This is a genomic window from Chitinibacter tainanensis DSM 15459, from assembly GCF_000429785.1.
In the GTDB taxonomy this organism is placed as follows: domain Bacteria; phylum Pseudomonadota; class Gammaproteobacteria; order Burkholderiales; family Chitinibacteraceae; genus Chitinibacter; species Chitinibacter tainanensis.
In genome coordinates this window covers 1-230,686 of record NZ_AUCN01000018.1, presented here as the reverse complement: position 1 = coordinate 230,686, position 230,686 = coordinate 1, and the positions used below count along the sequence as shown (strand labels likewise).

Annotated in this window: 195 protein-coding genes and 2 tRNA genes (1 of these 197 cut by a window edge); 117 read left to right on the top strand and 80 right to left on the bottom strand. The window is 54.9% G+C overall.

All coding sequences use genetic code 11. The features are described from left to right. A protein-coding gene (locus G482_RS0107230) for an ABC transporter substrate-binding protein (RefSeq protein ID WP_034619180.1) crosses the window boundary here: on the bottom strand, positions 1-1,017 show its 5' portion. The gene continues 69 nt to the left of window position 1, outside the view; only the first 1,017 of its 1,086 coding nucleotides appear in the window; the start codon lies at positions 1,015-1,017; the stop codon falls past the left edge of the window. 466 nt (positions 1,018-1,483) lie between these two features. Between G482_RS0107230 and G482_RS0107225 the strand changes: the two genes are divergently transcribed. Continuing rightward, complete coding sequence (locus G482_RS0107225; RefSeq protein WP_028449475.1) at positions 1,484-2,848, top strand: LLM class flavin-dependent oxidoreductase; 1,365 nt, start codon at positions 1,484-1,486, stop codon at positions 2,846-2,848. Positions 2,849-3,139: 291 nt separating this feature from the next. Here the strand turns inward: G482_RS0107225 and G482_RS17705 are convergent, their stop codons facing one another. The 6 genes from G482_RS17705 to ssuE form a co-directional block, all read right to left on the bottom strand. Continuing rightward, a complete protein-coding gene (locus tag G482_RS17705) occupies positions 3,140-3,880 on the bottom strand; it encodes an SDR family NAD(P)-dependent oxidoreductase (RefSeq protein ID WP_051258817.1) in 741 nt (246 codons plus the stop codon). Continuing rightward, on the bottom strand, positions 3,877-5,115 hold the full coding sequence (locus tag G482_RS0107215; protein ID WP_028449474.1) for an MFS transporter: 1,239 nt from the start codon (positions 5,113-5,115) through the stop codon (positions 3,877-3,879). Before G482_RS0107215 ends, G482_RS17705 begins: the two co-directional genes overlap by 4 nt. A 43-nt stretch (positions 5,116-5,158) precedes the next feature. Then, entirely contained in the window at positions 5,159-6,208 is a 1,050-nt protein-coding gene (locus tag G482_RS0107210) for an NADP(H)-dependent aldo-keto reductase (RefSeq protein WP_028449473.1), read from the bottom strand. Beyond that, on the bottom strand, positions 6,190-7,299 hold the full coding sequence (locus tag G482_RS17700) for a sigma-54 interaction domain-containing protein (RefSeq protein WP_051258816.1): 1,110 nt from the start codon (positions 7,297-7,299) through the stop codon (positions 6,190-6,192). The genes G482_RS0107210 and G482_RS17700 overlap by 19 nt, the downstream gene beginning before the upstream one ends. Before the next feature lie 99 nt (positions 7,300-7,398). After that, complete coding sequence (locus tag G482_RS0107200) at positions 7,399-7,614, bottom strand: TOBE domain-containing protein (protein ID WP_028449472.1); 216 nt, start codon at positions 7,612-7,614, stop codon at positions 7,399-7,401. 51 nt (positions 7,615-7,665) lie between these two features. Further along, the gene (gene ssuE, locus G482_RS0107195; RefSeq protein ID WP_028449471.1) at positions 7,666-8,262 is read right to left on the bottom strand and encodes an NADPH-dependent FMN reductase; all 597 of its coding nucleotides are present in this window, start codon (positions 8,260-8,262) and stop codon (positions 7,666-7,668) included. Positions 8,263-8,590: 328 nt separating this feature from the next. Between ssuE and G482_RS0107190 the strand changes: the two genes are divergently transcribed. The 4 genes from G482_RS0107190 to G482_RS0107175 all read left to right on the top strand — a co-directional run bounded on the left by G482_RS0107190 (position 8,591) and on the right by G482_RS0107175 (position 12,134). Beyond that, on the top strand, positions 8,591-9,394 hold the full coding sequence (locus tag G482_RS0107190) for an ABC transporter substrate-binding protein (RefSeq protein ID WP_028449470.1): 804 nt from the start codon (positions 8,591-8,593) through the stop codon (positions 9,392-9,394). A gap of 207 nt (positions 9,395-9,601) precedes the next feature. Continuing rightward, positions 9,602-10,318, top strand: coding sequence for an amino acid ABC transporter permease (locus G482_RS0107185; RefSeq protein ID WP_034619177.1), 717 nt, complete (start codon positions 9,602-9,604; stop codon positions 10,316-10,318). Then, the gene (locus G482_RS0107180; protein ID WP_028449468.1) at positions 10,315-10,989 is read left to right on the top strand and encodes an amino acid ABC transporter permease; all 675 of its coding nucleotides are present in this window, start codon (positions 10,315-10,317) and stop codon (positions 10,987-10,989) included. The genes G482_RS0107185 and G482_RS0107180 overlap by 4 nt, the downstream gene beginning before the upstream one ends. Before the next feature lie 11 nt (positions 10,990-11,000). Beyond that, positions 11,001-12,134, top strand: a complete 1,134-nt coding sequence (locus G482_RS0107175) for a trans-sulfuration enzyme family protein (RefSeq protein ID WP_028449467.1) — start codon at positions 11,001-11,003, stop codon at positions 12,132-12,134. Positions 12,135-12,155: 21 nt separating this feature from the next. Here G482_RS0107175 and G482_RS0107170 read toward each other — a convergent pair whose 3' ends face one another. Next, positions 12,156-12,932, bottom strand: coding sequence for a sulfite exporter TauE/SafE family protein (locus G482_RS0107170; RefSeq protein WP_034619174.1), 777 nt, complete (start codon positions 12,930-12,932; stop codon positions 12,156-12,158). A gap of 116 nt (positions 12,933-13,048) precedes the next feature. On the opposite strand from G482_RS0107170, the gene G482_RS0107165 reads away from it, so the two are divergent. Further along, the gene (locus G482_RS0107165) at positions 13,049-13,468 is read left to right on the top strand and encodes a hypothetical protein (RefSeq protein WP_034619171.1); all 420 of its coding nucleotides are present in this window, start codon (positions 13,049-13,051) and stop codon (positions 13,466-13,468) included. A 165-nt stretch (positions 13,469-13,633) separates the two neighbouring features. Here G482_RS0107165 and G482_RS0107160 read toward each other — a convergent pair whose 3' ends face one another. The 9 genes from G482_RS0107160 to G482_RS0107120 form a co-directional block, all read right to left on the bottom strand. Then, positions 13,634-14,251: a glutathione S-transferase C-terminal domain-containing protein gene (locus tag G482_RS0107160; protein ID WP_028449464.1), complete on the bottom strand. Its 618-nt coding sequence runs from the start codon at positions 14,249-14,251 to the stop codon at positions 13,634-13,636. Positions 14,252-14,267: 16 nt separating this feature from the next. Beyond that, the gene (locus G482_RS0107155; protein ID WP_034619168.1) at positions 14,268-15,077 is read right to left on the bottom strand and encodes a class I SAM-dependent methyltransferase; all 810 of its coding nucleotides are present in this window, start codon (positions 15,075-15,077) and stop codon (positions 14,268-14,270) included. A gap of 11 nt (positions 15,078-15,088) precedes the next feature. Then, on the bottom strand, positions 15,089-16,702 hold the full coding sequence (locus G482_RS0107150; RefSeq protein ID WP_028449462.1) for an arylsulfatase: 1,614 nt from the start codon (positions 16,700-16,702) through the stop codon (positions 15,089-15,091). A gap of 6 nt (positions 16,703-16,708) precedes the next feature. Further along, positions 16,709-17,527 (bottom strand): ABC transporter ATP-binding protein, encoded by an 819-nt coding sequence (locus G482_RS17695; protein ID WP_051258815.1) that lies wholly within the window; start codon positions 17,525-17,527, stop codon positions 16,709-16,711. A 69-nt stretch (positions 17,528-17,596) separates the two neighbouring features. Then, positions 17,597-18,385, bottom strand: coding sequence for an ABC transporter permease (locus G482_RS0107140; RefSeq protein ID WP_028449461.1), 789 nt, complete (start codon positions 18,383-18,385; stop codon positions 17,597-17,599). Positions 18,386-18,403: 18 nt separating this feature from the next. Beyond that, complete coding sequence (locus G482_RS0107135) at positions 18,404-19,249, bottom strand: ABC transporter permease (RefSeq protein WP_084414519.1); 846 nt, start codon at positions 19,247-19,249, stop codon at positions 18,404-18,406. Beyond that, the gene (locus tag G482_RS17690) at positions 19,246-20,493 is read right to left on the bottom strand and encodes an MFS transporter (RefSeq protein WP_051258814.1); all 1,248 of its coding nucleotides are present in this window, start codon (positions 20,491-20,493) and stop codon (positions 19,246-19,248) included. Before G482_RS17690 ends, G482_RS0107135 begins: the two co-directional genes overlap by 4 nt. Beyond that, complete coding sequence (locus G482_RS0107125; protein WP_028449459.1) at positions 20,493-21,563, bottom strand: ABC transporter substrate-binding protein; 1,071 nt, start codon at positions 21,561-21,563, stop codon at positions 20,493-20,495. The genes G482_RS17690 and G482_RS0107125 overlap by 1 nt, the downstream gene beginning before the upstream one ends. A 34-nt stretch (positions 21,564-21,597) precedes the next feature. Beyond that, a complete protein-coding gene (locus G482_RS0107120; RefSeq protein WP_028449458.1) occupies positions 21,598-22,989 on the bottom strand; it encodes a hypothetical protein in 1,392 nt (463 codons plus the stop codon). A gap of 392 nt (positions 22,990-23,381) precedes the next feature. Here G482_RS0107120 and G482_RS0107115 point away from each other — a divergent pair, with 392 nt between their 5' ends. The 7 genes from G482_RS0107115 (at position 23,382) to G482_RS0107085 (ending at position 30,854) form a co-directional block, all read left to right on the top strand. Then, on the top strand, positions 23,382-24,356 hold the full coding sequence (locus tag G482_RS0107115) for a TauD/TfdA dioxygenase family protein (protein ID WP_084414517.1): 975 nt from the start codon (positions 23,382-23,384) through the stop codon (positions 24,354-24,356). 53 nt (positions 24,357-24,409) lie between these two features. Beyond that, positions 24,410-24,862 (top strand): OsmC family protein, encoded by a 453-nt coding sequence (locus G482_RS19515; protein WP_051258813.1) that lies wholly within the window; start codon positions 24,410-24,412, stop codon positions 24,860-24,862. Next, positions 24,859-26,205 (top strand): LLM class flavin-dependent oxidoreductase, encoded by a 1,347-nt coding sequence (locus tag G482_RS0107105; protein ID WP_028449456.1) that lies wholly within the window; start codon positions 24,859-24,861, stop codon positions 26,203-26,205. Before G482_RS19515 ends, G482_RS0107105 begins: the two co-directional genes overlap by 4 nt. 62 nt (positions 26,206-26,267) lie before the next feature. Next, a complete protein-coding gene (locus G482_RS0107100) occupies positions 26,268-28,082 on the top strand; it encodes an ABC transporter ATP-binding protein (RefSeq protein WP_028449455.1) in 1,815 nt (604 codons plus the stop codon). A gap of 176 nt (positions 28,083-28,258) precedes the next feature. Next, on the top strand, positions 28,259-29,209 hold the full coding sequence (locus tag G482_RS0107095; protein ID WP_028449454.1) for a TauD/TfdA dioxygenase family protein: 951 nt from the start codon (positions 28,259-28,261) through the stop codon (positions 29,207-29,209). Positions 29,210-29,300: 91 nt separating this feature from the next. Beyond that, entirely contained in the window at positions 29,301-30,119 is an 819-nt protein-coding gene (locus tag G482_RS0107090) for a TauD/TfdA dioxygenase family protein (protein ID WP_169721059.1), read from the top strand. Positions 30,120-30,215: 96 nt separating this feature from the next. Continuing rightward, positions 30,216-30,854 (top strand): peroxiredoxin, encoded by a 639-nt coding sequence (locus G482_RS0107085; protein ID WP_028449452.1) that lies wholly within the window; start codon positions 30,216-30,218, stop codon positions 30,852-30,854. Between the two features lie 247 nt (positions 30,855-31,101). Here G482_RS0107085 and katG read toward each other — a convergent pair whose 3' ends face one another. Next, positions 31,102-33,309: a catalase/peroxidase HPI gene (katG, locus tag G482_RS0107080; RefSeq protein WP_028449451.1), complete on the bottom strand. Its 2,208-nt coding sequence runs from the start codon at positions 33,307-33,309 to the stop codon at positions 31,102-31,104. Between the two features lie 211 nt (positions 33,310-33,520). Next, the gene (locus tag G482_RS17680; protein WP_051258811.1) at positions 33,521-34,339 is read right to left on the bottom strand and encodes a type 1 glutamine amidotransferase; all 819 of its coding nucleotides are present in this window, start codon (positions 34,337-34,339) and stop codon (positions 33,521-33,523) included. A gap of 344 nt (positions 34,340-34,683) precedes the next feature. On the opposite strand from G482_RS17680, the gene G482_RS20050 reads away from it, so the two are divergent. The 6 genes from G482_RS20050 to G482_RS0107040 all read left to right on the top strand — a co-directional run bounded on the left by G482_RS20050 (position 34,684) and on the right by G482_RS0107040 (position 42,817). Further along, on the top strand, positions 34,684-34,773 hold the full coding sequence (locus tag G482_RS20050; protein ID WP_084414504.1) for a potassium-transporting ATPase subunit F: 90 nt from the start codon (positions 34,684-34,686) through the stop codon (positions 34,771-34,773). Further along, the gene (gene kdpA, locus G482_RS0107060; RefSeq protein WP_028449450.1) at positions 34,774-36,564 is read left to right on the top strand and encodes a potassium-transporting ATPase subunit KdpA; all 1,791 of its coding nucleotides are present in this window, start codon (positions 34,774-34,776) and stop codon (positions 36,562-36,564) included. 102 nt (positions 36,565-36,666) lie between these two features. Further along, positions 36,667-38,730, top strand: coding sequence for a potassium-transporting ATPase subunit KdpB (gene kdpB, locus G482_RS0107055; protein WP_028449449.1), 2,064 nt, complete (start codon positions 36,667-36,669; stop codon positions 38,728-38,730). A gap of 50 nt (positions 38,731-38,780) precedes the next feature. Beyond that, positions 38,781-39,368, top strand: a complete 588-nt coding sequence (kdpC, locus tag G482_RS0107050) for a potassium-transporting ATPase subunit KdpC (RefSeq protein ID WP_156905368.1) — start codon at positions 38,781-38,783, stop codon at positions 39,366-39,368. Then, positions 39,365-42,115, top strand: a complete 2,751-nt coding sequence (locus G482_RS0107045; RefSeq protein ID WP_028449447.1) for a DUF4118 domain-containing protein — start codon at positions 39,365-39,367, stop codon at positions 42,113-42,115. The genes kdpC and G482_RS0107045 overlap by 4 nt, the downstream gene beginning before the upstream one ends. A gap of 9 nt (positions 42,116-42,124) precedes the next feature. Continuing rightward, positions 42,125-42,817 (top strand): response regulator, encoded by a 693-nt coding sequence (locus tag G482_RS0107040; protein ID WP_028449446.1) that lies wholly within the window; start codon positions 42,125-42,127, stop codon positions 42,815-42,817. Positions 42,818-42,886: 69 nt separating this feature from the next. On the opposite strand, the gene G482_RS0107035 is transcribed toward G482_RS0107040, so the two are convergent. Both G482_RS0107035 and G482_RS0107030 read right to left on the bottom strand, forming a co-directional pair. After that, a complete protein-coding gene (locus G482_RS0107035; protein WP_156905367.1) occupies positions 42,887-43,555 on the bottom strand; it encodes a hypothetical protein in 669 nt (222 codons plus the stop codon). 14 nt (positions 43,556-43,569) lie between these two features. Next, positions 43,570-44,559 carry a 5'/3'-nucleotidase SurE gene (locus tag G482_RS0107030; protein ID WP_028449444.1) on the bottom strand — a complete coding sequence of 330 codons (990 nt, stop codon included), beginning with the start codon at positions 44,557-44,559 and terminating at the stop codon, positions 43,570-43,572. A gap of 133 nt (positions 44,560-44,692) precedes the next feature. Between G482_RS0107030 and G482_RS0107025 the strand changes: the two genes are divergently transcribed. The 6 genes from G482_RS0107025 (at position 44,693) to G482_RS0107000 (ending at position 50,791) form a co-directional block, all read left to right on the top strand. After that, positions 44,693-45,316, top strand: a complete 624-nt coding sequence (locus G482_RS0107025; protein ID WP_028449443.1) for a TetR/AcrR family transcriptional regulator — start codon at positions 44,693-44,695, stop codon at positions 45,314-45,316. A 50-nt stretch (positions 45,317-45,366) separates the two neighbouring features. Continuing rightward, a complete protein-coding gene (locus tag G482_RS17675; RefSeq protein ID WP_034619163.1) occupies positions 45,367-45,843 on the top strand; it encodes a LexA family protein in 477 nt (158 codons plus the stop codon). Continuing rightward, on the top strand, positions 45,818-47,089 hold the full coding sequence (locus G482_RS0107015) for a Y-family DNA polymerase (RefSeq protein WP_034619161.1): 1,272 nt from the start codon (positions 45,818-45,820) through the stop codon (positions 47,087-47,089). The genes G482_RS17675 and G482_RS0107015 overlap by 26 nt, the downstream gene beginning before the upstream one ends. Before the next feature lie 104 nt (positions 47,090-47,193). Continuing rightward, positions 47,194-48,774, top strand: a complete 1,581-nt coding sequence (locus G482_RS0107010) for an ABC transporter substrate-binding protein (protein ID WP_034619158.1) — start codon at positions 47,194-47,196, stop codon at positions 48,772-48,774. Positions 48,775-48,807: 33 nt separating this feature from the next. Continuing rightward, the gene (locus G482_RS0107005) at positions 48,808-49,968 is read left to right on the top strand and encodes a MalY/PatB family protein (protein WP_028449440.1); all 1,161 of its coding nucleotides are present in this window, start codon (positions 48,808-48,810) and stop codon (positions 49,966-49,968) included. 121 nt (positions 49,969-50,089) lie between these two features. Next, the gene (locus G482_RS0107000) at positions 50,090-50,791 is read left to right on the top strand and encodes a DUF3313 domain-containing protein (RefSeq protein ID WP_028449439.1); all 702 of its coding nucleotides are present in this window, start codon (positions 50,090-50,092) and stop codon (positions 50,789-50,791) included. 80 nt (positions 50,792-50,871) lie between these two features. Here G482_RS0107000 and G482_RS0106995 read toward each other — a convergent pair whose 3' ends face one another. Then, positions 50,872-52,053, bottom strand: a complete 1,182-nt coding sequence (locus tag G482_RS0106995; RefSeq protein ID WP_034619157.1) for a winged helix-turn-helix domain-containing protein — start codon at positions 52,051-52,053, stop codon at positions 50,872-50,874. Between the two features lie 228 nt (positions 52,054-52,281). Between G482_RS0106995 and G482_RS0106990 the strand changes: the two genes are divergently transcribed. Beyond that, positions 52,282-52,728, top strand: coding sequence for a hypothetical protein (locus G482_RS0106990; protein WP_028449437.1), 447 nt, complete (start codon positions 52,282-52,284; stop codon positions 52,726-52,728). A 126-nt stretch (positions 52,729-52,854) separates the two neighbouring features. Here G482_RS0106990 and G482_RS0106985 read toward each other — a convergent pair whose 3' ends face one another. Beyond that, entirely contained in the window at positions 52,855-53,571 is a 717-nt protein-coding gene (locus G482_RS0106985) for an SDR family oxidoreductase (RefSeq protein ID WP_028449436.1), read from the bottom strand. A gap of 452 nt (positions 53,572-54,023) precedes the next feature. Continuing rightward, on the bottom strand, positions 54,024-54,323 hold the full coding sequence (locus tag G482_RS0106975) for a helix-turn-helix domain-containing protein (protein ID WP_245575264.1): 300 nt from the start codon (positions 54,321-54,323) through the stop codon (positions 54,024-54,026). A gap of 116 nt (positions 54,324-54,439) precedes the next feature. Here G482_RS0106975 and G482_RS0106970 point away from each other — a divergent pair, with 116 nt between their 5' ends. Beyond that, the gene (locus tag G482_RS0106970) at positions 54,440-54,877 is read left to right on the top strand and encodes a hypothetical protein (RefSeq protein ID WP_156905366.1); all 438 of its coding nucleotides are present in this window, start codon (positions 54,440-54,442) and stop codon (positions 54,875-54,877) included. A 286-nt stretch (positions 54,878-55,163) separates the two neighbouring features. Here the strand turns inward: G482_RS0106970 and G482_RS17670 are convergent, their stop codons facing one another. Next, positions 55,164-55,781, bottom strand: coding sequence for a hypothetical protein (locus G482_RS17670; RefSeq protein ID WP_034619155.1), 618 nt, complete (start codon positions 55,779-55,781; stop codon positions 55,164-55,166). A gap of 244 nt (positions 55,782-56,025) precedes the next feature. On the opposite strand from G482_RS17670, the gene G482_RS20290 reads away from it, so the two are divergent. From G482_RS20290 to G482_RS0106920, 8 genes are all read left to right on the top strand, one after another. After that, entirely contained in the window at positions 56,026-56,169 is a 144-nt protein-coding gene (locus G482_RS20290) for a hypothetical protein (protein WP_156905365.1), read from the top strand. A 3-nt stretch (positions 56,170-56,172) separates the two neighbouring features. Continuing rightward, positions 56,173-57,792: a type I restriction-modification system subunit M gene (locus G482_RS0106950; RefSeq protein ID WP_028449433.1), complete on the top strand. Its 1,620-nt coding sequence runs from the start codon at positions 56,173-56,175 to the stop codon at positions 57,790-57,792. A 64-nt stretch (positions 57,793-57,856) separates the two neighbouring features. Next, the gene (locus G482_RS19510) at positions 57,857-59,140 is read left to right on the top strand and encodes a restriction endonuclease subunit S (RefSeq protein ID WP_051258809.1); all 1,284 of its coding nucleotides are present in this window, start codon (positions 57,857-57,859) and stop codon (positions 59,138-59,140) included. 2 nt (positions 59,141-59,142) lie between these two features. Continuing rightward, positions 59,143-59,349: a hypothetical protein gene (locus G482_RS20285; protein WP_156905364.1), complete on the top strand. Its 207-nt coding sequence runs from the start codon at positions 59,143-59,145 to the stop codon at positions 59,347-59,349. A gap of 73 nt (positions 59,350-59,422) precedes the next feature. Further along, a complete protein-coding gene (locus G482_RS20280) occupies positions 59,423-60,334 on the top strand; it encodes an OST-HTH/LOTUS domain-containing protein (RefSeq protein ID WP_028449432.1) in 912 nt (303 codons plus the stop codon). After that, positions 60,331-63,639, top strand: a complete 3,309-nt coding sequence (locus G482_RS0106930) for a type I restriction endonuclease subunit R (RefSeq protein ID WP_028449431.1) — start codon at positions 60,331-60,333, stop codon at positions 63,637-63,639. The genes G482_RS20280 and G482_RS0106930 overlap by 4 nt, the downstream gene beginning before the upstream one ends. A gap of 1 nt (position 63,640) precedes the next feature. Continuing rightward, positions 63,641-64,348: a YgjP family zinc-dependent metalloprotease gene (locus G482_RS0106925; protein ID WP_028449430.1), complete on the top strand. Its 708-nt coding sequence runs from the start codon at positions 63,641-63,643 to the stop codon at positions 64,346-64,348. A gap of 31 nt (positions 64,349-64,379) precedes the next feature. Beyond that, the gene (locus tag G482_RS0106920; protein WP_028449429.1) at positions 64,380-64,943 is read left to right on the top strand and encodes a hypothetical protein; all 564 of its coding nucleotides are present in this window, start codon (positions 64,380-64,382) and stop codon (positions 64,941-64,943) included. 717 nt (positions 64,944-65,660) lie between these two features. Here G482_RS0106920 and G482_RS0106915 read toward each other — a convergent pair. After that, a complete protein-coding gene (locus tag G482_RS0106915) occupies positions 65,661-65,855 on the bottom strand; it encodes a hypothetical protein (RefSeq protein ID WP_028449428.1) in 195 nt (64 codons plus the stop codon). Positions 65,856-66,558: 703 nt separating this feature from the next. Between G482_RS0106915 and G482_RS0106910 the strand changes: the two genes are divergently transcribed. Genes G482_RS0106910 through G482_RS0106895 form a run of 4 tightly spaced genes read left to right on the top strand, consistent with a single transcriptional unit; the run spans position 66,559 to position 70,955 of the window. Then, the gene (locus G482_RS0106910) at positions 66,559-67,572 is read left to right on the top strand and encodes a cyclic GMP-AMP synthase DncV-like nucleotidyltransferase (protein WP_028449427.1); all 1,014 of its coding nucleotides are present in this window, start codon (positions 66,559-66,561) and stop codon (positions 67,570-67,572) included. Beyond that, a complete protein-coding gene (locus tag G482_RS19500) occupies positions 67,569-69,302 on the top strand; it encodes a ThiF family adenylyltransferase (protein ID WP_028449426.1) in 1,734 nt (577 codons plus the stop codon). The genes G482_RS0106910 and G482_RS19500 overlap by 4 nt, the downstream gene beginning before the upstream one ends. Then, positions 69,299-69,805, top strand: a complete 507-nt coding sequence (locus G482_RS20915; RefSeq protein WP_051258806.1) for a Mov34/MPN/PAD-1 family protein — start codon at positions 69,299-69,301, stop codon at positions 69,803-69,805. The genes G482_RS19500 and G482_RS20915 overlap by 4 nt, the downstream gene beginning before the upstream one ends. Beyond that, a complete protein-coding gene (locus G482_RS0106895) occupies positions 69,774-70,955 on the top strand; it encodes an SAVED domain-containing protein (RefSeq protein WP_034619151.1) in 1,182 nt (393 codons plus the stop codon). Before G482_RS20915 ends, G482_RS0106895 begins: the two co-directional genes overlap by 32 nt. A 54-nt stretch (positions 70,956-71,009) precedes the next feature. On the opposite strand, the gene G482_RS0106890 is transcribed toward G482_RS0106895, so the two are convergent. From G482_RS0106890 to dcd, 5 genes are all read right to left on the bottom strand, one after another. Beyond that, entirely contained in the window at positions 71,010-71,699 is a 690-nt protein-coding gene (locus G482_RS0106890; RefSeq protein ID WP_028449424.1) for a hypothetical protein, read from the bottom strand. Beyond that, entirely contained in the window at positions 71,696-75,034 is a 3,339-nt protein-coding gene (locus G482_RS0106885; protein ID WP_028449423.1) for a hypothetical protein, read from the bottom strand. The genes G482_RS0106890 and G482_RS0106885 overlap by 4 nt, the downstream gene beginning before the upstream one ends. Beyond that, a complete protein-coding gene (locus G482_RS0106880; protein ID WP_028449422.1) occupies positions 75,031-76,434 on the bottom strand; it encodes a tyrosine-type recombinase/integrase in 1,404 nt (467 codons plus the stop codon). The genes G482_RS0106885 and G482_RS0106880 overlap by 4 nt, the downstream gene beginning before the upstream one ends. Positions 76,435-76,802: 368 nt before the next feature. Then, positions 76,803-76,873 (bottom strand) — tRNA-Gly (locus tag G482_RS0106875). A gap of 130 nt (positions 76,874-77,003) precedes the next feature. Further along, positions 77,004-77,579: a dCTP deaminase gene (gene dcd, locus G482_RS0106870; RefSeq protein WP_028449421.1), complete on the bottom strand. Its 576-nt coding sequence runs from the start codon at positions 77,577-77,579 to the stop codon at positions 77,004-77,006. A gap of 165 nt (positions 77,580-77,744) precedes the next feature. Between dcd and G482_RS0106865 the strand changes: the two genes are divergently transcribed. The 3 genes from G482_RS0106865 (at position 77,745) to G482_RS0106850 (ending at position 80,312) form a co-directional block, all read left to right on the top strand. Continuing rightward, entirely contained in the window at positions 77,745-78,203 is a 459-nt protein-coding gene (locus tag G482_RS0106865) for a peroxiredoxin (protein WP_028449420.1), read from the top strand. 57 nt (positions 78,204-78,260) lie between these two features. Next, positions 78,261-79,664 carry a PhoH family protein gene (locus G482_RS0106860; protein ID WP_028449419.1) on the top strand — a complete coding sequence of 468 codons (1,404 nt, stop codon included), beginning with the start codon at positions 78,261-78,263 and terminating at the stop codon, positions 79,662-79,664. A gap of 288 nt (positions 79,665-79,952) precedes the next feature. Next, complete coding sequence (locus G482_RS0106850) at positions 79,953-80,312, top strand: carboxymuconolactone decarboxylase family protein (RefSeq protein WP_034619149.1); 360 nt, start codon at positions 79,953-79,955, stop codon at positions 80,310-80,312. An 86-nt stretch (positions 80,313-80,398) separates the two neighbouring features. Here G482_RS0106850 and G482_RS0106845 read toward each other — a convergent pair whose 3' ends face one another. Beyond that, positions 80,399-81,181: an RNA methyltransferase gene (locus G482_RS0106845; protein WP_051258805.1), complete on the bottom strand. Its 783-nt coding sequence runs from the start codon at positions 81,179-81,181 to the stop codon at positions 80,399-80,401. Positions 81,182-81,252: 71 nt separating this feature from the next. Between G482_RS0106845 and G482_RS0106840 the strand changes: the two genes are divergently transcribed. Together G482_RS0106840 and G482_RS0106835 are read left to right on the top strand one after the other, a co-directional pair. Further along, a complete protein-coding gene (locus tag G482_RS0106840) occupies positions 81,253-82,035 on the top strand; it encodes an inositol monophosphatase family protein (RefSeq protein WP_028449416.1) in 783 nt (260 codons plus the stop codon). 282 nt (positions 82,036-82,317) lie between these two features. Then, positions 82,318-83,076 carry a pyridoxine 5'-phosphate synthase gene (locus G482_RS0106835; protein ID WP_028449415.1) on the top strand — a complete coding sequence of 253 codons (759 nt, stop codon included), beginning with the start codon at positions 82,318-82,320 and terminating at the stop codon, positions 83,074-83,076. Between the two features lie 76 nt (positions 83,077-83,152). Here G482_RS0106835 and G482_RS0106830 read toward each other — a convergent pair whose 3' ends face one another. The 3 genes from G482_RS0106830 to G482_RS0106820 all read right to left on the bottom strand — a co-directional run bounded on the left by G482_RS0106830 (position 83,153) and on the right by G482_RS0106820 (position 86,420). Further along, a complete protein-coding gene (locus G482_RS0106830) occupies positions 83,153-83,497 on the bottom strand; it encodes an ArsC family reductase (RefSeq protein ID WP_028449414.1) in 345 nt (114 codons plus the stop codon). 89 nt (positions 83,498-83,586) lie between these two features. After that, complete coding sequence (locus G482_RS0106825) at positions 83,587-84,732, bottom strand: PilT/PilU family type 4a pilus ATPase (protein ID WP_028449413.1); 1,146 nt, start codon at positions 84,730-84,732, stop codon at positions 83,587-83,589. Positions 84,733-84,758: 26 nt separating this feature from the next. Then, the gene (locus tag G482_RS0106820) at positions 84,759-86,420 is read right to left on the bottom strand and encodes an AMP-binding protein (RefSeq protein ID WP_028449412.1); all 1,662 of its coding nucleotides are present in this window, start codon (positions 86,418-86,420) and stop codon (positions 84,759-84,761) included. A 220-nt stretch (positions 86,421-86,640) separates the two neighbouring features. On the opposite strand from G482_RS0106820, the gene rimP reads away from it, so the two are divergent. The 7 genes from rimP to pnp all read left to right on the top strand — a co-directional run bounded on the left by rimP (position 86,641) and on the right by pnp (position 95,429). Beyond that, positions 86,641-87,075 (top strand): ribosome maturation factor RimP, encoded by a 435-nt coding sequence (rimP, locus tag G482_RS0106815; protein WP_028449411.1) that lies wholly within the window; start codon positions 86,641-86,643, stop codon positions 87,073-87,075. A gap of 48 nt (positions 87,076-87,123) precedes the next feature. Continuing rightward, the gene (nusA, locus tag G482_RS0106810) at positions 87,124-88,596 is read left to right on the top strand and encodes a transcription termination factor NusA (RefSeq protein WP_028449410.1); all 1,473 of its coding nucleotides are present in this window, start codon (positions 87,124-87,126) and stop codon (positions 88,594-88,596) included. Positions 88,597-88,618: 22 nt separating this feature from the next. Then, positions 88,619-91,327: a translation initiation factor IF-2 gene (infB, locus tag G482_RS0106805; protein WP_028449409.1), complete on the top strand. Its 2,709-nt coding sequence runs from the start codon at positions 88,619-88,621 to the stop codon at positions 91,325-91,327. 97 nt (positions 91,328-91,424) lie between these two features. Next, positions 91,425-91,808, top strand: a complete 384-nt coding sequence (gene rbfA / locus G482_RS0106800) for a 30S ribosome-binding factor RbfA (protein WP_028449408.1) — start codon at positions 91,425-91,427, stop codon at positions 91,806-91,808. Continuing rightward, on the top strand, positions 91,795-92,700 hold the full coding sequence (truB, locus tag G482_RS0106795; RefSeq protein ID WP_028449407.1) for a tRNA pseudouridine(55) synthase TruB: 906 nt from the start codon (positions 91,795-91,797) through the stop codon (positions 92,698-92,700). Before rbfA ends, truB begins: the two co-directional genes overlap by 14 nt. 86 nt (positions 92,701-92,786) lie before the next feature. Continuing rightward, positions 92,787-93,056 (top strand): 30S ribosomal protein S15, encoded by a 270-nt coding sequence (gene rpsO / locus G482_RS0106790; RefSeq protein WP_028449406.1) that lies wholly within the window; start codon positions 92,787-92,789, stop codon positions 93,054-93,056. Between the two features lie 222 nt (positions 93,057-93,278). After that, the gene (gene pnp / locus G482_RS0106785) at positions 93,279-95,429 is read left to right on the top strand and encodes a polyribonucleotide nucleotidyltransferase (protein WP_028449405.1); all 2,151 of its coding nucleotides are present in this window, start codon (positions 93,279-93,281) and stop codon (positions 95,427-95,429) included. An 82-nt stretch (positions 95,430-95,511) separates the two neighbouring features. Here the strand turns inward: pnp and G482_RS0106780 are convergent, their stop codons facing one another. Next, positions 95,512-96,078 (bottom strand): phasin family protein, encoded by a 567-nt coding sequence (locus G482_RS0106780; RefSeq protein ID WP_028449404.1) that lies wholly within the window; start codon positions 96,076-96,078, stop codon positions 95,512-95,514. Between the two features lie 203 nt (positions 96,079-96,281). Between G482_RS0106780 and phaR the strand changes: the two genes are divergently transcribed. Both phaR and tcdA read left to right on the top strand, forming a co-directional pair. Further along, a complete protein-coding gene (gene phaR, locus G482_RS0106775; protein ID WP_245575263.1) occupies positions 96,282-96,938 on the top strand; it encodes a polyhydroxyalkanoate synthesis repressor PhaR in 657 nt (218 codons plus the stop codon). 90 nt (positions 96,939-97,028) lie between these two features. Then, a complete protein-coding gene (gene tcdA / locus G482_RS0106770; protein ID WP_245575262.1) occupies positions 97,029-97,829 on the top strand; it encodes a tRNA cyclic N6-threonylcarbamoyladenosine(37) synthase TcdA in 801 nt (266 codons plus the stop codon). Positions 97,830-97,897: 68 nt separating this feature from the next. Here tcdA and rplI read toward each other — a convergent pair whose 3' ends face one another. From rplI to fdxA, 5 genes are all read right to left on the bottom strand, one after another. After that, entirely contained in the window at positions 97,898-98,347 is a 450-nt protein-coding gene (gene rplI, locus G482_RS0106765; RefSeq protein WP_028449401.1) for a 50S ribosomal protein L9, read from the bottom strand. 20 nt (positions 98,348-98,367) lie between these two features. After that, entirely contained in the window at positions 98,368-98,595 is a 228-nt protein-coding gene (gene rpsR / locus G482_RS0106760) for a 30S ribosomal protein S18 (RefSeq protein ID WP_028449400.1), read from the bottom strand. Positions 98,596-98,605: 10 nt separating this feature from the next. Beyond that, positions 98,606-98,887 (bottom strand): primosomal replication protein N, encoded by a 282-nt coding sequence (gene priB, locus G482_RS20910; RefSeq protein ID WP_373277560.1) that lies wholly within the window; start codon positions 98,885-98,887, stop codon positions 98,606-98,608. Between the two features lie 35 nt (positions 98,888-98,922). Next, positions 98,923-99,288 (bottom strand): 30S ribosomal protein S6, encoded by a 366-nt coding sequence (rpsF, locus tag G482_RS0106750; protein WP_028449399.1) that lies wholly within the window; start codon positions 99,286-99,288, stop codon positions 98,923-98,925. A gap of 103 nt (positions 99,289-99,391) precedes the next feature. After that, positions 99,392-99,715, bottom strand: a complete 324-nt coding sequence (fdxA, locus tag G482_RS0106745; RefSeq protein ID WP_028449398.1) for a ferredoxin FdxA — start codon at positions 99,713-99,715, stop codon at positions 99,392-99,394. A gap of 88 nt (positions 99,716-99,803) precedes the next feature. Here fdxA and gluQRS point away from each other — a divergent pair, with 88 nt between their 5' ends. From gluQRS to G482_RS0106680, 13 genes are all read left to right on the top strand, one after another. After that, positions 99,804-100,742 (top strand): tRNA glutamyl-Q(34) synthetase GluQRS, encoded by a 939-nt coding sequence (gluQRS, locus tag G482_RS0106740; protein WP_034619143.1) that lies wholly within the window; start codon positions 99,804-99,806, stop codon positions 100,740-100,742. A gap of 177 nt (positions 100,743-100,919) precedes the next feature. Next, positions 100,920-103,736 carry a motility hub landmark protein FimV gene (locus tag G482_RS0106735; RefSeq protein WP_156905363.1) on the top strand — a complete coding sequence of 939 codons (2,817 nt, stop codon included), beginning with the start codon at positions 100,920-100,922 and terminating at the stop codon, positions 103,734-103,736. A gap of 139 nt (positions 103,737-103,875) precedes the next feature. Next, positions 103,876-104,367, top strand: a complete 492-nt coding sequence (locus tag G482_RS17640) for a hypothetical protein (protein ID WP_156905362.1) — start codon at positions 103,876-103,878, stop codon at positions 104,365-104,367. Between the two features lie 9 nt (positions 104,368-104,376). Continuing rightward, entirely contained in the window at positions 104,377-105,162 is a 786-nt protein-coding gene (truA, locus tag G482_RS0106725; RefSeq protein ID WP_028449395.1) for a tRNA pseudouridine(38-40) synthase TruA, read from the top strand. 10 nt (positions 105,163-105,172) lie between these two features. After that, positions 105,173-105,805 carry a phosphoribosylanthranilate isomerase gene (locus G482_RS0106720; RefSeq protein WP_028449394.1) on the top strand — a complete coding sequence of 211 codons (633 nt, stop codon included), beginning with the start codon at positions 105,173-105,175 and terminating at the stop codon, positions 105,803-105,805. Continuing rightward, entirely contained in the window at positions 105,802-107,007 is a 1,206-nt protein-coding gene (gene trpB, locus G482_RS0106715; protein WP_028449393.1) for a tryptophan synthase subunit beta, read from the top strand. Before G482_RS0106720 ends, trpB begins: the two co-directional genes overlap by 4 nt. A gap of 57 nt (positions 107,008-107,064) precedes the next feature. Continuing rightward, the gene (gene trpA / locus G482_RS0106710) at positions 107,065-107,868 is read left to right on the top strand and encodes a tryptophan synthase subunit alpha (RefSeq protein ID WP_028449392.1); all 804 of its coding nucleotides are present in this window, start codon (positions 107,065-107,067) and stop codon (positions 107,866-107,868) included. A 17-nt stretch (positions 107,869-107,885) separates the two neighbouring features. Next, positions 107,886-108,752 carry an acetyl-CoA carboxylase, carboxyltransferase subunit beta gene (gene accD / locus G482_RS0106705; protein WP_028449391.1) on the top strand — a complete coding sequence of 289 codons (867 nt, stop codon included), beginning with the start codon at positions 107,886-107,888 and terminating at the stop codon, positions 108,750-108,752. Next, the gene (gene folC, locus G482_RS0106700) at positions 108,752-110,038 is read left to right on the top strand and encodes a bifunctional tetrahydrofolate synthase/dihydrofolate synthase (RefSeq protein ID WP_028449390.1); all 1,287 of its coding nucleotides are present in this window, start codon (positions 108,752-108,754) and stop codon (positions 110,036-110,038) included. The genes accD and folC overlap by 1 nt, the downstream gene beginning before the upstream one ends. A gap of 4 nt (positions 110,039-110,042) precedes the next feature. After that, positions 110,043-110,858: an SPOR domain-containing protein gene (locus G482_RS0106695; protein WP_028449389.1), complete on the top strand. Its 816-nt coding sequence runs from the start codon at positions 110,043-110,045 to the stop codon at positions 110,856-110,858. Further along, positions 110,855-111,346: a CvpA family protein gene (locus tag G482_RS0106690; protein WP_028449388.1), complete on the top strand. Its 492-nt coding sequence runs from the start codon at positions 110,855-110,857 to the stop codon at positions 111,344-111,346. The genes G482_RS0106695 and G482_RS0106690 overlap by 4 nt, the downstream gene beginning before the upstream one ends. A gap of 29 nt (positions 111,347-111,375) precedes the next feature. Further along, the gene (gene purF / locus G482_RS0106685; protein WP_028449387.1) at positions 111,376-112,911 is read left to right on the top strand and encodes an amidophosphoribosyltransferase; all 1,536 of its coding nucleotides are present in this window, start codon (positions 111,376-111,378) and stop codon (positions 112,909-112,911) included. Between the two features lie 83 nt (positions 112,912-112,994). Beyond that, a complete protein-coding gene (locus tag G482_RS0106680; RefSeq protein WP_028449386.1) occupies positions 112,995-114,167 on the top strand; it encodes an O-succinylhomoserine sulfhydrylase in 1,173 nt (390 codons plus the stop codon). Between the two features lie 100 nt (positions 114,168-114,267). Here the strand turns inward: G482_RS0106680 and serB are convergent, their stop codons facing one another. Genes serB through G482_RS17635 form a run of 4 tightly spaced genes read right to left on the bottom strand, consistent with a single transcriptional unit; the run spans position 114,268 to position 117,340 of the window. Continuing rightward, positions 114,268-115,107, bottom strand: coding sequence for a phosphoserine phosphatase SerB (serB, locus tag G482_RS0106675; RefSeq protein ID WP_028449385.1), 840 nt, complete (start codon positions 115,105-115,107; stop codon positions 114,268-114,270). A gap of 17 nt (positions 115,108-115,124) precedes the next feature. Next, positions 115,125-116,159, bottom strand: a complete 1,035-nt coding sequence (locus G482_RS0106670; RefSeq protein WP_028449384.1) for an FUSC family protein — start codon at positions 116,157-116,159, stop codon at positions 115,125-115,127. Between the two features lie 10 nt (positions 116,160-116,169). Continuing rightward, positions 116,170-116,877, bottom strand: coding sequence for a UPF0149 family protein (locus G482_RS0106665; protein WP_028449383.1), 708 nt, complete (start codon positions 116,875-116,877; stop codon positions 116,170-116,172). Then, entirely contained in the window at positions 116,855-117,340 is a 486-nt protein-coding gene (locus G482_RS17635; protein WP_034619140.1) for a GNAT family N-acetyltransferase, read from the bottom strand. Before G482_RS17635 ends, G482_RS0106665 begins: the two co-directional genes overlap by 23 nt. Before the next feature lie 129 nt (positions 117,341-117,469). Between G482_RS17635 and G482_RS0106655 the strand changes: the two genes are divergently transcribed. After that, positions 117,470-118,654 (top strand): L,D-transpeptidase family protein, encoded by a 1,185-nt coding sequence (locus G482_RS0106655; RefSeq protein ID WP_169721058.1) that lies wholly within the window; start codon positions 117,470-117,472, stop codon positions 118,652-118,654. Here the strand turns inward: G482_RS0106655 and G482_RS0106650 are convergent. Further along, positions 118,651-119,559 (bottom strand): LysR family transcriptional regulator, encoded by a 909-nt coding sequence (locus G482_RS0106650; protein WP_028449381.1) that lies wholly within the window; start codon positions 119,557-119,559, stop codon positions 118,651-118,653. The genes G482_RS0106655 and G482_RS0106650 overlap by 4 nt on opposite strands. 106 nt (positions 119,560-119,665) lie before the next feature. Between G482_RS0106650 and G482_RS0106645 the strand changes: the two genes are divergently transcribed. Beyond that, positions 119,666-119,851, top strand: a complete 186-nt coding sequence (locus G482_RS0106645; RefSeq protein WP_028449380.1) for a hypothetical protein — start codon at positions 119,666-119,668, stop codon at positions 119,849-119,851. 78 nt (positions 119,852-119,929) lie between these two features. Here the strand turns inward: G482_RS0106645 and G482_RS0106640 are convergent, their stop codons facing one another. Both G482_RS0106640 and G482_RS19495 read right to left on the bottom strand, forming a co-directional pair. Further along, complete coding sequence (locus G482_RS0106640) at positions 119,930-121,099, bottom strand: response regulator (protein WP_028449379.1); 1,170 nt, start codon at positions 121,097-121,099, stop codon at positions 119,930-119,932. Between the two features lie 28 nt (positions 121,100-121,127). Further along, the gene (locus G482_RS19495) at positions 121,128-127,352 is read right to left on the bottom strand and encodes a PAS domain S-box protein (RefSeq protein ID WP_028449378.1); all 6,225 of its coding nucleotides are present in this window, start codon (positions 127,350-127,352) and stop codon (positions 121,128-121,130) included. Between the two features lie 214 nt (positions 127,353-127,566). Here G482_RS19495 and G482_RS20905 point away from each other — a divergent pair, with 214 nt between their 5' ends. From G482_RS20905 to G482_RS17615, 19 genes are all read left to right on the top strand, one after another. Continuing rightward, complete coding sequence (locus tag G482_RS20905) at positions 127,567-130,107, top strand: methyl-accepting chemotaxis protein (RefSeq protein ID WP_156905361.1); 2,541 nt, start codon at positions 127,567-127,569, stop codon at positions 130,105-130,107. Positions 130,108-130,290: 183 nt separating this feature from the next. Then, positions 130,291-130,788: a low molecular weight protein-tyrosine-phosphatase gene (locus tag G482_RS0106625; RefSeq protein WP_028449376.1), complete on the top strand. Its 498-nt coding sequence runs from the start codon at positions 130,291-130,293 to the stop codon at positions 130,786-130,788. 238 nt (positions 130,789-131,026) lie between these two features. Then, a complete protein-coding gene (locus G482_RS0106620) occupies positions 131,027-131,596 on the top strand; it encodes a TMEM165/GDT1 family protein (protein ID WP_034619136.1) in 570 nt (189 codons plus the stop codon). A gap of 122 nt (positions 131,597-131,718) precedes the next feature. After that, positions 131,719-133,029, top strand: a complete 1,311-nt coding sequence (locus G482_RS0106615; protein WP_028449374.1) for an NCS2 family permease — start codon at positions 131,719-131,721, stop codon at positions 133,027-133,029. Positions 133,030-133,044: 15 nt separating this feature from the next. Further along, positions 133,045-133,605 (top strand): adenine phosphoribosyltransferase, encoded by a 561-nt coding sequence (locus G482_RS0106610; RefSeq protein WP_034619134.1) that lies wholly within the window; start codon positions 133,045-133,047, stop codon positions 133,603-133,605. Between the two features lie 27 nt (positions 133,606-133,632). Continuing rightward, positions 133,633-134,181: a hypoxanthine-guanine phosphoribosyltransferase gene (locus G482_RS0106605; RefSeq protein WP_211227578.1), complete on the top strand. Its 549-nt coding sequence runs from the start codon at positions 133,633-133,635 to the stop codon at positions 134,179-134,181. A gap of 39 nt (positions 134,182-134,220) precedes the next feature. Further along, positions 134,221-135,894 carry a magnesium transporter CorA family protein gene (locus G482_RS0106600; RefSeq protein ID WP_034619132.1) on the top strand — a complete coding sequence of 558 codons (1,674 nt, stop codon included), beginning with the start codon at positions 134,221-134,223 and terminating at the stop codon, positions 135,892-135,894. Positions 135,895-135,990: 96 nt separating this feature from the next. Next, entirely contained in the window at positions 135,991-137,238 is a 1,248-nt protein-coding gene (glyA, locus tag G482_RS0106595; RefSeq protein WP_028449370.1) for a serine hydroxymethyltransferase, read from the top strand. Positions 137,239-137,458: 220 nt separating this feature from the next. Continuing rightward, positions 137,459-137,911 carry a transcriptional regulator NrdR gene (gene nrdR, locus G482_RS0106590; protein WP_028449369.1) on the top strand — a complete coding sequence of 151 codons (453 nt, stop codon included), beginning with the start codon at positions 137,459-137,461 and terminating at the stop codon, positions 137,909-137,911. Beyond that, positions 137,911-139,047 (top strand): bifunctional diaminohydroxyphosphoribosylaminopyrimidine deaminase/5-amino-6-(5-phosphoribosylamino)uracil reductase RibD, encoded by a 1,137-nt coding sequence (gene ribD / locus G482_RS0106585; RefSeq protein WP_028449368.1) that lies wholly within the window; start codon positions 137,911-137,913, stop codon positions 139,045-139,047. The genes nrdR and ribD overlap by 1 nt, the downstream gene beginning before the upstream one ends. Positions 139,048-139,061: 14 nt before the next feature. Beyond that, positions 139,062-139,226: a YfgJ family double zinc ribbon protein gene (locus tag G482_RS20900; RefSeq protein WP_084414500.1), complete on the top strand. Its 165-nt coding sequence runs from the start codon at positions 139,062-139,064 to the stop codon at positions 139,224-139,226. Positions 139,227-139,228: 2 nt separating this feature from the next. Continuing rightward, positions 139,229-139,849, top strand: coding sequence for a riboflavin synthase (locus G482_RS0106580; RefSeq protein WP_028449367.1), 621 nt, complete (start codon positions 139,229-139,231; stop codon positions 139,847-139,849). Beyond that, positions 139,846-140,952, top strand: a complete 1,107-nt coding sequence (gene ribBA / locus G482_RS0106575) for a bifunctional 3,4-dihydroxy-2-butanone-4-phosphate synthase/GTP cyclohydrolase II (protein WP_028449366.1) — start codon at positions 139,846-139,848, stop codon at positions 140,950-140,952. The genes G482_RS0106580 and ribBA overlap by 4 nt, the downstream gene beginning before the upstream one ends. Before the next feature lie 10 nt (positions 140,953-140,962). Then, positions 140,963-141,433 carry a 6,7-dimethyl-8-ribityllumazine synthase gene (gene ribH / locus G482_RS0106570; protein ID WP_051258801.1) on the top strand — a complete coding sequence of 157 codons (471 nt, stop codon included), beginning with the start codon at positions 140,963-140,965 and terminating at the stop codon, positions 141,431-141,433. 35 nt (positions 141,434-141,468) lie between these two features. Further along, positions 141,469-141,915 carry a transcription antitermination factor NusB gene (gene nusB, locus G482_RS0106565; RefSeq protein WP_034619224.1) on the top strand — a complete coding sequence of 149 codons (447 nt, stop codon included), beginning with the start codon at positions 141,469-141,471 and terminating at the stop codon, positions 141,913-141,915. A 12-nt stretch (positions 141,916-141,927) separates the two neighbouring features. Next, the gene (gene thiL / locus G482_RS0106560; protein WP_028449363.1) at positions 141,928-142,884 is read left to right on the top strand and encodes a thiamine-phosphate kinase; all 957 of its coding nucleotides are present in this window, start codon (positions 141,928-141,930) and stop codon (positions 142,882-142,884) included. Positions 142,885-142,911: 27 nt separating this feature from the next. After that, entirely contained in the window at positions 142,912-143,421 is a 510-nt protein-coding gene (locus G482_RS17620) for a phosphatidylglycerophosphatase A family protein (RefSeq protein WP_211227576.1), read from the top strand. A gap of 63 nt (positions 143,422-143,484) precedes the next feature. Continuing rightward, entirely contained in the window at positions 143,485-145,383 is a 1,899-nt protein-coding gene (locus tag G482_RS0106550; RefSeq protein WP_028449362.1) for an ATP-binding cassette domain-containing protein, read from the top strand. Between the two features lie 69 nt (positions 145,384-145,452). Continuing rightward, a complete protein-coding gene (locus G482_RS17615; RefSeq protein ID WP_034619127.1) occupies positions 145,453-145,950 on the top strand; it encodes a retropepsin-like aspartic protease family protein in 498 nt (165 codons plus the stop codon). Between the two features lie 39 nt (positions 145,951-145,989). On the opposite strand, the gene G482_RS20275 is transcribed toward G482_RS17615, so the two are convergent. Together G482_RS20275 and adhE are read right to left on the bottom strand one after the other, a co-directional pair. Next, positions 145,990-146,184, bottom strand: coding sequence for a hypothetical protein (locus tag G482_RS20275; RefSeq protein WP_156905360.1), 195 nt, complete (start codon positions 146,182-146,184; stop codon positions 145,990-145,992). Positions 146,185-146,314: 130 nt separating this feature from the next. Next, positions 146,315-148,927: a bifunctional acetaldehyde-CoA/alcohol dehydrogenase gene (gene adhE, locus G482_RS17610; RefSeq protein WP_051258800.1), complete on the bottom strand. Its 2,613-nt coding sequence runs from the start codon at positions 148,925-148,927 to the stop codon at positions 146,315-146,317. Positions 148,928-149,353: 426 nt separating this feature from the next. Here adhE and G482_RS0106530 point away from each other — a divergent pair, with 426 nt between their 5' ends. Next, entirely contained in the window at positions 149,354-149,557 is a 204-nt protein-coding gene (locus G482_RS0106530) for a hypothetical protein (protein WP_169721057.1), read from the top strand. Between the two features lie 15 nt (positions 149,558-149,572). Here the strand turns inward: G482_RS0106530 and G482_RS0106525 are convergent, their stop codons facing one another. Further along, positions 149,573-150,514: a tRNA dihydrouridine synthase gene (locus tag G482_RS0106525; RefSeq protein WP_245575261.1), complete on the bottom strand. Its 942-nt coding sequence runs from the start codon at positions 150,512-150,514 to the stop codon at positions 149,573-149,575. 119 nt (positions 150,515-150,633) lie between these two features. On the opposite strand from G482_RS0106525, the gene G482_RS0106520 reads away from it, so the two are divergent. The 5 genes from G482_RS0106520 (at position 150,634) to dapD (ending at position 154,827) form a co-directional block, all read left to right on the top strand. Beyond that, positions 150,634-151,221: a LexA family protein gene (locus G482_RS0106520; RefSeq protein WP_028449359.1), complete on the top strand. Its 588-nt coding sequence runs from the start codon at positions 150,634-150,636 to the stop codon at positions 151,219-151,221. Positions 151,222-151,285: 64 nt separating this feature from the next. Continuing rightward, positions 151,286-152,113 carry an NADPH-dependent 7-cyano-7-deazaguanine reductase QueF gene (gene queF / locus G482_RS0106515; RefSeq protein WP_028449358.1) on the top strand — a complete coding sequence of 276 codons (828 nt, stop codon included), beginning with the start codon at positions 151,286-151,288 and terminating at the stop codon, positions 152,111-152,113. 15 nt (positions 152,114-152,128) lie between these two features. After that, positions 152,129-152,659, top strand: a complete 531-nt coding sequence (gene msrA / locus G482_RS0106510; protein WP_028449357.1) for a peptide-methionine (S)-S-oxide reductase MsrA — start codon at positions 152,129-152,131, stop codon at positions 152,657-152,659. A gap of 88 nt (positions 152,660-152,747) precedes the next feature. Then, positions 152,748-153,953 carry a succinyldiaminopimelate transaminase gene (gene dapC, locus G482_RS0106505; RefSeq protein ID WP_028449356.1) on the top strand — a complete coding sequence of 402 codons (1,206 nt, stop codon included), beginning with the start codon at positions 152,748-152,750 and terminating at the stop codon, positions 153,951-153,953. A 52-nt stretch (positions 153,954-154,005) separates the two neighbouring features. Next, the gene (gene dapD, locus G482_RS0106500) at positions 154,006-154,827 is read left to right on the top strand and encodes a 2,3,4,5-tetrahydropyridine-2,6-dicarboxylate N-succinyltransferase (protein ID WP_028449355.1); all 822 of its coding nucleotides are present in this window, start codon (positions 154,006-154,008) and stop codon (positions 154,825-154,827) included. A 150-nt stretch (positions 154,828-154,977) separates the two neighbouring features. Here dapD and rpoS read toward each other — a convergent pair whose 3' ends face one another. The 7 genes from rpoS to G482_RS0106465 all read right to left on the bottom strand — a co-directional run bounded on the left by rpoS (position 154,978) and on the right by G482_RS0106465 (position 162,452). After that, entirely contained in the window at positions 154,978-155,946 is a 969-nt protein-coding gene (gene rpoS, locus G482_RS0106495) for an RNA polymerase sigma factor RpoS (RefSeq protein WP_028449354.1), read from the bottom strand. Positions 155,947-155,949: 3 nt separating this feature from the next. Then, positions 155,950-156,963, bottom strand: coding sequence for a peptidoglycan DD-metalloendopeptidase family protein (locus G482_RS0106490; RefSeq protein ID WP_034619122.1), 1,014 nt, complete (start codon positions 156,961-156,963; stop codon positions 155,950-155,952). A gap of 133 nt (positions 156,964-157,096) precedes the next feature. Next, entirely contained in the window at positions 157,097-157,762 is a 666-nt protein-coding gene (locus tag G482_RS0106485) for a protein-L-isoaspartate(D-aspartate) O-methyltransferase (RefSeq protein ID WP_028449352.1), read from the bottom strand. Further along, positions 157,744-158,490, bottom strand: a complete 747-nt coding sequence (gene surE / locus G482_RS0106480; RefSeq protein WP_028449351.1) for a 5'/3'-nucleotidase SurE — start codon at positions 158,488-158,490, stop codon at positions 157,744-157,746. Before surE ends, G482_RS0106485 begins: the two co-directional genes overlap by 19 nt. Before the next feature lie 58 nt (positions 158,491-158,548). After that, positions 158,549-159,430: a DMT family transporter gene (locus G482_RS0106475; RefSeq protein WP_245575260.1), complete on the bottom strand. Its 882-nt coding sequence runs from the start codon at positions 159,428-159,430 to the stop codon at positions 158,549-158,551. Positions 159,431-159,534: 104 nt separating this feature from the next. After that, complete coding sequence (locus tag G482_RS0106470) at positions 159,535-160,677, bottom strand: aromatic ring-hydroxylating oxygenase subunit alpha (RefSeq protein WP_028449349.1); 1,143 nt, start codon at positions 160,675-160,677, stop codon at positions 159,535-159,537. 254 nt (positions 160,678-160,931) lie between these two features. Beyond that, a complete protein-coding gene (locus G482_RS0106465; RefSeq protein WP_028449348.1) occupies positions 160,932-162,452 on the bottom strand; it encodes a fumarate hydratase in 1,521 nt (506 codons plus the stop codon). Between the two features lie 107 nt (positions 162,453-162,559). Between G482_RS0106465 and G482_RS19490 the strand changes: the two genes are divergently transcribed. Next, positions 162,560-163,369 (top strand): NUDIX hydrolase, encoded by an 810-nt coding sequence (locus G482_RS19490; protein WP_051258799.1) that lies wholly within the window; start codon positions 162,560-162,562, stop codon positions 163,367-163,369. Between the two features lie 129 nt (positions 163,370-163,498). After that, entirely contained in the window at positions 163,499-164,857 is a 1,359-nt protein-coding gene (gene trhP / locus G482_RS0106455; RefSeq protein ID WP_028449347.1) for a prephenate-dependent tRNA uridine(34) hydroxylase TrhP, read from the top strand. Between the two features lie 134 nt (positions 164,858-164,991). Here the strand turns inward: trhP and G482_RS0106450 are convergent, their stop codons facing one another. From G482_RS0106450 to hemH, 3 genes are all read right to left on the bottom strand, one after another. Further along, the gene (locus tag G482_RS0106450; RefSeq protein WP_034619119.1) at positions 164,992-166,386 is read right to left on the bottom strand and encodes a sensor histidine kinase; all 1,395 of its coding nucleotides are present in this window, start codon (positions 166,384-166,386) and stop codon (positions 164,992-164,994) included. After that, complete coding sequence (locus G482_RS0106445) at positions 166,373-167,071, bottom strand: response regulator transcription factor (RefSeq protein ID WP_028449520.1); 699 nt, start codon at positions 167,069-167,071, stop codon at positions 166,373-166,375. Before G482_RS0106445 ends, G482_RS0106450 begins: the two co-directional genes overlap by 14 nt. 70 nt (positions 167,072-167,141) lie before the next feature. Then, entirely contained in the window at positions 167,142-168,248 is a 1,107-nt protein-coding gene (hemH, locus tag G482_RS17600; RefSeq protein ID WP_051258797.1) for a ferrochelatase, read from the bottom strand. Positions 168,249-168,411: 163 nt separating this feature from the next. Here hemH and G482_RS0106430 point away from each other — a divergent pair, with 163 nt between their 5' ends. After that, a complete protein-coding gene (locus G482_RS0106430) occupies positions 168,412-169,644 on the top strand; it encodes a phosphoglycerate kinase (RefSeq protein WP_028449345.1) in 1,233 nt (410 codons plus the stop codon). A gap of 142 nt (positions 169,645-169,786) precedes the next feature. Here G482_RS0106430 and pflA read toward each other — a convergent pair whose 3' ends face one another. From pflA to G482_RS0106400, 6 genes are all read right to left on the bottom strand, one after another. Next, the gene (pflA, locus tag G482_RS0106425) at positions 169,787-170,587 is read right to left on the bottom strand and encodes a pyruvate formate-lyase-activating protein (RefSeq protein ID WP_028449344.1); all 801 of its coding nucleotides are present in this window, start codon (positions 170,585-170,587) and stop codon (positions 169,787-169,789) included. 80 nt (positions 170,588-170,667) lie between these two features. Then, on the bottom strand, positions 170,668-170,916 hold the full coding sequence (locus G482_RS17595) for a glycine radical domain-containing protein (RefSeq protein WP_034619118.1): 249 nt from the start codon (positions 170,914-170,916) through the stop codon (positions 170,668-170,670). A gap of 24 nt (positions 170,917-170,940) precedes the next feature. Continuing rightward, positions 170,941-173,286 (bottom strand): formate C-acetyltransferase, encoded by a 2,346-nt coding sequence (pflB, locus tag G482_RS0106415; RefSeq protein ID WP_028449343.1) that lies wholly within the window; start codon positions 173,284-173,286, stop codon positions 170,941-170,943. Positions 173,287-173,640: 354 nt separating this feature from the next. Beyond that, the gene (locus G482_RS20270; protein ID WP_156128972.1) at positions 173,641-173,799 is read right to left on the bottom strand and encodes a hypothetical protein; all 159 of its coding nucleotides are present in this window, start codon (positions 173,797-173,799) and stop codon (positions 173,641-173,643) included. A 35-nt stretch (positions 173,800-173,834) separates the two neighbouring features. Continuing rightward, a complete protein-coding gene (locus tag G482_RS0106405) occupies positions 173,835-174,191 on the bottom strand; it encodes a VanZ family protein (protein WP_051258796.1) in 357 nt (118 codons plus the stop codon). A 10-nt stretch (positions 174,192-174,201) separates the two neighbouring features. Continuing rightward, the gene (locus tag G482_RS0106400) at positions 174,202-174,807 is read right to left on the bottom strand and encodes a Smr/MutS family protein (protein ID WP_028449341.1); all 606 of its coding nucleotides are present in this window, start codon (positions 174,805-174,807) and stop codon (positions 174,202-174,204) included. 56 nt (positions 174,808-174,863) lie between these two features. On the opposite strand from G482_RS0106400, the gene G482_RS0106395 reads away from it, so the two are divergent. The 5 genes from G482_RS0106395 to rph all read left to right on the top strand — a co-directional run bounded on the left by G482_RS0106395 (position 174,864) and on the right by rph (position 181,333). After that, the gene (locus G482_RS0106395; RefSeq protein ID WP_028449340.1) at positions 174,864-175,253 is read left to right on the top strand and encodes an RNA-binding S4 domain-containing protein; all 390 of its coding nucleotides are present in this window, start codon (positions 174,864-174,866) and stop codon (positions 175,251-175,253) included. Positions 175,254-175,268: 15 nt separating this feature from the next. Further along, on the top strand, positions 175,269-176,525 hold the full coding sequence (locus G482_RS17590; RefSeq protein WP_051258794.1) for a diguanylate cyclase: 1,257 nt from the start codon (positions 175,269-175,271) through the stop codon (positions 176,523-176,525). Between the two features lie 15 nt (positions 176,526-176,540). Beyond that, the gene (locus G482_RS0106385) at positions 176,541-178,361 is read left to right on the top strand and encodes a M61 family metallopeptidase (RefSeq protein WP_028449339.1); all 1,821 of its coding nucleotides are present in this window, start codon (positions 176,541-176,543) and stop codon (positions 178,359-178,361) included. A 64-nt stretch (positions 178,362-178,425) separates the two neighbouring features. Next, positions 178,426-180,567 carry a putative bifunctional diguanylate cyclase/phosphodiesterase gene (locus tag G482_RS0106380; protein ID WP_028449338.1) on the top strand — a complete coding sequence of 714 codons (2,142 nt, stop codon included), beginning with the start codon at positions 178,426-178,428 and terminating at the stop codon, positions 180,565-180,567. Between the two features lie 43 nt (positions 180,568-180,610). Then, positions 180,611-181,333, top strand: coding sequence for a ribonuclease PH (gene rph / locus G482_RS0106375; protein WP_028449337.1), 723 nt, complete (start codon positions 180,611-180,613; stop codon positions 181,331-181,333). Between the two features lie 75 nt (positions 181,334-181,408). Here rph and G482_RS0106370 read toward each other — a convergent pair whose 3' ends face one another. Then, a complete protein-coding gene (locus tag G482_RS0106370) occupies positions 181,409-183,697 on the bottom strand; it encodes a DUF1631 family protein (RefSeq protein WP_028449336.1) in 2,289 nt (762 codons plus the stop codon). 213 nt (positions 183,698-183,910) lie between these two features. On the opposite strand from G482_RS0106370, the gene G482_RS17585 reads away from it, so the two are divergent. From G482_RS17585 to lysS, 3 genes are all read left to right on the top strand, one after another. Next, positions 183,911-188,629 (top strand): NAD-glutamate dehydrogenase, encoded by a 4,719-nt coding sequence (locus G482_RS17585; RefSeq protein WP_051258792.1) that lies wholly within the window; start codon positions 183,911-183,913, stop codon positions 188,627-188,629. A gap of 82 nt (positions 188,630-188,711) precedes the next feature. After that, the gene (prfB, locus tag G482_RS0106355) at positions 188,712-189,815 is read left to right on the top strand and encodes a peptide chain release factor 2 (protein ID WP_028449335.1); all 1,104 of its coding nucleotides are present in this window, start codon (positions 188,712-188,714) and stop codon (positions 189,813-189,815) included. A gap of 71 nt (positions 189,816-189,886) precedes the next feature. Then, the gene (gene lysS / locus G482_RS0106350) at positions 189,887-191,389 is read left to right on the top strand and encodes a lysine--tRNA ligase (RefSeq protein ID WP_028449334.1); all 1,503 of its coding nucleotides are present in this window, start codon (positions 189,887-189,889) and stop codon (positions 191,387-191,389) included. 132 nt (positions 191,390-191,521) lie between these two features. On the opposite strand, the gene G482_RS0106345 is transcribed toward lysS, so the two are convergent. Further along, complete coding sequence (locus G482_RS0106345) at positions 191,522-191,821, bottom strand: HU family DNA-binding protein (protein WP_028449333.1); 300 nt, start codon at positions 191,819-191,821, stop codon at positions 191,522-191,524. Positions 191,822-191,981: 160 nt separating this feature from the next. On the opposite strand from G482_RS0106345, the gene G482_RS0106340 reads away from it, so the two are divergent. The 4 genes from G482_RS0106340 (at position 191,982) to G482_RS0106325 (ending at position 195,983) form a co-directional block, all read left to right on the top strand. Next, complete coding sequence (locus G482_RS0106340; RefSeq protein ID WP_028449332.1) at positions 191,982-193,217, top strand: MFS transporter; 1,236 nt, start codon at positions 191,982-191,984, stop codon at positions 193,215-193,217. Positions 193,218-193,232: 15 nt separating this feature from the next. Beyond that, on the top strand, positions 193,233-195,134 hold the full coding sequence (mnmC, locus tag G482_RS0106335) for a bifunctional tRNA (5-methylaminomethyl-2-thiouridine)(34)-methyltransferase MnmC2/FAD-dependent 5-carboxymethylaminomethyl-2-thiouridine(34) oxidoreductase MnmC1 (RefSeq protein ID WP_028449331.1): 1,902 nt from the start codon (positions 193,233-193,235) through the stop codon (positions 195,132-195,134). A 149-nt stretch (positions 195,135-195,283) separates the two neighbouring features. Further along, on the top strand, positions 195,284-195,574 hold the full coding sequence (locus G482_RS0106330) for a DUF2917 domain-containing protein (protein WP_028449330.1): 291 nt from the start codon (positions 195,284-195,286) through the stop codon (positions 195,572-195,574). A gap of 151 nt (positions 195,575-195,725) precedes the next feature. Further along, complete coding sequence (locus G482_RS0106325; protein WP_028449329.1) at positions 195,726-195,983, top strand: hypothetical protein; 258 nt, start codon at positions 195,726-195,728, stop codon at positions 195,981-195,983. Between the two features lie 71 nt (positions 195,984-196,054). On the opposite strand, the gene G482_RS17580 is transcribed toward G482_RS0106325, so the two are convergent. The 6 genes from G482_RS17580 to G482_RS17575 all read right to left on the bottom strand — a co-directional run bounded on the left by G482_RS17580 (position 196,055) and on the right by G482_RS17575 (position 203,039). Next, positions 196,055-197,524 carry an aminotransferase-like domain-containing protein gene (locus G482_RS17580; RefSeq protein ID WP_051258791.1) on the bottom strand — a complete coding sequence of 490 codons (1,470 nt, stop codon included), beginning with the start codon at positions 197,522-197,524 and terminating at the stop codon, positions 196,055-196,057. A gap of 96 nt (positions 197,525-197,620) precedes the next feature. Next, entirely contained in the window at positions 197,621-197,944 is a 324-nt protein-coding gene (gene ftsB, locus G482_RS0106315; RefSeq protein ID WP_028449328.1) for a cell division protein FtsB, read from the bottom strand. A gap of 123 nt (positions 197,945-198,067) precedes the next feature. Then, positions 198,068-199,363: a phosphopyruvate hydratase gene (gene eno, locus G482_RS0106310; RefSeq protein WP_028449327.1), complete on the bottom strand. Its 1,296-nt coding sequence runs from the start codon at positions 199,361-199,363 to the stop codon at positions 198,068-198,070. A 96-nt stretch (positions 199,364-199,459) separates the two neighbouring features. Beyond that, complete coding sequence (gene kdsA, locus G482_RS0106305) at positions 199,460-200,299, bottom strand: 3-deoxy-8-phosphooctulonate synthase (protein WP_028449326.1); 840 nt, start codon at positions 200,297-200,299, stop codon at positions 199,460-199,462. Positions 200,300-200,395: 96 nt separating this feature from the next. Beyond that, complete coding sequence (gene pyrG / locus G482_RS0106300) at positions 200,396-202,048, bottom strand: CTP synthase (RefSeq protein WP_028449325.1); 1,653 nt, start codon at positions 202,046-202,048, stop codon at positions 200,396-200,398. A gap of 115 nt (positions 202,049-202,163) precedes the next feature. Further along, positions 202,164-203,039 carry an SDR family NAD(P)-dependent oxidoreductase gene (locus G482_RS17575; RefSeq protein ID WP_051258790.1) on the bottom strand — a complete coding sequence of 292 codons (876 nt, stop codon included), beginning with the start codon at positions 203,037-203,039 and terminating at the stop codon, positions 202,164-202,166. Positions 203,040-203,200: 161 nt separating this feature from the next. On the opposite strand from G482_RS17575, the gene G482_RS0106290 reads away from it, so the two are divergent. The 4 genes from G482_RS0106290 (at position 203,201) to G482_RS0106275 (ending at position 209,907) form a co-directional block, all read left to right on the top strand. After that, positions 203,201-203,935, top strand: a complete 735-nt coding sequence (locus G482_RS0106290) for a beta-ketoacyl-ACP reductase (protein WP_028449324.1) — start codon at positions 203,201-203,203, stop codon at positions 203,933-203,935. 259 nt (positions 203,936-204,194) lie between these two features. Continuing rightward, on the top strand, positions 204,195-205,364 hold the full coding sequence (locus tag G482_RS0106285) for an efflux RND transporter periplasmic adaptor subunit (protein ID WP_051258789.1): 1,170 nt from the start codon (positions 204,195-204,197) through the stop codon (positions 205,362-205,364). A 12-nt stretch (positions 205,365-205,376) separates the two neighbouring features. Then, positions 205,377-208,526, top strand: a complete 3,150-nt coding sequence (locus tag G482_RS0106280) for an efflux RND transporter permease subunit (RefSeq protein WP_028449322.1) — start codon at positions 205,377-205,379, stop codon at positions 208,524-208,526. Next, a complete protein-coding gene (locus G482_RS0106275) occupies positions 208,519-209,907 on the top strand; it encodes an efflux transporter outer membrane subunit (RefSeq protein WP_028449321.1) in 1,389 nt (462 codons plus the stop codon). The genes G482_RS0106280 and G482_RS0106275 overlap by 8 nt, the downstream gene beginning before the upstream one ends. Before the next feature lie 71 nt (positions 209,908-209,978). Here G482_RS0106275 and tyrS read toward each other — a convergent pair whose 3' ends face one another. Next, on the bottom strand, positions 209,979-211,253 hold the full coding sequence (gene tyrS / locus G482_RS0106270; protein ID WP_028449320.1) for a tyrosine--tRNA ligase: 1,275 nt from the start codon (positions 211,251-211,253) through the stop codon (positions 209,979-209,981). Between the two features lie 285 nt (positions 211,254-211,538). Between tyrS and mfd the strand changes: the two genes are divergently transcribed. Then, positions 211,539-214,949: a transcription-repair coupling factor gene (mfd, locus tag G482_RS0106265; RefSeq protein WP_028449319.1), complete on the top strand. Its 3,411-nt coding sequence runs from the start codon at positions 211,539-211,541 to the stop codon at positions 214,947-214,949. Positions 214,950-214,969: 20 nt separating this feature from the next. On the opposite strand, the gene G482_RS17570 is transcribed toward mfd, so the two are convergent. Next, positions 214,970-215,938 carry a sensor domain-containing diguanylate cyclase gene (locus G482_RS17570; protein ID WP_051258787.1) on the bottom strand — a complete coding sequence of 323 codons (969 nt, stop codon included), beginning with the start codon at positions 215,936-215,938 and terminating at the stop codon, positions 214,970-214,972. Positions 215,939-216,168: 230 nt separating this feature from the next. Here G482_RS17570 and G482_RS17565 point away from each other — a divergent pair, with 230 nt between their 5' ends. Then, complete coding sequence (locus G482_RS17565) at positions 216,169-216,909, top strand: HAD family hydrolase (protein WP_051258786.1); 741 nt, start codon at positions 216,169-216,171, stop codon at positions 216,907-216,909. Between the two features lie 60 nt (positions 216,910-216,969). On the opposite strand, the gene G482_RS0106245 is transcribed toward G482_RS17565, so the two are convergent. After that, entirely contained in the window at positions 216,970-217,590 is a 621-nt protein-coding gene (locus tag G482_RS0106245) for a hypothetical protein (RefSeq protein ID WP_028449318.1), read from the bottom strand. A gap of 165 nt (positions 217,591-217,755) precedes the next feature. On the opposite strand from G482_RS0106245, the gene G482_RS0106240 reads away from it, so the two are divergent. The 3 genes from G482_RS0106240 (at position 217,756) to G482_RS0106230 (ending at position 221,588) form a co-directional block, all read left to right on the top strand. Continuing rightward, positions 217,756-219,414: a SulP family inorganic anion transporter gene (locus G482_RS0106240; RefSeq protein ID WP_028449317.1), complete on the top strand. Its 1,659-nt coding sequence runs from the start codon at positions 217,756-217,758 to the stop codon at positions 219,412-219,414. 135 nt (positions 219,415-219,549) lie between these two features. Then, a tRNA-Ser gene (locus G482_RS0106235) sits at positions 219,550-219,640 on the top strand. 319 nt (positions 219,641-219,959) lie between these two features. Then, entirely contained in the window at positions 219,960-221,588 is a 1,629-nt protein-coding gene (locus G482_RS0106230) for a methyl-accepting chemotaxis protein (protein ID WP_028449316.1), read from the top strand. Positions 221,589-221,750: 162 nt separating this feature from the next. Here G482_RS0106230 and G482_RS0106225 read toward each other — a convergent pair whose 3' ends face one another. Together G482_RS0106225 and G482_RS17560 are read right to left on the bottom strand one after the other, a co-directional pair. After that, complete coding sequence (locus G482_RS0106225; RefSeq protein WP_028449315.1) at positions 221,751-223,082, bottom strand: TolC family outer membrane protein; 1,332 nt, start codon at positions 223,080-223,082, stop codon at positions 221,751-221,753. A gap of 3 nt (positions 223,083-223,085) precedes the next feature. Next, positions 223,086-230,686, bottom strand: a 7,601-nt coding sequence (locus G482_RS17560) for a VCBS domain-containing protein (RefSeq protein ID WP_034619114.1), incomplete at its 5' end; no start/stop codon positions are given.

Sequence of the window (230,686 nt, the reverse complement as noted above, 5' to 3'; positions counted from 1 at the left end):
CTCTTTCACGGCCTGATTCACGTACTTTGGCTCTATCCATTGATCAAAATTGATATTGCCGCGAATCATTCGGTACTTCTGCGCTGATTGCAGTGCATCTTTATAAAACGCGACAAAAAATTCATCCAGCAATGGGCTTGAGCGTTGCTTGAGAGAGGTGCCGTCATACTCTTTTTTCCAAGACGAGAATGGCACGCCGTCTTTCGACCATTCTTGCAGTGTTTTATCTCGATTGGCATCCAATGAGATTTCGTGGGCCGACTTTACCGCTACCTTCACCAAACGTTGGACCAGTTGCGGGTTATCGCGCTCGAATTCTTCGGTCACCAGCAGATTGGCCTGGCTGGTCTGGCTTAATGGCTGGCCTTTGGTGGAGTAGATGATTTTGGCGATACCTCGATCAATCAGTTGAAAGCCGCCTTGTGTCAGCCAGGCGCCATCAATGTCTTTGGTCGCCAGCGCGGCCTGGGCCGTCGCTACATCCATATTGATGGTCTTAAAATCCCGTTCGGATAGCCCGCGCTGTTCCAGGATTTTGTTCGCGGCCAGCTGCATTTTGGTGCCTTTGAAGACGGCGATTTTTTTGCCTTTCAAGTCATCAATCGAGGTCGCGGTCGAGTCAGCCGGCACTAGCAAATAGGTATGGCTCAGTACGCCGTTGGCCAGAATAATCTTGGTTTTCAGCCCACTGGCTTTCCCGATGAGGGTAGGCAGATCGCCTACCCAGGCAAAGTCGATTAATTTATTGGCTAAGGCTTCGTTGACGGCTGGGCCTGCACCTTTGAAAAAGCTCCATTCAACTTTAATGCCATCTTTTTTGAACTCTTCTTCCAGCAGACCTTGAATATTGACCGAGCCAATGGAGCCCCCGCCTTGCACCGGGCGACCACCGGTGCCCGTTCCAGCGGCGCCAATCCGGATAATTTTGGCGGGATCAGCCAATGCTGCCGTACTGAGCAGTAACAGCGCGGTGGTAAGTAGCGTGCGCCATGTTCGTTGAGGTTGATGAATTGTCATTATGAATTGTTCCTTATGCTGATGAGAATACTGCGGCGCCTTGTGAGCATTGCAGTTCAGTCGCATCCCTGACTGAATCACCCTTAATGCAATTGGCATGCCAAGTCGACGCAGAAAAGTCTTGCGTAGTAAGTCTTTGTTTTATCTGAGACAGTGTGACGTGATCACCTGGTGTGTCACTTGCTTAAGGCATGCGTGGTGATTTTTGTGCTGAGTAATCAGCACATTGTTTAAAAGTCAGCAAATGGAGTTCAGGGTGCGCTGTGCACTTTTCAGCAGGCTGCGCTGTTGCCTGTTGATGGCGCAACACGGTAAGCGCCCCTTGTCTGAGGGAAGGGTACAATTTGAATTAAATATTCAAATAAATCAATTGCTTGGTGTCTTTGTTTTGTGGTTGGCATACCCATTGCTCTAGTAGGGCTATGGCTGCCTGCGCAGCCCATATCCAACCCATAGGGAGCAGAGCATGAGCAACAAACGACAATTGAAACTGGGCGTATTTCTCTCACCTTCTGGCCACCATGCGGCGGCCTGGCGTCATCCGGATACCAATCCGGCCGGCTCAACGGATTTTGAACACTTCAAAAAACTAGCCAAGATCGCCGAAGCTGCAAAATTCGATACCATCTTTACCGCCGATAGCGATGGCATCTGGGGCGGCGGTGGCGATCAGGATTTGCGCAGCCGTCGTGAGCTGAGCACAGGTTTTGAGCCCATCACCCTCTATTCCGCACTAGCTGCCGTCACCAAGAATATTGGCTTTGTGGCCACAGCTTCGACCACTTACAACGAGCCATGGCATATCGCCCGTAAATACGCGTCTTTGGATCTCATTAGTGGTGGGCGAGCCGCGTGGAATGTGGTGACGTCGGGCAATGCCGAAGCGGCATTTAACTTTGGCCTGGAGGCGCATCCGGACCACGCTGAACGCTATCGCCGCGCCGCTGAGTTTGTCGATGTAGTGAAAGGGCTGTGGGATAGCTGGGATGAAGGCTCGCATCTCTACGACAAAGCCTCAGGGGTATATTACGACCCGAGCAAACTGCATCTACTGAATCATCAGGGCGAATACTTTAAGGTGAAGGGGCCGCTGAATGTGCCGCGCTCGCCGCAAGGACACCCGGTGTTGGTGCAGGCAGGGGCATCCGAACCCGGCCGCGAGCTGGCGGCGCAAACCGCGGAGGCCATCTTTGCTGCCTGGCAAACGCTGGAAGACGCGCAATCTTTCTATCGGGATGTGAAAGCTCGCGCAGCCAATAAATACGGCCGCAACCCAGATCACATCAAGATTTTGCCAGGCGTATACCCCGTGATTGGCCGCACCGAGGCCGAAGCCCTCGCCAAGAAAGAACAATTGCGTGAATTGATTGATCCTAAGATTGGTCTGAGTCTGCTGGCGAGCCTAGGCGGCCTGGAGGGGCTGCGCGATTACGATCTGGATGGGCCCGTACCGCAAGATCTACCGGAAACCAACAACAACAAGAGCCGCCAGCGGCTATTGCTGGACTTGGCCGCACGCGAAAATCTCACCATCCGCGGCTTGTATGAATGGGTAGCCGGGGCCCGTGGGCACCGCGTGATTCATGGCACGCCAGAGCGTATTGCCGATCAGCTGGAAGAGTGGTTCGTGGGCGGCGCAGCCGACGGTTTCAACTTGTTGGCGCCGACTTATCCAGGTGGCCTGGTCGATTTTGCTGATTTGGTGATCCCGATTCTGCAAAAACGTGGCCTGTTCCGCACTGAATATGAAGCATCGACGCTGCGTGGCAATCTAGGCCTACCGATCCCTAGCAGCCGATACCAAGCGGACGAGGGTGAGCAGGCGGCTTAATTAGATTAGATTTTATTCAAATAAACAGGGCAATACCGAAGGTATTGCCCCGTCAGATTGATGAGAAACCCCACGCGCGAAGCGCGGCTCCCCTCAAGGAGGGGATGGGAGGGGTGGGAATAGAACATTAAGGCGGCAGATTGAAATCCTTATTTCCTAGGCTCGGCTTGGCCGAGACTTGCAGCCTATTGGTCAGCTACTTTTCAGCAGCCTGGCAGGGCAATCCCGAAAGGTATTGCCCTGTGGTTATTGATAATTATGATTTTGAAGGATATACGGCAAGGGGGTATTTTAGCGATAGCCCTTGGCGCTTTGCCCGCAGTCGGCAATCAGCGTCTGCGCGGTGAGGCAAGTTAGGCTCTCGCTTAGCGCAAACAATACCTGGGCAATTTCATCCGCGGTGGCCAGGCGGTTCAGCAAGCTTCCCGCTTTTAACGCGCTAAAATCTTTGGGCTCGCTCAGCGCCAGCGGCGTGAGCACCGTGCCCGGGGCTACCGAGTTCACGCGGATGTCCTCCGGGCCGAGCTCAAGCGCCAGGCTCTGGGTGAGGCCACTTAAGCCCGCTTTGGCCGCGCTATAGGCCACCCTGCCATAGGCTTTTAGCCCGTTAATTGACGACACAAAGGTGATCGCGCGATTTGGGTGCGTCGAAGCCCGCAGTAGGGGTAGTAGCTGCTGTACCAATAACAGCTGGCTGCCCAGATTCAGATCCAGCGAATCGAGTAGCTTATCGGCCGGAATCTCGGCAAGCGGCAGAAATTCCTCGGGCAGGGCCCGCCCCGCCAGAGTGATCAGATGGCTGATTGCACCGTAACGCCGCGTTAAATCCAGCACCAGACTGGCAATGCTGGCCTGATTCTGAATGTCGCAAGCGATAAACTCGACCGCCCCTGCGTAGCGCTGCTGCAGCAAGCGGCCCTGTTCAGGGTCGCGATCAACGATGACCACTTGATAATGCTGGCGCACAAATAGCTGCACTGTGGCGCTGCCGATACCGCCGGCGCCACCGACAATCACGATGGTTTTTTTCATGTTTTTCCTTGTGGTTCAGGCGCTGTGCTGAGGGTTTGGCGCTGATAGAGGCCGGGAAACCAGCGGATCCACAGTCCAGCCACGACCAAAGTACCCAGACCGCCCAATACGACCGCTGCTTGCGGGCCAAACCAATGGGCGGTGAGGCCGGATTCGAATTCGCCCAGCTGATTGGATGCACCGATAAAGAGCCCATTAATGGCACTGACCCGCCCGCGCATGTCATCCGGCGTTTCTAGCTGCACTAGCGCGCCGCGAACCACCATGCTGATCATATCTGCGGCCCCCAAGATCACCAGCGCCAACAAGGAAAGCCACAGCGAGGAGGAGAGCCCAAACACGATCGTGGCCAGACCAAACAGGATCACGGCGGCAAACATCAGCTGGCCCACGCGGCGACGTAAGGGGTAATACGCCAGCACAATCGACATACCGATGGCCCCCACTGCCGGTGCCGAGCGCAGCAAGCCCAGGCCCCAGGGGCCGGTGCGCAAGATATCGCTGGCAAACACCGGTAATAAAGCGGTAGCGCCACCCAGTAGCACCGCAAACAAATCGAGCGAGATTGCCCCGAGTAAATCGCGGCGGGCGCGAATGTAATGCAGCCCCGCGAGCAGATTTTCCCAGCCTTTGACGCTTTGCCGCTCGCTGCGTGGCGGTTTCTTGATCACAAAGATCAGGGCACAGCCCAAAGCCATGCAGAGGCCACTCAGCGCATAGGTCGCGGCCGGATCGGCGGCGAAAAGTAAGCCCCCTGCCGCCGGCGCGACAATGGTGGCGGCTTGCATGGCCGATGCTGAAGCCGCGATCGCGGCAGGCAACAGGGATGGCGGTACCACATTCGGCAGTAAGGCCTGCATGGCTGGCATTTCAAAAGCCCTTGCCGTGCCCAGCCAGAAGGCCAGCCCGAACAAAAGCTCGCGGCTTAAACCGCCATGGAGCGTCAGCGCACACAGCAGCAAGGCCGCCAGCGCTTGTGCGGCTTTCGTCGTGGCCGCAATTAGCCGCCGATCATAACGGTCGGCCACTTGGCCAATTTGTAGCAGGAATAGAATCCGCGGGGCAAATTCAAGTAAGCCGACCAGCCCCAAATCGAGGGCGCTGCCGGTCAGGCTATACATCTGCCAGGCTGTGGCCACAGCCAGAATCTGAAAGGCCGCCGCAGTTAAGGTGCGGGAGAGCCAAAATGCTTGAAACGGACGATGGTGGCGCAGTGAGGGCAGTTCAGTGGGCATGGCAGGTATCGGTGAGCCCCCCTGGTGGCCCAGGGGGGAGGGATTACGGCGCAGGGTTGCTGATTTGCGCCTGAATAGCATCAATCGCAGCGATCACCTCAGGGCTGAGGGTCACGCGAATACTACCGATGTTTTCGGCTAGCTGTTCAAGATTGGTGGCCCCGATCAAATTACTGCTAACAAAAGGCCTGCTATTGACGAAGGCCAGTGCCAGTTGAGCTGGGCTCAGGCCATGCGCTTGTGCCAAGGCCACGTATTGCTCGGTAGCAGCTTGCGCTTGTGGATTGTTGTAGCGGCTAAAACGCTCATACAGGGCCAGGCGGGAACCTGCCGGCCGCGCGCCATGCAGGTATTTGCCACTTAACACGCCAAAACCGAGTGGCGAATATGCCAGCAGGCCGACTTGTTCACGGTGGCTAAATTCCGCTAGGCCGATTTCAAAGGTGCGGTTGAGTAAGCTGTAGGGGTTCTGGATGCTGGCGATGCGTGGCAAGCCCAGTTGGTCATGAGCCGCTAGAAAGCGCGACACGCCCCACGGCGTTTCATTCGACACCCCGATATGCCGCACTTTACCGGCTTTAACAAAATCAGCTAGCACCGACAGCGTTTCTTCAATGCTCACCGTGTATTCATCGTCGATCCATGGGTAGGCCAAACGGCCAAAAGTATTGGTGCTGCGGTCGGGCCAATGCAGCTGGTATAGATCGATGTAATCGGTTTGCAGCCGGGCCAGGCTGGCATCCAGTGCCGCAGTCAGGCTTTCGCGGGTGAAATGGGTTTGGCCATTGCGCAGGTGATTGGGCTGATGCGCCTGGCGAACTGGCCCGGCGGCCTTGGTGGCCAGCACTACTTCATGGCGGCGGCCGGTTTTTTTAAACCAGCTACCGATATAGCTTTCGGTGCGGCCCTGGGTTTCCGGCTTGGGCGGCACCGGATACATTTCGGCTGCATCGAGCAGATTAACGCCTTCAGCCAGTGCAAAATCAATCTGTTCATGGGCCTGAGCTTCGGTATTTTGTTCGCCCCAGGTCATGGTGCCCAGGCCAATCACGCTGACATCCAGTGTGGTACGGCCTAATTTACGATATTCCATGCTATTTCTCGTCCAGTCGTCGTGGTGGTGGTGGGATGGTGCGGGTCGTTCAGCAAACCATGCCTTTTGAGCAAGGTGCGCAACACATTACGGGTGAGCCCTAGAAGTTCGGCGGTACGCACCTGGTTGTAGCGGGTGTATTCGTACGCAGAACGAACCAGTAGATCTTCGACTTGCTCAAAGAGCTCAGGCTGCTCAGCCTGAAATAATTTATGCAGTTGCTGGCGAATAATTTGCAGCGGGTCGCCACTGCCTGCGGTTTCCTGCCCATGGCTGGTGATGGCGTTGAGCTTGAGGTGTTCGGGGCGGATTTCACGGCCGCTGGAGACCAGCAGCGCGTAATGCATCACATTTTCCAGCTCGCGAATATTGCCTGGCCAGCTGTAGCTTTGTAACGCCTGCACGCTGCCGGGGGTGAGGGCGGGTGCGCCATAACCCAGCTTGTGGGCATAAATGCCCAAAAAGTGCTCGGCCAGCGGCTGAATATCGGCCCGGCGCTGGCGCAAGGCTGGAATATTGATACTCACCACATTAAGCCGATAGAGTAAATCCTGGCGGAAATGCCCGGCATTCACTGCCTGCGCCAAGTCCACATTGGTGGCCGCAACCAGTCGTACATTAATGGGGGTGGGCTTGCGGGCGCCAACCCGTACCACCTCGCGCTCCTGAATCACGCGCAATAGCTTCACCTGCAAAGCCAGCGGCAAATCGCCAATTTCATCCAGAAACAGGGTGCCCCCATTGGCCGCCTCGAACCAGCCGGTTTTGCTGCCTACCGCGCCGGTATAGGCACCCGCTTCATGCCCGAATAGCTCGGCTTCGGCCAAGGTTTCGCTAATTGCGCCGCAATTCACCGCGACAAATGGGCCTCTCCTGCCACTGATCCGGTGCACATGGCGGGCGACCAGTTCTTTACCCGTACCGGTTTCACCGTGGATGAGAATCGGCGCTTCAGATGGCGCAACCCGCTCTACTTCATGCAGTAATTGCTGGGATTCCGGGTCGGCAAATACCAAGGCTTTGGCCCGAATGCTGAGCGGACTTTGTTCCTGATCGGGAAAGGTCAGCACGGTCGTCGAGTTATCGGGCATGGCGTTCTCCTGGTGGTGGCTTATGGGTATATTCATCAAGACACTGCAGAATAATGGCTTGATGAATATACGCTGGGCAGGTATGCCCAGCGCAAGTGCTTACAATGTGGCAATCGACACTTCGGTTGATTTCACAAAAGCAATCACTTCACGGCCCGGTTTCAGATCCAGCTCTTTGAGTGAGCGGGTGGTGATGACCGAAGTGACCACACCTGATGGGGTGAGTACATCCACTTCTGATAACACTGGCCCTTCGATGATCTCTTTGATGGTGCCGCGAAATTGGTTACGTACGTTGATTGATTTGATGCTCATGGTATTGCTCCTCAGGAAAGGTAAAGAAAGTGGCTACGAAACATTAATGAATCAGATACTGATGCTGGCCTGCTGGATGCGAGCGGCCAGCTGGGCCGGGTCGAGCTGGACCCGACCAGGATTACTCAAGTGCGCCAGGAAATGGCCGATAGCCAAGGCGAGGCGCTCGTCGATTTCTGGGGCGATTTGGTAGCCAGTCGGCTCTTGGCTCGTAAAATCCTTGTCGGTGGCGTAAACCCCGCCGACAATATGGCGGGCTTTCAGTGCCGATAGCACCGGCTGCAAGGCGTATTCCACCGCCAACAGATGCCCGGGGCTGCCCCCGGTGGCCAAAGCCAGCGCCGCTTTGCCTTCGAGTGCCCGCTCAGGCAGCAGATCAAGAATGGCTTTGATCACGCCGCTGTACGCCGCTTTGTACACGGGCGTGCTGATAATCAAGCCATCGCTGTCGGCAATGACGGCTTTAAATTCGCTAATGGCCGGACTATTCCAGCGGGCGTTAATCAGATCTTCGGCTGGAAAGTCATGCACGCCGTACTGAATAACCTTTACCCCTTGACTGCGCAGCAGTTTGGCGGCGCGCTGCAATAAGGCGGTGGATTTCGAGGGCTGGCTCGGGCTGCCTGCCAGCAAGACTACAGTGGACATATACTCTCCAAGCGTTGTTGTTCTGTATGGCTTGAGAGCGACTATACGGCCGGCTGTATATTTCTAAAAATAATTAATAAATATTCTCATAGATCAAATTGGAATATGCATGCGCGCTGTTGCCTGCGCAGCAGATTGCACCAGAGTCTGCGTGCTTCGCAGCATCGTGAGCATTGGATATTTGTCTTTGGTTATATAAAAATCACAAAATATTATTTATTGGAATATCAAAACTAGGGGAAGATGCAGTCAGCAGCGATTCACGTCTGCCGCGGCAGTGGGCAAACATCTCAGGCCGTGACTGAACACCTTCGGGAGAGACCCTACGATGAAAAAAACGATTGCTTTAGCTGTATCCCTCGCCTTGTTCTCTGGCGCAGTCTGGGCCGACAAGCTCGATGAGATTAAAAAAGCCGGTGTCTTGCGTGTGGCCGCATTTGATAGCAACCCACCGTTTGGTTTTGTTGACCCGCAAACTCGCCAGCCGGCTGGTTTGGATGTCGATGTGGCGCAAGCCTTGGCGAAAAAGCTCGGTGTGAAGCTCGAACTGCAAGCCACTAACCCGGCCAATCGAATTCCACTGTTGACCGCCAATAAAGTCGATCTGGTGGCCGCAAATTTCACCATCACCGAAGAGCGGCGCAAACAGGTGGAATTTAGCGTGCCGTACTTTGCCACCGGCCAAAAGTTTATTGCCAAAAAAGGGGTGCTGAAAAAGCCCGACGACATCAAAGCCTTGCGTGTCGGCGTGGATAAGGGCACGACGCAGGAAGCGCTGCTGCGCGAGAAATACCCGCAAACACCGGTGGTGGCCTACGATGACACCCCGCTGGCGTTTACCGCCTTGCGCAACGGCAATGTGCAGGCGATTACGCAGGATGACGCCAAGCTGCTGGCGCTGCTGGCCAATGCCCCCGATAAAGCCAAATACGAAATTTCCCCTTTTGCCCTCACGCGTGAATATCAGGGAATTGGCCTGCCGCGCGGCGAAGAGCGTTTGGCGAAATTTGTGAACGCCACTTTGCAAGAGCTGGAAAAAACCGGTCAGGCCAAACAGATTTATGACCGCTGGTTTGGCCCCAAAACCAAAGCACCATTGCCACGCGACTTCAAAATCGGCGACCCAACCTAAGCCTGCAAGCTCAGCGCTGGGGCGGCTAATCAAGGCCCGCACCCTGTCATCCGCCCCTGTGCCAAGTGCAGCGCACAAGGCGTAGCAGGGCGGGTGAAGCGGGGAGCGGATGCCTGCAGCCCCCGCGATCTGCCGACCGGCCAGACTCGATCAGTCTGGCCGGTTTATTTTCACCACGGGCGATTCGCCTGTATTGGGGAGAAAGTGATGCCAGCATGGCTTGGACAAGGATTATTGGGCAGTGAGCAGCTAGGCTGGCTCTTGCAGGGGCTGGTGCTGACCATCACGCTGTCTGCGGCGGTCATTCTGACTGGATTAATCTTGGGGGTACTGCTGGGTATAGCGCGGCAGCAAGGGCATTGGCCCTGGCTGGCGCTGCCGCATAATGCGCTGCGCAATACGCCGCTTTTGGTACAAGTGCTGTTTTGGTATTTCGCGGTGGGCGGGATGCTGCCGGAGGCCGCGAAAATTTGGCTCAATACCCCCCATGTGCTCTGGCAATGGCAGGACTTAAGTCTGGGTTGGCCCTCATTTGAGTTTTTGGCCGCGTGGTGGTCATTAAGCTTATATGCCATGGCCTATATGGCCGAAGATGTGCGCTCGGGGCTCAATGCCGTGCCCCGTGGTCAATGGGAGGCGGCACAAGCCCATGGCCTGCGACCTTGGCAGGTCTTACGCTGGATCATTTTGCCGCAAGCCTGGCAGATTGCCCGTATCCCGCTTCTTGGGCAGGGCCTGAACACCATCAAAAATACCTCACTGACCATGGCGATTGGGGTGATGGAATTATCCTATCGATCGCGTCAGGTGGATGCCCAGACTTTGCTCACGTTTCAGGCCTTTGCGGTGGCCACGCTGCTGTATGTGCTGTTGAATCTACTGACACAGCGCTGGGCCCAGCCCCGACTGGAGGCGAAGCAATGAATTGGCCGGTGATTACCGATAATTGGCTGTTTTTTCTGATTGGCGCCTGGCCGCAAGGCCCTTTGGGAGGGCTGGTGCAAACCTCTTTGCTGGCCTTGGGGGGCGGGGCGCTGGCCACCGTTCTGGGGCTGGCCGGTGGTTTGGCACTGTGGGCCGGCTGGGGTGGGGCGCTGTTGCGCTGGGGCTGTGAATTTTTGCGCGCCATCCCGGTGTTGCTGCTGATGTTCTGGTGCTATTTTTTGTTGCCGATTGTGTTTGGCCTGGATGTGCCCGGCACCTGGACCGTGATCGTGGCGCTGGGCTTGGTCTCGGGCGCCTATCTGGCCTATGCCGTCCAAGCGGGCTTGCATGCCGTGCCGCGCGGGCAGTGGGAAGCCGCGCAGGCGAGCGGGATGCGCCGCGGGCAAATCTTGCGCTGGATTGTGCTGCCGCAGGCGCTGCGCATTATTCGCCCCTCGTGGCTTAATCAATGGGTCACCTTAGTTAAAGATACCTCGCTGGCGTATATCGTCGGCGTGGCTGACTTTACCTTTGTGGCCAATCAGGTCAATAGCCGTGAGCAGGTGTACGCTTTAGAGATTTTTCTATTTATTGGTCTGGTGTATTGGGCTTTGTGCGCCAGCTTGCAATGGTGCGGCGAACGCTACGGGCGGATTGCTGCACGTGATTAAGGAATAAACCTATGTATATTGCTACACAGCTTGCCAGAGCTGGCTTGCAGACCGATACCCATAGTGGTGCTATCAGCACACCCATCTATCAAACCGCGACCTTTGCGCATCCGGCTCTAGGCCAGAGTACAGGGTTTGATTACAGCCGCTCGGGCAATCCAACCCGGCAGGCACTGGAGCACACCATCGCTGAGCTGGAAGGGGGTAGCCATGGCTTTGCTTTTGCCAGCGGTTTGGCCGCCTTGTCGACCGTGCTGGCGCTGTTTTCGGCCGGCGATCATCTGGTGGTGAGTGCGGGCTGTTATGGCGGCACCTATCGCTTGCTCGATCAGGTGTTTGCCCGTTTTGGCTTACAGATTAGCTATGTACCCCTGCATGACGCGGCGGCATTCGCTGCGGCCATCCAGCCCAATACCAAGGCGATTTTGCTGGAGTCTTTATCGAATCCCTGTCTGGATGCGCCCGATTTTGCCACCATCAGCGCGCTGGCCCAACAGCAGCAATTGCGGTTGATCGTGGATAACACGCTGCTGAGCCCGCTCTGGTTTCAGCCCTTATGCTATGGGGCTGATATTGTGTTGCACTCGGCATCCAAAAGCCTGAGTGGGCATAACGACACCATTGCCGGGGTGGTGGCCGTGCGCGATGCCGCCTTGGCGGCTGAGTTGGGCTATTTGCAAAATGCCATCGGTGCAACGCTGGGGCCACAAGATGCCTGGCTAGTCGTCCGTGGCCTTAAAACCCTGGCTTTGCGCCTGGCGCAGCAGGAGAGCAATGCGCTCGCTCTGGCGCAATGGTTAGCCCAGCAGCCCCAGGTGAGCCAGCTGCGCTACCCAGGCTTGGCCGGTGACCCGGCCCATCGGGCCATTACCCAGTTCGCCAGCGGGTTTGGTTCGCTGATCAGTTTTAGTTTGCCCGATGAAGCGGCTGTTCGCCGCTTGATAGAACGTTTGCAGTGGATCAGTTTTGCCGAGAGTCTGGGCGGGGTGGAGAGCCTGATTACCGTACCAGCGCTCCAAACGCACGCCAATCTGAGCCCGGCAGAGCGACAAACGCTGGGGGTCGGCGATCACTTGGTGCGCTTATCGGTAGGGATTGAGGATACGCGCGATTTGCTGGCGGATTTGGCGCAGGCGCTGGCCTGAACTGGACTGGACTGAAGAGGGCTAGCGCCAGTCGGCGAAAATTTGCCACGCTAACCGGATGAGCAGTCCGCTCGCCAAAGCGATAAATAAATAGCGGATTAAGCGATTGCCAAAGCGCAGTACCAGCCGGGTGCCCACCCAGCTGCCGAGCAAATTGGCCACGGCCAGCGGGAGGGCTAAGCCCCACAAGACCGCTTGCTGCGGTACGAAAATCAGTAAGGCCGCCGCATTGGTGCTTAGATTCACCACTTTGGCTATCGCCGCCGCCCGCAAAAATTGCTGCCCTTCATAACGCACCAGCCAGAACAGCAAGAAGGCCCCGGTGCCCGGCCCAAAGAAACCATCGTAAAAGCCAATTCCAATGCCAAAAAGCAGCCCCGCAGCCATCGGCCTTGGGGTGGCTAGGGTTTGGTCACGCTGGCCCAGCTCGGGTTTGCGCAAGGTATAGAGCAAAATCGCCAGCAGCAGCACCGCCACGACGGGGCGCAATAGTGCCGCAGGGAATAAGCCGATCGAATGTGCCCCCAGCAAACTTCCCAACGCCGCCGTGCTGGCCAGCAGCAGGGTGCGCTGCAGTGGCACCTTTACTTGCCGCAGGTATTGCCGGGTAGCGAGCAAAGTGCCCCAAATCGCGGTCATTTTATTGGTGCCTAAGAGATGCAGTGGTAGCTCTTTGGGTAGGGCGGTGAACAAGGCTGGCAATAAAATCAGGCCGCCACCCCCAATGGCCGCATCTATTAAGCCGGCCAGAAAAGAGAGCGGGATCAGCTGGCTGGCCAGTGTCAAACTTAAGCTCATTTTTATTTCTTATGGTTATATTGAAATGAATATATATTCTTAATGTTTTTATTTGGGCTCGGCGATAATGCCGGCAACTGACGAAATACATGCGCTTAGCGCAAAGGAATGGCTCAATGTCGCTGACAGAGTCTTTCATGGGCTTGGGGGCTGACAAAACTGGCCCTCAACGCCCGGCCGCAGACGGTGACCCCGCGGCAACGCTCAGCCACAGCGTGCCGGCGCTGGATGATTATGCGCCGCTAACCCGCCGGCAAGTCAATGCGCTGCTGTCGTTTACCCAGCAAGATGTGCTCTTGCCTCATCAAATCGCCAAACTTAGTTATCGCAAATTATTGGCCGTGCCGGGTTTGGGTGATAAAGGCATTGCCTTGGTGCGCGCATGGCTGCAGCGGCACCAATTACCGGTGAACCATATTCCGCTCGAAAAACCACGATTGCGCCGTGTTAGCCGGCAACTGGATCAGGCCTATCGACTGCTGCATGAGCATGGCTATCAGATTCTGGGCCCCGATGTGGATGACTATGTGATCTAGCCGCCAAGGCGGTTAGATCAGTAGCACTTCTGGTTGCATTTCTGGCAGCGCACTTTGCTGATGGTCCAGATCATCAAATCACCCTTCCCAAACCTCCTTACCAGTACTAACAGCCCGAACCGGGCGGGCTGTTAGTGCATGGGCGAGGATTGACTTACCGCCGCTTTAGGCCTGTTCAAAGGCCAAGCTCTGCTGCACGCTCGGGCGCTGGGTAAACTGCGTGTAGGCGCGCTGCAGCCCCGGATATTGGCTGAGCAAATCGTTAAAGCGACTGATCCAGCCTAAGAACACCCCCAGATAGGCATCGGCAATCGTGAAGCGCTGGCCGACCAGATACGGGCCATCTTGCAGCTGTTTTTCCAGATGCTGCAAGGCGTTTTCGATCTGGGTGCGCGCCTGCGCCTTGATGGCTGGATGCTGTTCGCTATCCGCTAAATAGCGCTCGGGGCGGTTGAAGGGGCGGAACGCCCCCACATGCAACTCGCTACTGAGATAACCGATCCACGATTGAATCTTGGCTCTTTCGCTACTGCCAACCGGGGCGAAGAGCTGATGGTCACTGGTTTGATCGGCCAGAAAGGGCAGGATGGCGCTGTTTTCGGTAATCACTTCACCATTATCCAGCTGCAAGGCGGGTACGCGACCGAGCGGATTGATGTGGTGAATTGGTGAATCCGGTGTGCGCAACGGCACTTTGACGATCTCGATCGGTAGTTGCAGTTCTCGTGCCACCACATGAGTGCCAAATGAGCAAGCGCCAGCGGCAATGAATAATTTAGGCATGTCAGTCTTCCTTGGTTTAGGGTTTGATGGCTACGGCAAAATGCAGATAACGGTGCAGGCGTACGCCGCTAAGCTGCTGGCGTGTGCTGAGCTCGGTGCGTAATTCACGCAGGATTTCGCTGCGGATATCCGGCAGGAACTCACTGAGGAAATTGCCAAACGAGCTGGCATTACTGAAATCAATCACTGCCTCGGCATTGGGGAATAGATCCGCAAAACGGCGCAGCAGAATTTCTTCGATGATGAAGCCGGCCCCTTCCAGCTGACTGGCGAGCTGAGCATGGCTAACCCGGAAAGGCGTACTCCCCACTTCGGCATTGCGGCGCAAATTGAGCTTGGCCACACTGCGCTGAACCAATTGCTGGATATCGTGCGGCCTTTCGCGCGAAGCCGTGCTGATGGCAATCCGGCCCCCGGGTTTGAGTACGCGAAAGGCTTCGGCCAGGGCTTGATCTTTATCTGGCAGCCAGTGATAGACGCTATTGAGGAGCACGGCATCAAATTGGGCATCGGCAAACTGGCGCAGATTTTCTGCCCGACCCACGCTGAAATCTAAATGCGCGAGCTGCAGGCTACTGGCCCGCTGGCGGGCAATGTCGATGCGTAAAGGCAGCGGGTCGATCCCCACGACCTGGCCATGGCGGTGGATATAGCGCTGCGCCGCGAGGGCGGCGAGGCGCCCGGTGCCGGTGCCAATATCGAGTAGGCGGGCATCGGGTTTCAGTTGCAAGGCCGCCAGCAAATGCTGGCCATGCTCATATTGCAGATCACTGATCTGATCATACTGCTCAGCCAGCTGCTGGGTATCAAGCTGTAGGTTAGACATTCCGTGGCCTCTCAAAGTAAAGGGGGGGTGGGTATGTTTTCAAGTACGCCAGTTTCGGCCACATAGTCGCGCCAGTCGGTCAGCAACTGGTTCAAGATATCGGGCCGGGCCTCGGCAAGGTCATACAGTTCGGCTTTATCGGTGCTCAGATCGTAGAGTTGCCAGCGCGAAGGCCCGTGCGGCTCGGGAATAAACACGGCCTTCCAGTCACCACGGCGAATGGCTTTGCGCCCGAAGAGTTCCCAGCCTGTGACCTGATTGTGCGGGTGAATATGATCCTGCTCGCCTTGCAGATAGGCTTGCAGCGAGCGCCCGCGCAGCGGCAGCACGTCACGGCCATGAAAGACGGGATGTGGGTGGTTCACGCCTGCGAGTGACAGCAAGGTCGGCGTGATGTCCATCACGGTGGCAAAACGGTGAGAGATTTCGCCTTGCCGTGCCAGTGGCGGATAATGCAGCAGTGCCGGTACACGGATGCCACCCTCAGTGGTAAAGGCCTTGTACAGGCGAGCAGGTGCCGTACCGGCTTGTGCCCAGCGTGGGCCATACCAGACATACGAATTACCGCGGCCGATATTTTCAAGGCTGTTGTCGTAATAGTCGGCGATGACTTGGGCCAGATTGGGGCCAAACGCTGGTAGTGCTTCCAGCAGTGCACCTTCGGCGCCGTTATCCGACAAAAAGAGAACAACGGTATTGTCAAACTGCCCTGTGGCTTTGAGCTGGGCAATCACGCGGCCAATATTCCAGTCCATCCGTTCAACCATCGCGGCATACACGGCCATGGTGCGTGCCGAAATCGCACGCTCTTCTTGGCTTAAGGCTTCCCATTCGGCATTGCTGGCCACTACCGGATGCGCTTCAACGCCCGCATCGACTAAGCCCAGCGCTTTGAGTCGGCTCAGCCGCTCCTGTCGCAAGGCCTCAGGGCCCGCATGGTAGTAATCGGCATATTTGGCGATCAGCTCATCAGGCGCTTGCAGGGGCCAGTGTGGGGCCGAGTAGGGCAGATAGGCGAAAAACGGGCGCTCGTCGGGGGCTTCGGAGAAATACTGCAGCAGTTTGTCAGTGAAGTAATCGCTGGAATAATAATCATCGGGCAGCGTGTCGACAAAAGCGCCGTCTTCGGCATATAAGCCGCGGGTGCTTTTCAAGAGGCGCGGAATCTCTTCCTCGCCTATCGGCGCCTCAAACCCATAATGATTCGCCGCCCCTGGCAGCAGCGCAAACGAGCGCTCAAACCCGCGTGCCGCTGGGGTGCGATCCAGCGTTTTTCCTAGATGCCATTTGCCTGACATGATGGTGTAGTAACCGGCATCGTGCAAAATTTGCGGCAAGGGCGCAATGCGGTCATTTAAATAGCCTTCATAGCCAGGCTGGCCCGCATGGGCGGGCGTGAGGATCTCGGCGAAAGTACCCAGGCCTGCCAGATGATGATCGGTGCCACTCAGGATCATCGCCCGGGTGGGCGAGCATGCCGAGGCGGCATGAAAATCGGTAAAGCGCACGCCGGTCAGCGCCAAGGCATCCAGATTCGGGGTGCTAATTTCGCTGCCGAAAGCCCCCAGATCCGAAAAGCCCAGGTCATCGGCCACAATCAGTAAAAAGTTCGGTTGTTGAGCCATGCCGTATCACCACGCAAACAGATAGTCTTTAAAGCCGAAGCCTTCCGCTGCGGGCTGCAGGGCGGTGTCATGCTCATGGCCAAATTCGCTGAGTACATCGTCTTTAATGGCGGCCAGCCGCAAATCGGCGCGCTGGCGCGGATGCGGGACATCCACCTCGACCGTGCGTTTAATCCGGCCCGGACGCGGCTCCATGATCACCACCCGATCGCCGAGCAGGACTGCTTCTTCGACGTCATGCGTCACCAAAATCATGGTGATGCCTTCGGTTTGCCAAATGCGTTGCAATTCGTTTTGCAGATTGGCGCGGGTCAAGGCATCCAGCGCGCCAAATGGCTCATCCAAGAGCAGGATTTCCGGGCGATTCACCAGCCCGCGGGCGATGGCCACCCGTTGGCTCATTCCGCCCGAAAGTTGATACGGGTAGGCTTTCTCAAAGCCTTTCAGGCCCACCAATTCCAGATGTTCGGCAATGGTTTTCGCCCGTTCATTGCTGCTGAGCGTTGAGTTTTCCAAAGCCAGGCCGACGTTTTGCTCGACCGTGAGCCAAGGAAAGAGCCGGTGCTCTTGAAATACAATTCCGCGCTTGAGGCTGGTGCCCTTGATGCGGGCGCCATCGAGCAAAATATCGCCCTGATAATCATCATCTAGACCGATCGCCAGACGCAGCAGGGTCGATTTGCCGCAACCGGAGCTACCCACAATGCTGACAAATTCACCGGGTTTGATGTGCAGATTAATACCATCCAGCACGTCCAGCGTTTCGCCTTTCACGTGATATTGTTTTTTGACGTTTTTAAAATCGAGGGTGCCCAAGGCGCTCATGAGGTTATTCCTTATTCAATGCAAAGTTTCAAAGCCAATGCGGATTCAGCAAGGGGCGTACGGCGCCAATCAGGCGGTACGGTTACGCCAGCCCAGCAGGTGTTTTTCTAATTTGAAGGCCAGTTGATTGACGATGGCGCCCACTACGCCGACCACCACCACACCAAACAGCACCGAGCCCATATTGAAATGCTCGCGACCATCAATCATCGAGTTGGCAATGCCGTGGCCGGATTTGAGGAAATACTCGGCGCCAATCGTGGCCAGCCAGCTATAAATCAGCGCCAGTTGGATGCCGGTAATGATCTGCGGCGAAGCTGACGGCAAAATCACTTTGCGAAACAGCTGCCAGCGGCTGAATTCAAACACCCGCGCCACCTCAACATGATCGCGATGCACGCTGCGGATACCTTCGTAGGTATTGATCGTGGTGGGGTAAAAGGCCGCAATCGCGATGAAAATGATCTTGGCCGGCTCGCCCATGCCAAACCACACCGAAATCAGGGGAATCCAGGCAAAAATGGCAATCGACTTGATGGTGTTAAAGCTCGGGCTGATCAGGCGATCGGCCCAGCGAGATACACCCAGCAAACTACCCAAAATCAGCCCGGCAGTGCCCCCCACCACAAAGCCACCCAGATTGCGGGATACGCTATGGACCAGATCAAGGGCAAATGCCCCGCTGCTGATCTGGCCATAGCCTTCTTTCCAGACTTCATACGGTGAAGCCAGAATCGCGCTGTTGGCCAAGTTAAATTTACTGATCAAATACCAAGCCAGGATCAGCCCCAACGGCAGGACGAGCCCGCGAAAATCACGCTGGCCCAGCGCCTGTAAACGGGTTTTAAATGCAGACATCACACACCTCACTCAAACTTAAAACGCAACGCGACGCCATTTCAGGAAATGGGTTTCCAGCCATTGCAGCGACTGGTCGATTAACAAACCCACTGCGCCAATGATCACCACCGTGGCCAGCACCAGATCCAGCTGGAACAACTGCCGGCCCCAGACCATCAAAAAGCCAATGCCTTCACTTGAGGCCAGGAGCTCAACAGTCACCAGGGCCAGCCAGGCATGGGTGAGGCCATAGCGAATACCGGTAAACAGCGAGGGCAAGGCAGCCGGGATTACCACCTTGGCCAGTAATTGGCGGGTGTTAAAGCGATAGACCTTGGCCACCTCGGCAAATTGGGGCGGGATATTGCGGATACCTTGCAAGGTATTGACCGTGACCGGCACCAAGGCCGCTTTGGCAATCACCAAAATCTTCATCGATTCACCAATGCCCACCACCATAATCAGTAGCGGAATCCAGCCCAGCGCCGGAATCTGGCTCAGGGCTTTAAAGGTGGGAAATAAATACGCTTCCACCGTTTTCGATAGCCCCATCAAGGCGCCTAGCAGCAAGCCCACCACTGTACCCACCCCAAAGCCATAGGCCACGCGCTCGACACTGATTTGCAAATTGCTGGTCAGATCGCCGCTTTGCCACAGCTCGGTCAGGGTTTGCCACACCAAAGAGGGCGGTGGCAGGATTTGCGGGGAGACCCATTCGTGAGCGCTGGTGATTTGCCATAAGCCCAGAACGAGCAGCGGCAAGACCAATGCCCACAAAATTTGCTGCAGTTTTTGCCCCGTTTTTTGTCGCCACTGGCTCGGGCGTTTGGCGGATACCTCGGCGGGTATATCGCTCTGATTTAATGTAATCGCTGTGCTCATTGCGATACTCCTTGATAATTAAGTTCGTGCTCCGTCTCTGTGCTGGCTGCAGGGCGCAAACTAAACCCCGCCGCCAGCACAAAACAGCCGGCAAAAAACAAAAACAACCATTGCAGATGAATCAGCTGGCCAAATAGCCCGCCAATCACCGTGCCGCTAAAACCACCCAATGGGCCGATCAGGGCCATTAATCCGGCCACCTGGCCTTGCCCCAGATCCTCACCCAGCTGGGCTACCCGGGTCATATTCGCTGCCTGCAACCAGCCCAGAGCCAGCCCAAGCAGCAAGCCGCCCACCCACAGCGCAGCGCCCCAGGGGGCGAGGCCCAGCAGACATAAACTCAGCGCGCCGCCGGTAAAGCCCAGCCGATACACGGCCCGCCGTCCCAGCTTTTGCGCTACGCCACCCAGCAGCATCAGCGCCAAGATAAAACTCAAGCCCTGACTGGTGATCAGGCTGGCGGCGGCACTGGCCGATAGGCCAAAATCACGGACCGCAATCGCGACGATGAAGGCGGTGTAAAACATCATGCTGCTGTTCACCAACACCTCAATCGCGCCACATTGCTGCAAGGCGCGATGCCGGCGCAGCAGGCCAAATTGGCTGCGCACCCTTGGCCAGATGGCACCACCTGGGTGGCTGACGGCTTTGGGTTGATAAATACGCAGCACCCGTGGCGCGATCAGCAAAGTGAGGACAAAGCTGATGCCAATCAGCTGATACACCCAGCCAAAGGGCAAAGCAGCAATCAAGGCGGTGGCAATAGCGGGCCCCAGTAAAAACATGCCGATCATGTGGCAGCCACGAAACCAGCCGGCTTTGGTTTCACCGACCTGATTCAGTTGCTGCATAAACACGGCATTCAGGGCAATAAAACGGCAGGGCATGCAAAAGCTCACCAGCGCCGTGCACAGCAGCAAAAACCACGCTTCGCCAATACTGGGCGTCAGGCAATACAGCAGGGCCGCAATCAAGGTGCCGCTGAAATACATCTTCATGGCACCCACCTGATCCAGCAGCAAACCGACCGGGATACTCATAAACAGCATGCCCACCATCTGCGCCGCGCTGATCAGGCCGATCTCGGCATTGCTGGCGTGCAGATGCAAGGCATAGAGCGCAGTGCTCACCTTGGCAATCCCCACCCCGACCCCAGCCAGTAAAGACAGCGCCACGAAATTCAGCAGAAACCAGCGGGCCGAAACCGCTGGCACCGCGGCGGTCTGCTCGGTGCCAGCTGTCATTACTTACCGCCTTTGGGGTTGCCCTTGGCGTCGTAAGCAGTCCAGAAGTTCTCCAGTTTTTGCTCTTTCAGGGCCTGATTCAGGTATTTGGGCTCAAACCACTGATTGACGTCGAAATCCTTGCGAATCAGCTTGAATTTCAATGAGGCCTGTACGGCATCTCTGTAGTGGTTGTAGAAAAACTCATCCAGCAGCGGGCTAGAGCGACGTTTGAGGTCAGCACCGCCGTTGTAGTCTTTTTTCCAAGATGAATATGGCGTGCCTGATTTCGCCCATTCTTGCAGCACTTTGTCTGCATTTTCCGGTTTGGAAATATCCGCGGCCGTGCGGACCAGCACATTCACTACCCGCTGGGTGATTTCCGGATTGGCCTTTTCAAAGTCTTCGGTCACCAAGAAATGCGTTTGGCGGGTTAGAGAAATTGGGCCTTCTTTATTAGACCAAATGATGCGTGCTACGCCGCGATCAACGAGCTGGAAAATGTTCGAGCCATACCATGCACCATCGACGTCTTTTGTCGCGATGGCGGCATCGGTCGTCGCCGTATCCATATTGATCAGCTTGAAGTCTTTTTCGGTTAGGCCGTATTGATCGAGCACCTTATTTACTACTAGCTGGCCATTGGTGCCTTTAAAGAGGGCTACTTTTTTGCCTTTCAGGTCTTCCAGCTTTTTCGCTGGTGAATCTGCGGGGACCGCGAGATAGGTGGTGCCCAGCGTGCCGTTCGCGAGCAAGATTTTGGTTTTCAAGCCACTGGCTTTGGCCACAATCGCGGGTAAGTCACCTTGCCACGCAAAATCCAGCAGCTTGTTGGCCAGTGCTTCATTTACTGCTGGGCCGGCGCCTTTGAAGTAATTCCATTCCACCTTGATGCCGTCTTTTTTGAATTCTTCTTCAATCAGGCCGCGTGTCGCGGCCGTGGCTGCGGAAGAGCCACCAAAGACCGGTTTGCCACCAGTGCCGACGGTGGCCACCCCAATACGGATGACTTTGGCTGGGTCAGCCCAAGCCGGGCTGGCTGCGATCAGGGCGAGGGTCAGGGTGCTTAGTGCAAAAATTTTATTTTTCATCGTGTATCTCTCAGTGTTCGGGGGCGTGCAAGGCTTAGAAGCCGTATTGGAATTGGGCGAGCCACTCGTTCGATTTCACCTTGGTGGCCTGATCGTCGCGGCGGTTGTAGTTGAGCTGGAACTTGGTCGTTTCGGCGAAGAAAATATTCAGACCCGCTGTGGTGATATTGACCTTGTCGTTTTGCTTGCTGGTATTGGGGTCAAAGCTGTCGTAGCGAGCAAAGGGCTGGTATGACACGGGCCACCAATCGTCGTAGCGACCCTGTGCGCGATAGCCTTTAACGAATTGCTCGCCAAAGTTGTAGAAGAAGGTGGCGGTGTGGGCCTGGCTTTTCAGCTCGCCAAAGACAGGTTTGGCTTTGGTGCCGCTGACCGTGCCATCAGTCCCTTTCACAAACTCATAAGTGAAGCCAAATGGGTGATGGTTGTAGCTAACATCAATCCCATAGCGATCTTTCGCACCTTGGCCTACACGGTCTGCACCAATGGCCAGATTCTGTTTGCCCAGGTACACCGAGGCGCCGATGGTCAGCTGGCGCAGCCATGAGTTGTATTCTGCTGGCGCGGTGAAGGCCACCCGGCCAATAAAGTCTTTGTGGTCGTTATTGTCGGATTTATTTGGGCCATTACCGTTAACTAGACCCACGATGTATTGGAATACCGGGGCGCGGTAGTTGTAGCCGTAATCCACTTCGGGCCACAGGTCGCCACTTAAGCCAATCCCGATCTGTCGCTGGCCAAAGCCCAAACGCCCGACAAACTGCGCGTTATTGATCACCGGTTTCAAATCTTCGGTGGCGGCCGCCTCTAGGCCGAATGGCACCAGCTGCTGGCCAAAGGTAACGGCCAGACGGCCAGTATCAGGCGAGATGGTCGGCAAGATTTGATAGGTCAGGTTGGCATCCAGCAAGTTGAAGTTACTGGTATCCAGCAGCTGGGTGGCGGTACTTTGGGGTGAGTAACCAAAGCGCAGGGCATAAGTCAGATTGCGACCTTCGTCGTAATCTTTATACGCATTACCGGTAAAGGTCAGTACTGCGGTGGGGATATCAAAGCTGGTTTTGCGGTTGTCAGTCACCGCATTATTAGTAGCCAGGCTGTTATAGCCGGCCCGAGCTTGTACGGTGCCGCCCACGACCAGCGCACGCGTAGATTTGGCGGTTTTGGTGTCTTGATCACGCTGAACCTGGTATTTGTAGTTTTCCAAGTCGGCCGTCAGACCTTGCAGCTCATCCTTGGTGGCGTATTCGGCGGCGGCTTCGCCACTGGCTTTGGCCGTCGCTTGCTCTTTCACCTGGGCCTGCAGGGCTTCGAGGCTTTTTTGCAATTCATTGATCTGCTTTTGTAGGGCATCAGCATCGGCCGCATGGGCCACGGTGCTTAGCAGCAGTAGGCTGGCCGCGATGGGGGTCAGTCTTTTGATCATCTTTTGTTCTCCGTTTCATTTCCGAATGAGGTCAGCCAATTTCGGGGCATCGCACTCCCTGCACGATGCGCTGGCGATTCGATATGAGCAAAAGGTGTGCCAACGTGTTTTTATAGAAAAAACAGTTATAACTGAACAGAACGCAACAGCGGCCGCTGCGCGCTGTCAGCAATCTGTTGAAAAATCAACAGTGCGGTCAGATGGGATGAAATAAGGCGGGTTGGTGCCGGTTTTGGGTGGGTGGTGATATCGCAGCAGTTTGCTGCGTAGCGCAGCGCAAAACACAGCAGTTACGCGGTGAATAACAACGAAAACCTCTGGAATAACAGGCTTGAGCACTCTGGCATGGATTCTGCTGAATGCGACTAGTCACTCACCAAGGAGAATTTCGTATGACCAATCTGGCTGATGTAAAAAACCTGACCAATGATGTTTCTCGTGCGCTACTGCCACAGGGGCCGGTTACCGCGACCGTGCAATGGCAAAACCCGGCCGATATCGTAATTACGCCGGTTGACGGCGCCTTGGGCGCAACGGTGACGGGGATCGATGCCAACCAGCCGCAACATCCAAGCACTATCTTGCGCTTGAAAAAGGCGCTGCATGAGCACTTTATTCTGATCTTTAAGCGCCAAGAGCTTGATGATTCGGCCTTGCTGCGCTTTGCCACGTATTTTGGCTCTGTCTTTGTGCCCCCAGAAGATGTGCCCGTATTGGCCTCCAATACCGCGGGTAAAGCGCCGGATGTAGTACGCGTGGCGAATGTCGATGGCGGTTATACCGGTAATGGCGAGTTAACTCCGCATGCCGATCATCAATGGACCCCGATCCCATCGGCAGGTTCATTGCTGTATGCCGTTGAGCTGTCATCAGTCGGGGGTGATACCTCGTGGTACAACATTCATCAAGCCTATCTGGATCTGGACGAAGCCACCAAAGCTCAGTTGGAAGGCTTGCAGCACATTACCTACAACCCATTCTTGCGCCATGTGCTTAATGCCCAGCGTAAAGCGGAAGGGCTTGAGGCGGAATATCCGAAATATCGCAGCCCAGCCCGGCCAATCCTTGGCCCAGGTTTCCCGCATCCGCTGGTGCGCACTCATCCCGACAGTGGCAAGAAAGTACTGTTTTTGTCGACCCATACCGAGTCAGAAATTCTTGGCATCGATCAGGCTGAAGCTGAGGCGCTGATTGCGCGTTTACGGGCCCATATTCAGCAAGATAAATACCGCTATGAGCATCGCTGGGCTTTGGGTGACATCGTGTACTGGGATAACCAGGCGACATTGCACTCGCGGACGGCGTTTCCCGAAACTGAGCGCCGCGTATTAAAGCGGGTCAGCCTGGCGGGTAGTCGTCCATTCTAATCCTGGCGCCGGGGGAGCTGGCTAAGCAGGCTACCCCAACGAGGAGTAACAGTATGAGTAATGATGTGATTCAAGTGCGTGTGCGCCAAGATAGCGATGCGTATCTGCATATCGAAACACGCGCCGCCCATGTGGCCGTTGGCAGAGCGGGTAATGGCGAGAATGCGCCCGACGCCTTTCGTGCGGGTGAATTGATTTTGGGGGCATTGGGGGCATGCACTGCCGGTACGATTCGACATTTTGCACAAACCCATGGCATTAGCCAGTTGCAGGATGTCACTGTTGATGTGACCGGCTATGAAAGTTCGGCTCCCAGTCGGATTGGGGCGATTGTGGTGAGGGTGACATTGCATGGCCCGCTGGCGGCACATGATCGGGTGCGACTGGAAAAAGCGGCCCGGCTGTGCAAAATTCATCACACCCTGCAGCATCCGCCCGAGATCGAGTTAGCGTTTGAACACCACGCTGCGCCAATCGTAGCCCATCAAGAGGAGCTGGCCGCATGAGTCAACGCCAATTACGCTTAGGTGCGTTTATACCGGCCTATGGCAATCATGTGGCGGCATGGCGCCACCCCGCAACGCCAGCTAATGCTGGCCAAGATTTTCAACACTATAAACGCCTAGCGCAAACGGCCGAGCGCGGCTTGTTTGATGCTGTGTTTCTGGCCGATGGGCTCGCGGCCCGCGGTGAGGGTGAGGCGGGCGAGCGTTCGGCCTATTCAGATCATTTCGAGCCGCTCACCTTACTATCTGCCTTGTCGGCCGTCACCGAGCATATTGGCCTGATCGCCACCGTTTCGACAACCTACAACGAGCCTTATCATCTGGCTCGCAAGTTTGCCTCACTGGATCATTTGTCGGGTGGGCGGGCTGGCTGGAACTTGGTGACTTCGGCCACGGAAGAAGAGGCGCGCAATTTTAATCTGCGCGAGCAATTGCCGCATGCCTTGCGCTATCAGCGTGCACGCGAGTATGTGCAGGTGGTCAAAAAGCTCTGGAATAGCTGGGAAGACGATACCTTTGTGCGGGATAAAGCCAGCGGTGTCTATCTGCAGGGCAATAAACGCCACGTTCCCAATCACGTGGGTGAGTTTTTCCAGGTGCGGGGGCCATTGAATGTTGCCCGGCCAGTGCAGGGGCAGCCTGTATTGGTGCAAGCCGGTGCATCAGAAGATGGGCGCGAGCTAGCGGCGGAATCAGCCGAGGTGATCTTTACCGCATGGCAAGAGCTGGCAGATGCACAGGCCTTCTACCGCGATATCAAGACCAGAGCCGCGCGCTATGGCCGCAAGCCGGAAGAGATTTTGATCATGCCGGGCGTTTTCCCGGTGGTGGGGCGTACCGAGGAAGAAGCGCAGGCCAAATATCAGGCCTTGCAAGATCTCATTCACCCCACGGTGGGGGTAGGGCTTTTGTCCGCCTTGATTGGCGCTGATTTGAGTGCCTACGAGATTGATGGGCCGCTGCCTGATTTACCAGAAACCAATGGCATGAAGAGCCGGCAGGCACTGATGTATTCGATTGCGCAGCGTGAAGGCTTAACGATTCGGCAGCTGTATCAGCGGATTGCCGGTGCGCGCGGTCATCGTACGATTGTGGGTACACCTGAATCGATTGCCGATCAGTTGGCTGAGTGGTTTGAGGCCGGCGCGGCGGATGGCTTTAACATCATGCCGCCGGTTCTACCTACTGGGCTAGATGATTTTGTCGAATTGGTGATCCCGGTATTGCAGGCTAGAGGGCTGTTCCGCACGCAATATAGTGGCCACACTTTGCGAGAAAACCTCGGTCTGGCGCGCCCAGCGCATCCGGCCGCAGCAACAGTCGCGCAAACGATCGCGGTGTAAAAAGCACCTACCCAATAGCCACGGTAAGCCGTGGCTATTGTTATTTCTGGATGACCTTTCCCATGCTGACTGATATTTTCCCAAGCCCACTGCCCAACCGGCCGCGGGCTTTTGTCTTGGCCATGATTAAACCATTTCTGGCCTGGTATGCCTTAATGTTGGTGCTAGAAGCTGGGGCGGCCACCTGCACGATGTTGCTGCCTTATATTCTGGGTAAAACGGTTGCGCAAGTGACCGGCGCGCAGGCCGCTGACCCTCATTGGCACGGCTTAGTGCAGCTGGTGCTGGTCTTTGCCGCTTTGAATGTAGCCGAGCTGGTGCTAAGCCGGGCGGCAGGAGCGGTGCAAATGCATGTCGGCCCACGCCAGCGCCATCGGATCACTGCGCGCCTATTTGCTTGGCTGCAATATCATTCCCATCGCTATTTTGCCCAGCAATTTTCTGGCGCGCTGGCGCATCGGGTGACTGAAACTGCCATGAGTGTGAATCAGACCATCTGGGCCGTGCACACCGAATTCTGGCCCATTTTGGTGACTTTCTGTGTGGCGAGTTTTTTACTATGGGGCGCTTCGCCAGTCCTGGCGGGCGTACTACTGAGCTGGATTATTCTGTATGTGACAATGAGCTATGTGTTGGCGCGCAAAGCCCAGCCACTGGCACAGCGTTTTGCGGCTGCTCGTAGTTATACGGCGGGTAAGATTGTTGATTCGGTGAGTAATCTAGCCAATGTGCGCCTGTTTGCGCAGGAAGCCTTTGAGCGCGATTATTTACAGCGGCATCTGGATGAAGAACTCATCCATGCGAACCGCAGCAATTGGTACACCGAACGGGTACGCTGGTATCAATTTGGCTCGGCGATGTTGCTAAAAATCGGCATGCTGGCATTTGCCCTGTATCTGTGGGCGCAAGGGCAGATTGGGGTGGCGGCTTTTGTGATGAGTACCAGTATGTCTTTGCTGATTATCGGTGAGGCACGCAATCTATCGCGACGCTTTCTCGAGGTATTTGAGTATTTAGGCAATATCGAGCATGGGGTGCATACCATCGTGCGGCCGCATGAAATTAGTGATCAGCACGATGCGCGACCGCATCCGATCCGCGATGGGCAAATTGAATTTCGCCAAGTGGAATTTGCCTACCAGCCTGGTCGGCCGGTATTCCAAGGGCTGAACCTGACGATTCCGCCGGGGCAGCGGGTGGGGGTAGTTGGCTATTCTGGCTCAGGTAAATCCACCTTGATTAGCTTGCTGTTGCGCTGGTATGACGTGCAGCAGGGCGATATTTTGCTGGATGGCGTACCCATTACCCAGATGCAATTGGCCACGCTGCACCAGCAAATCAGCATGATTCCGCAAGAGCCCAGTCTTTTTCACCGCTCTCTGAAGGAAAACATCCGCTATGCGCGCCCCGAGGCGAGCGACGCGGAAGTTATCGAGGCCGCCCGTCAGGCGCATGCGCATGAGTTTATTGCTCGCTTGCCACAGGGCTATGACACGATGGTGGGCGAGCGTGGCGTATCTCTTTCGGGGGGGCAGCGCCAGCGCCTTGCGATTGCCCGCGCCATGCTGCAAAACGCACCCGTGCTGATTTTGGATGAAGCGACCTCGGCGCTGGATTCACAAACCGAGCGTTGGATTCAGCACAGCCTGGATAATCTGATGGCGAATAAAACTGTGCTGGTGGTGGCGCATCGGCTTTCTACCATTGCCCATCTTGATCGTATTTTGGTCTTTGCGCAGGGTGAGATTGTTGAAGATGGTGCCCATGCTGAGCTGCTGGCCCAAGGTGGGGTCTATGCTCAGCTCTGGGCGCATCAGTCTGGTGGCCTTTCGCCCGAGCAAGCCCCAACTGGTGAGCTGGCCTTGGCGCATGATTAATGCCTGCAATTACCACACCCTGTTGCGTGACTGTTGGGAAAGCAACAGGGTGGCGGCGCTAAAGCTTTATTTGTTCTAATAAATCCATTGATATTTCTGGTGGAAATATTGGCGCGCAGTTTGCTACAGAGTGGGTGACTGCAATTTCGCAGCCTTATTCAATCTGGAGATCCAACATGAGCGATATTCTGGCTAATCCTCCTCAGGGCCTCAGCGTGCATCCGATTGCAGGCCGCATCGGCGCAGAAATCCGAGGTATTCAACTCGGCGCAGACCTGCCGGCAGAAGTACAAAAATTCATCCGTGCCGCCTGGCTGAAATACAAGGTGATTTTCTTCCGTGGCCAACAGCATCTGGATGATGAGCAGCAAGAAGGCCTGGTGAGCCTATTTGGTCAGGCTGGGGTGCAGCACCCGACGGCACATACCAAGGCCGGCACCAAACTAATTTTGGAGCTTGATTCCAAGCGTGGCGGCCGGGCCAATTCTTGGCATACCGACGTTACTTTTGTGGATGCCTACCCGAAAGCGTCGATCCTGCGTGGGGTAACCATTCCGGCCGCGGGGGGTGATACCGTTTGGGCAAATACGCATACAGCCTATCAGGATTTAAGCCCTGAGCTGCAACAGCTGGCTGAAAACCTATGGGCAGTGCATACCAATGAATACGACTATGCCGCCTACAAACCCAAAGCCACCGCCGAGGCGCTCAAGCAATATCAAGAAGTGTTCACTTCTACCGTGTATGAAACCGAACATCCCGTGGTGCATGTTCACCCCGAAACCGGCGAAAAGCATCTGCTCCTGGGGCATTTCTTCAAGAATTTTGTCGGCATCCCTGCCGGCGAAGGCCGCCGGATTTTTGAAGTGCTGCAAAACCATGTGATCCGACTGGAAAACACCGTACGCTGGCGTTGGCAGGAAGGTGATGTGGCCATTTGGGATAATCGCGCTACGCAGCATTACGCGATTGATGATTATGGCGATGCCCATCGCGTGGTGCGCCGGGTGACGGTCGCTGGTGAAGCGCCATTTGCCGTTGATGGCCGCCGCAGCCATACCCGCTCGAAGGTCAGCAAAGGCCAGGCGGTGAATGACGAGTCTGCCGCTAACCAAACTGCGGCGTAATCGCGCGCGGGGTAACAGGGCCCCACACTGCAGAGTGTGGGGTATTTTTATGTACCAAACCTATCCGCTTGAACCGCCCGCAGGTGTGCAATTGCAACTTTTGAGTCCGCAGATCGGCGCCCAGATCAGCGGCCTAGACCTGAGTCGGCTCGATCAGTACCAAATGACCTGGCTGCGTGGGACTTTGTTGCGTTATCAGGTTTTGTTTTTCCGCGCCCAAGCACTTAGCTCCAATAGTTTGCAGCAGCTCGGGTTGGGCCTGGCTGGTGCACCCTATCGCCACCCCTTATTCAGTCAGAACAGCCGCGAGGGTGTTGGCTACGAGTTAGACAGCCGGCAGGGCCTGCATCAATCTCCGGATTGGCATCCTGATGTACCTTTTGCTGCAACTCTGCCTGCCGTATCGATTGTGCAGGGGGTATCTGTTCCAGATCTTGGTGGCGATGGTGTTTGGGTTAATACGGAGGGGGGGTATTTAAGCTTGCCACTCAAATGGCAGTATCTGGTGCAGCAACTTGCTGGGATTCACCGCCGCGAGTTTGCCCAGGCAGGCCGCATACATAGCGCGCTGCACCCGCTGGTGCACCAGCACCCCGAAACGGGGGCTTATCATTTATTGCTGGGTGAATTCCTCACCAGCCTGCATGGGCTGGAGAGTACCACTGCCGCCAGTCTGCTCGATGAGTTGCAGGCCAGTGTCTTATTGCCCGAGTATCAAGTGCGCTGGCAGTGGCGTAATGGTGATTTAGTGATTTGTGATAATCGCGCGACCATGCACCGCACCGAGGCGGACTACGGCGGGGCGATTCGCCACCTGCGCTGGCTGCCTTGCGGGCACTATCAACCCCAAACGCTTAAGCCGAAAGCCAGTGGTTTTGAGGCTTTGCGGGCCTTCAAACCCGCCCATTAGTTTTATATCAAATAAATATAAACAATACATTTAATATTATTTATGGTTTGTTTTGGCCTTTGATAAGCTCATTGCGTCCACCACCGGAGACCCAACATGACCCTCAGACTTGGCGACATCGCCCCCGACTTTACGCAGCAATCAACCATTGGTGAAATTCGCTTCCACGAATGGGCTGGCCCGCACTGGGTCGTGCTGTTTTCACACCCGGCCGACTTCACCCCGGTCTGCACCACCGAGCTTGGCAAAACGGCCAAACTGGCGGGCGAATTTGCCCGGCGCAATGTAAAACCACTCGCGGTGAGTGTCGATCCGCTGGAATCACACCAGCAGTGGATTCAAGACATTAACGACACGCAATCCACCACGGTGAATTTTCCGATTCTGGCCGACGCTGACCGCAAAGTGGCTGAGCTGTACGACATGATTCATCCCAATTCATTGGTCAATGCCACCGTCAGAAGTGTGTTTATCATCGACCCTGAAAAGAAAATTCGCCTCACGCTGACCTATCCGGCGAGCACCGGGCGCAATTTCACTGAAATCTTGCGGGTAATTGATTCCTTGCAGCTGACGGATAGCCATAAGGTGGCTACTCCGGCCGACTGGCAAGATGGTGATGAGGTGGTGATCGTGCCGTCTTTGCAAGATCCAGAAGAAATAGCCCGTCGTTTCCCACAAGGCTATCGCGCCATCCGCCCCTATCTGCGCCTGACCCCGCAGCCAAATCGTTAATAGTGGAGCGGCTAGCTGAGTTGATACTACTGGCCGATATTGGGGCGTTGCCCTGGAGGTCAGCTAATCCGACCAGATGATCAACCAAATCGTAGTCATCAAACAGCCACATCGCTTGCATGCTTTGTCTCACTTTTGGTCTGGTTAGATGATTGCGGACCATCACCTAAAGGGCTAGGCGCAGCACACAAAAACAAACCCCGGCGCTGGGCCGGGGTAGTTTTCTATCTAACTACTGCTCAAACGCTTAGCGCAAATCAAAGCGATCCAGTTCCATTACTTTGACCCAAGCGGCGGCGAAATCGTGCACGAATTTTTCCTGCGCGTCGGCGGCGGCATAGACTTCGGCGAGGGCACGTAGCTGTGAATTCGAGCCAAACACCAAATCAACCACGGTGCCCGTCCATTTCAGCGCGCCGGTGCGGCGATCTTTGCCTTCCAGGATACCGGAGGTGGCGCTTGGTTGCCATTGCGTGCGCATATCGAGCAGGTTGACAAAGAAATCCGTGCTCAATACGCCGGGGCGCGTGGTGAATACGCCATGCTGGCTGCCGCCGGTGTTGGCGTTCAGCACTCGCATGCCGCCTACCAATACCGTCATTTCCGGCGCGCTGAGCGTGAGCAATTGTGCTTTATCGATCAGCAATTCAGCCGCGACGTTTTCTAGCCCTGGCTGCGTGAAATTACGGAAGCCATCGGCGCGTGGCTCCAGCACGGCGAAAGACTCGACATCGGTCTGCTCGGCGCTGGCGTCGGTCCGGCCCGGGGTGAACGGTACGCTGATGGTTACGCCCGCTTTGGCCGCGGCGGCTTCTACGGCGGCGGAGCCCGCCAGCACGATTAAATCGGCCAACGAGATCTGCTTGCCGCTGCTTTGCGCAGCGTTAAAGCGGTTGCGGATGTCTTCCAGCAGCGCCAACACTTGCGCCAGCTCTGGCGGGTTATTCACGGCCCAGTCTTTTTGCGGGGCGAGGCGAATCCGAGCGCCATTGGCGCCACCGCGCTTATCGCTGCCGCGGAATGTGGTGGCGGCGGCCCAGGCGGTGTTCACCAGCTGGCTAATGCTCAGATTACTGGCCAGCACTTGGGCTTTCAGGGCGACAATATCGGCAGCATCGACCAGTGGATGGTTGACGGCAGGTACAGGGTCTTGCCAGATTAGCTCTTCTTGCGGCACCAATTTACCCAAATATCGGCTGCGCGGGCCCAAATCGCGGTGGGTGAGTTTAAACCACGCGCGGGCAAAGGCATCGGCAAAGGCGGCTGGGTCTTGATGGAAACGGCGCGAGATTTTTTCGTAGGCCGGATCAAAGCGCAGCGACAAATCAGCCGTGGTCATCATCGGCGGATGCTTGATGCTTGGATCATGCGCGTCGGGAATCAGATGTTCCGGTTTACAGTTTTTCGGCGTCCATTGGTGCGCGCCGGCGGGGCTCTTGGTCAGCTCCCACTCGTAGCCAAACAGCATGTCAAAGTAGCCGTTATCCCAAGTGGTTGGGTTCGGTTTCCACGCGCCTTCAATGCCACTGGTGGTGGTATGAATGCCTTTGCCGCTGCCCAGCTTATTAATCCAGCCCAAGCCTTGTGCTTCTAGTGGTGCGGCTTCGGGTTCAGGGCCGACAAGTTTCGGGTCGCCCGCGCCGTGGGCTTTACCAAAGGTATGGCCACCGGCCACCAGCGCCACGGTTTCTTCATCATTCATCGCCATGCGGCCAAAGGTTTCGCGCACATCGCGGCCCGAGGCCACAGGGTCGGGCTTGCCATCCGGGCCTTCGGGGTTCACATAAATCAGGCCCATCTGGACCGCGGCGAGTGGGTTTTCGAGTTGGCGCTCGCCCGAGTAGCGGCTATTGGGCTGATCGCTGGTGGCAAGCCAGGTTTTTTCCATTCCCCAATAGATATCTTCTTCCGGCGCCCAGATATCGGCGCGGCCACCGGCAAAGCCAAAGGTTTTAAAGCCCATCGATTCCAGCGCCACATTACCGGCCAAGATCATCAGATCGGCCCACGATAATTTGCGCCCGTATTTTTGTTTGATTGGCCACAGCAGGCGGCGGGCTTTATCCAGATTGCCGTTATCCGGCCAGCTATTGAGTGGCGCAAAGCGCTGGTTGCCGGTGCCGGCGCCACCGCGGCCATCATGAATGCGATAAGTGCCGGCCGAGTGCCAGGCCATACGGATCATCAGCCCGCCATAATGGCCCCAATCGGCGGGCCACCAATCTTGCGAATCGGTCATCAGGGCTTTCAGATCGGCCACGACGGCATCCAGATCCAGGGTTTTAAATTCGGCCGCGTAGTCAAAATCGGCGCCCATCGGGTCTGATTCGGCGCCGTGCTGATGCAGGATGCTCAGGCGCAGTTGTTCAGGCCACCAGCTGGCATTGGTCGGGGCTGCAACTTTGGCTTGTGGCGCGGCGGCAGCGGCAAACGGGCATTTGCTAACAGAAGACATGGTGACACTCCTTGTGGGTGAAATTCAGGATGGCTTTACTGTAGTCCTCGGCAATCGATTGATCTAATTGCATTTCATAATGGAATCGATAGCTATTCTCGCAAGGCGGGATGACAACTGACTTGCAGCAGCCTGCCGTCTTGATGGGCGCAATCCATTTCGCTGGACTACGCACCGCGGCAAAAGTGCCCGTGGTGTCGCTGGTATTTTTCTATTGCGTGGCGCGCAGTGGTGCTGCTTCGCGCGCGAGCCAACTGCCAAAGCTCTCGCCACCGCGCGGCCGGGCCGTTAGTGTGGCGTGGCTTAATTGTGATTCGGGCGGGCAGCCGGCCACTTGCGTGAGCCAGCTGCGATAGCAATGTTCGGCCACCCGATGCAGGCGGGCGACTTTTTCATCGAGCTTAAACTGCATTTCAGTCCAGCTTTGCACCGAGGGCAGATGCTGATAGGTGCGAATTTGCTCGGCGCCTTCCTCGCACCAGGCAGCGATACTCTCGGCGGTGACTTCCAGATGCGATTGCAAAGCCAGATGCGGGCCGTAGGCAAAGCCTTTATTCATGCAATGCGTGCCAAACAGCACGCGTTTAGCGCCACGCGGAATGGCAAAAGTCTCGAAATGCCAGTGGAAAATCTCGATTTCCCGCTGTGGGCCCAACCAGTGGTGCGCCTCGCTAAAACGGGTGAGCAATACCTTGCCCCAGCCAATCTGCGGCACGCTATTGCGCCGCACGCTGGCGCCCAGCGCCCGGGCCAGCATCTGGCCGCCAAAACAATGCCCCAGAATCGGGCACTGCCGCGCCAGCGCATCTTGCAGTAATTGATCTTCGCGGCGTAGCCAGCTGTAGCCGTCATTGGCGCTGGCATTGCTGCCCAAGAGCACAATGCCGCTAAATTCGGCCGCTTTGCTAGGCGGGGTATCGCCCTCATCGATAGCAAATATGCGGTATGGCAGCGCATACCGGTCGAGGTATTGCTGTAAAAAACCTGGGCCTTGGTTGCGCTCGTGTTGGCAGATGGCGATGGGTCGCATCGGTTTGCTCCGTGGTTGAACACCTCGCCAGCCTAGGCTGCGCCCTGCAAAAGCGGTGCAAAAAAACCGTCTTACCCCATTAAGAGCGCATAAAAATCGCCAGCCGCTGCCGCCAATCCGCGGCATGGCGGGCGATTTTTATACTTTTTTTATATTGCGCCACTGCCTTTTTGCACCGATTTTACCCGCCGATTTTTACAGTGACAGCGTCCGCAGTGCCGTGGGGGTGCTGCGTTTTGCAAGGTGATTCTGATGTCTGATCTTGATTGTCTGTTGCTGGCCTTTGCTTTGAATCTGGCGATTTACGGGCTGCTGCAGTTGTGCCGACGCACGGGAGGTGCCGCATGTTGAGCATGTTGTGGGTGGCCGCAGGCCTCGCGCTGGCCTTGCTGGTGCTGTTGTTGTATGTGCTATTTAACCCGGAGCGTTTTTAAATGACCGCCAATGCTTTTTTTCAGCTGGCGCTGTATCTGGGCGTCTTGATTTTACTGGCGATGCCGCTCAGCCGCTGGCTGACGCGGGTGATGGCCGGCGATATTCCCCGCGTGTTGCGGCCGGTGCAATGGCTGGAGCACGGGCTGTATCGGCTGGCTGGGGTAGAGCCTAAACAAGAGCAACACTGGCTGGCCTATGCGCTGGGGCTGCTGCTATTCAATGTACTGGGTTTTCTGGCTCTGTATGCCTTGCAGCGTGCGCAGGGCGTGCTGCCGCTCAACCCAGAGGCCTTTGGCGCGGTGAGTAGCGATTCGGCCCTCAATACCGCGATTTCCTTTGTCACCAATACCAACTGGCAAGGCTATGGCGGCGAAAGCACCATGAGTTATCTCACCCAGATGCTGGGCCTGGCGGTGCAGAATTTCGTGTCGGCCGCCACTGGGCTGGCGGTGGCGGTGGCGCTGATTCGGGGTTTTGCGCGTAAATCGGTGCGCACGATCGGCAATTTCTGGGTCGATCTGACCCGCGGGACTTTGTATATCTTGCTGCCGCTGTCGCTGCTGTTGGCGCTGGCGCTGGTGAGCCAGGGCGTAATCCAGAACTTCAAGCCTTACCAAAGCGCCCGCCTGCTCGAGGCGCAAAGCTATAGCCAGCCTAAGCTCGATGCCGCTGGCCAAGCCATGAAAGACGCGCAAGGCCACGCGGTGCTGGAAAGCGTGTCGACCCAGACCCAAACCCTGCCGATGGGCCCGGTGGCCTCGCAAGAAGCGATCAAGCTATTGGGCACCAATGGCGGTGGTTTTTTCAATGCCAACTCGGCCCACCCCTACGAAAACCCAACGCCGCTGAGTAATTTCCTGCAAATGCTGGCGATTTTCCTGATTCCGGCGGCGCTGGTGCTCAGTTTTGGCCAGCAGGTGGGTGATCGCCGGCAGGGCTGGACGATCTTGGCCGCGATGACGCTGCTGTTTGTGCTGGCCTACGGCGTGCTGGTGGCGGCGGAGCAGGCCGGTAATCCGCGCTGGGCCACACTGGGCCTTGATCAGCTGGTGAATCTGGAAGGCAAGGAAGCGCGCTTTGGCATTGTGGCCAGCAGCTTGTTTGCCACTATCACGACTGCCGCCTCTTGCGGCGCGGTGAATGCCATGCACGCCTCCTTCACGCCGCTGGGCGGCATGATCCCCACGCTGTTGATGCAGCTGGGCGAGGTGGTGTTTGGCGGCGTGGGCGCGGGTTTATACGGCATGCTGGTGTTTGCCTTGCTGGCGGTGTTTATCGCCGGGCTGATGGTGGGCCGCACGCCGGAATACCTGGGCAAAAAAATCGAAAGCTTCGAGATGAAAATGACCGCGCTGGTAATTCTGGTGACGCCGCTATTGGTGCTCTTGGGCACGGCGCTGGCGGTGTCGCTGGCCAGTGGCCGGGCCGGTATTTTCAACCCCGGCGCGCATGGCTTTAGCGAAGTGCTGTATGCGCTCTCGAGTGCGGCCAATAACAATGGCTCGGCCTTTGCCGGCCTCTCGGCCAATACCCCGTTTTATAACTTCCTGCTCGGGGCGGCGATGTGGCTGGGGCGCTTTGCGGTGATTGTGCCGGTGCTGGCCATGGCCGGCGCGCTGGCCGCTAAGCCGCGATTGCCGGTGAATGCCGGCACGTTGCCCACGCATGGCCCGCTGTTTGTGGGGTTGTTGGTGGGGGCGGTGTTGCTGGTGGGCTTGCTCAATTACATCCCGGCTTTGGCGCTGGGGCCTATTGTGGAGCATCTGCAGCTGTGGCAGGTGGCGCACTAAGCTGTTTGTGAAGAATACCTAGGTGGGTATGGCTATCGAAGCCTAATCAATATTGAGCTTGATGGCTATACCCCAAGAAAGAATCAGAAAAAGGATTTGACGATGTCACAAAGTCAATCACTGCTGGACCCCGCGCTGGTCAAGCCTGCGCTGTGGGCTGCCGTGACCAAACTCGCGCCACAAGTACAGTGGCGCAATCCGGTGATGCTGGTGGTGTATGTGGGCGCGTGGTTCACCAGCGCGCTGTGGGTGCAAGCCTGCTTGGGCCAGGGCGATGCGCCGGCCGGGCTGATTGCCGCCATTAGCCTGTGGCTGTGGTTTACCGTGCTGTTTGCCAATTTTGCCGAAGCACTGGCCGAAGGGCGCAGTAAAGCGCAGGCCGCCAGCCTGCGTAGCACCAAGAAAAACGTGCTGGCGCGCAAGCTGAAAACCCCTGATCCCGATGCCAGCCCCGAAATCACCGATAGCGCCAGCCTGCGCAAAGGCGATCTTTTGCTGATTTTGGCTGGGGATGTGGTGCCGGCCGATGGCGAAGTGCTGGTCGGCGTGGCCTCGGTGGATGAGTCGGCCATTACCGGTGAATCGGCCCCCGTAATCCGCGAAGCGGGGGGCGATTTTTCGGCGATTACTGGCGGTACGCGGGTGCTCTCCGATTGGGTGGTGGCGCGCGTCACGGCCAACCCCGGCGAGGCCTTTCTTGATCGGATGATCGCCATGGTGGAAGGCGCCAAACGCCAGAAAACCCCGAATGAAATCGCCCTCACTATCTTGCTGGTGGCGCTGACGATTGTGTTTCTGGTGGTAACCATCACGCTGCTACCGTTTTCGCAATTTAGCGTGGCGGCGGCGGGTAGTGGCCAGCCGGTGTCGCTGACCGTGCTGGTGGCCCTGTTGGTGTGTCTGATCCCGACCACGATTGGCGGCTTGCTTTCGGCGATTGGGGTGGCCGGGATGAGCCGGATGCTGGGGGCCAATGTGATTGCCACCTCGGGCCGCGCGGTGGAAGCGGCGGGCGATGTGGATGTGTTGCTGCTGGATAAAACCGGCACCATCACGCTGGGTAATCGCCAGGCGGTGCAGTTTATCCCTGCGGCTGGGGTGAGCGAAGAAGCGCTGGCCGATGCGGCGCAATTTGCTTCACTGGCCGATGAGACGCCAGAAGGGCGCAGCATCGTGGTCTTGGCCAAACAGCGCTTTAATCTGCGCGAGCGGCAGCTGGAGCAACATCAGGTCAGCTTTATCCCGTTCACCGCACAAACGCGCATGAGTGGCGTGGATGTGGATGGGCGGGAAATCCGCAAGGGTGCGGTGGATGCGATTCGCCAGTATGTGCTGGCCGCCGGGCAAGATTTTCCGGCCAGCGTGGCCAAACAGGCCGACGAAGTGGCGCGCCGCGGCGCTACGCCGCTCTTGGTGGCAGAAAACCAGCGCGTGCTGGGCGTGATTGAGCTCAAAGATATCGTCAAAGGCGGCATCAAAGAGCGCTTTGCCGAGCTGCGGGCGATGGGGATCAAGACGGTGATGATCACCGGGGATAACCCGCTCACCGCCGCGGCCATTGCCGCTGAAGCCGGCGTGGATGATTTTCTGGCCGAAGCCACGCCGGAGGCCAAGCTGGCGCTGATTCGCCAGACGCAGGCCGAAGGCAAACTGGTGGCGATGACCGGCGATGGCACCAATGATGCGCCCGCCTTGGCGCAGGCCGATGTGGCGGTGGCGATGAATACCGGTACGCAGGCGGCCAAAGAGGCCGGGAATATGGTGGATCTGGATTCCAACCCGACCAAGCTGATCGAGATTGTGGAGATCGGCAAGCAGATGCTGATGACCCGCGGCGCGCTGACCACTTTCTCGGTCTCGAACGACGTGGCCAAGTATTTCGCGATTATTCCGGCCGCCTTTGCCAGCACCTATCCGCAATTGAATGCGCTCAATGTCATGGGGCTCACCAGCCCGGCCTCGGCGATTTTGTCGGCGGTGATTTTCAATGCGCTGATTATCGTGGTGCTGATCCCGCTGGCGCTGCGTGGCGTGCGCTATCAGGCGCAAAGCGCGGCGCAGCTCTTGCGCAGCAATCTGCTGATTTATGGTCTGGGCGGTTTGCTGGTGCCGTTTGTTGGGATCAAGCTAATTGATGTATTGCTCACCGTGCTTGGTCTGGTTTGATTTATAGCGTTATACTGGGGTGGGGTATATACCCCGTAAGGAGTTCACAGATGTCGCAATCATTGTCGCAACAATTTCGCCCTGCGCTGGTGCTGTTGCTGGGCCTCACGATCATTACCGGCGTGGTGTATCCGGCGCTGACCACCGGTCTGGCGCAAGCCATTTGGCCATGGCAGGCCAATGGCAGCTTGCTGCAGCGCGATGGCCAGGTAACGGGCTCGGCGCTGATCGGGCAGGCTTTTAGCGGGCCACGGTATTTCTGGTCGCGCCCTTCGGCCACGGCCACCTTGGCCTACAACGGGCTGGCTTCGGGCGGCTCGAATCTGGGCCCGACGAATCCGGCCTTGCAGCAACAAGTGAGCGAGCGCGTCGCCGCGCTGCGGGCCGCGCATCCGGGGCAAAGCGCGCCGGTACCGCTGGATTTGGTGACCACTTCGGCCTCTGGCCTGGATCCGCACATTAGCCCGGCGGCGGCGGCCTATCAGCTGGAGCGGGTGGCGGCCGCGCGGCATCTGCCGGTGGAGACGGTGGCGCGGCTGGTCAAACAGCATACCCGCAGCGCACAATGGGGCATTCTGGGCGAGCCGGTGGTAAATGTGCTGGCCCTTAATTTAGCTTTGGATGAATTGCCGCAATGAGTAGCCCGGCCCGCCCTGATCCCGATGCCTTGCTGGCGCAGCTGCAGCGTGAAGAAGCCCACGCGGCGCGCGGCCGGCTGAAGATTTTCTTTGGGGCCTGCGCTGGCGTGGGCAAAACCTTTGCCATGCTCAATGCCGCACGCGCCCGCCAGCAGGCCGGCGTGTCGGTGCTGATCGGTGTGGTAGAAACCCATGGCCGGCAGGAAACCGAAGCCCAGCTTCTGGATTTGCCACTGCTGCCGCGGCGGGTGGTGGAGTATCAGGGCCGGCAGCTGAGCGAGTTTGATCTGGATGCGGCCTTGCAGGCCGCGCCACAGCTGATGCTGATTGATGAATTCGCCCACGCCAATCTGCCCGGCAGCCGCCATGCCAAGCGCTGGCAAGATGTGGAAGAGCTGCTGGCGGCAGGGATTGATGTCTACACCACGCTCAATGTGCAGCATCTGGAAAGCCTCAATGACATCGTGGGGCAGATTACCGGCATTGTGGTGCGTGAAACAGTACCCGATAAGGTGTTTGACGCCGCCAACGAAGTCACGCTGGTGGATTTACCGCCCGAAGAGCTGCTGGATCGGCTGGCGGCTGGCAAGGTGTACCTAGGTGCGCAGGCCGAGCGTGCCGCGCAGCATTTCTTCCGCAAAGGCAATCTGCTGGCGCTGCGCGAGCTGGCCTTGCGCCGCACGGCGGATCGGGTGGATGCGCAAATGCGCGCTTATCGCGCCGATCAGGCGATTCAGCCGGTGTGGCAGGCGCGCGAACGGCTCTTGGTCTGCGTGGGCCCGGGCGCGGCGGGTGAAAAACTGGTGCGCAGCGCCGCCCGGCTCGCGGCCAGCCTGCATGCCGATTGGCTGGCCGTGTATGTCGAAACCCCGGCGCTCTTGCAGCACAGCAAAGGCCAGCGTGAACGCGTGCTGGCCAGCCTGCGCTTGGCGCAAGAATTAGGCGCCGAAACCTCGGTCCTGGCCGGCTCCAGCTTAGTGACCACGCTGCTGGCGTATGCGCGCAGCCGCAATGTATCCAAGCTGGTGCTGGGGCGGCCCCATGCGCGCCATTGGCGTACGCTGTGGCGGCGCTCGCTCTCCGAGCGCTTGGCCGAAGCCACGCCGGACATCGATGTGTATGTGGTGGCCGAAGATCCGCTGCGGCCGGGCGAGCGCCCGCAAGCGCCGCAGCCGTTTTATGCCCCAGTGCCCACCCGTTCACGCTGGACTGGCTACGCTGGCGCGCTGGGCGCGTGTTGCCTGACGACATTGCTGAGCTTGCCCTTATTGCATGTGTTTGATCCGGCCAATGTCGTCATCGTTTTTTTGCTGGCGGTGGTGCTGGTGGCCATCCGCTGGGGGCGCGGGCCGGGGATGGCTGCGTCGATCTTGAGTGTTTTGACCTTTGATTTCTTTTTTGTGGCGCCCAAGCTCTCGTTCACGGTTAGCGATACCCAGTATCTGTTTACTTTTGTATTGATGCTGGTGGTGGCGCTGGTGATTAGCCAGCTGGCGGCGCGGCTGCGCTTTGAAGCGCAAGTGGCCACCTATCGCGAGCGCCGCACGCGGGCGCTGTATGAGCTGGGGCGTGAGCTGGCTTCGGCGCTGACCAGTGCCAGCGTGGTGGAAATTGGCCAGCGTAAATTGGCCGAATTATTCGGCGGGCAAAGCCTATTGCTGCTGCCCAATGCCAGCGATGAGCTGCAAGCGGCGGGCGAGCTGGGCGAGTTTGATCCGGGCTTGGCCGATTGGGTGTTTCGCCAGGGCGAGCCGGCTGGCTGGAGTACCCGCACCTTGCCGGCGGCCAAAGCGCTGTATCTGCCGCTCAAAGCGCCGATGCGCCTGCGTGGCGTGTTGGCCCTGCAGCCGGGTGAGGCCGAGTTATTAGCCAGCCCCGAGCAGCAGCGCTTGCTGGAAACCTGCGCTAGCCAGATCGCGGTGTCGCTCGAGCGTGTGCATTATGTGGAAGTAGCGCAGGATGCGATTGTGGCGATGGAGGGCGAGCGCTTGCGCAATAGCGTGCTGGCGGCCGTGTCGCATGATCTGCGTACGCCGCTTACGCGCTTGTCGGGTTTGGTGAGTCTATTGCAGGCGGGGGAAGGCGCGCCAGCAGGGGGCGGCATTCACTCTGCCGCTGCCGAGCCAGCCTTGCGCCTCAGCGCCGAGCAACAGCGCCAGACCTTGGCCACGCTGGCCGAGGAAGTACAGCGCATGAATCAGCTGGTGCTTAATCTGCTTGAAATGGCGCGGCTGCAATCGGGCGTGGTGCTGCAGCTGGAATGGCATGTGCTCGAAGAAGTGATCGGCAGCGCCGTGCGTGCCTGTGCCAGCCAACTGGCTGGGCATCAACTGCAGATTCAGCTGCCGCCGGATTTACCGTTGGTGGAGTACGATGTGGTGCTGATCGAGCGGGTGCTGGTCAATTGGCTGGAAAATGCCGCCAAATACACGCCGGCCGGCAGCACGCTGCTGCTCAGCGCTCACACCGATGCGGACACTTTATGCGTGCGTTTGCGCGATAATGGCCCCGGCTTGCCGCCTGGCGCGGCCGAGCGCTTGTTTGATAAATTTACCCGTGGCCATGCCGAATCGGCCACGCCCGGCGTGGGGCTGGGGCTGGCGATTTGTCGGGCGATTATTGAGGCCCACCATGGGCAGATCAGCGCGCGCAATGTCAGCCCGCAGGGGGCAGAATTTGAATTTCGTCTGCCGCGGCGGCCGTCACCGGCGCTGACCCTTGAGCCGCCGCTCCCGCTACAACCTTGAGAACCAGGCATGACCGAATTAAGTGCCAGCATTGTGCTGGTGGAAGACGATCCGCCGATCCGGCGCTTTTTGCAAACCACGCTGGAGCTGGCGGGCTGGCAGGTGCATGTGGCCGAAACCGGCCAGCGCGCGCTGATCACCATCGCCAGCCGGCAGCCGGATCTGGTGATTCTGGATTTGGGTCTGCCCGATCTGGATGGGCTGGAAGTGATTCGCCGCGTGCGTGAATGGTCGTCGATTCCCTTGCTGGTGCTGTCGGCGCGGGCGCAAGAGGGCGAAAAAGTCGCCGCGCTGGATGCCGGGGCCGATGATTATCTGACCAAGCCATTTGGCGTGGATGAATGTCTGGCCCGCATTCGGGTTTTGCTGCGCCGTCATGCCGGGCAAAGCGCCAAAGCGGCGCAGACTTTTCAGTTTGGCGATGTCAGCGTGGATCTGGTGCAGCGGCAAGTGAGCAAAGCCGGGCAGGCTATCCACCTCACCCCGATTGAATACCGGCTGCTCAGTACCTTGATTCGCCATGCCGGCAAAGTGCTGACCCACCGCGAATTGCTGCGCGAGGTGTGGGGGCCCAATCACAGCGAATCCAGTCAGTATTTGCGCGTGTATATGGGGCATTTGCGGCAAAAGCTGGAGTATGATCCGGCCCTACCAACTTATCTGCTTACCGAAACCGGTGTCGGCTATCGCTTGCTGGTTTGAGTGGTGGTGCTTGGGTATTGCTCTGTAGCTATTTATTTTATTGGTCTGCAGAGCAATACCTCGCTTGGCTTAGCGATCGTCGCTGATCGCTAGCCATTCATACAGCGTACGGCCATCGTGCAACACCCAGCGCTGCTGCGCCGGCTGATCTTCCGGATCGCTCACAACCCAACCCGTAAGCTCTGCTGGCAAACCTGCACATTGCGCCAGTTTGAGCTGCAAGGCGCGCAAACCATTGGCCGCGGGGGCTGCCACTTTGCCGCTGAGGGCGCAGCTGCTGCCGCTGGCCGCACTAATCTCACCTTGTGCATTTAGCTGCCACGCCAGATTTTGCCCCTTGTATTGAGCGATATAACGCCCGGCAGCCAGATCGCTGGCGGGTAGGCTTGCCCCTTGCTCTAGGCTGAACTGCAGCGCAGCCGTACCGCTGGCGGCCGGAATACGTTGCCATTGACCCGCCTGTTGCTGGTACAGCGCTGTGGTATTGGCTGCGGCATCTTGCAACAGTAGCGCGCGGCTGCCATCGCTAAGGCTGAAATACAGCCCCATTTGCAGCTGTTCATCCTCACCCACGCTCACCCGGTATTGACCGGCTGGCAGATTGGGTACGGTGAGTTGCGGGGCTGGGCTAGCAGTGGCACTCGGGGTGCTGCTACTGCCACCACAAGCGCTCAGGAATAAGCTGAGTGCGGTTAGCCCCAGCAGGAGCGGGGTACGGTAGGGCTGCGATCTCCACATTGGCTGGCCCCCGCTCATTGGAATAACTCGCGCAGACGCAAACGCAACCAGGTTTGCGCTTGGGGGCGATGCTCAAAACCCACCTGCATGGCGGTGACGGCAATCTGGTTTTGTACTACGGCCGATTCGTCTTCCTGCTGCTGGGCGCTGGCTGGCGTGCTGACCGGGCTGATGGTAACGCCAGGGAAATGATAGTTGCCCAGACCGTAGGCTTTGGCCGCCGGATCATTGCCGAGGTCTTCCACAAATTTGAGCGCATACAGGTTGTAGCTGCCAAATTTGGCAAAACGCCAGCTAGGTTTGCTGAGCTCTTTAGGGAAATTCACATTCAGCGCCAGGCCCGCGGGCAACAACGGGCCGCTACCGGCTTTGGCTTGCAGCTGGTTGAGCAGGGTGAGGCTCAGTTGCGCGACGGTGCTCGAGAGTGGGTTGGCCAGATTGGTGTTGTCGGTGGTATTGCTATCGGCGCTTAGCGCAATCGCGGCAAGGCCACGGGCCGCAGCAAACTGGGCATTGCTAACTGTACCCGAGCTATTAACGATACTGCCTACGTTCTGGCCTTCATTCGGGCCGGAGAGCACCAGATCCGGGGCTTTATTCCAGCGTTTCATTGCCAGCACATCCAGCCCATACATGGTGGCCATAATCGGTGTGCCATTCACATAGTGGTAGTCGCCATTGGTAAAGCCCGCCTTGCTCATTTTACCTACGGCCGGCTCACCGGCGCTGGCTGCGCCATTGAGGCAACCACCGGTTTTCGGATCGGCATTGCTGGTCGAGAGCGGGGTGAGCGGGGTGAGGAATTTTGCCGCCGCCCCCATGCCGCTCTGGCCGGTACATGGCACCGAGACGATGACATCATGGCCTTTGGCTTTGAGCGCTTCATACAGCGCTTTCAGATTGCTGGTGAGGCCATCGTCATTGGTTAAGACAATATTGAGGGCAAAGCTGGGGCTGGCCAACGCCATGGTGAGGCTGCCTAGCAGCAAGGAAGAGCGAGTCATGCAAGTGTCTCCGTGGAAAAGTGTCGCCATGAAAACATACAAAGATGTATGTTTTGTGACCATGGCATAAATTCGCCACGGCTAAGGCTGACTCGTGGTTGACGCGGCGTAGGCGGGTTGTAACAATGCCGCCATGTCTAGTCTGCAACCTCGCGCGCAAGCCACTCAGCTGGCGCTACTGCGCGCTACCGAAACCCTCCTGGCCACCGAAGGCTATGCGGCCTGGAGCGAAGATGCGATTTGCCAGCGCACGCAACTGAGCCGTGGCGCTTTGCGCTATCACTTTCCGGCTGGCCGCTATCAACTTTTAACTGCCTTTGCCCGCTGGGTGGTGGATGGCCAGGCTGAGCGCCTCGCGCCACTGGCTGGGCTGGATGTGCGCAGCCGGCTGTATCTGGTGCTGTATAGCCTCAGTAGCCAAGCGCCTTCGAATGCCACCCGCGCTTTGCTGGAGCTGTGGATGGCCGCTCGCGGCGATGCCCAGCTGCAGGCCGCGCTGGCGCCGCTGATGCAGGAAGCCGAGCAGCAATTACTGGCCGAACAGCCGGCCGATGAGCCCGAATTATTAGCGCTGCGCTTGCTGATGCATGGCGCCGCGCTGCAGGCTTTTCAGCCCGAAACGAGGCCCGAGGCGGTGATGGCGGCGCTGCGCTGGCTGTTGGCGCAATTGCCGGTGCCGCTGGGCTTGAGCGAAATTTTGCAGGCGCTGAATCAGCAGCGGCAGGGCGGCGACGCGGCGAGCGACTCGCGCAAATAGAACAATCGTTCTATAATGGTGGCATTGCTTGCTGTAATGAGGTTTTTGCCATGTTCAGTTGTTTGCTGGGCCCCTGGCCCTGTTCGCCCGAGATGCCGCCGCAGCCGGTGCCCCTGATGGGGGTGCGGGTGCCGGCCGGCTTTCCGTCGCCGGCCGAAGATTGGGCCGAAGAGCGGGTCGATTTCAATCAGCGCTTTATCCGCCACCCGGAAGCGACGTTTTTCTTTACCGTGGATGGCGACAGTATGCAGGGCCCGGATCCGGCGCGCAGCATTGCCCACGGCGCCTTGCTGGTGGTGGATCGGGCGCTGGAAGCTCGCCACGGCGATGTGGTGGTGGCGGTGCTGGATGGCGATTTCACCGTCAAGCGGCTCTTTATGCGCAATGGCCATCTGGCGTTGGTGCCGGAAAACCCCGCTTATCCTTCGCTGGTGCTGCAAGAAGGGCAAAGCCTGGAAGTCTGGGGCGTGGTGATTGGCTGCTATCAGGCGTTTCGCCAAGATGTTCGCCCTCGTCGACGTCAATAATTTTTATGTGAGCTGCCAGCGGGTCTTTCAGCCCGAGCTGGAAGGCCGCCCGGTAGTGGTGCTGTCGAATAACGACGGCTGCATTGTCTCGCGCAGCAACGAAGTGAAAGCGCTGGGCCTGAATATGGCCGCGCCCTGGCACGAATTGCAGGCGCTGGCCCGCCAGCACGGCATTGTGGCCCTGAGCAGCAATTACGCCCTGTATGCCGATATGAGCGCGCGGGTGATGCGGCTGTTGGGGCAGATGGCACCGCAGCAGGAAATCTACAGCATCGACGAGTGTTTTTTGGGCTTGCAGGGCATGGCGATCGATAGCGCGGCCTTTGGTCAGCAGATTCGCCAGCGGGTGCGCCAGCATACCGGGTTGCCGGTCTGTGTGGGCTTTGCGCCTAGCAAAACGCTGGCCAAGCTCTGCAATGCCTGGGCCAAACGGCGGCCCGAGCTCAATGGCGTGTGCGATTGGCGCACATTGGCACCCGCGCAGCGGCAGGCGTGGCTGGCGGCCACGCCGGTGGATGAAGTCTGGGGTATTGGCCGCCAGCTCTCACAGCGCTTGGCTTTACGGCATATACATACCGTGCTGGATTTGCAGCAAGCTAGTGCCAGCCAGCTGCGGGCCGAGTTTGGCCTGCCGGTGGCGCGTACGGTGCAAGAGCTGAATGGCCTCAGCTGTCTGCCCTTAAGCGCGGTGGCCGATAAGCAGCAAATCCTTTGCAGTCGCTCCTTTGGCCGGCCGGTATATAGCCAGCAGGAATTAGCCGAAGCCATTAGCACTTATCTGGCCCGCGCGGCCGAAAAACTGCGCCGGCAGCAGTCGGCCGCGGGCAGCATCGGGCTGTTTATCCGCACGAATCCCTTTCGCGCCGAGGCGCCGCAGTATCGCCGGCATCTGGTGTTTCCGCTGGCGCAGGCCAGCGATGATACCGTGCAGCTAACGCGGGTGGCGCTGTGGCTGCTGGCGCGGCTGTATCAGCCCGGTTATGCCTATGCCAAGGCGGGGGTGATTTTGAGCGATTTGTGCCCGCGCCAGGCGGTGCAGGGGCATTTGTTTGCCGCCAGCGCCGATCCGCTGCGCCGCGCGGGGCTCAATGCCACGCTGGATCAGATTAACCAGCGCTTTGGCCGTGGCCGCATCCGGCTGGCCAGCTGTGGTGGCCAGCAGCCGGGCTGGAGTATGCGCCAGCTGCGCCGCTCGCCCAGCTGGACCACCCGCTGGGAAGATTTGCCCACCGCCTATGCGCGTTAAGCTGAAATGAGACTGACATTGCCGCGATAAATCGTTAAGATCAAACCCTGTGCCGGCCACGGCTGGATCTGCCGTAGTGTTCAAAAATCAACAGGGGTATCGCGATGCAAGCAAAATTGATGATGGGTTTGCTGGGTATACTGGCTACCGGTATGACGCTGGCCAAGCCTTTGGTGGTGTGTACCGAAGCCAGCCCTGATGGCTTTGATGTGGTGCAATACAACTCGCTGACCAACACCAATGCGGCGGCCGATCCGATCTTTAACCGGCTGCTGGAATTTGACCCGGCCAGCGGCAAATTACTACCGAGCCTGGCGCAAAGCTGGCAGGTGAGCAGCGATAACCGCCAATACACCTTCAAGCTGCGACGCAATGTGGCGTTTCAGCGCACCGATTATTTCAGCCCCAGCCGGCCGCTGAATGCCGATGATGTGCTGTTTAGTTTTCAGCGCATGCTCGACCCCAATCACCCCTGGTATGGCACAGCGGTCAGTGGCTATCCGCACGCCAAATCGTTTCAGCTCGATAAGCTGATTAGCGAGATCCGCAAGCTCGACGATTACACCGTGCAATTTACCTTGAGCGAGCCCAATGCCACCTTCTTGCCGCTCTTGAGCATGGGCTTTGCCTCGATCTACTCGGCGCAATACGCCGCCCAGCTCGAAGCCGCTGGCGCGCAAAAAGACCTCAATAGCAAACCGATCGGCACCGGCCCATTTGCCCTCAAAAGCTATCAAAAAGACGCGGTGATTCGCTATGACGCGCATCCGGCCTACTGGGCCGGTAAACCCAAGGCCGACAAGCTGATTTACGCCATCACCCCCGATCCGGTGGTACGGGTGCAAAAAGTAAAAGCGGGTGAGTGTGATCTGGCGCTGGGGCCCAAGCCGCAAGAGCTGATTGCCGCCAAGAATGATCCCAAGCTCAAAGTACTGAGCACGCCGATGTTTGGCACTGGCTTTGTCGCCATCAATACCAGCCACCCGCCGCTGGATAAAGTTGCCGTGCGGCAAGCGCTGAATCTGGTGTTTGATCGCAATACCTATCTGGCCCGCGTCTTTGAAGGCACCGCCACCGCCGCGCTGGGCGTGTATCCGCCCACCACCTGGAGCTATCTGCCGCCCAAATCAAGCGCCCGCAACGTCGCCAAGGCCCGCCAGCTGTTAAAACAGGCCGGCCTGCCCAATGGCTTTAGTACCACGATTTGGGTACGCCCCAATGGCAGCACGCTTAATCCCAACCCCAAAGCGGGCGCCGAGCTGCTGCAAGCCGATCTGGCACAAATCGGGGTGAAAGCCGAGATCAAAACCATCGAATGGGGTGAGCTGATCAAGCGCGCCAAGGCCGGCGAGCACGATCTGCTGTTTATGGGCTGGAGTGGTGACAATGGCGACCCGGATAACTTCCTTACCCCGCAATTTGCCTGCGCCTCGGTCGAGTCGGGCCTCAATTTTGCCCGCTATTGCGATAAAGCCCTCGATGGCGCCATTCAGGCAGGTCGGGCCACCGCCGATCAGGCCAAGCGCAGCCAGTATTATCAGCAAGCGCAGCGGCAGATTGCCGAGCAAGCCTTGTGGATTCCGCTGGCGCACCCTTTAGCCGCGGTGATTAGCTCGCCGAAAGTGAATGGCTATGTCGTTAACCCGTTCGGCCGGCAAAGCTGGGCGAATGTGCATGTGCGTTAAGCCGGCACACAACGAGATCGGGAAGGAGAGAGCATGAGCGAAACACTGCCGAGCGCGTTTACGCAGCCCCCCAGCCGCGCGCACACGGCCAGCCTGAAATGGGATAAATACGCCGGCCAGGATATTTTGCCGCTGTGGGTGGCGGATATGGATTTTGCCGCGCCGCCCGAGGTGTTGGCCGCGCTAGCCGCCCGCTTGCAGCATGGGGTGCTGGGCTATACCAACCCGCCCGCATCGTTGGTCGAGGCGGTGCAGGATTACGCCGCGCGGGTCTACCGCTGGCAGATCGAGGCCGATTGGCTGGTGTGGTTGCCGGGGCTAGTGCAAGGGCTGAATCTGGCGTGCCGCGCCGTGGGGCAGGCCGGTGATGCCGTGCTCACCATGACCCCGGTCTACCCGCCGTTTTTGCGCGCGCCAGGCTTGGCGCAGCGCGAGTTGATTACCGTGCCGTTGCAGCAAGTGGCGGGGCGCTGGCAGTTTGATTTTGCGGCGCTGACGGCGGCGATCACCCCGCATACCCGGCTCTTGCTCTTGTGCCATCCACACAATCCGGTTGGGCGGGCCTGGCAGCGCGATGAGCTCGATACCCTGCTGGGTATTGCCCGCCAACACAATCTGATTGTGTGCTCTGACGAGATACATTGCGATTTATTGCTGGATGAAGGCCTGCAGCATCAGCCATTTGCCGCGCTTTCCGCCGATTTTGCCCCGCGCACGATCACGCTATTGGCGCCCTCGAAAACCTGGAATATCCCCGGGCTGGGCTGCGCGCTGGCGGTAATTCCCGATCCGGCCTTGCGGGCGCGCTTTCGCCGCGAAATGGCCGGGCTGGTGCCGTCCGTGAATGTGCTGGGTTATCTGGGCGCTGAAGCGGCGTACCGCGCCGATGGCGGCTGGCATGCCCAATTACTGCATACCTTGCGGCAAAATCGGGACGCGCTGGCGGCGCTGTTTGCGCGCTATCCGACCAGTGGCCTCAAGCTGACCGTGCCCGAGGCCACTTATCTAGCCTGGATTGATGCCCGCGCCATCGATCCGCGCCAGCCTTTGCCGGTGTTTGAGGCGTATGGGCTGGGTTTGTCGGATGGTGCTGATTTTGGTTTCCCGGGCTGGGTGCGCTTAAATTTTGGCTGCAGCCCCACTACGCTGGCGCTGGCCTTGCAGCGGCTGGAGGGACTGTTGCAACAATACTGACGCCGGTGGCCCGGGTGCTTGGGTAAAATTGACAATGAACTTAAAACCCATCATACCGACTTACGTGCGTGCCACTCTGGCGCTGACCATCATCTTGTTTGAAAACTACAGGGATACCACGATGAAACCGATCTTCACCGCCGCCATGCTGGCCGCAGCCTTATTGACCACCCCAGCGGTTTGGGCCGAAAACACGGCCGCCGCCAGCAGCGCTACCAGCGCCGTTCGCGATAATCTATTTACCATTCCGCTTTCGGCTTATCAGCTTGATGCCAAAGACCCCAGCCAGCGCGTGTATCTCAAGCCCGGCGTGAGCCTGCCGAGCTATCAGCAAGTGATTGTGGAAGCGCCCCTGTTTTTGCGTCAGGGCGATAATCAGGAATGGGAGCTGCTGCAACCGAACGAGGCCAGCAAGATTGCCAATTACTTCAAAGCCAAACTTAGCATCGAATTACAAAAGCAGGGCATTAAAGTGGTAGAAACCGCCGATGCCAACACCCTGCGCCTGCGTTTTGCGGTAACAGGGCTGGCGCAAACCCGCCCGGGGCTGGATCTGATTGATGTGCTGCCCGCCAAAGCCGCCATCAATATCGCCAAAATGGCGGTCGGCAAAGAGCCGTATCTGGTGCGCGTGGGGACCATGGCGCAGCTGGAAGACGCCAGCAGCGGTGAGCTGTTGGCCGGCACGGTGCATCTGAAAGAAACCCGCAAAACCAAGGTGAAAGACAAAGCCATTACGCTGGATTATCTGGAGCGTGAAATCGATAAACTCACCAAAAAATCCGCTGCCCAGCTGGCCAAAGCCATGGGCAAAGCAGCGTAAGCGGTCACAATTTGAAGCCGCGAACCCATCGCCCGCGGTACCCAGCAGGCCAAGCTCATGCTTGGCCTTTTTTATTCGCACTACAGGCGCGCTAACTGGGCAGTAATCGCCCGCTCGTCCACCACTTGGCACTGATTAAATGCCGCCAAATCCTGCAGGCGCGCACGCAGCGCCTGGCTAAAAGCGGCGTCGGCTTGGAAGTCGGCGCTCAGGTGCAGGCTCAGTATTTCTAGGCGGGCTTCACGCCGATGCGCTTTGCAATCCAGCCGGCCGACAAAATCGTGGCCATACAAAATCGGCAAACAAAAATACCCAAACTGCCGCTTGGCCGCGGGCACATAGCATTCCAAGGTGTACTGAAAGCCAAACAGCTGCTGCAGGCGTTCGCGGTGAATGATGGCGTTATCAAATGGCGAGAGTAGATAAAGCTGGGGTTGGGTATTGCTGGCAGATTCTTGATAATGATGAGCGGTATTAACATACCCCCATGGGGTTTTTTGTTGGGTTGAGTGGGTATCGGTGAGCGGCTGCACCCGGCCGTCGTGGACGGCGGCGGCCAGCTGTTCTTGCAGCAAGGCCTTGATGTGTCGATCGGCTTGCAAATGATTCAGTTGCTTGAGCGTGATTACCGCCTGATTACGCAGATACAGCGCAAACAGATACTCGGCATATTCTGCCCGGCTGGGCGCGCGGGTATCGACACCCGCAGGGAGCACGCGCTCGGTGAGGTCATAGATCTTTTCCATGCCTTGCCGCTCGCGCACCATCACCTCACCGCGCAGAAACAGCTTTTCAATCGCGCGTTTGGCCGGGCCCCAATCCCACCAGCCTTGGCTTTTGCCGTGACCCTGATTTAGCGCTCGGGTGCTTAGTGGCCCGGCCAGCGCGATTTTCTGGCGTATTTCCTGCAATAGCGCGGTGGGGACATCGCGGTAGGCCTGCCACAGGCCATCGCGCACTAGTCCCATCCGATGCTGGGCAAACCGGTAATCGCGCATCGGCAGATAGGCCGCCGCGTGAAACCAGTATTCAAAAATCTGGCCGCTCGCTACCAGCTGATTAAGCCATTGTGGCGAGTAATCCGCCACGCGCGTCCATAGTACGTGATGGTGAGCGCGCTCGATCACGGCAATCGTGTCGATCTGCACATAGCCCAGGTGCTCAATCGCTGCCTGCGTGCCGGCCAGACCCGTGCCGAATGGATTGGGCGAGCTCAGCCCTTGGGCGCTGAGCGCCAGTTGCCGCAGATGGGGTGTAGGCATGATGGCAAAATGGGGTGAACGAATGTTCTATATCATACGCTCTGCAAACACGGCTGGGGAAGAATTATCGCGTGGCACTTTGCTTTGCGCCGGCAATTGATTACCATACGCATGGGCTGACTGGACGCCCAACTCGCGAAAGTGCAAACACCTGCTTTTTTGCGCAAGCCTTTAGCTTGCATACCCTCCGTGGCTCACAGCGAGATGGCCACTATTTAAGGAGCTGGTATGCCCAATGCAGATTTAACCCCTTCATCCCCCGACTCGGCCGCCGTGCAATTTTATTTGCGCCAGGCCCGGCAATATCACCGCGCGGCGCAGTCCGATTCGCCGGCGCTGGCTTTACCGATTTTGCGCCGGATTTTACACGCTGGAGTGTGCGGCCAGCCGACTTTACCGCAGCTATTTCAGCAGCGCCACACGGTACAGCGCAAGCATGTACTGCGCATGCTCGCGCTGGAGGCCGGTTTTGCCAGCTGGGAAGCTTTTCGCCCCGTTTTGCAGCAGGGCGCCGCGCCGCAATTGCAGGCGGCCCAATTTATGGCCAGCGGTGCTGGCCAGCTCAAACTCTGGTTTGCAGATCACCACAGCGCAGCACAATATGCGGCTGAGCAGGGTGGCACTGTACTGGGGCAGGGTACGCAAGCGGTGGTGATGCCGGCTGTTCACAGTTAACACCAAGCTAACTGACGCCACTGGCGCAGTGCACCTGCATGGGTGCGCTACGCTGGCGGCGGTTTAGTGCCGTGAGCGGTGGTAAACAGCATGCTTGCTGCAGATAAACCACAGCGTCGGCCCAATTCATACCCAGGCTGCGCCGCCATTCAGCTGAATAGTACTGCCGTTCAGGTAAGGATTGTTAAGCGCAAACAGGGCCGCCTGCGCGTAGTCGTCACTATCGCCGATGCGTTGCAAGGGCTGTTGCTGTGCCAGCTGCTTGAGCTGGGCTGTATTCATTGCGCTTTGTAGCAAAGGGGTTTGCATGGGGCCCGGGCTAATCACATTAATCCGCCGCGGTGCGAGCTCGGCGACCAAGGATTGCGCCAAACTTTCCACCGCGCTGGCGGCCGCGGCCACGATGGCCATGCCGGGGCGTGGGCGTTGGTTGATCATGCCCGAGGTCAGCACAATCGAGCCGTGCGCGGGCATTTTGGGCGCCGCCGCCTGAATAGCGCGCACCGCCCCCCAAAAACGGGCATCCATGCTAATGCGCAGCTGTTCGACTGGAGTATCCAGCAGTAGGCCCGGCGCATTATTGGCCGCGGTAATGACCAGATGATCAAGCTGGGTGAGCTTGGCAAAGAAAGCTTTGATTGAAGCTTCATCACTTATCTCCAAGACATCGCCGCTGGCCTGTGGGCCAAGTTGCTGTAGCACTGTTTGCAATTGTGCTGCATTGCGCGCGCCGATATGCACACGAGCCCCCTGATCAATCGCACGCTGCGCAGGGGCCAGGCCCAAACCCGAGCTACCCCCTAAAATCACGATCTGTTGCCCAGCTAAATTAATGTTGTTCATGATTGGCTCCTTTGCATTAATCAATCATCAAGTCATTATTCTATTAGACCAGTCGTCTAGTTTGGCGTAGATATGATGCCGCTTGAACGTGTAATTAGACATTGTAGGTAAATAGCTAAGTGGGGGGGCGAATGATGTACGGCGGGCTAATGGCGGCTAGCTGAGCTTTGGCACCAGTCGTACGGGCAAGTACAGAAACCATCGGCAAACAAAAAGCCCATGCGAACATGGGCTTTTTGTTTGATCTGGAGCGGGCGATGGGAATCGAACCATTATATTAGGTTAAAACAAAATTGACCGATGGCCTTAGTCGCCAAAATCCTGCTGTAGCAAGTTATTGCGATGATTCTCTACGCATGCAACTAGATGCGCCTTATGATATTTGCGCTCAAAACCAAACAAAATCAAGCCTTGGAGCTGTTTTTTGTCTTTCCTAATATGCATCTGGATGGTTAGTTGTTGCACATCACATCGTAGGTAGCTAAGAACTGCGCTAACGTTATACCCAACGCCTTACACCAGTGTCTCAGTTCCACAATATCTAATCGCCGCTCTCCGCGCTCGCACTTACTCACAAACGATTGTGTCACGTTCAGCCGAGCTGCAAATTCTACTTGGGTTAGACCGGCGTGCTCACGCGCGCGGCGCAACGCTTCAAGGAATGTGGTGTATTCAGTCGTGTAGATAGTCTTTTCCATCAGCTGCCCTTTTTGGATAGCTGACAGCTTGAAGGCCGCCCGAAAATAGTCCAAAATAGACTATCCTATAATCGAATATTGTGCTCGTATACCATAAAACTGCATTTAAGCGAGTTAAGTGCAGGATGATTTCGGATTGAGAGCATAAGGCACCTTACAAAGGCGACATGATGAATCAACAGGAAAGTAGCCCCGCCAAAGCTCAGAACAAGGATGTCGTTCTCCAGAGTGCGATTGATGAAATAGCTGAACTTTGTTCTAGAGAGCTTTTGTATAACTTTTTCAGAGCGGGAGGCCTTAACGTAATTGGCTCTCCCGAGGTGTTTGCAATTTACTTCGAAAAAGAAAATCGGATGTTGGTCTACACCAACCTAGATGATGACAGGTGTGAAGTACGATGTATCTATAGTGCTATTTTGCATGTTCTCGACTATGCAAAGACGGAAGGTGCCAGCTTTAACGTTTTTGGCGACAATGTGGTTTGCGTGATGGATGAAGTTATGATTGAAGGCAAGACCTATGATATGGCTGCTGCAGCCGCTATCGTGCTTAATGCGGTGAAGAAAGAAAATTACAAGATTGTTAGGAGTCAAAAAAGAAGTGTTTGAACCTCTAAGTCTTTAACCATCAGTGCTCGTACAAGCATTTTTACATATGCCTTAACACGTTTTTTCGATATTACGAATATTTGCAGGCTTATACGAGAAACCTGCCATTTTCCGCGCTAAATGTTTTGATGCTCATCATGAAGTTTAATGGACCTAGAGTATAGTTTTAAGAATTGAGCTATATAGTCTATTGAATCAAAAAATCATTGGCTGTATTAAGAAAATTGACAGGCCGAATCTACAAGATTGGTTAATCGCATTGTTGTCGCCAATTAGAATTCTCTATTTATGGTGATGGTGATGGTGATGGTGATGACGCTGGTGGCGGTGGTGCGGGGGGCATTAGTTTTCTGTTTATTATTTCCATAAACTCCGTTTCGGAAAAAGACCCTGTGATTTTACCTTCATTTGAGATGCCATAAATCATACCACCACCTCCGCTACTAACACCTGAACCTTTGCGGTATAAAGCCATGTTTGTCATAAAATCTATGAAGTCATCTTTCTTGAGTCCATATTTGTCTGAATGCTTCAAAATTCCAAGGGGTTCGTCTTCTGTATCTTCTTGAGAGAAATATTTAACGGTGTGCAATTTGGGTTGGTGATTTTGCTCAAGATGAAAGAACACGAAATAATATGGGGTAGGTTTATGTATTGTGGATAGAAATTCTCCTATTTCTTTTACATTGAGTTCGCTCGCCCATTTTTCTTCATAGTCTCTGGTAAATCCTTTATTGCAGTATTTGAATTCTATCAGAACAAAGTATGCGGAATTTAAAAATATAGCATCTGCCATTGCTTGTTCTGCATTGCCATCTAAAGGTGTGACATTTTCGAATAAGCCTGCACTGTTTGCATCTATTATAAACTTATATTCTACGGTCTTTTCCCAGGATTTGGACATTAATTATTCCTTTTGTTTATTAATTTATTTTTATTGCTAGTATAAATTGTGCATTCTCAAGTAGTGGTCTATGAGGGGCAGTATTCTTAATGTTAATGGCAAGATTAAAGACATCACAACTTCCTGTCATTGACCTAGAGTGGGTCTTATCAAGAGTTTAAATCCACCAATCAAAACTGGCAGCAATCCCATATCCGGCTGTAGCAAAATTGGAATGCTGGCTGGTGACCTTCGATGATTTGAGATGGAAAAATTGAACAAGAATCGGCAAATCGTCAACCCTCTCACGTCCGAATCTATTAATATGTCACCTTCGCGTCAGCATCATGCTGACCACCCATTTTTCACGCTCAGCGCTGCGCTGGGCGGCATTGATTTTGCAAAGTGACCCATGTCTGAACAACTAACGCTAGACACCCTTGAATCTTGGCTGTGGGAATCGGCCAATATTCTGCGCGGTTCGATTGATTCGTCCGATTTCAAAAACTACATTTTTGGCCTGCTGTTCCTCAAGCGCTTTAACGACGTGTTTGAAGAGCGTGTGCGCGCCTTGGCCGAGGCTGAGGGTATCTCAGGCCGCGAAGCCGAAGACGAAATCCAAGAAAAGCACGGCACGTTTCCAATCGATGCCCGCTGGCCGTCGCTGATTAGCCGCACCGAAAACTTGGGCGAGGCGCTCGATAAAGCCTTTGCCGCGATTGAGGCGTACAACCCCGAACTGCAATATGTACTCACCGCCACGCAATACGGCGACAAGCAAAAGCTATCCGATGCCGTGCTGCAACGTCTGTTGCGCCACTTTAATCAGTACAAGCTCGGCAATGCCGACCTGTACAAAGCCGACATGCTGGGCGACGCCTACGAATACCTGATTAAGCAATTTGCCGACGACGCAGGCAAAAAAGGCGGCGAGTTCTACACGCCCAAGGGCGTGGTGCAATTGTTGGTGAATATTCTCGACCCGCAGCCGGGTCAGCATGTGTATGACCCCACTTGTGGTAGTGGCGGTATGTTGGTCGAAAGCGCGCACCACGTTGCCGCGCAGCCCAATGGCTTGGTGATGGGCAAACCGAATGTCATGTTATTTGGCCAAGAGAAAAACCTCGGCACTTGGGCGATTGCCAAACTTAATCTTTACCTGCACAACATGAGCGTCGACGGCATTGCCAAGGGCGACACGCTGGTCGACCCGCGCCACCTGAACGGCAGCTACCTGCGCACCTTTGACCGCGTGATTGCCAATCCGCCGTTTTCCGCCAAAGCATGGTGGGCTCCGCTGGAGCTGGCCGCCGAAGCCGCCGCGCAAGGCCAAAGCAACGCCAAGCCCAAAGCGCCCAATTACAAAGAGCTCAGCGACCCGTATGGCCGCTTTGTCTATGGCGTGCCGCCGCGTGGCTACGCCGATTTGGCCTTTGTGCAGCACATGCTCGCCAGCCTGAAAGACAATGGCCGCCTCTGCGTGGTGCTGCCGCATGGCGTGCTGTTCCGCAGTGGTGAAGAAGGCAAAATCCGCGATGGCCTGCTGTTTGGCACGGATGCCGCCAGCGGTAATCAGCAAGGCGATTTGATTGAAGCCATCATCGGCCTGCCATCCGCGCTGTTCTACAACACCGGCATTCCCGCCTGCGTACTGGTGCTGAACAAAGCCAAACCCGCCGCGCTGAAAGACAAAGTCATCATCATCGACGCCAGCGCCGACTACGCCGAGGGTAAGGCGCAAAACAGCCTGCGCAGCGAAGACATCGCGCGCATCAGCGCCACGCACAAAGCTGCGTTCACCTCGCAAACCGAAGTCGACCATTACTGTCGCGTCGTGCCGCTGGCTGAAATCCGCGCCAACGATGGCAATCTGAACATCGCCCGCTACATCGACAACGGCGAAGTCGAAGACGTGGTCGACGTAGCCGCCACGCTGGCGCAGCTCGCCGCCCTGAGCGATGAAGAAGCCGCCATCGACGCTCGCCTGAACGGCTATCTGGCTGAGTTGGGCTTGCTGGATGGAGGCGTGTGATGGGGTATCTGTCTGTGGCTATTTTTGATATTGACCTGCAGGGTAATACCAGTGAGGTTTTGCAATGAATGTGGTCGGTAAGGCGGGATATAAAGAAACGGCGATTGGGTGGATTCCTGAGGATTGGGAGTCAAAACGACTATCTCTTTTGACTAGAAGTTATGCGGGTGGAACTCCAAATAGGAGTCTTGCTGAAAATTTCATCGGTACGATTCCCTGGGTGAAATCGGGCGAGGTAAATAGTCGAAAGGTTGTGACGACTGAAGAATGTATTTCTGAGAGTGCCTTAACCAATTCAAGCGCCAAACTTGTCGAAGCTGGAGCAATTTTAGTTGCAATGTATGGTGCAACGGCTGGGAAGATTGCTCAGTTAAAGATTGAGGCTGCTACAAATCAGGCCGTTTTATCTATACGGTCTACTTGCCCTGAATTGTTCAATGAATACTTGTTTTGGGTGTTAGAAAGCCAGTCCGAGAAATTGCTCTCAATGTGCCAGGGTGCGGCTCAGCCCAATTTGAGCAAGGGATTAATTGATGGCTTAGAAATCCCCTTGCCGCCAGTGTCCGAACAAGAAAAAATCTCGTCGATTTTGACTGCGGTGGACGACAAGCTGGACGTGATTGCACGGCAGATTGATGCGACCAACACGCTCAAGCGCGGCCTGATGCAAACCCTGTTCAGCCAAGGCGTCGGCACCCAAGACGCCAATGGCCAATGGCACCCCCACACCGAATTTCAGCAAACCGAGCTGGGTGAGATTCCTGCGGGGTGGACTGTGCAGCCACTTGGTGCTTTGGCTGCGGAAAGTCGCAAGCGTAATGCAGGCGAACTCGATGACGACAAGCTGTGCGGTGTTTTGAAAAGTGATGGCTTAGTGCCAATGCGGGAACGGGTAAAGGGGGCATCCACTGACCGATGTCGCATTGTTGAGCCCGATGCGTTTGCCTATAACCCGATGCGTATCAATATTGGCTCGATTGCCCGCAATGTTCAGAATCAGACTGTGATGGTTAGCCCCGATTACGTCGTGTTTTCTACTAAACCGCAGGCACTATCCGCAGACTTTCTTGACCATTTCCGCCGTTCAGATGCATGGGAACGTTTCGTTGGGCGCTCAGGTGATGGTGGTGTTCGGATTCGGATTTATTTCGACGATTTGGCGCAATTGAAAGTAGCGACGCCCCCAATGAGCGAGCAGCTAAAAATAGCTGAAGTATTAGACGGGATAAATGCAAAGATTGCTGCGCTTACGAACAAACAGACCCACTACCAAACCCTAAAACGCGGGCTGATGCAAAAGCTGTTGAGTGGTGAGTGGCGAGTACCTAGTTGTAAAGTGGGAGTTTAAACATGGCGGACCAAATTTCTCATCCAGTAATTCCACCTGATTTGGGAGAGAAAATTAAAATTGACATTGAAACTGGCATAATTGAAGGAGTGGTTGTTGGGGGAACTACAGATTTGCCTGAATGCCCAGGAAAAGAACAATGTTTGGACTGGAAGGCACTGTCTAGCGGTGAGAAATGTTTAAAGTGTGGCAAGCGAAGACAGTTATAAGTCAACTGTTAGAACTACTTTATAAATTTCGCACCTATACGAGTGCTGCACTAGTTTGCAAAGAAAATGAATAATGCCATTCGGCCCAATTAGACCTCTTCACAATTTAAACCGTGACGTACAGCGCAAGCTGGGGCGCGTGGTGCTGATGTTGCAATGGTATGAGCGTGGGCTGAAGGTGCTGTTGGCGCATTCGAACTTTGAAGTAGTGCAAACTGAGGATGGCATTCGCCACACCTTGGATGACAAGAAAGAGGCCGTTCGCACCAAAACACTTGGTCAATTGGTGAAGCAATTTACGGGTGAGCATGTGCATTTGCCGAAGGTTGATGGGCAGGATACTGAGTCTGATACGACTAGGGATGATGAACCCTATGATGGAAAAATAAGAATTAGACTTAACTCGACAACCGAAGTCAGCCCCGAGCAGTTTGAAAGAATAAGTGGGCAGCTCAGTGCCTTAGTTGAAATGCGTAACGGGCTGGTGCATCACTTTTTTGAGCGTTTTGACTTGCAAGATGAGGCGTCGCTGAACAGTGCTTCTGACTATCTGGATGATTGTTATGTGCAAGTTCGCGTCCAGCATGAAGAGTTAAAAGCACACCTCGCTGCGCTGGATGAGGCTCGAAATATGATGGCCCAGCTATATGACACAAGCGAGTTTAAAGACCTGCTGTTCTATGGCATTGACCCCTCGGGTGGTCGTGAGCATATGTGGCAGTGGACGCCAGTGGTGGCCGCATTACGTGAGGCCGAGCAAAAACTGGCTTCGGAAGGCTGGACCAAGCTGAATGATGCAATCAACTACATTCGCCAGCATTACCCTGAACACTTTCCGAGCCGCTACCGCTTCAAGCGCTGGGACCAGCTTATTAAAGCGACCAATTTGTTTGAATTGGGCGAACGCAAATTACCCGACAATCACACCATTGTTTTTTATCGTACCCATCAACCTGAAACAGCACTGCTAGAGAGCACTGAATGAGTTCAGCAGCAGAAAAAATCGGCGTCGAAAACCCTGCCATCGCCAGCCTGGTCAAACTGGGCTACACCCACCTCTCTGGCAAAGACATCCACCCCGAAGTGCGCCATTTAGCGCCGATATTGTTCGATATATTACAGGCGCGTTTGTTGGCACTAAACCCTTGGCTGGCCGATACAGCGGGGGGCGAAGCTGCGGCGGTGATTGAGCTGAAAAAGCGGGTGAATGACGAGCTAATCCCCGCGAATCGTGCATTTTGGGAGCAGGTCGTTCACCGCAGCGATATTCAGGTGAAAGACGCGCAGGGCTTGATGAAAAGCGTGCGCTTTTTTGACGCCGGCAATGCCAAAAACAATGATTTTCATGTGGTCGACCAGTTTGTTGGCGCGAATGCCGATGGTGATAAATTTCGGCCTGATGTTCTGCTGTTTGTGAACGGACTGCCGCTGGCGATGATTGAGTGCAAAGCATCACACCACAGGCTGGAAGAGGCACTCGGGCAGCTCGATGGGTATCAACGCAGTTTTGCACCGCATTTTGTGTTTAACCAAGTGCTGGTCGGCTTAAATCGCCGCCAAGGGCGGTATGCCGCGATTGCAACCAAGCCCGATTACTATGCCCGCTATCGATTGCAAGTAGCAGAACGCCAGCAGGTGATTAAAGCGCTGGGCGACGAGCCGAGCGAGCAGGACGAATTGCTTTGGGCGCTGTTTGAACCAAGCCGCTTTCTCGAGCTGATTACGCATTTGGTGCTGTTTGAGGTGCGCGATGGCAAGGTGATGAAGAAATTGCCGCGGTATCAGCAATGGCGGGCGATTCGCAAAACCTTGGCCCGCTTGACCGCACCGAAGCCAATGGGTGGCGTGGTCTGGCATACGCAGGGTAGCGGCAAGTCGCTAACGATGGCCTTACTGGCGCGCTATTTACGCAGCGATGCTTTGGGCTTGAATAACCCGACCGTATTGGTGCTAACCGACCGCAAAGACCTCGACCAACAGATTTTCGAGACGTTCTGCGCCATTGGCATTAAGGCAATGAAGGCGCATTCAGTCGATGGCCTGATTAAGATTCTGTCGAATGACTACGGCAGCGTGCTGACCAGTACGGTGCATAAATTCCAAGAGCAAGACGAACAAGCTGAGAGCGATGGGCCAGATACGCCTGAAGATGCGGATGACGGCGATGAATTAAAACCCAGCGAGCAAGCCAAGCGGCATGTACGGATTCGGGTCGACAACGATTTTTATATCGTAGAGCAGACCAATGCCCACTTTGGCATGGCCGATGAAGACGGCGTATTGCTGAAGCCGAAATGGGTGGAAGTGTCCCGCGAGAAGATTAACTTCCGCGTCTTGAGCACTAAGGCCAATTTTTATGTGCTGGTCGATGAGGCGCACCGTAGCCAATACGACTTTTTGGCGGCCTTTATGCGCGCCAGTGTGCCCAACGCCAAGTTTGTGGCCTTTACAGGTACACCACTGCTGCAAGACGACAAGCACACGCTAGGGGAGTTTGGCGGTGGCGAATACATTGACGAGTACCGCTTGCACGAAGCGGTGGCCGATGGCGCAACGCTGCCGATTAAATACCTCGATGCATGGATTGAGCTGGTGGCCAGTGTGGGCCTTGATGCCGCATTTAAAGCGATGTTTGGCGAAGAATCTGAAGCTAAAAAAGTCGCCCTCAAGCAAGAGCTATTAAGGCAATGGCGTGCTGCTGCGGGCCGTTTGGAAAAAGTCGCCGAGCATTTGATTGAGCACTTTTTAGCCAATGTGCAGGCCAAGGGCCTCAAAGCCATGCTGGTGTGCGATGGCCGCGAGATGGCGGTGGCGTACAAGGATTTGCTCGACGCCAAAATGGCGGAGCGCGCCAAGGCAGGTTTACCAACTTTCGAGAGCCGCGTGGTGATTTCGCTGGCGGGGATTACTTCCAAGCGCACTGGGCATAGCGAAGCCGAAGAGGCAGAAAAGCGCGGGGTCGATGCGGCTGCAATTGCCTCGATTGAAGAGCGCATCAAGGCTGAAGTGAAGGCCAAGAAAACGCCTGTAGCCCTGTTGCCCGATGAAATTAGTACCTTTGTGAGTAAGCTATTCCCATTGCCGTATGGCGATGAAAGCAAAGGCCGCGATGGGCAAGTGCATGCCAATAATATCGGCCTGATTATCGTGTCGGACATGCTGCTCACCGGCTGGGATGCGCCGATTGTGGGTACGATGTATCTGGATAAACCGCTGAAAGAGCACACGCTGTTGCAAGCCATTGCGCGGGTGAACCGCACTTTGGCGGGTAAAAATGCGGGTTATATCGTTGACTACCACGGCGTAGTTGAGCACCTAGACCATGCGCTAAAAATCTACGGCGGCGAAGTCAAACCTACGCAGGTCTGGGAAGGCGTCGAAAGTGAAATCCCGAAAGCGCAGGCGACGCTGGAGCGAATTTTAAAGCTGCTGCCACGCAAGCATGACCCTGTGACGCAGTGCGAAGACTACAAAGACGACGCCGAGCAGTATCTGGACCCCGATACTCGCCTTGATGTGGTCGAAGAATTTATCGCCTTGGTGAAGCAGTTTAATCGCTCGCTCGACATTATTTTGCCCGATGTACGTGGCATTCCGTTCAAGCCCTATTTCACGCTATTCGGCGAAATTCGCCTGATGCTGCGCGATAAGTTGCCGAGCAATGCGTACAAGGAGCGGATTACCAAGTTGGAATCAGTGCTGCTGCAGCAATTGCTGGACGAGTACATCAACGCCAGCCCTGCAAAGAGCCTGCTGGGGCATGAAGTCTCGATTCTGGATGCGAGTGATATGGCACGCCTCAAGCGCGGTGCAAATGCGGGCAGCCAAGCGCTGACGATGAAAAATCAGCTCAAACACACAATAGTGACGGGCCGAGATAAAGACCCCGCGTTTTTTGACAAACTGGCTGAAGAGCTGGAAAAACTGCTGCTCGAAGAAAAAGCAGGCCGTATCACGCAGGCGCAGTTTTTGGAGCAGCTAGAGCTATTCGGGCAACGTATTCGCGATAAAGATGGTGATAGCGGGTTTGCCAATGCAGCACAAACGGCGGCGTATCACTATTTAGCCAAAGAGCTTAGCGACGATGTGGCCAAAGTCATTACCACCAAAGTGTTCGAGCATGCCGAACTGAGCAATACCTTGGCTTCGCATAACTGGAAGCAGATGCGTGATGTGCACCCCGAAGTAAAAGATTTGCTGCGCAAACTATTGATACCGCTGGCGGGTTGGGAGCGTGCCGTGGCGCGTGAACATGCCAGCAATTTATTCGATATTTTGCTGAAGAACTAAGATGCCGCAGTTTCAGTATGGGCAAACTCTCATTGAATGGCGCTTTGAGTTGGCCCCCGAACTCAAACGCCACTACATCACGGTTGAGCGCGGCGAGCTGGTTCTGTTGCGTGGGCCCGAGGCTACGGTTGAAGAGCAGGCCCAGCTTATTCGGCAGCGCGCGCGCTGGATATGCGAAAAGCAGCAGCAGGTTAATCAAGTGGTGCTTGAGGATGTCATCGTTACAGGTAGCCGCCTGCGCTATGCAGGGCGTAGCTATTACGTTGAGGTGCAGCATCAGCCCGAAGCCAAAAGCGTTACTCTGCGCTTTACTGCTTCCCGCTTTGTGATTGAAAACCCCGCTGGGCTCAGTATTACGAACGAGCAATTGGCCCCATTCCTGACCCGTTTTTACATGGAGCGTGCGCACAGCAAGTTATTGCCACGATTGCGCTACTGGGAAAAGAAAACGGGTTTGCTATCGCGCGGCGGACGAATCAAACACTTCCAAGGCCGCTGGGCTAGCTGCGACACTAACAACATCATCGAGTTTCACCCGCGCATTATGGAGTTCTCTGCGGCCGTGCAGGACTACATCATCGTGCATGAGCTGTGCCATACGATTGAGAAAAGCCACTCTAAAGCATTTTGGATATTGGTAAGCCAGCATATTCCGAGCTGGAAGTTACATCATGAAGAACTAGCTCGCACGGGTGTAGATGATTTTTGAGCCGCTTAGATTTTTATGAAAGGTGATTTGTATGGAAAACGACGTTGAAATTGGTTTGAAAAACTTGCCAGATGTATTCAGCAAAGTAAGCGTAAAATTTTTGCTAAAAAATGGCAATGCCGAGCGTCAGCTTAAGTTTCTATCGATGTCATCTTTGGATGATTTTGCTGGTTTTGCGTATGTAATGGATAAGAAATTTCATGGGCACGAAATTGACTTGCTAACCTTTAGGGGAGGTGAGCCACATTCTGCAGCAGAATATAAATGCACTTTTTCATTTGACCCTGGTGGAACAAAAAAAGCTGCTTTTGATGCAATAAAAAAGACAACCAAAACAGAAGGCCTCGAAGAGTTGAATCTCCAGAATATCTACATTGTTCACTTTTTGAATCATGCTCGTCATTCCGCAAATGGGGATGTGCCGCAGTCGATACTTGAGAAATACCCCAATGGCAAACCTATTAGCATTGTTGATTTGAAAAAAATTTATACTAATTCAAAGTCAGAATTGAAAGTGGTGCTTGAGCAAAATGTTTTGTGTGAAAGAGGTGCCGAGCTTCTAGATGTCCTAGTTCTAAGGCTTAGTAAAGATTAGCGCGGCCATCGAAGAAAATAAGTAAATTGCTATAGATTGGCTGTCTAATTAACACCTGGAAACATGTTGAAACAATTTTAGTGTAAAAAGGTAGCGTGTGACTTGAGGTTTTGATGCGCTAATTTTGGGTACTTGATGTCGGCTAGCCCATTTCTAAACAGCAGCTGCTGCCAGTCGGTTATTTTCAGAAACCAATTTCTTACTGCATTTGTTTAATCGGTTTGCATATTTATCCTTGAGCTCTTCCTACTGGGCTGCTGTGTCTATGCTAGTTTCAGGATTGCAATAAATCAGCCTTTCGTCAGTCGTCGTGGCAACGCTCTACAGACATGTGGTCATCACGCGCTAATCAATAGTAAATTTTATGGGTGCAGCATCCTCAATGGTTTCGGTATGGCGACTCGGAGCAATACATTTGACGACGCTATGAAGACGCCATCCCAATACTTTTGATAATTATGATTAAATATTCATTATTAAATTATCTGCACCAATAAGATGACACAATAATCCTTACCAGCAAAAAATCGTCAAGCACTTACTCGAGGTCACCGAGCCAATAAAATAAATTTGGATTGTGGCATAGCCGTCCGTTTGTATCGATTGCATTCTCGCCATCTGGATGTAGTACGCCGTCAAAATCTAGGTATAAAAAATGAATGATTTCTGTTCCATAACTCTCACGCCGACCGACAAGTAACCACGAAAGAGTTGCGTTTAGCTGCCGCGCCGTGCGCGACATCGCTCAAGTTCTTTTCTGAGAGTGTCGATTTCGGCTTGCATGGCAGCGGCACTTTTTAGTAGCTGAGCAATCTGATACCAGTAGGCGTAACCTAGGTCCCCATCTGCCAATGCTAGCTCGTGGATTTTCTTCAGCGCTATATCCAAGTTTATAACGTTATCTTGCGGCATATTGTCCAGTCTCCTTTTGATGGGACTACTCTACCTGATTACCCCCATATTCGTGAAATGCGATTAAGTTTTTCTACTCACGATGACCAGCTACGTGCTCATCGAAAATGCGATAAGCTTGAAGATAAAATTAATTTTAATTGAGGGTAGATGTTAATGAGTGCCACTTGCATTTGTTCTTCATGTTTTCCGATAAGGACTTGCGAAGATGGGCACGCGAAGCAAACGGTTCGCGAGGATGTGATGCCTGAGCTGGATGCGCCCCCCCCCCGAAATGCAAGTTAGGTAAGTAATGCGAGTTGATTTGTCTACTCAATCAGGACAAGCTCATTGCTCACTAAGTTTCGGGGGCATCGCTACGACACTTATGCTGCCTGCCGAGCTGTTTCTGTAGAATAAAGTGCACCTTGAGTGTTCAGACAAATAACAAAGCGCTAGATAGTAATCGGGCTGTTGCCATAGGTCAGAGGTTAAATCTGCATCTCATCTTTGTGATAGCTTTGCTCTGAACCGGATGAAACCACTTGGGCTAAGCTCGATGTCTAATGTCGAATGAGGAAAAAAATCCACATCTCAAGACAATAAATTAAGCGAGTAGTAACCGAGTTTTAGTCCACTTGAAAGACTTGAGTTCAGCATCATATTAGGTTTAAGAAGGTTGCTAAACCAAAAAACCGCCAATTTCCTTGATTCTGGAGGGTGTATGCCGGCAGTACAGAAACAGTTCGAAGATTTTCATCGCGTCATCTGTTTTGATGAGGATGACGAGAAGGCTACCCTCCGTGAAAAGCGTAATACCATCATTAAGGCGCTGAAAGCCAAGCTGAGTGATGATGTCCCATCGTTTACAAGTTTCAATCAGGGCAGTTACTCAATGCATACAGGCGTGGTGCCTCTAGATGGTAACTTTGACATTGATGTTGGTCTTGTATTTGACTGCGCACCTGACAAGTACCCTGACCCAGTAGCACTTAAGAAGCAGGTGCGTGATGCGGTGGACTCGAATTTCCGCACTGTTGTGATCCGTCGGCCGTGCGTGACCGTCAACTACATCAGCGATGGTGAGATTGCTTACCACGTTGACTTGGCTGTTTACACCAAGAGCAGTGAAGGTAAGCTTTACTTAGCCAAAGGCAAGGAAAATTCAGCTGATGAACATCGTATATGGGAGGTCTCCGACCCACAAGAGTTGACCAAGCTTGTCTGCGACAAGTTCGAGGACTCTGACAAGCGGGCCCAGTACCGCCGCTGTATCCGCTACCTCAAACGCTGGCGGCAGGTTCAGTTTAAGGGCGCCGGCGCGCCGCTGAGCATCGCCCTCACTGTCGCTGCACTTCACTGGTTCAAACCGAACTTCGGCACGTCTGGTAAGCCGGTCGACATCCTCGCGATGCTGGACTGGGTCAATACGATGCTGGGCCAATTCAGCTACGAGTTCAGTCAAAACGATGGTATGCATCTGCGTCTGAAGGTTGCATTGCCAGTGGAGCCGTATTCCGACCTGATGGCTAAACGAACCGCCACGCAGATGAAGAACTTCATGGAGAAGCTCGAGCTACTTCGTGACGCACTGCAGACGGCGTACGACGAGGACCTGCCAGAAGACGCCTGCAAGCACCTGAAGAAGCAGTTCGGCGACGGCTTCAAGGTGCCCGAGAAGTCCGAGACCGCCAAGGCGGTTTCGGCTGCAGTAATCAGCACCGGGAACTCTGCATGACGGAGTCTGCCATCGAGGCGGCCGACCCCACGAAGGTTGATGCCACATTCGAGGCTGTCATGAAAGCTTGTGGCTTGCGTGGCATCGAGGTCGTCCGCTTAGACGGCACTGCACCGAATTGTCTGGGGGTCGAGCTAACAGGTTCAACGCGCATTTGGCCTGTGTACGTCGATTGCGACGAGGCCCAGTTGCGGCTGCCGAGGGTCTGGACTCTGCCCCCGGAGGAGCCTCTCGCACATGTTAGCTACTCCGGGGTAGTGTGCATCGACGACGGTCAGGGGCTGTCGCTCGACCCAAGCCGTCCGGCAGACATAGTGGCGCACACGGTTCTCAAAGCATATGACCTGCTTGAGAGCTCCGCAGTGGATGCATCCACCGGCCACATCGAATTCTTCAACGAGCTTGAGGGGTACTGGCTGCACCTGCCGGACTCATTGCGGTCCCGCTCCTACTTTGAGGTCGATGGAAACTCGCGCATGGTCAAGGGGTTCGTGGATTCGAAACTTGGCAAGCCGAAGTGGTATTTCGTGGAGCGAGACGCCGAGCTACCCTGGGAAGTAAAAGACAACAAGCTCGCGGGGCAGCGTGCCTTGTACGTTCACGTTGACGCGCTGGCGTTGCCGCCCGCGCAGCCGGACAGGCTGACGGCCGCGTTCATCGATGATGTTCATCAACGCCTGTCGCCCGACCAACTGAAGCTATGGAACGAGTTGCTAGGCCCGTCTAAGAACTCACCCAAGCGGCTGGCCCTACTAGTGTCAGTGCCTCGCCAAGCTGGGGGCCGCTCGTTGGTCGGCATTACCTTCGGCGCACTCCGCGGGGTCGTTGACAAGAAGTCACCAGTTACGCCGCTAACTATGCGTCGCCTAACCCCCAACTACATGCGTGAGCGAGGTGGCGCATCTCTGGACTTGCTCGGAAAGCACGTAGCCGTGCTGGGTGCAGGTGCCATCGGTTGTGTTGTCATCGATACCCTAGCGGCGGCTGGTGTGGGCAAGCTCACAGTGGTAGACCACGATGTATATTCGGAAGAAAACATCTTTCGACACCTTCTGCAGCCCCTGTACATCGACATTAGCAAGCCGAAGGGCCTACAGCTGGCGCTGGAACGGCGCTACCCGGGCCTGAACATCACGCCGGTCTGCACGACCGCCCAGAAATGGCTCACAACTGCCGACCTCAGCAAATATGACGGTATCGTGGTCGCGTTCGGCGCACCGTCCATCGAGCGCTCATTTTCGCGCTCGTTCAAGGGCACGCGGTTTGACCTGCCTATCGTCTTTACCTGGCTGGAGGCCCTAGACTTGGGTGGGCACTCGGTACTGATGTGGACCAAAGGGGAAGGCTGCCTCGACTGCGCCTATCGCGATGATGAGGGCCAATCATCCTTGGCTTCGCGCACGTCTTTTCTGGAACCAAACCAGCCCGTCACCCGCAATCTCACAGGCTGTGCAGGTGCATTTGTCCCGTTCGGCCCTATCCAGGCTCGGCGCACGGGTTTGCTGGCGACAGAGCACATCCTTTCGGCGATGACTGAGGTGGCTGCGGGTAACCCGGGCCGAGCTGCCTCCTACCGGTTCTGGGTAGGAGAAGGCAGGGTAGCAGCCCAACATGGGCTGCGCACGACACCTTGGTTCCAGTCCGCACGAACGACGCTTCCAGAAGAAGCGACACGGCAGGTGTTCGGCCGGGCGTGCAGCCACTGCCGTGCGCCTAAGGGAGCAGCATGAGGCTGGTTTATCGAGTCACACCGAGCCGGCGGCTCATCATCGTCGAGCACGCTTTGCAGCAAATGCAAGCTTTCGCGCAGCGACGCAGGTGGCACTGCGAGGCCGGAGGAATACTGCTAGGTCGCCACCTACTGGACTCGCACGACGTGGTTGTTGACGAGGTGTCTACTCCTCAGGATAGCGACCGCCGCAGCAGGTTCAGTTTCTTTCGGTCGTCCAAGCACGAATATATCGCGCGCCAGCGTTGGCTGGAGCAGGGGCACACATCGGCCTACCTCGGTTTGTGGCACACGCACCCTGAACTCGACCCGACGCCCAGTAGTGTTGACCGAAGAGACTGGGAGCAGGCTGTATCGGGGGATACGTTTGAAGGCGACCGTCTGTTTTTTCCCATCATTGGCACTCGTAGTATCCGCGTTTGGACTCTGAGCCGCCGAGGCTCGTTTCGAGAATTGAAGTTGGAGAAAAAGATTGGCAACCAAGAAAACCATTGCACCGGCTAAGGCTGTGGTAAAAGCGCCTGCTCATACGAAAGAAACTCGCACCCAGGACCGCGCCCGTATTCCCGTCGAAGTGCGGCGCGACCTTTGGGTGGCGGCTGCCGGTCGCTGTGAATTTCGCGGCTGCTGCAAGCCGGTGGGGCGCGACTTCTTGACCAAGGAAAAAACCTTCACAGGCGAGCATGCGCACATCATTGCGGATAGTCCTGGAGGCGCACGGGGCGTGAAGGGTGAGTCGGAGCGCTTAGCCAAGGACGTCAACAACCTGATGCTGGCTTGCTATGACTGCCACGCTCGTATCGACCGGCACGGTAAAAATAACAAGTTCACCACGCAACAACTCCAAGCCATGAAACGCGAGCATGAGGCCCGTATTCAGCGCATCTACTCCGCCACGGGCGTGCTGGAGAGTTTGCCACTGCTGATGACGTTCCCCATTGGGACGCACGTAACAAACATTGACGTGGAGCAGATTCACTTTGCTATGCTGGAGAACAGCGACTATAAGCTGTTCCCTCGGGGCAGCCACATACACATCAATCGAAGTGACTTTGACTTTCAGGATAATGACCCAGATTTTTGGCCACGAGCAAATAAAGCGCTTACCGACGTCTATAACCGACGTATTCACCCCGAACTCACTGAACGCAATGGTAATGCACACTTAAGCATTGCCGGCTTTGCTCCGATTCCCATGCTGATGAAACTTGGTGTACTTATTGGTGACAAGACGCGTGCCAATGTTATGGACCTACCCAACGATGGTTGGTTATGGGACAAGAGTGACTCGTGCTTTGAGCCTAGCTATGTTTACGATGTGCCAAGAAAACTTCCGCGTGAAGTATCGGTGGTTGTTAGCATTTCCGGTAAGGCTGTACATCCATTTGGTCGGGAGGTCGTAGAGTTCAGTGCAGCAGCTCCAGGCCGGGGCATTATCCGGAAGCAAACGCATCTACTTAGCTTCCGTCGTGAATTCGACAACTTCCTGCTAAAACTAACTAATGCAGGAGTTCGTGTAATGCACCTTCATCCAGCAACGCCATTGTCCGCGAGTATTGAGATTGGTCGTATGCTGTTGCCCAAGACATTTGAGGAGATACATGTTTGGGAATGGCAGGCGCCTGAATGGAAGAAGGCTGTGCAGTTAAAATAGGGCTAATTGCATGAGATAACCTTCTCTCCATAGCATTTGGGGGTAAATTTGTAGCTAATAAGGATTTTTTCCAATACTTTGGTTGGAGTTCACCCATTCTAGAAATGGCTCCGAAGTGCCAGGCTCTACTATTACGTTCTTGCGCAAAGATGCTGAACGGTCAATTATGCAGCCACGGTCCACATCAATACTCATTAGGTCTCTGAAGTGCTCCAACACCAACCACAAGGCTTTGCAGACAAGCGCCTTATCGTTTGATAGCTTTATCAATCTTTCAGTGCTGTCCGAATTTTGCACAGGAGACAGCGTCGTGCCAGCTTGTTTATCTAACAGCTGAAGTTCTATCGCCTTGATATAGTTCCGCAGGCGTTCGTTATCACGCTTCGTGTTCCCTAATTCCAATTCAATCCTATAAATGAGTGCTTGAGCTTTGGGCTCCGATGCCTTGATAGTTTCGGTGCCGGACCGCATGGTCATGAAATTAAGTAGAAAGATTTTATACCGCTCGTTTCGTAGCAGGGTCGTAAAGCTACAGGGGGCACCCTCTGTCATTTCAATTTGTCTAGCAACAGCTTTTGCCAAATCTGTAATGAATTTAAATTCAGCCCGAGTTTTGCGTAATGAAGCAAGGTAACTAGCAATTATTTCCTCGCGTTCCGCTACTACCTTTTCTTGATGTTCACGAAACGGATTCTCGGAGCGGGAACGCGATAGTTTAGTGTCTTGCGATTTGGCTTTTGTCATTTTGAATCGGGGGGTATTAGCTTGAACAGTCGAGGCGGCATCGACTCAAGAAATGAATCAGACTCAAGCATTTCTTTCAGGTCCTCAAGCGTCATTTTATTGGCAGCCACAATTGAGCGAATCAATCCCAATAACTCAGCAGCTGGATTGGTACAAGTTTCCAAATTGAAGGCTGCTCGTATGTTTCCCGTATTTGCTAATATATGCCGCCGCATCAAATCGAATTTCGCACGGATTTGTGGGCTTTCTAGCATAGGAAAAGCCTCGCTTTCTTGGAGGCGAGCTAGTATGTACTCAGTTGCGTTATTGGGAAATGCGGTCTGGCGAAGATTTTTTTCGATAATCTCCGGTTTTTGGATATGCCATGATTTGTTGCTTGCGCCAGATGCAATACGTTGGCGCATCGTTTCAAGTACCTCGACTGCCAACTGCCAAGCAACGAAGTCTTCTGCAAGAATGTCACGTGTTTGTTCTAGTGCATCTAATTCATCTGCCGAGTAATTTTCATCATTTTCTGCTGTTGCTATCCAAGACTCAATTTCAGCAAGTCCTTCGAGCACTTGGCGCGCTTTTGCAGTAATTGCAGGTAGGTGGTCTATGGAACGAACTGCGTATACACAGGGGCCACAACGCCTCCAGCCTTTGAGTTGGCTGACCACATCTGAAGGGCAGTGATTGCCGTATGGGCAGATTTCTGTCTTATTTTCAACCGCTCCTGCGGCCCTAGTTTCGCGCAGGATATCAAGACCTGTTTTATTCGCCTCACCGAAGCCCAGGCTTATACAGCCATATGCGGGAAGCGTTTCTTCAATGTTAGATTTGAGACTTCTCGACAGGTTTGAATTGACTTCATCCGCTTTAATGTAAGCGCCTTTTCGCCTCGGTGAGGCCTTTAACATTTCCTCATATCCATTCTCGTAGCCTTTTTGCTTGAGAACTAAATTCTGGCGTACTTGTTCCGCAAAAGTCTCTTCCTCGTCGGGCACTACGTAATGAGGTACCGTTGCTTCTGTCTGGCCAGTCAAATAGCGGCCAATGAGGTCTGCTGGAAGTAATCCAATCGTGTGAGATATAACACTAGAGCGTGCGCTGTGTGGGGTAATATTTGATTTTATGGCTACTTCACAAATTTGTTGCTGCTTACTTCCGTATGCTTTTAATTGTTCCGCGATGTTAAGGTCGGCATAGCCTACGCCTGTCGGCAATAAGCGAATCAAGCTAAGCTCGCGCTCACCAGTTTGGCCGAGTAAGGCTTGGAGGCCACCAAGTAGCCTAAACCAACAGGAAGAGTAAATGGCATCCGAATGTGGCCTGCCGTCTGAGTAGTATGAAAACAGCGGAAGAATAGTTCCCCACTTGGTTTCGGGATTGTTGTCGTAATAGACTCTCTGGTTGAATCCAGTCTCATCAATCAGTGAACGCCATGTTTTTTGAAGCCGAAGCACTTCGATAACTCTAAAATTAACAAAAGGAGTCCAGGCAGCTGATTTTGTTTTGTCGGTATTGACGTAGAGCTCGGCAAATTCCCTGCTGTCCTGAGCATCAATTCGCCGGTCGAATGTATCAGCGTCAAGCCACTGCACATGTTGTTGACGTAAGCCGGTGTACAGCGAAACAAGAATTTGATGTAGGGCATGAGGATGTGGGACTTTTATAGTCCCCACTCCTTTCAAAACCTTAGCTTGCGCATAGAAAACATTAGGAATCCACCTGAGTGGATATGTTTTTCCCTTGTGAAATAATACAGGGACATAGCCAAGTGTATTTTGTAGAGAAATACAGTCGATTATTGTTCGGCTTGAGTCGAAACCTATTAAGGCCTTGTCGCAAATTTCTCCTGATACCAATCGTTCCAGTATGACGCTCGAAAATGCCACCAGCGTTTCAATGTAGGACAGAAAAAGACAAAAAATACGACGTGGAATCGGCCGCTTATTTGTACCGGTAGATTTTTTCTGGGCAGGGTAGTCGTACTTACTAAGCGGTTGGCGGAAATTATTTGACCCTGGCAAGGAATTGCAGTGTTGCTCAATAAATTCAAACAGTATTTCAATTTGTTTAAGATTTGCATAATGACTCGAAGCTTCCCAATTACGAGTTTGAGCCAGTTTCTCTAAAAACTCGACCAAAGATAATGGTCGCTTTTGGTTTTCAAGTAGCCCAAGATATGAAACAAAAACTCCAGAAACGAGTTTTTCCGGTGTTGAAGGGAAATTGAATGCGAAGTCAGGATTGTCTGCATACCAATAGGCTAAATAGCCAAACAGGTAGATATTGAAGAATCCCAGTGCATGGATGCGATTTTTTTTCTTCTCCAGTCGGCCTCTTATTAAGAAGGCACGTTCAATAGTTACCCAATTACCTGCATAATTTTGAAGGTCTAATTCAAGCCCCGGTAGGATTTCAATTTTTGCAAGCACTTCCGGTGCAAATGTTGCGGGGCTTTGTGACAAGGCATGTTCAAGGAGATTTGTGTGCCTAGTTTCGAGAGTCCGAACAAATGCTCTACATAGTTTGGAATTAGAAAGAGTTGCAAGCCAGCCAGCCGCATTTACAGGTGAATTCTCGCCATACTTACGCTCAAGCATGTCTGCCATCATTAACAGACTAAGGGTTGGATACCCAGAGAACTGTGTTTTGTCGTTAGCGACTTTAAGTGCCAGCATGTCTTGATAATTGACATCGGCTAGTTCTAGCCAGCCTCCGCAAATTATGAGTCGTTGTACCATCCAAACGAATCGTTCTCGCTGTTTCGGAGTGTAGGCAAAAAAAACTTTGTCAGTCTGCTGTGCTCCTTCACGGGGATTTACTGAGCGTAAGAGCCTGAGTAGCTCTGGCAGCCGCTCCAAGGGGCATATCTCGCAACGTCCTAAAATTTTGTGTGTTTTGCTCTTTTCAAGTTTTATTGGCCATTTAAACAAATAGGGCAGAACTATTGCTCGACGAATGTGCAAAGCGACTAGGAAAGTTAAAAATCCTCTGCGTAGCGCTGGCAGATGTGCCTTTCGATACTGAGTCGTGTCCTCTATCAGCGTCACAGCTGCATACAGACTAGGAGGACAATTACCTTTTTCTATAGATATGAATGCGTATACGTCGTTCACATAAAGATGGTCGAATTTATCGGTGACATTTCGCAAAATATATTGCTCAACGAATGCGGAAAAAGCTACAGAATGATGGTTCTTCGTCGTAACTGTGTTTAGTTCTAGATGTTGAAGGCTATATGCTTCCAATAACCATTTACTAGCGTCTTTTAGTGCCGCAACAATACTTAAATGGAGTTCCATGTCGGTTTGAATGAATACAATTTCACCTTTTGTAGTATTTATCATTCACCTGTTTCCTCCAACAATCTGGCCTCAACCTCTGAAAGCCGATGCAACAAGGCTTGACGCTTTAACTCATTAACAGAACGGGTTTTTCCATTGCCAAAGACCATTAGATTTGCATACGCTAACTCGGCGTCGAGAATATCCCTGTCATAGCGGGCGTATTTTGCAGTGTCCTTTGCTTGGCAATGGCCCATGAGTTTCTGTACAAGGCCAAGCGGAAGGCCGTACGTTCCGTCGGGACGTGGAAAGTAATTCAGTAGATAAGTTCCATACATGTGCCGTAGTGAATGAGGTCCATTGATTCGTTCTATTCCACTAAGACGAATTGCCCGCTTTAAAACCCCATTTCGAGAAGACGCTGCGGCTAGGAAGTAGGGTTCTCCCTGGTTTTCCTTATTGCAGATGTACTGAAATACAAATTCGTGTCTTCCGTGGGGTATATATTCGTGCCGAAGATATAAGGCTAAGGCTTCAAAAAACATCGTTGCAAAGGGGTCAATGAGCAAGGTGAGTTGTGTTGCTCTACCTTTCCAAACTAACTGGTCGCGCTCTTTTGGGCTGAGTGCTAGATAAGACGGACTATTCAGGCGGCAATTGGGGTCTACTAACTTTACAGTTCGCGCAGTGGTATCTATGTCTTGCCATAGTAATTGCAGAGCTTCACTTATCCGGCAGCCGCTTGAAGCGCAAAAAGCATACAAGGCCCTGTCACGATGGGTCGTCAAGTTAGCTAGGACGTCACCAACTCGATTGAAAGGAAAGGCTTGCTCCTGGTCGTAGCTTATGTCGGGCGCAGAGGTCGGTAAAATGCCTTCCTCAATCCATTTCGGCCCACCAGCAATTACCCCGGCCAACATTGAGTTGTTAACCATCGCATTTCGCTGGAAGAGTGGAATCTTGCTCTTTTTACCGATACCTACGAACAGCCCGCGCTCTTCAACTAAGAAGGGAATAACGACGCCCTTGTTGGTCATTTCGAGGATTTGTTCACGAACCCGCTCGGAGAGCTTCAAGAAGCTTTTAATCGCGGCGTGTTTAGTTGCAGATGAGCGCTTGGAGTTTCTTGGAGAAGGCAGTGTGTTATTCACTCGACGCGCAATTTCTTTCCCCGAGTCAGCGCCGAATACAAGATATTCGTCGTAAGCTGCAATCACATCTGCTAAGTCGTTATGGCTTACGTTCCCATCCCGACCCGTCGGGGTTTCAACCGATGCCTCGAAAAGGTAATCGAAAAACTCGGCAAGCCATCTGCAATAGTTGCTTCTAGTGTTTACTGAGTTGCGTTCAAGTGTCTTGGCAAAGATATCGAAGGCTCGGATTGGGGCCCCGTCACTGTCGAGTAATCGCCAAGACTTCTTGCCGTGTAGGCTTGTCTTAATAAGAGTTATGTTTTTAAACATTGCGCACTTACCTAATGAATAATCCAATAGGTAAAGGCTAAGTCAATATTCTTTATTTCGCCATTAGAGCGAGACTTGCAAACATTCTTTTTCTAATTATACATTTACCGTTAAAAACACGATTCTGGTAGTGAATGACTCATAGGTGAAGTGGGCTTGATTGGTGTAGTAAATTTCGCTCAGGCCTGATTCTAGTTGGAGTTTTTAGGTGTTAACTTGCAACTATTTAGCTTAAAAATAGTTAATAGATATTAACTTTCTAATTTAGTCAAAATAGAACGCTGAGCTGATGAACGGTAGAAAAAGTCTTATCAGGAGGGGAAGTTGGCGGTCGTTATCGCTAAATGAGAAGCGAAGGAAAATTGATGAGCGGGTGAAGGGAATCGAACCCTCGTATGCAGCTTGGGAAGCTACCGTTCTACCATTGAACTACACCCGCAGTGACCATTTTACGTGGGTCCTCAATATGCATTTAATCTAACCTGCAATAAGAACCCACGGCACAAGCTTGGGAAGCTTGGGTATTACCATTATACGACGCCCGCGAAAGCAAGCATTATAGCAGCATTTCAGGTTTTGGGTAGCGTTACGCCGTGTTGGCCCTGATATTTGCCGCCACGATCGCGGTAACTGGTTTCGCAGATGTCATCGGCATCAGCTTCAAAGAACAGCACTTGCGCCACACCTTCATTGGCATAGATCTTGGCTGGCAGCGGAGTGGTGTTGGAGAATTCCAGCGTCACATAGCCTTCCCACTCCGGCTCGAACGGGGTTACGTTCACAATAATGCCGCAGCGGGCGTAGGTGGATTTGCCCAGACACACCGTGAGCACATTGCGCGGAATGCGGAAGTATTCCACCGTGCGCGCCAGCGCGAATGAATTTGGCGGGATAATGCAATAACCCTTGCCCGATACATCTACAAAGCTATTTTGGTCGAAGTTTTTCGGGTCAACGATGGTGGAATTCAGATTGGTAAAGACTTTGAATTCGTCGGCGCAGCGGATGTCATAGCCATAGCTAGAGGTGCCATAAGAGACAATCCGCTCGCCATTGATTTCTTTGACCTGGCCCGGCACAAAGGGCTCGATCATGCCGTGCTCTTGCGCCATGCGGCGGATCCACTTGTCAGATTTGATGCTCATGCTGTCACACGCCTGTAAATATTTAGCCCGTATTGTATCTGCATCTTGTATTCGATACTACGCCACCCCAGATAAGCACTACGGGCTGTTGTGTTCCTTGCCTTGGCAGGGCCAATTGCCGAGAATGAAAGAAAGCTAAAACAACATCACGGAGTATGCGTTTACATGTCTTCTGCCACTTGTGCAGCACTGGCTTTACCCACGACCAATGCCGGCCAGTTTGATCTGGCCGCCCTGACCACCCCGCTGGCGGTGATTTATTTTTACCCGAAAGACAATACCCCCGGTTGCACCACCGAAACTGCCGATTTTCGCGATCTGCACGCCCAGTTTCTGGCGGCGGGTGCGGCGGTATTTGGCGTGTCGCGCGATAGCCTAAAAAGCCACGAAAACTTCAAAGCCAAGCTGGGCTTGCCGTTTGAATTGATTTCCGATCCTGAAGAGCAAGCCTGCGAAGCTTTTGGGGTGATGAAACTCAAAAACATGTATGGCAAACAGGTGCGGGGTATTGAGCGCAGCACCTTTGTGATCAATGCCTCGGGCGAGATACTCCGCGAATGGCGCGGGGTGAAAGTCCCCAATCACGCAGCCGAAGTGCTCAGCTTCGTGCAGTCTCTCAAGTAGTCATTCCTTAGCGGCCTTCTGGCCGCTTTTTTGTGCCCACCTTAGGAGGAACGCAGCATGGCGACCAAAAAAACACAGAAAGTCAGCAAGCTGTTTGTGCTGGACACCAATGTGCTGATGCATGATCCAACCTCGCTGTATCGGTTTCAGGAACATGATCTGTTTATTCCGATGATGACGCTGGAGGAACTCGATTCCAATAAAAAAGGCATGACCGAGGTGGCACGAAATGCCCGGCAGGCCAGCCGCTTCATGGAAGAGCTGGTGGCCGGCATGGAGCACAAGCTGCAAGAGGGCGTGCCGCTGGAAGAAGTGAGTAAAGGGCAGGCCACCGGCCGCTTATTCTTGCAGTCCGAAGCCATTACCAGTGTGTTGCCGTCGCAATTGCCGATGGGCAAGGCCGATAACCAGATTCTGGGTGTGGTGCATCATCTGCAGGCCATGCAGCCCAAACGGCAAGTGATATTGGTGTCCAAAGACATCAATATGCGCATCAAAGCGCGCACGATGGGCTTGGCGGCGGAAGACTACACCAACGACAAGGTGCTGGAAGACACCGATCTGCTCTACACCGGCATGCGTGAAATCGACCAGAATTTCTGGGAACGCAATGGCAAAGACCTGGAAAGCTGGCAAGAAGGAGGGCGCAGCTACTGGCGCATTCAGGGGCCGGATGTGACCGAGCTGTATGTAAACCAGATGCTGTTTCAAACTGGCGAACAACCCTTGCAGGCGCGGGTGCTCTCGATTGATGGCAAAAAAGCCGTAATCGAAAGCCTGAAAGACTACAGCCACAGCAAAAACGCCATTTGGGGCATTACCGCACGCAATCGCGAGCAAAATTTTGCACTCAATCTCTTGATGAATCCTGATGTTGATTTTGTGTCGCTCCTGGGGCAGGCCGGGACAGGTAAAACGCTACTCACGCTGGCCGCGTGTTTGGCACAAACGCTGGAAATGAAGATTTACTCCGAAATCATCATGACCCGGGTGACGGTGCCGGTGGGGGAAGATATCGGTTTCCTGCCCGGTACCGAGGAAGAAAAAATGCTGCCGTGGATGGGGGCGCTGGAAGACAATCTGGATGTGCTCAACCAAACCGACAGCGAAGCCGGTGATTGGGGGCGCGCAGCCACGCGGGATCTGATCCGCAGCCGCATCAAAGTCAAATCGCTGAACTTTATGCGTGGGCGCACCTTCTTGAATAAATTCTTGATCATCGACGAGGCGCAAAATCTGACTTCCAAGCAGATGAAAACGCTGATTACCCGTGCGGGGCCGGGCACCAAGGTGGTCTGTTTGGGCAATATCAGCCAGATTGATACGCCTTACCTCACCGAAGGTTCATCGGGCCTTACCTATGTGGTGGATCGCTTTAAAGGTTGGCAGCATTCGGGGCATATTACGCTCACCCGTGGCGAGCGTTCGCGCTTGGCGGATTACGCCGCGGATGTGCTGTAAGTCGGTGGGCAGAAACAAAGCCGAGCGCAAGCTCGGTCAGATTGATGACAAACCCCACTCGCAAAGCGAGGCTCCCCTCAAGGAGGGGACGGGAGGGGTGGGAATAAAATATAAAGGCTGCAAATTCAAGTCTTTATTGCCTAGGCTCGGCTTTGCCGAGACTTGAAAATCGTGATTTCCACTTTGTCAGCAGCCTGGCCGCGCGCAAGCACGGCTTTGTTTTGGCGCAAGGCCGGCGGCCAGCCGAGGTTTTACACTGACTAAGCTGATAAAAACAGGAGAAACAGCATGAGCGAACAACATTATCACCAGATCGTGCGCGAAATCAGTGGCAAGCTGCGCGAGTTTAATCAGGAAATCCCCGATACTGCGCAAGCGTTTGGCGCGCTGACCAAGGCCACCCATACCGACGGGGCGATCAGCAAAAAACACAAAGAACTGATGGCCATGGCGATCGCAATTGCGGCGCGCTGTCAGGGCTGCCTGGGCTTTCATGCCCAGGCCTGCGTAAAACTCGGGGTAACTCGCGCCGAGTTTCTGGAAACGCTGCAGGTGGCGGTGTATATGGGCGGTGGCCCCAGCATGATGACGGCCGCCGAGGCGATGCTGGCGTATGAGGAGTATGGTGGCGAAGTGGCGGCCAAATAAGGTTTGCAAGGCAATACCCGGTGGGGTATCTGCAGGCTAGGTATAATAAAAAGGGGCTTGCAGCCCCTTTTTCATTTTTTTGCCACTTAAAATTTGCGATCAAACTCGGTGGTGGCTTTCAAAATGCCGCGCATGATGTCGACCTCTTCGCGCTCCATCCGCGCGCGGACAAACAGCCGGCGCAGGCGTGGCATCAGCCGCTTTGGCGCATGCGGGCGCAAAAAGCCGATGCGCAGCAGCACTTCTTCGAGGTGTTCAAAGAATTTTTCCAGTGCTTCGTGGCTTGCCAGCTCACGCTCCTCGTCCAGATGTTGCACATCCAGATAATCCTGTTCAAAGCAGCTGGTGCGCAGCTCGTAGGTTAGCACCTGTACCGCTTGCGATAGATTCAGGCTGGAATAATGCGGATTGGTCGGAATCGAAACCCGATGACTGCAAAGGTTAAGCTCATCAATGGTCAGGCCACTGGTTTCGGCGCCAAACACCAGCGCGACTTGTTTATCACTACGCGCGGTGTGGATGATCTCCGGCGCGATTTGCCGTGGGGTTTGCAAAGCTTGTGAGAGCTCGCGCCGGCGGGCTGTGAGCGCCACCTGCATGGTTGTGCCCGCCAAAGCTTCGGCCAGACTACCGACTACTTTGGCATTGGCGAGGATGTCATCCGCGCTGGATGCCAGCGCGGTGGCTACTTCGGATGGAAATTCTTTCGGGTTGACCAGATACAGATCGGTCAGCCCCATGGTTTTCATGGCGCGAGCGGTGGAGCCGATGTTGCCGGGGTGGCTGGTATGGGAAAGCACCACACGAATCTGTGGCAAACAGGCGGTTTCGTCGCCAGCGTGGAGATTTTTATTGATTTCTTTATTCATGGCTGGGTTTATTCTGCGGGCCAAGGCAGGTAGAATATATCCTTAATAACGTTCTTTTAAATCGAGAAACCATGCATCCAATGCTGAACACTGCGGTGCGCGCTGCGCGCCGTGCGGCAACCGTTATCCAACGGGCGTCCAACAATCTGGATTTGATTACCCCTGAAAAGAAAGGCCACAACGATTTCGTATCGGAAGTTGATCGCGCTGCTGAGCAGGCGATTATCGATACCATTCTTGAGGCGTATCCGAATCACGCGATTCTAGCAGAGGAGTCGGGCGCGCGCGGCAACTCCGAGTACGTGTGGATTATCGATCCTCTGGATGGCACCACCAATTTCTTGCATGGTTTCCCGCAATACGCGATCTCTATCGCGCTGGAACACAAAGGCGTGATTACTCAGGCCGTGGTGTATGACCCGAATCGCAATGATTTGTTCACCGCCACGCGTGGTGTGGGCGCATTCCTGAATGATCGCCGGATTCGTGTTTCAAAAGTGCGCGAGTTGTCTGATGCTCTGGTGGGCACCGGTTTTCCGTATACCCGTTTTGAAAACCTGGAAACCTATCTGAATATCTTCCGCGATATGGCGCAAAAAGCCGCTGGCGTGCGTCGCCCAGGCGCGGCTTCGCTGGATCTGGCGTATGTGGCTTGCGGTCGCTTCGATGGCTTCTTTGAGTTTGATCTGAAATTGCACGATATCGCAGCCGGTACGCTGATTGTGCAAGAAGCCGGTGGTCTGGTGACTGACCTGAATGGCGAAGAGAAATACCTTGAGTCTGGCGATGTGCTGTGTGGCACGCCGCGGGTCTTTGGGCAAATGCTGCAAGTGATTCGCAGCCACCGCCAATAAGCGGGCCTTGCGCTGGCCGGAACCCAAGCCGACGCAAGTCGGCTTCAGGCTGCTGACATCGTGGAATAGCAATATTCTTCAAGCCTCGGCAAAGCCGGGGCTAGGGAATATGGCGTTTTATTTATCGCCTTGATGTTTTATTCCCGCCCCTCCTTGAGGGGAGCCTCGCTTTGGGAGTGGGGTTTGTCATCAATCTGAAGCCGACGAAAGTCGGTTTTTTTGTCGCTGCTTTTTTGATTGTGCCGGGGCCGGCTCTTGGGGCGGTTTCGGGCTGGAGTGTTTATGTCTGCTGCAAAACATCCGCGCTGCGCCTTGTCGGTGAATGTGAACAAGGTGGCCTTGGTGCGTAATACCCGCCATTTGGGGATTCCGAGCGTGACCCGCGCGGCGGAGCTGTGCCTGGCCGCTGGTGCGCAAGGCATTACCGTGCATCCGCGCCCGGATGAGCGGCATATTCGTGCTAGCGATGTGGCTGAGCTTGCCGCCCTGATGCAAAACTGGCCGCAGGCAGAGTTCAATATCGAGGGCAACCCCACGCATAATCTGATGGACTTTATCCGCCAATATCGTCCGCATCAGGCGACTTTTGTGCCCGATACGGTGGATCAGTTCACGTCCAATGCAGGCTGGACCTTGCCGCAGGATATGGCGGTGCTGCGCCCCTTGATTGCAGAATGTCGCGCGCTCGGTGTGCGGGTAAGTCTATTTATGGACCCACGTCCGGAAATGATGGCCTATGTGGCCGAGCTAGGGGCCGACCGGATCGAGCTGTACACCGAAACCTATGCCACCGCCTACGGCACGCCCGAGCAAGAGTCCGTGTTGGCGGGCTTTGTGGCCGCTGCGCAAGCGGCTCAGGCCGCGGGCCTGGGCATTAACGCGGGTCACGATCTGAATCAGGACAATCTCACCCGCTTTGTGGCGGCGGTGCCGGGTTTGCAAGAAGTCTCGATTGGTCACGCACTGATTGCTGACGCACTGGAGGTCGGTTATGCGCAAACAGTGCAGGGCTATTTGGCCGCGATTGCACGCGCAGCGTAATTGATGGCGGGTATGTGCTTGTGGCCTTTTATAATTAAAGGCTGCAAGCATATACCCTTGTATTTGGAACTTGAGTTTAGCCTAGGTGCGCGGCATAGAGCTCAGGTTTGAAACCCACTAGGGTGAGCCCGTCACGCTCCAGCACTGGCCGTTTGATCATCGATGGATTGGTCTGCAGTACGGCAATGGCGCTGGCCTGATCGACGACGCTGGCCTTGGTGGCTTCATCCAGTTTGCGCCAGGTGGTGCCTTGCCGATTCAGTACGCTCCCCCAGCCCACTGCGTTGCACCAGCGAGTCAGGTCTTCAATGCTTACACCTTCCTTTTTGAAATCGTGCCAGTGGTAGTCATGGCCGTGCTCGGCGAGCCAGGTGCGGGCTTTTTTAACGGTATCGCAGTTGGGAATGCCGTAAAGATGCATGGGTGTTGTTCCTGATGGCGCGCGCAGATGGCGGCGGTAGAAATAGTTGCGGCGCGAACCAGTCGCGCCGCGGATAAATTGCAGCTGGCTTAGTGCAGCGGCATATCGAAACTGAGGTTGTCTTCGTCTTCGACGGGTTTGTTTTTATTGCTGCGCGCGGCTTCCTGCTCGGCGACGGTTTGTGCGTTATTTACCATCCACGATAGATTGGTGGCCGAGTCGGCATTACGGAGCGCTTCGTCCAGCTCAATCTCGCCAGCGCGGTACATGCGATACAGCGATTGCTCGAAGGTTTGCGAGCCTTCGGCCAGCGTTTGCTCCATCGCCTCTTTAATATCGGAGAGCTCACCGTTGCGAATCAGCTCGGCGATCCGGTTGGTGTTGAGCATAACCTCGACCGCGGGTTTGAGTTTGCCAGTTTTGGTGCGCACCAGTCGTTGCGAAATAATGGCTTTCAGTGAAGTCGACATATCGTAGAGCAGCGATTCGCGCGCTTCTTGCGGATAAAAATTCACGATCCGGCTCAGCGAATGGTAGCTGTTATTGGCGTGCAGGGTAGAAATGCACAAATGCCCGGCCTGTGCGTATTGCATGGCGTAGGTCATGGTTTCCTGGTCGCGGATTTCGCCTAGCATCAGCACGTTGGGCGCTTCGCGCATCGCATTGCGCAGCGCGTCGTGATAGCTGTGCGTATCAGTACCAATTTCGCGCTGATTCACCAGCGATTTTTTGTGCGAATAGATAAATTCGATCGGATCTTCCAGCGTCAGAATGTGACCGCTGTGGTTTTCATTGCGGTGCTCCAGCATGGCGGATACCGTCGACGATTTACCCGAGCCGGTGGCGCCCACCACCAGGATAATCCCGCGCTTTTCCATCACCAAATCTTTAAGCAGCAGCGGCATACTGAGCTCTTCAAGGGTGTCGGCGCGTGGTTTGATGTAACGAGCCACCAGTGCTACGGTACCGCGTGATTTAAAGACGTTGATCCGGAAATTGCCGATTTCGGGCACGGGATAGGCCATATTCATTTCCAGCTCGCGCTCGAATACGGCCACCCGCTCGGGGCCCATGAGCTGGTAAGCCAGCTGTTTGACGTGTTCGGCGCTGAGCACCTGATTGTTCACGGGGTGGCAAGCACCCTGAATCTTGATCACAATCGGGGAGCCAGCGGCCAGAAATAAATCTGACGCGCTACGCTCAGCCATCAACTTAAAAAAAGGCAAAAGATTCATATTGCTCTCAACGCAGGCAGCGCAGGTTAGGGTTGGCGTAATTCTCGCCGCAATATTTTACCGACATTTGATTTCGGCAGGCTATCGCGAAACTCTACGATGCGCGGTACTTTATAGTTAGTGAGGTGTTGGCGGCAATGCGCGATCACCGCTTCGCTGGTGAGTTCAGGGTCTTTTTTCACGATCACCAGTTTGACGGCTTCACCCGTTTTTTCATCGGCGACGCCGATGCAGGCCACTTCCAGTACGCCCGGCATCTCGGCGACGACGTTTTCCACTTCATTCGGGTAAACATTAAACCCAGATACCAGCACCATGTCTTTCTTGCGATCCACGATCTGGAAATAACCGCTTGGCTGCATCACCGCAATATCACCGGTGGCCAGAAACCCATCGGCCCCCAAAACGGCGGCTGTTTCTTCCGGGCGTTGCCAGTAGCCTTTCATGACCTGCGGGCCGCGCAGGAATAATTCGCCCGCTTGCCCGGCCGGTAAAGGCTGGCCATTTTCATCGCGAATCTCGGCGTCGGTTTGCGAAATCGGCAGCCCGATCATGCCATTGTATTCTTTGATATTAATCGGGTTGATTACCGCGGCTGGTGAGGTTTCGGTGAGACCATAGGCCTCCGCCAATGGTACGCCAGTGATGCGTTTCCACTTCTCGGCGACCGCATGCTGGACTGCCATGCCGCCACCTAAGGCTAATTTCCAAGTCGAGAAATCCAGCTTGGCAAACTCGGCATTATTCAGTAGAGCATTAAATAGTGTATTCACACCAGTCATGCAGGTCACAGGGTATTGCGCCATGGTTTTAACGAGGGCGGGAATATCGCGCGGATTGGTGATCAGCAAGTTGGTCGCGCCAATTTTGCTGAACACCATGCAGTTAGCGGTAAGCGAAAAGATGTGATAGAGCGGCAGGGCGGTCACAATGATCTCTTCGCCTTCCTTTACGGCGGGTTTAATCCAGGCGTGCGCTTGCTGCATATTAGCGACGATATTACCGTGGGTGAGCATGGCGCCTTTGGCCACGCCCGTAGTGCCGCCGGTGTATTGCAAGAAGGCTAGATCGTCGTGGGTGAGTTTGGGCTCTTGCAGGGTATGTTGCTGACCGCCTGATAGGGTGTCGTTAAAACGAATATGCCCAGGCAGGGTATAGGGCGGCACCATTTTCTTTAGGTATTTCACCGCCGCGTTGATCAGCCAGCGTTTGGGCCAATCGAGCAAATCGCCGATTTCGGTGACGATCACGTGCTTCACGGTGGTGCGCTCAATCACGGCTTCGAGGGTGTGGGCGAAATTGGCCAAAATCACTATTGCCGCTGCATCGGCGTCTTTCAGTTGGTGTTCCAGCTCGCGCGGGGTGTAAAGCGGGTTAACATTCACGACCACATAGCCGGCGCGCAAAATCCCGAAAACGGCGACGGGGTATTGCAATAAATTAGGTGACATCACCGCCACGCGGCTACCGGCGGGCAATTTCAGGACATTTTGCAAATAGCTGGCAAATTGACGCGATAGCGTATCAAGGTCTTGATAGCTCAGTACTTTGCCCATGTTCACAAATGCGGGGCGCTGGGAGAATTTGCGGACACTACTGGCCATGACTTCGGGGATCGACCCAAATTCATCCAGATTAATCTGATCGCTAACCCCGTCTTGGTAGTTGGCTAGCCATACCTTTTCCATGGTGCTTCTCCTTACAAGTTGGTTGTACTGTAGGGTTAAATCGCGTTTGAATTCAACTCATTTGCTCACCAGTGGTATTTCGTTGACAAAGACTTTCTGATAGAATTCCCCAAAATCTTCATTGTGGCAGGTGCTTAGCGGCGCCCGCTGTGGTGGGAGTGCTTACGAATGGGCGCAAGTATTGCAGCCCATTTTTTGTTTCTGGAGCAAAAATACGGTCATGGCGGTTAATTTACAGTCAGTCTTGGATAACACATTGCCCGCAATGGGTTACGAGCTGGTCGATTTCGAGTTGGGTGCGAATGGTTTGATGCGCATCTTTATCGATAAGGAAGGCGGGGTCACCATCGATGATTGCGTTGAGGTCAGTAATCACCTCACGCGTCTATTTATGGTGGAAGAGATTCCTTACGAGCGGCTGGAAGTGTCTTCTCCTGGGATGGATCGCCTGATCAAAAAGCCGGCCGATTTTGAACGGTTTGCCGGCCAGAAGGTGCGCGTAAAGCTGCGGTTGCCGCTGCCCGATCGCCGCCGCAACCTCGTGGGGTTGCTGAAAGGTTTTATCGACGAATGCGTGGTGGTCGATGTGGATGGCGAGGTGCTGAATCTGCCGTTGTCACAGATTGATCGTGTACGCCTTGAGCCGCAGTTTTAATATCTTGCCCGACTATTTGGCAAAGCATTTCGCCGGAGGAAATAATCAATGAATCGTGAAATTCTGGTGCTGGTAGAAGCACTTGCCCACGAAAAAAATGTTGCGAAGGATGTGGTGTTTACCGCGCTGGAAATGGCGCTGGCTTCAGCAACCAAAAAACGTTACGAAGACGAAGTTGAGATTCGTGTTTCGATTGATCGTCAATCCGGCGAACATCGTAGTTTCCGTGTATGGGAAGTGGTTGAAGATAACGATCACGAAGAGCCGTCACGCCAAATCGCCATCACCGATGCGCCTGATTACAGCGCCGACCTGAAAGTGGGTGATGTGTGGGAAGTTGAGCTCGAGCCAATTGAATTTGGCCGTATTGGTGCGCAAGCCGCCAAGCAAGTGATTTTGCAAAAAATCCGTGATGCCGAGCGCGAGCAAAATCTGAATGATTTCCTGCAGCGTCGCGAGCACATTGTGACTGGCACTATCAAGCGCATCGAGCGCGGTAATGCCATCATCGAGATGGGCAAGCTGGAAGCTGTGCTGCCACGCGATCAAATGATCCCGAAAGAAAACCTGCGCGTGGGCGACCGGGCGAAGGCTTTCCTGTTGCGTATCGATCGCTTGGGCCGTGGCCCGCAACTGGTGCTGAGCCGGGTTGCGCCTGAATTTATGGCCAAGCTGTTTGAGCTGGAAGTGCCGGAAATCGAAAACAACCTGATCGAACTGAAAGGTGTGGCTCGTGATCCAGGGATGCGCGCGAAAATCGCCGTGAAATCGAACGATCAACGTGTTGACCCACAAGGCACATGTATTGGTGTACGTGGTACTCGTGTGAATGCCGTGAGCAATGAGCTGGCCGGTGAGCGTGTAGACATCGTGTTGTGGTCACCGGATGCGGCGCAATTTGCGATCAATGCACTGGCGCCCGCTGAAGTGAATTCCATCATCGTTGATGAAGACAACCACAGCATGGATGTGGTGGTGGATGAAGACAATCTGGCGATGGCCATTGGCCGCGGTGGTCAGAACGTGAAGCTGGCTTCCGAGCTGACTGGCTGGAAACTCAACATCATGACCGTTGATCAAGCCGAGCAGAAACATGAAGAGGAATACACGAAAGTGCGTGAACTCTTTATGCAAGCGCTGGATATCGACGAAGATGTCGCCAACGTGTTGGTGCAAGAAGGCTTTAATACGCTGGAAGAAGTGGCCTATGTGCCATTGAATGAAATGCTGGAAATCGAAGCATTTGATGAAGAGACCGTGAACGAACTGCGCTCACGCGCTCGTGACGCTCTGTTGACGCAAGCCATTGCGCGCGAAGAGAAACTCGAGCATCAAAGCGAAGACCTGAAATCGCTGGACGGCATGACCGCCGAACTGGCTGCAAAACTGGCCGAGAACGACGTACATACCCGTGATGATTTGGCTGAGCTGGCAGTCGATGAATTGACCGAGATGACCGGAATCGATGAAGAAGCGGCCAAACAACTAATCATGAAAGCGCGCGAACACTGGTTCGCTTAATCGAGGCGCGGGAGAGTAATCAATGAGTGAACCCAAAGTCAGTCAATTTGCAGCAGAACTAAAAATGCCCACGCAGGAGCTCATCGAGCAACTGCGTGCGGCTGGTGTTCAAAAAAGCAGTGCGGACGATACCCTGAGTGCCAACGACAAAGCACGTCTGCTTGAGCATTTGAAACAAAAGCATGGTCAGGCTGGCGACAAGCCCAAGATCACCATCGCGCGCAAAGAAACCACCGAAATCCGTAAAACGGATGCCACGGGCAAAGCCAAGACAATCCAGGTTGAAGTGCGCAAAAAACGCGTAGTGTCACCGGATGTGATCGCGGCTGCGACTGCGGCGGCACCAGCTGGCAATGCTGCGCCGGTGATTGATGAAGCCGAGCGCCAAAATCGTGAGGCGCAAGCCAAACGCCAGGCCGAATTGGCAGCGATTCAAGCGGCGGAAATGCAAGCGAAGCAAAACCGTGAAGCCAAGGCTGCTGAAGCGGCGGTAAAACCGGCGGCTGAGCCGGTGGCGCCAGCGGCCGTTGAGCCTGCGGTGGCTGAGAAAGTGGCAGCCCCGGTGGAGCCAGTTGTCGAAGTAGTTGCGGCAGCCCCGGTCGTTGAAGCCGCACCTGCGCCAGTTGCTGCCCCAGCACCGGCTGCCAAGCCTGCGGTTAAACCGCATGTGAAGCCGGGTCATGAAGCTGATCGCCCACGTATTGGTGCCCGTGTCGATTTCCGTCGTCCGCGCGATACGCCGCTGGAAGCGCCGGAAAAACCAGCGCCAGCCGCAGCGCCTGCGAAATCGGCCGATAAAAAACCAGCCGGCGCCAAGAAAGACGAAAAAGGCGGCTGGAATGATGGCCGCAACAAGAAAGCGCTGAAAACCCGTGGAGGCGATGCTGGTAGCAATGACTGGAAATCGCGCAAAGTGGGTGGCAAAAAACAAAACAACAACGACAATGCGCACGGCTTCCAGGCTCCAACTGAGCCAGTAACGCATGAAGTTGAAGTGCCAGAAACCATTTCCGTGGCTGATCTGGCGCACAAAATGGCAGTAAAAGGCGTTGAAGTTGTTAAGACGCTGATGAAGATGGGCATGATGGTGACCATCAACCAGGTGCTGGATCAAGAAACTGCGATGATCGTGGTGGAAGAAATGGGTCACGTGGCCAAAGCTGCCAAGCTGGATGATCCGGAAACTTATCTGGGCGATACCGAGAAAGCCGAACACGATCTGATGCCGCGCGCACCAGTGGTCACGGTAATGGGTCACGTTGACCACGGTAAAACCTCGCTGCTGGACTATATTCGTCGCGCCAAAGTGGCGGCAGGCGAGGCCGGCGGGATTACCCAGCATATCGGTGCCTATCACGTTGAAACCGGCAAGGGCATGATTACCTTCCTGGATACCCCAGGTCACGAGGCGTTTACCGCCATGCGTGCCCGTGGTGCCAAGCTGACCGATATCGTGGTGCTGGTGGTAGCGGCGGATGATGGTGTGATGCCTCAAACCATCGAAGCAATTCACCACGCTAAAGCCGCAGGCGTGCCGATTGTGGTAGCGGTAAACAAGATCGATAAACCAGAAGCCAATCTGGAGCGCATTCAGCAAGAGCTGGTAGCGCAAGAAGTTGTGCCAGAAGAATGGGGTGGTGATACCCAGTTTATCCCTGTCTCTGCTAAGAAAGGCATGGGGATTGACGAGCTGCTGGATGCGATCTTGCTGCAAGCCGAAGTTTTGGAGCTGACTGCTGCAATCGATGGCCCAGCTAAAGGGATTATCATCGAGGCGCGTCTGGATAAAGGTCGTGGTCCGGTGGCTTCATTGCTGGTGCAATCGGGTACCCTGCGCAAGGGCGATACCATCCTGGCCGGTCAAGTGTACGGTCGTATCCGTGCGATGCTGGATGAAAACGGCAACCAGATTAACGAAGCCGGCCCTTCAATTCCGGTTGAGATTCTTGGTCTGTCAGAAGTGCCAGCCGCAGGTGAAGATGCGATGGTCCTGGCGGATGAGAAAAAAGCCCGTGAGATTGCACTGTTCCGTCAGGGTAAATTCCGCGATGTGAAATTTGCCCGCCAGCAAGCCGCGAAACTGGAAAACATGTTTGCACAGATGGCCGAAGGCGAAGTGCAAAACTTGCCAATCATCATCAAGGCCGACGTACAAGGTTCGAGCGAGGCTCTGTCGCAGAGCCTGCAAAAACTGTCGACCAGCGAAGTACGCGTGCAGATTCTGCACAGTGCGGTGGGTGGTATTTCCGAGTCGGATGTCAACTTGGCCTTGGCGTCAAAAGCTGTGGTGATTGGGTTTAACGTGCGCGCTGACGCCGCGGCCCGCAAGCTGGCTGAAGCGGATGGCGTGGATATCCGTTACTACAACATCATTTACGACGCTGTCGATGATGTGAAAGCTGCGCTGTCTGGTATGTTGGCACCAGAGAAACGCGAACAAGTGATCGGTCTGGTCGAAGTTCGTCAGGTATTTACCGTGTCGAAAGTTGGCACGATCGCCGGTTGTTTGGTGATGGATGGTTTGGTGAAACGCACTGCAGGCGTACGTCTGTTGCGCAACAACACCGTGATCCACCAAGGCGAGCTGGAAAACCTGAAGCGCTTCAAAGACGAAGCCAAAGAAGTGAAAGCTGGTTTCGAGTGTGGTTTGCAGCTGAAGAACTACAACGACCTGCAAGTAGGCGACCAGCTGGAAGTCTTCGAGGTGATCGAAGTGGCGCGGACGCTGTAATTGCCGCACCTGCTTTATGTAGCCTGATGGCAGCGCAAGTCCGTAGGGGCTTGCGCTGTTTGCATTTGTAATCAAGCCCTGTCCAAGGAGGAAAACCATGGCTGGCAAACAATTTACCCGTGCTGATCGTGTCGCTCAGCAAATCCAGCGTGATCTGGCAACGGTGATCCGTGCTGAGCTCGATCATCCGCAAGCATCACTGATCACCATTACCGATGTGGAAGTGACACGCGATTATTCGCACGCCAAGATTTTTTATACCTTCTTGGGTGACGCGGCCGAGCGCGATGAGATCGCCGCCGTACTGGAGCGGGCCAAAGGCTTTTTGCGCGCGCAAATTGCCCGCACCATTACGCTGTTTAAAATGCCTGAGCTGCATTTTCATTACGATGTCTCGATTGAATACGGGATGAATCTGGCACAGAAAATCCGCGAAGCCAACGAGTTGCCCAAGGCCAAAGACGAAGATGGCCAAGCGTAAGCTCGATGGTGTGTTGCTACTGGATAAGCCGTTTGGCATCAGTAGCACCGCAGCGCTCAATAAATGCCGCTGGCTATTGCAGGCCGAAAAAGGGGGGCATACCGGCGTCCTAGATCCTTACGCCACCGGCTTGTTGCCGCTGTGTTTTGGTGAGGCAACCAAGTTTGCCCAGCGCATGCTGGATGCGGATAAAGGCTATCGTGCGCATATCCGGTTTGGTGAGGTATCCACGACGCTGGATGGCGAGGGTGAGATCACGGTAACGGGCGTGGCGCCCGCCTCCGAAGCGGAGGTTGCGGCAGTGCTGGCGCAGTTTATGGGCGAGATCGAACAAACCCCCCCCATGTATTCGGCGCTAAAGGTTGATGGTAAAGCGTTGTATGAATATGCCCGCCAGGGGGTGGAGCTGGAACGCAAGGCGCGGCCAATCCGGATTGATGAGCTGACGATTGTGTCGTACAACGCGCCCGATCTGGTGTTGGATGTGCGATGCTCCAAAGGTACTTACATCAGGGTATTGGCTCAGGATCTAGGTAATGCGTTGGGTTGTGGTGCATACCTCACTGGTTTACGCCGAACTCTAACCGGCGGCTTTCGCTTGGAAGATGCAGTGAGCCTTGATGATTTTATTGCGCTGGAGATGCCGGCACGTGAAGCGTTATTGCTGTCGGCAGATCAATTGCTATCCAATTTGCCGGCGCTTTATCTCGAGGCCGAGCAAAGCACGGCCATTCGGCATGGCATGCCGGTGCGGGGTTTGCCGACCAGCGAGCGGGGTGAAGTTAAGCTTTACGATCAAGGGCAAAAGCCGGATAATGCACGGTTTATCGGTTTGGGCGAAGTGGGCGCTGATGGCGTGCTGCGGTCCAAACGTCTGCTGGCAACCGCTTAGGCGCGAGCCAGTTAATGGAGCCACACCGGGCGTTTGCTCAGGTCTGGCTTGTCTAGTGGCTCTGCCACTTTTTATGGAGTAGTAAAATGACTGTAACTGTTGCTCAAAAAGCTGACATCGTTAAAGAATTCCAACACGCCCCAGGCGATACCGGTTCTTCTGAAGTTCAAATCGCATTGTTGACTGCACGCATCAACGATCTGACACCTCACTTCAAAGAGCACAAAAAAGATCACCACTCACGTCGTGGTCTGCTGAAACTGGTTTCTCGTCGTCGTCGTCTGCTGGACTACCTGAAACGCACTAACGTAGACAGCTACCGCAACGTGATTGCTAAGCTGGGTCTGCGCAAGTAATTCAGCTAAAAGTCGCAGCTTAGGCTGCGACTTTTTTCATTTTATCCCTCCTCGAATTTCCCAATTCCCTGTTACTGCCCAATAGCGATTCCGGCGGTGGAGCAGGGTCAAGTTGTGCCGGAGTCGGCGGTAAACTGCCGTGGCATCAGCCCCAGCAGGCGCCTTTACCGCAGCGGAATCTCCTTTATCCAGGTCGCGGATAAATTGTTAAAAGGACAGAACGTGTTCAATAAAATCAGCAAATCATTCACCTTCGGTAAACACAATGTCACGATCGAAACAGGTGAAATTGCCCGCCAGGCCACTGGCGCGGTAATGGTGAATATGGACGACACCGTGGTTCTGGTGTCTGTCGTGGCGGCGCGCGATGTAAAAGCCGGCCAAGACTTTTTCCCGTTGACTGTTGATTACTTCGAGCGGACTTATGCCGCCGGTAAAATCCCGGGCGGTTTCTTCAAACGTGAAGGCAAGCCGAGCGAAAAAGAAGTACTAACCAGCCGTCTGATCGATCGTCCGATCCGTCCGCTGTTCCCAGAAGGTTTCTACAACGACATCCAGATCGTTGCGACCGTGATGTCGATCAACCCAGAAATCGATTCTGATATCCCTGCCATGATCGGTGCATCTGCCGCGCTGGCGATCTCTGGTGTGCCATTTGATGGCCCAATTGGTGCGGCCCGCGTGGGTTACATCAATGGCGAATATGTACTGTGCCCAACTCTGACCGAAATGAAAGACAGCCAGATGGATCTGGTGGTGGCCGGTACTAATCAAGCCGTACTGATGGTGGAATCTGAAGCCAACGAATTGCCAGAAAGCGTGATGTTGGGCGCCGTGGTATTTGGTCACGAGCAAATGCAAGTGGCGATCAATGCCATCAACGAATTGGCCGATGAAGTGAATCCAGAGCTGCTGGAATGGAATGAGCCAGTTAAAAACGAAGCGCTGATCGCCCAAATTCGCGGCATTGCAGCTGAAGGTCTGGCACAAGCATTCAAACTGCGCCAAAAACAACTGCGCACGCAAAAAATCAATGAAACTTGGGCGCTGGTTAAATCAGCACTGATCACCGAAGAAACCGATACACTGGCCGCCAATGAAATCAAATCGATTTTCAAAGGTCTGGAAGCAGAAATCGTACGTGGTCAGATTCTGGCCGGCGAGCCACGGATTGACGGTCGTGATACCCGCACTGTGCGCCCAATCAGCATCCGCACTGGCGTATTGCCACGCGTTCACGGCTCAGTGCTGTTTACGCGCGGTGAAACTCAAGCCATCGTGGCGGCAACGCTGGGCACCAAGCTGGATGAGCAGAAGATTGATGCGCTGCACGGTGAGTATTCTGATCACTTCATGCTGCACTACAACTTCCCTCCGTACTCAACTGGTGAGGTTGGCCGTGTAGGCGTGCCAAAACGTCGCGAAATCGGTCACGGCCGCTTGGCGAAACGTGCGCTGGTGGCGATGTTGCCAGCCAAAGAAGATTTCGCCTACTCAATGCGCGTGGTGTCTGAAATTACCGAATCGAATGGTTCGTCATCAATGGCTTCGGTATGTGGCGGCTGCTTGGCGCTGATGGATGCCGGTGTACCACTGAAAAACCACGTGGCCGGTATTGCCATGGGTCTGATCAAAGAGGGTAATTCTTTTGCCGTCTTGACCGACATCCTGGGTGATGAAGATCATCTGGGCGATATGGACTTCAAAGTAGCCGGTACCGAGAATGGTGTGACTGCGCTGCAGATGGACATCAAGATCAACGGCATTACCAAAGAAATCATGGCTGTGGCGCTGGATCAGGCTAAAGAAGGTCGCCAGCACATTCTGGGTATCATGAAAGGCGCGCTGGATGGCGCTCGTGAAGAAGTGAGCGCCCATGCGCCGCGTCTGTACACCATGAAGATCAATCCAGAGAAAATCCGTGATGTGATTGGTAAAGGTGGCTCGGTGATCCGTGCGTTGACCGAAGAAACCGGCACTCAGATTGATATCGCTGAAGACGGCACCATCACCATTGCCTCAATCTCAGGTGCAGGTGCGGAAGAAGCGCGTCGCCGGATCGAAGAAATCACCGCTGAAGTTGAAATCGGTCGCGTGTATGAAGGCCCGGTGGTGAAGATCCTCGACAAGAACGTCGGCGCGATCGTATCGATCATGCCAGGCAAAGACGGTCTGGTGCACATCAGCCAAATCGCCAATGAGCGCATCGCCAATGTGGCTGACCATCTGCAAGAAGGTCAGATCGTACGCGTGAAAGTGATCGAGCAAGACGAAAAAGGCCGTATCCGTCTGTCGATTAAAGCCGTGCTGAACGATGAAGCCAATGCAGCTGCGCCAGCGGCTGAAGCAGAGCAAGCGCCTGCGGCGGAGTAATGTTGAAGGCCCCTCGTAAAGCGAGGGGCTGCAAACAAAAAAGGCACCTTGCGGTGCCTTTTTTATTGTGCTGCAGCTTTAATTAAGCGTTGGCGCCATTGGCGTTGGCTTTTTTGGCGGCAGTTTTAACCGCATCAGCCGTAGCAGTTGAAGCTGCTTTTACCGATGCATCGGCAAACTCGGCCACTTGTTTGGCGGCTTTGGTCATGCTGTCTACTGCGGCAGCAGTGGCTTGAACGGTCGATTTAACGGCGGCTACGGCAGCATCCGCGCCGGCTGGAGCGTTTTTCACAAAGCGATCAAGGCCAGCAACCACTGATTTATTGAACTCGACATTGCGCTCGTCGATCAGTTTTGAAAATTCGGCTTGCGCTTGTGAAGAGATTTCGTACAGATTGCGTGAGTAAGTGGTCGCTTGCTCAATCGCGGCATCGGTCAGCTTTTGGCGCAGGCTAATTGCTTCTTGCAGATCTTTAACGCCGCTCAGCTGTTTAACAGCTTTGGCGTTGTCTTCCAGTGCTGTTTTAGCGGTTTCGATTTGCAGCTTGGCCAGACGGTCAAATGAATCCAAGGAAATACGGGCAAAGCGCAGGGCGGTTTCGACTTGTTCGGTCGCAAAATTGCTGTATTGTTGCTGTGCGGTAGTCATGACGAGGTCTCCACGATTCGGTTTACTGGGCCACATCGCAAAGGCGATGCTGCGATGCACAATCCGCTGTCATTGTGGAACACGGGTTTGCTGTTGTCAAATATTAATTGCTGCGTTGCACAATGTGGTAAAACTGGCAATTACGTGGCGCTCGCAGGATAATAGAACTCTGCCAAAAAGCATGAGAACAAAGGAAGATGAGCATGGAAAAACGGGTCATCAAGAAGTACCCCAACCGTCGTTTATATGACACGACCACCAGCTGCTACATCACGCTTAATGACGTTAAACAACTGGTGCTCGATGGCATCGATATTTTGATTCAAGATGCCAAGACGGGGGAAGACCTGACCCGCAGTGTGCTATTGCAGATCATTCTGGAAGAAGAAGCCGGCGGCATGCCGATGTTCTCGTATGATGTGCTGACCCAAATCATCCGCTTCTATGGCCATGCCATGCAGGGCTTGATGGGTAACTACCTTGAAAAGAATATGCAGCTCTTTGCCGAGATGCAGCGCCGACTGCAAGATCAGGCCAAATCGACCATGTCGGCCGACAACCCGATGTTCAGCAATGCCAATCTCTGGGGCGAGTTTATGAAATTCCAGGGTCCGGCTATTCAGAATATGATGGGCAACTACTTGGAAAGCAGTACCAATATGTTTGTGGAAATGCAGCAGCAGCTGCAAGAGCGCGCTAAGCATTTATTCACCGGATTTGGCATGCCCGGCGGTCCGAAAGCGGCGGCTAGCGATGATTTGCATCCCACTACGCCACCATCGGCGGTCCCCGCAGAAGCGCCAGTGGTTGAATCTAAACCAGCGGCTACGCGCAAGCGGGCGCCACGTAAAGTTGAGTAGGGTATTGCTCTCTAGCGCTTAGATTGATTGGTTTGTATAGATATACCCCTCAGCCCCGTTTGGGGCTGATTTGTTTTAAGTGAAAATATGGTGATTGAAGATTCTGCGTTTGAAACGCCTTTGAGTGATGACTATTTGCGCCGCTTTGCCGGCATCGGCCGTTTGTATGGCCAAGCTGCTTTACGCCGGTTTGCGCAGGCCAATGTATGCGTGATCGGTATTGGCGGGGTTGGATCGTGGGCGGCGGAAGCGTTGGCGCGCTCTGGGATCGGGCAAATTACGTTGATCGATTTGGATGATATTTGCGTTTCCAATACCAATCGGCAGTTGCCGGCGTTAGAGGGGCAGTTTGGCCGGATGAAAGTGGCGGCGGTGGCTGAGCGTTTGCTGGCGATTAACCCGCAGCTAAAGGTGCGCTGCATTGAAGATTTCATTGCGCCAGAGAATTTTGCTGAATATCTGGCTGGGCATAATTATGTGCTCGACTGTATTGATAGCGTTAAGACGAAGGCAGCCTTACTAGCCTATTGCCGGCGCAATAAATTACCGGTGATTACGGTGGGTGGTGCGGGTGGCCAAATCGATCCGACGCAAATTAAAGTGGATGATTTAAGCCGAACGATCCAGGACCCGCTGGCGGCCAAAGTGCGGAATCTATTGCGCCGTGAGTATGGCTTTGCCAAAAGTGGCAAGAAAATGGGCGTGGAATGTGTCTATTCAACTGAGCAACTGATGTACCCGCAGGCCGATGGCTCGGTATGTGCGGCTAAGCCACAGGCGGGAGAGGGTGTGCGCCTGGATTGCGCGGGTGGCTTTGGTGCTGCCATGACGGTGACCGCGACATTTGGTTTGGTGGCAGTGTCGCGTGTGTTGGCGAAATTGGCGAAATAGATTTTTCGCGGCTGAAAAAAGAAAAGCCACGCTAAGCGTGGCTTTTCTAATGCTGCTGTGGGCCGAGATTAAGCGGCGCCAACAACTTGCAGAGTAACGTTCACAACAACGTCGTGGTGCAGGGCCAGAGCAACTTCGTACTCGCCAATAGCCTTGAATGGGCCGTTTGGCAGACGTACTTCGAATTTCTTCACTGCAACACCTGAAGCGCTGATTGCTTCGGCGATGTCGTGGTTGGTTACTGAACCAAACAGACGGCCATCAACACCGGCTTTTTGCGCGATGGTGAATGAAGCGCCTTCCAGTTTGGCGGCGCGGGCTTGAGCTTCAGCCAGGATTTCAGCTTGCTTGGCTTCCAGTTCAACGCGGCGAGCTTCGAAGTCAGCCAAGTTAGCTGCATTCGCGCGTTTCGCTTTGCCTTGAGGGATCAGGAAGTTACGAGCGTAGCCGTCTTTCACTTTAACTACGTCACCCAGTTGGCCCAGGTTAGCCACTTTTTCGAGCAGGATAATTTGCATGTTGATATCTCCTTTCCCGATTAGTGTTGGTCAGTGTAAGGCAGCAGAGCCAGGAAGCGAGCCAGTTTGATGGCAGTCGACAGTTGGCGCTGATATTTGGCTTTAGTACCGGTGATGCGGGCAGGAATGATCTTGCCGTTTTCAGCGATAAAATCTTTCAGGATGGCTACATCTTTGTAGTCAACTTGAGCGATGCCTTCAGTGGTAAAGCGGCAGAACTTTCTGCGCTTGAAGAGTTGGCGGGACATGGTTTAATCCTCAATTCAAAAAATCAAAAGCTTCGAGATGGAAAATCAGGCTTTGTCGAAATTTCATACTGCGGGCAGCGAGAAACCCTTTGCTTTTAATTGCAGTGCCAATCGGCACTTGAGCAATTTGCTGCGCGATGTTGCCAAGGGCAACAAAGAGAATTTCACAATCGACTTTACGTTTTTGCCCGGCTTCGGTTTGTTCTGATTGATGGCTAATTGTGCCCTCAATGATTGCAACGCCAGCTGGGGTAGTGCGTAAAGCTTGCCGGTTGAGTAAAAGTCCTTCGATTAAAACGTGATTACGCAGAATTCAAAGTCCGAAAATTAAGCGGCTTGACCTTCACCAGCTGATTGAGTCAGAGATTTTGATTTCTCTTCCTTCATCATTGGTGATGCTTCGGTGATGGCAGCTTCAGTTTTCAGAGTCAGGTGACGCAGTACGGCGTCATTGAATTTGAATGCGTGTTCCAGTTCAGCCAAAGTGTCTTGGCCGCACTCGATGTTCATCAGAACATAGTGTGCTTTGTGGATTTTCTGGATTGGGTAAGCCAGTTGACGGCGGCCCCAGTCTTCCAAGCGATGAATCTGACCGTTACCAGTCGTAATCAGTGATTTGTAGCGCTCGATCATTGCAGGCACTTGCTCGCTTTGATCTGGGTGCACGATAAACACGATTTCATAATGTCGCATGTGTTGCTCCTTGTGGTTTGCAGCCTGCCGTTAGCGACCACGGTCAGGCAAGGGATAAGAACCAAAGAGTATAACGCTTTGATTCTGCTTGGGCAAGGTAAGTTTATTTGTCGATTTGATCGATCTTGCCTTGAACTGTCGCCCATTCAGCGTGATCAGGGAGTGGCTCTTTCTTTTGCACGATGGCTGGCCAGCGTTGGGCAAGCTCTGCATTCAGGCTGATGTATTCTTGCATATCGGCGGGCACATCATCTTCGGGGTAGATGGCTTCGACTGGGCATTCGGCCACGCAGAGCGAGCAATCAATGCATTCGTCTGGGTCAATCACTAGGAAATTAGGCCCTTCCCGAAAACAGTCCACTGGACAGACATCTACGCAATCAGTGTATTTGCACTTTACACAGGCGTCGGTCACTACATAGGTCATGGCTTGGTCCTTGAGGGCGAAGATTAGTAAACTAGGCGCATATTTTATCAGAGCTTGGATTGCCCTTGCGCGATCTGGTTCGCGGTCAATGGAGTTGATATTGTCTCAGGGGTATGTTGGGCGTTTTGCACCAAGTCCAACGGGGTTGTTGCATATGGGCTCGTTGATGGCTGCGGTGGCGAGCTTTTTGGAGGCGCGCACTCGTGGTGGGCGCTGGTTGTTGCGGATTGAAGATTTAGATCCGCCTCGGGAGATGTCGGGGGCAGCAGAGACTTTTCCACGAGAAATGCTGCGGTTCGGTATGCAGTGGGATGGCGAAGTTATTAAACAAAGCCAGCGTCATGATCGATACCAGCAGGTGTTGGACGAGCTACTCGCCAGTCAGCTGGCGTACCGCTGTAGTTGCAGTCGGAAATTATTGCAGGCTGATGGGCAGCTCGGAATCGATGGCTTTCGCTATGTAGGGCGCTGCCGCGACTTGCTGGTGCCCATAGATGTGCAACATGCCATTCGCGTGAAAGTGCCAGATGAAGTGACCTCGGTGCAAGACGCGGTGCAAGGGCTTATTGCGCATAACCTCTGGCGTGAACTTGGTGATTTTACGGTGCTACGCGCGGATGGTTTTTGGGCCTATCAATTGGCGGTGGTGGTGGATGATGCCGATTGTGGGGTGACTCATATTGTTCGTGGTGCTGATTTGCTAGACTCGACAACGCGACAATGTTATTTGCAGCAAATTCTCGGTTTTTCTACGCCTGCCTATCTACATATCCCAGTGATTACAAATTCTAGTGGTGAAAAATTAAGCAAGCAGACATTGGCGCCGGCGCTGCTGGCGGAGAACGAGGTCTTGCAGCTGTGGCAGGCTTTGTATTTGCTTTGGCAAGAGCCGCCTGAATACTTGCGTAAAGTTTCTTTGCCGGAGTTGTGGGCATGGGCATTTGCGCATTGGCATGCAGGCAAAATGCCGCAAAAACGTAGCGTAGCTGTTACGTTTGACGAGAAAAACGAATATAAATTTCAATAGATGATTGAAATGTCCGTATTATTTATTTAAAGCTGATTTACTATGCCCAGGCTGTCGATGCTTGATGGATGGTCTGAAGGCTGTTTTTTAGTAAAATTTGTAGACTGACAGGGACGCCTGTTGCCACAAGTGTGCTGCTCGACGCAACTTGTGGTTTGCCCGCTTCGGAGATTGCTCGTGCATAAATCACCTCGATTCAAAGCTTGTGTGTTGGCCGTTGCCATGGCCACGTTGCCAATCATGAGTCATGCCGCTGGTTTGGGGCGTTTGAATGTCATGTCCGGTCTGGGGCAGCCGCTGCGTGGCGAAATCGATCTGGTTTCTGTGCAGCCAAATGAAGCTGATTCTTTGGTGGTGAGCTTGGCCCCGCCTGAGAGCTACTCCAACGCCCAAATTCCTTATCCTCCTGCATCGCTGGGGCTGCGTTTTAATATCGAAAAGCGGGCCAATGGCCAGTATTACGTGGTGGTTAATTCGTCACAGCCGATTACTGAGCCGTTTATTGATCTCTTGGTTGAACTCAACTGGGCTGCTGGCCGGATTCAACGTGAATACACGGCTTTAATCGATCCAGCTGATTACACCGGTGGTGCTAATGCCGAGCGTGCAGCACGTTATGCCAGTAGCGATCTGCCAGGTACGCAAACAAAGGGTGCGATTAAAGGGGCAAAGGCAAAGAAAGCTCGCGTAGCAGACAGCTCGGCTGAAACGAAAGCGCCTAGTGAGGCACCGAAGAAAGAGTCTCGCTCTGCCGAAGGTGATGCTGGTGCAGCGGCTTCGGGTCAGCATAAAGTGAAAAGTGGCGAAACACTAGGTGCGATCGCGCGCGAGGTGCAGCCGGCTGGCGTGAGTCTCGAGCAAGTGCTGGTCAGTCTCTACAAAAACAATCCAAATGCGTTTGATGGCAATTTGAACCGCTTAAAAAGCGGCAAAATTCTGAATGTGCCTGCTGCTGAGCAAATGCAGCAAATCTCAAAGCAAGAAGCCAGCAAAGAAGTGGCGGTGCAAGCGGCAGACTGGAAGTCGTATCGAACAAAGCTAGCTGAGTCTGCGGCGAAAGCGCCGGCGAAAGAGCTGGGCGAGCAGGCGAGCGGCGGCAAGATTACGGCTAAGGTGCAAGATCATGGCCAGACCGCTGCAGATGCCAACAAAGATGTGCTGAAACTTTCCAAGGCAGCTGATGCGGCCAAAAAAGCCGGTGATCAGGCCAAGGTGAAGGCGCTGGAAGAAGAAATTGCCGCGCGGCAGAAGGCGCTCGACGAGGCGAATCAGCGCGTCGCGATGCTGCAAAAGAACGTCACGGACATGGAAAAGCTCGCCGCAATGAAGGCTTCTGCTGCTGCCGCAGCCACTGCGGCGCCAACCTCGGCCCCGACCGCAGCAGCCTCGGCTACAGCGGTGGCGGCGAGTGAGGTTGCCGCTAGCGAGCCAGTGGCTGCTTCCGGCGTGGCCAGCGCTGTTGCGACGGCTAAGCCAAAACGCCGCGTGCAAATTGAAGCACCAGTTGAAGAAGAAACGAGCTTGGTTGACGACTTGCTCGGTAACCCGCTGGTGTTGGGTGGCGGCGCATTGGCGCTGGCATTGGGTCTAGGTGGGGTGTGGTACTCGCGCCGTCGCAAGCAGCCAAGTGTTTTTGAGGACAGCATCATTACTGGCGGCGATTTAAAGGCCAACACTGTGCTGGGAAGTACCGGTGGTGGCGTAATTAGCACTCAGGCAACCGAAAATTCTTTTCTGACTGACTTTAGTCGCCAAGGGCTGGGCACAATTGATACCGATGAGGTTGATCCTATTGCCGAGGCCGAAGTGTATATGGCCTATGGTCGTGATGCGCAAGCCGAAGAAATCTTGAAAGATGCGCTGCAAAAAGATCCATCGCGGCTTGAAATCCGGATGAAGTTGCTGGATATCTACGCCGCGCGCAAAGATACTTCGTCTTACGAAGAGCATGCCTCGACCTTGTTTGCGATTACCAACGGTCAGGGCGAGTTCTGGCGTGATGCGGCGATGAATGGTCGCGCAATTGATCCGGAAAATCCACTGTATCAAAAAGAACCTGCAGGCATGGTGGATACCAGCAAACTAGCCGCTGTGGCGGCGCCTGCTGCAGTTGCTGCGGCTGCGGTTGCGCTGAGCGAGCCTGCGGTGGCGCTGGATGAACCTACCGCGCCAGATGCACAGTTGTTTGCCAATAACGACCTGGATTTTGAGCTGGATCTGGACAAGGAAGTCGCTGCCGTCGCCGAGCCAATTGCCGCTGCGGCAGTGCTTGAGCCTGCTAGCGCGCTAGATTTGTCGCCGGATGACAATGCGGTTGCCGATTTTGATCTGGATCTGGATGCTGAGCAGAATGTAGAGGCTGCGATTGACTCACTGATTGAAAGTGATTTTGCTGCAGATACTGCGTTCGAGCCGCAAGCGGCGGTTGAGCCAGGCGCTATGGATGATGGCATGCTGTCGCTCGATTTGCCGATCGATTTGGGTGCGGATTTGTCTGAGACCGCATTGGCCGATGTTAAAGACGATCTGTCGTTTGAGCTGCCGGCTGTTGAGGCGCCGCTTGAATCTGCGCTGGATATCGCGGCTCCAGCTGTCGAGGAAATTGAATCCTTCGATTTGGATCTGCCAGCAGCCGGTGCGCCGGAAACTGCACTTGAGGCTGCGGCTTTGGATGATGCTTCCGCATTGGATCTGGATTTTGATTTTGATCTGGGTTCATCCGCGGCCGAAGCTGCGCCTGAGCTTGGCGCTGTGGCTACGTCGCTGGAAGCAGATACCACCTTCGGTGATATTAGCTTGGATCTTTCTCAGGCGGCGGCCGCGGGCGAGCTTGATTTTGCGGCGGATGATCCGGTGCAGACCAAAATCGACCTAGCCAAAGCCTATATCGATATGGGTGACGTTGAGGGCGCGCGTGAAATCTTGCAAGAAGCACTGCAAGAAGGTAATGGCGAGCAACAAGCAACCGCCAAAGGTTTGCTGGACGAACTCTAAGCGCTACGGTTAATTTTTGCCTGCAGTACATTCAATCACGCTCTGGCTTTGGCTGCTTTGTTGCTTGCCAAATTCAGGGCGTTTTTTATTGCTAGCCTTGCTGACACTGCTATTGCCTGCGGCGTGGTGCCTGGCGCGTGTGCGTGTCAGGCGCAGCCTGCCGCGTATCAAGTGGTTGCTGTTGGCTACGGCGCTGATTTACGGCTGGACCACGCCGGGCGAGTACATCTGGGCAAGTAGCTGGTCACCCACGCAAGAAGGTATTGAGCTGGCGCTGGATCAAATTTTGCGTTTGTCGGCGGTGATCCTCAGTTTGCAGATTGTTTTGCATTACTTGTCGCGCCGGGACTTGGTGATTGGCTTGGTTCATTTGCTTTGGCCGCTGTCGTTTTTGCGTGTGCCGGTTGAGCGTTTTGCCGTGCGTTTGGCACTGACCATAGAGGCAGCGGAGCAGTTACTCGAAACACGACACACTTTTGCGCAGTTGCTTGCGCAGCTCCATGCGCCTAGCGAAGCGCCGGCAACGGAAAATCAGCCTTTGCCCACGCTGCCATCGTTAAAGCCGTGGCAATGGGGTGTACAATGCTTGCTGTTAAGCGCTTGTGTCTTAACGTTGCTGAAATGGAATTAAAAAGTGGGTATGAAACGATTTGCACTGGCGGTCGAGTATGACGGGCAGGCATTCAATGGCTGGCAAATCCAGCCCGATCGCCAGACGGTGCAGGGCGTCATGGAGCAGGCTGTTGGCAAAATGGCCGGACATCCATTGCGTGTTCATGCGGCTGGTCGAACTGACGCAGGGGTGCATGCCACGCGGCAAATTGTTCACTTTGATACCGATGCCAAGCGCCCAGTTACCGCCTGGGTGCGTGGGGTAAATAGCTTCCTGCCGGTTGGGGTTTCGGTCTTGTGGGCGCAGGAAGTGCCCGAACACTTTCACTCGCGCTTTGTCGCCACTGCCCGGCATTATCGCTATCTCTTGTTGCAACACCCCATTCGCCCAAGCCTACTGGCGGGCAAGGTGGGTTGGCTGCATCAGCCGGTGAGTTTAGAGGCGATGCAAGCCGCGGCGGCTTATCTATTGGGCGAGCATGATTTTTCCAGTTTTCGTGCGGCTGAATGCCAGGCTCTCTCGCCGGTGAAGCAGATGCTGCGGGTCGAAATCGGCCAGCAGGCGAATATGCTGTATTTTGATTTCTCAGCAACGGCGTTCCTGCACCATATGGTGCGCAACATCATGGGGGCCTTACTGCATATCGGCAAAGGCAATGAATCGCCAGACTGGATGGCGTGGCTGCTCGCTCAGCAAAATCGCGCGGTTGCGCCGCCGACTTTTATGCCTGATGGTCTGTATCTGACCGGGGTTTCTTATCCCGCCGAGTTTGGTTTGGCGACCGAGCCAGACCGCCGCTATGGCTTGATCTGATGGGGTGCCAATGAAGACCCGAATTAAAATCTGTGGTTTGCGCGATCGCGAGACCTTGCTGCAAACCATTGCGCAGGGCGCAGATGCAATTGGCCTAGTGTTTTATCCACCTAGTCCTCGTTGTGTCACAGTCGAGGAAGCTGCGGCGCTGTGCACGGGCTTGCCGGCGTTTGTGAGTTTAGTGGGCTTGTTTGTGAACCCAACTCCAGCTCAGGTGCAGGCCGTACTGGAGAAAGTGCCGCTCGATTTGCTGCAATTTCATGGCGATGAGAGCTTGGCCGAGTGTGTGCAATACGGGCGCGCATTTATCAAGGCTGTCAGGGTTAAACCTGACATAAATTTGGTAGAATACGCCCAGCAATATGCGCATCCCTTGTGTCGTGGCCTCTTGGTCGATGCTTGGGTGGATGGTGTGCCGGGCGGTACCGGTGAAGCATTTGACTGGCAGTTACTGCCCGCCGATTTGCCGCTGCCGCTGATTTTGTCCGGCGGATTGCATCCAGATAACGTTGCGATGGCCATCGAGCGGGTTAGCCCTTGGGCGGTCGATGTGTCCAGCGGGGTGGAGCGCAGTAAGGGAATCAAGGATTTGGATCGGGTTCAGGCATTTATTGATGCCGTACATAGTGTGAGAAAAAAATGAACGACAGATATCAGCAGCCGGATGCACGTGGTCACTTTGGTCAACATGGCGGTATCTATGTCGCCGAAACCTTGATGCCTGCGTTGGAAGAGCTCAAGCGCGAGTTCGAAGCCGCCATTCAAGATCCGGCGTTTATGGCTGAATATCGCCATGATTTGAAGCATTATGTGGGTCGTCCAAGCCCGATTTATCATGCGCAGCGCTGGTCGGAAGCACTGGGCGGCGCGCAGATTTATCTGAAACGTGAAGATTTGAATCACACGGGTGCGCATAAGGTTAACAACACCATTGGTCAGGCCTTGCTGGCGCGGCGGATGGGTAAAAAACGGGTGATTGCCGAAACTGGCGCGGGTCAGCATGGCGTGGCTTCGGCCACCGTTGCCGCGCGCTATGGCATGGAGTGCGTGGTGTACATGGGGGCCGAAGATGTGGCCCGTCAGGCGCCGAATGTATTCCGCATGAAGCTCTTGGGCGCCAAAGTGGTTGCGGTTGAATCCGGTACGCGCACACTCAAAGACGCTATGAATGAAGCGATGCGGGATTGGGTAACCAACGTCGATTCGACTTACTACATCATCGGCACTGCTGCCGGCCCACACCCATACCCACAGCTGGTGCGCGATTTCCAGGTGGTGATTGGCGAAGAATGTAAAGTGCAGATGCAGGAAATGCTTGGCCGCCAACCGGATGCGGTGATCGCCTGCGTAGGTGGTGGCTCGAACGCGATTGGTATTTTCCATCCGTATATCCAAGTACCCGGCGTGCGCCTGATTGGCGTAGAGGCGGGCGGTGATGGGGTTGAAACCGGCCGTCACGCGGCGCCGCTGACTTCCAACGCCAAAGTGGGTGTACTGCACGGCCAGCGCTCGTATCTGATGCACGATGCCGATGGCCAGATCAGCGAAACGCATTCGATTTCTGCCGGCCTCGACTACCCAGGCGTTGGCCCTGAGCACAGCCACCTGAAAGACATTGGTCGTGCCGAGTATGTAGCGATCAATGACGATGAAGCCATGCAGGGCTTCCATGACCTGTGCAAGTACGAAGGGATTATCCCGGCGCTGGAATCGAGCCACGCGCTGGCACAAGCTGCCAAAATGGCCAAGACCATGAGTAAAGACCAAGTGCTGCTGGTGAACTTGTCTGGTCGTGGCGATAAAGACATTCCAACCATTGCCCGCAAATTAGGGATTCAACTCTAATCGCCGGGGTATTGTCCTGTAGGCTAATTAATTCATAGGTTTGGTAGATATACCCTCATGTCACGTATTAATTCAGTAATGCAGCAACTGCAGGCGCAGCAGCGTCAGGCCCTGATTCCATTTATTACCGCTGGTGACCCTAAGCCCGGCCTGACCGTAGAGCTGATGCATGCTCTGGTCGCCGGTGGTGCCGACATCCTCGAACTGGGCGTACCGTTTTCGGATCCGATGGCCGATGGTCCGGTTATTCAGCGCGCTTCTGAGCGAGCGCTAGCGCACAAAGTCTCACTGCGCACGGTGCTGGAATTGGTGGCGCAATTTCGCCAAACCAATACCACGACCCCTGTGGTTTTGATGGGTTATGCCAATCCGGTTGAGGCGATGGGCTATGAAGTTTTTGCCCAAGCGGCGGTCGCCGCCGGCGTGGATGGTGTATTAACAGTTGACATGCCCCCCGAAGAAGCGGAAGAATCCGTCGCCGTTTACAAACGACACGGTCTAGACCCGATTTTCCTCTTGGCGCCTACCACGCCAGAAGAGCGGGTAAAAGAAGTCGCACGCATGGCCAGTGGCTATGTGTACTACGTGTCGCTGAAAGGCGTAACAGGCTCGGCCAATCTGGACGTTGCCAATGTGGCTGAGAAATTGGCCTTTTTGAAACAATATCTGCAGATTCCGATTGGCGTTGGCTTCGGGATTCGTGATCCGCAATCCGCCCAGCAGGTGGCCCGAGTGGCCGATGCGGTGGTGATTGGCTCACGCCTGGTGCAGGAAGTTGAACAGGGTGAGGCGGGGCTGGCGCAACGTCTGACCGAATTTTTGTCCGCAGTGCGTGCGGCGATGGATAGCGCGCGCGTCTGAGGACGCAGGAGTACACAATGAGCTGGTTGCAGAAACTTTTACCCCCCAAGATCAAGAGCCGTACCACGCCGAATACCTCGGCAGTGCCAGAAGGCCTGTGGAGCAAATGCTCGGCCTGCAGTGCGGTGCTGTATCGCTCTGATCTGGAAAACAACCTGGAAGTGTGCCCGAAGTGCGGCTTTCATAATGCCGTTTCCGCGCGAACGCGGCTCAACCAGCTGCTCGATGCCGAAGGCCGCTATGAAATCGGCTCGGAAGTTAAACCGATCGACATTCTGAAATTCAAGGCCAACAAGCGCTATAGCGACCAGCTGACCGCATCGGCCGCCAGTACAGGCGAAGATGATGCGCTGGTGGTGATGCAGGGCAGTATTCTGACCGTGCCAGTAGTAGTAGCGGCGTTTGAATACAAGTTCATCGGCGGCTCAATGGGCTCGGTGGTGGGCGAGCGTTTTGTGCGTGGCGTAAAAGTGGCGCTGGAAAACGATCTGCCGTTTATTTGTGTGGCCGCTTCCGGTGGCGCGCGGATGATGGAAGGCTTGAATTCCCTGATGCAGATGGCCAAAACCAATGCCATTCTCACCAAGCTGTCTGAGAAAAACCTTCCGTTTGTATCCCTGCTCACCGACCCGACCATGGGTGGGGTATCGGCCTCATTTGCCTTCCTGGGTGATGTGGTGATGGCCGAGCCGGGCGCGCTGATTGGCTTTGCCGGGCCGCGTGTGATCGAGCAAACTGTGCGCGAAAAGCTGCCAGAAGGCTTTCAGCGCTCGGAATTCCTGCTGGAAAAAGGCGCTATCGATATGATCGTCGATCGGCGCGAGCTGCGTCAGCGTCTGGCTGACGTGCTGACCCTCTTGAACAATCAGGCTGCTGTGAATTAATGACTGCTGCAAGGTTAAGTGAGGCCAATTCGCTGGCCGAATGGCTGAGCTACCTTGAAGGTTTGCACCCCATGGCCATCGATATGGGGCTGGCGCGGGTGCAAGCGGTACGGCAGCAAATGGGCTTGCTGCCAACTTGTCCGGTCATCACCGTGGCGGGCACCAATGGCAAGGGCTCGGTCTGCGCCATGCTCAGTAAAATTCTGAGCTTGGCGGGCTACAAGGTGGGTACTTACACCTCACCACATCTGCTGCATTACAACGAGCGGATTGCCATCAATGGCCAGCCCGCGGCTGATCACGAAATCGTGGCCAGCTTTGCCCAGATTGAAGCCGCCCGCGGCGATGTATCCTTGAGCTATTTCGAATTTGGCACCTTAGCTGCCGTGCACCACTTTATGCAGTCGGCAGTGGATGTCATGGTGCTGGAAGTGGGCTTGGGTGGTCGCTTGGATGCCGTGAATATCTTTGAGCCCACCGCCTCGGCGGTGGTGACCATCGGGATCGACCATCAGGCCTATTTGGGTGACACGCGCGAAGCCATTGCGCTAGAAAAAGCCGGCGTCTATCGCGCGGCAGTGCCGGCCTTTTGCGCTGATCCGCAGCCACCCCATACCTTGCTTGAACATGCTGCGCAGATCGGCGCGCCATTGCAGCTGATTGGCCGTGATTTTGGCTATGCGTTACAGGCAGAAGGTCAGCAGTGGATCTGGCAAGGGGCCAATGGTATCCGTAAAAACGCCTTGCCCATTCCGGCTTTACGCGGCAAATATCAACTGGCAAACGCCAGCTTGGTCATTGCCTTGCTCGAGGCGCTCAAGCCGCAACTACCTGTGAGCTTAAATGACATCAAACGTGGCCTGCTTGAAGTCGAGTGGCCGGCGCGTTTCCAGGTATTGCCCGGCAGGCCTGTTGTGGTGCTGGATGTAGCGCATAACCCCCATGCGGCATTGGTTTTTAAAAGCTGCCTTGACCAGATGGCGTATCACCCGGTGACACATGCTGTGCTGGGTATGATGCAGGATAAAGATGTCGCGGGTGTGCTCGACATTGTGGCCGACCGGATTGATGTTTGGCATGTGGCCGCCCCGCAATTACCGCGTGCGTTGCCGGCCGCGCAGCTGGCCGAGCTGATCTTGCAACGGGCACCCCGGGCGCGGGTAGTGCAATACGAAAGTGTTGAAAAAGCTTACCGTGCCGCCTGTGAGAGCGCTGCCGAAGCTGATAGAATCTTGGTCTTTGGATCTTTCTTCACCGTGTCGGAAGTGCTGCAGGCACGCGGATAATTTTATGGCGAATGTAAGCGACGAATTGTTGCAGCTGCGTAAACGAGCGCGGCGACGTTTGGTTGGGGCGATCGCCTTGGTGGTTTTTGCATTAACCGTGCTGTGGACGGCACTGGATGGCGAGCCACCGAAATCCTTACTTGAGCAACAAACCGTCGAAATCATTTCCAGCGCACCGGCTTTATCGTCGGTCGTCAGTCTCAATTCACCACAGCCCGCTAGCAGTCAGGCCGCCAGTGCCGTAGTCGCAGAGGCAAGTACTGCCATTGAAGCCGAGCCATTGCCAGTCGAGCCGGTTGCGGATGCGTCGCGTGTCGCGCCGGTGGCCTTGCCAGGTAAGTTGGTGACGCATCAGGAAAACGCACCTAAAGCGGTCGAGCCTGCTCAGCCCGTGGAAGTCGTCAAAGCGCCAAGCCCTAAACCAAGTGCTAAACCTGCGCCAACTCCCAAACCCACTGCTAAGCCCACTGCTAAGCCCACACCGCTGAGCACCAAAAAGCCGCAAGCCACCAAAGCCCCGGCTGCCGATCCCAAAGCAATTCTCGAAGGCGGCGGTTTGCCACCTGCCAGCAGTAGTAGCGACAAAATCTATTACATTCAGATTGGTGCGTTTGCTGACGCTGAAAAAGCCGCGCAAACCGTGAAAAAACTGAAAGACGCTGGCATTCCGGCACGCAGCGAAGTTGTAACGACCAGCAAAGGCGAGCTAACCCGCGTGCGCATTGGCCCGGGTAATGATGAGGCCAAGGCCAAAGTCTGGCTCAAGCGGCTGGAGTCGCTGGGTGTGCAAGGTACTCTGGTTAGCAAACCTGCACCATGACCCAGTTTGATTACATCGTGCTTAGCGTGCTTGGTTTATCCATGCTGCTATCGGTGCTACGTGGTTTAACGCAAGAGATCATGGCGCTGCTGGCTTGGGTGCTGGCCTTCTGGGCTGCTAGTCATTTTGCCGAGACGGTTGCCGCTTGGCTGCCGGCAAGCTTGCAGATTGAGAGCCTGCGCTATATTGCGGCTTTCGTGGTGGTGTTTTTTGTGACGTGGCTGCTGTCGGCGATTGTGCGCATCACCTTGAATCAGTTTATTACGGCCACTGGCCTCAAGCCGGTGGATCGTCTGCTTGGGGCATTGTTTGGCATTGCGCGTGGCTTTTTGCTGTTGCTCACCTTAGTGATGCTGGCGGGGCTAACGAGCTATCCGCGCTCGCCAGAGTGGCGAAATGCCATGTTTAGCCCGCTGTTTGAGCGCAGCGCCGAATTAGTCAAACCATTGCTGCCGCCGGTGCTGGCCAGCAAGGTCAAATTTGAATGAATTTTTGCAAGTCGAAGGGGCTCTGACCAATGTGTGGCATTCTAGGTGTGGTCGCCAAAACGCCGGTTAATCAAATGTTGTACGATGGCCTTCTGGTGCTTCAGCACCGCGGCCAAGATGCAGCCGGTATCGTAACCGCCGAGCAGCATGTGCTGCATATGCATAAAGGGCAGGGGCTGGTGCGCGATGTATTTCGCACCCGCAATATGCGCTCTTTGCAAGGCAACGCGGGGATTGGCCATGTACGCTATCCGACCGCTGGTTCTGCCTCTAGCCTGGCAGAGGCGCAGCCGTTTTACGTCAATAGCCCATTCGGGATTGTTTTAGCCCACAACGGCAATCTGACCAACGATAAGCAGCTGAAAGAAGAGATGTATCGCACCGACCTGCGGCACATCAACACCAATTCAGACTCCGAAGCGCTCTGTAATGTATTCGCGCACGAAATTTCACGTCGCGTGAGTGGCCCGCAAGTGGATGCGGCAACCATCTTCGAGGCAATTAAAGCCGTACATGGCCGCGTGAAAGGCGCATATGCCGTGGTGGCCATCATTGCCGGCTTTGGTATGGTGGCCTTCCGTGATCCGCATGGCATCCGCCCGCTGACACTGGGTGTGCATGAAACGCCGGAAGGGCGCGAATATATGGTCGCCAGCGAATCGGTGGCCTTGGATGTCTTGGGCTTTAAATTTGAGCGCGATATTGCCCCAGGCGAGGCGATTTATGTGACTTTTGATGGCGAGTTTTATAGCCAGCAATGCCACAGCAGCCCGCAACTGATTCCATGTATTTTTGAGCATGTGTACTTTGCTCGCCCTGATACCATCATCGATGGCATCTCTGTGCACGAAGCACGCCTGAAAATGGGCGAGCAGCTGGCCGAGAAAGTACGTCAGCAAGTGCCGGCGCTGGACATAGATGTGGTCATTCCGATTCCGGATACCAGCCGTGATGCCGCACTGCAATTGGCCGATGCGCTGGGCCTGCCGTATCGCGAAGGCTTTATGAAGAACCGCTATATTGGCCGTACTTTCATCATGCCGGGGCAGGCAAGCCGCAAAAAATCGGTGCGCCAGAAATTGAACCCGATTGCAGTCGAATTCCGCGGCAAAAACGTGCTGCTGGTGGATGACTCGATCGTGCGCGGTACCACTTCGAAAGAAATCGTGCAGATGGTGCGCGATTCAGGGGCGAAAAAGGTGTACCTGGCTTCAGCTGCGCCACCGGTGAAATTCCCTCACGTGTATGGCATTGATATGCCAACTCGCAATGAGCTGATTGCCACTGGCCGTGATGAAGTACAAATTGCCGCCGAAATCGGCGCTGATGGCGTGATTTATCAAGATCTCAGCGCGTTGATTCAAGCCTGTAGTGATGCTAGCGGTGGCAAAATTAGCGTGTTTGAAACTTCCTGCTTTGATGGCCGCTATATCACCGGCGACATCACCGATGCTTATCTGGATGAACTGGAAGCCAAACGCCTGTCGCCGCTCTCGACCAAAGCCGATAACACGGGCTCGGTAGTCGACCTCAATATTGGTGTTGGTGAGCAAAATTTGATTTAATGGCCTCAGAACGCCATGCAACGGGAGCTTTGGCTCCCGTTTTTCTTGGCGCCGCAGTTGAATAAAAAGACAAAGGAATACTGATGTTTGACCTGGATGATCTGCACCCCGAAACCCTGGCCGTGCGCGCGGGCACACTGCGTACCGAGTTTGGCGAACACTCAGATGCCATGCATCTGACTTCAAGTTTTGTGGTGGGCTCGGCCGAAGAGGCCGCGCTCAAATTCACCGGGCAAATGCCAGGCTACATTTATTCACGCTTTACCAACCCGACCGTGAGCGCCTTTGAGCAGCGCTTGGCGGCTCTGGAAGGGGGCGAGCGCGCGGTGGCGACCGCTTCCGGCATGAGTGCAATTTTGGCGCTGTGCATGGGGCTTTTGAAGGCGGGCGACCATATCGTGTCGTCCAATAGCCTATTTGGTGCGACGATTCAGCTGTTTAATGCCTACCTGGGTAAGTTTGGAGTTACGGTGAGCTATGTGTCACCCACCGAGCCCGCGGCATGGGCCGCTGCCGTTACGCCGAACACCAAACTGTTTTTCCTCGAAACGCCGTCCAATCCGCTGACTGAAATTGCCGATCTGGCCGCGATTAGTACGATTGCCCATCAGCATGGTGCTTTACTGGTAGTGGACAATTGTTTCTGCTCGCCGGCTTTGCAGCAGCCTTTGAAATTGGGGGCGGATATCGTTGTGCATTCGGCCACCAAATACATCGATGGCCAGGGGCGTGTGCTGGGTGGCGCGGTAGTGGGTAGTCATGCGGTGCTGGAGCCGATTTATCTGTTCCTGCGCACTGCCGGCCCGACTTTGTCGCCATTTAATGCCTGGGTGCTACTCAAAGGCCTAGAAACCTTGGGTATTCGCATGAAAGCGCATTGCGAAAACGCACTCAAATTGGCTACGTGGCTAGAGGCGCAGCCGCAAGTGAGCAAAGTCTACTATCCGGGGCTGACCAGCCACCCGCAATACGAGCTAGCGCAGCGCCAGCAAACCGGCGGCGGCGGGGTAGTATCATTTGATCTGGTGGGGGGCAAAGCGGCCGCTTGGGCCTTGATTGATCGCGTGCAGCTGATGAGCCGCACCGCCAATCTGGGCGACACGCGCACCACTATCACGCATCCGGCGACCACCTCGCATGGCCGCCTGACACCGGAAGCCCGCGCGGCTGCGGGTATTGGCGATGGTTTGGTGCGTATTTCGGTGGGCTTGGAACACGTGGATGATCTGATTCGCGATTTGCAGCAGGGCTTCTAAGCGGCGGCGCTGATGCTAGGCTCTCCACGTAAAAAACGGCACCTTGGGTGCCGTTTTTCTTGCGGTCTTGCAATATACCTGTAGTGGGTATTGCTCCCAATCAAAGGAAGTAATTGAGTACGCCATCCATACCCACGGTATTGATCACGTACGGGGCTTCAGCCTGAACTTTTGGCTTGGCATGTAGCGCCACGCCAAAGCCAGCAGCGTGCAGCATCGGCAAGTCATTGGCCCCATCGCCCATGGCGACCACCTGCTCGGGGCGCAGACCCAGCGCTTCGCGGTGGGCAATCAGCTCGGTTTTCTTGCGCTCGGCATTGATAATATCGCCCACCACGCGGCCAGTGAGCTTGCCGTTTTCGACTTCCAGCACATTGGCAATCGTGGTCGTTAGGCTCAGCCGAGCCTGTAGTTTTTCAGTAAAGAAAGTAAAACCGCCCGAGATCAGCAAGGTTTTGGCGCCGGCCGCTTGAAAGCCTTTTAGCATGGCCTCGGCACCAGGCATCAGGCGCAAGCGCTCGCTGTACACGCGCTCCAAGGCGCTTTCTTCTAGCCCGGCTAGTAGCGCCACCCGACGGGTGAGGCTGGCATTGAAATCTAGCTCGCCGCGCATTGCGGCAGCGGTAATGGCGGCCACTTCTGGCTTAATGCCGACCATGTCGGCAATTTCATCAATGCACTCGATGGTGATCAGGGTGGAATCCATGTCCATCACCACCAGACCAATGTCAGTGACGCGGATGTCTTCGGGAATAAACGCAAAATCCAGCGCATTGGATTGGCAAAAATCAGCTACTGCCTCTTCATTGGCGATGTCGGCGCCCTGCAGGCGAAAGGCTTGCTGATGGATGGCCTCGATGCTGTGCGCGCCAGCAAGGCGGGCCAATTGCTTGAGATGCTGGGTTTCAATGTGCGGAGCCTGAATAACAAGACGGTGCATGCGGATCTTCTCGTGGATTAAAAAGGCGCCTCAGGCGGATTAGCCGGTTTGAGGCTTTGAAAAATCATGGCAAAAATCGCGGCCACCAGCACCCCGAGCAGGGTTTCAAGTAGGCGATTTTCAGCGGCCTGCTTCGCGAGTTGGCCATGCAGGCCAAAAAAGGCCAGTAAGATATAAATCAGCAGGGTACTAACAGCGGCGATGTACATCAGCCCATTGGCAAAGGCGATCGGCAGTAAGGCGGCCACCAGCGAAATGAGCGCCAGCAGCAGCCACAAATTATGTAAGGGAAAAATCAGCCACCAGGCTAGCAATGAAGCGAGCAACACCCCCACGATCCGCAGCCAGATATTGGTCATGGTTTGGGCGTGTTCGGGTTTGAATACCATCAAGGTGGTAATCGCTGCGATGCTGGGCACCGATAGGCCCGCTTGATGGGCAATAAAAAAGCTAAAGGTGCAGGCAAAGGCCAGCAAAATGCCAAAAGTCAGCCCGGCCCGTTCGCCCTTGCGCAGTGAATGATACTCACGCCGCCAATTCGGTGGTTTTACTAAATTGAGCGGGTTATTCATCCGCGGCGCAAACGCCATACTCAGCGCCATGGTTAGCACAGCGCCCAGCACATACATCGGTAAAAAATCCGCAGTGATAAATGAGCCCGGATACCCCACCAGATATGCACTGGCCATCGAGCGCAGGGTGATATCTAGCGTAAAACCCGCTGCCATATTGGCGCCAATCAGGCTAATGAGCACTACAATGCCGCTGAGCCACCAGCCCCAGTGCTCATTGAGGCTCATACTGAGCGTGGCGGCGGCCAGAATGGCCAGATTGCCCAGTAGCATGCTTTCCAGCCGCACCCGGCGGCGATGGCCAATATCGCTAATCAGCGTATAAAAAACAGCAAAACCCAGCATGCCGGCTTGCATCGGCTGCCCCAGCCACAATAAAACCCCGAGTGGCAAAGCAAAGGCCATCGCCCCTAGCAACATGCGCGATGGGTGAAAGGCTTTAAGCTGGGGTTTAAGCGGGGCCAGCAGCTGGGCAAGCATTAGGCGAGGCTCAAGCGCCGTGGCACTTTTTGAATTTTTTACCCGAGCCGCAATGGCAAGGGTCGTTGCGGCCCACTTTCGGCTCTTCGCGGACCACTTGCTCGACCTTGCCGAATTTATTTTCCAGCACGTAGTACATCACGTCTTCGATGTGCCATGGCAGCTCGGAAATTCGCTCTTCGCGCTCTTTGATGCTTAGCAGGCTCTGGCCCTCTTCAAGGTCTTCTTCATCGGTCAGGGCCAGTGCCAGAATTTTATCCACGGCGCTATCGAGCTCTTCGCTCTGGCTTAAGAGCTTATCCCAAGCCTCGGCGCGGGCTTCAATCCCGGCATAAAAACCGGATGCCCAGTAGGCCCCCATGGTTTTTTGCCAGCGCTCGTCTTGTTCTTCATCCGACAAAATCACCGGCACATACAGTGGATTCTCGCCCGGATTATCGCGGCGGCTAATGGAAAACGCGGCCTTGATGCTGGCCATATGCTGGCGAATCAGACTAAAGATCTCGTCCGCTTCGGCGTGCGAGTCAAATTCGGGGGGCGTACCGGCAAAAACAGCGGGCAGCCATTCCTCTTCGGCGACTTCGTCCGGTCCGATGGCGAGGGCCACCAGAAAGCCATCGAGCATTTCCACGTCCATGGTTTCGCCGGGCGTACGGGGCGACATCAGAAAGCCATCGAGTGCTTCGAGCTGATCGTTAGTGAGTAAGGTGTTGCTCATGATTGAATTTCCATTGATGAAGATCGGCGATCAGCCATTCGTTAAATTCCCGACTGCCGGGGCGAAAGCCATAGCGATAAAAAAAGCCATAGGCGGTATGAGTGCTGTGCACTTGTAATTGTGCCAGCTGCGCGCAATGGCCATGCAGGGCGATTTCTTGCAACAGTGCGGCGCCAATGCCCTGATCTTGCCAAGCGGGGGCAACCAGGAGCACATTGATTTCGCCATCGTTATTCAGTTGCGCCACTCCCTGCAGCACACCCGCTTGCGTCGCGACGAGGCTCACCAATTGGGCTGCCGGCGGATGGGTGAGCAGATACAAAATCTCCTCTTGCCAGCGGGCCATGTCCTCGGCGCTTAAATCTTGTAAATCTAGCTCATCGCAGGCGAGCAAGCTATCGCGCACGATCTCGGCGAGTGGGGCTAAATCGCTGCTTTGCAGCGGGCGTATCAGCGTATGCATTGGCAAATTATACCGGTTTCGGCGCAGCGCCGGCAGCAACGCTGCTTGAGCGGCGAATTGTTGTATTTGATTTCGATATGCTTACGCATTGATGAACGAGCGTGCAGACAATGGCATGATGAAAAGCTGATGACGAATAAGGCGGGTAAGAGCGTGTTTAAAATCAGGCTGTTGGCGTTAGGGGGCTTAGGGCTGCTGGGGATGCAATCGGCTAACGCGGTGACGGCGCAGGAATATGCCGCCTTGCAGCACTATGCCCAACAGCTTAATCCGGCCGCCGCCAGCACGGCGACGCTGGTACCCGGCGAGCGGCCATTACGCCGCGGCATGCAGGGCGAAGACGTGAAATTGGCCAAGCAGCGGCTGACCGAGCTGGGTTTTCCGCTGCCGCTGGATGCGCAATTTGGCCCCGAGCTGGATGCCACTTTGCGCGAGTTTCAGCTGGGCCTGAGCATGAAAGAAGATGGGGTGCTGGATAAACAAACCCGCTTTAATCTTAATCTCACCGATGCCAAGCGAGCCGCCTTGCTGCAATGGCAATTACCCCAAATGTATACCCTGCTACAGCATGCGCCTGAACGCTATGTAGTGATTAATATTCCAGCCTATACCCTCACGGCCTATCAGGGCGGGCAGCAGGTTTTAAGCTCGCGGATTGTCATTGGCAAAACCGATCGCGAAACGCCGCTGCTGGCCACCCAGATTGCCGCGATTAAATACAACCCCAACTGGAGTGTGCCGCCGGTGGTGATCAAACATGATTTGCAGCAGGGCGGCAAACTGAATCTGGCCAAAATCCAGAAGCATAAATTGCGCATGCTCGATGCGGACGGCAATGCCGTCGATCCAGCCACCGTCTCGGCTGAAGGCGGCTTGGGGCGCTATCGCTTTGTGCAAGACCCGGGCGCGAATAATGCCTTGGGGCGGCTGAAATTCGAGCTAACCGCCAGCAATGGGATTTACCTGCACGATACACCCAGCAAAGGGCTATTCGGCCGGGAAAACCGTGCAGCTTCGTCGGGCTGCGTGCGGGTACAGCAATGGCAGCAGCTGGCGGCTTGGGTGCTGGGGGTGAATGCCGGCACCATTGGCCAGCGGGTGGCGAGCAAAAAAACCTACTCCGAAGCGGTGGCCGCGCCGGTGAAAGTGTATTTTGTGTATTGGCCCGCCCAGCTGGAGGGCGAGAAAGTGCGCTGGTATGCCGATATTTATCAGCAATACCAAACCAGCCGTGGGATTAATGCCGCGCTGAAACTGCTAGACAATCCGGCGCCCAGCGCTATTGGCCAGGTCGCCACCGCACCCAAACCTTAGCCAGGGGCTAAGCGCTCGCGTAGCGCCTCGACAATAAAATCAATAAATACCCGGTATTTGCGTGGAACCGAAGCGCGAAAAGGGTAGACGAGATATACCGGGGTGGGGTTTGCATGCCACTCAGGCAGTAAGGGCTCCAGTAGCCCTAGTTCGCAATAGGTTTGACCCACAAACTGAGGCAACAACGCAATGCCATAGCCACAGATCGCGCTGACTGCCAGTGTGGGGTTGGTGTCGCTACATAAAATCGGTTGCAGTGGGGCGGTCAGCTCTTGCTCGCCATTGAGCAAGCGCCACGCGCGCGAATGCTGGTAATCATCATTAATCAGCGTGGTGTGCTGCAATAGCTGATCCGGATGCGTCAGCGGTGGTGCGCTGGCCAGATAGCGGGGCGAGGCATACAGCTTATCGTGGGCATAGCCCAGCGTTTTGGCCACTAGTCGTTCATCGCCCACCCGGCCTACCCGAATACAAAAATCCACCCCATCCGCCCCCGGCGAAATCAGCCTGTTGTTGGAATCCACCCGAATCCGCAAGCCTGGGTGTAAACGCGCCAGTTCGGCCATCAAAGGGCCAACAGCATACTGCGATAGCGATGGCGTGGTGCTGATCCATAAGTCGCCATCCAGGCCTTGCTGGGTGTCTTCAATATCCAGCCGAACCTGGCCCAGCAGCTCGCGCAAAGCCACCGCATGGGGTAAGAGTTTTTGCCCGCTCTCGGTTAGCGTCATCCGTCGGGTACTGCGCAGCACCAGCACGGTGGCGAGCTCTTGCTCTAATTCACGGATTAATTGGCTGATATGACTTTTGGCGCACCCACGCTCAGCGGCGGCAGCGGTAAAGCTGCCAAGACGGGCCAGTGCTTCAAAGGCAAGTAAGGAATCGGGTGGCAGGATTGTTTTCATGGAAGAACGGAGTGTTTGTTTTTTAACGCTTATCGGCGGATTAGGCCCCGTCTATGATGAGTGCATCTAGACATTAACGCAATATCAAAAACAAAAGGAGCTGATCATGCTACGGTTTCTTACTGAGCTTGTTCGTCGCTTACGTGAAGGCGCGCGTACCCCCGCTTACGATGCTTTTTCGCACTCACCTTTCTATTTAAATAGCCACTGGCAACAGCCACAACGCCGGCGCCCGCTGTGCTGCGAGGAAGAAACCCTAGAGCGCTTGCGCGATCGCTGGCGGATTATGTAATTGAGAACGTGCCAGCGGTAGTCTTCCAAAAAAACAATGCCCCGTTAATCCGGGGCATTGTTTTATGCTGGGCAGAGCTTATTGCTGCTGTTTATGTAGCGCGGTGGTGGGGTATGTGCCCACTGCCTTTTGCAAATCACGAATAGCGGCACTGAGCTGATCTTGAAAATGCGCCTCCACCAGCAGGGTACTCGAGACATCTTCCATCCCATCGTGAATGATGCTCATCAGGGCGTTTTCTTGGCTATCGGTGAGCTGCAACCCCACCAGCGCGACTTCCACCCGCATGATGATGTTATTCAGAATCAGCGAGGCCGAGGCCCGGCCAGTGCGTTGTAGCTCATCAATATTGGCCAGCGTTTCGGTCAGCTGTTGAATGGTTTGCTCAATGACCGAGCCGCGTGATTCGGATTCTGCGGAGGTGTTAAGCGAATCCAGCCGGACTTCTGCGGCCTCCACCAGCATGGCAAGGTGATCGCGTAGCCGCCCGCACCGCTCGGGGTCGTCTTGCGGTAAATTGGTAATCAGGGTGCGGGTATGCGGGTAGGTAATGGCGAGGCGATTGCGGTATTGGGTGATCCGATCCATGCCCGCCATATGCTGCAAGATGGAGGATTCAAGCTCCGAAGCCGGGCCATGCTGATTCACAATCAAAGAGTCACCATTGGGCAGAAGCAACTGCACCACGCTATTGACCTCAAACATCGCTTGCGCATTGACCAGCTCGCTAGCCAAGGCCAGCGGCGTTTGGCATAAATTAAAGCGCTTGATTGCTTCAATCACCATGCCAGTTTCGCTCATGCTGGTCATGGCCACCATGGCGGTATTGGTGGCGTATTGACTTTGGGATTTGAGCTGCTGGCGCTCTTGTACCCGGCGCAAAGTCTGGATCACCTTGGCTTCCAGCACCTTCGGATTGATCGGCTTGAGCAGGTAATCTTCGCCACCAATTTCAAAGCCTTGCAGCCGATCATCGATACTATCGAGCGCCGATAAAAAAATCACCGGAATATCGCAGGTATCAAAATCGTCTTTAAGCTCTCGGCATAGGGTATAGCCATCCATGCCGGGCATTTGCACATCGGCAATGATGAGCTGCGGGTGCTTTTGTCGCGCTTTATCGAGCGCTTCTTGCCCGGATTCGGCGGTAATCAGCTGGCAGCTTTCGCTAAGGGCATCATGCAGAAAATCCAGCATGAAAAGGTCATCATCAACGATCAGTACACTTGGTTGCTCTGCTTGCGACATGGTGTGATCCTATTTTTCGTTAATGCGCTTAATGGTGCGCTTCCCAGTTTTGCTTCCAGACCAAAAAGTCGGCAGCTGCCATCGGCTCGGCCACCAGATAGCCTTGCACCTCATGGCAACCCGCTGAGACCACTAAATCCCAGTCCTCTTGGGTTTCCACGCCTTCGGCGACCAGATTGAGGTTGAATTTACTGCCCAAGGTGACGCTGTGTTCCAGAATGGTGCGGGCAGATTGATCTTGGCTGGCGCCACGCACAAAGGCCCGATCAATCTTCAATTCAGTAAAGGGGGTTTGCATCAAATGTTCCATGGTGGAAAACCCTGTCCCGAAATCATCAATCGATAGCCCAAACCCTTTGATCCGCAGCCGGGTCAGGATGTCGAGGCTCAATACATAATCATGCGAGAGCTGGGTTTCGGTGATTTCCAGCGTGATGGATTCCGGGGCGATGTCATTGTCGTCCAAGACTTGGCAAAAGAGCTCAGGCAGCTCCAAGCGATGTAGATTGTCCATCGATACATTGACCGATAATTTGATCTGCATGCCGGCGGCTTGCCATTGCCGCAGCTGGCTCACGGCCAGACGCAAGACTTGAAAGGTCAGTTCATCCACCAAGCCATGTTGCTCCAGCGCGGGCACAAAGGTATAGGGGCCCAGCAGGCCACGCTGCGGATGGCGCCAGCGCGCCAAACATTCCGCCCCCACGACGGTATGCGTGCGGGTACTGACTTTAGGCTGATAAAAGAGCTCAATCGCGCCATGCGCCAGCCCCCATTCCAGCTCGCTGCGCTCAAGCTGCATGGTTTGCGAGCCGGCGGCATGCTGCAGCCGGGGCTGTAATTGCGCAGATTCACTGAGCAAGCGCGCCAGATCCTCTTTGCGGATCGGTTTACTTAGCGCACCATGGATATTCAGGCGGAACGAATGAGCGAGTTTCTCGGTGGCTTTGAGGACGTTGTCATCCAGTCCCGACAAAATTGCCACTTGGCCGGTAAAGGCCTGTTGGCCCAGTTGGCGCAAAAATGCGATGCCATCCATATCCGGCATTTGCAGATCACACAAAATCCAGTCTGGTGTTTCCATTTGCTCCAACTGAGCCAGAGCGGCATGGGCATCTAGGCAGCGGGTAATGTGCACTAGGCCAAGGTCTTGCAGATGCTGGGCCAGTAAATCCAGCATAAATACATCGTCATCCAGCAGCATGACCCGCAATTCCGGATCAATATTATGGATACTCAGCTGTGGCTCCGCTTCGCAGCTGGCTGCAAGCAGCCCTTGGGTTTGCAGATGGGCACAGGTTTGCGTAAACAGGCGCTGTAATTCAGCGATTTTTTCGCGCATTACGTCCAGCGGCAGTGTGGTTTGGTGGGTTTCCAGGTCGGCCAAACGTTCGCCCAAGGCCATAGCGCCCACAGTGCGGGCCACAGATTTCAGTCGATGACATTCGGAGCTGATTTTATGCAGATTGCTGGCGGCCAGCTCTGGAGCCAGGTTCGCCAAGCCCTCGCGCAGCGTATCAGCAAATTTCTGCAGATATTTGTGCTGCCGCTGCGGGTCAGCTCCAAACATGACGTTTAAAACGGTCGGATCAAATAAGGGATGTCGATCTGTGGGGCTAGGGGTATAGCTTGGCAGGTCAGTCACAGTATTGCTTTGCAGCCAATACATCAGGGTCTGGTAGAGTTTGTCTGGCTGGACCGGCTTGCCAAGAAAGTCATTCATCCCCGCTTCCCGACACAGCTGGCGATCTTCGGTCGAGACGTTCGCCGTCATTGCGATGATGGGCAGATCTTTAAAGCGCGGATTCTGGCGCAGGATTTTGCACGCGGTGTAGCCATCCATTTCGGGCATCTGGATGTCGAGCAAAATCGCATCAAACAGCTCGGCCTCGGCGAGGCGTACGGCTTCGCGGCCATCGTTGGCAATCACCACCTGAATACCCACCTGGCTAAGTAGATCGGCCCCCACTTGCTGGTTAAACGGATGATCATCCGCCAAGAGTACGCGCTTGCCGGCCAGCTTGGGCAAGGTTTGCTGTGCAGAGCCATGCGTGGTGCTTGCGGGGAGTTGCTCGGCACTGATGGGTAGGCGAATGGCAAAACTAAATTCACTGCCCAGATGCAGCTGGCTGCGCAGCTTGAGCTCACCCCCCATCAGCCCCACTAGCTGCCGACTAATCGCCAGCCCAAGCCCGGTGCCCCCATATTTACGGGTGGTTGAGCTATCGGCCTGATCAAAGGGCTCAAACAGGCGTTGCTGCGCATGCTGCGGGATACCGATACCGGTATCGCAGACTTTAAATTCCAACCGCTCTGGCTCGGCCGGATCGCTGGCGAGACAAAGGCTAACCCGGCCATGTTCGGTAAACTTAATGGCATTGCTTAAAAGATTGAGTAATACCTGTTTCAGGCGCAGCGCATCGCCTTCAACTGTGCGCAGTTCAAGCTGATCGTGAAAGAGATCAAAAGCCAGGTGTTTTTCGCTGGCGCGCGGCTCCATAATGTCGCGAATTTCCGCCAGCATATCGGCGAGGTTAAACGGGCAATGTTCGATTTCCAGCTTGCCAGCCTCGATCTTGGAAAAGTCGAGAATGTCATTAATCAGCCCGAGCAAATGTTGGCCTGAGGCGGTGATTTTTTGCAGATAATCACGTTGTTTCGGATTAAGTTCGGTTTGCAGCGCCAGATGCGCCATGCCCAACACGCTATTGAGCGGGGTGCGGATTTCATGGCTCATATTGGCGACGAAAGCGCTTTTCGCCCGATTGGCACTTTCGGCCAGGTGGCGGGCGGCATCGAGCTCACGCGTACGTTCAATCACTCGCTCTTCGAGCTTGACATTGAGCTCAACCATATTGTGTTCGTGCTCGATGCGTTCAGTGATATCCCGCACCATGGCGGTGTAGATCGGGTTGCCGTAATTATCCGAATACGAAATCGACACTTCGACCGGAAATTCTTCGCCATTGGCGCGGCGGCCGTGCACTTGGCGCACGTTGTAGCTGCGCATTTTGCGCGTGTGGTCCCCTTCGCGGGCAAATTGGTGCATGTATTCGCGGTGGGTGAGGGTGTGCCGCACCGGAATCAAAGCCTCGATCGGGCAACCTAAGATCTGGCTCGCTGGAAAGCCAAACATCTGCTCGGCCGCGCGGTTAAACAAAATAATATTGAATTCGGTATCTGTGGTCACAATGGCATCCATGGCGCCATCAATCATCCCCGCCAACTGCGCCCGATTCGCCAGTAATTGCTCTTCGGTGGCTTTACGCTGGGTGATGTCAGTACTGGTGCCGATCATGCGTAGTGGCTGGCCTTGCTCATCACGCTGCACAATCGTGCCGCGCCCCAAAATCCACACATACTGGCCCGCTTTGCCACGCAGGCGATATTCACTGGCGTAGGCCTGGCTGCGTCCTTGCAGGTAATCGTTTAATTGCTCCAGCGCCTGCCGACGATCATCTGGATGCAGACGCTGCTCCCACTCACTAAAGGTATTGGCCAGCTCATTAATATGCAGGCCCAAGAGATTGGCCCAGGTTTCGGTGAAGGTCATTTGCTGATTGCGCAAATCCCAATCCCAAACGCCATGCCCGGAGCCTTCGATTGCGGCTTTCCACAGCTGGTCACGTTGAAACAAGGCCTCGTTCGCCCGGCGAAATTCACGCTTGCTCTGCATCGCCGTCAGCAGCTGGCTGTAGGTCAGCAGCAGCGGTTCCAGTGTGGCTAATACCTGCAGGCCGCCGGCGGGCAGGTCGCCCAAAATCACCAGGCCATTGACCCTATTGCCATAATGAATGGGGATGAGCCAGCTCGCCCCTAAAGCCGGCAGCCCCAGCTGCTCTCCGGTCTTGCCCAAGAGGGCGGGGATGTGTGGCAAGAACTTCGCCATCCCCTCTTGCACTACCTCGGCTGCACTCGGGCAGAGCGCGCAGTCAAACTCCCAGCCTGAGCTGATATTTTGTTCAAACAGTGCCACAGTGGCGGCATCCCACAGCTGGTGGCGGATGGCGTTTATTTTAAGTTGCCGTTGTTCGCCTTGGCCCAAGACTTCGGCGATCAGGGTAAAACCACTCTGGCTTAAGCGCTGGAGCTCAAGCAGGATAAGATTAAAGGCTTGTCGCTCATTCTGACTACTAATAAAGTCGCCCTGAATATCAACAATCGCGTTGAGCTGCAGATTGCGCAGATCGAGTTCTTCACGGGCATGGCGTTCTTCGGTGATGTCGCGCTGCACGCTCACCCAGACCGGCCCGTAGTGCATATGTTCGAAGCTGCTGCTACTTAAGCGGCTCCAGAATTGGCTGCCGTCTTTGCGGAGATTCAGTAGCTCACCTTCCCAGTGCCCCTGTTCTTGTAACAGTTGCAGCAGGCGCTGACTGTTATGCGGGCTGGCGGATTCATCACTCGCGATGAGCTCGGTCACCGAAACCCCCAGCATTTCTTCCGCAGCAAAACCAAACATCGCTTCAGCGGTGGGGTTGGCATACACCACGCGGCCATCACGGGCGGAAATCAGATGCACGGCTTGCTGCAGGTTTTCGACAATCTCGGCATGCAGGGCCAGCTCGTTTTTTAGCTCCAGCGGGTTGCTTAAATCTTGTACCGTCACCGGGACATATTTAGCCGTGGTTACGTTGGCCGGAATCGGGAAGGCCAGAATCGCCTTAAATGGTTTGCCGGTAGCGGTGATTAAATTGACTTCCGAGCGAAAGCGTTCTTCCTTGCGCCAGAAAGCCCGAATTTCCTCCCGTGCCACATCCAGTGCGCCTTCACCAAATAGCTGGCTAAATCCTTGCAAGAGCGCTTCTTTGCTGGTTTCAAACAAGATCAGCGTGGCCGGATTGACATCGGTGACCTTCATGCCGCTCAGTAAGCTGTAAATCGCTTCGGGTTTGTCGCGCAGGTAAGCGTCAATATCGCTAATGCCGCTTAAGCGCAATTCGTCCAGCATGGCCACCAGCTCGGACATATCCTCATGCCAGATCGACAAATGCGCGGCATCAAACAGCGAGCGGTAGCGTAATTCCCGCTCCACCAGCTCGTTTTGCTGTGCCAGCTGCGCGCCCAGATCGGTGAAGGTCAGTACGATTTCATCTTGCCAATCGTCTTCGAGCGGCGCGCAATGAAGCGCCACGCTTTTGTATTGACCATTTTTAGCGCAAACATGCGCCACAAAACGGCTAAAGACACTCTGGCCTTGTTGTGCCTGCTGGATGCGCTGATTCCATTCCTGCTCAACGTGGGTACGGTAGTGTGGATCTGGAAATGCCTGCTGCCACCACTGAGTGAGGTCGATTAAATCCACACTGCTATAGCCAAACAGCTCGATAAAAGCTGGGTTTAAATAATTAATGCCGCGTAAACCACTGCAGATCATGGTGGGTACGGCGCTGCTTTCCAGTAGGGCGCCCAGCCGTTGTTCGCTACGGGCTAATTCATGCAGGGTGTTTTTTAGTTTGCTGATGTCGCGCCAGGTGACTGACAGTACTGGCGTGGTTTCTTGTTCTGGTGTGACAAAGTGCGCATGCAGTAAGACATTGATTACCCGCTGCTGTTTGCTGCGTAAATCCAGTGCAACATCTTGTAATTCCTGCTTGCTTAAGAGTAAAGCCTGCCAGCTTTCGGTAAATAGGGCGGCAGATTCGGGGGTATAGAGCTGCAGCCAATTCTGGCCAATGATTTCGTGTTTATAGTACCCCAGGGTATTCAGTAGCGTCTGATTGCAGTCGAGGATGATCTGCTGTTGCCAGTCGATGGTTAGTAATAAATCTGGCGACTGATCGTACAGCGCTTGCAGATGATGCTGATGACTCAGTAAATGCTGCTCGCGCTCTTTGCGCGCAGCAATATCGAGCACCAGTGCCTCAATACCAATTAATTGCCCGGCTTCGTCGTAAATCCCATAACCCTGATCTTGCACCCATACCGTCGCGCCATCGCTGCGCACCAAGCGATATTCCAGCTGATAGCCTTGCTGTGTTTGCAGCCGGTCCAGGCTTTGTTGCCCAAAAGTGGGGCGATCTTCCGGGTGAATCAGGCTTAACCAACCGCCGGGGAGTTCTTGGCATAGCGTGCTTGCGGGATAGCCCGTCAGGCGTAGCGCAGCTTCAGCTGCAAAATCGACAGTGCGCTCCGAATCAAGGCGACAGCGATATACCATGCCGCTAACTTGCCCCAATAGACGCAACAAGGCCGCGCTGCATAACGGTGCCGCGCTGACAGTGTTGAGCATTGGATCGCTGGAGGCTGACATGATTCTCGTCAGGAGTTAGTAATACAGCTTAAAGATAGGCGATGCTCGCTGACGATGCCAAATTGCTTGCGTGTGGCCCAACTGCCAGATGTCGGAATCAGACAGCTAAAAACATGATTTATGTCAACTTTTGGCGGCGGCGCCCAAGAGGGCGGTCTAGCATGCAAACGTGCAGCCGCCTGACTGCGCTGAATGCTGCTTTGGGGAGATACTCATGTCACCGTCTCGAACACTGCGTGTGCGCACGCAACTAGGCCTTGGATTTGGCGTAATTTTGCTGCTGATGATTGTGATCGGCGCGATTGCCTTTAGCCGGCTGGATTTGCTGGATGAAAGCGTGAATAAAATGGTTAATGACCGTTATCCGAAAACGGTGCAGGCCAACGCCATCATCAATAATATGAACCTTGTTGCACGTTCAACGCGCAATTTAATGTTGATGACTGACCCCAATGAGTTATCCAAACAGCTAGAGCAAATTGCGCAGGCTCGTAAAGCGATCAGCGAAAATCTAGAAAAGCTAGATAGCACCGTCAAAAGTGAGCAAGGCCGCTTGCTGATGAAAGAGGTGACCTTGGCTCGCGGTGAATATGTGCAAGAGCTAGAAAAATTCATGCAGCTCTATCAAGAAAAACGCATCGATGAAGCCAAGGCATTATTGATCGGCTCGATGCGCGCCACACAGCTTAATTACATCGACAAAATTGATGCGCTCATTACTTATCAATCAGATTTAATGAAGTCGGAGGGGGCCGCGGCCGAGAAAATGGCCGAAAGTGCCAAAAATCAGATTTTGTATTTGTCCCTGGCCGCCATTGTGCTTGGCCTCGTGATTACCCGGCAGATCGTTAAGCGCTTGATGGCGCAGCTGGGCGGCGAGCCCAGCGATGCTGCGGCCGTCGCCTTAGCGGTGGCGGAGGGTAAAATTGATAATCCAATTCACTTGCAGCCGGGTGATCAGCGCAGCGTGATGTTTGCCATGCAGCAAATGCAGCAAACGATACAGGCCTTTATTGCCGAGCAAGCACGTATGGCCAGCGAGCATGACAAAGGGTGGATTAAGGAGCAAATGAATGCGGAAGCCTTTAAAGGCCGTTTCGGGCAAATGGCGACCGAGATCAACCAGCTAGTGAATTCGCACATCAGTGTGAAAATGCAAATTGTAGAGATTGTATCCGCCTATTCACGCGGTGATTTCAGCCAAGATATGGCGCGCCTACCCGGCGATAAAGCCAAGATCACGGCGGCGCTGGATCAAGTGAAAAACGCATTGCTCAGCATCAGCAGCGATATCAAAAAACTGGCAGCCGCCGGTGCACAAGGCGATTTCAGCCAGCGGGCTAGTGCCGAGCAATATCAGTTTATGTTCCGCGAGATGATCACCGATCTGAACTTGCTGATCGAGACCTGCGAGGTAGGGTTTAACGATGTGCTGCGCGTATCCAGCGCACTGGCGGCGGGGGATCTGAGCCAGACGATTACCAAAGACTATCCGGGTATGTTTGGGGCGACCAAAGCTGGCGTGAACCAAACTGTGGCCTCGCTCAATGCGATTGTGCAAGAAATCGAGCAAGTGGTCGAAGCCGCCGCCGAGCGGGGCGACTTTAGCCGGCGGCTTAGCCTTGAGCAAAAACAGGGCTATACCCGCCGCTTGAGTGAATTACTGAATCAGCTCTCTACTGTGACCGAAACCGGGCTGCGCGATGTCATGCGGGTGGCCAATGCCTTGGCGGGCGGCGATCTAACCCAGACCATTAGCAAAGATTATCCGGGACTGTTTGGCGAAACCAAGCTGGGGGTAAATACCACGGTCGAAAATCTGCAGCAGCTGGTGAGTGAGATTCAGGATGCCGGCATGGCCATTAATGCGGCAGCCAGTGAAATTGCCCAAGGTAATAGTGACTTGTCACGCCGTACCGAAGGTCAGGCCGCCAGCCTGGAAGAAACCGCGTCCAGCATGGAAGAAATTACCGGCACGGTGAAACAGAATGCCGACAATGCGCAAGTTGCCAGCAAACTCGCCCGCTCGTCGTCCGAAGTTGCCACCAAAGGCGCGCAAGTAGTCGGGCGAGTGGTGGAAACCATGAGCTCGATTAACGAATCGTCGCGTAAAATTGTCGACATCATTAGCGTAATTGATGGCATCGCATTCCAAACCAATATCTTGGCGCTGAATGCTGCGGTAGAGGCCGCCCGCGCTGGTGAGCAAGGCCGAGGCTTTGCCGTGGTGGCGGCCGAGGTGCGCAATCTGGCGCAGCGCTCAGCTTCGGCGGCTAAAGAGATCAAGCATCTGATCAATGATTCGGTTAGCAAAGTAGATGATGGTGCCAAATTGGTTGCCGAAGCCGGCAGCACCATGAGTGAAATTGAGTCGAGTATTCAGCGGGTCACCGACATCATGAGCGAGATCTCGGCCGCATCCGTCGAGCAAAGCGCCGGGATCGCCCAAATCAATCAGGCTGTCATTCAGATGGACGAAACCACCCAGCAAAATGCAGCGCTGGTGGAAGAAGCTTCGGCGGCCGCCGAGGCCTTACAAGAGCAAGCGCAAACCATGGCGCAGGCGATTGGCTCGTTTAAACTGAATCGCACTTCGCATATGCTGCTCAGCCGCAAACCGGTGGAGCCGGTACACAAACCGGTTCCGACCACAACGAGCGCTAAGGCAAGCAAACCGGTGAAACTGGCCAGCAAAAAGCCGGCCGCCATCAGCGTGCCACAGGCCAGCGAGGATGCAGATTGGGCTGAGTTTTAAGCAAAGTACGACATTAGCGTGACTTGATCTGGCGCTAGGCAAGTGTGGGTCAGATTGGTTAAGCTCATGTTTGGGGTGCAAGAAAGCCGCCTTGGGGCGGCTTTTCTATTTGTGGCGTTGGGTATTGCTCTATGATTATTTATTTGTATTGATTTCAAGCTTATACACTTAGGGGGTATATTGATGGGTCAAGCTTATTCTGTGCTGATGGTTTGCACTGGCAATATTTGTCGCAGCCCCACTGCCGATGGCGTGCTCCGGCAACTGGTGGCAGCGCAAGGGCTGCAAGATGTGGTCGAGGTCGATTCGGCCGGCACGTATGATTATCACGTGGGTGAGGCGCCGGACCGCAGAGCGCAGCAGCATGCGCGCAAGCGTGGCTATGATCTTTCCAATTTGCGGGCGCGACAGGTGGCCGGCAGCGACTTTAGTCGTTTTGATCTGATCTTGGCGATGGATAAAGGCCATTTTGCGGCTTTACGGCAGCGTTGTCCGGCTGAGTTTCAAAGCAAGATCCAGCTCTTTCTGGACTATGCCGCAGCGTTTCAGGAAGACGAGGTGCCCGATCCCTACTATGGCGGCGCCGAAGGCTTTGAACACGTGCTGGACTTGGTGGAGGACGGTTGCCGCGGGGTCTTGGCGCATGTGCAGCACCAACTAGCTGCTCGCACGCCAAGCTAATCGCGGCAAACCCCTACTTGTAAGGGGGCGGCGAAGGCTTTAAAATTCGATCTTCCTTCGGGGGAGTAATCGTCGGCCGATGCAGTGAGCCGAGCCTGAATCAACAAACTTGAAGCCCAGCGGCTTTATGGTTCAGGCAGTGACCCAGTGTCACCTGATGAGACCCGAGGTTATGCGCATGCTCAGAGGGTGGGCCGTGCGCCTAGCCTCGTGTCTTACGCCTGCCCTGGAGATGATGATGTTTGATGCTTTGTTAATTTCGACTGGAGTCGTAGCGATTGCAGAGATGGGCGATAAAACCCAGCTGCTGTCCTTGATTCTGGCGGCCAAATTCCGACGCCCGCTACCGATTGTTGCGGGCATTTTTGTTGCTACCGTGCTGAATCACTTTGCGGCGGGGTGGATCGGACAGCAGGTGGCCGGGCTCATTTCGGCGGATGTGCTACGCTGGGTCGTTGGGATCGGCTTTTTGGCGATTGCTGCCTGGGCACTTATCCCGGACGAAATGGATGAAGAGGAGGCAACGGTGAAACCGTATGGCGCCTTCTTGGCAACCTGTGTGGCCTTCTTTTTGGCCGAAATGGGTGATAAAACGCAAATTGCTACCGTGGCGCTGGCCGTAAAATATCAGCCGCTGTGGCAGGTGGTGTTTGGCACTACCATCGGCATGATGCTGGCCAATGTGCCCGCCGTGTATCTGGGCGATTGGATTGCCAAGCGCATGCATGTGCTGCGTATGGTGCGCTTTGTGGCCGCCGCGATTTTTGCGCTGATTGGTGTGTTGGCACTGGTCGGTTTCGGGCAGTAAAGCCCGGTTTGCAGTGAGATGCCGATACGAGCCGGCAGGTGTGGTTGCACCTGCCGGCTCGTATTTGTATTTAAAGCAACGTGCGTATGCACGATAACATCAACTTAGTTTGGGGAAGAGTCATGCTGGATGCTTTTTTTAAGCTCAAAGAGCATGGGACGAGTGTTAAGACCGAGGTGATTGCCGGGTTTACGACATTCCTGACCATGGCCTACATCGTATTTGTTAATCCGGCGATCTTGTCGATTACCGGGATGGACTTTAATGCGGTGTTCGTCGCCACGTGTTTGGCGGCAGCGCTGGGTACGGCGATCATGGGTCTGGTGGCCAATTATCCTATCGCTTTGGCGCCAGGCATGGGTCTGAATGCCTATTTTACCTTTACCGTGGTAAAAGGCATGGGCATGAGCTGGCAAACCGCGCTGGGTGCCGTGTTTGTGTCTGGCCTGATCTTCCTCGTGGTGAGTTTGTTTAAAGTGCGGGAAGCGCTGGTCAATGCAATTCCGCATTCGCTCAAGCTGGCGATTTCGGCCGGTGTGGGTATGTTTCTCGCCATCATCGCGCTGAAGAACGCCGGTGTGGTGGTGGATCATCCGGCCACTTTGGTTACGCTGGGCAACCTGGCTGATCCAAAAGTGCTGCTCGCGATCTTGGGTTTCTTCCTGATTGTGGCGCTGGAATATCGCCGTGTACCAGGCTCGATCATCATTGGTGTGCTGGCGGTTACCGTACTGGCTATTGCCATGGGCTTGCAAGAGTTCAAAGGCGTGTTCGCCCCAATTCCATCGCTGGCCCCTACCTTTATGCAGATGGACTTTAGTGCCTTGATGACGCCGGCGGGCATCTTTAATGGCGCGCTGCTGGGGGTGATTTTTGTCTTCTTCTTTGTTGATCTGTTTGATACTACCGGTACGCTGGTTGGCGTATCGCACCGCGCCGGCTTGCTGGATAAAGATGGCAAATTGCCGCGCCTGAAAAAAGCGCTGTTGGCTGATTCGGTAGCCATCACTGCGGGTGCCGCTTTGGGTACTTCTTCGACCACGGCCTATATCGAATCTGCCGCGGGTACGGCGGTAGGTGGTCGCACTGGTCTGACTGCCGTTGTAGTGGCCGTGCTGTTTATGCTGGCGCTGTTCCTGTCGCCACTGGCGGCGTCGGTGCCAGCGTATGCGACTGCGCCTGCGCTGTGCTACGTAGCGGTGCTGATGAGTCGTGGCCTAGCGGAAATCAATTGGGATGATCTGACTGAATCTGCGCCGGCGGTCATGACGGCACTGGCGATGCCTTTCACGTTCTCGATTGCCGATGGTATTGCATTTGGCTTTATTAGCTATGTGGCCATCAAAGCATTGGCCGGCCGCTTTAAAGATTTGAGCCTGGCGGTGGTGATTATTGCTGCATTGTGGGTGGTGAAGTTCGCCCTGTTCCACTAAAACGGAGTCTAAGCCATGACTAAACCCGTGTCTGAGCTGCCATACGCCGACTACATTCGTGAGCGGATTCGTACGGTACCGAACTGGCCGCAAGAAGGGGTGATGTTTCGCGACATTACGCCCTTGCTGCAAGACCCGAAAACCTTTCGCCTGCTGGTTGATATCTTTGTGCATCGCTACATGGATCAGCAGCTGGATGTGGTTGCCGGGGTTGATGCACGCGGGTTTATCTTGGGGGCGGTGGTGGCTTATGAGCTGAATCTGGGCTTTGTGCCCGTTCGCAAGAAGGGTAAGTTGCCATTTGACACAATTGCCGAGGAATATGAGCTGGAGTATGGTTCTGCCACCGTAGAACTACACGCTGACGCTTGTAAAGCCGGTGATCGCGTGTTGTTGATTGATGATCTGGTCGCCACTGGCGGCACCATGATTGCGGCGGCCAATTTGCTGCGGCGGATTGGTGCCAATGTGGTTGAGGCCGCAGCCATTGTTGATCTGCCTGAGCTGGGCGGATCGCAATTGGTGCGTCAACAAGGGATCGAGTTGTTTACTGTGTGTGATTTTGCCGGGCATTAAGCCTGGGTAGAGGAAAGAATTGTGACGATGGAATTGCCAGAGGCACGTACGATTTTAGATAACGCCGATTGTCTGCATCCGGAGAGCGAAGTAGTGGCTGCGCTGGATCGCATGGGGCAAGAGATGTGTGCCGCTTTGGCGCACACCAATCCGGTGGTGTATACCGTATTGAACGGTGGTTTGATTGTGGCTGGGCATTTGCTGCCACGATTGAAATTTCCGCTGGAAATGGCGTATCTGCATGCCACCCGTTATCGTCACGAAACTTCCGGTGGCGAGCTGGACTGGAAAGTGAAGCCGCGCGAAGACATGCGTGGCCGCACGGTGGTCATCGTTGACGATATTCTGGATGAAGGCCACACACTGGCTGCCATTGTTGACTACTGCAAGCAGCAGGGCGCGAGTGCTGTGCACGTGGCCGTGCTGATCGATAAAAAACACAATCGCAAAGCCGAAGGTATCAAGGCTGATTTTGTGGGCCTAGAGGTGGAAGATCGTTTCCTCTTCGGTTGCGGGATGGATTACCAGGGTTACTGGCGCAATACGCTGGCTATCTACGCCGTGAAAGGCTTGTAAGCCAGCTGCCATGCCGGTTCCCCGTGCGGGAGAATTGGCATGGCCCCAACTAGCGATATTCTCGTCCGGCATTTTCGCCAGATTCTGATCTGGCCTCTGCAATTAATGCCGATGTCCCACCTGCCTGGCGAACTCAAGGCCATGGGGCGGCAGTGGGAAATCTTGCAGTGCGCAGCCAGTGAAGGCTCGCCGTGGCAACCTCGCGCCACCGAATTCGATGCTTCCCCTGAACAATTTGAAGAGCGGCACTACCGCGAATTCATCACCTTTTTGCCTTATGTGCAGCGGTTTTTGTATGGCGAACAGGTCAGTATGGCTGGCGATATTGCCAGCTATGGTCGTTCTCCCTTGCATGTTTTTCGCCGAAGCGACATTCAGCAGGTGTTGATGGTGTTCAAAGATGGCGCTACGCATCATTTCAAAGTGGCGCACATCGATCTGTATTTCTTTTATGACGTCGATGTCGTGATTCTAGCGTTTGAGATCATGGGCAATGACCTGCCGCTGCGCCGGGTGCAAGATGCCTTGTTCCGCTTTGGTCGCGCCTATCCTGCGCAATGGGATGGTCCGCGCGAGGCGGCCAATTGCTTGCGTAAAGTCGCGTGGCTAGATGCGGATGGCGAAGTGCTGGCGGAATCCGACTATGAAGAGCGGCAGGCCTATCTGAGCCATATGGGTCAATATCGTGCGCCGCGTATGGCCGAACACTGGGCGTATTTACTCAACCCCTTAGTGCCGCATCATTCTGGCCTTGAGGGAGAAGTGCGCTACCGCCAGATTGAATACCATCGCATGCCACTGATGGCGTATATCGCGGTGGATGATCCGTTTGCGCTGCGGGATGAAGATTTTTATGCGCTAGGAACGGTCGGAAAACCTAGCGAAGATCAGATTTTGCCCCTTACGCCGAAACTGCTGGCTGATTTTGAAGCTGACTGTTGCTTTGATCGCTTCTGGGCGCCCGAGCAGCGCCATCGCTCAGCCTCAACCCGCATGATGTGCTCTGGGCATGCTTTTATTATGGTGGGGCAGCATGGCAACGAGTTTTACAGTAATCCGTATACCGGCGTGCTGGGGCAGTTTCGCCACCAGCACTTTCTGTTGGTGCTGATTGCGCATTTTCATAAATCGGCTTTGCTTTTGTTTTCTGATCGGATGGCGGCGGCGCTGTCGGCACTCAATTTAAAAGACCCGCTGTCGATTCGGCACTTTAAGCGTGAAATCCGCTTATTGCTGGAGAGTTTTTTGCGCTTTAACCAGCGCTACTGGTTTCGCGAGGTCTCGCATCAAATCGTTTCCAGCCAGTTGTTTGGCATGATGAATCGCCACCTTGATACTGTGCGCCAACATGAAGAAGTCCGTGAATCGGTGCAGAGTATGAATCAGTACCTTGAAAACGATGATTTGCGCCGGCAGGCCGATACCGTGGTGCGCCTCACGGTGGTGACTATCTTTGGTTTGTTGGGTACCACCATCACCGGTTTTCTCGGCATGAATCTATTTGATTTGGCCGCCGAATCGGGGTGGATGAAATTGCTGTATTTTGCCGCGGTGTCGCTGCCAACCGCAGGGCTGATTTTTTATACCGTAGCGCGCTCAAAGAGTTTGTCCGAGTTTCTGGATGCCATGTCCGATGAGCGGGTGAGCAATAAGCAAGCTTTCGTCGCGCTGCGCAACGTCTGGCGCAAAAAGAAAGCCCAGCCGCCGGTATGAAAATCTTGCATGGCAGCCTGACTGGAGCGCATCTCGCTTTGCGCTAAGTCATGGTAGAATTACCTATCTTTTAACGGCCACGGATGCTTCCCGCTCATGTTCTCGAAGTCACAAACCATTGCCCAGTATGATCCAGAACTCGCTGCTGCCATTGCCGGCGAAGTCGTGCGTCAGCACGAACACATCGAGCTGATCGCTTCGGAAAACTACACCAGCCCAGCCGTGATGGAAGCGCAGGGCTCGCAGCTGACCAATAAATACGCGGAAGGCTATCCTGGCAAACGTTTCTACGGCGGTTGCGAGCACGTGGACGTGATCGAGCAACTGGCCATCGATCGCATCAAAGCGCTATTTGGTGCTGAATACGCTAATGTGCAGCCACATTCTGGCTCGCAAGCTAACCAGGCTGTGTACTTCTCGATCCTGAAGCCGGGCGACACCGTAATGGGTATGAACCTCGGTCATGGCGGTCACCTGACGCATGGTTCGCCAGCTAATCTTTCCGGCAAATTGTTCAACATCGTGGCCTACGGTCTGAACGAAAACGAAGAAATCGATTACGACGATATGGAGCGCGTAGCGCTGGAAACCAAGCCAAAACTGCTGATCGGTGGTGCTTCGGCCTATGCACTGCGTTTTGACTGGGCGCGTATGCGTGAAATCGCCAACAAAGTCGGTGCCTACTTCATGGTGGATATGGCTCACTATGCCGGTCTGATCGCGGCGGGCGTGTATCCAAACCCTGTGCCACATGCGCACTTCGTGACCTCAACTACCCACAAAACCCTGCGTGGCCCACGTGGCGGTATCATTCTGGCGAAAGCTGAATTTGAAAAGAGCCTGAATTCAAACGTGTTCCCAACACTGCAAGGCGGCCCGCTGATGCACGTGATTGCGGCCAAAGCCGTGGCCTTTAAAGAAGCTGCGACACCTGAATTCAAAGCTTACCAAGCGCAAGTACTGAAAAACGCTGCAGCAATGGCCAAAACTCTGGCTGAGCGTGGTCTGCGCATTATTTCTGGTCGCACCGAGTCGCACGTATTCCTGGTTGATCTGCGCCCGAAAAACCTGACTGGTAAAGCTGCTGACGCCTTCTTGGGCAAAGCGCACATTACCGTGAACAAAAATGCGATCCCGAATGACCCAGAAAGCCCATTCGTGACTTCAGGTATCCGTATCGGTGCGCCAGCGATTACTACCCGCGGCTTTAAGGAAGAAGAGGCGATTCAAGTCGCTAATCTGATCGCCGATGTGCTGGATAATCCAGAAGACGAAGCCAATATCGCCGCAGTGGCCGCGAAAGTAAAAGCGCTGACCGCGCGCTTCCCGGTTTACGGCGACTAAGCTTTAGCGGTACTCAGCAAACAGGTGGCGCCGCTGCGCCACCTTTTTCTATTTACAGAGCAAACAATTCACTTTTTGCGTGCTCTAGGGTATATCCCGAATCTTGTTTTATCACAAGCTTTGGCACCATATACCTACTCGGTGTATTTGGGGTGCTTGTATTTTGCGCCGCAGCACTGATCTAATTGATGTTCTTTGTTGATCTTTACGGGGTTCGTGCATGAAGTGCCCATTTTGTGGTTCACCTGATACGCAGGTGGTTGATTCGCGAGTATCCGACGAAGGGGATGTTGTGCGTCGCCGGCGTCGTTGCGCGATCTGCGATAAGCGCTTTACCACCTACGAAACCGCCGAAGTCCGTATGCCGCAGGTGGTGAAACAAACTGGCCAGCGGGTTGAGTTTGATCGCGAAAAAGTACGCACCAGTTTCCTGCGCGCCCTGCATAAACGGCCGGTCCCCACGCCGCTGGTGGACGAAGCCATTTCCCGCATTATTCAACGTGTCCTCACCATCGGTGAGCGTGAAATCATGTCCCGTCAGATCGGTGAGATGGTGATCGCTGAGCTCGCCAAGTTGGATAAAGTCGCCTATATCCGCTTCGCCTCGGTCTATCGTTCCTTCCAGGATGTGGAAGACTTCCGCGATGTGATTCGCGAAGTGAGCAAGCAATAATGAGTTTTTCCGCCTTTGATCAGGCCATGATGGCCAAAGCGCTGCAAGTGGCAGCGCAAGGTGCCGCACTTACGAGCCCGAACCCATGTGTGGGCGCAGTGATTGTGGCCGGTGAAGACATCATCGGCTACGGTCATAGCCAGGCAGCCGGCGGCGCGCATGCCGAAATCATGGCATTGAAAATGGCCAAGGCCAAAGCGCCGGGCCAATTAGTTGGCGCAACGGCCTATGTCACTCTCGAACCTTGCAGCCATTTTGGCCGTACCCCGCCGTGCGCCAATGCGCTGATTGGGGCTGGCATCGACCGCGTCATCGCCGCTTTGCGTGACCCCAATCCTTTGGTGGCCGGGCAGGGCTTGGCGCGACTGGCCAACCATGGCATTGAAGTGGCCCATGGCTTGCTGGCCGAGCAGGCGCGCGAGCTACACAAGGGTTTTCTCAGCCGCATGATCCGCCAGCGCCCGTGGGTTACGGTTAAATTGGCCGCGAGCTTAGACGGCCGCATTGCCCTAGAAAACGGACAATCCCAATGGATTACCGGCGCCGAGGCGCGGCTGGATGTACAGCGTTTGCGCGCGCAAGCCTGTGCCGTGCTTACTGGTGTTGGTACGGTGCTGGCCGATGATCCGCAGCTGAATGTGCGCGAGCTGGCAGTAAGCCGGCAGCCGCAGCGGGTGGTGCTCGATAGCCGAGGTCGTACGCCGCATGCCGCGAAAGTGCTCACCAGCAGCGGTGGTTACACCCATGTGCTCAGTGGCGCTGGCCCCGCGGAGCTACAGCATTTTCACAGTGAGCAATCCTGTGCCGTGCAGTTGCCGCTGCGCGACGGCGAACTCGACCTGCATGCCGCCATGGCATATCTGGGGCAGCAAGGCTTTAATCAGGTCTTGGTCGAGGCGGGCGGTACGCTGGTAGGCGCTTTGCTGCAGGCAGGTTTGGTGGATGAGATCATCCTTTATCAGGCGATGTCCTTGCTGGGCAAAGGGCGCGGCATGGCCGACTTTACCTTGAGCGACTTGGCTGATCAGCACCGCCTGACGCTACTGGAACAACGCCGCGTGGGCGCAGATCAGCGCCTGACCTTGCGTATGACACAGCCGCACATCGCCTTTGCCCAAGCCACCGCGGTGGCTTAAGCCGGAGCCTTATCATGACTGAATCAACGACCCTGCGTTGCCCCGATTGTGGCCAAGCCCTTGAGATTCTCGCTGCCTGTGGCGCGAAAAGTTATTTCTGCAATCACTGTAATGAACTGAAATCTTCGCAACGGGTGAAGGAGGCTAATCCGGCCCAATTCACCGCACCTAAGGACTAAACATGTTTACCGGCATTATTCAGGCCATCGGGCAGATCGAAGCAGTGGACGCCTTTGACGGGGGCGTACGCCTCACCGTGGATGCAGGCGAATTGGACCTTTCCAATGTAGTACTGGGGGATAGTATTGCTCACAACGGCGCATGCATGACCGTGATTGAGCAGATACCCCCGCGCAAATACAAAATTGATGTTTCCAATGAATCGCTGCGCTGTACGGTTGGCCTAGATCGGCCGGGCCCGGTGAACCTGGAAAAAGCCATGCGCTTAGGCGACATGTTGGGTGGGCATATGGTGTCCGGTCACGTGGATGGTGTTGGCACCGTGCTGGCGTTTGATCCGGTCGGCGAAAATCGCCTGCTGCGCATTGCTGCTCCGGCCACGCTGGCGCGTTATCTTGCCGTGAAGGGCTCGGTGGTGGTCAATGGCGTCTCGCTCACCACCAATACCGTGCGTGATACAGCCGCAGGTTGCGAATTTGAAATCAATCTAATCCCGCACACCTTGTCGGTGACCACGCTTGGCCAGCTGCAAGCTGGCGCGCAGGTAAATCTCGAAATCGACCTGATAGCCCGCTATGTTGAACGGATGGTATCGCTCGAGCAGCAAGGGAGCGCCGCATGAGCCAGATTGCCCCGGTACAAGAAATCATCGCCGAGCTAAAAGCCGGCCGCATGGTGGTGTTGGTGGATGAAGAAGATCGCGAAAATGAAGGCGATCTGGTCTTGGCTGCGGATTTTGTGACGCCCGAGGCGATCAACTTCATGGCCAAATATGGCCGTGGTTTGGTCTGCCTGACGCTAACCCCCGAGCGCTGCAAGCTGCTGAATCTCACCACCATGGTGCAGAGCAATGGCTCGTCGTTTGGCACTAATTTTACCGCTTCGATTGAAGCCGCCGAAGGCGTCAGCACGGGGATTTCCGCGCATGACCGCGCGCTGACTATCCGCAAAGCGGTGGCATTTGATGCCAAGGCTGCCGATGTAGTTTCACCCGGGCATGTTTTCCCGGTCATGGCGCAACCCGGCGGGGTTTTGGTGCGCGCCGGGCACACCGAAGCTGGCTGTGATCTGGCCATGATGGCGGGCTTAACGCCTGCGTCGGTGATCTGCGAGATCATGAACGACGATGGCACCATGGCGCGCCTGCCAGAGCTATTGGAATTCGCGGCGCAGCATGGCCTGAAAATCGGCACCATCGCAGATCTGATTAATTACCGCAGCCGCACCGAATCATTGGTTGAATGCGTGGGCCGGCGCCCCGTGCGCACCTTTGCCGGCGAATTCGAGCTGGCGGTTTATCGCGATAAACTCACCAAATCGACGCATCTGGCGCTGGTAAAAGGTCAGCCTTGCCCCACAGAAGAAACCTTGGTGCGGGTGCATGAGCCTGCCTCGCTTATGGATTGGCTGGATCTGGATGGACGCCGGCATTCTTGGTCGGTGGAGGCGAGCTTGCAGGCCATCAATCAGGCCGGTAAAGGCGTGATGATCTTGCTGCATCGCACTGAATCTGGCGAAGACCTGCTTGCCCGCGCCTTGCCAGAACTGCAGCTGAATAAAACCCAGAAATGGGATATGCGCACCTATGGGATTGGCGCACAAATGCTGAAAGACTTAGGCGTGGGCGCCATGCGCTTGATGTCGCCTGAGCGCAAAATTCCGAGCATGACCGGTTTTGGATTGGAAATCACCGGTTTTGCCCAACCCGAATCAATAAAAGACTAAAGGATCAATCATGAGCGTACCTGCAGGTATTCAGCAAATTGCCTCGAATCTGAATGGCCAAGGCATGAAAATTGGCGTGGTCATGAGCCGTTTTAATACACCGGTGTGCGAAGGCTTGCGCGACAACTGCCTGGATGAACTGGTGAAACTGGGCGTAGCGCCCGCCGATATCGTGCTGGGCAGTGTGGCCGGCGCGCTGGAAATTCCGGTGGTACTGCAAAAGATGGCCAATAGCGGCCGTTACGATGCGCTAATCGCGCTGGGAGCGATTATTCGCGGTGAAACTTACCATTTTGAACTGGTGGCCAATGAATCCGGTGCGGGTGTAACGCGCATTACGCTAGATAGCAAAATGCCGATCGCCAACTGCATTCTGACCACCGAAAACGACGAACAGGCCGAAGTGCGTGTTGTAGAAAAAGCGCGCGAAGCCGCGCGTGTTGCGGTAGAAACCGCTAATTTGTTAAAGGCAGTAGCATGAGCGAAGAACAAAAAGCCCCGGCCAAAAAAGGCCCAATGAAATCCGCCCGCCGCCGGGCGCGTGAGTTTGCGGTGCAAGGGGTATACCAATACCTGATGAGTCACGAAACCGTGAACAACATCGACCTGTATCTGCGCTCGAGCAGCACCTATTTTGGCAAAGCCGATGCCAATCTGTATCGCGCAATTTTGTTCGGCGTAATTAAAGATGCCGCCAGCCTGACCAAGGCCATCGAGCCGCATGTGGATCGCCCGCTGGAAGAAGTGAGTACCGTGGAGCTGGCCGTGCTGTATACGGGCGCCTTCGAGATTATCTCGATGCCAGAAACCCCATACCCGGTCATCATCAACGAAGCCATTGAGCTCACCAAAACTTACGGCGGCTCAGATGGCCACCGCTTTGTGAATGGTGTGCTGGATAAAGTGGCCGAGCAAGTGCGCGCCGAAGAGTTTGCCGCGATTCGCGCCAAACGTCAGGGCTAACGAGGGTGCGGTTTGAACGAGTTTGATCTGATTCGCCAGTATTTCACTCGCCCCACACCGCGGGCGGTGGTGGGGATTGGCGATGACGCCGCGCTACTTAGCCTCAGCCCCGGACATCAGCTGGCCGTGTCAGCAGATATGTTGGTGGCCGGCCGACATTTTTTTGCCGATGCCGACCCCGAGCGGCTAGGGCACAAAGCCTTGGCGGTCAATCTATCTGATCTGGCTGCCATGGGGGCCAAGCCCAGCTGGTTTACGCTCTCGCTGGCCTTGCCCAGCGTCGATGCCGACTGGCTGGCCGCCTTTAGCCGCGGCATGTTTGCCTTGGCCGATGCGCATGGGATCGAGCTGGTGGGGGGCGATACTACCAAGGGCCCGTTGACCATTGCGATCCAGATCGCTGGCGAAGTGGAAATTGGTGCCCGTATGCTGCGCTCACAGGCGCAGCTAGGGGATGATATCTGGGTGAGTGGGCCATTGGGCGCGGCTGCCGCGGCGGTGATGTATCGCACCGGGCGAGTCAATCTAGCGGCTGAAGTCGCGGCGCGCTGTGATCTGCGACTGGATTTACCGCAACCGCGTGTGGCCTTAGGCCGGGCGATCCGCCCCCTGGTGCATGCGGCGATGGATATTTCTGATGGCCTAGCAGGTGATCTGCGGCATATTTGCCAGCGCTCGCAGTGCGGGGCCAGAATTGAAGTTGACGCAGTGCCTGCCGCCCCCGAATTGGCTGCTTTACCTGCCGAGCTGGCTTTGGAAGCCAAACTCGCCGGTGGCGATGATTACGAGCTACTCTTTACTGCCCCCGCCAGCGCTCGCGCGCAATTGGCCGCCATTGGCCAGGACCTAGGCTTGGCGCTTAGCCGGATCGGGCAGATTACCGCGGCCTCAGGCGTGCAGTTTGTGGATGCCGCTGGGGAAACTCTGGAGTTGGGCTTGGGTGGCTTTGATCATTTTCGCGCCCCCTAAAGCCGCTGAGCACAGTTTGAGATGACGATGACGCAGGATAAAAAACAGCCGCCATTACTAACGCCCGATTGGGCGTTTTTAATGCGCCATCCCGCCCACTGGCTGGCCTTTGGCTTTGGCGCTGGACTGGCTCGGCGCGCGCCGGGCACTTGGGGCACGCTGGTGGCCTTGCCGCTATTTGCGCTTTTGCATATCTGGTTGCCAGCACCGATTATTTTTGCCTTATGTTGGCCCTTATTTGCGGCAGGTATCTGGTTTTGTGAGGTCACAGGCCGGGCCCTTGGTGTCAGTGATTATGGCGGCATCGTCTGGGACGAGATCGTGGCCATGTTGATGGTGCTGTGTTTTGCTCCGGAGAGCTGGCTGGGCTGGCTGATGGCTTTTGCGCTGTTTCGCTTATTTGATATCGTCAAACCCTGGCCCATTCGCTGGTGTGATCACCAGATCAAAGGTGGCTTGGGCGTGATGGTGGACGACATTTTGGCCGCCGCGATGGCGATCGCCGTATTGCTGGTGATTGGCCCCTGGATTTCTTAATGGGTATAGCTCTGCGACCATTTTCTAGTAATGGCTCTGGCTTAATACCCTCTTGGTGTATACATGATTCGATTAAAGTCACTCACGCTGCGGCGTGGGGTGAAAGTACTGCTAGATAGCGTAGATCTGACCCTCAATCCCGGCAGTAAAACCGGGGTGGTTGGCGCCAATGGCGCCGGTAAATCCAGCTTTTTTGCCTTGCTGCGCGATGAAATCCACCCGGATACCGGCGATCTTTTGATGCCCCCACGAGCGGCGATTGCCCATGTGGCGCAGGAAACACCAGCTTTGCCCTGCACGGCGCTGGATTATGTGCTGGATGGCGATGTAGAGTTGCGCCGGGTGGAGGCAGAGCTTGCCGCTGTGGCGGGGGATGGCGTGCGCCATGGTGAGTTGCTGGCCCAGCTGGAAGCGATTGATGGCTATGCCGCGCCTGCGCGGGCAGGCAAATTGCTGGCTGGGTTAGGTTTTAGCAGCGATGAAATGCAACGGCCCGTGAGTAGTTTCTCGGGTGGCTGGCGTATGCGCCTGAATCTGGCGCAGGCGCTAATGTGCCGTTCGGATCTGCTGCTCTTGGATGAGCCGACCAATCACTTGGATCTGGAAACCGTAGTCTGGTTGGAAGGCTGGCTTAAATCCTATCGCGGCATGTTGCTGGTGATCTCGCATGATCGCGATTTTCTCGATGCGACCGTGGGGCAGATCTTGCATATCGAGCAGCAAGGTATGCAGCTCTACACTGGCAATTATGCCGATTTTGAAGCCCAGCGCGCCGAGAAACTGGCCCAGCAAAACCAGGCTTTTGAAAAGCAGCAACGGCAAATCGCCCACCTAGAAAGCTTTATCACCCGCTTTAAGGCCAAGGCCAGCAAGGCCAAACAGGCGCAAAGCCGGGTAAAGGCTTTGGAAAAAATGGAGCGGATTGCCGCGGCGCATGTTGATTCGCCATTTAGTTTTGCCTTCCGCGAACCCGAATCGTCACCTAGCCCCTTGGTACGGCTGGAAAATGGCGTGGCAGGCTATCAGGCCGCTGCACCGGTATTGCAAGGGCTGAACCTTAGCCTCGAAAACAAAGCTCGCTTAGGCCTATTGGGCGTGAACGGGGCAGGGAAGTCTACCTTTATTCGCTCGCTGGCCGGCGAGCAGCCCCTGCTGGCAGGTATTCGCACCGAAGGCAAAGGCCTGCGAGTGGGTTACTTTGCCCAGCATCAGCTTGAATATCTGCGGCTGGAAGAATCCGCGCTGTGGCACTTGCAAAAGCTCGACCCAGCCACGCGTGAGCAAGAGCACCGCAATTTCTTAGGTGGCTTTAATTTTGTCGGCGATATGGCCACTTGCCCAGTGGCGCCGTTCTCTGGCGGCGAGAAAGCCCGCTTGGCCTTGGCACTGCTGATTTGGCAAAAGCCGAATTTATTGCTGCTCGATGAGCCTACCAACCACTTGGACATCGAAATGCGCGAGGCGCTGACCTTTGCGCTACAGGATTTCGAAGGCGCCTTATTGGTGGTGTCGCACGATCGGCATTTGCTGCGCGCCACCGTGGATGATTTCTGGCTGATTGAAGGTGGCCGTGTGAGGCCATTTGATGGCGATCTGGACGATTACAGCCGTTACAGCCAGGAAAAGCGTGGCGATCAGGCGGCGAGCGCCCAGCCGGCGGCTTCGGGTGAGAGCAATAATCGCAAAGAGCAAAAGCGCCACGAGGCGCAAGAGCGGCAACGCTTGGCTGCGCTGCGCAAACCCCTCGAGCAAAAACTCGCCAAAGTCGAAAAAAGCCTGGCGCAGTTGCAAGCGCAGCAAAGTGAGCTCAACACATTGCTGGCCGAGGAAAGCATCTATAGCGCTGAGCGTAAAGACGAACTGCAAACTGCGTTGCGGCTAGATGCCGAGGTGAAAGCCCAGTTGGAAGAGCTGGAGCTGCAATGGTTGGAACTCAGTAGCGAGCTGGAAGAAATCGTGTAGTGTGTCAAACAAAGGCTAGGGTATATTGCTCTAGCCTTTTTTATATCTACCTTTGAGGGTAATACCCCTGTGAATTTTCTGCGTAGCAATCTGGGTTTATGGCTGTTTTGGCTGTTAGTCTTGGCCTGTGTGTACGGGGCGTTTGAGCATTTTGTATTTAGCCGCCAGCCGGCCGCCACGACGCTAGAAGCCACGGGTGGCCAAGTACTGCAGGTTCGCAAAGGACGGGATGGGCATTTTCGTCTGCCCGGTACCCTCAATGGTGCGCCGGCCATTTTAATGGTGGATACCGGTGCCAGTAGCGTGACGCTGGATGAAGATCTGGCCCGGCAGCTGAATTTACCGATAGGCGAGCGCTTTACCACCCAAACGGCCAATGGCCCTGTTGAGGCCTATGCCACTGTGCTGGCCGAATTGCGCCTGGGGCCATTTACCTTGCGGCAGGTTTCGGCGGCAGTGGTGCCACGCTTAGGAGATGAGATCTTGCTGGGGATGAATGTGCTGCGGCGTTTTAAGCTGGAGATACAGGGTGAACAGCTGCAGTTAAGTTCACTGGCACAGCCTTAGCACTAGGCGGCTTGCGACTCAAGATGAGGCGATGAGTAATTAGCCGCGGGCTGGGTGATGGGGCGGGTTGACCTGGCTTTTGAGCTCGACGGCCAGTAGGCTGTCCACGCGTTTGAGTACTTCGCTGGCATTGGCGAGATACTGGGCAATCGCGGTGCTCAAATCATCAGCGTAGTTAATCGGGCGGATCGGCATGGTCTGGCTCTGGGTTGTCATCACAGGTGGCAAGTGCATTAGCCACTAATGATGTTATCGGCATAGCAGGCACTAACTTGAGCACATTACTGAACAAAACGCGCCAATAAATTGATCCAGAACAAAAAAAGCCCCGCTTTTGCGGGGCTTTGGTTTTGGCGAGCCTAGCTTAGGCTTGGCCGTAAGTTTCTTTGTATTCGCGACCGTAGAAGCTATCGAGCAACAGCTGTTTCAGCTCGCTGATCAGCGGGAAGCGTGGGTTGGCGCCGGTACACTGATCGTCGAAGGCTTCTTCGGCGATACGATCTACTTTAGCCAGGAAGTCTGCTTCGTTCACGCCGGCATCTTTGATCGATTGCGGAATGTTCAGCGCAGCTTTCAGTTCATCGACCCAAGCCACCAGTGCGGCGACTTTCTGATCATCGTTTTTGCCTGGCAAGCCCAGATGCTCGGCGATATCGGCATAACGGCATTTCGCTTGTGGGCGGTCGTACTGACTAAAGGCCGTTTGTTTAGTCGGAATATCCACCGCGTTGTAACGAATCACATTGCTGATCAGCAGGGCATTGGCCAAACCGTGGGCGAGGTGGAACTCGGCACCGATTTTGTGCGCCATTGAGTGGCAAACACCCAGGAAGGCATTGGCAAAGGCCACACCGGCAATGGTGGCGGCGTTGTGTACGCCTTCACGTGCCGCAGGGTCATTCGCGCCGTTGCTGTAGGCTGATGGCAAGTGCTGTTTCAACAGTTTCAGCGCTTGCAACGCTTGTGGGTCGCTAAACTCGTTAGCCAGTACCGATACATAAGCTTCCAGGGCGTGAGTCACCGCATCGATACCACCGAAGGCTGTGAGCGATTTTGGCATATTCATTACCAAGTTCGCATCGACAATCGCCATATTCGGGGTCAGCTCATAGTCGGCGATTGGGTATTTCATGCCGGTTTTTTCATCGGTTACCACCGCGAATGGGGTTACTTCCGAACCAGTACCTGAAGTGGTTGGGATCGCGATCAGCTCGGCTTTAACGCCCATTTTCGGGAATTTATAAATCCGTTTACGGATGTCCATAAAGCGCAGGGCCAGATCTTCGAAGTGTACTTCTGGGTGCTCGTACATAACCCACATGATTTTCGCTGCATCCATGGGCGAACCACCACCCAAGGCTACGATCACGTCAGGTTTAAAGCTATTGAGCATCGCCACGCCTTTACGCACGACAGCCAGAGTTGGGTCAGCCTCAACTTCATAGAACACTTCAACTTCCAAGCCATTCTGTTTCAGGATGCGGATGGTTTCATCTACATAGCCGTTGTTGAACAGATAGCGGTCAGTCACGATGGCTGCGCGTTTTTTGTTCGACAACTCTTCCAGAGCCACAGACAGACTACCGCGACGGAAGTAAATGCTTTTCGGAAGTTTATGCCACAACATATTTTCAGCTCGCTTCGCCACAGTTTTCTTGTTGATCAAGTGTTTCGGGCCCACGTTCTCGGAAATCGAGTTCCCACCCCAAGAGCCGCAACCCAGTGTCAGCGAAGGCGCCAGCTTGAAGTTATACAGGTCACCGATACCACCTTGCGATGAAGGTGTATTGATCAGAATCCGGGCGGTTTTCATTTTGTCGCCGAAGTAGACAATGCGTTCTTTCTGCAAGTCTTGGTCGGTGTACAGCGATGAGGTATGGCCAATCCCGCCCAAAGCCACCAGTGCTTCAGCTTTATGCACGGCATCGAAGAAATCTTTGGCGCGATACATGGCCAGAGTAGGGGAGAGTTTCTCGTGCGCGAAGGCTTCTTCTTCACCCACAGATGCCACTTCACCGATCAACACTTTGGTATACGGCGGTACTTTGATGCCGGCCATTTCAGCGATTTTCAGCGCCGATTGCCCTACGATACCTGCATTCAGGTTGCCATCGATCAGGATGACTTTACGTACCGCTTCGGTTTCTTTCTTGTTCAGAATGTAGCCGCCGTTGCTGTTAAAGCGCTCTTTAACTTGCTCGTAGATGCTATCAACGATGATGACAGATTGCTCAGACGCACAGACCACGCCGTTGTCGAAGGTTTTTGACATCAGAATTGAGGCCACAGCACGTTTGATATCTGCTGTTTCATCAATTACCACCGGGGTATTACCGGCACCCACACCAATGGCTGGTTTACCTGAGCTATACGCCGCCCGCACCATGCCTGGCCCACCAGTAGCCAGAATCAGATTCAGGTCTGGGTGTTTCATCAGGTGGTTAGAAAGCTCTACAGTGGGCTCATCAATCCAGCCGATGATATCGCGTGGCGCGCCAGCTGAAACTGCGGCTTCCAGAACGATGCGTGCTGCTTCGCAAGTTGATTTGCGAGCACGTGGGTGTGGGCTGAAGATAATACCGTTACGCGTTTTCAGCGAGATCAGGGCTTTGAAAATCGCAGTTGAGGTTGGATTGGTTGTTGGCACAATCCCGCAAATCAGGCCAATTGGCTCGGCGATGGTGATGGTACCGAAAGCTTCGTCTTCTTCGAGTACGCCGCAAGTTTTTTCGGTTTTGTAGGCGTTGTAGATATATTCAGAAGCAAAGTGATTTTTGATTACTTTATCTTCGACGATCCCCATGCCGGTCTCGGCCACCGCCATTTTTGAGAGTGGCAAACGGGCATCAGCAGCTGCCAGCGCAGCTACACGGAAAATCTCGTCCACTTGTTGCTGGGTGAAAGTTGAGAACAGTTGCTGAGCTTTTTTTACTCGAGCGACCAGTGCATCCAGTTCTTGAACATTGGTAACAGCCATTTTGTGCTCCTGACTTGCTAAGTGGATTTCTGTGGTAATCATCTTATGTCTGACAACTAATCTTGTCTGTGCTTTATTTACGCGTCATGAAACGGTGTAAAAAAGACCAAACTTGCTGAGTGATGCCAACATCTTCAGGTGATGGAAGCATGGTAGATGCAGTATGGATATGAAAAGTTGATATTTCTCATGTTTTCAAATGCCCTTCATCTAAAATGCGCATAATGTATATTATGTAAAGTAATATCGGAGAATATGAGCTGGTGTGCTTCATGTCGTGGCCCCTTAAGTCTGAAAATCCATGAAGCCCCACCAAACTAGCTGCGATGACTGTTATTATCGCGACTTGTCACGATGACTTGGTGCAGTATGGAGCAAAGCAAAGATAAAAAGCCCCGCGGCCGGCGCCCTTTGCATGGGCAAGCGATGAGCGTGGCAGAACGCAAGCGCCGCTCGCGGGCGCTGCAGATTAAGCGCGCCACGCAAAACCATCAGTTGCGCCTACCAAAAGCATTGTCAGTAGAAATCGATGCTAGCTTGCATCAGAAGTTCCGCACCTATTGCCAGCAACAGCAGCTCACGCAAGCTGAAGCACTCGAGAAAATTCTCGCTGCCTTGGTTTTGAAATAAAAAAATTGGGCCGCATTATTTTGGCCCCAAGACCAATGCGGGATACTGCTGTTCGATTTCTTCGGCTGTATTCAAAGTCCGAATTTGCGCAAATAGCTGCTCGGCTTCTGGGTAATGCCGGCGCAGATAGTTCAGCCATTGTTTTAAGCGGCCAGCCTGATATTTGGCATAGCAATGCGTTTTTACTTGTTGCCAGAACACCGTAAACAGCGGCTGCAAACCTTCCCAGCTTAACGCTTGCCCAGTTTTAGCTTCCAGTGCCAAACCAGGGTTGGCCACAATGCCGCGTCCTAACATCACATCGGTGCATTCCGAAATTGCTAAGCAGCGTTTTAAATCGTCGACGGTCCAGATTTCCCCATTGGCCACCACATTAAACTTCACGGCCTGGCGGATTAAAGCGATGTGCTCCCAGTAGGCCGGCGGTTTATAGCCTTCGACTTTCGTGCGAGCATGCACCACCACTTCTTGGGCCCCTGCACTTTCCATGGCTTGCGCACATTCAATAGCTGGCGATTTATCTTCATAGCCTAGGCGCATTTTGGTGGTAACCGGGATCTGCGCCGGGGTGGCATCCCGTACTGCCTTCACAATCTGATAGATAAGTTCAGGTTCATTGAGCAAGACGGCGCCACCGCGATGGCGATTCACCGTTTTGGCCGGGCAGCCAAAATTTAGATCAATCCCAAATGGATTGTAACTCGCCAATCTGGCCGCATTGGCGGCCAACATAGCTGGGTCAGAGCCCAGTAGCTGTACTTTCACGGGCACGCCGCAGGCAGTCTGACTTTGGGTGAGGATTTCGGGGGCAATCCGTTCAAAGGTGTGCCCGGGCAATACGCTGCCACTGACCCGCACAAATTCGGTTACGCATTCATCAATCCCGCCAGCGCGAGTAATCACGTCGCGTAATACGCAATCGAGCAGGCCTTCCATGGGCGCAAGCAAAATCCGCACAGCTGTTTTTCCACATTCGCAAATCAACAACGCAGTTTACCAGATTGGCCGCCGTGGTGCTTGACAGCGGAACGATCGTTCAATAACCTAACAGAACGAATGTTCCACAGGGTGCCGCCATGGCCAATCCAAATCGCGACCACGAATATCTGGGCAAACTGCAGGATTATTACAGCGAATATCGCAGTCTCCCCTCTTACGCTGTTATTGGCGAACTTCTGGGTATGGCCTCGAAATCCGCGGTTTCAGCGCTCGTTAAGCGCCTTACCCTTGCGGGGTATCTGGAAATGACGCCGGATAAACGCCTTGCGCCCACCAAGCGGTTTTTTGAGCGTGAGTTGGCCGATTTTAATGTGCCAGCAGGCTTACCGGCGGCCGCCAACGATGCGATGAGCGAAGCCATCTCGCTCGACGAATATCTGATGCCGCGCCCTTCCAATTCAATTTTGATCAAGGTGCGTGGCGACTCGATGATGAATGCCGGCATTTATGATGGCGATCTAGCCGTCATTGAAAAACGCCATGCCGCGCATATTGGCGACTTGGTGGTGGCCGTAGTTGATGGCGAATACACCTTGAAAGAGTTGGGGCGCGATAAACAGGGCTATTACCTGATTCCGCACAACCCCGATTTTGCCATTATTCGCCCCAGCGAAAGCCTAGAGATTTACGGCGTGGTGGTAGGGCTGATGCGTAAATACCGCTAAACAGCGCTGCATGTGTGCCTCGCTACCGTTAAAATCATGCTTTGCTGATCAAAAAGGCTCGCCTGTGTCTGACGTTAACGCTTCGCCCTTGGGCAAAACAGTTTCCTACATCACCGAATATGCGCCCGAGTTGTTGTTCCCCATCCCGCGCAGCGGTAAGCGCGCCGAGATTGGCATCACCAGCGCCCTGCCTTTCTTTGGCTTTGATTATTGGAATGCCTACGAGGTGTCGTGGCTCAATTTGCGTGGCAAACCGCAGGTCGCACTGGTCAGTTTTCAAATCCCGGCTGACAGCCCAAACATTGTTGAGTCTAAGTCGTTTAAGCTTTATCTCAATAGCTTTAACCAGACCAAACTCGCTGATAGCGAAGCGCTGCTGGCGCTGCTGAAGCAAGATATTGGTGCGGCGGTAGGGGTGAATATTCAGGTTAAATTGATCGAAACCGAACGGTTTGCCGAGCAAAAAATTGTTGAACTACCCGGCTTTTATCTCGATAACCTCGATATCGAAGTGAGTGATTATTCACCCCAGCCCAATCTCTTGCGCTGTGATGCCTCCACCACCACGGTGACCGAAACTCTCTGTTCAAATTTGCTCAAATCCAATTGCCTGGTTACCGGTCAACCCGATTGGGCCAGTGTCCAGATTCAATACACGGGGCAGCCAATTAATCGTGAAAGCTTGTTGCGCTATCTGATTTCATTTCGCAACCACAATGAGTTTCACGAGCAGTGCGTCGAGCGCATTTTTGTCGATCTGCAACAGGCCTGCAAACCATTAAAACTGGCGGTATACGCTCGCTATACCCGCCGCGGTGGACTAGATATCAATCCTTATCGGGCTAATTTTAATGCTGAACTGCCGCTCAACGTACGTACAGCACGGCAATAAAATCAGGAGAATCTGATGGCAACAAGCGCAACAGCAATTTTGGCTGGCGGCTGCTTCTGGTGTCTGGAAGCAGTTTTTCAGCGCGTACGCGGGGTGAGTGCGGTTCAGTCTGGATACATCGGGGGGGATGTGCCTGAACCCAGCTATCAGGCTGTTTGTACCGGTAATACCGGTCATGCCGAAGCGGTTATGATCAGTTATGATCCTGAAGTGGTGAGCTACACCACCTTGCTAACGGTGTTTTTTGCGATTCACGACCCAACTACGCTCAATCGCCAAGGGCATGATGTCGGCAGCCAGTATCGGTCTGCTATCTTTTATCAAGACGAAGCACAGGCCGAGCTGGCCCGCGCTGCCGTCACGGCAGCACAAGCCGATTGGCCGGCGCCAATCGTGACCGAGATTGTGGCGGCAACCGAGTTTTACCCCGCCGAGATCGAGCATGCCGATTACTACAATCAGCATCCATTTCAGCCGTACTGCATGGCCGTGGTTGGGCCGAAAGTGCAGAAATTTATGCATCGTTTTAACGAAATACTCGCCTAAAACGGCCCGATTTCTTCGGTAGTGCGCGCCGCAAGGGCGCGCCAATCCGCTATAATTGCGGCTTTCCCTTACTTTGCCCGTGCCATTTATGTCACCGCGCCTCGAGCTGCTCCACCCCTACCCGTTTCAAAAATTGCGTCAGCTATTTGCTGGCATTACCCCCTCTGCGGCGTTGTCCCATATCAATTTATCGATCGGCGAGCCTAAACATCCAGCGCCACAATTGGTGAAAGATGCGCTGCTTAGTCACATGGCGGGCTTATCCAGCTATCCGGCCACATTGGGCTCGGATGAACTGCGTGAGAGCATCGCGGATTGGGCAAAGGCGCGGTATGGTTTGGTGGCTTTGAACCCGGCTACCGAGGTCTTGCCGGTGAACGGTAGTCGCGAGGCTCTGTTTGCCTTCGTGCAGGCGGTGGTTGATACCAGTGCGGTTGCGCAGCCCGTGGTACTGTCCCCCAACCCGTTTTATCAGATTTATGAAGGTGCGGCGCTCTTGGCGGGCGCAGAGCCTTGGTATGTCAATTGCGTGGCAGAAAATCGCTTCCAACCCGATTGGGACTCCGTACCCGCCGAGGTTTGGGCACGAACTCAGGTAGTTTTTGTTTGCTCACCGGGCAACCCGACTGGTGCTGTGGCATCGCTGGCTGATTGGGAGCGACTGTTTGCGCTTTCGGATCAGCATGGTTTTGTGATTGCTTCGGATGAGTGTTATTCGGAAATCTATTTTGGTGAAGAAAAACCGCTCGGAGGCCTGGAAGCTGCACAAAAACTTGGGCGCGATTACCGTAATCTGGTGATGTTCTCGTCGCTGTCCAAACGCTCGAACGTGCCAGGGATGCGTTCGGGCTTTGTGGCCGGCGATGCGCAGATTTTGGCTAAGTTTTTGCTGTATCGTACTTACCATGGTTGCGCAATGAGCCCGATGGTGATGGCCGCCAGTGCCGCAGCCTGGCGCGATGAGGCGCATGTGATTGAAAACCGCGCGCAATACACGGCTAAATTTGCTGCGGTGACCGAGCGCCTGGCTTCGGTGTTAGAGGTTGGTTTGCCGGATGCAGCGTTTTATTTGTGGGCCAAGACTCCGATCGATGACGAAGACTTTGCCGCACGCCTATTTGCCGAGCAGCACGTCACCGTTTTACCCGGCTCATATCTAGCCCGTGAGGCGCATGGGGTGAACCCGGGTAAAGGCTACGTGCGCATTGCGTTGGTCGCGCCACTGGATGAATGTGTCGCCGCAGCAGAGCGGATTGTTGCGTTCTGTCAGCAATGGAAAACTGCGGCTGTTTAAAATTTTTGTTTCAGAGTGAGCAACCAGCACTCGTTTTTTTGAGAGAGTTCAGATGAGTAATTTGCAAACTGTTATTGAAACCGCGTTTGAAAACCGCGCCGATATCACCCCCAGCAATGTATCCGCCGAGCTGCGTGATGCCATCAATGAAGTGATCAATGCGCTGGATAAAGGCCAGCTGCGTGTTGCGGAAAAAAATGGCGGCGAATGGATCACCAATCAATGGGTGAAAAAAGCCGTTTTGCTGTCATTCCGGATCAATGACAATGTGGTGCTCGATGGTGGCTGCACCAACTATTTCGACAAAGTACCTAGCAAATTTGCTGATTACACCGAAGCGGATTTCCGCGCCGGCGGTTTCCGCGTGGTGCCCAATGCGATTGCGCGTAAAGGCTCGTTTATTGCCAAAAACGTAGTGCTGATGCCCTCGTATGTCAATATCGGCGCTTTTGTCGATGAAGGCACGATGGTAGATACTTGGGCCACAGTGGGCTCTTGCGCGCAGATCGGTAAAAACGTGCATCTGTCAGGTGGCGTGGGTATCGGTGGGGTACTGGAGCCACTGCAAGCCGGCCCGACCATCATTGAAGACAACTGCTTTATCGGCGCACGTTCGGAAGTGGTAGAAGGCGTAATCGTCGAAGAAGGCTCGGTGATTTCAATGGGCGTCTACATCGGCCAATCTACCCGCATTTATGACCGCGAAACTGGTGAAGTGAGCTACGGCCGCATTCCAGCCGGCTCGGTAGTGGTATCAGGCAATCTGCCAAGTGCCGATGGCAAATACAGCCTGTATTGTGCTGTAATCGTGAAAAAGGTTGATGCCAAAACACGCTCTAAAGTTGGTATCAACGAGTTGCTGCGCGGTATCTAATACGCCATAGGGGTATCTGGCCGCAAGGCCAGTTGGCTTGCTGTTAAGCGATATACCCCCATGTTAAAAAAGCCAGTCGGTTGACTGGCTTTTTTATTTCTGCGGTGCTCACCATGGACGATTATGGCTGAGCATTAGCATTGAGTGCATTTAGAGCACAACTTCACGCGTTACCCCATAGCGGCGCAAGATGCGTCGCAGTTGATCCAGTGCCTCGATCTGGATCTGGCGTACCCGCTCCCGTGTCAGACCTAGGCTGGCGGCCAGGTCCTCTAAAGTACAGATCTCATAGCCATTCAGGCCATAGCGGCGCTCAATCACCATCCGCTGCTTTTCGTTCAGCTGCTTCATCCATTCGCGTACATAACGCTCGACTTCGGCATTTTGCAGTGTGGATTCAGGGCCATCATGCTGATCATCGGGGATCGACTCACCAATGGTCAGCATCGGGTCGATATCCAGGGGCGCATCCAGTGAGGCCACCCGCTCATTTAGCCCCATGACGCGGCGCACATCTTCGACATCTTTACCCAGCAGATGGGCAATATCTTCAATGCTTGGGTCGTGTCCGAGTGTCGCTTCCAGATGGCGTTGCGCGCGCAGATAGACGTTCAGCTCTTTAATCACATGCACTGGCAAGCGGATGGTGCGGGATTGATTCATGATCGCGCGCTCGATACTTTGGCGGATCCACCATGTGGCGTAGGTCGAGAAGCGAAAGCCACGTTCTGGGTCAAATTTTTCCAGCGCATGCATCAAGCCGATGTTCCCTTCCTCGATCAGATCAAGCAAGGTCATGCCGCGGTTGATGTAGTGCTTGGCGATGTTCACCACCAGGCGCAGATTGTGCTCAATCATCTTTTGCCGCGCCGCAAAATCACCCTTCACCACTTGCCGAGATAATTCGCGCTCTTCATCCGGGGTGAGTAGTTTGCACTGGCCGATTTCATTCAGATAAATCTGCGTGACATCACCGGTGCTCTCGCTGGTGTAGCGTTCGGTTTCTTCCTTGGCTTCGCTGTCGAGGTCCTCGTTGTCCTCGCCCAGTTGCGCTTCTTCATCCAGTGTTTCAACTTCGTCGATGAGGTCTTGCTCAATGGCTTCGATCTGTTCGCTCATGGTCTATTCTGTCGCGATGAACTTCGCCGGATCGACGGGCTTGCCTCCTTTGCGGACTTCGAAGTGCAATTTCACTTGATCAGCATCGGACTTGCCCATTTCGGCGATCTTTTCACCTTTTTTAACGACATCTCCCTCTTTAACTAGCAATTTATCGTTATGAGCATAGGCCGTCAGATAACCATTGCTGTGCTGCAATATGATCATCTTGCCATAGCCGCGCAATCCGGCGCCCGCGTAAACTACCTTTCCTTGTGCTGACGCAACAATAGATTGCCCAAGTTTTCCTGCAATATCAATGCCTTTGCTTTCTTCACTGAACTTGCGGATCACTTTTCCGCTGGTTGGCATGCCAAACTCGGTGCCGTTGGTATTGCTTTGCGTCGCAGATGATGCCACTGAAGCCGCAGCTTTATTAGGGTTTGGTGTTGAATTTGCGACAGCAGAAGCAGCAACTGGTTTTGTTATAGATACTGTCGCGGAGCTTGCAACTGCTTGTTGTTTTGTTGCAACTGTGTTGCCGTCGGCCAATTTGGCGACTTGGCTGGCTGCTTGAGGGCTATAGACTTCCTTGACGGCTTTGGGATGTGTTTTGGTGATGACCGGCGTATTACTACCGACCGGCGGCTGTGGTGTCGCGAGGGTTTGTACCTTACTCGGTGCAGCATCTTGCAGTGGCGTAACGGTTACGCCACCTTCGCCCAATGGCGCTGCGACTACCAGCACCTGGCCAATTTTGATGCCACTGTCACTGAGCTGATTCCAGCGCTGCACCTCGGCGGTGGTCACCCCATACAAAGTAGCAATCCGGTAGAGCGTATCACCCTTTTGAACGGTATGTGTTTTATTGCCCATTTGCGCCGGAGATGGTGTCGCTACTGCGGCTATGGGGGTGGCGACGGGGGCCGGTGGCGGCGTCTGCTGGCCATCAATAATCGGGGCCGGGCTGGTGCGTGGGCTGGCGCAGGCGGCCAATAGAGTACTTAGCAAGACAATCAGCAAGGATGGGACGCGCACGTCATCTCTCCGCAAAAACAAATGAGGGCCTCGCTGCGCGGTGCGCAGACGATCCGAAAGGCATTAGTTTACACGGCAGCTATGGAGAAACGGCAGGTAATTATCAGCATCCTGTTGCGATGCAACCTGCTTATTAGGCAATACCCGGCAGCAAAGGCACAAAATTGACTTTTTCGAGCCGGCTTTCAAATAGCTCTTGCCCACGGCGCTCGATCATGCGCAGCTCTTGCTGCTGGCTGCCCACCGGGAAAATCAGCCTGCCGCCATCGCTCAGCTGTGCACTGAGGTTTTCTGGCACGATGGGTGCCGCGGCGGTAATCACAATGGCATCAAATGGGGCCAGCTCAGGCAGGCCAGGCAAGCCATCGGCATGGCGCAGGCGGGCATTATGAATGCCTAAGCCACTTAAACGCTCGCGTGTTTGGCGTACCAAGCCGCCAATGCGTTCAATGCTGTGCACGGTTTTAAAGAGTTTTGCGAGCACAGCAGTTTGGTAGCCGCAACCGGTGCCAATTTCTAATACCTGCTGCCGCTGTGGCACTTGCGCTGCCAGCTCGCTCATGCGCGCAACGATATAAGGTTGGGAGATCGTTTGCCCAAAGCCGATCGGCAACGAGGTGTCGTCATAGGCTTTGTGCGATAAAGCTTCATCCACAAACTGGTGCCGCGGGATTTGCCCGATGATCGCCAGCACGGTTTCATCGGCTATGCCTTGCTGGCGCAAACGCTCGACCAAGCGCGCACGCGTGCGGGCCGAGGTCATCCCGCTGCCGTGACTGATCATGAATGACTCAGCCATGTCTCAACCTGCCCAAGCTGGGTATGATTGGTAAGATCAATCTGCAACGGGGTTACCGACACATACCCCGCCTCGACAGCGGCAAAATCAGTGCCATCGCTGGCATCGGCCACCTTGCCGATGGGCCCCACCCACCAGATGGTATCGCCCCGCGGATTGGCGCTGCGGATCACCGGTGCAGATTTGTGGCGGCGACCAAGGCGAGTAATGCGAATGCCACGCAATTGCTCATAGGGCAGATCAGGGACATTCACATTCAGTAAGATTGGGCCAGTTAATGGATTGGCTTTAAAACGCTGCACCAACTCGCGAGCGATTTTGGCGGCGGTTTCAAAATGCTGGGGATTGTGCGAAGCCAGTGAAATGGCCATGGCCGGAATACCTAGCAAAAACCCTTCCGTGGCGGCCGCGACGGTACCGGAATAAATCGTATCGTCGCCCATATTGGGGCCATGGTTGATGCCGGACACCACCATATCAGGCAGCTCGGCCATCAGCCCGGTGGCGGCCAGATGTACGCAATCGGTGGGCGTACCGTTGACGTAATGAAAGCCTGATGGTGCAACCCGTACTTGCAAAGGGCGATCCAGGGTGAGGGAGTTGCTCGCGCCGCTGCGATCACGTTCGGGCGCACAAACTAAGGCGTCACCTTCCTCGCCCAATGCCATAGCCAAAGCGGCAATGCCTGGGGCGAAATAACCATCATCATTACTTAACAGAAAACGCATCAAAACCTCTCTCTTGATCGCATTCTAATATGATCCGGACATGCCGCAAACAAGCGCTTTATTGCCGTTGCAGCCGTGTAGCACCTGCCCAGATCCCTGCCAGCACGACAATCAGCATCCCTAGGAGCGAGAGGCCGTTGCCCGCCTCGCCCCACCACAACCAGGTAAACAAGGTAGAAAACACTACGGTGAGATAGGCAAGGCTCACCACCACCAGCGAACGCCCTTTGCGATAAGCGCGGGTCATCGCCAGTTGGGCGAGCGTGGCGGCGATGCCCATGGCCAGCAAAATGCCGGTTTCGTGCCAGTTGGGCTGATGCAAGGGCTGACTTTGTAGCAGCATCCATGCACCGGCCCCTAAGGTTGAAACCAGCGAGAAATAAAACACTGTCCGCCACTCGGGCTCGCCGCTTTTGCCTAGTTCACTCACGCCCAGATAAGCAATGCTCGCCAGCATCCCCGAGCCCAGCCCCATTAGCCCGGCCAGCCACGCCTGACTATTGAGGGTGGGTTGCAAGAGTAGCGTCACCCCCAAAAAACCCAGCCCCACGCTCGCAGCCTGCTGCCACTGTGGCCAGGCGCGCCGATGCAGACTCAAGACCAGAACAAAGAAAATGGGCGAGGTGTAATTGAGCGTGACTGCCGTCGCCAGCGGCAGGTGGCCGATGGCGTAGAAGTACAGCATCAGCGCCAAAAAGCCGGAAATACTTCGCGTTAAATGTAGGCGAAGCTGAGGGCCGGCCACTTTTAGCGTTTGCCCTTGCGGCAGCACCACGGCGGTAATGCCCAGCAAGCCGGCTGCGCAGCGATAAAACACCAGCTCCGCGGTGCTAAATTGGGCGCTGCCTAATTTGACAAAGACGCCCATGATGGCAAATGACAGGCCGGCCAGCACCATCCAGAATGGGCCGGATTGTTTACAACGTTCAAATAAAGACAAAATACATCCTGGGGTATATGCCTAAGACGATCAAATGATCAAGCTTTTCAGGCAATACCCTATAAAGCAACAAGGCAGCTTGCGCTGCCTTGTTGGGGTTAAGCTTACTTCGCTAAGCGGTCGATGGCCTCGCCCAGCTCCCGGCGCAGGAACTGATGAAAATGGCGCATGCCATCTTCCATTGGGCTTTGATAAGGCCCAACTTCATTGCGGCCAGCCTTAAACAGCGCGGTACGGCCCGCTTCCATTCGGTTGATGATTTCCACATCTTCCACCGCCGTTTCGGCGTAGGCGGCCTGCTCGGCGGCGACAAACTCCGGCTCGAAGTAGGCAATATCTTCCGGATAATAGAATTCCACCACGTTTTTATAGCTACGTGGCCCGGTTGGAATAATGGTGGAAATCACCAAAGTATGCGGATACCACTCCACTGTGATATTGGGGTAGTAAGTCAGCCAGATCGCGCCATATTTCGGGTTTTTACCCGCTTCATAGCGTTTAACCTGCTTGCTCCACTCATCATAAATTTTCGAGCCGGGGCGCGATAACTCATGATGCACGCCTACTGTTTGCACCGAGTACCAGTCACCAAACTCCCAGTTCAGCTCATTGCATTCCACAAAGCGGCCTAGCCCCGGGTGAAATGGCACCACGTGGTAGTCTTCCAGATACACCTCGATAAAGGTTTTCCAGTTGCCTTGGTATTCATCTACCTGCACGCTGTGCAAGACATACTTGGAAAAATCCAGGTCTTTACGCACGCCGAGGTTTTTCAAATCGCCCTCGATGTCGCGGCCATTGTTTTCAAACAGCAGGCCATTCCAGTGGGTGAGCTCGGTTTGCGGTAAATGCAGGCACGGGTTGGCGCTAAAGTGCGGCGCGCCGACCAATTGGCCATGCTGATCATAAGTCCAGCGATGCAGCGGGCAGACCGTATGGCTGGCATTGCCACGCCCGCTGAGCATTTCGGCTTGGCGATGGCGGCACACATTGGAAAAGAGTTTCACGCCTTGGTCGGTGCGTTTCAGATAGCGCGCGCCATGCGAAGCTTCGAGGACGTGATAGTCGTTCAGATTGGGCACCATCAGTTCGTGGCCGATATAACGTGGGCCTTGTGCGAACAGGGTTTCCATTTCGAGCTGATACAGCTGCTCATCAAAATAGGCGGCAACTGGCAGCGGTGAAGTTAAATCCAGCTCGGCCATTTTACGTGCAATGGCGTTGGTAGCTGTAGCCAGATTGGACATGTCCAATACCCCCTGGGCTAGAAGGTCTTGCCACTTTGTGCAGTTAAAATGCGCTGCAACGATGGGTGGGCAAGCCATCAAATCAATCAATTGCCAAAGTAGCGCGGCTACTTCAGCCCGAAAAGGCGGCGATTATTGCAGATTTTTTATTCCGAGGCAATTTTTCGCCGTTTTTGTCTTATTATTTAAGACCTTAACTAAGTCATGCCGACAAAAACGCCACCCGAAGGTGGCGTTGCGTAGAGTGGGCGGGCTTAGCCGGCATTCACCGGAATTTTGCCAATCTTCGCTTGCCACTCCTTCGGTGCGATGGCATGCACAGAAGTTCCCGAAGAGTCCACCGCCACGGTCACTGGCATATCTACTACTTCAAATTCGTAGATTGCTTCCATGCCCAAATCGGCAAAGCCGACCACTTGGCTGGCTTTAATGGCCTTTGAGACCAGATAGGCTGCGCCACCCACGGCCATCAAATACACCGATTGATGTTTTTTGATCGACTCACAGGCCGCTGGGCCGCGCTCAGCTTTACCAATCATGCCCAGCAAGCCCGTTTGCTCGAGCACTTGATCGGTAAATTTATCCATCCGTGTAGCGGTAGTTGGACCAGCGGGGCCGACCACTTCATCGCGTACTGGATCAACCGGGCCCACGTAATAGATAAAGCGATTGGTGAAATCCACGGGCAATTGCTCGCCTTTATTGAGCATATCCACGATGCGCTTATGCGCCGCATCGCGACCAGTGAGCATTTTGCCGTTCAAGAGCAGCGTTTGGCCGGGTTTCCAGCTGGCTACATCTGCACGAGTTACGGTGTTGAGGTCCACGCGGGTGGCTGCAGCAGATGGCGTCCAAGTGACGGCTGGCCAGTCTTCGAGTTTAGGGGCCTCCAGTTCGGCCGGGCCTGAGCCATCCAGAATAAAGTGCACATGGCGCGTGGCGGCACAGTTTGGAATCATTGCTACTGGCAGGCTGGCGGCATGGGTTGGGTAGTCTTTGATTTTTACGTCCAGCACGGTGGCCAAGCCACCCAGGCCTTGCGCGCCGATCCCCAGCGCATTCACTTTTTCGTACAGCTCGATGCGCAGTTCTTCAACGCGGTTTTGCGGACCGCGGGCGATCAGCTCATGGATATCGATTTCTTCCATTAACGCTTCTTTGGCCATCACCATGGCTTTTTCGGCCGTACCGCCGATACCGATGCCGAGCATGCCGGGTGGGCACCAGCCCGCGCCCATCAAAGGTACGGTTTTCAGTACCCAATCCACGATCGAATCCGATGGATTGAGCATCACGAATTTGGTTTTGTTTTCCGAGCCGCCGCCTTTGGCCGCGATATCCACTTCAACGGTATTACCCGGCACGATTTCATAGTGAATTACGGCCGGGGTGTTGTCTTTGGTGTTTTTGCGCCCGCCAGCTGGGTCCATCAAGATTGACGCGCGCAGCTTGTTATCGGGGTGCAGATACGCCCGGCGGACGCCTTCATTGATCATATCGGTGACTGACATGGTCGCGCCTTCCCACTGCACATCCATCCCAACCCGCACAAAACAGGTGACGATGCCGGTATCTTGGCAAATTGGGCGATGGCCTTCGGCACACATGCGGCTATTGGTCAGAATTTGCGCAATTGCGTCTTTAGCTGCGGGGCTTTCTTCCAGCTCGTAGGCGCGGCCCAAGGCCTGAATGTAGTCTTTGGGGTGGTAGTAGCTGATGTATTGCAGGCTGTCGGCGATACTGGAGATCAGATCGTCCTGGCGAATCTTGCTCATCGTGGTGACTCCAAGGATAGGTTCTTGTTTTGCGGTAGCGTGTTATGGCGCGATTGTAGCAAAATTGCCGCTTTGACCGACACTTTCCCGGTGAACAGGTACCCAAAATGCCGCTGCGCGACGCAATTACTGCTTATCTGGCTAGCCAGCCCGTCTTTTCTTCGGCGGGGCTTACTCCTTGGTATTGGCAAGAACACCGGTTGGGTTGGCTAGAGGCGCCGACACTGGCCTTTTTAACTAGCTGGTCACCGCATTTTCAACTGCAGGCTGGCCAGCTGCGACTTGACTGCAGCGAGTCTGAGGTGCAGGCGCTGCTAGATGAGGCGGCGTTGGCGCTGCGCGCGGCGGGCCTCATTAAAGTGTGGCGCAATGAGCGCTACAGCGTGCATCCGCTACTCGCTGACGATGCGCCAGATTTAGCTACGACCCTATTTACCCTCGAGCGCGGGGCGTTTCGGCGGCTGGGTTTGTGTAGTCAGGCGGCGCATATCAATGGCCGTACGGTCAATGGCGATTATTGGTTAGGCCGGCGCGCGCCTACCAAGGGTATAGACCCCAATCGCTTAGATAATCTGGCTGCTGGCGGTATACCCTATGATGAATCACCGGCCGAGTGCGTTATTCGCGAGCTGGGTGAAGAAGCAGGCATCGCCCCTGCTCTGGCCGCCCAAGCCATTCCGACCGCTACGCTACGCACCCTGCGCAACGAAAGCGATGGCACACACCATGAGGTGCTGTATTGCTACGATCTCGTCGTGCCCGAAGGCGTGACCCCCAATAATCAGGATGGTGAAGTGGCCGGTTTTCAGCGGTTTAGCACTGCTGACACGGTCGCGCGGCTACCAGAAATGACCTGGGATGCAGGCCTCGTCACGGCGCATAGCTTGCTGGCGGGGCTGGAAAATGAGGCGTGCTAATTATTGCCCACTTCCCCCTATTCGTTGTGGGGGCATTTTTGCTATAATCGCGCTAAGTTATTGATCTGGCCGGTTTTTGTGGCGGCCTACAACCTCGCCCTTGCGAGGTTTTTTATTTGGGAAATCAAGATGCTAAAAGCGCCTGAATTACTGCTGCCGGCCGGTACGCTAGACCGGATGCGTGCCGCTTATGATTTTGGTGCTGATGCGGTGTATGCCGGTCAGCCCCGTTACAGCCTGAGGGCACGGAATAACGATTTTGGCCTCGAAGAAATCGGGATCGGGATTGCCGAGGCGCACGCTCGGGGCAAGAAATTCTTTGTGGCCAGCAATATTCTGCCGCACAACGCCAAAGTCAAAACCTATCTGGCGGATATGGAACCGGTGATCGCGATGAAACCGGATGCCCTGATCATGGCCGACCCGGGTTTGATTATGATGGTGCGCGAAAAATGGCCGGAGCAAGTGATTCACTTGTCGGTGCAAGCCAATACCGTGAACTACGCCGGGGTGAAATTCTGGCAATCGCTAGGCCTGGAACGTGTGATTTTGTCGCGCGAGCTGAGTCTGGATGAGGTCGAAGAAATTCGCCAACTGTGCCCGGATATGGAGCTGGAAGTCTTCGTGCATGGGGCGCTGTGTATTGCGTACTCGGGCCGTTGCTTGCTCTCGGGCTATTTCAATCACCGTGACCCGAATCAAGGCACCTGTACTAATGCTTGCCGCTGGGATTACAAAACGCATGACACCGTGACCGATGACGCCGGTGATGTCGCGCCAAAAGCGCAGGTGATTCAGTTTGATTTCAATAAAGCGATGAGCGACGCTAATCAGAGCTTTGCCGCCTGCGGTGGCGCCGAACGTCACCCGCTGGCCGATAAAACCTATCTGATCGAAGAAGGTAATCGCCCGGGCGAGCTGATGCCAATTATGGAAGACGAGCACGGCACCTACATCATGAACAGTAAAGACTTGCGCGCGCTGGAGCACGTGGAGCGGCTGGTTAAAATTGGCGTCGACTCGCTGAAAATCGAAGGCCGCACCAAATCACTGTATTACGTGGCGCGCACGGCGCAGGTTTACCGGCAAGCGATTGACGATGCGGTGGCCGGTCGTCCATTTAATCCGGCGCTGCTCGCCGATCTGGAAGGCTTGGCCAATCGTGGTTACACCGATGGTTTCTATCAGCGCCACCACACGCACGAATACCAGAACTATATGGATGGCCATTCCAAAGCCAAACGTAGCCAGTTTGTGGGTGAAATCGTGTGCATCGAAGATGGCTGGGCGCGCATCGAAGTGAAAAATAAATTTTCGCTCGGTGACACGCTGGAAGTGATCCACCCCAGTGGCAATATTAATGTGCAAGTGCAAGCTATGCGCGATAAGCGTGGCAATGCCATCGAAGTAGCGCCGGGCAATGGCATTCAGGTGCAAATTCCACTGGCCGCGCAGTACGATAAAGCCCTACTCGCTCGCTTGTTTTAAGCGCGGCCCCTACTCCTAGCCTGACGGCGAGCCAATAAAAAAGCCATCCAGCCCCTGTCGATCAGGGCTAGATGGCTTTTTAACTTTAGCGCTCTGTAAAAGCAATATACCCATGCAGGGTATTGCGCTGAATGCTATGAATTGATTAGGTTCTTTGGCAATACCACGTGCACGATCAGGCCTGATGGGTCAGCATCCAGCAGCTCTACCGTGCCGTCATGCCGCTCGACAATTTCTTTCACAATCGCCATCCCCAAGCCACAGCCATTGCCGGTTTGCTCGCGGCGGAAGAAACGCTCGAATACCCGCTGCTTATCGGCATCGGGAATGCCGGGGCCATTGTCTTCTACATCTACCACGTATTGAGTTGGGGTCTCGGTCAGACGTACCGTCACGCTGCCATCGCGCGGAATATATTTAATGGCATTTTCGACCAGATTGATAAATAGCTCGCGCAGCAGCGCCGAGTTACCTTCAATCCACGCCTCATTCACAAGGCAATCGCATCCCAGATCAATCCTTGCCGCCAAAGCCCGTGGTACCAACTCACTGGTCAGGTCGCGGATAATCCGCGCCAAATCCATTTTCACCTTCGGAATGCCATTAAGGCTACCCGGCTCAGAGCGGGCCAGCGTGAGCAGCTGATTCACTAAGTGAATACTGCGGGTGGCGCTGGTGTGAACCATATTCAGCCGCTCGCGCAGCCCTTCCGGGCTGTTTTCACGCATGGCGAGCTCGGTTTGCGATTTTAGGCCCGCTAAGGGGGTGCGCAGTTGATGTGCCGCATCGGCAATAAAGCGCCGCTGCCGGTTCATACTTTCTTCGGTGCTGGTCAGTAGCTGATTCAATGCGCTGGAGAGTGCTTCGAGCTCTTCCGGTGCATTGGGCAAGACTAAGGGTGATAAGTCTTGTGGTTGGCGGGTTTCCACCATTTGCTTTAAGGTCAGCAAAGGTTTGAGGCTATTTTTAATGCCATACCAGATCAAAATGCTAATCAGCAGCAAAATAGCGATCAAGGGCAAGGCAATACGCAGCATAAACGCATGCAGGGCATCGATCTGGCTATCCAGGGATTTGGCAATTTCGATCTGCCAACCCGGGTGTTGTCCGGAAGGCGGGATATTAGCGTGCAGTACCCGATAAGCCTGGTGCTGAACGCTGTGATCAAACAGGCGCTGCTGAGCTTGTGCGCTCGGGTGGCTATCAAAGGCTTGCAGTGGGGTATTAATGGCCTGCTGATGATCGATCAGCGCGGCAAAATGAAAATGCTCAGGCTGACTTAATGCCAGCAATTGGGTGGTCCGCTGCCGGATCAGGCCCGCAGTCAGCTCATTGCCCTGCTGAACATCCTGTTGCAGTGTTTTGGTGAGCTCGATTTGAAATCGTGCCAGCGTGGCATCGTTGTTATCGGTCAGGTAATGAAACGAGACAAAATAAATGACCGCCGCCGCCGCCAGCCACAAGGCCAGCAACGGCAAAACGGTCCATAAAACGATACGACGTTGCAGTGAACGCTTAGTTAGCAGCATCCGTAGCCAGAGGTTGTTGTTTCTCGAGGAGGTAGCCCAGACCACGGATTGTGCGGATCACTACACCGCATGGTTCCAGCTTTTTACGCAGGCGGTGTACATACACCTCGATGGCGTTCAGACCTACTTCGGCGTTCTCGTTGCCCAGCTCGCTCACGATCTGTTCTTTGGTCACCACGCGGTCGATGTTCGACATCAGGATTTCCAGCACGGTCAGTTCACGCGCAGACAGATCCAGTGGCGAGTCATTGCACCAAGCGCGCTGACCGGCACGATCCAGACGCAGATTGCCCAGTTGCTGCACAGATTGCGGCAGGATTTGGCTGCGGCGCAGCAAGGCGCGCAGGCGGGCTTCCAGCTCAGAGAATTCAAATGGCTTGGTCAGGTAGTCGTCGGCACCGGCATCCAGACCGGCTACGCGCTCATCCAGGCCATCCAGCGCAGTCAGAATCAGGATAGGCAGCGATGGCTTGTGCTGGCGAACGTTTTTCAGTACCGTCAGGCCATCCATATTGGGCAGACCGATATCCAGCACTACCGCGTCGTAGTCATTGTGCAGCAAGATTTGCAGCGCCAGCGCGCCATCGTTGACACAATCACATTGGAATTCAGCTTGCGACAAGCTAGTTTTCAGCGCGTCGGCCAGAATCAGATCATCTTCAGCCAGGAACAGTCGAGTCGCCATTTCAGCTTCCTCATTTTTGTAAGAATAAACTTACCGCAGAGTTTAGCGGTTATTTCGCCAAAGCCCAAGATCATTTTTGTAAGAATAAATCCTTACTTAATCTATCTCTTTGTTCTAGTGCATTTTTTTCATTTTTGGCAAAATGACCGTTTGTCAGCCAGCTTGTCAGCTCGCGCTCTATCAGCTCAGAAAGGCCACTAATCCAGACTGGATGATCGTTCAAACACGGGATAAACCGGTATTCACCACCGCCGTGCTGTAGAAAATCGGCCTTGCCTTCCATGGCAATTTCTTCCAGTGTTTCCAGGCAATCAGCCACAAAACCGGGGCAAATGACATCGAGCTTGCCGGTTTTGGCTGTGGCCAGTCGGGTGAGCTCGTCGGTGGTGTAGGGTTTAAGCCATTCAGCTTTCCCAAAGCGTGATTGAAACGCGATTGTGTATTGGGTTTTATCCAATTGCAGCGCTTCGGCAAGTAAGCGCCCGGTTTTCTGGGCGTGGCAGAAATACGGATCACCTTTGTCGAGCGTGTAGCGTGGCACGCCATGAAAACTCATCAATAGATGCTCGCCGCGGCCATTTTGCTGCCAGTGTTCCCGTACGCGTTGGGCCAGCGCATTGATGTAGGCCGCTTCATCGTAAAACGGCGCCAGCATTTTCAGCGTGGGCATAAAGCGGGTTTGTTGCAGTACCCTACTCACCTCATCGAACACACTGGCGGTCGTGCTGGCGGCATACTGCGGATACAGGGGCACCACCAGCAGATGCTGGCAGTTTTGCGCTTTCAAGGCTTGAATTTGGCTCGCAATCGACGGATTACCGTAGCGCATAGCGTAGTCGACCACCAGCTGCCCGCGGTGACGCTCGCCCAGCAGGCCTTTCACGAGTTGTGCCTGACGTTCAGTCCACACCCGCAGGGGTGAGCCTTCTTTTTGCCAGATGCTGGCGTATTTGGCCGCGCTTTTGGCCGGGCGAATATTTAAAATAATGCCGTTGAGAATCAACCACCAGATCGGTCGGGGGATTTCGACCACGCGCGGATCAGATAAAAACTGCTTCAGGTATGGGCGAACAGCTTTGGCCGTAGGCGCATCCGGGGAGCCCAGATTCACCAGCAAAACGCCGATCTTGGATGGATTGCGGTGGGCAAATTCAGGTTCAGGCAAATAGCGGGACATAACCGAGCTTTGGGTGCAATGAAAGTGCCCTCATTCTACCCAAGGCCAGCTTTTCCTGCATTTTTACCCTAACTAGCAGCAGAAACTTTAACCGTCGTCAGCTTCAAGGCAGCCACTCTTGCTACAATAAGCTTTTTTCACTACCCCTGTTTCTGAGGAAGCTATGGCCAAACTGTTTATCGAAGACTTGGATCTTGCCGGCAAGCGCGTGCTGATGCGCGTGGACTTTAACGTGCCAGTGAAAAATGGTGTAGTGGAAAGCGATAAGCGTATCCGCGCCGCGCTGCCAACCATCCGTTACGCACTGGAACAAGGCGCTTCGGTTGTGCTGATGTCGCATCTGGGGCGTCCAAACGGTCAGAAAGTCGAAAAATACAGCTTGGCGCCTGTAGCCAAACGCCTGGAAGAGCTGCTGGGCAAGCCAGTTCAGTTCCTCGCTGATTGCGTCGGCCCAGAAGTGGAAGCTGCTTGCGCGACACTGGCTGCGGGCAGCGTGGTATTGCTGGAAAACGTGCGTTTCCATATCGCCGAAGAAGGCAAAGCCAAAGATGCCGATGGCAACAGCGTGAAAGCTGAGCCTGCGCAAGTTGCGGCCTTCCGCGCCAGCCTGTCAAAACTGGGCGATGTATTTATTAATGATGCGTTTGGTACTGCCCACCGCGCGCATTCGTCGATGGTGGGCGTTGAGCTGCCTCGCGCGGCCGGCTACCTGCTGAAAAAAGAGCTGGATTTCCTCGGCGAAGCCGTGAACAACCCGGTGCGCCCACTGGTGGCCATCATCGGCGGCTCGAAAATCTCGGGCAAAATCGATGTAATTCAAGCGCTGCTGCCTAAAGTGGACAAGCTGATCATCGGCGGCGGTATGGCCTTTACCTTCCTTAAAGCTCAAGGCCTAGAAATCGGCAAATCACTGTGTGAAAACGACAAAGTGGATCTGGCACGAGATTTGATGGCGCAAGCGGGTGACAAATTAGTATTGCCAAGCGATACCATGGTGACACGTGCGCTGAATTTTGATGCACGCACCTTAGATGGTCTGGTAGAAGTTCCGTCTACTGCGATTCCTGCCGACCAAGAAGGCGTGGATATTGGCTCTGCTACGCGCGCTGCGTACGCTGACATTATCAAATCAGCCAAAACTGTCCTGTGGAACGGCCCAATGGGCGTATTCGAAATCGACGCATCTGCGGCAGGTACTTTCGCCGTCGCGCACGCGCTAGTGGATGCAACGGCCAATGGCGCGATCACTGTCGTAGGTGGTGGTGATTCTGTTGCGGCAGTTGAAAAAGCAGGTCTGGAAGACAAAGTGTCGCACGTATCAACCGGTGGTGGTGCATCGCTCGAATTCCTGGAAGGCAAGGCGCTGCCAGGCGTAGAAGCACTGAGCGAAAAATAAGCCATCCCAGGCTGTTGCTCGCGCAATTAAAAACCTCGCTGCGGCGAGGTTTTTTATTGGCATTGCATTTTGAAGCTGAATATTGAGACATAGGTATGTTTCTGTAGCGCTTATTAATTATGCTCCAGGGGCTGATACCCCCTTAACAGCAAAATATACCCTGCGCGCGAAACTGCTCACGGACCCGATGCACCACAGCTTGGCTCGGTGGCTGGGTGTCGGCCAATTCATATTTCAGCCCCAGCTCGGCCCATTTGTTTTCACCCATTTTGTGAAATGGCAGTACTTCGACTCGCTCCAGCACATTTGGGTATTGGCGTGACATGTCACCAAGATAATCGGCCAAGGCTTGCACATCCGCTTCATCATCCGACCACCCCGGCACCAACACATAACGGAGCCAGATTTTTTTGCCCATTTTAAATAGGCGCTGGGCAAAATCGATCGTGGGTTGCAGTGGCTTACCCGTAAGGGCCTCGTATTTCTCTGGATTCATTTGCTTGATGTCGAGCAAGACCAAATCGATATTGTCGAAATAGTCATCTGGCAAATGCGCCGCCAGAAAGCCTTGGGTATCCAGTGCGGTATGGATGCGTAAATCTTGTTTGGCGCGGCGGAAAATCTCGCCGATAAAATGCGCCTGCATCAGCGGCTCGCCACCTGAAATCGTCAGGCCACCGGCTACTCGCAAAAAACTCGCGTATTTGCCAATCTCGGCCACGATGTCATCCACCGTCCATTGCTTGCCGGTATGCAGCTTCCAGGTATCAGGGTTGTGGCAATACAGGCAGCGAAACTGACAGCCCGATACAAACAGCGCAAAGCGCATGCCGGGGCCATCAACCGCGGCGCCGGTTTCGATGGAATGAACATAGCCATATTGCCGCCCTTCGGCATCGAAGGCCGGTGCGATAATTTCACCTAGGGGTTTATTGGCTTCCATATGGGTACTCGCGGCAAAAAATGATGCAAAAAAAACGGATCGCGCCCGGCGATCCGTTGGGGGTTACTCCGGATTGTAGCTTAACACTGCTCGTGGAATGTCCGGTTGATGACATCCAGCTGTTGCTCGCGAGTCAGTTTCACAAAATTCACGGCATAGCCTGAAACGCGGATAGTGAGCTGCGGATATTTATCCGGGTTTTCCATCGCATCGAGCAGGGTTTCTTTGTTCAGCACGTTCATATTCAGATGAAATAACTGGGCCATGATTTCTCCTTGTGGGGTATGGGCTACAAAGCTTTGATCCGCTTTGCTGAGCTGGCGATACACGGGTGGTGTATCGCCAAGCTGGGTTTAGCACTTCGCGTGGAAGGTCCGGTTAATCACGTCCAGCTGCTGTTCGCGGGTCAGTTTGACAAAGTTCACGGCATAGCCTGAAACGCGGATAGTCAGCTGCGGATAGTTCTCTGGGTGTTCCATCGCATCCAGGAGCGTGTCTTTATTCAGCACGTTCATATTCAGGTGGAACAACTGATCCGGGCCTTCTTCCAGCTCGGCCAGTGCTTGGTCTACGCGTTCCGCGCTTTGGCAAGTTGGGCACTCATCGCCGTGCGGGCCAAACAGACCATCGATCGACGCAGCCAGGGTTTTGACGCGATCGCTGGCATTGTGACCCAGCGCATCTGGCGTCATAGACGCTGTCCAAGACACCCCATCCAGTGCTGATTCGTACGGGATTTTCGACACGGAGAAGCCCGCAGCCACAAAGCCGTTTTTATCGCGGCCATTCATCGGGTTTGCACCTGGTGAGAAAGGCGCGCCAGCACGACGGCCATCTGGCGTGTTACCGGTTTTCTTGCCGTAGACCACGTTTGAAGTGATGGTCAGTACCGATTGCGTTGGCATCGAGTCACGGTAGAACACCGGCTGGGCTTTGATTTTGTCCATGAACGTGGTCGACAGCCACACCGCAATATCATCAGCGCGATCGTCGTTGTTACCGTAGGCTGGGTATTCGCCTTCGATCACATAATCAACCGCCAGACCGGATTCGTTACGTTTGATATGCACTTTGGCGTGTTTCACGGCTGACAGCGAATCGGCCGCCACTGACAGGCCGGCAATCCCACAAGCCATTGTGCGCAGGATATCGCGGTCGTGCAGCGCCATTTCGATCCGCTCGTAAGCGTATTTGTCGTGCATATAGTGAATGCAATTGAGTGCAGTGACGTAGGTTTTGGCCAGCCAATCGAGCATCTTGTCGTATTTGGCCATCAGCTCGTCGTAATTGAGCACGTCGCCTTTAATTGGCTCAAAACCTTTGGCTACCAGCTTGCCGGTTTTCTCGTCTACACCGCCGTTGATCGCGTACAGCATGGCTTTGGCCAGATTGACCCGAGCGCCAAAGAACTGCATTTGTTTACCCACGCGCATCGCGGATACGCAGCAGGCGATGGCGTAGTCATCACCCCATTTTGGCCGCATCAAATCATCGTTTTCGTACTGAATCGCCGAAGTATCGATCGATACTTTCGCGCAGAATTCTTTAAAGCCTTGTGGGAATGACGTTGACCACAGTACGGTCAGATTAGGCTCTGGCGCTGGGCCGAGGTTATAGAGGGTGTTGAGCACACGGAAGCTTGATTTGGTGACCAAAGTACGGCCATCTTCGCTCATGCCGCCGATCGATTCAGTCACCCAAGTTGGGTCGCCGGAGAAGAGATCATCGTATTCTGGGGTGCGCAGGAAACGTACGATCCGCAGCTTCATTACCAGATGGTCGATGTATTCCTGAGCTTGCGATTCGGTAATGCGCCCTTCTTTGATATCGCGTTCGAAGTAGATATCGAGGAAAGTCGAAATCCGGCCGATCGACATTGCCGCACCGTTTTGCTCTTTTACTGCAGCAAGGTAACCAAAGTACAGCCATTGCACCGCTTCTTGCGCAGTGGCGGCTGGGCGGCTCAGATCAAAGCCATATTTTTTGGCCATGACTTTCAATTCATTCAGCGCTTTGATTTGCTCGGCCAATTCTTCCCGCAGGCGAATCACGTTTTCGCTGAATGCAACGTCATCGAGCTCAGCTTTTTCGCGTTTTTTGTCGGCAATCAGAAAATCTACGCCATACAGCGCCACGCGGCGATAGTCACCGATAATCCGGCCGCGACCATATGAATCTGGCAAACCGGTAATCACACCTGAGCTACGGCAGGCCATGATTTCGGGAGTGTAGGCATCAAATACAGCGTTGTTATGGTCTTTGCGGTAGTTGGTGTAAATCTCTTCGATTTGCGGGTTCATTTCGAAGTGATACGCTTTCAGGCCGTTTTGCACCATGCGTAAACCGCCATTAGGCATAATCGCGCGGCGTAGTGGCGCGTCGGTTTGCAGACCAACGATGGTTTCCAGGTCTTTATTGATATAACCGGCATCGTGGGCGGTGATGGTTGAGCCAAACTGGGCGGATACTTCCAGCACGCCGCGTTTGCGCTCTTCTTTCAGCAAAGCTGACAGCTCATTCCACAATTGGGTCGTACGTTCAGTCGGCCCCGCCAAGAATTGATCATCCCCTTCGTATGGGGTGTAGTTAGCCTGAATGAAATCACGTACAGCAACTTGCTGTTGCCACTCGCCGGCGGTAAAACCGCGCCAGGCGTCCAGTTGTGATTGATCCAGAGCTTTATCGATTGGGGCGTTCATGAGTATCTCCTTGTGGCGATGTCGGCTGGACATCCTGTGCCAAAACCGCTTTTGGCTGTTCTACCGCTGTTCGGCAAACGTCGTTCAGGCATCGGCCGATACAAAAAAATTACATCCAATTATGCTAATCACCACGCCAGCGGAAAAAATTGATCTGGATCAGTTTCTAGCCGGTGTTGTAATGATTTGCTTGCTACATACTCGATTACTGACTGACATTCGGGTTTTGGTATTCCGAATGCATGAAAATATTCTATGCCTTTCGCGCACGAGCGGATATTCATTTTTGGCATTTTGGCCGGTTAATATTTACAGCGCAGATTAGCGGTCGATGCCGGGGTTTTTTGCGTTAAATCAATCATCCATATCTTGATGTTCGAATAAGGCGGGGCCCACTTGCACGATGGGCGTTTGCGGGTATAACCGGTTATACAGTGCTTCTAATTCGGCGGGGCTAAGCTGTTCTAGCTGGGCGCTGATAGCGCTAATGACACTGCTGCGGGGCATAGACATGGGGTATTCCTCCTGATTGGTTTACCCCAGCCTAGTCAACTTTGACGCCAGCGCGAGTAGCAGCGGATGAACAGCAAGCCCAGCGCGGCACCAAGCGCGTTGGCAAGCATATCGTGCGGATCAAAACTGCGATTGGGGGTGAACGATTGTGTGATCTCGACCAAAACCCCCATCGTTGCCGCAAATAGCCACACCCTAAGGGTATATGGCCAGAGCCTATATGCCAGAATGGCTAGCGTGGCATACCCTATGAAGTGCTGGATTTTGTCCCCCTGATCCACCACTTGCGGCGCGGCCGGCCCTAATGATCCTACCCAAATGGCCAGTGTCCACAGTGCAAATAGGCTCTGTTTCGTGCGCGGATGTTGCCAATACCACCACAATGCTTGCATGTACTTCACCTTATTTTTTGGCGCTGCGCAGCAAAATAAGCACCGCTCCGGCGCTGCCTAGCTGGGGGCTGGCTTGAGTGTAGGCCAGCACTTCATCGCGCTGCGCGAGCCAGTTTTTGAGCTTCAGTTTCAAAATGGGTTGGCCGGCAGGAGAGCTCAGACCTTTGCCATGAATAATGCGCACACATTTCAAACGCCGAGCCACGCTCTGGCTCAGAAACTGCGCGACCTTGGGGCGAGCGCTATCAATGTTTTCACCATGCAGATCCAATTCACTCTCCACCGGCCAATCGCCACGCCGCAGTTTTCGGATCGTTTCTACGCGCAAGCCGGGGCGAACAAAATGCAGGCTTTCGCCCGGCTCTAGCTCATCCCAAGGCCAGAAATCACTCATGTCAGCGATGACTTCAGTAAGCCCAGCCGCTTGTTGCCGTGGCCAGGGGCTAGGATGCCGCGGCGCATGCTGAATATACTGCTGCGCTAATGGTTGCACCCCCTGCATAGCGCGGGCAAATAATTCGGCCTCGCTTGGTTTGGGCGGGCTAATGGGGGTGGCTTTGGCACTGCGCAGATTTTTGCGCAGTTGTTTTAATTGCTCGATTGTTTTTTTATCCATGGCTAGTGGCCAACTGAACGATATAATTGAAGCATCGATTTGGGAGAAAGCCGAAATTGACGCAGGATAAAGTCCGTCTGGACAAATGGCTGTGGGCCGCACGTTTTTTTAAAACCCGCTATTTGGCGGTGCAAGCGATTGCTGCCGGGCATGTTAACGTGAATGGCGAACGGGCAAAACCATCGCGTAGCCTGAAAGCAGCGGAAACCCTCGAAATACGCACCGAGCATGGGCGCTTTGTGGTGCAAGTGCTGGCGCTGAGCGAACAGCGTCGCGCAGCCGAGCTGGCCCGCACTTTGTATGCAGAAACCGCGGAGAGTATTGCGCAGCGTGAACGTGAGCAATTTATGCGCGCGATGCAACCGCAGTTTGATCACGCCCATATCAAAGGTCGGCCCACTAAAAAAATGCGCCGCGAACTCAATCAACTTTACCAACAAGAATAAGACCGAGACCTGTTCATGTCTGCCACCCCTCGCCTGATTTATTTTGTGGCGCCGAATCAAGACACGCTGGCCAAAATTGGCGCCCAGCTGGCATTTTTCGGCTTTGATTACCGGGTGTTTGATCGCAATAGCGCCCTGCTGGCTGCGATGCACAGTGCGCAACCCTTCGCCGTGGTGCTGGATGAGCATGGGCTAAACGATTTTAGCGCCCTGCAGTGCCTGCCCTTAATCCGCCGCTTGTTTGAGGGGCCGATTTTCCTCGCCTCGTTTGCGCTGGATATCGTCAAACAGCTGGAGTTTCTGCGCGCGGGGGTCACTGATTTTTTTGAGTATCCACTCAATATTCAGGCGCTGATTGATCGGCTGGATCATCATGATGAGCAGCGCAACCCACCGCCCTACCGTATTTTGCTGGTTGATGATTCGGAAATGGTGGCCAAGTGGGCGCAATCGGTGCTACATGGCGCGGGGATGGTGGTGAAGCATCTGGCCGATCCCTTGCAGATTTTGAAGCGGCTGGAAGCCGATCAGCCGGATATTTTGCTACTCGATGTCTATATGCCGCAGTGCCATGGCGATGAAATTGCCAAGGTGATTCGTCAGCACCCGCAGTTTGATTCGATTCCAATTGTGTTTCTTTCGACCGAAACCCACCGGGGCCGCCAATTGATGGCGCGCAGCATGGGGGGTGATGATTTTCTCGTCAAGAATATGGAGCCCGACGAGCTCATCGCCGCCGTCAGCATCACGGTTGAGCGTTACCGCACTCTGCGCCGCTGGATGACCCGAGATAGCCTTACCGGTTTACTGAATCACACCAATCTGATTGACGCGTTAGGGCGGGAAGTCGCGCGGGCCAGTAAAGAATCGCGCCAGCTCTCTTATTCCATGATCGATATTGATCATTTCAAGCGCATTAACGATCAGTATGGCCACTCGGTGGGTGACCTGGTGATCAAGAGTTTGTCGCGCTTGCTGAAAGAATTTAGCCCCAATGCTGAGCTGGTTGGCCGTTATGGCGGCGAAGAATTTGCTGTCATTTGGCGCGATCACACGCTAATCAAAGCCGCCCAGCGCACGGATGAATTGCGCGAGCGCTTTAACGCTCTGCTCCAGTGCGGCCATGATGCACAGTTTGTGGCCTCGCTCAGCGCCGGCGTAGCCCAGCTGGTTGATGGTATGAGTGCACAAAATCTCATCGATGCCGCCGATCAGGCATTGTATGAAGCCAAAGCCGCAGGCCGCAATCAAGTTGGCCTCGCCAAACGCTAGTTTTCAGGAATTTGCATGACTATTCATTATCAAGTGCGCCCGCAAGACATCGGCGCGCATGTGTTTGCCGTTCGACTCGAGATTACACAGCCAGACCCCGCTGGCCAGCAGCTGCAACTCCCCGTTTGGATTCCTGGCAGTTATCTCATCCGTGAATTCGCCCGCAATGTGGTGCAGATTCAGGCTCAGGGTATGCTGCCCAATGGGCAGTTGGTGCCACTGACCGTGCAAAAGCTGAACAAATCGAGCTGGCAAGTGGCGCCATTTTCTGGGGCCATTCAGATTAATTACGAAGTGTATGCCTTTGATTTATCGGTACGTGGTGCATATCTGGATCAGACGCGGGCGTTTTTTAACGGCACCAGTGTTTGCTTGCAAGTGCTCGGTGCAGAGCAGCAAGCGCATCAGCTAAGCCTCGCCGCTGCCAGCTGGCCTGCGGACGATTGGCAGGTGGCCACTGGCTTAGCCGCCATCACCGTGGATGAACAAGGTTTTGGCTGCTATCAGGCGGCCAACTATGACGAACTGATTGATTGCCCGGTCGAGATTGCCCCATTTAGTGAGGTGCGGTTCAGCGCTTGCGGGGTGCCACATCGCTTGGTGATCAGCGGCCGCCATCAGGCCGATCTAGAGCGTTTGGCGAAAGACCTGCAAGCCATCTGCGAGTATCAGATTCGTCTTTTCGGTGAGCCCGCACCGTTTAACGACTACACCTTTATGACGGTGGCCGTTGGGGATGGCTACGGTGGCTTAGAGCACCGAAATTCTACCGCCTTGATTTGCTCGCGCGGCGATTTGCCCACAATGGGCGAGACCGAACAAAGCACCGGTTATCGGCAGTTTTTGGGCTTGTGCAGCCATGAATATTTTCATAGTTGGAATGTCAAACGCATTAAGCCCGCGGCATTTGCCCCGTATGATTTGCAGCAGGAAAACTATACGCGCTTACTATGGGCCTTCGAGGGCATCACCTCCTACTACGACGATTTAACGCTACTTCGCACCGGGCTGATCGACTGGCCACAGTATTTGCAATTGCTGGCACAAACGTCAACACAGGTTGAGCGGGGGTATGGGGCGCAACGCCAGACGTTGGAAGACTCCAGCCTAGATACATGGGTGAAGTATTATCGGCAAGATGAAAATGCGCCCAATGAGCTGGTGAGCTATTACACCAAAGGCGCGCTGGTGGCGTTCTGTCTAGATATGCATATTCGCCAGCACACCCACAATCAGCGCTCGCTGGATGATGTGATGCAACTCTTGTGGGCTCGCTTTGGCCGCGACTTTGAGCACGCTGGTGTCGGCGTTGGCGAAGCACAGTGGGAAGCGCTGGCTTGCGAGGCCAGCGGGCTTGATTTAAGCGCATTTTTCGAGCGTGCCCTGCGCTCTACGCAGCCCTTGCCATTAGCCGAAAGCCTTGCTTATCTGGGGATCGACAGCCAATGCCGTCCGGCGCTTAATGCGCAGGATAAGGGCGGCTGGCAGGATGGCCTCATCGAAAAACTGAGCTGGGGCGTGCGCTACAGCGCCGATCCAGCTGGGGTCAAACTCACCCACGTTTTGCGCGGCGAAGCCGCCGCCACGGCAGGCTTGGCGGCTGGGGATGTGATTGTGGCCGTTGATCACCTACGGGTGAATGCGGCGCAATTTGATGGTTTGCAGCAGGCCTTTACCGCCAACACCCCGGTGCAGATTCATGCTTTTCGGCGGGATGAATTGCTGCAATTGACCTTGCTGCCGCAAAAAGCCCGTTGTGATACTTGGGGCTTTAGATTGAAATCAGAGGTGGGTCAAGCTGAGGAAATAAATCGCAATACCTTTGTAATTAAGTAATTGCGCAGCGCAGCAGATTGGGCTAGAACAAAGCAGTTTTCAATTTCTAGCCCCTGTTGCCCGCATGGCTGCATTCACGCTCGAACGTTTACGCAGTGCCCGTGCCAAGGTTTTATTGGTGCTGCTATCGCTTAATCTGCTGATTAGCGTCGTTCTTACCTTCAGTATTTACAAACAGCTAAGCGAAGCATTATTTGCCGAGCTAGATGGCCGTTTGCAAACTGCGGCCGCGGCCATTCCTTATATCCTGCCACCGGCTTATATCGATCAGGCTTTGGCCAAGCCTCCCGTACTATTAGGCGATTATGTCGGCCATGCCCGGCAAATGGCCCAATTTGCCCAGCAAAGCGGCTTACGTTATGTCTACCTTTTGGCGCTGATTAATGGCCGGGTAGTCTATCTGGCGGATTCGGCCCCTGAAATCGAGCTGGCAGCCGGGAAATTTGGTCACTTTATGCAGCCGTACGCCGATCATGATGGTCGGGTGCGCAATACGCTGCTGAGTCGAGAAAATTATCGTGGGGTATTGCATGATGCCTATGGTGATTTTCGCTCCATTCTTTTGTTTCGAACGGCTGCCGATGGCACTCCCTATCTGCTGGGGGCCGACATGGAGCAGCAGCAGGTGCAATCCCAGCTGTGGTGGGTAGGCGCAAAAACCATTGGGCTTGGCTTGGCCTTGCTGATGATCGGCAGTGCTTTAAGCTGGTTGCTGGCCTCAAGGCTAACCGCCCCGTTGCGGCATTTTAGCCATGCGGTGCAGCGTTTCACCCTTGGCGAGTTCGATATCCGGATGCCGGTCCATTCGTACGATGAGCTGGGTAATCTGGCGACTGCCTTTAATGCGATGGGCGACGCCATCCACGCGCGGGAGCACTTACTCAAGCAGCTGGCGTTTGTTGATCGCATTACCGGGCTGGCCAATCGCACCCGCTTTGTTGAAGAAATCGACGCCGATATCCGCCATGGCAAAGGTAGTTTTGCGGTAGTACTACTGAATCTTGCCGATTTTCATTATGTGAACGATTGCTTTGGCTTTGCCGAGGGTGACAATGTGCTGCGCACGGTGGCTGATCGGCTGCAGCAAATGCAGCCTAATGTTGTGCGCCATATTGGCCGGGTGTCTGGGAATGATTTTCTACTGCAAATCCCTTTCACCAATAGCATTCAGCTGAATGAAATGATTGTGTATATCGAGCAGAGCATTTCTGCAGCGATCGCCATCGATGAACATCGCCTCAATCTTGCCATGCGTTTTGGCCTAAGCTGTCATCCATTGCATGCGACCGATGCCGAAGCCTTGCTACGTCAGGCCGAAATTGCGCTGTTTAGCGCCAAAGAGCATTGCCAACTGTGCGTGTGTTATGACCCCAGCCGTGAAGTGGATCGGCAAAACCAGTTCCGGCTGATGGGTGATTTGCGCGAAGCCATCGATAACAATCAGCTTGTACTGCACTTTCAACCCAAGCTGAATATGCAAAGCACACAAGTACACTCGGTAGAGGCGCTGGTTCGCTGGCAACATCCACAACGCGGCTGGATTCCTCCCGGTGCGTTTATTGCCTTTGCCGAGCAATCGGGCAAGCTGCGGCTGATTACTGAATGGGTGATTAAAGCTGCGCTGGCGCAACAAGTAGCCTGGCAGGCGCAAGGCCTAGATTGGTGTATATCGGTAAATGTGGGGGTGGCGGATGTGGAAGACCCGCTATTTATCGATTTCATCGAGACACAAATTCGCTATTGCCCTGCGCCGGTTAATCTGTGCCTAGAGATCACCGAAACCGGGGTTATGCGCCATGCCGATCAGCTGCTGCAAAATCTACTGCGCCTGCGCCAGCTGGGGGTAAAGATTTCAATGGATGATTTCGGTACCGGTTATTCTTCGTTTGCATATCTGGCCAAAATGCCAATTAATGAGCTCAAGATCGACCAGAGTTTTGTGATGTCAATGAGTCATACTTTTGAGAGCATCTCGATCGTGCGCTCAATGATCGAGCTTGGTCATATTTTGGGCTTAACCGTGGTGGCCGAGGGGGTTGAAACCTTGAGCTGCTGGCAAGCCCTGTCAGTCATGGGCTGTGATGAGGTGCAGGGTTATTTCATCGCCAAGCCGATGGCCGCCGAGGCACTCTTTGCTTGGCAGCAAGAACAATTACCGCTGCTAAACCTCACCGCCATGCCAAACATGAGCCAGCAAGCCCGCTAGCGCGGTATACTGCGGCTTAACTTTTCGCTTTCGGATACATGCCATGCGCCCTTCTCAACGCCAGCCCAATGAGCTGCGCCAGGTTACCCTTACCCGCCACTATACCTGCCACGCCGAAGGTAGCGTATTGGTCGAATTTGGCAATACCAAAGTCATCTGTACCGCTAGCGTCGAAGAAAAAGTACCGCCTTTTTTAAAAGGCAAAGGTGAAGGCTGGGTTACTGCCGAATATGGCATGCTACCCCGCTCGACCGGTAGCCGCATGAAACGCGAAGCTGCGGCCGGCAAGCAAAGTGGCCGTACTCAAGAAATTCAGCGCCTGATTGGGCGTAGCCTGCGCGCCGTGGTTGATCTCGCGGCCTTGGGCGAGCGGCAAATTACCATCGATTGCGATGTGATACAGGCTGATGGTGGCACCCGTACTGCCAGCATTACCGGTGCCTATGTGGCACTGCAAGACGCGATTCAATCACTAATTGCTGCCGGTAAATTGAGCCAGAACCCGATTCGTGAAGCAGTGGCCGCGATTTCGGTTGGCGTATATGGCGATACGCCCGTGCTTGATCTGGATTATCTGGAAGACTCCGCCTGCGAAACCGACATGAATGTGGTCATGACGGCAGGTGGGGCATTTATCGAAATTCAGGGCACTGCCGAGGGCAAGGCCTTTAGCCGCCAAGAAATGAATCAGCTCTTGGATTTGGCCGAGCACGGTATTGGGCAACTGCTGCAAAAGCAGGCACAAGCACTGGCCGATGCCGCCTAATCCTGCGCACTGTGCGTATAAAAAACCCGCTTTCACAGCGGGTTTTTTATTATCGATTGCCGTACTTATATTCACTCAAGCCCGAAGATCACTCATCAGCTCCTGCATTGCCCGGTCGGTCAGTGTCGCTTGCTGATCCAGCCGTTGCATCCGACCGCTATAGAGTTCATTTAATAATTCAGCCTGCAAAAAGGCACGGCCTTTTTCGGTGCGATTGGTAAACACGTAGCGAGTGCCTTGAGGGCTAATCCAAGAGAGCCGCAAGCGGATGAAATGCCCCTCTGGCGTTTGCCAATCGACCCATTCGCCTTTGCGGGGCAAGGTGGATTCTGGGGTGATATCGGGGCTTACTTCTTCATCGCTGCCGCTATCCAGCTCACTACCGAGCTTCCCTACTAGCTCATTGTTGGCAGTTGTTGTGACTTCAGGCTGAGAAACTGCAGCAACTGGTTGCGCTGGAACGGCTGGCGAAGTGCTGGCGCTGACTGGCACAACGTTACTCGATGTGGACTCAACCGGCGCGTGCACTTCAACTTTAACGGCGGGTTTGATGCCATTGCGGATTGCTGCGGCATGACATTGCACCAGCTCAGCAAAAAACGCATTGGCGGCGGTCTTATCCAGCCCCGCGGCCAATGCCCCCTCCTCCAGGGTTTTCAACATGGGGGTGAGTAGATTCACCATTTTGAATCGTTCTTCCGGCGTGGCTTTGGGCTGCACACTCCAGAGTAAATCATCCATTGCCTGTAGACGGGTAACAAACAATGGGGTGTTTTCTGCTTCGGTACCATAGGCCAGGCGTAACGCCTCTTGCCAGCTATTGGCCAGAAAGTCTTGAATGACTTGGGCTAGATCGCTATACCCCTGCAGGCGAGCTTGAATCAACTGCTCAGCGGTAACTTGCGCCAACTCGGCCCGTTCATTCGCTGCCAAGTGATCCAGCTCTTCGCTCAAAGTGGCAATTGCCGCCGCTTCCAAGCTTTGCAAGTAGTCTTGTAGCGCTTGATAGCTCTGCGCAAATACATCCACATCCTGATCAAAATGCTTGATCAGATGTTGCACAATCTCCGCTAGCTTTTCGTAATGCGGTTGCCCTGGCTGCAGGGTTTCATCATCCATCGCACACAGTGCGAGCTGATCTACAAGCAGCCGTGCCGGGTGGTTTTTTTGCGCAAAAAAGCTCGCGTCGAGCATCGCGACTTTTAAGATCGGGATCTGCAAACGACCGATCAAGCTTTTCATCACTGAATTAAGGCGCGGGTCATCAAAGATATGCTCGAAGAGCATCGCCACCAGTTCCAGCGTCATGGCATTGAGTTGGGGCAGCTGTTTGGCCCAGCCACTTTCGCGCAGCATCGCGATCAGATTAATGCCCTGCTCTAGCGGATCTTGGCTGAGCTGTGCCAACTCGCTGCTGCCTTTGTGTTGCAACAAATCAAGAAAGGTTTTCCACTCGGGGGGCTGTCCTTCCAGACTCAGTGCTGTGGAGGTTGGTGCGACAAAGTTTGCGCCCAATTCAGCCACATTCTGCGCGACCGGCGCTTGCAGGGCGGGTGAGCTAGCCGGCAAAGTGAGTTCGCTAAGGTGATCGGCCAGCGCGCTGGGGCTGTGATTCACTGGTTTCACCGTGCGTTCGCTGGTTTCCCCGGCTTCACCTTGGCGGCTAGGGCTGCGACGTGGCGCGCTGCGTACCACCAACGGTTGCACGTTCTGCTTAATTAGATACTGGTTAACCTGGTGATACACATTTGCCACCTGGCTAGAAAGCTCTTTTTCAAAGGCTTTCATCGCCACCATACGCGCTTCTACGCCGGTTTCAAGCTGTTTGCAGGCCTGTAAAAACGCATCGCAAATCGCTTCGGGCGCCATTGGGTTGGCAAAATCGGGGTTTTTGTCGGCGAGCAGGCGAGCAAAGCGCTGCTCCAGCTGATCTAGCTCTTCGCCGCCTTGATGTTTAATGCTTTTGACGACCTGATCCGCGGCAATGCTTTCTTCGTACTCTTCATTGGCGACGAGGCTAAGCTGATCGAGGTTGGCATTCACGAAATAGAATTTTTGCTCGGGCTGAGTGGCCGGATTGCTCACCCGCTGCTCAAATGCCTCTGTTATCAGGGTTTTAAACTGGCTGGCTAATTGCTGGCGTTTATTGTGTGTTTCGATGCGGGCGGCAAAAAAATCATCGCGCAGGCGGCGATCAAAACTGGTGTCGGCTAGCTGGAAGTAAGTTTCTTCAAGCCGAACAAAAAATTGCTCGAGTGACTCGGTGAGCATTTTTACGGCGATATCGCGACAGGCGCGCAGCATGGGATCATGCGCACTACTCGATGGTGCGGCGCTGGGGCGCTGGATATGCGGCTGGCTCATGATCTCACCTGTTTAAATGGCACTGCTTCACTTGACCATATTAGCATTCCATAATATACAAGCCAACACCGTTGGTCATTCAATTTACTGCATCCAGCTTGCTGATTGTGGCAAATCCCACATCTGAGCCGTCAAACGTAAAGCCTTCCCCCAGCTAGAGAAAGCCGCGCCGGCGTTCTACAGTGCAAAGATCAGTTCACCCCGGAGCCGGTCATGCCCCTACCGCACGAATTAAGCAGCTGGTTAGCCCAGCATGGTCAAACTGAACAGCAGCGGTTTGCTGAGCGCTATTTTGCCGACCTGCCGGACGAAGATTGGCCACAGCGGCAAATCAGCGATTGGGGGGGCGCACTTTTGGCGCATTGGCGCTTGGCTCAGCAGCGCCCAGCGGGTCAAGCCGTAGTCCGCATCTACAACCCCAATCAGGCCGAGCATGGCTGGCAAAGCATGCATACGATTGTCGAAATCGTGATCAATGACATGCCATTTCTCGTCGATTCGGTGGGTATGGCGCTGAACGCTTTGAAATATCAGGCCTCCATGGTGATACACCCGGTAATTACCGTACATCGAGACGAACAAGGTCACTTTACCGAGCAAGATGATGCGCTGGTGTGTAAAGAATCATGGATGCACTTTGAGATCACCCGCATTAGTCAGCCAGCTAGGTTAGCCGAGCTGCAGCAGCGCATCGAAAATGTATTAGCGCAAATCACGGCTTGCGTCGCGGATTGGAGCCGCATGGCCGAGCACGTCGTTGACCTGTTGGAAGTATTGCGCCATCAGCCGCCGCCCTTGCCCGCCCCCGCCGTCAAAGAAAGCGTGGCTTTTCTCGAATGGTTGCTGGCTGGGCATTTTGTGTTTCTGGGGACGCGGCAATATCAGTTTGTTGGCGACGAACTTACGCTACAAGCTAATAGCGGCCTTGGTATTTTGCGCGATGCGGGCGAAACTACGCCATCCAAAATCTGGCGCAGCCTTAGCCCCGAATTACGCGCCATTGCGTATGCGCCAGATCGCCTGCTGATGCTCACGAAATCGGATCGCCGCTCCAGCATCCACCGGCCGGTGTATCTGGATACGATTTTGGTGCGCCAATTTGACGCCAATGGCGTACTGTGCGGCGAAACGCGGATTGTGGGGCTGTATTCCGCCAGCGCCTATATGCTACAGCCGCGCAAAATCCCGCTCCTACGGCAAAAAATTGATGCCGTGCTGCAGTTGAGCAAGGCCGATTTAAGCGGTTACCGCGGCAAGGCGCTACTGAATACGCTGGATACCTACCCGCGGGATGAGCTAATCGAAATCGAAGTGCCCGAGCTACAGCGCATTGCGCTGGGCATTGTTTCGCTGCACGAGCGTTCAAGGGTACGGGCGTTTTTCCGTGATGACATTTACCAGCGCTATGTGTCGGTGATGGTGTTTGTGCCACGTGATAATTACAGCACCGAGGTGCGCGTCAAAATTGAAAAGCTGCTATTGCAGCGCTTGGGTGGCAGTAGCGTCGAGTACACGGTATTGCTGGGCGATGCAAGCCTCGCTCGGATTCAGTTTATTGTGCGCCGGCCGGCCGAACAGCGCGGCCTTTATGATGGCCAAGCAATTGAAACGCAGATTGCCGAATTAGCCCAGCGCTGGCCAGATAGTCTTCAACGCGAGCTGATTCTGGCCAATGGCGAAGAGCGTGCGGCCGAGCTTTTTCAGCGCTATCAAAATGCCTTTGGCAGCGCCTATTGCGCCGACTTTAGCCCGCGGGTGGCCACCCATGATATTGAAGCGCTAGAGCAGTGCCGACTGGAAAACCGTCTGGTGGTGACCTTGCAAGCCGGCGACCCGCTGCGGGCGGATATTTGGCGGATTAAGCTCTTTCGCAGTCAGGCGATCGAGCTCTCGGATTGCCTGCCCTTGCTGGAAAATCTGGGCTTGCGCGTATTGGATGAGCGGCCGTATCTGCTGCAACTCCCTGATGACAGTAGTTTTTGCATCATGGATATCGGCGTGCGCTTGCCGGCCAATACCTCGCTAGAAAAACCGGAAGAGCGGGCGCGGGTGGTCGAGGCGTTTTTGGCACTGTTTGCAGGTTTAGCCGAGAATGACCATTTCAACCGGCTGATATTGCAAGCCGGCCTCGTGTGGCGCGAAGTATTATTGCTGCGCGCCTATGCGCGCTATCTGAAGCAAGTTGCGCTGAAATTTGCGATGGAATCCATCGGCGATTGCCTGCTCAAATATCCTTTAGTGAGCAAACAGCTGGTGAACGCCTTTGATCACCTGCTCAACCCTGCCAACGCCCAGCCGGCCGTGGCCGATATTGTGCTCGAAGAAGTCGAGCAAGCGGCCAAAGCGCTGCCCAATCTGGATGAAGAGCGCATTCTGACTGCCTATGTACAGGCGATACGCGCCACGCTGCGTACCAACCATTACCAGCGGCAGCATGGCCAACCCAAGGGCTATCTCTCTTTCAAAATCGCCTCGGGCCGGATCAGCTTTATGCCGCAGCCGGTGCCGCTGTACGAGATTTTTGTGTATTCACCCGCGATGGAGGGCGTGCATTTGCGCGGCGGCAAAGTCGCGCGCGGTGGGCTGCGCTGGTCGGATCGGCGTGAGGATTTCCGCACCGAGGTGCTGGGCCTGGTGAAAGCGCAAATGGTGAAAAACACCGTGATTGTGCCGGTAGGCTCAAAAGGCGGTTTTATCGTTAAAAACCCACCGACCGAGCGCGAAGCCTGGCTCGCCAGCGGTATCGCCTGCTACCAGACCTTTATCCGTGGGCTGCTGGATTTAACCGACAACCTCGTCAATGGGCAGATTGTGCCGCCGCTCGATGTTTTGCGTCGCGATGAAGATGACCCCTATCTGGTGGTGGCCGCCGATAAAGGCACAGCCACCTTCTCGGATATCGCCAATCAGATTTCGCAAGAATATGGCTTCTGGCTGGATGATGCCTTTGCCAGTGGTGGCTCGGTAGGCTACGACCATAAAAAAATGGGCATTACCGCCCGCGGAGCTTGGGTTTCAGTCGAGCGCGCCTTTATGGAGCAAGGGCTGGATACCCGCCGTGAAGCGTTTACGGTGGTGGGGATTGGCGATATGTCGGGTGACGTATTTGGTAACGGTTTGCTGCGCTCGCCACATACCCGACTGGTGGCCGCATTTGATCACCGGCATATTTTCTTTGACCCCAATCCAGATCCGGTCGCCAGTTTCGCCGAGCGTGAGCGCCTTTTTGCCCTGCCACGCTCATCATGGGCTGATTACACGGCCGAGCTAATTTCGGCTGGAGGCGGGATTTGGTCGCGCAATGCCAAAACCATCCGCCTTAGCCCACAGGTGCAAGCCCTGCTCGCGATCGAGGCGACTGAATTGGAACCGAACGCCTTGATTCAGGCGATTTTGCAGGCGCCGGTCGATCTGGTTTACAACGGTGGCATCGGTACCTATGTGAAGGCCAGCAGCCAAACTCACGCCGAAGCCAATGATCGCAGCAACGATGCGGTACGCATTGATGGCCGTGATTTGCGCTGCAAAGTGGTGGCCGAAGGCGGCAATCTGGGCTTTACCCAGTTGGGGAGGATTGAATACGCGGCCAAGGGTGGGCGCATACACACCGATGCCATTGATAACTCGGCGGGCGTAGATTGCTCGGATCACGAGGTGAATATCAAAATCCTGCTCGGCCGGCTGATTGCCGCGGGCGATCTCACCCTCAAGCAGCGTAATGAGCTGCTCGCCAGCATGACCGACGAAGTGGGCCAGCTGGTGTTGCGCGACAATAGCCTGCAAACGCTGGCCATTTCGCTGGAACATCGCCAAGCGCGTTCACTACTGAGCGTGCATGGCCGGATGATGCAGGCGCTGGAAGCCGCGGGCAAACTCTCGCGGCGGATCGAATATCTGCCCAGCGATAGCCAGCTACTGGAACGGCAGCAAGCCGGGCTGGGTTTGTATCGCCCTGAGCTTGCGGTCTTGCTAGCCTATGCCAAGATTGTACTCAAGCAAGCCTTGCTCGCGGAGGTATTGATCGATAATCCCCAATGGAACGGCCTGCTAGGCAAATACTTCCCTGGGGTATTGGCTGAGCGCTATGCCAGTGCAATTGCCGAACATCCGCTGCGCCGCGAAATCGTTGCCACCGTCCTCACTAATCATGTGATTAATCGCTATGGCATGACCGTGGCCTATCGCCTGCAGGAAGAAACCGAGCACAGTGCCAGCGAAGTGGTGGCCGCGTTGCTGTTGGCCGAAACACTGCTCGATGCGGAAACGCTAGCACGGGCGATTGAAGCCACCGATGGCAGTGTGGATGCCGAAACGCAGGGCGAGCTCTTGCTGCACATTCGCCGCTACACCGAGCGTGTGGCACGCTGGCTGATCCAAACCCCGCTCACCACTGCGCAGCATGATCATTTGCGCACTTGCGCCGCGCTGGCCCTGCCCAAAGCGCCTGAATGGCTGGCCTCCAGCGAGCGCCACGCCGAGCAAAAAGCCCAATGGCTGGCGGCCAAAGTTCCGGCGGGACTTGCCATGCAGGTGTTGGTGCTGCAAGAAATCCAAGCCTTGCTGGAGCTGGCACTGGCGGCCAACGACAGCGGCCAGCTGGCCGAGCAATTGCAGCTGCATCTGGCCGTGGGCGAAGCACTGGATCTGCCGTGGTTGCATAGTCTGATCGAGCAGCTGCCGCGCGATAATCGCTGGCAAACACTGGCACGCATGGCGGTGCGCGATGATTTGAGCGCCGTACAAATCGCCCTTACCCGCCGCGTGTGGGCCGAGCGCGAACAGCGCAGTGATGCACTGGGCGAGTGGCTGGCGAGCGAACAAGCGGCCATTGGCCGTGTGCAGCATATGTTTGCCGAGTTACGCGCCTGCCCTGCTGACCTAGCAATGATTTCGGCGGCGATCCGCGAGCTACGCCAGCGGCTGAACGTCTGAGTGGCGCTGAAATTCCGCCCCCAAAGCGGGGGCGGACTGATATAATTTGATGTTTTGCATCAGCATGGACGCGGAACATCGCATGGAAAGCGAACAGCTCAACCAGATTGAAAACCAGCTTAAAGAACTCGGCCAGCGCGCTGATGAACTGAAACGTTACCTCGATTACCCCGGCAAAGTCGATCGCCTGGAAGAAGTCGTGCGCCTATCGGAAGATCCGGAAATCTGGAACGACCCGAAAAAAGCCCAAGAAATCGGCCGCGAACGCAAATCACTGGAAGACGTGGTGCATGTGCTAGACCGAGTCAGTGGCGCGGTGACTGACGCGCTGGAACTCTTCGAGATGGCCAAGCTGGAAGACGATTTCGACACCATCGGCGCCATTAACGACGATTACACCACGCTGGAAGCCGAAGTGGCCAAGCTGGAATTTCGCCGGATGTTTAATAATCCGATGGATCCAAGCCCATGCTTTATCGATATTCAATCGGGCGCGGGTGGTACTGAGGCGCAAGATTGGGCCGGCATGCTGCTGCGCATGTACGTGCGTTACGGCGAGCGCAAAGGCTTTAGCGTCGAAGTGATGGAGCAATCCGATGGCGATATCGTAGGTATCAGCCAGGCCACCATCAAGCTGACCGGCGACTATGCCTATGGTTTCTTGCGCACTGAAACCGGCGTGCACCGACTGGTGCGCTGCTCTCCTTATGATTCGAACAACCGCCGCCATACTTCGTTTGCCTCGGTCTTCGTTTACCCTGAGGTGGATGACAGCTTCGAGATTGAAATCAACCCGGCGGATGTACGTACCGACACCTATCGCGCCTCGGGTGCGGGTGGTCAGCACATTAATAAAACCGATTCTGCCGTGCGTCTAACCCACATCCCGACCAATACCGTGGTGCAATGTCAGAACGACCGCTCGCAGCACAAAAACCGCGACGAAGCCTGGAAAATGCTGCGCGCGAAATTGTACGAGCTGGAATTGCGCAAACGGATGGAAGCCCAGCAATCGCTGGAAGCCAGCAAATCCGACATCGGCTGGGGGCATCAGATTCGCTCGTATGTCTTCGACCAGAGCCGGATCAAAGATTTGCGCACCAACTACGAGGTTGGCAATATCAAGGCGGTCATGGATGGCGACCTTGAAGGCTTTATCGAGGCCAGCCTGAAACAGGGCGTATAAGTGATTATGCAGATACCCTCAGGGGTATCTGCCCTAAACAAAACCCAGATCTAAACTGCAGGCACATACCCATGTCAGAAGAACAAATCCTCCCGCAAGACGAAAATCAGATCATTGCCGAGCGTCGCGCCAAACTGGCCGCGATCCGCAGCAAAGGCGTTGCTTTCCCGAACGACTTCAAACGTGAACACCTGGCTGCCGATCTGGCCGCTGAATATGGTCACTTCGAGAAAGAGCCACTGGAAGCGCAAGCCATTGCCGTTAGTGTGGCTGGCCGGATTATGCTCAAGCGGGTCATGGGGAAAGCCAGCTTTATCACGATTCAAGATGGCTCTGGCCGCATTCAGTTCTACATCAGCGGCCAAGCCGTGGGTGAAGACGTATACAGCGACTTTAAAACCTGGGATTTGGGCGATATCGTCGCTGCGCGCGGCACGCTGATGAAAACCAAAACCGGTGAATTGTCCGTCCATGTGACCGAGCTGCGTCTGCTGACCAAATCGCTGCGCCCACTGCCAGAGAAATTCCACGGCCTGACCGATCAGGAAACCAAATACCGCCAGCGCTATGTGGATCTGATCACCAACGAAAACAGCCGTAACACCTTCATTAAACGCAGCAAAATCGTGCAACGCCTGCGCGAATTTATGACTGGCGAAGGTTATCTGGAAGTGGAAACTCCGATGATGCACCCGATCCCGGGCGGTGCTTCGGCCAAGCCATTCCAGACGCACCACAATGCGCTGGATATGCCACTGTACCTGCGGATTGCCCCTGAGCTGTATCTGAAACGCCTGGTCGTGGGCGGTCTGGAGCGGGTGTTTGAAGTCAACCGCAACTTCCGAAACGAAGGCATGAGTACTCGCCACAATCCAGAATTCACCATGGTGGAATTCTACGAGGCCTATGCCGATTACCAGCGCATGATGGAAATGACCGAAGGCATTATCCGTGCCTGCGCGATCGAAGCCACCGGCCATGCAGTCGTTGAATATCAAGGCAAAACGGTGGATCTGTCCAAGCCCTTTGCCCGCTTCACCATTGTGGATGCCATCAAGCACTACAACCCGGAATATACCGACGAGCAACTGCACGACCGCGCCTTCCTGAAAGCCGAAATCGCGCGTCTGGGTGGTAAACCCGTGCTGACCGATGGTATCGGCGGCCTGCAGCTGAGCCTGTTTGAAGAAAACACCGAGGCGAAATTGTGGGAACCGACTTTCATCATCGATTACCCGGCGGAGGTATCACCGCTGGCGCGCGCATCTGATACGCAAGCGGGCATTACCGAGCGCTTCGAGTTGTTTATCGTGGGCCGTGAGCACGCCAATGGCTATTCCGAGTTGAATGATCCGGAAGATCAAGCCGCGCGTTTCCAAGCGCAGGTGGATCTGAAAGAAGCCGGCGACGATGAAGCTATGCACTTCGATGCTGACTATATCCGCGCACTGGAATACGGTCTGGCACCAACTGGCGGCTGCGGTATCGGTATCGATCGCTTGGTGATGCTGCTGACCGACGCGCCAAGTATTCGTGACGTGATTTTGTTCCCACAAATGCGTCGCGAAGACTGATTGGGCGGCTGTATCGGGCTGTAGGCTATGTTTTATCTGCGCTAGAGCCCTATACCAGCAGTAGGTATCACCAATAAAAAACCGGCTTAAAGCCGGTTTTTTATTGGCTGCGCAATGCGTGCAGTGTGCTGCTTATTTCTGCTCGCCTGCTACCGCATCTTTCAGCGCTTTGGCCGCAGTAAACTTCAGCACTTTCTTGGCTGGGATTTGCACTGCTTCACCGGTTCGTGGGTTACGGCCCACGCGGGCATCGCGCGATTTCAACGCAATTTTACCGACATTCGGTAGGGTTACTTCGCCGCCGCCGCTTACCGTGGCGGTAATCACTTCCGACAGGGTATCGAGCAAAGCCGCGACGGTCTTTTTGTTGAGATCCGGGTGCTCGATGCTGGCTAGGTTATGGATGATGGCAATCAATTCGGTTTTTGTCATTGTACGACCCCCATGGAAGAATGCTTTCATTATGCCGCAGTGAGGCTGGCACGGGGATAAATCTTGGCTCTAGCCTGCGCAAATGCGCATGCCAGTGTATTTTTACCAATCTTTCTGCCCGCCAGCCTGCGACAATACAGGTTTTGCGAGCGAATACTGCATGTCTGTTGCACGCCCTGCCCCAATTAGCCAGCTGAGCTGGGCGACTTTATTGTTCCCGCTGGCGCTGGTGCTCTTTGAGTTTGCCACCTACATTTCCAATGACATGATCTTGCCCGGCATGCCGGCCGTGGTGCGCGAGTTTGCCGCCGACCCGGCCTGGATTCCGACGGCGATGACTTTGTGCCTGCTGGGTGGCGCTAGCCTGCAATGGCTGCTCGGGCCTTTATCTGATCGGCTTGGCCGGCGGCCGGTGATGTTGGCCGGTGCCGTGTTTTTCACCCTGAGTTGTATTGGCATTATCTGGGTACATAGTTTCTGGCTGTTTCTCACTTTCCGCTTTCTGCAGGGGATTGGCCTGTGTTTTATCGGCGCCGTGGGCTATGCGACCATCCAGGAAAGCTTCACTGAAACCATGGCCGTGCGGGTGATGGCGCTGATGGCCAATGTGGCACTAATTGCGCCTCTAGTTGGCCCGGTAGCCGGTGCTGCAGTGTTACAGCTGGGTGATTGGCGCTGGATTTTTGGCGTAGTGGCCGTGGTGTCGGCGATTTCTTGCCTGGGCCTGTGGTACAAAATGCCGGAAACCTCGCCCAAACTCGCCGAGCCATTGCATCCACGCCAACTCTGGCAAGATTATCGCCAAATCTACACCAATCGCCGCTTTGTACTGGGCGCCGTGGCGCTTAGCCTGAATGCGGTGCCCTTGCTGGGCTGGATTGCGCTGGCGCCGGTGATTTTGATGCAGGATGCCGGGCTTAGCACGCTGGAATACGGCTGGTGGCAATTCCCTGTATTTGGTGGGCTGATCCTCGGCAATATCGCTTTGGCCAAATTGATTAGCCAATTGCCGATACAGCGGCTGATTACCATCGGCTCTATCCCTTTGCTGGCTGGGGCGCTGGCGGGCTTGTATCTGCTGGCCGAGCCCACCGCTTGGCGCTGGCTGGCCTGGTCGCTGGCCGTTGCGGCGTTTGGCATGGGCATGATCAATGCGGCACTGTATCGCCTGACCTTATTTAGTAGCGAACAAGCCAAAGGCGTAGTGGCTGCGGCGCTCGGCATGCTGAATATGGCGGTGTTTGCTGGTGGCATCGAGCTGTTAAAATGGGGCCATGCCCAGTGGGGCAATCGTAGTTTTGTGGTGCTGTGCGTGCTGGCAATTAGCCTTGGCATTGCCGCACGACGAGCCTTTTTGCGCGGGGAACCACTGCATCCACCCGTTGCGTCCGCCTAAACCTGCTGTTTTGCCATGGCCTATACCCCGCTGCAAGCCGCTACGCTTGATTTCGCCGCTGATGGTACGTTGTATTCCAGCCGCTATGCCGATGTTTACCATTCCGCCCATGGCGCCTTGGCGCAGGCGCAAGCCGTGTTTATGGCGGGCAACGGCTTACCGGCTCGCTGGCAGCAGCGCGAATGCTTCACCATTCTTGAAACTGGTTTTGGGCAGGGTTTAAGTTTTTTAGCCACCTGGCAGGCCTGGTCCAATGATCCGCACCGCTCGGCGCGCTTGCATTTTATCTCGGTAGAGCAACATCCGTTTAGTCGCGCCGATTTAAGCCAGCTGTATCAGCGCTACCCTGAGCTGAGCACCTTCACCAGCGAGCTGTTGGCTATCTGGCCAGCGCTCACTCCGGGCTTTCATCGGCTGGAGCTGGCGGGTGGACGGGTCATTCTCACCTTGCTGTTGGGTGAGGTGCAAAGCATGCTGCACGAGCTGCAGGCCAAGGTGGATGCGATCTACCTCGATGGCTTTGCTCCGAGCAAAAACCCCGAGATGTGGTGCCTGCCCGTGTTCAAAGTGCTGTGGCGACTGGCCCACGCCGAAACCACGCTCGCCACATATACGGTGGCCGGTGCAGTTCGTCGTGGGCTGACCGAAGCGGGCTTTGCTGTTGAAAAAGTCGCGGGCTTTGCCAGTAAACGACAAATGCTGGTGGGGCGCTGTGCGCGCATCCCCAAGCCACCTCGCGTGTTTCGTCCTCATGCCGTGCGACCACACCCAAAACGTGCAGTGATTATTGGCGCCGGTATGGCTGGTTGCGCGACGGCTGCGGCATTGGCGCAGCGTGGCTGGCAGGTTGAAATCTTTGAGGCCGAAGCGGATGTAGCCCAACGCGCCTCGGGCAATCATGTGGGCCTGTGCCACGCGACCTTTAGCAAGGATGATAATGCCCTCGCTCGCCTGAGCCGGGCCGGCTTGGCGCTGAGCCGGCAGCGGATTGGGCAGCTGGGCTCAACTGTACTTGCGGGCTGCGGCCCCCATCTGCAATTGGCCAAAGACGCCGAACAAGACGCCCTGCTAGCGAGCACCGTCGCAACCCTGCAATTTCCACCTGACGTGTTGCAATATCTGGATGCCGCCACCTGTACCGCACAGTTAGGCTATCCAGTTAGCTATGGTGCGTGGTGGCTGGAAAAGTCGCTGTGGGTGAACCCTTATAGTTTGTGTCAGGGGTATATCGCTACGGATATTGATCTAATTAGCATACAGGTCAATACACCTGTTAGCTGTATCGAGCAACAAGAGCAAACATGGCACATTTTTGGCGCGGACAATGCGCTACTTGCCCGCACCGAAGTACTTATCCTCGCCAATGCACACTCAGTTCAACATCTGTGGGCCGCAGGCGAGTTACCGCTGAGTGAAAGTTGGCGTTCGGTTACGAAAATCCCCGCCGCTGCCGTATCTGAGCATGTACCCAGCCTCTCCGCGGCCCGCTACCTTACCCCTGCGCTAGCAGGCTGGCGCTGCACCGGCGCGGCCGAGGTAGGTGGGGCCAGCCTTGCCGAGCTCACGGCCAGCAATCTGGCGGGCGCGGCCGATTTGCTAGGGCATGAAATTAACAGCCCCGAGGCCAGCACACGCACCTGCGCGCGCCCCAACTCGCTTGATCGCCTGCCCTTGGTCGGGCAGCTGCACGTAGCAGGAGAAATCCACGAACCAGTACATCAACTGTTTCAAATGCCCCGTCAATCTGGGCTGTATTGCTGCGTTGGTTTTGGCTCGCGCGGCATTACTTGGCATGCACTGGCGGCGGAAGTCTTGGCTTGCCAGCTCAATGCTGAGCCACAGCCCATCGAAAAAAGCTTATTGAACGCGATTGATCCAGCGCGATTTAAGTTGCGGCAATTGCGCAAAGCCGGCTAAAGCTGTCAGCGGCAGACAGTGTGGACCCGAAAACAGCATAACAGTTACTCAATTCAGCCTGCCTGTACACCTAAATACAGTACAGTTGTGCCCCTGTAGCGTAGTCTGGTGGCGGCGTATTCTAGCTAAAACCTCGCAGGAGTACGATCATGGCTCAGACCACCCTTACCCGCTCACAATTACTCAGCCTGAATCAGCAACAGTTTGCCTGGATCCACTGTGACCATGGCACCATCTGGCTCACCGACGATGGCCACGATGTCGTGCTGCAGGCCGGCGAAGCTTGGCAAGTACAAGGCTGGCAAGCTGTGCTGGTCGAGGCCTTGAGCGATAGCCAATTGCGCATTAGCGCAAGCCAACCCAGCACCTCGCGCTGGCAGCCACTACTGCAGTGGGCACAGCAATGGCTGCATGGAGGTAGCCAGCCCCGTCACGCTTAACCCTGCTATCAATAAGGTTGCTCTGCCGCTAGTCTGTAAGTTTCAACCTTTCAGGCAATAGCGCTTGCCAGCGCCGACTGAGCAGCAATAGTGCAATTACAGGTTGGCGTTTGATGCACGGTGCATCCTCCTCGCTAGCCGAGGAGGCACTATGCTGCGCTCTATCCTACTGGCCGGCGCTTTGTGCGTTGGCGCCGCTAGCGTGCAAGCTGGCGAGCTGGTCGAAGACCTATTGCACATCAACACCCTGATCGAACAGCGCTGCGGCGAGCGGCTGCAAGTGCTGTGGGTGGATGAAAAAGGCGACAATCCCCCCTGCCAGATGTCTTATTCCGCGGCCTGTGTCGAAGCCCAAGCCGCTGGCCCATATAGCTGCTCGACGGTAATGCGCAGCGTGGCCAGCGAATAGCGGTGGCAGGTTCGGCTTGGGCTCGACTTGAGCTGTCCAAGCCCTAGACACACTCGCGGCGCGTGTTGGGCTTAGTGTGCTGCTAGCGGCACGCTTTCCGGTGCGCCCAGCTGTTTGCGGGCTAATTCGCCCAAGCGGGCGATGGCTTTTTCGTGCCGTGTGGTCCATTCCTCAACACAGCAGATGCGCAAACAGTTGCGGTAGCTATTGCTAGGTGAAAATAGCGAGCCAGGCGTGAAGCTAATCCCTTCGGCAAGTGCGTCTTGCAGCAGGGTAATGGTGTCTATGCGGCTATTAAGCTCAACCCAGAGGATATACCCCCCCTGTGGTACATTGAGTCGGGTGTCTGCCGGGAAATAGCGTTGAATTGCATTCACTGCGTGATTGACTTGCTCGGCGCAGCTTTTGCGCAAACGGCGCAAGTGATGATCATACCCACCGGTTTCCAGAAACCGCGCCATGGCCCTCTGTAACAGCGATGGCGTGGAGTAGGTATTAATAAATTTCAGCTGCTCGATCTGCTTTTGCCATTTGCCGGCTACCACCCAGCCGATCCGAAAACCCGGAGCCACTATTTTGGTAAACGAGGACATCAGCATGACATTGCCGGTTTTATCAAACGCTTTGGCCGGAATCGGCCGATCACCCTGATAGCAAAACTCGCCGTAGATATCATCTTCAATTAGCGGGATATTGCGCTCTTCAAGTAGCTGCACCAATTTTTGCTTGTTTTCATCGGGCATTAGGCTGCCTAATGGGTTGGCAAAGTTAGGCAGCAACACACAAGCTTTGACTTCGCCATTGCGCGTGGCTAGTTCCAGCGCTTCAATCGAAATACCGGTTTTAGCATGGGTCGGGATTTCCAAGGCTTTGAGCTTAAAACTCTCCAAAATCTGCAATAAGCCAAAATAGGCTGGTGATTCAATCGCCACCACATCACCCGGCTGGGTTACAGCGCGCAGGCACAAATTCAGCGCCTCAATCCCGCCCTGCGTGATAATGATTTCATCCGCTTCAACTTTGCCACCCCAGATCAGTGAGCGGCGAGAAATCTGCCGGCGCAATTCCAGATCGCCCTGTGGTTCGCCGTAGTCAGCCACCAAATCAGGGAATTGGCGGGTGATTTGCGAGAGCATGCGCTGGATTTGCGCATTCGGGAATAATTTGGGCGAGAGTATCGCCATGCCAAAATCGACGCGAATTTCTTTATTGGTGCGATTCACTGCGGATGGGGTAAGCAGAGGGTCGATAAATACATGCGATGGATTTTTAGGAGGCGTAGTGAGCTCGGGTGTGGCAAAACTAAGCCGCTGGCGCACATAAAAACCCGACTGTGGTCGCGCCTCAATCAAGCCACGATCTTCCAGCTCCCGATAGGCTTCCATTACCGTGGATAAGCTCAGCTGGCGCTGCCCAGAGAGCTTGCGAATCGATGGCATTTTCTCCCCGACGCGCAGCACACCCGTACTAATTGCCTCAGCCATTTCATCGGCCAATTGCAGATACAGGGTTTTGCGAGGTGGGGTGATTTGTTCGCTCATCGGGCTCTCCTTGGGTAAGGAGTACTATAGCCGATATCGCAAATGCATAACAGATTGGCTTGGGGTGCAGTACCCAGGAAAATGTACCGGTACAGTTTACTTTTGTGATGTAGTTTTAGTTGGACTGCTACTAATGATCGCCGGCTTGCTATGATCCAGCACCTGGAAGAACACTTCATCTTGGCGAATCATGCCTAGCTCATTGCGGGCCCGCTCTTCGATAGCTTCCGAGCCAGTTTTTAAGTCGCTCACCTCGGCATCTAGCGCTTCATTGCGCTCTTTGAGCTTGGCATTTTCAGCTTGGCGTTGCACCAGCTGTTCATCCAGTTGCCATACGCGCATCCAGCTGCCTTTGCCAATCCAGAGCGGCCATTGCAAAGCAATAATTAGCACAGCCAAAACTAAAGCAAGAATACGCATTCAGGAAACCGAAACAGACCATTCATAGAAAAAACCGGAGTACATACTCCGGTTTTGATCTTACTATGGCTGCGCGGCCAAGGTCGAGCTGACATCAGCGCTGCAGCCATAACACAACGCGTCTTAGCCTTTCAGCTGATAGAACGCGTTCACACCTGGGTAAACCGCTGCATCGCCCAGTTCCTCTTCGATACGCAGGATCTGGTTATATTTAGCGATACGATCAGAACGGCTCAGAGAACCTGTTTTGATCTGCATGCAGTTAGTGGCCACCGCCAGATCGGCGATGGTTGAATCTTCGGTTTCGCCTGAGCGGTGGCTCATTACTGAGGTGTAACCATGGCGTTTAGCCAAATCAACCGCAGCCAGCGTTTCTGACAGTGAACCGATTTGGTTTACTTTGATCAGGATCGAGTTACAAATGCCTTTTTTGATCCCTTCGGCCAGAATTTTGGTGTTGGTCACAAACAGATCGTCACCCACCAGCTGTACACGCTTGCCCAGACGGTCAGTCAGCAGTTTCCAACCATCCCAGTCGCGCTCGCCCATACCATCTTCAATCGAGATGATTGGGTATTTGTTAACCAGGCTCTCCAGGTAATCAACCATTTCCAGCGACGTGAAAGTACGGCCGCCTGATTTCTTGAATACGTAGTTGCCGGTTTCTTTGTCGAAGTATTCAGAAGCCGCGCAATCCAGTGCGATACGGAAATCGGTACCGGCTTTGTAGCCTGCTTTCTCAATCGCAGCCATCAAGAGATCCAGCGCATCTTCTGGGCCGGCCACGTCAGGTGCGAAACCACCTTCATCGCCCACTTGAGTTGGCAGATGTTTGTCGTGCAGGATTTTTTTCAGGTTGTGGAACACTTCGGCGCCGTAACGCAGTGCTTCACGGAAAGTTGGCGCGCCAACTGGCACAATCATCAATTCTTGGAAATCCAGGCTGTTAGACGCGTGCTCACCACCGTTGATCACGTTCATCATTGGTACTGGCAGAGACATTGGGCCTGAACCACCTACGTAGCGGTACAGTGGCAGACCGGCTTCTTCAGCGGCCGCTTTGGCAACAGCCATAGATACGGCCAGGATCGCGTTAGCGCCCATGCGGCTCTTGTCTTCAGTGCCGTCCAGATCCAACATGGTTTGATCGATGAAGGCTTGATCTGCAGCGTCCAGACCGATAATGGCTTCACAGATTTCGGTGTTGATGTTTTCAACCGCTTTCAGAACACCTTTACCCAGATAGCGTGATTTATCGCCATCACGCAGTTCCAGCGCTTCGCGCTCGCCGGTAGAGGCACCAGATGGTACCGCAGCGCGGCCCATAACACCTGATTCCAGCAATACATCGGCTTCTACAGTCGGGTTACCACGCGAGTCCAAAATCTCGCGGGCGATCACTTCAACAATCGCGCTCATGGGCGTTATACCTCAGTTGGTTTGAAGATAGGTACGAATATATACAATAAATATGACAGCTGCGGTGAATTAATCCCACCGCATATCGCAAAGAAATTACAAGGTATGCTCAATGAAAGAGTGTGCCTTAACCGCACGATCAATTTCCTTGAGCGTAATCAGCAATTCCTGCATCCGTGGCAATGGGAAGGCATTAGGGCCATCTGATAGCGCTTCGCACGGATTAGGATGGGTTTCCATAAAGAGGCCCGCAATACCCGAGGCAACCGCTGCGCGCGCCAAGACCGGCACCATTTCGCGTTGACCACCGGAGCGATCACCCTGCCCGCCTGGCTGCTGTACCGAATGCGTGGCATCAAAGACCACCGGGCAGCCGGTTTCGCGCATCACCATCAGGCCGCGCATATCGCTAATCAGTGTGTTGTAACCAAATGAGGTACCGCGATCGCAGACCATCAGATTATCCAGGCCGCCATTGGCTTCTTTGCCTTTGGCAATCACGTGTTTCATGTCCCACGGGGCCATGAATTGACCTTTTTTGATATTCACCGGTTTGCCAGTGGCGCAGACCGCGTGGATAAAATCAGTTTGGCGGGCCAGAAAGGCCGGGGTTTGCAGCACATCAACCACTTGCGCCACGATGGGCGCTTCCGCCTCGGTATGCACATCGGTCAGCACCGGTACACCGATTTGTTTTTTTACTTCGCTCAGAATGCGCAGACCTTCATCAATCCCCAAGCCGCGGAATGATTTGCCTGATGAGCGATTGGCTTTATCAAAGCTAGATTTGTAGATGAACGGGATATTCAGCGCGCTGGTCAACTCTTTCAGTTGGCCAGCGGTATCAATGGCCAGTTGCTCGCTTTCGATGACACATGGACCGGCAATCAGGAAAAATGGCTGATCCAATCCAACTTCAAAGCCACACAGCTTCATGAGATACCCCTTCTTTGTATTGCCTTGGGAAATAGACAGGGTATAGCTTTGCAGGCTATACCCTGTAGATCAGGATCAAAGATCCTGCAGTATTGCTTAGCAGCTCAGACCTTCACGGCCATTTTCGCGTGCATAGGCGATCGCCGCCTCGATGTACGACTTGAACAGCGGATGGCCATCACGTGGCGTCGAGGTGAACTCGGGGTGGAACTGACAAGCAAAGAACCAGCGATGTTCAGCCAGCTCAATGGTTTCCACCAGTTGCTCGGCGCCTACCGATTTACCACTGATTTTCAGGCCAGCCGCTTGCAGGCGATCCAGATAGTAGTTGTTCACTTCGTAGCGATGACGATGGCGTTCGGTAATCAGCTCATTGCCATAAATCTTGGCGGCGAGCGAACCACTTTCCAAGCGACATTGCTGCGCACCCAGGCGCATGGTGCCACCCATATTTGAGTTTTCGTCGCGTTTTTCAACTTTACCGTCGTGGTTCACCCACTCGTCGATCAGCGCCACCACCGGATATTCGGTTTCCAGATCAAACTCGGTCGAGTTCGCGCCCGGCATATTGGCCAGATCGCGAGCAAATTCAATCAGTGCGATCTGCATACCCAAACAAATCCCCATGTATGGAATATTGTTTTCGCGTGCAAAGCGTACCGCCACAATCTTGCCTTCAACACCCCGTTTACCAAAACCGCCTGGCACCAAGATCGCGTCCATGTCTTTCAGGCAGCCTGGGCCTTCGGTTTCCAGCGACTCTGAATCCACGAAATGGATTTTGACTTCCGAGCGGGTATGAATGCCAGCGTGTTTCAGTGCTTCGATCAGCGATTTGTACGATTCGGTCAGCTCGACGTATTTGCCGACCATGGCAATATTCACGGTCTGCTGAGGGTTTTGAATCGCATCGACGATGCCATCCCAAACCGATAGATTGGCTGGTGGCAAATCGAGGCCAAACTGGCGACAGATGATGTCATCAATGCCTTGCTCAGACAGCGCACGCGGAATTTTATAAATCGAATCCAGATCCGGACACGAAATCACGGCTTTTTCCGATACATTGGTGAACAGCGCAATTTTGCGGCGCTCTTCATCCGGCACCATGCGATCAGCGCGGCAGATCAGCACATCCGGCTGAATACCGATTTCGCGCAGCTCTTTCACGCTGTGCTGGGTAGGTTTGGTTTTGATTTCACCCGCCGCCGCGATATACGGCACGTAGGAAAGATGCACAAAGCAGGTGTTTTCCTTGCCCAGCAACACGCCCATCTGGCGGATGGCTTCCAGAAATGGCAGCGATTCGATGTCACCCACCGTGCCGCCCACCTCAATCACCGCCACCTGCGCACCGCTTGAGCCACGCTCAACAAAGAGGCGGATTTCATCGGTAATGTGCGGAATGACCTGTACGGTTTTGCCCAGATAATCGCCACGACGCTCTTTCTTGATCACCGAGTCATAAATCTGACCGGTTGTGAAGTTGTTGCGTTTCGCCATTTTGGCGGTAATGAAGCGCTCATAGTGACCGAGATCGAGGTCAGTTTCCGCACCATCTTCGGTAACGAAGACTTCACCGTGCTGCATGGGGCTCATGGTGCCCGGATCGACGTTGATGTACGGATCCAGTTTCATCATGGTGACATTGAGGCCGCGCGATTCGAGAATCGAAGCCAGAGACGCGGCGGCGATGCCTTTGCCGAGCGAAGACACAACGCCACCGGTTACGAAGATATACTTGGTCATGTTAAGAGCGCACAAGTTTGAATCCCCTATTCTACCCGAACCACAAGGCTAAGCTCAATTCTGGACAAGGGGCCATTATTGTGCATTTCGCATTCTGCACTGACTTTAGCCGCCTTTATTCGCTGCGGCGACCGTAGGCGACGCCTGGTTCATCACCCGAAGCTTTCAGTAACACACGATCGAGCCACGCGCTGGGCAAGACGCGCTTCAAATACCAGAACCACTGCGTGGGTTTGGTGACCCGGTATCGGGCGCGAGGCCTTGCACTTGTTAGCGCGGCGAGCAATACCTCGGCCACGGCGCTCTCTGGTAGCGTAAATGGCGCGGGTGGCCCGCTTTTGAGTAGGCGCCGCGCCATGGCGGCATAAGCCGGGGCGTGAAAACTCGCCTCACTATTGATCCAGCGCTTAAATTCTTCATACGCATTGGCGCGAAAGCGACTCACAATCGGGCCGGGCTCAATCAGGCTCACTTTAATCTGGGTACCGATCAATTCCTGCCGCAAGGTATCGGCAAAGCCCTCGAGCGCAAATTTACTGGCGTTATAAGCCCCCCGATACGGCATCGCCGCAAAGCCCAGCACCGAGCTATTAAACACAATCCGGCCGTGGCCTTGGCGGCGAAAGAGTGGCAATACCGCATTGGTGAGTTCTATCGCGCCAAACACATTGGTTTCAAATTGATGCCGCATTGCGGCGCGGCTTAAATCTTCCACCGCGCCAGGGACACCAAAGCCGGCGTTGTTAAACACCGCATCCAAACGCCCGCCAGTGAGCGCCAAGGTGGCCGCCACACAAAAAGCAATCGATTCGCTGTCGGCGACATCCAGTTGTAAGGCCGTAAGCCCTAGCGATTGCAAATATAAGACATGGTCATTTTTTCTCGCTGTGGCAATCACTTGCCAGCCATGCTGTTGCATAAATTGCGCAGCATATAGCCCAATACCGCTCGAACAGCCAGAAATGAGCACCACCGGTTGATTACTATTCATGAAAGTGTATCCATTATGTCACTTAAGGCAATATTCCAATTTACATACGGGATAGCCCTTAGCTACGCTTGCCCAGCCTCACAAGGGTCTTGCGCAAGAACAACAATATTCTGCCCACCAGCGGCAGAGGCATTCATTCAAACATCAAGGATATACGAAGTATGGCAAAAGTAGCTCTCGTTACAGGTGGTATGGGCGGCATCGGGACGGCAATCTGCCGCAAACTGGCCGACGACGGTTTTAAAGTGATCACCACCTATTCCAAACCAGGCAAACAGTATGCTTGGCTCGCCGACAACAAAGCGGCTGGCTACGATTTTGCAGCGTTTGAATGCGATGTCACCAATTTTGACGCCTGCGTAGCGCTCAAATCCACCGTCGACGCCCAGATTGGCCCGGTTGATGTGCTGGTCAATAACGCCGGCATTACCCGCGATGCCACATTCAAAAAGCTCGGCAAAACTGATTGGGATGCGGTAATTGGCACCAACCTCGATTCAGTGTTTAACGTGTCGAAACAATTTGTGGATGGCATGGTTGAGCGCGGCTGGGGCCGAGTGGTGAATATTTCTTCGATCAATGGCCAGAAAGGCCAGTTTGGTCAGACCAATTACTCGGCAGCGAAAGCCGGCATGCATGGCTTTACCATGGCGCTGGCGCAAGAAGTGGCGCGCAAAGGCGTAACCGTGAATACGATTTCCCCCGGCTATATCGCTACTGAAATGGTGATGGCCGTGCCCGAAGATGTGCGCGAGAAAATTGTGGCGCAAATTCCGGTGGCACGCCTAGGTAAACCGGAAGAAATCGCGGGCTTGATCAGCTATCTGGCGAGCGATATTTCCGGTTTTATGACCGGCGCCAATCTGGCCATCAACGGCGGTCAGCACACCTGCTAAATACCAGGCGCATTCAACTTACAAAGGGCTACCAGATTGGTAGCCCTTTTTTCTAGCAAAAATTACACGAATCAACGCTTAGCTTTAGGTATAAATACATACGGTCGCGTAATATTGTTCAAGCATAATTGTGCGCCCTAGCGATGCACTGAAAATCATCTAGTAAACTTGCCCGCAAAAGAAGAATACCCAGGCAGGTATGCGCATACAAATCATAATTAGCAATACTTTTCATTATATACCCCCTACGGAGCTGGCCATGACCCACGCTTTTAAACCTCAATCCAGCCGCATTTTGCTGGCTTCGCTGGCCTTGGCTGGCTTACTGACCGCCTGCGGTGAAAAGCCACAACAACGGGAAATCCCACCGGCCCCTGTTACCGTGATTAAGGTGACCAGCGGCTCTGCGCCACTGAGCTATGAAGTCTTGGGTGAAACCGCGGGCTATCGGGATGTGGAAGTTCGTTCGCGAGTGAGCGGCATTTTGCAAAAGCGCACCTATGTGGAAGGTCAGAATGTTGCCGCCGGGCAGGTGCTGTTTGAAATCGACCCCGAGCCCTACAAAGCAGCACTGGATCAGGCCAAAGGTAATCTGGCCATTGAAGTGGCCAAGCTGGAAAAAGCCCGCGCCGATCGCGACCGGATTATTCCACTGTTTAAAGAAAACGCGGTTAGCCGCAAAGATTACGACGATGCAATGGCCAGCTACGCCGCGGCGGTGGCTAGTAATTCAGCTGCCGAAGCCAAAGTGCGCGAAGCCGAGCTAAATCTGGGATACACCAAAGTGGTGGCGCCGATTTCAGGCATGACCAGCACGGTAGCGCAATCAGAGGGGAGCTTGATTTCGCCATCGGGTGAATCCGGCCGGCTGACCACCATTTCGCAGCTTGATCCGCTGTATGTCACCTTCTCGTATTCAGAAGAAGATCGCCAACGCCTGGAGCAGATGGCCAAAAGCAAGCAGGTGAATCTGAACGATCAGCGCAATATCAAAACTACGCTTCGGCTTGCGGATGGTAGCGCGTATGAGCACAGCGGCAAGCTGGATTTCTCGGATAACCGGGTGGATTCCAAAACCGGCACCATTCGCGCTCGGGCGATCTTTAGCAATCCGCAAGGCAAATTGCTGCCAGGCCAGTTTGTGCGCTTGCATCTTGATTTTGGCACCTACCAGAACGCGATCTTGATTCCGGAACGTGCGATTGTGCAGTCGCAAGCCGACAAACTGGTGATGACGGTAGATAAAGACAACAAAGTCAATCCGCGCCCAGTGAAAGTGCAGCCGAGTACCACCGCCGGCATGGTGCGGGTGGAGTCTGGCCTAAATGTGGGTGACACCGTGATTGTGGAAGGCCTGATCAAGGCCAAACCGGGCTCAGTGGTGAAACCCGTCGCCGCCAGCAGCGCCTCAGCCGTCGCCAAATCCTAAGCGAGGATCGCCATGTTTTCGAAATTCTTTATCGAACGGCCGATCTTTGCCTCGGTCATCTCGATCATTATTGTGCTCGCCGGCTTGGCCGCGATGCGCTCTTTGCCGGTGGAGCAATACCCCGGCATTACGCCACCCGTGGTTTCGGTTACCGCGTTTTACCCTGGCGCCACCCCAGAAGTGATTGCCCAGACGGTCGCTGCCCCGTTGGAGCAGCAGATCAATGGCGTGGAAAAAATGATTTATGTGCAGTCCGGCTCCGCCTCGAATGGGCAGATGTCGTTGAACGTGTACTTTGAAATCGGCACCGACCCTGATCAGGCCACGATTAATGTCAATAACCGCGTTTCTGCGGCGATGGCGCAGTTGCCCGAAGAGGTAAAACGCCAAGGCGTGACGGTGAAAAAGAAATCCACCTCGATTTTGAACGTGATTACCCTCAGCTCGCCGGATAACACCTACGACACCACTTACCTATCCAACTATGCGCTGTTGAATATCGTGGATGAGCTAAAGCGGATTCCTGGCGTGGGTGACTTGACGGTCTTTGGGGGCACCGATTACGCCATGCGGGTGTGGTTGCGGCCAGACCGGATTGCGCAACTGGGCATCACGACTTCTGACATCATTTCGGCCATTCGTGAACAAAATGCCCAATTTGCTGCCGGTAAAATCGGTGCGCAGCCGACCAGTAAACAGGTCGATTTCACCTTTACGGTCAATACCCAAGGTCGCCTAAAAACGCCTGAGGATTTTGGCAATATCATCATTAAAGCCAGTGCTGATGGCGCCAAAACTCGTCTAAAAGACGTAGCTCGGATCGAAATTGGTGGCAAAGATTATGATGTGATCGCTAGCCTGAATGGAAAAAAAGCTGTCGCAATGGGTATTTATCTGCAGCCAGGCGCCAATGCAGTCGCAGTCGCCGACGCGGTCAAAGCCAAAATGGAAACCTTAAAGGCGCGTTTCCCGCAAGGTATTGCATATGACATTCCATACGACACTACAGTTTTCGTAAAAGTCTCGATCGAAAAAGTGGTGCACACGCTATTTGAAGCGATTGTGCTGGTGTTTATTGTGGTTTATCTGTTCCTGCAGAATTTCCGCGCCACCCTGATTCCGTGTATTGCCGTGCCGATTTCGCTGATTGGTACCTTTGCCGGTATGTTGCTCTTAGGCTTCTCAATCAACTTGCTCACCCTATTGGGGATGGTACTAGCGATTGGTATCGTAGTGGATGACGCCATCGTGGTGCTTGAAAACGTCGAGCGGATCATGGCCGAGAAGAAATGCTCGGCCAAGGAAGCAGCGATTCTGGCAATGGAAGAAGTCGCCGGCCCCGTGGTCGCGATTGTCTTGGTCTTGTGCGCGGTATTCCTGCCAGTGGCCTTTATGGGCGGCATGACCGGGGTGATGTATAAGCAATTTGCGATCACCATTGCCGTATCGGTGGCGATTTCTGGCTTGGTGGCCCTGACCCTCACGCCAGCTCTGTGCGCGATTTTGCTCAAGAGTGGCCACCATCAACCGGCCAAATTCTTCGTTTGGTTTAACCATAGCTTCGATCGCCTGACCAATGGCTATGTAAATGGCGTGGCTTTCCTCAATCGACGCGTTGGCATTGCCTTTGTGATTTTCGCGCTGATGATTGGTGGGCTGGTTTACCTTCTGAAAGCCGTGCCGGGTGGCTTGGTACCCGATGAAGATCAAGGCTACCTGCTCTCAGCGGTGATGCTACCTGATGCTGCTTCACTCAAGCGCACCGAGGCCGTTTCTGCTCAATACGAGCAGTTAGTGATGGAAAACAAAAACGTTGCTAACGTCGTGTCATTTACTGGCTTTGATATTTTGTCCGGGGCAGTAATGAGCAACAGCGGGATTGCCTTTATTACCTTGAAAGACTGGAGCGAACGTCCAGACCGAATGGATAGCTCGTTTGCGCTGACCAAAATCCTGCAAGGTCAGGCGTATATGAAGCTGCAAGATGGTTTTGCGGCGAGCTTCAACCCACCGGCGATTACCGGGATGTCAACCACTGGTGGCTTGGAAGGTTATCTGCAAAATCGCGGCTCGGGCGACACCAAGCAATTTGCGGCGGAAGTACAGCGCTTTGTGGATGAAGCCAAAAAACGCCCTGAGTTTGCCAATGTTTCCACCACCTTCCGCGCCAATGTGCCACAGATCTATGTCGATCTGGATCGCGAAAAAGCCAAAGCGCTGGGTGTGAGCATTAACTCGGTGTTTGACACCATGCAGGCCACTTTTGGTCAGGTCTATGTGAATGACTTTAACCAGTTTGGTCGTACTTATCGCGTGCAGTTGCAATCGGAAGCCGATTACCGGGCGCGGCCGGAAGATATTGCCAATGTGTATGTGCGCTCGGCCAATGGCACGATGATTCCACTGACCAGTCTGGTGAAAGTGAAAAGCTCGGTCGGCCCAGAGCTGGCGGAACGCTTCAATATTTTCCAGGCGGCCAAGCTGATGATCCAGCCGGCGCCGGGCGTGAGCTCGGGTCAGGCCATCAAAGCCATGGAAGAAGTAGCCAATGAGGTACTGAGCAATGACTTCAAACTGGAATGGACCGGCTCGGCCTTCCAGGAAAAAGAAGCCGGCTCCACCGCGTTAATGGCCTTTGTGTTCGGGATTGTGATGGTGTTCCTGATTCTGGCGGCGCAGTACGAGCGCTGGAGCTTGCCGTTCGCGGTGATTACTGCCGTGCCATTTGCACTGTTTGGGGCATTGCTGGCGGTATGGTTGGCAGGGATGACCAATAACGTCTACTTCCAGATTGGTCTGGTGACGCTGGTGGCGCTGGCGGCGAAAAATGCGATTTTGATCGTGGAATTTGCCGTGCTGAAGTACGAAGAAGGCATGAGCCTGCTCGATTCCGCACTTGAAGCCGCCCGCCTGCGCTTCCGCCCGATCGTGATGACCTCGCTGGCCTTTATCTTGGGTTGTGTACCTTTGGTGATTTCCAGCGGTGCAGGCCGCGCTAGCCGCGCCTCATTGGGTATGCCGGTGATCGGCGGGATGTTGGCGGCCACCTTTATTGCGATTTTCTTTATTCCGCTGTTCTTCCGTTTGATTATGAAGCGCGATGAAATGAAGAAAAAACAGGCTGCCAGCACTGCGGCAGCTGAAGGAGAACATCATGCGTAAAACGATACTAGCACTGGGTATCGCCTCGCTACTCTCGGCGTGTGTGAACATGCCGGACTATACCCTGCCCAATACAGATGTCCCTGCTACCACGGGTAGTGCTGCGGTGGATGCCCAATGGTGGCAGACCTTTGCCGATCCAACCCTTGATCAGCTAATTGCAGCAGCCGTGGCCAATAACCAAAATCTGGCCATGGCGACAGCCAAACTAGCCGAAGCTCGGGCCGTGCTGGGCATTGCCTCGGCAGAACAACTGCCGCGGGTGGATCTGGGTGGCGGCGCTGCTCGCCAGCGTACCTCCCAAGAAGGCACCGGTAAACCAAGCCAAACCTACGACTATTACAAGCTGGCAGGCAGCGTGAGCTGGGAGCTGGATTTGTGGGGCCGGGTGCGCAATACCGCGGCCGCGGCACAGCAAAGCCTGCTCGCCAATCAATACAACCGCGATGCCGTGCAGCTCGCGCTGCAAGCCGATGTGGCGCAAACCTATTTCAACCTGCGCACGCTGGATCGGCAATTGGCCATCACCGATGCCACCATCCAGTCGCGACAGGAAGCGCTGGATTTACGCCAGAAACGCTTTAAAGGTGGCATGACCTCGGAATTGGATGTGCGCCAAGCCGAAGTGGAGCTGGCGGCCGCGCAAGCTTCGCGCCCCGCGCTGGTGAAGGCCATTGCCAAAGCCGAAGGCGCCTTGGCGGTGCTGACTGGCGCATCGCCGCGCCAGCTGATCGAGCAAAATATCGCGCGCGGCACAGCCATGGGCCAGTTTAGTGCGCCAGCGGCACTGCCGGCGGCGCTCGATAGCGATCTACTGCTACGCCGACCTGATATTGCCCAAGCCGAGAGTGTCTTGCTAGGCAGCCGCGCCAGCATTCAAGCGGCTCGCGCGGCCTACTATCCTCGTATTTCACTCACTGGCCTCTTAGGACTGGAGAGCATGGAGCTAAGCAATCTCTTCCAGGGCAGCGCCAAAGCCTGGTCGTTTGCCGGTAATCTGGCCATGCCGCTGTTTGACAATGGCCTGACTGCCGCGCAAGTAGATCAAGCCAAAGCACGCGAGCAGCAAGCCGCCGCCGCATACCAGTTGGCGGTGCAAAATGCCTTCAGCGAAACACGAGCAGCGATTGTGGCCGACCAAGTGGCGCTCGATAAGCTTAAAGCCGAACAGCAACAAGTGACCGCGCTAGAGCGGCAATTGAAACTGGCCACCCTGCGTTACGACAATGGTTTTTCCAGCTATCTGGAAGTGCTGGATGCGCAGCGTAGCCTGTTTACCAGTCAGCTTAACTACACGCAGGCCCAAAGTGATCTGCTAATTAGCCGGGTACAACTGTATAAGGCGCTGGGTGGTGGCTGGCAAAAGCCAAGTAAATCATAAGTCGCTGAAAATAAAAAACCCGCCAATCGGCGGGTTTTTATTGCGCTGATTAAGCTTAAGCTCACCAGCTATTAGTTCCAGCAGATCAGCACGTAGTTTTTCTTGCCCCGGCGCAGCAGCGTATAGCGGCCAAACAAGCGATCCGCCGCGCTCAGAGCGTGATCGGCGGCTTCAACTTTCTGGCCATTGATCAGCACCGCTCCGCTTTGCACAAAGGTGCGGGCTTCAGATTTGGATTTGGCAAGGCCACCAGCCACCATGGCATCCAGCAAGCCACTAACAGCGCTGTCCAGCTCAATACTTGGCATACCGTCTTGCGCCAGCTGGGCAAAATCCGATTCGGTCAGCGCAGCCAGCGAATCGCTAAACAGGTTTTGCGAAATCCGCTGCGCGGCTTCAACGGCAGCCTGACCGTGCACAATCGCCGTCACCTGCTCGGCAAGTACGCGCTGGGCCTGTGGTTTTTGCCCGCTGGTTTTGTCACTTTCTTCCAGCGCATCAATCTCAGCCACCGACAGGAAGGTAAAGTATTTCAGGAATTTATACACGTCCGCATCGGCCGTATTGAGCCAGAATTGGTAGAAGGCGTACGGCGAGGTTTTGCTAGCGTCCAGCCAGATGGTGCCGGTTTCGGTTTTGCCGAATTTAGTGCCGTCCGATTTAGTCACCAGTGGCAAAGTCAGGCCATACACTTGCTGCTGATTCAGGCGACGGGTGAGATCGGTGCCGGCAGTAATATTGCCCCATTGGTCCGAGCCGCCAATTTGCAGCGCACAACCGTAGCGACGATTCAGCTCGGTGAAATCATAGCCTTGCAGCAGGCTGTAGGAAAATTCGGTATACGAAATACCTTGATCTTCCCGCGCAATGCGCTGCTGCACGGCTTCTTTTTTGATCATCTGGTTGACGGAGAAATACTTGCCAATGTCGCGCAGGAATTCCAGCGCGCCCATGCCGCCAAACCAGTCGTAGTTATTCGCCATCAGGGCGGCGTTGTCGCCTTCAAAGCTTAAAAATGGCGACACTTGCGCGCGGATTTTTTCGACCCAGCCGGCAATCACATCAGGGGTATTCAGTTTACGCTCGGTGGCTTTAAAGCTGGGGTCGCCAATCATGCCGGTAGCGCCGCCCACCAGGGCGATCGGTTTGTGGCCAAACTGCTGGAAGCGCTTAAGCACCAGAATCGGTACCAGTGAGCCAATGTGCAAGCTGTCGGCGGTGGGGTCAAAGCCGCAATACAAGGTCACAGCCTCTTTATCCAAGAGTTCGGTCAAGGTCGCTTGATCGGTGCATTGCGCGATCAGGCCGCGGTCTTGCAAATCCTGTAACAGATGAGGCGTGGGCATACGGGGCTCCAAAGGGGAAAACACAGCCAGCTTGCGTGAAGGCTTAGCTGGCTAATCAAAGCTGACTATTCTAACCCAAACCGTCGGCAAGCCCAATCTACCTAGGCGTAGCGACTTTACCCTCACATACCCCTTGCCGTATCAGCTGCTAAGTCATGCTTGATAAGGGCTGACTGCAGATACCCATGAGTGCATTTTCACGCTCAAGCCGTGCGGCGCAGTACTGAGCCGATGCGCCGGCGCTGGTATAATTGCCGTTTTGTTTGTCCGGCGCTGTATCAACTTATGACTTTGCCTGCCCTGCCTCGTGCCTCTGAACGTTTGCAATTGCCGCTGCCGCATGGCTCGGGCGATGCCCGCCTGCTGGCCGAATATGCACAGCAAGTGGCGACGCTGGTTGTAATCACCGCCAGCGCGCAAGAGGCGAGCCGCCTGCGCGATGAGCTGGCGTTTTTCCTGCCGGGCAAAAACGTAGTGCAGCTCCCCGATTGGGAAACCCTGCCCTACGATCATTTCTCGCCCCATAGCGATCTGATTAGCCAACGGCTGGCAGCGCTGTGGCAGCTGCGCCAGGGCCAGGCCGACGTACTGGTGGTGCCACTGCAAACCGCGATGGGCGTACTGCCACCGGTCGAGTTTCTGACCGGTACGACTTTTTTCCTTAAAAAAGGCGAGAAGCTCGATGCCGAGCAGCTGCGCGCCGATATGGCGCTGGCGGGCTACAGCCATGTGACGCAGGTGTATAGCCCGGGCGAATTTTCGATCCGCGGTGGCTTGATTGATTTGTTCCCGATGGGCAGCCCGCTGCCCTACCGGATTGATCTGTTTGATAACGAAATCGAAACCATCCGCACCTTCGATGTCGATACGCAGCGTAGCTTATATCCGGTACCGGAAATCCGATTATTGCCAGCGCGCGAATTTCCGACCGATGATGCGGGCAAAACCAAATTTCGCCAGCGCTTTCGCGAGGTATTTGAAGGTGCGCCCAGCAATGCCCGGCTGTACAAAGACATTAGCAATGGCATCATTCCGGCCGGCATCGAATACTACCTGCCGCTATTTTTTGAGCAGACGGCCACCTTGTTTGATTATCTGCGCACGGACTTCGCCAGCGAGGGGGTATTGGCCCTGCACGGTGATTTGGCGGGGGCTGCCGAGCAATACTGGCAAGATATCGCTGAGCGGCACAAACTGAACATCGGCGACAAAGACCGCCCTTTACTGCCGCCGCGCGAGCTGTTTCTGGCGCCAGATTTACTCTTTGGCCAGCTGAAAAAATACCGCCGGCTAGAGCTCACTGCTGGCAGTAGTCTTGTGACCAGCGCCCTGCCCGCGCTGGATGTCGATCGCCGCAGCGAAAACCCGCTGCAAAAACTGCAGCAGTACCTGAGCACCTACGCCGGCAAAGTGATCCTGGTGGCCGAAAGCCTCGGCCGGCGCGAAACCATGGCGCAGTTTTTTGCCGAATATGGCCTCAGCGCACAATTAGGCGACAGCTGGGCTGCAGCGCTGCAGAGCGGCGCGGCCGTGCAGCTGATCGTGGCGCCGCTGTATCGTGGGTTTATCTGGCAGGACGACGGCATTGCGCTGATTACCGAAGCCGATCTCTACCCCGCAGTGGCGCAATCGCGCGGCAAAAAACAGCAAAAACGCAGCAATACCGATAGTATGCTGCGCGATCTATCCGAGCTGAAAATCGGCGACCCGGTCGTGCACGAAGCGCATGGTATCGGCCGCTATATGGGCCTCACCTCCATGGATCTGGGCGATGGGGATACCGAGCTCTTGCTGATCGAATACGCCGGCGGCGATAAGCTGTATGTGCCGGTAAGCCAGCTGCATGTGATCTCACGCTATTCCGGCGGTGCCGCCGATAGCATTCAGGTGCATAAACTCGGCTCGGGCCACTGGGAAAAAGCCAAACGCAAAGCTGCCGAACAGGTGCGCGATACCGCAGCCGAATTGCTCAATCTTTACGCCCGCCGCGCCGCGCGCGAAGGCCATGCCTTTGAATGGACAGCGCATGATTACGAAGCCTTTGCGGCCGGTTTTGGCTTTGATGAAACCCCGGATCAGGCGGCGGCTATTGAGGCGGTACTGGTGGATATGCGGGTGAAACAGCCGATGGATCGGCTGGTGTGCGGCGATGTGGGCTTTGGGAAAACCGAAGTGGCGCTACGCGCAGCGTTTTGTGCAGTGGCGGGTGGCAAACAAGTCGCGGTATTGGTGCCAACCACCCTGCTGGCCGAGCAACATTTTCAAACCTTTAGCGACCGCTTTGCCGATTGGCCAATCAAGATTGCCGAGCTCAGCCGTTTCCGCTCAGGCAAAGAAACCGCCGCCGCCCTCAAAGGCCTGGCCGAAGGCACGGTAGATATCGTGATCGGCACGCATAAACTGGTGCAGCCGGATATCGAATTTGCCAAGCTGGGCTTGGTGATTATCGACGAGGAGCACCGCTTTGGCGTGCGGCAGAAAGAGCAACTGAAAGCCCTGCGCGCCAATGTGGATGTGCTCACCCTCACCGCCACGCCGATCCCGCGTACGCTGGCGATGAGCCTAGAAGGCCTGCGCGATTTCTCGGTGATTGCCACGGCGCCAAGCAAACGCCTGGCGGTGAAGACCTTTGTGGCCAAATATGGCGACGGCATTATCCGCGAAGCGGTACTGCGCGAGTTGAAACGCGGTGGGCAGGTGTTCTTCCTGCACAATGAAGTCGACACCATCGACAATATGCGCGAAAAACTGGCCAGTTTGCTGCCGGAGGCGCGCATCGGCGTTGCACACGGGCAAATGCGCGAGCGCGAACTTGAGCATGTAATGCGCGATTTTCACCAGCAGCGCTTTAATGTGCTGCTGTGTACCACCATTATCGAAACCGGGATCGATATCCCGAACGCCAATACCATCGTGATGAATCGCGCCGATAAATTCGGCCTGGCGCAGCTGCACCAGATGCGCGGGCGGGTGGGCCGTTCGCACCATCAAGCCTATGCCTATTTGCTGGTGCCCGATCCGGAAGGCCTCACCACCGATGCGAAAAAACGCCTAGAAGCCATCCAGATGATGGAAGAGCTGGGCTCAGGCTTTTATCTGGCCATGCATGATCTGGAGATCCGCGGGGCCGGTGAAGTTCTGGGTGACTCGCAATCGGGCGAAATGCAGGAAATCGGCTTTGCGCTGTACTCACAAATGCTTAAAGAAGCCGTGAAAGCCTTAAAAGCGGGTCGCGAACCCGATTTATCGCAGCCATTGGGCGTCACGACTGAGATTAATCTGCATGCGCCGGCCTTATTGCCGAATGAATATTGCCCGGATGTGAACGAGCGCCTGAGCCTGTATAAGCGCCTAGCCAGCGTGGAAAACGCCGATGAGCTAAGCGATATTCATCAGGAGCTGATCGACCGCTTTGGCCTGCTGCCCGATGCCACCAAAGTCTTGCTCGATTGCCACCGCCTGCGGCTATTAGCCGGGCCGCTGGGGATTAGCAAAATTGATGCGGCCGATACCGCGATCATTATTCATTTCTTGCCCAAAACCCCAGTTGAGCCGATGAAGATCATTTCGCTGATTCAAAGCAAGAAAAACTACAAATTGGCCGGGCAGGATAAATTGCGCATTGAAGGCAACTGGCCGGAAGCCGTGTTGCGCGCGGTGCGGGTGAAAGAGCTGCTAGCCGAATTACAAGCCTAAGGGGTATTACCCTGGATGCATTATTTTTCAGTGATTAGCTGCAAATACGTGGCTGGGTATTTGCCAATTCGACTTGATGGGGTGGCTAAATTAGCGGGGCGGGCCGCCAGCTCGCCGCAGACCCGATTGCGCCCGGCGAGCTTGGCCGCATACAAATGTTGATCGGCAATTGCCAACATGCCTTCGGGCTGCAACCACGGGTTAGGCTGAGTGCAGGCATAGCCAATACTGACCGTGACCGGCCCGCCTTGTGGGCTGCGCAGCGGCAAATGGCCCAGCGAAGTCTGGATGGCCTGCGCGATTTGAATCGCCGTCGGCGCCGGGGTAAAGCCCAGCAAAACCAGAAACTCTTCACCACCATAGCGAATCAGCACATCATCAGCCCGCTGCGCATAAGTGCGCAAGACCTGCGCCACGGCCTGCAAACACTGATCGCCCACTTGATGGCCAAAATGATCGTTGTATTGCTTGAAATGATCGATATCCAGCAGCAGCAACGACATGCAGGCATGGTGCCGCGCATGTTGTTGCCATAGGCGTGGCAGCTCAGTCGTGAGTAGCCGGCGATTGCCCAGCCCCGTGAGTGGGTCATGCAAAGAAAGATGCTCAACCGCAGCCTCAGCCCGTTTGCGCATAGTGATATTGTGATGTGAGATCACCACATGCTGCCCATCGCCACTGCGACTGAGCTGCATCATAAACCAGCGCTCTACCGTGGGGCTGTGGCAGGGATACTCCATCTCCCCGCTCTCCTGCTGACCTTGCAACATGGCCATGATTAAAGCTGCGGCCTGCGTAGCATCGGGATCAGCACTTTGCTGACACACTTGCAGGTAATTGCAGCCGAGCCAATTGTATCCGGCCGGCATGCCGTTTTCTTCGCCAAACAGCTGCCATGCCGCATTGACATACACAATGCGGCCCGCGGCATCAATCACCGCGATCTGGGCTTCCAGTGCATCAAGGATGGTACTGAGCGAAAGTTGCATACACCGGCCTTACGGTTTGGCTACATTCCCACCATAGCCGCTGACCGGGGTTTTGCTAGCGAGGCATTCAAATCGTGCCACAAACGGCGATTAACTCCATTTTTAATGGGGTGTTTGGCTAGAAAAACACGCATCAAAGGACAAAAATCACAGCATCATCGAATTGCAGCATTTGCCGTTTATGCTGCTGGCAACAATTAAATTTTGATGACGCCCGCCCTTGGACGCCCATGTACGCCAGCCACGATAAATTGGTGATCTTTGATGCCGATGGCACGCTGATCGACGCCTTTGATGCCATCGCCCAAACTTTTCGCCTGCGCGGCATGGATATTGGTGATCTGGCGCGGTTTCAAAAGCGTCGTAATCTATTCAAGTATTTTGGCGGCTTGAAAGAGTTTCCCAAAAATCTGGTGCGGCAAAGCACCCCGCAGCAGCGCAAAGAGCTGATTAATACCCTGACTGAAGTCTATCGTGATAGCGCCCAGCTCTACCCTGGCGTAGCGGCGCTGTTACAACAGGCGCTGGACACCCCGGGCTTACGGGTGGGCATGGTGACCCGCAATATCACCCATCAGCCGGAATACACTTTGCAGCGCTTGTTTGCCCGCCATGGCGTGGCGCTGGAGCAGCTGGATTTTCTGGCCTGCATTCCGCTCAAAATGGAAAAAACCTGGCATTTTCGCCGCGCGCGTGAAGACCTGGGCATCAATCCATCGCGGGTCTGGGTCTGCGGCGATGAGCACAAAGACTATCAGGCGGCTCTGGCGGCGGGGCTTAATCCAGTGATCGTCAGTTATGGTTTTGAAGACTATCAGCGCCTGCATCGCAAATATGCGATTCCCGACGAGCAAATCGTTCGCAGCCCGGCGCAGCTCTGTGCGCGCATGAGTCATACCCTTGAGCTGCCAAGCCTGGCACGGCTGGAGCTTGAAATCGATAGCCTTGGTTTATTAAATAGCGCGGTTTAAAGATACCGAGACGGGTATTGCTCGGAGGGTATTGCCTAAATTGAACTTCAAGACCATACCCTAGCCCGCCAGCATGGCCTTGGCTTGCTCGAGGTACAAATCAGCCACTTGCGCCGCTTGGCGCGATTCGCGCAGCGCCATATTCCAGCGCGCCATGGTGGCGCGTAATGCGCGCGGGCAGCTGATGGCTTCTATCTCGCGGATCAGCGGTTTGGCCATCAGTCCTAAGCAGGCGCTGCTGCTATTGATCATCAGTGTTTTGACTTGCGCGAGCTGTTCGGGGGCTGCCTCTAGAGGGGCTTCGAGCGGGCTGGCTTCGGGTTCCGCCACTGGCTCTGCAATCGTGACATTGCTCGGCGTAATTTCGACGCTCGCCGGCGCTTGCCAAGCGGCGACGGCCGCAGCCAACTGGGTTTGTTGCTCGGCGCTATATTTGGGCACCGCTTGCCCCGTTTGGCTCAGCTGCACAATCAGCCCCCGCTCGGCCAATTGGCTGAGCCGTTGCCCGACGGATGGGCTATTGAGCATGCGCATCAAGGAGGCCACATTTTTCTCACCATCGATCAGAATCAGCAAATGCCGCAGCTGAGCCGGTAGATCTTGGCTGCGTTCGCGCAAGGCGGCCTGACCTTCGGCGGTTTTGTTGTAAATGCGGGCTAGATATTCAGGCTGGCGATGCATGGGGCAATCCGTTTCAGGGCAAACAAGCATTCAACAGCAGCATCATAAGGCACTGATATTGCAGGCTAACGAAGTTTTGCCAACGCAAATTGTAAGCTCTTCGATCTAGCGCAAGCTTTGTGCGGGCGAGATTGGCTATGCTGGAGATAGTCGCCGGAGCCCAGCATGCTAAGCCAGTTATTTCAGCCCAAACTTTTATCTAGCCTGCGCGGCTATAGCCGCCAGCAATTCGGGCTGGATCTTGCCGCCGGCCTCACTGTGGGTGTGCTGGCTTTGCCGCTCGCCATGGCCTTTGCCATCGCCAGTGGCTGCAGCCCCAGTAGCGGCATCTGGACGGCCATCGTCGCCGGGTTATTAATCTCGCTGCTGGGAGGCTCGCGTGTGCAAATCGGCGGGCCCACCGGGGCTTTTATTCCGATTGTGTACGGCATCGTCACCGTGCATGGCATGGGGCAATTACAGGCCGCCACCATGCTAGCCGGCGCCATCTTGCTGCTGATGGGGCTGAGCCGGCTGGGGCAACTGATTCGCTTTATCCCGGTGACGGTGGTTATTGGTTTTACCAATGGCATCGCCGTAGTGATTTTCCTAGCCCAGATTAAAGACTTTTTCGGCTTGCCAGTGGCGCAAGTGCCAGCCGAGTTTTTTCAGCGCGCGCAGGTTTTGCTGCAGGCCGCACCGCAGTTTGATCTGGTCACTACCTTGCTAGCCAGCGGCTGTTTGGTTTTTCTACTGCTCTACAATCGCCTTACGCTTTTTCTACCGTGGCTGGCGCGTATTCCGGGGCCACTTACAACGCTCGTGCTCGGTACGCTAGCGGCGATCGTGCTCGATTTACCGGTCGCCACCATCGGCAGCCGCTTTGGCGGGATCAGCGCCGAGCTCCCCGCCCCCGCCTTGCCCAGCATTAGCCTGCATCACATCGGTGCGCTGATTTCCCCCGCCATCACTATTGCCCTGCTTGGTGCGATTGAATCACTGCTGTCGGCCCGAGTGGCCGACGGGCAAATTGATGATCAGCATGACCCCAATCAGGAGTTGATCGCGCAAGGGCTGGCCAATCTATGTGCACCCCTATTTGGCGGGATTGCCGCAACCGGCGCCATTGCCCGCACGTCGACCAATATCCGCTGCGGTGGCCGCACCCCCATTGCCGGTATCGTGCATGCCGTAGTGCTACTCCTGATAGTTGTAGTCGCCGCACCACTGGCCGCTCATGTGCCGTTGGCGGTACTGGCCGCGATTGTGATGGCGGTGGCGCTGCATATGGGCGATTGGGCGGCGTTACGCGAATTACACCGCTATTCGTGGAATTACCGCAGTATTTTGCTCAGCACTTTTATCCTCACGGTGCTGTTTGATCTCACCATTGCGGTCGAGATCGGCATGGTGCTGGCCTGCCTGCTGTTTATCTATCGCATTGCCGATCTCACCCGGCTTGAGCTGCTGACCTTACCAAGCAGTGCTAGCCCCGAAATCAGTGCCTGGCGGCTATCTGGCTCGCTGTTTTTTGGCGCGGTGAACAAAATCGAAGCCCTGATCCAGCCTGGGCTGGCGCAAAAAAAGGTGCTGATTCTTGATCTCTCTCAGCTGTTTCAGCTCGACACCAGTGGGCTGGAAGCGCTACAAAATCTACAGCGGCAACTACACAAGCAAGGCTGCCAGCTGCTGTGCTGCGGGGTACTGCCACAGCCAGCCTCGCTGATGCAACGTTCGGGTTTCACGCAGCAGCTGGGTGCGCAATGGCTTAGCCCCGACTTACACGCAGCCTTAGCCAGTGCAGAACAATATCTCAAGCAGGAGTTGGTAGGTATAGCTTTATAGCCCAATTAATTCGATGAATTGCTTGATATACATGCCGGGGTATATTGCTTTTGCAATAGTACCAACCTAACCATGTCACCACTCGCCCGCTTGTCAGTCCGGCGGCTTTTGCGTATGATGCGCAACTTCCATTGCGGAAAGATGGATGAGTGGTTTAAGTCGCACGCCTGGAAAGCGTGTATAGGTTAATAGCCTATCGGGGGTTCGAATCCCCCTCTTTCCGCCAGTTTTTATAAGCCCTTGATCGATCAGCTAGTGCTGATTGCGCAAGGGTTTTTTTACGTCTTTTAATCGATGCGGCGAGTCTGCCTTATAAAGACGCTGATCACAGCCTGCCCCCTACTCTTAAGAACTGCACCACACTGTCGCCGGCGAAGTAGCCTATGCACGTTAGGCATCCTTTCTTTTAAGCTCGACTGAGCTGTAATTCAAATCACCCATGTCTAGGTAATGTCATATTTCTGAGCGCCAAAGTCATATCAGCAAGCGGCAATGTTATGTAAGTTAAATCCGCGCAATAAAAAACAAAACATAGGAATAATAAAATGCAGTGGATTATGAATTTGGATGTGAAATTTCGCTTATTAATCTTAAGCATTGTGGCCTTACTAGGAATGGCCAGCTTATGCATTTTGCAACTAAATACCCAACACAGACAGCTATTAGAAAGTCGAAAACTACAAATCAGGCATGAGGTTGAAACCGCCAGCAGTCTGATTAAGCACTACCAGCAGCTAAGCCAACAGGGTCTACTGAGCGAAACAGCCGCCAAGCAAGCTGCCGTAGCCGCCTTGCGGCAGGTTCGCTATAACCAGTCTGACTATTTCTTCATTTTTGATACGCAACTGGTATATGTGCTCCAGCCGAGTAAACCTGAGGTCGAGGGGCAATACAAGGGTGATTTGCAAGATACCAATGGCAAATACTTGATTCGGGAAATGCATCAAGTTGCCCGCCAAGGAGGCGGCTATGTTGATTATTTCTTCCCGAAAGCAGGCGCCACTAAGCCAGAGCCCAAACTCTCATATGCCGTTTTAATTGAGGGCTGGAATTGGGTGCTGGGCACGGGAGTATATATTGATGATATTGAACAGGATTTTCAGCAAAGTCTTTGGTTGGGCATCGCCCAATTAATCGGGATGGCGCTACTCATCAGTGCCTTGGCTTGGCTAATTACGCATAGCATCGTGCAGCAACTCGGTGGTGAGCCTAAACAAGCCATCCTGATTATGCAGCGAATTGCGGCTGGCGATTTACAAGCGCGAGTCAATCACGCGCCAGCGGGGAGCTTGTTGGCCACCCTCGATGGTATGGCCAGAGGACTACAACAGATCATCAGCCAGATTCGTCTGGATGCTGATGAGCTCTACCGGCAAGCAGCACATATTGCCGGCGCCAGTCAGCAAATCGCACAAGCAGCGCATAGTCAGGCCGATGCCACAACATCAATGGCTGCGGCGATGGAAGAGCTCACGGTGAGCATCAACCATATCTCCGATCATTCGCAATTAACTCAGTGCACATCGAAGCAGGCCACCGAGCTGGCCGATGCAGGTGTTAATCAGGTATCGGCGGCTTCTCGGGCAATGGAACAAATCGCACACACCGTCACCGGCGCCACTACACAGATTCGTCAGCTGGATAGCAAAGCCAGAGAAATCTCCGGGATTGCGGCGGTGATCAAAGATATCGCCGGACAAACCAATCTCTTAGCACTCAATGCCGCCATTGAGGCTGCACGTGCTGGTGAGCAAGGCCGTGGATTTGCCGTGGTCGCCGATGAAGTGCGAAAACTCGCCGAGCGTACGGCTCACGCCACCGTTGATATTGAACAGATGTTGGCTAGTGTGCAGAGCGAAACTGTCTCAATCGTCAACGTGATGGAAAACGCTTTACCGCAAGTTGTGCAAGGGGTACAGCTCAGTAGCCTAGCAACCAAATCGCTAGAGCAGATCTATGCAGGGGCAAGCGGCACCTTAATTCATCTAAATGAAGTAGCCAATGCAACACGCGAGCAAGGCGTGGCAAGCAATAATATCGCGGCAAGGATTGAGGATATCTCGCAAATGGTCGAAGAAACCACGGCCTCGATCAGCCATACCGCCAACAATGCGGCCCAGGTGGATGAAATTGCGAAAGGATTGAAAGCCAAACTGAGCTGCTTCAAGGTTTAGCCGCTCGACGCATCTGGCTGAAGCCTGTAGACCTCGGTGCGCAGCAGAAGCTGTTGAACTAGGCTGCTGCGGACTTTGCATCACTTGCTAGGGCTTAGGAACATCTGTTTAGCCGTGAGGCTGACCGTGCTTAAATGAGCCCAGCAGCAAATCACATCTACTTTATTGTTTGAGTGTGGTGCTGGGTTGCAGAAAAGCATTGATGGCTTGGACATCCACTTCAGACAATTGCGCCGTCATGGCCTTGAGCTTGAGCCAGGCGAGCAAGGTGTCTGTACTGATGCGTATCAGCTCGCTCTGCGTATTAAAGACTTGGGTTTGAGCGTTGAGCACATCAAGATTAAAGCGCACACCAATGGCAAACGCATCGCGAGTTGTCTGTTCGGCATCACGTGCAGCGCGCAGGGCTAGGCGCAAACTAGCAATTTGTCGCACCCCCTGCGTGAGCTGCCAATAGGCCTGACGGATTTCTAACTCTACACTGCGGCGGGTGTTTTCTAGCGCATGGGTTGCCGCACGCGCGTTGGCTGCCGCTTCGGTGGTTTTGGCAGCCACTTCACCGCCTTGATACAGCGGCACCGACACTTGAATACCGATGCGTTGATTATCAGTCCACTCGCGGAGGCCGCTACTGAGGTCAGAATTACGGCCTGCCGTCGCGATCAGATCCACCGTGGGATAATGTTGCGCCTGTTGCCGCTGAATTTCCCACTCGGCGATCTGCTGATTGAGTTGATCGATTTGTAATTGAAAATTAGCCTGCCCCGCTGCCAGCCATTGCTCCAAGCCCGGCAACTTATCCAGTGGCCATTCAAACCCGGGCCGAATGCCATACAACTGCGGTTCGAATTGCCCGGTGATGTTGGCTAATTTGCGCTGTTTAAGCTGTAGCTCATTTTCGCTACTAATTTGCTGTGTTTGCGCTAACTGCGAGCGGGTTTCGGCATCGAACATATCGGTTTTCACGCCAGTGCCGATGCGAAAAGCTTCCCGCGTGGTGTTGAGTTGCCCATTCACAGCTTGCAGATAGGCTTGGGCTGCGGCTAGCCGCTCTTGGGCCTGTAGTTGCTCAAAATAGGCCTGCGCGGTACGCAAGATCAAATCTTGCCGTGCTGCAGCCAGCGTGAGATCACCCTGATTGGCTTGTAATTCACTTTGCGCAAGTGCAGTCCAATTGCCGACGTGTACAAGGGGCTGGGTTAGATTGAGTGCATATGAATAGCTGCCAAAATGCCGGTCTCGCTCAAAACTACCTTGCTGTTCAATCTTTTGCTGATTGGCAAACGCCCCGCCAGAGAGGCTGAGATTAGGGAGTAAACCCGCGCGAGCCTGAGCCGGTTTGGTTTGCGTCGCTTCTTGGCGTGCCTGTGCTTGCGCAAGCACAGGGTCATTGCGCAAGGCCAGCTGATAGGCTGCATTTAGATCCAGCGCCGTGGCATAGGACGGATAGCCACTCAATACCAGCAACAGCATGCCTAAAGTGGCTCTGCGCATGATTTACACTCCGTGGTGCTGCGGGTCATCCGGCAGCGGTAAGTATTGATGATCATCACTGGGCACCAGCAACGTTGCATGGTCTTCAGATAATGGGGTCATAAGCTGGTCATCCGCGCTGAGCGGTATGGCTGCGGCATGCTCGTGTTGCATGTCTATCGGCTCGACTGGATTGATGGCTACAGTATGGATATCAACCCCGGCATGCTGCAAATATTCGCCCACGCCTTGTGGTATTGCCTCGATATTGGCTGGTGGTGTGTTGTGATCGGCACTGGCTAGCTGCAGATAAACATCTACGCCAGCGTGAACATCGACTGCCGATGTATCCGTATCGGGCGTGTCTTGGGCAAATGCGGCATAGGCATCGGGCGCAGGTGCTGGAGCAGGCGCTGGCGCCGGTGTGGGTAATTGCAACTGACCAAAGGTCCATTGATCGGCCCAGCCGTTCGAGCCAGAACCATCTGAATTATGGATACTGATCGCGTGTGGATCACCGGCATTGTGTAACCACATGCCGGTAGTGGCTAGCCCGCTGTCTTGGTGCACCACAATGGCGTAGCCTTGCTTGTGCCAGCTCATCACATCGTTCATCGACATGGTGGCGGCGTAATCAACCCCAATCGGATCAAAGCTGTGCACGACATGCCCAGCTTGATCAAGCACTTGCACATGCGAGCCCATAATACTTAATTCCAGATTCGCAAACGGTGCGTTATCGCCATGATCTAGCGCAGCGGCCAGTTCACGATACTGATAACCCGCGCCGTGCACCGAAGCAACGATGCCGCTGTAAACATCGCCACCGGCAAATGCAGACTGACTTGGCGTTTGCTGTGGGGTACTGACTTGCGGGCTTTGCCCGGCCTGACCGGTAATCGCGATCTCGATGCTATGCGCCGTACCATCCAGCCCATGCACGCTGAGTTGCTCAGTGAGTTGCTGCTGGTTCGTCAGCTGCTGCACCTGCGTGTTGCTGGCATCCAGCATATAGCTCCATTGCCCATGCGCGTCGATGGCCAACTGCCCGTAGCTGCCGCCCAACTGCTCGGCCTTAAATCCGGCCTGGCCGCTATCAGCGTCGCTAATTTGTAACTGCCCTACCGCGCTAATCGCGCCGCCAGCTTGCAATTGCCCGTGATCGATACCGGTGATCTGGGCTGCATCGTTTTGCCCCGTCAGGTGGATAGTTAGGTTCTGGGTGCTATGCAAGCCATCCCTGTCAGTGACAGTCACCGGAATCACCACATCCTGCGTCTGCCCTGCTGCCAGATGCTGATAGGCCGCATCGCCAGGGTTAAACGTGTATTGGCCGTTAGCCTGCAGACTAAAACCGGCCACGCTCGCCGTGGTGGCAAAGCTGAGTATGTCGCCAGCATCGGGGTCCGTCGCTTGCATCTGGCCATTAAATAGCGGGGCATCCTCCATCATTGCCTGGGCCTGAGCTGACAGGACCGGCGCATCGTTCGCCGGCGTTATGGATAATTGCATGCTGGCATTTACTGGCCGAGCGCCACCGCTGATTTGCAGGGTAATGGGCACCGACTCGGCTGAGACATTGGCCGCCGGAGTGAAAGTCCAGCTGCTATCAGCATTGTGGCTAAAGTGCCCGAAAGCAGGGTCCACCTGAACATCAGCCAGCGCATAACTGTCGCCTGCTGGCAACTGCAGCCCGGACAAGGCCAGCAACCGGGCAGCGCTAAAGGTTTGCGCGGTATCCTCCTGCACGCTTAGGCGCTCGAAACCTAAGCGCAGCACCTGCTCACCAGCAGCGGCGCTGGCATGGCCGGCGGCATCCACCGCATGTGCACTGAGTTGAATCTGCAGAGAGCCCGTGTAATCCTGTGGCGCTCGCACGGCCAGGGCTTGTAGATCCCAGCCCTGAGTGTTGATCACTTGTCCGGCTGTAGCCACCGTGGCGCTGTGCACGCCATCGGTAAGGATAAAACCCACCGGCAAACCCTTCACATCCAAACTCAATTGCTCACCAGGCTGCGGATCGGCCAACTGGTAGTTGCGATCCACATGCAACTGCAGGTCCTGATTCACCATACTGAGCCGCTGGCTGACCAGTTCCAGGTTATCAAGAATGACACGGTGGTTGCCATCAGCAGCCTGGGTGCGCAGCTCCAGACGCGAATCGGTGCCAGTGGCAATCAGATCATAACTGTGGTGGCTCAGCCCCCAGCTCTTGTCAGGTGCGGTGATGGTGTCGATGACCTTACCGTCCCACAGCACCTCGACGGTGGCGCCGGCATAGTTATTGCGCCCGCCCAAATCGAAAGCAAAGTGCAGGCTCTCGCCGGGCGCGGTGCTGACGACGCGGTACAAATTATCCGGATGCCCGGCAGTTGCCACCAGCTCAACAATCTGGTTGCTGCTGCCGCTAGCGCCGCCATAGAGGCGCTCCGCGCCCAGCTCCACGCCGCCGCTGCGGTCGCTTTGCCAGTCCCAGCGACCCGGGTTCACAAACTCGTAACCGGCAGCAGCCACAGCTTGGCTTTCGAAATTAGTATGCACATCGGCCATGCCGATCACCGCCACCGCGCCACCGCCGAACAGGTGCACATTGAGCTGATGGGCCGTGCCGTCCGCACTGTGAACCGTGACGCTGTCCACGAGCTGCTGGCCAGCGGACAGCCCCTGCAGCGAGGACTGGTGGCCATCGGCCTGGTAGTGCCAGCTACCCTGCTCGTCGATAGAGAAATGCCCGTAGCGCCCTTGCAGATGGCCCTCGGCCTTGAAGTGTGCCTGGCCACCATCGGCATCTAGCACCGTCAAATGCCCCTGAGTCTGCAAGTGCGCATTGCCATCGGCCAGCACGCTGCCACTGTCTGCGCCGCCAAGCTGGGCGGCCGTGTTGGCCTGCGAACTACCGCCAGCAACAGGAAGGCCGCAAATCGGCAGACTGCCCATCGGGCTGTCTGCCGGTTTGTAGCGATAGGCGCCCTGGAAGTTCAGCTGCATCTCGTTATCGCCGTCGTGGAAGTAGTAGCTGGCGCTGCCACCCACCTGGCCCTGCAACACCAGCATGGCCCCTGGGTGCGCCTTGAGCTGATTGGCCAGCTCATTCATGGGCACGTAGTAACCCCAGAAGTTGTTGTAGCGGTCAAAGGTATGCAGCACATGGCCGCTGGCATCGACCAGGGTGGGCTTGCCGTTGAACACATTCATGACCACGTTGGTCAAGCCCGCAGAATCGCCGGCCGCAACACGATCGGCAATAACGTGGTAGCCGCGCGTATCGCCGCCGCTCTGAGCCCGGAGGTTGCGGGCTATCTCGGGCCAGAGGTCGGGCTTCTCGTCCGCACCGTGAACCGTGATGTTGATGCTGTGTGCCGTGCCATCCACGCTCTTGATGACGAAGGTCTCCAGCCCGGACTGGCCTTTGTTCAGCGCATTCAGCGCGGCGCTGTTGTTGTTGGCGGTGTAGGTCCACTGACCATCGGCTTCCAGCGACAGCTGCCCGTACTGGCCCGCCACCTGGTGCACCGCGCTGAAGGCGGATTGCCCGGCATTGGGATCCTGAATGCTGAGTTTGCCATGGGTCTGGATCATGCCGGCGCCGGTGACATGGGCATCCTCGGTGACGCTGCCGGTATCGACCCCGGCAATGAGCGCGTTTTCCGCCGTGCCGAAGATACTCAGATTAATGGTGTGCTCGGTACCGTCTACACTGCGCACGGTGACGGTTTCGCTGAGCTCCGCTGGTAGCGGAGCGATATGCCAGCTCAGCGCCAGGTGCTGGGCGCTGTTCGCCGGGTTGGCCAGATCCGTGGCCGCACTCTGCGGTAGCGCATGCAGATCGGCCGCATCGCCACGGTCATGCACGAACACCTGCACATCGCTCTGCATGCCCTGCAGATGCAGCTCATAGCCCTTGCCCTGGTGCAGCCAACTGAGCAATTCGTCCACACCGATGGTCGAACGGCCATTGGCATCCATCGCATAGACCACCGGCTGGGTACCGGCCGGGCCGCTGAGCACGATGGCCGCGCCCTGGATGCTCAGGTCCAGCACGCCAGCCACGGCACCGGGCTGCCCCTGTGACAGCGCCTGGGCCACGGCCTTGAACCCAGCCTCCTGGGATTGCGCCAGGGTCTGCGCCAGCGCCTGAGACACATCGGCCGTCTCGCCGGGCGTGCCACCGGGCTGCAGCGCCTGGATATCAGCGCGACTGTTGTCCACCGTATAGGTCCAGTGGCCGTCCGCCGCCAGGCTGAAATGGCCGTACTGGGTGGCGATATCGTTCTGCGCCACGAAGGCGGCCTGGCCAGCGTCGGCATCCGTCACCGTCAGTTGGCCCTTGGCCACAATGGTGCCGGCCGACGTGACGTGATGGTCCTCGACCACCGTGCCGCTGTCGGTGCCGGCAATCACCGCGCCGTCGTTCTGGCCGTGGATGGTGACGTTCACCTCATGCGCGGTGCCGTCCGCGCTGTGCACGGTGATGGTATCAACCAAGGTCTGGCCATCGGTGAGCTGCTGCACCTCGGTACGGCTGTTATCGAGCTGGTAGACCCAGTCGCCGTTGGCATCAATGCTGAAGCGGCCGTAATGGGTGGCGGTGCCAGTCTGCGGCTGCATGCTGGACTGACCGGCGTCGGCGTCCTTGACCTCGATAAAGCCGGTGACCAGCAGGCCGCTATCCTCCACCACATGGCCGCCGTCGAAGAGTTCGGGCGCCATCGCAGGCGGCATGGCCACCGCCCCCTGTACCGCCGCGCCGCCACTGGCGGCGGCCACCTCATGCATCACCGGATAGAGCGCCGAAGCCCTCTCCTCTGGATGCAGCAGCAGGCTGGTGTAGGGGTAGTGCCCGGACAAGCCACCAGGGTTGTTGGTGTTGTGAGCCGAGACCAGCACCGCTGAGGCCGTATTGTCGGTGAACACCACCTGGTAGCCCGGGCCTTTGGCGTGCCAGTTGATGATGTCCATGATCGGCACATCCGTGCGCCCCGCGTAAGTGAGGTACTGTTTATCCACGTGACCGTCCGGGCCAATCAGAGCCACACCGGCACCGTTGATGCGCACCTGAGCCCGGTCAAAGGGAGCCGGGTCCCGGCCAGTCAGGATCATGTCCGACAGGTACTGGTAGTACGGATCGGCGTTCGACAAGGCGTGGCCGATCATCTCGAACATATCGTCCGAGCGCACCGGGCCGGCATGGGGCACGAAGACAGGCGCATCGTCCACGCCCTGGATGGTGATTTCGATGTCGTGCGCGGTGCCGTCTGCACTGTGCACGGTGAAGCGGTCGGTCAGATGCTCGCCATTCTTGAGTTTCTGGATCGCCTCCAGCGCGTTGTCCGCCGTGTAGAGCCAATTCCCCTGTTGGTCGATGGTGTAGCGGCCATAGGCGGTGGCCACGGCATTTTCCGGCTGGAACTTGGCTTGGCCATCATCCGGATCATGAATGGTCAGCGCTCCCTGAAACTCCAGCCTACCCGCCGCATTGACCTGGAAGTCCTCCATCACCGCGCCGTAATCGCGGCCGGCGATCACCGCACCGTCATTGGTGCCGCCAAGGATGATGGTCAGATTGGCACTGCTGGTGGCCCCGGCGCTGTCGGTGACCGTCACCGGAATAACCAGGTGTTCGGTGTGTCCTGCGGCGATATGCTGGTAGCTGGGATGGCGCGGGTCGAAGCTGTAGCTGCCGTCGGCATTCAGCGTCAGACCATCGACAGGGTGCGCCAGGCTGTAGCTGAGGGTGTCGCTGGTATCCACATCGCTGGCATGCAGCTGGCCGTGGAACACAGGGTCGCCGTCATGGGTAACTGCCGTCGCCGCCGCCAGCACCGGCGCGTCATTGACCGGGGTGATGCTCAGTTGCAGCGCAGCACTAACCGGCTGGCTACCACCGCTGACGGTCACGGTGAACGGCACCTGGTCGGCATTGACATTGGCCGCCGGTGTGAAGGTCCAGCTGCCGTCGGCGTTGTGGCTGAAGTGGCCGTAAGTCGGATCGACCTGCACATCGCTGAGGCTCAGGTTCTCGCCTGTGACCGGCATAACGCCAGACAGTGCCAGCAGCTTGGCTTCGCTGAAGGTCTGCGGCGTATCCTCAGGCACGACCAAGCGCTCGAACGACAGGCGCAAAGACTGCTCAACCGGCGTGGACCACTGCTGGCTGGCGGTTTCCTGGGCGTAGGCCAACACGCGCAGCGTCAGGTCACCAGCAAAGCCTTGCGGTGGGCGCACCGCCAAAACATCCTGATTCCAACCGGCCGTCTCGACCAGCTGACCGGCCGTGCTGATGGTAACGCTGTGTACCCCGTCGGTCAGAGTGAAGCCCAGCGGCAGGCCGCCCACCACAAAGGCCAGCACCTCGCTGCCGTCGGTATCCGTCAGGTGGGCCATTTCGGGCAGCCCAAGACGTAGTTCGTGGTCGACCAAGGCGCTTAGCGGTGCTGGCCCCACAGCCAGATTGTCTAAGATTGCGCATGCATTACTTGCGCCAGTGGCCCGTAGCTCCAGCCGGGAAATGCCGCCACTGGCCAGGAGATCGTAGCTGTGGTGTTCCAGATGGAAGACCCCGTTGGAAGGCGTCAGGGTATCGATCACCTTGCCCTCCCACACCAACTCCAAGGCTGCGGACGCCATGCCGGGACGCCCAGCCAGATCAAAGTCAAACTGCAGGCGCTGTCCGGCCGTGGTCGTGATGTCGCGGTACAGCACACCCGATGAGCCGGCCATCAGCTGAACCACCTGGTTGTTGGGATCCAGCCCCTGGTACATGGTATCAAGCCCCAGCTCTACTCCCGCGGCTTGTCCGGCCTGCCAGCCCTCGCTGACGGGGTCAATCATGGATCGGCCAAGGCCACCCACGCGGATACTCTGGAAATCGGCGGTCTGTGTCGCGCCGGTCTGGAAGATCGGCGTATCGGCCACCGGCGTGATGTCCAGCTGGCCGAAGGCCGTCTGGGTTAAGCCGCCGCTACTCACATCGAAGCGCAGCTCTACATCCTGACCGCTGAAGTTGGCAGCCGGGGTGAAGGTGTAGCCATGCGCGGCATCGCCACTGAACGTGCCATGTGCTGAACTCAGTGAGCCAGCAACGATGTGCAGACTGCTGCCGTCGCCGCCATCGCTAGCTCCAACGGCTTGCAGCAGTTCCGCCTCGGTAAAGAGGCGTGGCGTGTCCTCCGCCAAAGTGCCCAGATCCGCAGCCGTCGCGGCCGTGCCGGCCATCACCTGCGGGCCATCGGCGGTGCCGGTGACGGTGATGGTGAGGTTTTGCGTGCTGGTCGCACCCGCACTATCGGTCACCGTGATCGGGATGATCACATCCTGCGTCTGCCCGGCAGCCAGATGCTGATAACTGGCGTGGCTTGGATCGAAGTTGTAGCTGCCATCGGCATTCAGCGTGAAACCATCAACCGCGTTGGCGAGACTGAAGGTTTGCGTATCGCCGGTATCGACATCGGTCGCGACCATCTGGCCGGTGAGCTGCGCACCGTCTTCGGTCACGGCTTGCGTTTGTGCTTGCAGCACCGGCGCGTCGTTGCTGCCGGTGATCGTAACGGTAATGGTGTGGCTGGTGCCATCGGCACTGCTGACGGTGATGCTATCTGTGAGCGTGGCAGCCGCTTTGAGTTGCT

Coding starts and splice junctions, on each gene's coding strand:
- G482_RS17705 (WP_051258817.1), bottom strand. CDS start 3,880: ATGAAAAAAACCATCGTGATTGTCGGTGGCGCCGGCGGTATCGGCAGC.
- G482_RS0107215 (WP_028449474.1), bottom strand. CDS start 5,115: ATGCCCACTGAACTGCCCTCACTGCGCCACCATCGTCCGTTTCAAGCA.
- G482_RS0106845 (WP_051258805.1), bottom strand. CDS start 81,181: ATGAATAAAGAAATCAATAAAAATCTCCACGCTGGCGACGAAACCGCC.
- G482_RS0106690 (WP_028449388.1), top strand. CDS start 110,855: ATGACCCAGTTTGATTACATCGTGCTTAGCGTGCTTGGTTTATCCATG.
- G482_RS0106695 (WP_028449389.1), top strand. CDS start 110,043: ATGGCGAATGTAAGCGACGAATTGTTGCAGCTGCGTAAACGAGCGCGG.
- G482_RS20915 (WP_051258806.1), top strand. CDS start 69,299: ATGAGGCTGGTTTATCGAGTCACACCGAGCCGGCGGCTCATCATCGTC.
- G482_RS17695 (WP_051258815.1), bottom strand. CDS start 17,527: ATGAGCGCCTTGGGCACCCTCGATTTTAAAAACGTCAAAAAACAATAT.
- dapC (WP_028449356.1), top strand. CDS start 152,748: ATGTCACCGCGCCTCGAGCTGCTCCACCCCTACCCGTTTCAAAAATTG.
- kdpA (WP_028449450.1), top strand. CDS start 34,774: ATGACCGCCAATGCTTTTTTTCAGCTGGCGCTGTATCTGGGCGTCTTG.
- G482_RS0106430 (WP_028449345.1), top strand. CDS start 168,412: ATGGCCAAACTGTTTATCGAAGACTTGGATCTTGCCGGCAAGCGCGTG.
- G482_RS20905 (WP_156905361.1), top strand. CDS start 127,567: ATGTCACCGTCTCGAACACTGCGTGTGCGCACGCAACTAGGCCTTGGA.
- G482_RS17690 (WP_051258814.1), bottom strand. CDS start 20,493: ATGACAGCTGGCACCGAGCAGACCGCCGCGGTGCCAGCGGTTTCGGCC.
- G482_RS0106465 (WP_028449348.1), bottom strand. CDS start 162,452: ATGAGCAAGATTCGCCAGGACGATCTGATCTCCAGTATCGCCGACAGC.
- dapD (WP_028449355.1), top strand. CDS start 154,006: ATGAGTAATTTGCAAACTGTTATTGAAACCGCGTTTGAAAACCGCGCC.
- G482_RS20285 (WP_156905364.1), top strand. CDS start 59,143: ATGGCGGACCAAATTTCTCATCCAGTAATTCCACCTGATTTGGGAGAG.
- rimP (WP_028449411.1), top strand. CDS start 86,641: ATGGCGGTTAATTTACAGTCAGTCTTGGATAACACATTGCCCGCAATG.
- G482_RS0106290 (WP_028449324.1), top strand. CDS start 203,201: ATGGCAAAAGTAGCTCTCGTTACAGGTGGTATGGGCGGCATCGGGACG.
- G482_RS17670 (WP_034619155.1), bottom strand. CDS start 55,781: ATGTCCAAATCCTGGGAAAAGACCGTAGAATATAAGTTTATAATAGAT.
- G482_RS0106680 (WP_028449386.1), top strand. CDS start 112,995: ATGTTTGACCTGGATGATCTGCACCCCGAAACCCTGGCCGTGCGCGCG.
- eno (WP_028449327.1), bottom strand. CDS start 199,363: ATGAGCGCGATTGTTGAAGTGATCGCCCGCGAGATTTTGGACTCGCGT.
- G482_RS0106245 (WP_028449318.1), bottom strand. CDS start 217,590: ATGCATCGCCAGCCTGAATATCTAGCCCGCATTTACAACAAAACCGCC.
- G482_RS0106925 (WP_028449430.1), top strand. CDS start 63,641: ATGCCGCAGTTTCAGTATGGGCAAACTCTCATTGAATGGCGCTTTGAG.
- G482_RS0107010 (WP_034619158.1), top strand. CDS start 47,194: ATGCAAGCAAAATTGATGATGGGTTTGCTGGGTATACTGGCTACCGGT.
- G482_RS0106830 (WP_028449414.1), bottom strand. CDS start 83,497: ATGCATCTTTACGGCATTCCCAACTGCGATACCGTTAAAAAAGCCCGC.
- G482_RS0107185 (WP_034619177.1), top strand. CDS start 9,602: ATGCCAGCATGGCTTGGACAAGGATTATTGGGCAGTGAGCAGCTAGGC.
- G482_RS0107115 (WP_084414517.1), top strand. CDS start 23,382: ATGACCAATCTGGCTGATGTAAAAAACCTGACCAATGATGTTTCTCGT.
- G482_RS0106340 (WP_028449332.1), top strand. CDS start 191,982: ATGTCTGTTGCACGCCCTGCCCCAATTAGCCAGCTGAGCTGGGCGACT.
- kdsA (WP_028449326.1), bottom strand. CDS start 200,299: ATGAAGCTGTGTGGCTTTGAAGTTGGATTGGATCAGCCATTTTTCCTG.
- G482_RS0107035 (WP_156905367.1), bottom strand. CDS start 43,555: ATGTGGAGATCGCAGCCCTACCGTACCCCGCTCCTGCTGGGGCTAACC.
- G482_RS19495 (WP_028449378.1), bottom strand. CDS start 127,352: ATGTCAGCCTCCAGCGATCCAATGCTCAACACTGTCAGCGCGGCACCG.
- G482_RS0106885 (WP_028449423.1), bottom strand. CDS start 75,034: ATGATAAATACTACAAAAGGTGAAATTGTATTCATTCAAACCGACATG.
- rpsO (WP_028449406.1), top strand. CDS start 92,787: ATGACTGTAACTGTTGCTCAAAAAGCTGACATCGTTAAAGAATTCCAA.
- rph (WP_028449337.1), top strand. CDS start 180,611: ATGCGCCCTTCTCAACGCCAGCCCAATGAGCTGCGCCAGGTTACCCTT.
- surE (WP_028449351.1), bottom strand. CDS start 158,490: ATGCGTTTTCTGTTAAGTAATGATGATGGTTATTTCGCCCCAGGCATT.
- G482_RS0107175 (WP_028449467.1), top strand. CDS start 11,001: ATGTATATTGCTACACAGCTTGCCAGAGCTGGCTTGCAGACCGATACC.
- G482_RS0106330 (WP_028449330.1), top strand. CDS start 195,284: ATGGCTCAGACCACCCTTACCCGCTCACAATTACTCAGCCTGAATCAG.
- purF (WP_028449387.1), top strand. CDS start 111,376: ATGTGTGGCATTCTAGGTGTGGTCGCCAAAACGCCGGTTAATCAAATG.
- truB (WP_028449407.1), top strand. CDS start 91,795: ATGGCCAAGCGTAAGCTCGATGGTGTGTTGCTACTGGATAAGCCGTTT.
- G482_RS0106615 (WP_028449374.1), top strand. CDS start 131,719: ATGCTGGATGCTTTTTTTAAGCTCAAAGAGCATGGGACGAGTGTTAAG.
- G482_RS17570 (WP_051258787.1), bottom strand. CDS start 215,938: ATGCAACTTTCGCTCAGTACCATCCTTGATGCACTGGAAGCCCAGATC.
- dcd (WP_028449421.1), bottom strand. CDS start 77,579: ATGAGCATCAAATCTGACAAGTGGATCCGCCGCATGGCGCAAGAGCAC.
- ribD (WP_028449368.1), top strand. CDS start 137,911: ATGAGTTTTTCCGCCTTTGATCAGGCCATGATGGCCAAAGCGCTGCAA.
- G482_RS0107170 (WP_034619174.1), bottom strand. CDS start 12,932: ATGAGCTTAAGTTTGACACTGGCCAGCCAGCTGATCCCGCTCTCTTTT.
- G482_RS0106655 (WP_169721058.1), top strand. CDS start 117,470: ATGACGAATAAGGCGGGTAAGAGCGTGTTTAAAATCAGGCTGTTGGCG.
- G482_RS0106650 (WP_028449381.1), bottom strand. CDS start 119,559: ATGAAAACAATCCTGCCACCCGATTCCTTACTTGCCTTTGAAGCACTG.
- G482_RS0106380 (WP_028449338.1), top strand. CDS start 178,426: ATGGCTGCATTCACGCTCGAACGTTTACGCAGTGCCCGTGCCAAGGTT.
- G482_RS0106240 (WP_028449317.1), top strand. CDS start 217,756: ATGCTAAGCCAGTTATTTCAGCCCAAACTTTTATCTAGCCTGCGCGGC.
- G482_RS0107040 (WP_028449446.1), top strand. CDS start 42,125: ATGACCGAATTAAGTGCCAGCATTGTGCTGGTGGAAGACGATCCGCCG.
- G482_RS19510 (WP_051258809.1), top strand. CDS start 57,857: ATGAATGTGGTCGGTAAGGCGGGATATAAAGAAACGGCGATTGGGTGG.
- ssuE (WP_028449471.1), bottom strand. CDS start 8,262: ATGTCCACTGTAGTCTTGCTGGCAGGCAGCCCGAGCCAGCCCTCGAAA.
- G482_RS0106670 (WP_028449384.1), bottom strand. CDS start 116,159: ATGCTTGCCCAGCTGCTGGCCCCGCTTAAACCCCAGCTTAAAGCCTTT.
- G482_RS0107180 (WP_028449468.1), top strand. CDS start 10,315: ATGAATTGGCCGGTGATTACCGATAATTGGCTGTTTTTTCTGATTGGC.
- G482_RS0106610 (WP_034619134.1), top strand. CDS start 133,045: ATGACTAAACCCGTGTCTGAGCTGCCATACGCCGACTACATTCGTGAG.
- G482_RS19490 (WP_051258799.1), top strand. CDS start 162,560: ATGCCGCTGCGCGACGCAATTACTGCTTATCTGGCTAGCCAGCCCGTC.
- G482_RS0107155 (WP_034619168.1), bottom strand. CDS start 15,077: ATGTCTAACCTACAGCTTGATACCCAGCAGCTGGCTGAGCAGTATGAT.
- pflA (WP_028449344.1), bottom strand. CDS start 170,587: ATGGAAGCCAATAAACCCCTAGGTGAAATTATCGCACCGGCCTTCGAT.
- G482_RS17565 (WP_051258786.1), top strand. CDS start 216,169: ATGTACGCCAGCCACGATAAATTGGTGATCTTTGATGCCGATGGCACG.
- G482_RS20900 (WP_084414500.1), top strand. CDS start 139,062: ATGACTGAATCAACGACCCTGCGTTGCCCCGATTGTGGCCAAGCCCTT.
- G482_RS0106520 (WP_028449359.1), top strand. CDS start 150,634: ATGGCCAATCCAAATCGCGACCACGAATATCTGGGCAAACTGCAGGAT.
- tyrS (WP_028449320.1), bottom strand. CDS start 211,253: ATGCCCACGCCTCATCTGTTACAGGATTTGCAAGACCGCGGCCTGATC.
- rplI (WP_028449401.1), bottom strand. CDS start 98,347: ATGCAAATTATCCTGCTCGAAAAAGTGGCTAACCTGGGCCAACTGGGT.
- G482_RS0106880 (WP_028449422.1), bottom strand. CDS start 76,434: ATGTTTAAAAACATAACTCTTATTAAGACAAGCCTACACGGCAAGAAG.
- nrdR (WP_028449369.1), top strand. CDS start 137,459: ATGAAGTGCCCATTTTGTGGTTCACCTGATACGCAGGTGGTTGATTCG.
- G482_RS20275 (WP_156905360.1), bottom strand. CDS start 146,184: ATGCACTTGCCACCTGTGATGACAACCCAGAGCCAGACCATGCCGATC.
- glyA (WP_028449370.1), top strand. CDS start 135,991: ATGTTCTCGAAGTCACAAACCATTGCCCAGTATGATCCAGAACTCGCT.
- G482_RS0106445 (WP_028449520.1), bottom strand. CDS start 167,071: ATGGCGACTCGACTGTTCCTGGCTGAAGATGATCTGATTCTGGCCGAC.
- G482_RS0106580 (WP_028449367.1), top strand. CDS start 139,229: ATGTTTACCGGCATTATTCAGGCCATCGGGCAGATCGAAGCAGTGGAC.
- G482_RS17580 (WP_051258791.1), bottom strand. CDS start 197,524: ATGAGCGAACAAATCACCCCACCTCGCAAAACCCTGTATCTGCAATTG.
- G482_RS19515 (WP_051258813.1), top strand. CDS start 24,410: ATGAGTAATGATGTGATTCAAGTGCGTGTGCGCCAAGATAGCGATGCG.
- G482_RS0106890 (WP_028449424.1), bottom strand. CDS start 71,699: ATGACAAAAGCCAAATCGCAAGACACTAAACTATCGCGTTCCCGCTCC.
- rpoS (WP_028449354.1), bottom strand. CDS start 155,946: ATGAGCGAACAGATCGAAGCCATTGAGCAAGACCTCATCGACGAAGTT.
- G482_RS0106720 (WP_028449394.1), top strand. CDS start 105,173: ATGAAGACCCGAATTAAAATCTGTGGTTTGCGCGATCGCGAGACCTTG.
- G482_RS0107135 (WP_084414519.1), bottom strand. CDS start 19,249: ATGAGCACAGCGATTACATTAAATCAGAGCGATATACCCGCCGAGGTA.
- G482_RS0106405 (WP_051258796.1), bottom strand. CDS start 174,191: ATGCAAGCATTGTGGTGGTATTGGCAACATCCGCGCACGAAACAGAGC.
- nusA (WP_028449410.1), top strand. CDS start 87,124: ATGAATCGTGAAATTCTGGTGCTGGTAGAAGCACTTGCCCACGAAAAA.
- G482_RS17675 (WP_034619163.1), top strand. CDS start 45,367: ATGTTCAGTTGTTTGCTGGGCCCCTGGCCCTGTTCGCCCGAGATGCCG.
- G482_RS17620 (WP_211227576.1), top strand. CDS start 142,912: ATGACGCAGGATAAAAAACAGCCGCCATTACTAACGCCCGATTGGGCG.
- accD (WP_028449391.1), top strand. CDS start 107,886: ATGAGCTGGTTGCAGAAACTTTTACCCCCCAAGATCAAGAGCCGTACC.
- kdpC (WP_156905368.1), top strand. CDS start 38,781: ATGTCGCAATCATTGTCGCAACAATTTCGCCCTGCGCTGGTGCTGTTG.
- G482_RS0106840 (WP_028449416.1), top strand. CDS start 81,253: ATGCATCCAATGCTGAACACTGCGGTGCGCGCTGCGCGCCGTGCGGCA.
- folC (WP_028449390.1), top strand. CDS start 108,752: ATGACTGCTGCAAGGTTAAGTGAGGCCAATTCGCTGGCCGAATGGCTG.
- truA (WP_028449395.1), top strand. CDS start 104,377: ATGAAACGATTTGCACTGGCGGTCGAGTATGACGGGCAGGCATTCAAT.
- G482_RS0106780 (WP_028449404.1), bottom strand. CDS start 96,078: ATGACTACCGCACAGCAACAATACAGCAATTTTGCGACCGAACAAGTC.
- G482_RS0106325 (WP_028449329.1), top strand. CDS start 195,726: ATGCTGCGCTCTATCCTACTGGCCGGCGCTTTGTGCGTTGGCGCCGCT.
- G482_RS0106640 (WP_028449379.1), bottom strand. CDS start 121,099: ATGTCGCAAGCAGAGCAACCAAGTGTACTGATCGTTGATGATGACCTT.
- G482_RS0107000 (WP_028449439.1), top strand. CDS start 50,090: ATGAAACCGATCTTCACCGCCGCCATGCTGGCCGCAGCCTTATTGACC.
- G482_RS0107025 (WP_028449443.1), top strand. CDS start 44,693: ATGTCTAGTCTGCAACCTCGCGCGCAAGCCACTCAGCTGGCGCTACTG.
- G482_RS0106835 (WP_028449415.1), top strand. CDS start 82,318: ATGTCTGCTGCAAAACATCCGCGCTGCGCCTTGTCGGTGAATGTGAAC.
- G482_RS17575 (WP_051258790.1), bottom strand. CDS start 203,039: ATGAATAGTAATCAACCGGTGGTGCTCATTTCTGGCTGTTCGAGCGGT.
- G482_RS0106370 (WP_028449336.1), bottom strand. CDS start 183,697: ATGAGCCAGCCGCATATCCAGCGCCCCAGCGCCGCACCATCGAGTAGT.
- G482_RS0107140 (WP_028449461.1), bottom strand. CDS start 18,385: ATGTCTGCATTTAAAACCCGTTTACAGGCGCTGGGCCAGCGTGATTTT.
- G482_RS0106970 (WP_156905366.1), top strand. CDS start 54,440: ATGAATCAACAGGAAAGTAGCCCCGCCAAAGCTCAGAACAAGGATGTC.
- G482_RS0107150 (WP_028449462.1), bottom strand. CDS start 16,702: ATGGCTCAACAACCGAACTTTTTACTGATTGTGGCCGATGACCTGGGC.
- trpB (WP_028449393.1), top strand. CDS start 105,802: ATGAACGACAGATATCAGCAGCCGGATGCACGTGGTCACTTTGGTCAA.
- pflB (WP_028449343.1), bottom strand. CDS start 173,286: ATGAACGCCCCAATCGATAAAGCTCTGGATCAATCACAACTGGACGCC.
- kdpB (WP_028449449.1), top strand. CDS start 36,667: ATGTCACAAAGTCAATCACTGCTGGACCCCGCGCTGGTCAAGCCTGCG.
- G482_RS0106910 (WP_028449427.1), top strand. CDS start 66,559: ATGCCGGCAGTACAGAAACAGTTCGAAGATTTTCATCGCGTCATCTGT.
- G482_RS0106985 (WP_028449436.1), bottom strand. CDS start 53,571: ATGAACAACATTAATTTAGCTGGGCAACAGATCGTGATTTTAGGGGGT.
- G482_RS0107045 (WP_028449447.1), top strand. CDS start 39,365: ATGAGTAGCCCGGCCCGCCCTGATCCCGATGCCTTGCTGGCGCAGCTG.
- G482_RS0106665 (WP_028449383.1), bottom strand. CDS start 116,877: ATGAGCAACACCTTACTCACTAACGATCAGCTCGAAGCACTCGATGGC.
- G482_RS0106990 (WP_028449437.1), top strand. CDS start 52,282: ATGCCCAATGCAGATTTAACCCCTTCATCCCCCGACTCGGCCGCCGTG.
- G482_RS0106225 (WP_028449315.1), bottom strand. CDS start 223,082: ATGCGCAGAGCCACTTTAGGCATGCTGTTGCTGGTATTGAGTGGCTAT.
- pyrG (WP_028449325.1), bottom strand. CDS start 202,048: ATGACCAAGTATATCTTCGTAACCGGTGGCGTTGTGTCTTCGCTCGGC.
- G482_RS0106230 (WP_028449316.1), top strand. CDS start 219,960: ATGCAGTGGATTATGAATTTGGATGTGAAATTTCGCTTATTAATCTTA.
- trhP (WP_028449347.1), top strand. CDS start 163,499: ATGCTAAAAGCGCCTGAATTACTGCTGCCGGCCGGTACGCTAGACCGG.
- G482_RS0106825 (WP_028449413.1), bottom strand. CDS start 84,732: ATGAATCTTTTGCCTTTTTTTAAGTTGATGGCTGAGCGTAGCGCGTCA.
- rpsR (WP_028449400.1), bottom strand. CDS start 98,595: ATGTCCCGCCAACTCTTCAAGCGCAGAAAGTTCTGCCGCTTTACCACT.
- G482_RS0106820 (WP_028449412.1), bottom strand. CDS start 86,420: ATGGAAAAGGTATGGCTAGCCAACTACCAAGACGGGGTTAGCGATCAG.
- G482_RS0106605 (WP_211227578.1), top strand. CDS start 133,633: ATGGAATTGCCAGAGGCACGTACGATTTTAGATAACGCCGATTGTCTG.
- gluQRS (WP_034619143.1), top strand. CDS start 99,804: ATGGAGTTGATATTGTCTCAGGGGTATGTTGGGCGTTTTGCACCAAGT.
- G482_RS0107120 (WP_028449458.1), bottom strand. CDS start 22,989: ATGATCAAAAGACTGACCCCCATCGCGGCCAGCCTACTGCTGCTAAGC.
- G482_RS17585 (WP_051258792.1), top strand. CDS start 183,911: ATGCCCCTACCGCACGAATTAAGCAGCTGGTTAGCCCAGCATGGTCAA.
- serB (WP_028449385.1), bottom strand. CDS start 115,107: ATGCACCGTCTTGTTATTCAGGCTCCGCACATTGAAACCCAGCATCTC.
- G482_RS0107200 (WP_028449472.1), bottom strand. CDS start 7,614: ATGAGCATCAAATCAATCAACGTACGTAACCAATTTCGCGGCACCATC.
- infB (WP_028449409.1), top strand. CDS start 88,619: ATGAGTGAACCCAAAGTCAGTCAATTTGCAGCAGAACTAAAAATGCCC.
- prfB (WP_028449335.1), top strand. CDS start 188,712: ATGGAAAGCGAACAGCTCAACCAGATTGAAAACCAGCTTAAAGAACTC.
- ribBA (WP_028449366.1), top strand. CDS start 139,846: ATGAGCCAGATTGCCCCGGTACAAGAAATCATCGCCGAGCTAAAAGCC.
- msrA (WP_028449357.1), top strand. CDS start 152,129: ATGGCAACAAGCGCAACAGCAATTTTGGCTGGCGGCTGCTTCTGGTGT.
- G482_RS0107015 (WP_034619161.1), top strand. CDS start 45,818: ATGTTCGCCCTCGTCGACGTCAATAATTTTTATGTGAGCTGCCAGCGG.
- G482_RS0106550 (WP_028449362.1), top strand. CDS start 143,485: ATGATTCGATTAAAGTCACTCACGCTGCGGCGTGGGGTGAAAGTACTG.
- G482_RS0106530 (WP_169721057.1), top strand. CDS start 149,354: ATGAGCGTGGCAGAACGCAAGCGCCGCTCGCGGGCGCTGCAGATTAAG.
- G482_RS20290 (WP_156905365.1), top strand. CDS start 56,026: ATGGAAAAATTGAACAAGAATCGGCAAATCGTCAACCCTCTCACGTCC.
- G482_RS0106400 (WP_028449341.1), bottom strand. CDS start 174,807: ATGGATAAAAAAACAATCGAGCAATTAAAACAACTGCGCAAAAATCTG.
- G482_RS0107225 (WP_028449475.1), top strand. CDS start 1,484: ATGAGCAACAAACGACAATTGAAACTGGGCGTATTTCTCTCACCTTCT.
- ftsB (WP_028449328.1), bottom strand. CDS start 197,944: ATGCGTATTCTTGCTTTAGTTTTGGCTGTGCTAATTATTGCTTTGCAA.
- mfd (WP_028449319.1), top strand. CDS start 211,539: ATGACTTTGCCTGCCCTGCCTCGTGCCTCTGAACGTTTGCAATTGCCG.
- G482_RS0106860 (WP_028449419.1), top strand. CDS start 78,261: ATGGCGACCAAAAAAACACAGAAAGTCAGCAAGCTGTTTGTGCTGGAC.
- G482_RS0107125 (WP_028449459.1), bottom strand. CDS start 21,563: ATGAAAAATAAAATTTTTGCACTAAGCACCCTGACCCTCGCCCTGATC.
- lysS (WP_028449334.1), top strand. CDS start 189,887: ATGTCAGAAGAACAAATCCTCCCGCAAGACGAAAATCAGATCATTGCC.
- trpA (WP_028449392.1), top strand. CDS start 107,065: ATGTCACGTATTAATTCAGTAATGCAGCAACTGCAGGCGCAGCAGCGT.
- G482_RS0106280 (WP_028449322.1), top strand. CDS start 205,377: ATGTTTTCGAAATTCTTTATCGAACGGCCGATCTTTGCCTCGGTCATC.
- adhE (WP_051258800.1), bottom strand. CDS start 148,927: ATGGCTGTTACCAATGTTCAAGAACTGGATGCACTGGTCGCTCGAGTA.
- G482_RS0106275 (WP_028449321.1), top strand. CDS start 208,519: ATGCGTAAAACGATACTAGCACTGGGTATCGCCTCGCTACTCTCGGCG.
- G482_RS0106620 (WP_034619136.1), top strand. CDS start 131,027: ATGTTTGATGCTTTGTTAATTTCGACTGGAGTCGTAGCGATTGCAGAG.
- G482_RS0106285 (WP_051258789.1), top strand. CDS start 204,195: ATGACCCACGCTTTTAAACCTCAATCCAGCCGCATTTTGCTGGCTTCG.
- G482_RS0106450 (WP_034619119.1), bottom strand. CDS start 166,386: ATGCTGCTAACTAAGCGTTCACTGCAACGTCGTATCGTTTTATGGACC.
- G482_RS20280 (WP_028449432.1), top strand. CDS start 59,423: ATGCCATTCGGCCCAATTAGACCTCTTCACAATTTAAACCGTGACGTA.
- G482_RS0106645 (WP_028449380.1), top strand. CDS start 119,666: ATGCTACGGTTTCTTACTGAGCTTGTTCGTCGCTTACGTGAAGGCGCG.
- G482_RS0106600 (WP_034619132.1), top strand. CDS start 134,221: ATGGCCCCAACTAGCGATATTCTCGTCCGGCATTTTCGCCAGATTCTG.
- G482_RS0106625 (WP_028449376.1), top strand. CDS start 130,291: ATGGGTCAAGCTTATTCTGTGCTGATGGTTTGCACTGGCAATATTTGT.
- G482_RS0106920 (WP_028449429.1), top strand. CDS start 64,380: ATGGAAAACGACGTTGAAATTGGTTTGAAAAACTTGCCAGATGTATTC.
- G482_RS0107190 (WP_028449470.1), top strand. CDS start 8,591: ATGAAAAAAACGATTGCTTTAGCTGTATCCCTCGCCTTGTTCTCTGGC.
- fdxA (WP_028449398.1), bottom strand. CDS start 99,715: ATGACCTATGTAGTGACCGACGCCTGTGTAAAGTGCAAATACACTGAT.
- G482_RS0106485 (WP_028449352.1), bottom strand. CDS start 157,762: ATGGCTGAGTCATTCATGATCAGTCACGGCAGCGGGATGACCTCGGCC.
- G482_RS0106995 (WP_034619157.1), bottom strand. CDS start 52,053: ATGCCTACACCCCATCTGCGGCAACTGGCGCTCAGCGCCCAAGGGCTG.
- rpsF (WP_028449399.1), bottom strand. CDS start 99,288: ATGCGACATTATGAAATCGTGTTTATCGTGCACCCAGATCAAAGCGAG.
- G482_RS20050 (WP_084414504.1), top strand. CDS start 34,684: ATGTTGAGCATGTTGTGGGTGGCCGCAGGCCTCGCGCTGGCCTTGCTG.
- G482_RS0106865 (WP_028449420.1), top strand. CDS start 77,745: ATGTCTTCTGCCACTTGTGCAGCACTGGCTTTACCCACGACCAATGCC.
- G482_RS0106470 (WP_028449349.1), bottom strand. CDS start 160,677: ATGTCCAATCTGGCTACAGCTACCAACGCCATTGCACGTAAAATGGCC.
- G482_RS0107165 (WP_034619171.1), top strand. CDS start 13,049: ATGTCGCTGACAGAGTCTTTCATGGGCTTGGGGGCTGACAAAACTGGC.
- G482_RS0107100 (WP_028449455.1), top strand. CDS start 26,268: ATGCTGACTGATATTTTCCCAAGCCCACTGCCCAACCGGCCGCGGGCT.
- G482_RS0107210 (WP_028449473.1), bottom strand. CDS start 6,208: ATGGAATATCGTAAATTAGGCCGTACCACACTGGATGTCAGCGTGATT.
- mnmC (WP_028449331.1), top strand. CDS start 193,233: ATGGCCTATACCCCGCTGCAAGCCGCTACGCTTGATTTCGCCGCTGAT.
- G482_RS0107005 (WP_028449440.1), top strand. CDS start 48,808: ATGAGCGAAACACTGCCGAGCGCGTTTACGCAGCCCCCCAGCCGCGCG.
- G482_RS17590 (WP_051258794.1), top strand. CDS start 175,269: ATGTCTGCCACCCCTCGCCTGATTTATTTTGTGGCGCCGAATCAAGAC.
- G482_RS19500 (WP_028449426.1), top strand. CDS start 67,569: ATGACGGAGTCTGCCATCGAGGCGGCCGACCCCACGAAGGTTGATGCC.
- G482_RS0106950 (WP_028449433.1), top strand. CDS start 56,173: ATGTCTGAACAACTAACGCTAGACACCCTTGAATCTTGGCTGTGGGAA.
- G482_RS0106850 (WP_034619149.1), top strand. CDS start 79,953: ATGAGCGAACAACATTATCACCAGATCGTGCGCGAAATCAGTGGCAAG.
- G482_RS20270 (WP_156128972.1), bottom strand. CDS start 173,799: ATGTCTATGCCCCGCAGCAGTGTCATTAGCGCTATCAGCGCCCAGCTA.
- G482_RS0107105 (WP_028449456.1), top strand. CDS start 24,859: ATGAGTCAACGCCAATTACGCTTAGGTGCGTTTATACCGGCCTATGGC.
- G482_RS17635 (WP_034619140.1), bottom strand. CDS start 117,340: ATGCATACGCTGATACGCCCGCTGCAAAGCAGCGATTTAGCCCCACTC.
- G482_RS0106915 (WP_028449428.1), bottom strand. CDS start 65,855: ATGCCGCAAGATAACGTTATAAACTTGGATATAGCGCTGAAGAAAATC.
- rbfA (WP_028449408.1), top strand. CDS start 91,425: ATGGCTGGCAAACAATTTACCCGTGCTGATCGTGTCGCTCAGCAAATC.
- katG (WP_028449451.1), bottom strand. CDS start 33,309: ATGTCTTCTGTTAGCAAATGCCCGTTTGCCGCTGCCGCCGCGCCACAA.
- G482_RS0106345 (WP_028449333.1), bottom strand. CDS start 191,821: ATGACAAAAACCGAATTGATTGCCATCATCCATAACCTAGCCAGCATC.
- G482_RS0106930 (WP_028449431.1), top strand. CDS start 60,331: ATGAGTTCAGCAGCAGAAAAAATCGGCGTCGAAAACCCTGCCATCGCC.
- G482_RS0107085 (WP_028449452.1), top strand. CDS start 30,216: ATGACCCTCAGACTTGGCGACATCGCCCCCGACTTTACGCAGCAATCA.
- phaR (WP_245575263.1), top strand. CDS start 96,282: ATGGAAAAACGGGTCATCAAGAAGTACCCCAACCGTCGTTTATATGAC.
- G482_RS0106385 (WP_028449339.1), top strand. CDS start 176,541: ATGACTATTCATTATCAAGTGCGCCCGCAAGACATCGGCGCGCATGTG.
- G482_RS17680 (WP_051258811.1), bottom strand. CDS start 34,339: ATGCGACCCATCGCCATCTGCCAACACGAGCGCAACCAAGGCCCAGGT.
- G482_RS0107160 (WP_028449464.1), bottom strand. CDS start 14,251: ATGCCTAAATTATTCATTGCCGCTGGCGCTTGCTCATTTGGCACTCAT.
- nusB (WP_034619224.1), top strand. CDS start 141,469: ATGAAATCCGCCCGCCGCCGGGCGCGTGAGTTTGCGGTGCAAGGGGTA.
- G482_RS17700 (WP_051258816.1), bottom strand. CDS start 7,299: ATGCCCGATAACTCGACGACCGTGCTGACCTTTCCCGATCAGGAACAA.
- hemH (WP_051258797.1), bottom strand. CDS start 168,248: ATGTCCCGCTATTTGCCTGAACCTGAATTTGCCCACCGCAATCCATCC.
- G482_RS0107030 (WP_028449444.1), bottom strand. CDS start 44,559: ATGACTCGCTCTTCCTTGCTGCTAGGCAGCCTCACCATGGCGTTGGCC.
- ribH (WP_051258801.1), top strand. CDS start 140,963: ATGAGCGTACCTGCAGGTATTCAGCAAATTGCCTCGAATCTGAATGGC.
- G482_RS0107095 (WP_028449454.1), top strand. CDS start 28,259: ATGAGCGATATTCTGGCTAATCCTCCTCAGGGCCTCAGCGTGCATCCG.